We start from the raw sequence: 229,511 nt of genomic DNA, 5'->3' as shown, positions 1-229,511 counted from the left end.
CGACGATGACGACGAGCGCCCACCCCGCCCACCGCTGCAACCGGTGCCGGCGTGCGGCGATCACGATGCCGATCGCGGCCACTGTCGCTGCGAGGGCGATGAGCCCCGGCATCCCTTCCACCCATCCGATGGATGCCCCGGGCAGCCGCGCGGACAGGTCCGCCGTTCCCGCGATCCAGGCCGCCGGCAGCCACGCGATCGCCGCCAGCCCCTGCGCGAGTACCGGGAACGGCAGCGCAAGGCAGGCGAGAAGGCCGAGGACGGTCGCGGCGGGCGCGGCGGGACCCGCAAGCAGGTTCGCGAGCACGCCGACGAGGGGCACGGTCGGCTCGATCAGCACGAGCAGCGGTCCGCAGGCGAGCTGCGCCGCGAGCGGGACGGACAGGGCGAGCGCGAGCGGTGCGGGCATCCACCGCGACATCCCGTCGGCGAGCGGTCCGGCGAACAGCAGCAGCGACCCGGTCGCCACCGCAGACAGTGCGAACCCGAGGGAGGCCGCGAGCCAAGGATCGAGCACGAGCAGCACGCACACCGACGCGGACAGGATCGACATCCCTGCGCCGATCCGCCCCAGCAGGACGCCCAGCATGGCGATCGCCGCCATCACGCCCGCTCGGACGACGCTGGGTTCGGGCGAGACAAGCACGATGAATGCGACGAGCGTCGCCAGTCCCGCCGTGACGCGGATGCCGCGCCGCGCCCCGCAGAGGGCAGCGAAGCCGAATGCGATCCCGACGACGAGCGCGCAGTTCGCCCCCGAGACGGCTGTCAGATGCGACAGCGACGATGCTCTCATCTGCTGGTCGAGATCCTCGGTGACCGCGGATGTGTCGCCGACCGCGAGGCCTGGAACGAGCCCTGCACCGGGGTCGGGGAGACCGTCGACCGCCTCGACCAGACCCGTCCGCAGCGCGGCCGCGACGGCGAGCGGACCGGTCGGGGCTCGCACCAGCCGAATCGTGGACGCCTCGATCACGAGGACCTCACGATCAGCGGCATCCGCTCGAAACGCCGTTCCCGTCACCTCGACCTGAGCACCGAGGTCGAGCCCGGCCGGGCGCTCCTGGACGCGGACAAGTACGGGAGCCGAGACGGGCGTCGAGTCCGAGCCGATCGTCGCGGACCTGGTGATCGCGTCGAAGCGGAACCCGGTGGCGGACCGTTCGACCTTGCCGACGACATCGACCTCGAACGCGGCGGTGCGCCCCCCGGTGATCTGCAGACCGGCGACGGCCTCTCGGGCGGGCTGAGCGAGTGCGACGTGGGATGCCGCGCCCCCGGCGACCGCGAACGCCACCGCGATAAGCGCGACGGTCGTCGGCAGGGACGTTCGCGCGGCGATCACCAAGGCTAAAGCGGCGACAACCCAAAAGATCACGGCGAGAGCGACCGCATGCTCGGGGAAGCTGATCGCCGCCCCGGCACCCGCCCACCCCGCGAGCGCGACCGGTAGCAACCGCAGGTCGCGGCGCCGCGCGGTCCGCATCGTCATTCCGAAAGGCTCGGGCAGTCTTCATGCGTCAGGCTCCGTCTACGGTCGATCGGGGGATTACACCGATTGCCCGGCATCAGTGGAGAAAAGAACAAGCAGCCCCACTGCGCTCCACCAGCATCAGAGGTGGCATCTCCAGCCTCTTATGATTCTCGCGTCTCCTACGACGGCCGATCTTCAACGTTTGATGGCCGGGGTGCAGATGAGGTGCCCCCCCCCCGGGAGTAGCTACTAGTCACGATCACAGGTCGCACAACAGTGCCGGAGCTTCTTCTCGACCCTCGCTGTCAACGTCCCCTAGTCACGGTGGCGATCCGGCCGGTCTCCTCTCGCCGGAACATGGCCCGCCGAACAGTCGGATCCGCCTCGGGCGGCCACCATGGCCAACTGAAGTTCGGATTCGCACCGTCATGCCCCATGGTGCCGCTGACGCATCGTCGTCAGTGTCTCACTGGGGCCTTCTGAGCACCTGCGCTTGCCGAGGCAAGGCGACCAGACCGGCCGAATGACCTACGTCGATGTCCGCCGAAGAGGGGACAACAATGATGGCAATCCATCGCATAGATTCGCGTCAGGGCCGCAATGCCGCGGCCCATCGACCGGGGGAGCAACGTGTTCAAATTTCGAGACGACGGGAAGCGAAGCCAGAAAGTATCGGTCGCAGCGGCAGCTGCGGCGACCGTCTTCACCATATCCATCGCATGTCCAACGGCAGCGTACGCCGAGTCCGACCCATACACGGAGATCGCCAACGCTGTAGCTTCTTCTGCCGAACGCGAGACGATTACACGAGCGCAGCTTCACAGCGAGAACTGGATTGCATCGAATGAGGCAGTTCAAGCGATCGGAGATGAGAGTCAAGTCACGCTGCATTTCGATCAGGCAGCGCCTGTCTCGATTGGCTTGCCAACTGAAATGAGCGTGGCCGACGTAGGGATCTCGCGACAGGGCAGCATTGCGATGTCGGGCGACAGTGAATCTGCCGCGCTGTCGGTGGAGACGGTAGACGACGGCGTCCGCATCGCCACCGTGATCTACGACGCATCCCAGTCAAATCGCTTCACATATCCTCTCGAGGCCGGCACCGGCGCACGTGTAAACGCTGACGGCAGCGCGGATATCTTCAGGATGGTGGATCTCGAGGATCCGGAGTCAAACACGGAGGCGGTACTGGAGGTTTCTATTGCGCACGTCGAAGCGCCGTGGGCGAAGGACGCGAACGGCCGCAACGTCGCTACTCGCTACGTGGTGCAGTCGGGTGCACTCGTGCAGCTGGTTGATCATGAATCCGCGGGCATCGTCTACCCTGTCGTAGCGGACCCGAAGATAACGCGGCCGAACTTTTTCCAGACCCTCGTACGTTGGAACCGCGCCGAGACTAAAACGATCGCGGGTGCGGGGTGGGGCGCTACCGGCCTGACGGCCGTGTGTGCAGCCGCCGGCACCGCGGCGGGTGGGCCCATTGGAGCGGCTGCATTTGGCGCCGCCTGTCTGGCTATTGCGGGGTCGGGTGTGTACACGGCTGGCGTTGCGGACAACTCCAGCCCGAAAAGATGTCTCCAGCTGACGATCACTTTCACTGTGGTCACCTCGCCAGTACCTTGGTTCGATACATATAAAGGGGGGAACTGCAAGTGAAGAAAGATCGAAGCGTCAACCGTTTCCGTTACTTTTTCGCCGATACCTGGTGGCGCATCACCTGGTTTGTCAGTGCCGTTGTCTGGTGCGCGGCGTTAAACGCCGTTCTTATGACGACAGATGCAGACCCGACGTGGATTGGTCCTCTCTCAGTGGTCCCCCTCCTCGCATTCGCCGCTGATGTAATCCGTCGCGATCACGTCATGCGCCGGAACGAATCACTCTGAACGCGCCAGCGGGCCCCGCCAGCAAGACGCCGGTGGGGCCCGCTGGGCAGGGCGCCTCGGTTATGCGCAAACGGTAGCAACGTCAGGGGCGCCGCGCGGTCCGACCACTCACACCGTCACCAGGTCGCGGAGGGATTCGAGCATCTTCTCCCCGATCCCCGGCACCGCCATGAGGTCGTCGACGCTCGTGAACCGGCCGTTCTCCTCGCGCCAGTCGAGGATCCGCTGCGCGATCGACGGTCCGATGCGCGGCAACGTGTCGAGGGCAGCGACGTCGGCGGTGTTCAAATTCACGCGACCATCGCCTTCGGGTGCGGCGGAAGCACCGGCATCCGTCCCCTCTTCACCCTCTCCGGGGATGAGGAGCTGCTCACCGTCGCTCACCGGACGCGCAAGGTTCACGCCGTCGCGAGACGCCTTCTCAGAGAACCCCCCGGCGGCGACGACGGCGTCCACGACGCGCGCACCCTGGTCGAGGCGATACAGACCGGGCTCTCGCACCTGACCCGAGACGTGGACGTACACCGACGCCGGCGCCACCGTCTCGGAGACGACCTCGGGCACCGTCTCGACGGCTGATTCCGCGCCCGTCCGGACGATCCCGATCGCAATCGTCACGGCGGCGACGACGACCACGAGGACGACGGCGGCACCGATCCCCAGCCGACGTCGAGACGTCGGCACCGCCTGCGCACCCATGGCACGATCATTCCGGCGCCGGGCCGCCCCTCGCCGCGCGGCGAGAGGGCGGTGGACGAACCGCGGTCAGATGGCCACGGTGGAGAAGACGCTCAGGCGACGGTGAAGCTGACGACCTTCGGCGCCCGCACGACGGCGCGGGTGATCTCCTTGTCGCCGATGGCCCGACGCACCTTCTCGTCGGCGAGGGCGAGCTTCTCGAGCTCGTCGCCCGAGATCTTCGCCGGGACGGTGAGCGTGCCGCGCACCTTGCCGTTGACCTGCACGACCGCCGTCACCGACTCCTCGACGAGGAGCGTGGGGTCGGCCTGACGCCACGGCACGACGCCGACGAACGGCTTGTAGCCGAGGATCTCCCACATCTCCTCCGCGGTGTGCGGGGCGAAGAGGTCGAGGATCATCGCGACGGCCTCGGCGGCCTCGCGGACGGCGGGGTCGGCGGCGCCTGCGCCCGAGTCGATCGTCTTGCGCGTCGCGTTGACGAGCTCCATGAGACGCGCGACCACCACGTTGAACTTCGACTGCTCGACGAGCCCGACGACATCGGCCCACAGGCGGTGGGTCACGCGGCGGAGCGCGGTGTCCCCCTCGGCCCAGACGACGTCCGACGGGCTCGCGACGTCGGAGGCGACACGCAGTGCGCGCGACAGGAACTTCTGGGCACCGGTCGTCGAGACGTCCTCCCAGTTGATGTCGTCCTCGACAGGCCCGGCGAATGCGATAGCGACACGGACGGCATCCGCACCCGGGTCGTCCATGCTCGACGCGAACTCGACGAGGTTGCCCTTCGACTTCGACATCTTCGAGCCGTCGAGCAGGACCATGCCCTGGTTGATCAGGCTCGTGAACGGCTCGGTGAAGTCGACGAGGCCCATGTCGAACAGGACCTTCGTGATGAACCGGGCGTACAGCAGGTGGAGGATCGCGTGCTCGACGCCGCCGATGTACGAGTCGACCGGCGCCCACTTGGATGCCTCGGCGCTCGGGAACGGCTCCGTCGCCCCGTTTGGGGCCAGGAAGCGCAGGAAGTACCACGAGCTGTCGACGAACGTGTCCATCGTGTCAGCGTCGCGAAGCGCCGGCTCGCCGGTCTCGGGGTCGACCGTCGACATCCACTCGGTCGCGCCGCCCAGCGGCGACGTGCCCTTCGGCTTCAGGTCGAGACCCTTGGCGTCGGGGAGGATGACGGGCAGCTGCTCGTCGGGGACCGGGACGATACGGCCGTCCTCGGTGTGGATCATCGGGATCGGGGTGCCCCAGAACCGCTGACGCGAGATCAGCCAATCGCGGAGGCGGTAGGTCTTCGCGGCGCGGCCGGTTCCCGCCGAGGTGAGCTCTTCGATCGCGCGGGCGATCGCGTTGCGCTTGGACAGCCCGTTCAGCGACCCGGAGTTGATGAGGCGTCCGTCGCCCGTCAGGGCGGTGCCCGTGCGGGCGGGGTCGATCGACTCGAGGTCGTCGCCGATCGGCACACCGTCCTCGTCGACCTCGATGACCGGGATCGCGCCGGTGACCGGAGCCGTCGTGTCGACGACGACCTTCACGGGCAGGTCGAACGCGCGGGCGAAGTCGAGGTCGCGCTGGTCGTGCGCGGGGACGGCCATGACGGCACCGTGCCCGTAGTCGGCGAGGACGTAGTCCGCCGCCCAGATCGGCAGACGCTCACCGTTGATCGGGTTGATCGCGAAACGGTCGAGGAACACACCGGTCTTGGGGCGATCGGCGGTCTGGCGCTCGATCTCGCTCGTCTTCTGCACCGTGTCGAGGTAGTTCCGGAAGCGCTGCTGAACCTCGGGCGAGGCGCCGTCGACGAGCTCCGCAGCGAGGTCCGAGTCAGGCGCGACGACCATGAAGGTCGCGCCGTGGAGGGTGTCGGGACGGGTGGAGAAGACGGTGATCTTCTCGGCGCGCCCCTCGATCTCGAAGTCGATGTCGGCGCCTATGGAGCGGCCGATCCAGTTGCGCTGCATCTGCAGCACCTTGTGGGGCCAGAAGCCCTCGAGCTGGTTCAGGTCATCGAGCAGACGGTCGGCGTACTCGGTGATCTTGAAGTACCACTGCGTCAGCTTCTTCTTGACGACCTCGTACCCGCAGCGCTCGCAGTGTCCGTCGACGACCTGCTCGTTCGCGAGCACGGTCTGGTCGTTGGGGCACCAGTTGACGGCGCTCTGCTTGCGGTAAGCGAGCCCGCGCTCGAACAGGCGCTGGAACAGCCACTGGTTCCAGCGGTAGTACTCGGGGTCGCTCGTGTGGAGCACGCGGCTCCAGTCGTACGACGACCCGAACGCGCGGAAGCTGACCTTGTGCTGGTCGATGTTGTTGTAGGTCCACTCGCGCGGGTCGGACCCGGCGCCGCCCTTGATCGCGGCGTTCTCGGCGGGCAGGCCGAAGGAGTCCCAGCCGATCGGGTTCAGCACGTTGTAGCCGCGGTGACGCCAGAAGCGTGCGACGGCGTCGACGTAGGCGTAGTTCTCGGCGTGGCCCATGTGCAGGTCGCCCGAGGGGTACGGGAACATTCCGAGGACGTACTTGCGCGGACGGGTGTCTTCGTCGCCGCCGGCCTTGAACGGGTCGGACTCCGCCCACCGGGCCTGCCACTTCGCCTGGATGGCGCGGGAGTCGAAGCCGGTCTGCTCGGGAGCCGATGCGTCGGAGGAGGTGCTGGATGACACGGTGAACCAATCGTGCAAAGTCGGGAGGGCGCGCGAAAACGCCTTTTCAGCCTAGCGGACCAGGACTTTCACCATCCCGGTGGCAGTTCCGCACCCAGCGCGCGGAGGGGCGCTCGCGCCTTGATGCCGACTTCAGCGACCTCGTCCGCCGCGATCGACCCCCACGTGATCCCGCCACCGGCGCCGACATACGCGCCGCCCGGGTGGACGACGATCGAGCGGATCACCATGGCCAGATCGAGTCCGCCGTCGAAACCGATCCACCCGAAGCATCCCGCGAAGACTCCCCGGGGCGCAGACTCCACCCGGTGCAGGATCTGCATGGCCGAGAGCTTGGGGGCTCCCGTCATGCTTCCGGCGGGAAAAGCCGCATCCCGGAGGTCGCCGACCGTCGTGCCGGGACGCAGCCTCCCCGCCACCGTGCTCACGAGCTGATGCACGGCGGGGTAGGACTCGACCTCCAGCAGCCGTTCCGCCGCGACCGTCCCGGGCTCGCACACCCGCTGCAGGTCGTTGCGCATGAGGTCGACGATCATGACGTTCTCGGCCTGCTCCTTCTCACTCCCCCGCAGCTCGGCGGCGAGAGCCGCATCCTCGACGACGTCGACGGAGCGCGGTCGCGTGCCCTTGATGGGGCGCGTGCGGACGATCCCCTCCGAGACCGACAGGAACTGCTCGGGTGACGCACTGACGAGCGCCCACCCGCCGCTGCGGATGAATCCGCCGTGGTGCGCCGGTGTCGCGGCTCGCAGCCGCAGGTACGTGTCGACCGGGTCCACGGATGCCGCCGTCTCGAATCGCGTGGTGAGGCACAGCTGGTACGCACGCCCCTCCCTGATCTCTTCGCGGCACTGTTCGATGAGGGCGATGTACCCCGCAGGATCGTGCCGGGCGACGACCTCGACCACGGGCGGTTCCGCGGGGCTCGGGGCCTCTCCCGCCGCGATAGCCCGAGCGACCGACGCGGCCAGCCCGTCGAGGACGTCCTCCGCACCGAAGGCGACCATCCGCCGTGCAGCGTGATCGAACCCCAGCATCCGATCGACGCGGAGCCAGACCTCTGCGGGCCCGACGTCGTCCACGGCAGGCGCGCCGGCGCGGCGGGCCGCCGCGTCGTACCCCGACCAGCCGACCCAGCCGCCACGGAAGGGTCCCGCAGCGGCATCCGTCCCACCGGAGAGGCGGACCTCGTGAGGAGGCGACGAGGGGATGCCGGTGCCCACCCAGCTCCACCCGTCGGCGGCGTCGGGCCCGGCATCCAACCAGAAGGCGTCCCCGGCATCGCCGACGACCGTCGCGAAGGCGATCGCGGGATCGAGCCAGCCGTCGAGTGCGCGGGAGGCGAGGTCGCTGGACACCCCCTCAGGGTAGACGGCGGATAATCTGAGGTCGTGAACGAGATCCTCGACTGGCTGCTCAGTACCGTCCAGGCGGTCGACCCGGTCGTGCGCGTCATCGTCGCCGGACTCGCGATGATGCTCGAGACGAGCGTCCTCGTCGGGCTCATCGTCCCCGGCGACACGATCGTCATCGTCGCCGGCACGGCCGTCGACAACCTCGCCGAGGGCACCTGGCTCGTCCTGGCCATCCTCATCGGATCGCTCATCGGCGAGAGCATCGGATTCGCGCTCGGACGCTGGCTGGGACCGCGCATCCGGTTCTCGCGCGTCGGGAAGCTGACCGGCGAACGCAACTGGATGCGCGCGGAGCTCTATCTGCGTCGACGCGGCGGGCCCGCCATCTTCCTGTCGCGCTTCCTCCCGGTCCTCCACTCCCTCGTCCCGCTCACCGTGGGGATGAGCGGATTCGCGTACCGCAGGTTCCTCGCGTGGACCGTGCCCGCGTGCACGGTCTGGTCGGTCGCGTACGTCTCCGTCGCCGCGGCCGCCGCCGAGGGGTACCGCGAACTCTCCGACAGCCTCCACTACGCGGGCTACCTCTTCGTCGCCGTCATCGCGGCGTTCGTCCTGCTCGTCTACATCGCGAAGCGCGTCATCAGCACCCGGGAGGCACGCCACCTCGAGCTCGACGATGCGCCGGAGGCTCGGGCCGACGACGTGAAAGACTGAATCGATGTCCTCCTCCCCCCGCGACGCCAAGGTGCTCTGGCTGGCACGCCTCGAATACCGGTTCCACGCCTGGCGCGAGAAGCGCGCCCGCGCGAACGGCCGCCGGCCCACGGTCGCCGCGTTCCCCGGGTACGGCAGCACGCAGTGGGTGCGCGTCCTCGGCCGGGTGCTGATCCCCCCGAAGGCCAAGCGCCGAGAGCGGGGCGACTACGCCGGTGTGCGCGGATGGCGGAGTTTCGCCGCCGTGCCGATCGCCCACGCGCGGGTGACCGTGATGATCGACGGGGTGAGCCACGAGGTCGCCGCCGATCGCGGTGGGGTCGTCGACGCCGTGCTCCCGGCCACGCTCGCCGCGGGCTGGCAGACGATCACGATGAGCGTGGAGGATGCCGACCCGGTCGACGCCCGCGTGTTCATCGTCGGAGACGACATCCGGTTCGGGGTGATCTCGGACGTGGACGACACCGTGATGGTCACCGCCCTCCCCCGGCCCTTCGTGGCGGCGTGGAACTCCTTCGTCCTCAACGAGCACGCCCGCCAGCCGGTTCCCGGCATGGCCGTCCTGCTCGAGCGGCTCGTTCGTGAGAACCCCGGGTCGCCCATCCTGTATCTCTCGACAGGTGCGTGGAACGTCGCGCCGACCCTGGTGCGATTCCAGCGGCGGCATCTGTTCCCCCTCGGCGCGATGCTCCTGACGGACTGGGGTCCGACGCACGACCGGTGGTTTCGCAGCGGCAAGGAGCACAAGCACGAGAACCTGCGCCGCCTGGCGGATGAGTTCCCCGACATCGACTGGTTGCTCATCGGCGACGACGGTCAGCACGATGACGAGATCTACACGCAGTTCACGATCGAGCATCCCGAGCAGGTCGCCGCCGTCGCGATCCGGCGACTGACTCCCGCCGAGGCGGTCCTCGCGGGCGGTCGGACGGCCGTGGACGACCACAGCGCCGCGGGCGTGCCCTGGGTCACCGGCGACGACGGCGCGGAGCTGCTCGAGCGACTGACCGACGTCGACATCGTCCGCGATGTCCCCACCTCCTCCTAGGCTGACAGCCATGTGCGGTCGCTTCGTCGTTGCCAACGTCGCCTCGGAACTGGTCGGCGTTCTCCGCGTCGACGTCGAGAGCGACGACCTCCCCGCTCCGTCGTACAACATCGCCCCGACCTCGCGGGTGGGTATCGTCCTCGACTCGGCCAAGACCGACCCGCCCACACGGCGGCTGGAGCCGGCGCGCTGGGGCCTCGTCCCCTCGTGGGCGAAGGACGTGAAGGTCGGCGCGCGGGCGTTCAACGCGCGTTCGGAGGAGCTCGAGGACAAGCCGATGTTCCGGCAGGCCCTCATCAAGCGCCGCGCGATCGTGCCTGCCACCGGGTACTACGAGTGGCAGACGACCGACGAGGGCAAGACGCCGTACTTCATCCATCCCGCCGACGGGTCCCCGCTGCTGTTCGCGGGACTCTACGAGTGGTGGAAGGACCCGGCGAAGGCCGAGGACGACCCCACGCGCTGGGTGCTGTCCTTCACGATCATCACGCGCGACGCCGTCGCGCCGCTCGGGTCGATCCATGACCGGATGCCGTTGTTCCTCGACGCCGACTTCGCCGACGCGTGGCTCGACACCGAGGTGGACAACGTCGGCGACCTCCTCGACGCCGCCGTCGACGCAGCCCCCCAGGTCGTCGCCGGCCTCACCGACCACGTCGTCTCCAGTGCCGTCGGCAACGTCCGCAACGACTCCCCCGAACTCATCCAGCCCCTCTGACCGGCCTGCGATGCCCACCCTGACGAGCGACGTCCTCGCGCGGACCGACTGGACCGAGCGGATGCGAGCGCATGCCGAGCGGGCCGATGCGCTGACCGCCGGACGCCGTCATCGCGCGGCCGGGGGCGAGACGCACCCGGTCGACGACTTCCTCTACACGTACTACTCCTACAAGCCGGCTGTCCTGCGCCGCTGGCATCCGGGGCGTGACGTCCGGTTAGCGGATGCCGCGGACTCGCCGCACGCGGGGTGGCGCTGGTACCGCAGCGAGGCGGGCACGGTCGCGGCCGACGCCGACGCGTTCCTCACCGAGAAGGCGCCGCTGGTCCGCGCGATCCGCGGCATCCTGTCGAGCACGCTCGGACGGACCGGCTCGTACGGATGCTTCGGCCTTCACGAATGGGCCATGGTCTACCGTGACGGCGAGACGCGGCATCCCGTGCCGTTGCGACTCGGTGCCGAGGGGACGGATGCCGTCGTCGAGGCGCACGATCTGCGATGCACGCACATCGACGCGTTCCGCTTCTTCACGCCCGACGCGGCGCCACGCAATCGCTTCGCTCCCACGCGCGACACGCAGGCGCTGACGGAGCAGCCGGGGTGTCTCCACGCGGGGATGGACCTCTACAAGTGGGCGGTGAAGCTCGGCCCGCTCGTTCCCGGCGAGCTGCTCCTGGATGCGTTCGTGCTCGCCCGCGACATCCGGGAACTCGACATGCGAGCCTCGCCGTACGAACTCAGCGACTGGGGCTACTCCCCCGTGCCCATCGAGACGCCGGCGGGCAAGGCCGAGTACGTCACGGCGCAACGCGCCTTTACCGAGCGGGCGCAGCCCATCCGGAGCCTGCTGCTGCAGCTGGTTGACCCGACCGAGAACAGCTGAATCCGGTCAAGGCCCTCGACGCAACGCTCGAGGTCCGACATGCTCGAAGAGTCGAGAGGACCCCCATGAGCAACGATCCCACGCCCGACCTGGAGCGACTCGTCGGCGGAGAGCAGGACGGCCTGCCCCCTGCGCCCCACGGTGCCCCTGATCACCCTGACGACCCGTCTCCCGAGGAGCGGTTCGTCGCTCCCGACGCCGGGGATCTCGACGTCGACGCCGCCGAGGTGGACGCGGAGGCTTCCGATTCCGCCGAGTGAGCCGGGATCGAGAGCCCTTGATTCCCGCGACGTCGCTCGTCACACATTCACCACGTGGGTCTGTTTCGTCGCGGTCGTCGCCGTGTACTTGTGCGTCGTAGCGATGCAGACGGACGAGAGCGTGAAGGGTCTTCTCGTCTTCGTCGTGCTGGGCGCGGCCGCACTCTCGTTCGCGTTGGTGTGGCTCGGCGCGCCGATCGCGTGGCTCGTGGCCCGGTGGATGCGGAATGTGCGCGGCGTCGTCGCGCACGTGATGGTGTTCTGGCTGCTTGGGGCCGTGACGTCCGGGATCGTGCTGCTCCTCCTCTCCTCGGTGACCGGCGCGGCACAGGGTTCTGATCAGGCCGGCGCCGTCCTCGCTGCGGCAGCCGTGTGCGGCGTCTGCACCGCCGCCGGACGGAGCTCCGTCTTCGTATCGGAGTGGCGTCATGCGCGTCGGCGCCGTGAGCTGCAGACCTCGGCGAGCTGAGGACCACCGGTTCGCACGGAATCAGACGTCGACGAGCGCCCCGCCGTCGGCATCGACCGCGCGCGGTTCGGAGACGATGAGAGCCGCGACCACCCCGGCGAGGATGACGGCCGTCAACGCCACGGGCACCGGGACGAGCGGGTCGATGAGGACGAGGACCGCTCCCGACGGGACGATGAGGTTCACGGCACGCCCCGCGTGCGGACGGATCGCCAGCAGCCAGACGACCCCGATGAAGATCGCGATGGGCACCGTATAGGTGAAGGATGCCGCAGGCGACATCAACGCGCTGTCACCTGTCAGAACGTCGATCTCGACCTCGATGCCGGCGGAGAAGGCGCCGGCCGCCGCGAACACGAAGTAGTGGCCGTAGCCGTACAGCAATGGACTTCCCAGCCGGTCGATCGCCAGGTGGTGCGGCGGCCAGAAGTAGATCCACCACAGCGCGGCGGTCACGGCGAGGGTGAGGACGGCGATCCCGATGAGTGGAGTCAGTGACTCGGCATCCTGCACGGCGTGGATCACCGCGTTCGCGGAGGCGAGCAGACTCTCACCGAGCAGGATGAGAGTGAACAGACCGTAGCGCTCGGTGATGTGGTGCGCGTTGCGCGGTGTGGGCGCTCTGCTTTCCGCGATGACCGGAACCGCCAGCTCCGCGAGGATCAGCCCCACGATGACGAGCCGGAAGGCACCGACCGGGAGCAGCAGTGCCGCCACCCAGAGGACCTGCACCGCCGTGATCCCGACGGCGTAGGTCACCGTCGCCGCTCGCGCCGGCCCCGCTCTTCGGAAGGCACGGATCCACTGAGCGACCATGGCGAGCCGCATGACCACGTACCCCGCGGTCACGATGCGGAAGTCGCCGTCGGCGAATGCCGAATGGACTCCTGCCGCGAGCACCAGCACGCCTCCCATCTGGACGATGGTGAGGAGACGGTAGAGCCAGTCGTCCGTATCGAATGCGGTGGCGAACCAGGTGAAGTTCATCCATGCCCACCAGATGCTGAAGAACACGGCGGCATAACTCAGGACGCCATCGACGATGTGACCGCCGGTCAGAGCGTGATGCAGCTCGACCGCGGAGATGCTGACGGCGACGACGAAGACGAGATCGAAGAAGAGCTCCAGCGACGAGGCTGCCCTGGCCGGTTCGTGCGGATCCCGCGGGGTCATGGGGACGAGGCGGAGGTCGGCTCGACTCATGTCTCGCACCGCCCCACGAGGCCCCCGCCTTCGTGCCGATCCGATGTGCATGCGCCGAGCGTACGGCATCGACGCACCCGCGGGGAGAAACACAAAAACCCCGGCGAACCGGGGTATTTGGTGGACCTGAGGGGACTCGAACCCCTGACCCCCTGCATGCCATGCAGGTGCGCTACCAGCTGCGCCACAGGCCCTTGGTCGCCGCTCGCGGCAACTCATCCAGCTTACTACACGCGGAGGAGTGCTCTGAACACGCGGCGACGACGTCACTCGCTGCGCGTGGGCTCCGCGATCGTCACGGGGATGATCGGGCAGTCCTTCCACAGGCGCTCGAGGCCGTAGAACACGCGCTCCTCTTCGTGGAAGACGTGGACGACCAGGTCGCCGAAGTCGATCAGCACCCAGCGCGATTCGTCGCGTCCCTCGCGGCGCAGGCGCTTCTGGCCCGCCTCGAGCATCTTCTCCTCGACCTCGTCGGCGATGGCGGCGACGTTGCGCTCGCTGTTACCGGTGACGAGGAGGAAGGCGTCGATCAGCGGAAGCGGTCCCGACACGTCGAAGGCGACGAGATCGGTTCCCCCCTTGCTGTCGGCGGCGGCCGCGGCCACCTGGACCAGTTCGTGCGTGTGCTCTGCAGCAACCATTAAAAGACTCCGTTCACAACGGTGAAGATGAGCACCGTCGCGAGAGCCAGCCCGAGGGCACCGGCGCAGATCGCGAGGGTCATGATGAGGCGGCTTCCCTTTTCGGGAGCCGGGGGGCGGATGATCTCATCCGCACTCTTGATCGTACTGATCGCCGCCGATGCGGCGATCGGGGTCGGTGAGGATGCCGGCGGCAGTTCGCCGTCCATGAGGGCGGCGTCGGCATCCTTACCGTCGGATCCAGGGGACGTCCCCGTGGACCCGAAGCTCTCCGGCAACGCGTAACTGCCGGTGATGATCAGTTCTCCCGTGCCGAGGATCGGGACCGAGAGCGATCCGGTCTCGGGCGTCTGCGACAGGATCAGCGCGTTCGGCGCCGACGACGAGCCGCTGCCGCCGCGCGTCAGCAGGTGGTCGAACGACGGCGGAACGTCGACGGGCGCCGCACCGTCCGCGAGGAGTTGCGCGCCGAGTTCGGGAGCGACGACCCGCGCGGGCTCCGGCGCGTCGGTGGGCTCGTCGGCTTCGGCTTCCACGTCGGCGGGGGCCGCGTCGAGGGGAACTTCTGCGGAGTCGGCATTCGGCTCGACAGTGTGCTCCGGCGCGTCCGAGACGGGTTCCGCGGACTCGTCCACCGAGGTCGATCCCTCAGCGTCCTCCTGCGGCGTCTCAGCGTCCTCCTGCGGCGTCTCGGCATCGTCGGCGGAAGCATGGTCGTCATCGTGGCCCGCATCGACGGGGATCTCATCGACCGGCTCACCATCGACCGGCTCACCATCAGCCGTCTCGTGCTCGGCCGTCTCGTGCTCGGTCGCCGCGGCGTCGCCTGTCGAGACCTCGTCCGTCACGGGAGCGGACTCGACGACGTCGACCGTCCCGGTGCTCAGCTTCGCGAGATGCCGCGCCTGGCGTCGCGTCACGGGGTGGGCGTCAGGGTGGAGGTCCACGTCGTCCGCGAGAACGGCCGGAGTGCGCTCCGGGGCGACCTCGGACTCGTGCTCGACCTCGGCGAGAGCAGCCTCCACGGCAGCGGCGTCCGACGCGTCGGCATCCGCTTGCGCCTCTTCGGGCGTGATGATCGGCGTGGATGCCGTGTTGCGCAGCTCCCGCAGTTGCCGCCGTGTCAGGGGTGGGGTGCTCGGCTGGTCTGGTGTGCTCATGCCTTGCTCCGATACAGGTGATGCTTCGCAATGTATTGGACGACGCCGTCGGGCACGAGGTACCAGACGGGGTGCCCACGGCTCACGCGAGCGCGGCAGTCGGTGGACGAGATGGACAGCGCCGGGATCTCGAGGACGCTGACGTCGTCCGAGGGCAGCCCGTCGACGCTCAGCGTGTGGCCCGGACGGGAGACCGCCACGAAGTGCGCGAGGTCCCACAGTTCGTCGACGTCCCGCCAGCCGACGATCTGCGCGATCGCGTCCGCACCGGTGATGAAGAAGAGCTGCGCATCGGGCCGCTGCGCTTTGAGGTCACGCAACGTATCGATCGTGTAGGTGGCCCCGGTGCGGTCGACGTCGACGCGGCTGACGGTGAACATGGGGTTGGATGCCGTGGCGATGACGGTCATCAGATAGCGGTGCTCCGACGACGACACGCCGGACTTCTGCCAGGGCTGACCGGTCGGGACGAACACGACCTCGTCGAGGTCGAACGACTGCGCGACCTCGCTCGCCGCCACGAGGTGACCGTGGTGGATGGGGTCGAACGTGCCGCCCATCACACCGATACGCGGTGCCCGCGTGGTTGCCATGAACGCGGCCTCAGTGGTGGCCGTGGCCCGCCTGCTGCACGGGGTTCTTCGCGGCGTACGCCTCCGCCTTGTGGGCGTGACGGTTGGCCACGTTGCGGTACGACAGGCTCACGAGGCCCAGCAGCATGAACAGCGCGAAAGCCACGATGCCGTACCCGTAGGTCGTGGCCATGACGTTTCCACCGTGGTGCTCAGTCTCGGCTGCGGCGAGGACGATGGTCGTCGCGAAGTTCATTCGGGCTCCGTTCGAGGGGTCGGGTGCAGGAACAGTTTAGGCGGTCAGGACCGGATCTGCCCGGCGCCCCGCGCCAACCACTTCGTGGTCGTCAGTTCGGGCAGCCCCATGGGCCCTCGGGCGTGGAGCTTCTGGGTCGAGATCCCCACCTCGGCGCCGAAGCCGAACTCTCCCCCGTCGGTGAACCGGGTCGACGCGTTGACCATCACGACGGCGGCATCCACTTCGGCCAGGAACCGTTCGGCGACGTCGTCATCGGTCGTGATGATCGATTCGGTGTGCTGCGTCGAGTAGCGCCGGATGTGAGCCAGCGCGTCGTCGAGGTCGTCGATGACGCGGATCGAGATGTCGAGGCTCATGTGCTCGGTGGCCCAGTCCTCGTCGGTCGCGGGTACGACATCCCGACCGAAGGATGCCGCGGCGGCATCGCCGTGGACGGTCACGCCGCGCTCTTGCAGAGCGTCGATGACGGAGGGCAGCAGACGGGATGCCGCATCGCGGTGCACGAGGACGGTCTCCACCGCATTGCAGACACTCGGACGCTGCACCTTCGCGTTGACGACGATGTCGGTCGCCCAGTCCAGCGGTGCGGTCGCGTCGAGGACGATGTGCACGACGCCGGCACCGGTTTCGATGACGGGGACGGAGGACTCGGTGACGACGGTCTCGATGAGCTGCGCGCTCCCCCGCGGCACGAGGACGTCGACGAGGCCGCGCGCCCGCATGAGGGCCCGCGCACCATCGCGACCGAAGTCGTCGACGGTCTGGATCGCCTCGGGGTCGACGCCGGCGTCGGCGAGAGCGCCCCTCATCACCGAGATCAGCGCCGCATTGGTCGACTGCGCAGCACTCCCCCCTCGCAGCACCACCGCGTTCCCCGAACGGAGCGCGAGGGCGGCGATGTCGACGGTCACGTTGGGACGAGCCTCGTAGATCGACCCGATCACACCGAACGGCACGGAGACCTTCTGCAGGTGCAGCCCGTTGTCGAGGACGCGGTCGTCGAGGACGCGTCCGACGGGGTCGGGCAGCTGGGCGACGTCGCGCACCGCCGTCGCGAGGGCCGCGACCCGACTGCCGTCGAGGATGAGCCGGTCGATGAGCCCCGTCGTGAGGCCGTCAGCTCGCCCGCGCGAGACGTCGTCGGCGTTCGCTTCGACGATCTCGTCGACGTTCTCATCGATGGCCTCGGCGATCGAACGCAGGAGGGCGGTCTTGGCGGCATCCGTCAGCAGTCCCAGCGACCGCGAGGCGGTCCGCGCCGAATGCATGCGCTCCTGGGGCGTGGCAGCGGTGATCGTCATCCGCCAAGTCTAGGGCGGCGGATGCCGGGTCTCAGCGTCTCAAGCGCCGTCGACCCGCACCGGAGCGGTAGCCACGGGAGCGGCGGGCTGGGGGTTCGGTGCGAACCAGGTGCCCACCTGTTTGCCCCGCAGGGCGTCGTGCACGAGGTCGGCGCTCGTGACGAGCACCGCGATCCCGGCGGATGCTGCCAGCCGAGCGGCCGAGGCCTTCGTCGCCGCTCCGCCCGTGCCGACACTGTTCACGACGACCGACCCGAACTGATAGCCCGACAGATCGTCGCCGTACGCGACGTCGATGATCGGGGTGGCGCCCGGCTCGTCCGGCGGGCGCGTGTAGAGAGTCTCGATGTCGCTCAGGAGCACGAGGGCGTCGGCGCCGACGAGCTGAGCCACGAGGGCCGCCAATCGGTCGTTGTCGCCGAAGCGGATCTCGTGGGTCGCGACGGTGTCGTTCTCGTTGACGATCGGGAGGATGCGCAGGCCCAGGAGGCGTTCCATGGCCCGTCGGGCGTTGGAACGGTGCGTCGGGTTCTCGAGGTCCCCCGCGGTCAGGAGCACCTGCCCGGCGACGATGTCGAAGGGCCGAAGGGCCTCCTGGTAGCGGTAGATCAGGACGTTCTGCCCGACGGCGGCCGCGGCCTGCTGCGTCGCGAGGTCGCTCGGACGGGCGTCGAGCAGCAGGAACGGCATCCCGGTCGCGATCGCACCCGAGGACACCAGGACGACCTCGGTCCCGCGGGCGTGCGCCTCGGCCAGGGCATCGACGATCGGCCCGATCTTCTCCGCGTTCTCACCACTGATGGACGACGAGCCCACCTTGACCACGACGCGGCGTGCGCCCGCGAGCTCGGCACGGTCCTGCAGCGTCACGACTCGTCCTCGTCCTCCCCGCGCGTCGCAGCGATCCGCTCGGACTCGAGCTCGGCGCGCGCCTCGGCCTTGGCATCCATCCGCTCGTGATAGCGATCACGGCGCTGCGAGGTCGTGCGACGGGGGTTCAGGTCGAGTCGGGGATCCGTGCCACGCGGCGCGGTCATGAGCTCGGCTGCGGAGCCGAGCGAGGGGTGCCAGTCGAAGACGATCCCGTCGCCGGCGCCGATGACGACCGTCGACCCAGCCTGCGCACCGGCCTTGAAGAGGCCGTCCTCCACGCCGAGCTTCTCGAGGCGGTCGGCCAGGAAGCCGACGGCCTCTTCGTTCTGGAAGTCCGTCTGCTGCACCCACCGCACCGGCTTGTCGCCGAGGATGCGGTAGATGTTGCCGTAGGTGCCACCCTCGACGCGGATCTCGAAGTCCTTCTTCGTTCCCTGCGGGCGGATGACGACGCGCTCGGGAGCGGGCGCCGCGGCCAGCGCCGCACGGTGCTCCTCGACGATCTCACCGAGGGCGAACGTCAGCTGACGGAGGCCGTCGCGGCTGACCGTCGAGATGTCGAAGACACGGAATCCGCGCTGCTCGAGCTCAGGGCGAACGAGATCTGCGAGCTCCTTCGCCTCGGGCACGTCGAGCTTGTTCAGCGCGACGAGCTGCGGCCGTTCGAGCAGTGGAATCTGCCCCTCGGGAACGGGGTAGGCGGCGAGCTCGGCCAGGATCACGTCGAGGTCGCTGATCGGGTCGCGACCGGGCTCCAGCGTCGCGCAGTCGAGCACGTGGACGAGGGCCGTGCAACGCTCGACGTGGCGGAGGAACTCGAGCCCGAGGCCCTTGCCCTCGCTCGCGCCTTCGATCAGCCCGGGGACGTCGGCCACGGTGTAGCGGGCATCGCCGGCCTGGACGACACCGAGGTTCGGGTGCAGCGTCGTGAACGGGTAGTCGGCGATCTTGGGCCGCGCCGCCGAGATGGCCGCGATGAGGCTCGACTTGCCGGCCGACGGGAACCCGACCAGAGCCACGTCAGCGACGGTCTTCAGCTCGAGCTGAACGTCGCCCTCCCACCCCGGGGTACCCAGGAGTGCGAATCCGGGCGCCTTGCGCTTCGGGTTCGCGAGCGCCGCGTTGCCGAGACCACCCTGGCCGCCGGGGGCGACGACGAAGCGGATGCCGGGCGTCGCCATGTCGACGAGGACCTCACCGGTCTCGTCCTTGACGACGGTTCCGACGGGCACCTGGAGCTCGAGCGGCTCGCCCTGGGCTCCGGAGCGGTGGTCTCCCATGCCGAAGCCGCCGTTACCGGCGGAACGGTGCGGCGAGTGGTGGTACGAGAGCAGGGTGGTGACCTGGGGGTCGGACACGAGGATGATGTCGCCGCCGTGCCCGCCGTTGCCGCCGTCAGGACCGGCGAGAGGCTTGAACTTCTCGCGCTTTACGGACACGCAGCCGTTGCCGCCCTTGCCTGCGCTCAAATGCAGCGTCACGCGATCGACGAACGTCACCATGCGGTGTCTCCTGACGGGGAAGCCGACCACGGTCGGCGGGGAAAAAGAGAGGGGCGGGCCGCAGCCCGCCCCTCGTCAAGGATTGTGTGTGGTCACTCAGCGACCGGCACGATGTTGACGACCTTGCGGCCGCCCTTCGTGCCGAACTCGACCGCACCGGCGGCCAGAGCGAACAGCGTGTCGTCGCCACCGCGGCCGACATCGGCGCCGGGGTGGAAGTGGGTGCCGCGCTGACGGACGATGATCTCGCCGGCGAGGACCTTCTGACCACCGAACCGCTTCACGCCGAGGCGCTGTGCGTTGGAGTCACGACCGTTACGGGTGGAGCTTGCGCCCTTTTTGTGTGCCATCTCTCGTGTCCTCTCGGCTACTTACTTGATGCCGGTGATCTTGACGCGCGTGAGGTCCTGGCGGTGGCCCTGGCGCTTCTTGTAGCCGGTCTTGTTCTTGAACTTCTGGATGATGATCTTCGGACCACGCTCTTCGCCGACGACCTCGGCGGTGACCTTGACCTTGGCGAGCTTGTCGGCGTCGGTCGTCACGGCGTCGCCGTCGACGAACAGGACGGCGGGGAGCTCGATCTTGTCGCCGATCTTGGCCGACTGACGGTCGAGGACGACGATCGTTCCGACCTGAACCTTCTCCTGACGGCCACCGGCGCGCACAACTGCGTAAACCACTTCACACCTTGTTTCTTCTGTGGAGCGCACGGCTCCGATTGTCTGATGAGACTGGAAGTCATGGTGCGGAAGCCAGGCTCTGCATCGCAACTGCCTGCGACACGTGACGCACCAAGGGACCAGAATACCCGATCCCCGCAGTGAGGGCAAAAGCGACCCCCGGCGCGTCGCGCGCGGTCCCGCCCGGGACGCGCCCGCCTAAGATCGGCGGATGACCGTTCTCGTCGACTCCGCGATGTGGCCCGCCCACGGCAGGCTGTGGGCCCACCTGGTCTCGGACAGCGACCTGGATGAGCTGCACGCCTTCGCGGCGACCCACGGCATCCCGCCGCGTGCATTCGATCGCGACCACTACGACGTCCCGGAGGACGCGATCGCGCGCCTGGTCGCGGGCGGCGCCGAGCAGGTCGGCGCGCACGAGCTCGTGCGCCGACTGATCGCCTCGGGACTGCGCGTCACCGCCCGCCAACGTCGGGGGCGGTGACGCGCCGGATCAGTCCTCCGGAGCCGTCTGGACGGGTGTGCCCGTGAGGGCGGCCGTCGTCACACGACGGCGCGCGCGGCCCTGACCCGGAGCCTTCGGCTCGGGGAGCGCCTCGAGGACCGAGTCGAGCAGACGATCGGCATCGGTCTTCGGCGCGGCATCCGCCTTCTTGCGACGGGGACGCTTGGCGCGCTCGGGCCGCTCGGCGACCTGCTCCTCCGCAGCGGCCGCGGCCGCCTCCTCGTGAGGCTGGATGGTGGATGCCGCGATCTGCGCGAGCGCGGACTTCACACCCTCCGTGATGACGTGGGTGTGGCCGGGTGCCGCGGCGGGGGCGTTTGCGCCCTGATTCTGCGACGAACCGCTGTTCTGGCGCGGACGGCGGTTGTTCCCGTTGTTGCCACCGTTGCCGTTGCCGCGGTCGCCGCCCGAGGAACGGTGCTTGACGACGGGGTCGTGGTGGACGATGACGCCTCGACCAGCGCACACCTCGCACGCCTCGCTGAACGTCTCGAGCAGGCCGAGGCCGATCTTCTTGCGAGTCATCTGCACGAGGCCGAGCGAGGTGACCTCGGCGACCTGGTGCTTCGTCCGGTCGCGGCTCAGGCACTCGACGAGGCGGCGGAGGACGAGGTCGCGGTTGGACTCGAGCACCATGTCGATGAAGTCGACGACGATGATGCCGCCGATGTCGCGAAGGCGCAGCTGGCGGACGATCTCCTCCGCGGCCTCGAGGTTGTTCTTCGTGACCGTCTCTTCGAGGTTTCCGCCGGTGCCGACGAACTTGCCGGTGTTGACGTCGACGACCGTCATCGCCTCGGTGCGGTCGATGACGAGGGATCCACCGGAGGGCAGCCAGACCTTGCGATCCAGCGCCTTCTCGATCTGCTCGGTGACGCGGAAGACGTCGAACGGGTCCTGCTCGCCCTCGTACTTCTCGATGCGCTCGAGCAGGTCGGGAGCGACGCCCGTCAGGTACGACGTGATGGTCTCGTATGCCTCGTCGCCCTGGATGAGCATCTTGCGGAAGTCCTCGTTGAAGACATCGCGGACGATCTTGACCAGGAGGTCGGGCTCCGAGTGCAGGAGCGCCGGAGCCTGCCCGGTCTGCGCCTGCGTGCTGATGTGCTCCCACTGCGAGGTAAGCCGCTGGACGTCCCTCGTCAGCTGCTCCTCGGTCGCGCCCTCGGCGGCCGTGCGCACGATGACGCCGGACGACTCCGGGAGGACCTCCTTGAGGATCTTCTTCAGGCGAGCACGCTCGGTGTCGGGGAGCTTCCGCGAGATGCCGTTCATGGCGCCGCCGGGAACGTACACCAGGTAGCGACCCGGAAGGGAGATCTGGCTCGTCAGGCGGGCGCCCTTGTGGCCGACGGGGTCCTTCGTGACCTGCACGAGGACACGGTCGCCGGACTTGAGTGCCAGCTCGATCCGGCGGGGCTGGTTGCCGGTCTCGACGGCATCCCAGTCGACCTCACCGGAGTACAGCACGGCGTTGCGGCCGCGACCGATGTCGACGAAGGCCGCCTCCATGCTGGGGAGGACGTTCTGCACGCGACCGAGGTACACGTTGCCGATGAGCGACGCATCCTGGTTGCGGGCGACGTAGTGCTCGACGAGGACGTTGTCCTCGAGCACGCCGATCTGGATGCGACCGCCGCGCGAGCGGACGATCATGTCGCGATCGACGGACTCGCGGCGGGCGAGGAACTCGGCCTCGGTGACGACGGCGCGGCGACGACCGGCTTCGCGCCCGTCGCGACGGCGCTGCTTCTTGGCTTCGAGTCGCGTGGATCCCTTGATCCGCTGCGGCTCGGTGATGACCTCGACGGCGCGGCGGCGGGGCGCGACCGGCTCGTCGTTCTGCTCGACGGCGTTGCCACCGCGACGACGGTTGCGACGACGCGAGCTGCCGCCGGACTCGGCGGACGGCTCATCACGGTCGTCACGCCCACGGTCGTCCCGGCCGCGGTCGTCCCGGTCGCGCTCGTCGCGCGCCGCAGCCGGCAACGGCGGGACCTCGGGGGCGTAGAAGTGGAGGGCCGTCGACACGGCCGAGACGAACTGTTCGGGCAGGAGCCCGAGGCTGACCGCCGTCGGGATCGTCGGCTCGGCAGGCTGCTCCGGCTCAGCGGGCTTCTCCGGCTCGGCAGGCTTCTCCGGCTCGGTGGACCGCTCCGGCTCGGCGGGCTGCTCGGGCTCGGCGGGCTGCTCGGGCTCGGCAGGCTGCTCGGCCTCCGCGGACGGAGCGTCTTCCGTCGGCTCCTCGGGACCGGAGGACTGGACGTGCTGCTCGGGCTCGACCTGCTGCTCGAGCTGAGCTGCATCCTGATCGGACGACGCCACCTCGGCGGTCTGGTCGGCCGTGGCCGTCAGATCCCCATCGATCGCGTCGGTCGCTGTCGTGTCGTTCGTGTCATCTGCCATCTCTGGCCTACTCCCAGCCGACGGCCCCGCGTGCCGTCCGGCGAAAATCGGGCGGCGACGCTCCGGTCTCGGAGGTGCCGCGAACTCATTCGGTCTGCAGCCGATCCCCGCACACTCGGCGGGGTGATGCTGCGCGGGCGTGATCGCCCGAAGTCTTCTGGTGACATCTTGGCGGCGCGGCCGCGGGGACGTCGAGCCCCATTATCCCACTACCCGGACCCGAACCGTGACCGGAGCTCCCCGATATGCACGGCCGGCGCATCAGAAAGGTGATCAGTCCCGATGGGATAATCGCCGACATGACCACGCGGACCCGCTCTCCCCGCCCGACCGTCTTCGCACTCTGGCTGATCTTCGCCGGCGTGGTGGGGTGGATCGCGGCGTTCGCACTGACCACCGAGAAGTTCTCGCTCCTCGAGAACCCCGGCTCGTCGGCATCCTGCGACATCAGCCTTCTCGTCCAGTGCGGGAAGAACCTCGACTCGGCCCAGGGGTCCGTGTTCGGGTTCCCGAACCCGATCCTCGGGCTCACCGGGTGGGTCGCTCCGATCGTGGTGGGTGCGGCGCTGCTGGCCGGGGCGCGCTTCGCGAAGTGGTTCTGGCTGCTGTTCGGGCTCGGCGTGACCGCTGCGTTCGCGTTCGTCCTCTGGCTCATCACGCAGAGCATCTTCGTGCTCGCCACCCTCTGCCCCTGGTGCATGGTGACGTGGTCTGTGACGATCCCGACGTTCTTCGCCGTCGCCGTCCACCTGGTCCGCGAAGGGGCGATCCCGGCATCCGCCGCCGTCCGACGACGCGCGGACGCGCTCATGCCCTGGACACCGCTCATGGCCATCGTGGCGTTCGCGGTGGTGGGCGTGATCGCTCAGGTGCGACTGGACTGGATCTCCGAGTTCACCCGCTGAGACGACGACGCGCCCGCCCCGGTGATCGGGACGGGCGCGCGACGACGTGTCGTCAGTCGAACCAGATCGCGAGCTCCCGGTTCGCGGACTCGGCGCTGTCGCTGCCGTGGACGAGGTTCTGCTGAACGGCGAGGCCCCAGTCGCGTCCGAAGTCCCCGCGGATCGTGCCGGGTGCGGCCGTCGTCGGGTCGGTGGTCCCCGCGAGCGAGCGGAAACCCTCGATGACGCGGTTGCCTGCGAGGCGGATCGCCACGGACGGGCCCGACATCATGAACTCGAGGAGCGGCTCGTAGAACGGCTTGCCCTCGTGCTCGGCGTAGTGCTGCTCGAGGCGCTCGCGATCGGGGTCGACGAGGCGGATGTCGACGAGCGAGTACCCCTTCGCCTCGATGCGGGCGAGGATCGCGCCGGTCAGTCCGCGCGCGACGCCGTCGGGCTTCACGAGGACGAGTGTCTGTTCGGTGGCCATGTCAGTCTCCGTTCTTCTCCGCCTCGGCGGCGAGTGTGGCGTTGCGCTCGTCGAGCGCGCCGCCCTTGATGGTGCCATACACGTACAACGCGCCGAAAACGGCGGCCGCGATCAGGACGGCCGGCACGAGGAACGCACCCAGCGCGACGACGACCTGCAGCAGTCCGCCGGCAATGACTCCCGCGCGATACCGGGTGAACGCACTGACGACGATCATCAGGATGCCGAGGGTGACACCACCCACGATCCCCCACCACGGCTCGATCCCCTGCGGGAGCGCACGGAGCCCGTAGACCGACAGACCGGCGAGGAAGGCGACGATGGACTCGAAGCCGAGGATCACCGACAGGAGCGACTCCCGCGCGCCGCGCTGCCGGCGCGGACGGGGCGGACGCGACGACCTGCTCACGAGCGGTACCCCGACTTCCAGTCCTCCGCCTCGGCCAGGACGACCGCCTCGCCGGCGAGCACGACGCTGCCGGCGATGACCACCGCGCGGCGATCGGATTCCGCCGCCCACGCGCGTGCCGCCTCGGCCGCCTCGGCGAGGTCGCGGTGCACCGTCACGGGCGTCTCGGTCTGCTCGACGAGGTCGGCGACGGCATCCGGCTCCTCCGCCCGGTCGGACTCGGGGGCGGTCGCGAACACGTGCGCGACCGCGGGGGCGAGCGTCTGGACGATCCCGGCGACGTCCTTGTCGGCGAAGGCACCGAGCACGAGACCCCAGTCGTCGAAGTCGAACGAGTCCCCCAGGGCTGCGACCAGCGAGCGGGCACCGTGCGGGTTGTGCGCACTGTCGACGAGGACGGTGGGCGCGATGCCGACGAGCTGAAGACGTCCGGGCGAGGTCACGTTGCCGAGGCCGTCGGCGAGCACGTCGGCGGCGATGGGCTGCGACGCTCCCCCGATGAGCGACTCGACGGCCGCGATCGCCAGCGCGGCGTTGTGGCCCTGGTGCGCGCCGTACAGCGGCAGGTAGAGCTCGTCGTACGTGGCCGCGAGCCCGCGGACCGTCAGCAGCTGACCGCCGACGGCGAGCTTCTGGTCGAGCAGGCCGAACTGCTCCCCCTCGACGGCCAAGGACGCGCCCTGAGCCCGAGCCGCCGTCGTCAGCACGCTGAGCGCCGCGGTCTGCTGGGCCGCAGACACCACGGCGGCGTTCGGCTTGATGATGCCGGACTTCACGGTGGCGATCTCGCCGATCGTGTCGCCGAGCTTGTCGGCGTGGTCGATGTCAATCGGCGCGAACACCGCGACGTCGCCGTCGGCGGTGTTCGTCGAGTCCCACGCACCGCCCATGCCCACTTCGATCACCGCGACGTCGACGGGGGCGTCGGCGAACGCGACGAAGGCGAGCACGGTGAGCAGCTCGAAGAAGGTCAGCGGAGGCTCGTCCGTGCCGTCGAGCTCTTCGTCGACGAGCGCGACGATGGGCGCGATCTCGTCCCATGCGTCCGCGATCGCGGCATCGGCGATGGGCTCGCCGTCGACCATGATCCGTTCGGTGAAGCGCTGCAGGTGCGGGCTGGTGAAGAGCCCGGTCCGGAGCCCGTGGGCCCGGACGATCGACTCGGCGATGCGGCTCGTCGAGGTCTTGCCGTTCGTGCCCGTCACGTGGATGACGCGGTAGCTCCGCTGCGGGTCGCCGAGGAGTTCCAGCGCGCGACGGGTGCGCTCGACCCGGGGTTCGACCCAGCGCTCCCCCTGCCGTTCCAGGAGTGCCGCGTAGACGGCGTCCGCTCGTGTCCGGTCGCTCATGAGGTCGCTCCGATCCGGCGCACGCCGATCGTGAAGGAGCCGGCATTCGCGTAGGTGCCGGCGGGGACGGATGCCGTGTGCTCGGGGCTCGAGCGCAGGGCCTCGCCGCGGAGGGCGGTGCCGTCGGCGGCGGCGACGAGGTCGGCGACCGAGAGGGTCTCCCCCGCGACGTCGGCGACGTCGAACGCCGCCGCGACCGCCTCGGCGTCGCCGTCGTCGTCGAAGGTGAGCTGCAGCGCGATGCGGTCGCTCACCTCGAACCCGGCGGCCTTGCGGGCGTCCTGCACGGCGCGGATGACGTCGCGCGCGAGACCCTCGGCCTCGAGCTCGGGCGTCGTCGTGGTGTCGAGCAGGACGAACCCGCCTCGCGGCAAGAGCGCGATCGCGGTGCCCTCGGCGACGCCGCCCGCCTCGAGCGTGAGGTCGTACTCCCCCGGTTCGAGCGCGATGCCGTCGACGACGACCACGCCGTCCTCCTCAGTCCACAGGCCCGCCTTGGCACCCTTGATGACGTGCTGGACCTGCTTGCCGAGGCGCGGACCCGCCGCACGCGCGTTGACGGCGAGGCGCTGGCTGATGCCGTACTGCTCGGCCAGGCCGTCGGTGAGCTCGACGACCTGAACGGCCTTGACGTTGAGCTCGTCGCGCACGATGTCCTCGAACTGCGCGAGCGCGTCGGCACCGCCCACCGCGACCGTGAGGTTCGCGAGCGGCAGACGCACGCGCTTGCCCTCCTTCTTCCGCAGCGCGTTCGCGACGGACGAGACCTCGCGGACGGTGTCCATCGCTTCGCGGATGTCGGATGCCGGGGCGAACTCGTCGGCGTCCGGCCAGTCCTCGAGGTGGACGCTCCGCCCCCCGGTGAGACCCTGCCAGATGCGTTCGGAGACGAGCGGGATGAGCGGAGCCGCGACGCGGGTGAGCGTCTCGAGCACCGTGTAGAGCGTGTCGAACGCCTCCGTCGTGGTCGGTTCGGCGGCATCCACCCCCACCCAGAACCGGTCGCGCGAGCGACGGATGTACCAGTTGGTCAGCGCCTCGGCGAACTCGCGGAGCTTCGCGGCCGCCATCGTCGAGTCGAGGGCCTCGAGGTCCGCGGCGACGTCGCGGACCAGGTCGCCCGTGAGCGCCAGAATGTGGCGGTCGAGGACGTTCGTGGAGTCCGTCCGTCGCGTCGCCTCGTAGCCGGCACCGTCTTGGCCGCCGGCCGCGTTCGCGTACGTCGAGAAGAAGTACCACGCGTTCCACAGCGGCAGCAGGAACTCGCGGACGCCCGAACGGATGCCCTCCTCGGTGACGACGAGGTTGCCGCCGCGCAGGACCGACGAGCTCATGAGGAACCAGCGCATCGCGTCGGAGCCGTCGCGGTCGAAGACCTCACTGACGTCCGGGTAATTGCGCAGCGACTTCGACATCTTCTGACCGTCGCTGCCGAGCACGATGCCGTGGCAGGCGACGCCCGAGAACGCCGGGCGGTCGAAGAGCGCGCCCGACAGGACGTGCATGACGTAGAACCAGCCGCGGGTCTGCCCGATGTACTCGACGATGAAGTCGGCGGGGGCGTGCTCGTCGAACCACTCGCGGTTCTCGAACGGGTAGTGCACCTGCGCGTACGGCATCGAGCCGGAGTCGAACCACACGTCGAAGACGTCCTCGATGCGGCGCATCGTCGACTGCCCGGTCGGGTCGTCGGGGTTCGGACGGGTCAGGTCATCGATGAACGGCCGATGCAGGTCGACCTCGCCCGCCTCGTTCACGGGCAGCCGGCCGAAGTCGCGCTCGAGGTCCGCGAGCGAGCCGTAGACGTCGACGCGGGGGTACTCGGGGTCGTCGCTCTTCCACACCGGGATCGGCGAACCCCAGAACCGGTTGCGGCTGATCGACCAGTCGCGGGCGCCCTCGAGCCACTTGCCGAACTGGCCGTGCTTGACGTTCTCGGGCGCCCACGTGATCTGCTCGTTGAGCTCGACGAGGCGGTCCTTGATCGAGGTGACCCGGACGAACCAGCTCGAGACAGCCTTGTAGATGAGGGGGTTCCGGCAGCGCCAGCAGTGCGGGTACGAGTGCTCGTACGACGCCTCGCGCAGGAGCCGGCCCTCGGCCTTCAGCAGGCGGATGAGCGGACGGTTGGCGTCCATCCACAGCTCGCCGGCGACGTCGGTCACCTGCGGCAGGAAGCGTCCTCCGTCGTCGAGGCTCATGATGAGCGGGATGCCGGCGGCCCCCGTCACGCGCTGGTCGTCCTCACCGTAGGCCGGGGCCTGGTGGACGATGCCCGTGCCGTCGGTCGTGGTGACGTAGTCGTCGACGAGGATGCGCCAGGCGTGCTGGGTGCCCCAGGTCTCCTCGTCGGCGTAGTAGTCGAAGAGCCGGTCGTACGCGACGTCGGCGAGGTCCGCACCGCGGACGGTCTGGTCGACCGCCTCGCGGGCCTCGTCGGCCGAGGCGTAGCCGAGGTCCTTCGCGTAGTTCGCGAGCAGGTCGGAGGCCAGCAGGTAGCGGTGCGACTGACCCTCGAGGGAGTCCTCGTGGACGTCGGCGGCTCCGGCAGGACCGCCCGGCAGGACGACGTACTCGATGTCGGGGCCGACGGCGAGCGCGAGGTTGGTCGGGAGAGTCCACGGGGTCGTCGTCCAGGCGAGGGCGCGGACCGCCGTGAGTCCCAGAGCCTCGGCCTTGGCGCCGACGAGCGGGAAGGTCACCGTCACGGACGGGTCCTGACGCATCTTGTAGACGTCGTCGTCCATGCGCAGCTCGTGGTTCGAGAGCGGGGTCTCGTCGCGCCAGCAGTACGGCAGCACGCGGTGGCCCTCGTAGGCGAGGTCCTTGTCGTACAGCTCCTTGAAGGCCCAGAGGACGGATTCCATGTACCCGGTGTCGAGCGTCTTGTAGCCGCGCTCGAAGTCGACCCACCGCGCCTGGCGGGTGACGTAGTTCTCCCACTCCTGCGTGTACTCGAGGACGGATGAGCGCGCCTTCGCGTTGAAGGCGGCGATCCCCATCTCCTCGATCTCGCTCTTCTCGGTGATGCCGAGCTGCTTCATCGCCTCGAGTTCGGCGGGCAGCCCGTGCGTGTCCCAGCCGAAGACGCGGTCGACCTTCTTGCCTCGCATCGTCTGGAAGCGCGGGAAGAGGTCCTTCGCGTAGCCGGTGAGGAGGTGGCCGTAGTGCGGCAGGCCGTTGGCGAACGGCGGGCCGTCGTAGAACACCCACTCGTCGGCGCCGTCACGCTGCGCGATCGACGCTCGGAACGTGTCGTCCTGCTCCCAGAACGCGAGGACGTCGCGCTCGAGGTCGGGGAACCGCGGGCTCGGGACGACGGCCGCGGGGGCGTCGGCGGCGGGGCCGAAGGCGGAAGGTCGGGGGTAGGTCATGTCGCTCCTGCAGGTCTGGTCCTGCGAGGACGATCCGAGGACCGCGGTACCACCCCGCTTGGTGCGACCCGGATCCGGGTGCACCCACTCACCTGCGGCGATGACGGGCCTGCCCCGCTCGGTTCTACTGGGCGGCGGACCGCTGTTCTTCCGAGAGCTCCCCGGTGATGGCCGGATCGGTGCTGATGCAGACGATCATACCGTCGGCATAGCCTGGCGTCATGGCCCGCTCCCGCATCCGTCCCGAGCCTCCCCGCATCCCGGATCCGGATCTCCCCCGGGAGTTCTCGTCCGCGACGCTCCACCGGTCGGGCGAGACGTCCGAGGCGCGCATCGACCTCGACCCCGGGACGACGGATGCCGCGCACACCCGCATCAGCGAGAGTCTCGTGGCCGCGGCATCCGTTCAGACGCTCGATCTGACCGGAGCGATCCTCACCGACGTCGTCCTCGACGCCGTGTCGACGGCCGAGCTGATCGCCCGGGAGGGGACGTGGCGGACGGTCGTCGTCCGCGGCGGGCGGATCGGGACCCTCGACCTGTCCCGCGCGCGCTGCGACGGTCTCGTTTTGGACGGCGTGCGGATCGACTACCTGACGGCGGGCGGTGCGACGCTCCGAGACGTCGAGGTGACCGGATGCCGCATCGGCACCCTCGATCTCCCCGGCGCCCGAGTGGAGCGGATGCGGTTCGCGGAGACGTCGGTGGACGAGATGGACGTCAGGGAGTGGCAGGCGGGCGACGTCGACCTGCGCGGCGCGGACGTGCTCTCCTTCACGGACGTCCGGATGCTGCGGGGCGTCACCCTGACCGCCGATCAGGCGACCTCGCATGCGCTCGCGCTCGCGGCATCCCTCGGCATCGACGTGAGGACGGACGCGTGACCCTGCGGACGGCGCGGCTCGTCCTCCGCGACATGGGCGAGGACGACCTGCCGGCACTCCGGACGATCCTCACCGACCCGGTCGCGATGACCGCGTACGAGGGGCCTTTCGCCGAGAGCGAGTGCCGGGCGTGGCTCGAGCGCAACCTCCAGCGCTACTCGGAGGACGGGTTCGGGCTCTGGGCCGTCGAGCTCGCCGACGCCCCGGGCGAGATGATCGGGCAGTGCGGCATCACCCGGCAGCGCATCGACGACGACGAGGTCCTGGAGGTCGGGTACCTCTTCCGCCCGGCGCACTGGCAGCGGGGGTACGCGACCGAGGCCGCGGCGGCGTCCCGCGACTGGGCGTTCCGCGCGCTCGACGCCCCGGCCGTGTGGGCGAAGGTCCGCGACACGAACATCGCGTCGATGAACGTCGCCATCCGCCTCGGGATGACGGTCCGCCGCCGCTTCGTCACCCGCTACCGAGGCGTCGACATGCCGCACCTCGGATTCGCCGTGGACCGCTAGGAGGCCCAGTCCTCCGCACGGATGCCGACGGTCGCCGCCCCCTGCAGCAGGCGCGAGATCGGGCAGCGGTCGTGCGCGGCCGCGACGAGTTCGTCCGTCTCGCCGAGCGTGCGCCCCTCCGCGGAGACGAACGCCGTGACGTGGAACTCGTACCCGCCGCGCTCCGGGGAGTCGTGGAGCTCGACCTCGACGCGCACCCGCGTGCGCTGGGCGCCCTTCACGATCGCCTGCAGGGTGGCGTCGAGGCAGGTGGCCCAGGCGAGGGCGAGCAACTGCTCGGGATTGCTCCGCGACAGGTCCGCGTCGGGGCTCAGCGGGTTCGACACCGCGACCTCCAGGCCGCCCGTGACCCGGCTGACACCCGTCCCGCCGTCGTCGTTGATCGCCTCGGTCCGGTACCTGGTGCTCATGGCAGAACTATAGTTGGACGGCATCCAACAACGTCTTGAGGTCCTTTCGTGCTGTCCCCGTCCCCCGTCGAGCTCGCTCGTGCGGGCGTAGCGTACCCCGGCGGCGTGCAGGGTCTCGCCGACGTGGACCTGACCGTCGCCGAGAGCGAGATCCTCGGGATCATCGGCGAGAGCGGTGCGGGCAAGAGCACCCTCCTGAACCTCCTCACCGGCGAAGTCGCTGCCACCTCGGGCTCCGTAACAGTGCTGGGCTCCGACATCGGCCGCCTCGACCGCGCCGGTCTCCGCCGCCTGCGACGCGAGATCGGCGTCGTGTTCCAGGGGGTCCACCTGCTGTCGAACCGGACGGTCCGGCAGAACGTCGAGGTCGCCCTCTCGCTGCGACCCCGACGGGAGCGGACGGCGAGCGCCGTCGACGACGTGCTGCGCTTCGTGGGGCTTGATCACCGGGCCGATGCCTACCCCGCGCAGCTCAGCGGCGGGCAGCGCCAGCGGGTCGGCATCGCGCGGGCGCTGGTGAGCCGGCCCCGGTTGCTGCTGTGCGACGAGCCCACCTCCGCGCTCGACGCGGCGACCGCGGGCGAGGTCCTCGACCTGCTCCGCGACGCGCGGGACCGCTTCGGGACGACGATCGTCATCGTCACCCACGACCTCGACGTCGTCCGCAGCGTCTGCGATCGGGTCGCCCTGTTCGAGGACGGTCGGCTCGTCGACATCCTCGCGGTCGCGCCGTCGGCACGCGGCGAGCGCGAGACCTATCTCGATCGCGCACGGCGGGAGCTCGGCGCATGAGCGGCGTAGAGGACGTCTTCGCCTCCCTGGGAGCGTCGCTCGCCGAGCGCGGTGACGACCTCGTCGAGGCCCTCGGCGAGACCGGCTACATGCTCGGCGTCTCGCTCGCGGCCGCGGTGGTGTTCGGCCTGCCCCTCGGCGCCGCCGTCTACCTGACCCGTCCCGGCGGGATCCGCCCCCAGCGCCTCGTCTGGTCGGTCGCGAACTTCCTGATCAACGTCATCCGCTCCTTTCCGTTCCTGCTGCTCGTGGTCTTCCTCGTCCCCGTGACCCGGGCGGTCTACGGCACGACCTTCGGGACGCCCGCGGCGACGTTCTCGCTCTGCGTCGTCGCCGTGGCCGTCTACGGCCGGCTGGTGGAGCAGATCCTCCGCGAGGTGAGCCCCGGCATCCCCCGTGTCGCGCAGACCCTCGGCGCGACCGTCCCGCAGACGGTCTGGCGCTTCCTGCTGCCCGAAGCCCTGCCGGGTCTCGTCTACGCGCTGACCTCGGCGAGCATCAGTCTGCTCTCGTACTCGACGGTGCTCGGAGTCGTCGGTGGCGGCGGCATAGGCGACTTCGCGCTGCGGTACGGCTACCAGGAGTACGACAACGTGCTCATGTACTTCACGATCCTCGTCATCCTCGTCATCGTCCTCGTCATCCAGGCGGTCGGCCAGCGGATCTCGGTCCGCCTCGACCACCGCTGAGTCCGGCTCACCACCGGCATCCGTCCCACATCCCACAAGGAGCACCATGTCCCCGCGCCGCCTCACCCTCGCCGCAGCCCTCACCGCCGCCGCCGTCGCCCTCCTCGCCGGCTGCGCCTCCCCCGCCGCGCAGGGCGGCGGCGACGTTCAGACCATCCGGGTCGGCGCCGTGACCTCGCCGATGACCGACATCGTCGAAGCCGCGGCCGACGAGATCGAGGACGGCTACAAGATCCAGCTCGTCGAGGTCGCCGACTACGTCACGATCAACAAGATGCTCGCCGCGGGCGACATCGACGCGAACTTCTCGCAGCACAAGCCCTACATGGAGGAGTTCAACGCCGCCAACGGAGCGGACCTCACCGCCGTGCAGCCGATCTACAACTTCACGATCGCGTTCTACTCGAAGACCCTTGACGACATCGCCGACCTCCCCCAGGGCGCCACCGTCGCGATCCCCAACGATGCGTCCAACACGGGGCGTGCACTGAAGATGCTCGCCGACGCGAAGATCATCACGCTCGCCGAGGGCGTCGACCCCTACGCCGCGACGCTCGACGACATCGCCGAGAACCCGGAGGACCTGCAGTTCCTCGAGCTGCAGATCAACCAGCTCAACACCGCCTACGACGAGGCGGACCTCGTCTTCCAGTGGCCCTCGCACATCGCCGCGCTCGGCCTCACCCCTCAGGACGACGGCCTGCTGACCGAGCTCGACGACCGTTTCGCCCTCCAGCTGGTCGTCCCCGGTGAGAACAAGGATGCCGCGTCCACGAAGGCCCTCATCGACGCCTTCACGAGCGACCCCGTGCGCGACATCATCGACGGCAACAAGACCATCGAGACCGCGTTCTGAGCCGGCACGCACCCCGGTCCGCCGGTCGCTTCGCGAGGAGATGACGCATCCCGAGGGCTGGATCCCGGCATCCGCTCCTCGGGAACCCGCATCTCCTCGCGAAGCGTCACCGGTCTGCGAGGTGGAGCCCCTGCGCCACCGCACGAGTGAGGGTGTCCTGCACCACGTGCCAGCGGTGCACCACCTGCGCGTAGCCGACTCGGATGACGTGGTACCCGAGGAGCAGGAGCTCCGCGTCGTGCGCGTTGTCGCTGTCGCGCTGAGTTCCGACGTGTGCACCCCCGTCGATCTGCAGGATGAGGCGATCGCCGATGAGGAAGTCCACCCGATGGCCGGCTATCCACGCCTGCGGGACGATCGGCACCCGCAGCCAGGCAAGCCGCGGCGGGATGAAGGATTCGACCCGAGCCCGAATAGGGTGACGCGTCGTCAAGGATCGCTCGGGCGCGTCCGCGGAACGGCAACCGGCGTAGCGCCGGTAGCGACACGAGGCCTCGTTCGAGAGCGGATTCCCAGATCGCGAGGGCCTCTTCGAACGGCAGGCAGGCCGCGGTGAGCGCGAGCACGTTCTCTATGGGGTCGACGAGCGCGTCCGGAGCACGCGGCACGATCGGCTCAGCCCAGTGGACGACGGTACCCGGATCCTCGATCCGGACCGCGCCCGAGTGAGCGGATGCCGCCACGTGCGCCGTATCCGCGTGCAGCACCCACAACCCGAGTCGCTGCGCCTGCGTCACGCACGAGATCACGACTCCCGCGCGCGCGGCCGCTCGCAGAACCGGATCACTCGACAGCGTCGCCAGCCATCCCCTCCTCGGTCGCACGAGTTCGCCAGCACGCACCGCCGCGCTCACCGCCCGATCGCCGAAACCGAGCCGCCGTAGCTGCGCGGCTCGGACGATCCCACCGCGCTGCGCCACGGCATCCGTCACCCTCATCCCCCGAGGCTCCGCCCACGCTGCGGGCTCCGCGCAGAGCGGGGCGCAGTCTGTGCAGAGATCGCATATGCGCAACGCTAGGGAGGAGACTCCGAGCGTCGGTTCGCGAGGAGATGACGCGCCCCGAGGGCCGGATCCCGGCATCCGCTCCTCGGGAACCCGCATCTCCTCGCGACGCCGCGTCGCGCCTCGATCCCACCAGCACCCCGGCGGTAGACTGGCGCGGCACCCACACTCAGGCACGCTCACACAGTGCCGCACATATCGCTCGAGGAGCATCACCATGACGAACGCGCACATTCCCGACAAGCCCGCCCTGGAAGGCCTCGAGCAGAAGTGGGATGCCGCCTGGTCCGGCGCCGGCACGTACCTGTTCGACCGCGACGCGGCCAAGGCCAAGGGGCGCGCGGGCGTCTTCTCGATCGACACGCCTCCCCCGACGGCATCCGGATCGCTCCACATCGGTCACGTGTTCAGCTACACGCACACGGACGTCAAGGTGCGCTACGAGCGCATGCGCGGCAAAACGGTGTTCTACCCGATGGGCTGGGACGACAACGGTCTGCCGACCGAACGCCGCGTGCAGAACTACTACGGCGTGCGCTGCGACACCTCGCTGCCCTACGACCCGGACTTCACGCCACCCTTCCGCGGCGACGCGAAGAGCCTGAAGCCGGCTGACCAGGTCCCGATCAGCCGCCGCAACTTCATCGAGCTCTGCGAGGAGCTCACCCTCGAGGACGAGAAGCAGTTCGAGGACCTCTTCCGCAAGCTCGGCCTCTCGGTCGACTGGACGCAGACGTACCGGACCATCTCGGACGACACGATCCGCACGAGCCAGCTCGCGTTCCTGCGGAACCTCGACCGCGGTGAGGCGTACCAGGCCATGGCGCCCACCCTCTGGGACATCGACTTCCGCTCGGCCATCGCGCAGGCCGAGCTCGAGGACCGCGACCAGCAGGCCTCGTACCACCGGGTCGCCTTCCACAAGAGCGACGGCTCGGGCGACATCCACATCGAGACGACGCGTCCCGAGTTGCTGGCCGCCTGCGTCGCCCTCGTGGCGAACCCCGACGACGAGCGCTACCAGCCCTACTTCGGCTCGACCGTGCGCACGCCGCTGTTCGACGTCGAGGTGCCGGTCCTCCCCCACCCGCTCGCGGTGAAGGACAAGGGCACCGGCATCGCGATGATCTGCACGTTCGGCGACGTGACCGACATCATCTGGTGGCGCGAGCTCGACCTGCCGAACCGCACGATCCTCGGCTGCGACGGCCGCATCATCGAGGAGGCCCCCGACGTGCTCGTGACGGATGCCGCCAAGGCGGCATACGCGGAACTCGCCGGCAAGACGGTGTTCAGCGCCAAGAAGCGCATCGTCGAGCTGCTGCAGGAGTCCGGTGAGCTGCTCGAGGTCTCGAAGCCCTTCACCCACCCCGTGAAGTTCTACGAGAAGGGCGACCGCCCGCTCGAGATCGTCTCCACCCGCCAGTGGTACCTCCGCAACGGTGCCCGCGACGCGGAGCTCCGCGACAAGCTCATCGAGATGGGCCGCGGCATGGGCTGGCACCCGGACTTCATGCGCGTCCGTTACGAGAACTGGACGAACGGCCTCACCGGCGACTGGCTCGTCTCTCGCCAGCGCTTCTTCGGTGTGCCGATCCCGGTCTGGTACGGCCTCGACGAGAACGGCGAGCGGGACTACGACCGCGTGCTGACCCCGGATGTCTCCCGCCTCCCGGTCGACCCGACCACGGACGTGCCCGACGGCTACACCGAGGACCAGCGCGGCGCGCCCGGCGGCTTCGACGCCGAGCGCGACATCTTCGACACCTGGGCGACGTCCTCCCTCACCCCGCAGCTCGCGGGCGGGTGGGAGCGCGACCCCGAGCTCTGGGACCTCGTGGCTCCGTTCGACGTCCGCCCGCAGGGTCAGGACATCATCCGCACGTGGCTGTTCTCGACCATGGTGCGCTCGGTCCTCGAGGACGGCCGTGCGCCGTGGACGGATGCCGCCATCTCGGGCTTCATCGTCGACCCCGACCGCAAGAAGATGTCGAAGTCGAAGGGCAACGTCGTGACGCCTGCCGACATCCTCGACGCGCACGGCACCGACGCCGTCCGATACTGGGCGGCCTCGAGCCGGCTCGGCGCCGACGCGGCGTTCGACCCGCAGAACCCGACGCAGGTGAAGATCGGTCGTCGCCTGGCGATCAAGGTTCTGAACGCGGCGAAGTTCGTGCTCTCGTTCCCCGTGCCCGAGGACGCCCGCATCACGCACGCGCTCGATGCGTCGATGCTCGCGACCCTCGATCAGGTCGTCCGGGATGCCACGAAAGCGTTCGACGCGTTCGACCACGCCCGCGCCCTCGAGATCACCGAGTCGTTCTTCTGGACGTTCTGCGACGACTACCTCGAGCTCGTGAAGGAGCGCGCCTATAACCAGGCCGACTCCGGTCAGGCATCGGCCGCGCTCGCCCTCCGCATGGCGCTGTCGACGCTGCTGCGCCTGCTGGCGCCCGTCCTGTCGTTCGCCGCCGAAGAGGCGTGGTCGTGGTTCGAGGAGGGGTCCGTGCACACCGCTGAGTGGCCTGTGCCCGTGGGCATCGAGGGCGACCCTGCCGTGCTCCGCACGGTCGGCGAGGCGCTCATCTCGGTGCGCCGCGCGAAGACCGAGGCGAAAGCCTCGCAGAAGACCCCCGTCGACTCGTTGACGATCACCGGCCCGGATGCGGCCCTCGACGCGATCCGCTCCGCCGAGGGCGACCTCGCCGCCGTCGGACGCATCGCGCAGGTGTCCTACGCCGCCGGGGACACCGTGTCGGTCGGCGACATCGTCCTCACCCCGCAGGAGGCCTGACGTGCAACTCGGAACCCGGTGGACCAGCGGCGACCAGCCGCCCGCAGCCGTGCCGCAGGTCCTGCGCGAGCAGATCGCGGCGGTCGACGCATCCGTGGATCAGGATCCGCTCGGTCAGCCGCGACCGCGGTGGACCCTCACCTGGCTGGAGGGCCGCCCGGTCGCGGAACTCGACACCGGCGTAGTCGTGCGCGTGGACCGCGAGGGTGAGGTCGTCGTCGGTCATCTCGACGACGACGGCATGTCCTGAGCCCGGCTCAGCCGCGGGGGTGATGCGCCAGGTGCGCGACGACGTCGGCACGCGTGTCGTCGATGCGCTCCTCAGCCGCCGATCGAACGAGCGCCTGATCGGCGCGACGCAGCATCCGTGCGGCGACCGCCGCTTGGACCGAGGTCGTCGCCGCCCACAGCGCGGCCTCGAGCCGTGTGGGCCGGACGGTGACGTCCAGCGTGGGGATCGTGATCGTGGTCATCGTCCGTCTCCGTCCTCGGGTAGTGCGAATGCGTCCACCCGGACGGTGAACGGCACGCGGTCGGGGTCTTCCTCGTGGCCGCGCGCGGAAGCGGCGACCTCGTCGACGATCTCGGACAGTCGCCGGATCATGTCCTTCGCCTGATCGGGCGTCAGACGGATGTTGGCGGTCGAGATGATCGCCGTGCCGTCGTCTCCCTTGTCGGGATCGGCGATGCTCTCTGTCACATGCCGCATGAGCTGCTGCTGACGACGGCCGAGGAACTCGTTCATGATGAGCTGGGTCGCCGAGCGACCAGCCGGTGAGGCCATCGCCTCAGGGCTGTCGAACGACACGGACTTGTCGGACCGCTCCCACCACCGCTCCCGGGCGGATCCCCGCTCCGGGATCTCGCGGATCAGGTCCTGCTTCGCGAGGGCTCGCAGGTGGTAGCTGGTGGCGCCCGAGGACTCCCCCGTGCGCTCGGCCAGCGAACTCGCCGTCTGCGGCCCGTACTGCGACAGGATGTCGAAGAGCTGCACGCGGAGCGGATGCGCCAGAGCGCGCAACGCTCCGGCATCAAGGGTGCGGTCCGCCCGCCGCATCGGTGTCTCGCTCATGTTACAAAGATATCTTTGCAAGCGATTCTTTGCAAGCATTCCTTTGCATTCTCGATCGCGCGGGCGGCGCGCGCGGGCGACGTACGCTGGGACGATGACGGATGCCGCGACCAACCCGCTCCTCGCCCCCTCTCCCCTCCCCTTCGACCTGCCGGATTACCCGGAAATCCGCCCGGAGCACTACCTCCCGGCGTTCGAGCAGGCCTTCGCCTCGCACCGCGCCGAGATCGACGCGATCGCGACGTCCTCCGACGTGCCGACGTTCGAGAACACGCTGGTCGCGCTCGAGCGGTCCGGCGAGACCCTCGGGCGAGTCGCGCGCATCTTTTACACCGTGAGCTCCGCCCACGCGACGGCCGAGATCCAGGAGATCGACGAGCAGCTCGCCCCGCTCATGGCCGCTCACCACGACGCCGTGACGCTCGATGCGCGCCTGTACGGGCGGGTCGCCGACGTGCATGCCCGCCTCGACGATCTCGGCCTGGAGGGCGAGGACCGGTACCTCGTAGAGCGCACCTACCGCGAGATGACGGGCGCCGGCGCGGGCCTCGACGAGGCGGACAAGACGGTCCTGACGGAGCTGAACCAGCAGCTGTCCATGCTCACCACGACGTTCGAGAAGAACCTCCTCGCCGACACCAACGACCTCGCCGTGGTCTTCGACGAGGCCGCCGAGCTCGACGGACTCACCGAGGGCGAACTGTCGGCGGCGGCACGCAATGCCACCGAGCGGGGCCTCGAGGGCAAGTACGTCGTCACGCTCACCCTCTTCACGGGGCACCCGTACCTCTCGTCGCTCACCTCCCGGGCGAGCCGCGAACGCCTCATGGCGGCATCCCGATCCCGGGGGCGCCGAGGCAACGCCAACGACAACCGCGAGGTGCTCACCGAGATCGTGCGGCTGCGCTCCGAGCGTGCTCGGGTCCTCGGATACGACTCGCACGCGGCCTACGTCACCGCCGACGAGACCGCCGGCTCCCCCGAAGCGGTGCACGAGCTCCTGCGCCGACTCGCGGTCCCCGCCGCAGAGAACGCGCGCCGGGAGCAGGCAGCCCTGCAGGAGATCATCGACAGCGAAGGTGACGGGTTCCCCCTCGCCGCGCACGACTGGGCCTTTTACACGGAGCGCGTGCGAGCCGCACGGTACGACCTCGATCGGACGGCCCTGCGACCCTGGTTCGAAGCCGAACGCGTCCTCGTCGACGGCGTGTTCCGCGCTGCGACGGATCTCTACGGCATCACGTTCACCGAGCGTGCCGACCTTCCCGCGTATCACCCCGAGGCACGTGTCTTCGAGGTCCGCAACGAGGACGGCTCCCACCTCGGCCTGTACGTCCTCGATCTGTACACGCGCGATTCCAAGCGCGGCGGGGCGTGGATGAACTCGATCGTGTCGCAGTCCGCACTGCGCGGCACGGCGCCGATCGTCATCAACAATCTCAATGTGCCCCAGCCCGCTCCCGGCAGCCCCACGCTCCTGACCCTCGACGAGGTGACGACGCTGTTCCACGAGTTCGGCCATGCGCTGCACGGACTCTTCGCCACCGTCACGTATCCGCACTTCGCCGGCACCTCGGTGTTCCGCGACTTCGTGGAGTTCCCCAGCCAGGTCAACGAGATGTGGATCTTCTGGCCCGAGGTGCTCGCGTCCTACGCACGCCACGTCGACACCGACGAGCCGCTCCCCGCCGACGTCGTCCAGAAGCTCCGCGAGTCCGAGGCGTTCAATCAGGGCTTCGCGACGAGCGAGTACCTGGCCGCTTCCTGGATCGATCAGGCCTGGCACAGTCTGGATGGCGAGGACACCGCCGTCGCCATCGACGTCGACGCGTTCGAGGCCACGGCGCTGGCCGACATCGGTCTCGACAACCCTGCCGTTCCGACCCGGTACTCGTCGACCTACTTCGCGCACATCTTCTCGGGCGGCTACAGCGCGGGCTACTACTCCTACATCTGGAGCGAGGTCCTCGACGCCGACACGGTGGAGTGGTTCCGCGAGAACGGCGGCCTGACGCGCGAGAACGGCGATCGATTCCGCACCCGGCTGCTGGGCGTCGGCGGGTCGAAGGATCCGCTCGATGCCTACCGCGACTTCCGCGGACGCGATGCGCGGATCGAGCCCCTGCTCCAGCGGCGCGGTCTCACCGGCTGAGCCCGGACGAAAAGGGCGCCGCCTCCCTCAGGAGGCGGCGCCCTTTTCGATATCGGATGCCGGTGGTCAGGCGCTCTTGCGCTTCTGCCGCAGGACGAGCGTGGGCGGTGCCCCCTCTTCGACGGCCGCCCGCGTGACGATCACCTTGTCGACGTCCTCCGCCGAGGGGATCTCGAACATGATCGGACCGAGCACGTCTTCGAGGATGGCCCGGAGTCCGCGAGCGCCGGTCTTGCGCGCGACGGCGAGGTCGGCGATCGCGCGGAGCGCCTCCTCCTCGAACTCGAGCTCGACGCCGTCGAGCTCGAACATGCGCTGGTACTGCTTCACGAAGGCGTTCCTGGGTCCGGTCAGGATCTCGATGAGCGCGCTCTGGTCCAGCGGCGACACCGTCGTCACGACCGGCAGACGGCCGATGAACTCGGGGATCAGACCGAACTTGTGGAGGTCCTCGGGGAGCACGTCGCGGAAGACGTCGAGCTCCTGCTCCTTGTCCTGCAGCGGAGCGCCGAAGCCGACACCGTGCTTGCCCACACGCGAGGAGATGATGTCCTCGAGGCCTGCGAAGGCGCCGGCGACGATGAACAGGACGTTCGTCGTATCGATCTGGATGAACTCCTGATGCGGGTGCTTGCGGCCGCCCTGCGGCGGCACGGAGGCGACGGTGCCCTCAAGGATCTTCAGGAGCGCCTGCTGCACGCCCTCGCCCGACACGTCGCGGGTGATCGACGGATTCTCGGCCTTGCGGGCGATCTTGTCGACCTCATCGATGTAGATGATGCCGGTCTCAGCGCGCTTCACGTCGAAGTCAGCGGCCTGCAAGAGCTTGAGCAGGATGTTCTCGACGTCCTCGCCGACGTAGCCGGCCTCGGTGAGAGCCGTGGCATCCGCGACCGCGAAGGGGACGTTCAGACGCTTCGCGAGGGTCTGCGCGAGATACGTCTTGCCGCAACCGGTCGGACCCAGCAGCAGGATGTTGCTCTTGGCGATCTCGATCTCGTCTGCCCGCTGCTCTGCGGACTGGATCGTGCTGCGAGCGCGGACACGCTTGTAGTGGTTGTAGACGGCGACCGCGAGTGCCCGCTTGGCGGGGTCCTGCCCGACGACGTACTCCTCGAGGAAGCTGAAGATCTCGCGCGGCTTCGGGAGGTCGAAGTCCTTGACCTCGCCGTCACCGGACTCCGCCATCCGCTCTTCGATGATCTCGTTGCAGAGTTCGACGCACTCGTCGCAGATGTACACGCCGGGACCGGCGATCAGCTGCTGGACCTGCTTCTGGCTCTTGCCGCAGAAGGAACACTTGAACAGGTCGGCGCTCTCACCGATGCGTGCCATGGTGTTCCCCCTCAGGATTCAGGCCGGTGCAGTCGAGCCTAACCGCAGATCCGGACACCGGGCGGATTGCGACACGGGTGTGGACGACGATGCCCCGCCGACGGGTCGGCGGGGCATCGTCTGACAGACCTCAGGCCGTGATGGCCGCGGGCGTGCGCTTGCGGGACGTGAGCACCTGGTCGACGATCCCGTACTCCAGCGCTTCCTGCGCGGAGAGGATCTTGTCGCGATCGATGTCCTTGTTGACCTGCTCGACGGAGCGGTTCGTGTGGTGAGCCATCGTCTCTTCGAGCCAGGTCCGCATGCGGAGAATCTCCGCCGCCTGGATCTCGATGTCGGACGCCTGACCGTGACCGGACTCGCCGACGGCGGGCTGGTGCATCAGGATGCGGGCGTTCGGCAGGGCGAGCCGCTTGCCGGGCGCACCGGCCGCGAGCAGGACGGATGCCGCCGACGCCGCCTGGCCGAGGACGACCGTCGACACCTGGGGCGAGATGTACTGCATGGTGTCGTAGATCGCCGTCATCGCGGTGAACGAACCACCGGGCGAGTTGATGTACATGATGATGTCGCGGTCGGGGTCCATCGACTCGAGGACCAGCAGCTGCGCCATCACGTCGTCGGCGGATGCGTCGTCGACCTGTACGCCGAGGAAGATCACGCGGTCTTCGAACAGCTTGTTGTACGGGTCCTGGCGCTTGTAGCCGTAGGCGGTGCGCTCCTCGAACTGCGGCAGGATGTACCGGCTCGAGGGCATCATGTCGCTCTGCGCGCGACCGAAGATGGGGGTGTTCATGCGTTGTCCTCCGACGCTCAGTTCTCGGTCCCGCCGCCGCCGGTGACGTCGGCAGCGTGTTCGCGGATGTGGTCGACGAAGCCGTACTCGAGCGCTTCGTCGGCGGTGAACCAGCGGTCGCGGTCACCGTCGGCGTTGATCTGCTCGACCGACTTGCCGGTCTGGGCGGAGGTGATCTCCGCGAGACGGTTCTTCATCGACACGATGAGCTGCGCCTGCGTCTGGATGTCGCTGGACGTGCCGCCGAAGCCGCCGTGCGGCTGGTGCAGCAGGACGCGGGCGTTGGGGGTGATGTAGCGCTTGCCCTTCGTGCCGCTGGTCAGCAGGAGCTGGCCCATCGAGGCGGCCATGCCGATGCCGACGGTGACGATGTCGTTGGGCACGAACTGCATCGTGTCGTAGATCGCCATACCCGCGGTGATCGAGCCACCCGGCGAGTTGATGTAGAGGTAGATGTCCTTCTCGGAATCCTCGGCCGCGAGCAGCAGGATCTTGGCGCAGATCTCGTTCGCGTTCTCGTCGCGCACCTCGGAACCGAGCCAGATGATTCGGTCCTTCAGCAGCCGGTCGAAGACACTGGTCGCCATAAGGGGTTCAGCCATGGATGCTCTCCTGGATTCGTGTTCGTGCTTCGAATCTAGTGGCGCGTTCCGAGCGTCTCGCCCGTGTTCGCCGTGGGCATACCACCGGCGGCATCCACCGCCTCCGGCGACGTGGACGATGCCCGGAAACGACGACGGGCGGCGGGGCCCGAAGGCACCCACCGCCCGTCGATGAGGGTCACTCGCTGTCGGCGGCCTTCTTCGTGGCGCGCTTGGCGGGAGCCTTCTTCGCGGGCTCCTCGGCCGCATCCGCGTCGGCCTTCTTGGCGGCGGGCTTGCGAGCCGGCGCCTTCTTGGCGGCGGGCATCTCGTCCGCGGCGTCGTCGGCGTCGTCCGCCTTCTTCGCGGCGGGCTTCTTGGCCGGAGCCTTCTTCGCGGGGGCCTTCTTGGCGGCGGGCTTCTCGTCCGCGGCCTCGGTGGCCTCGTCTGCAGCCTCGTCGTCCTCGGCGGCGAAGCCGGTCAGGTCGACCTTCTTGCCGTTGGTGTCGACGACGGTCACCTTGCCGAGCGCGACGGCGAGGGCCTTGTTGCGGGCGACTTCACCGACCATCATCGGGATCTGGTTGCCCTCCTGCAGGGCGTTGACGAAGTCCTGCGGCGACATGCCGTACTGCGCCGACGACTGGATGAGGTACTGGGTGAGCTCCTCCTGGGAGACCTGCACCTCGTGCTTCTCAGCGATCTTGTCGAGGATCATCTGCGTGCGGAACTGCTTCTCGCTCGCTTCGGTGACCTCTGCGCGGTGGACGTCGTCCTCGAGGCGACCCTCACCCTCGAGGTGGGTGTGCACCTCGTCCTCGACGAGCTTGGCGGGAACGGGGATGTCCGCCTTCTCGATGAGGACCTCGATGAGCTTGTCGCGCGCGGCGGAGCCCTGCGTGAAGACGGCCTGCTCCGAGACGCGCTCGACGAGGCTCTCGCGGAGTTCGCCGATCGTGTCGAACTCGGAGGCGACCTGAGCGAAGTCGTCGTCGGCCTCGGGGAGCTCGCGCTCCTTGACGGCCTTGACGGACACGGCGACCTCGGCCTCTTCACCGGCGTGGTCGCCGCCGACGAGCTTCGAACGGAACGTGGTGTCCTCGCCGGCGGTGAGCGACTCGATGGCGTCGTCGATGCCCTCGAGGAGCTCGCCCGAGCCCACCTCGTAGGAGACGCCCTCGGCGCGGTCGATCTCGTTGCCCTCGATCGTGGCGACGAGGTCGAGCTCGACGAAGTCGCCGGCCTTGGCGGGACGGTCGACGGTCACGAGCGTGCCGAAGCGGCTGCGGAGCTTGTCGAGCTCGGCATCCACCGCAGCCTCATCGGTCTCGACGGCGTCGACCTCGATGGTGATGTCGTCGTAGGCGGGAAGCTCGAACTCGGGGCGGACGTCCACCTCGACCTCGACCTTGAGGTCGCCGGAGAAGTCCTTCGTGCTCGGCCACTCCACGATCTCGGCGGCGGGACGACCGACGATGCGGACGTCGTTCGCCGTCACGGCCTCGCGGTAGAAGACGTCGAGGCCTTCGCTGACCGCGTGCTCGAGGACGGCCTCGCGACCGACGCGCTGGTCGATGATCGGTGCCGGGACCTTGCCCTTGCGGAAACCGGGGATCTGCACGTCCTGCGCGATGTGCTCGTACGCGTGCGAGATGCTCGGCTTGAGCTCCTCGGGGGTGACCGTGATGTGGAGCTTCACCCGGGTGGGGCTGAGCTGCTCGACGGTGCTGGTGACCATGCCTGTCGTTCTCCTTGTCCGGCCGCGCACACGCGCGTCCGTTCGGTGATCTGGGTTCGTGGGGCCGTTGTCGGGGCGACAGGATTTGAACCTGCGGCCTCCCGCTCCCAAAGCGGGCGCTCTACCAAGCTGAGCTACGCCCCGGGCGCGCACGCTGGCGAGCGCCGAAAAACGGCCGTTGGTAAGTCTAGCCGACCATGTCCGCTACACTCGTCGAGGCGCTGTTGTCAGCGTCGACGGGGATGTAGCTCAATGGTAGAGCCTCAGTCTTCCAAACTGATTACGCGGGTTCGATTCCCGTCATCCCCTCCACACACCCTCGCCCGGCTCACACCGAGCTGTAGGCGACGATCCCCCGCCGGACGGCGTCGAGCGCCTTCCGCGCGGTCACGGCGACGTCCGCGTCCGCGACGATCGAGAGCTGGTCGAGCAGATCGATCGTCTGCTTCGTCCAGCGCACGAAGTCGCCTGCTGCGAGGTCGGCCTCGGAGAGGACCAGATCCAACGAGCCGCCGCGCGCCCACGAGTTCATGGCCTGCGCGAGGCCCGTGGCGAGCGGTTCGGTTCCCGGCAGGTGATGCTCCCGCTCGAGGTCGTCGAGGCGGCTCCAGAGCTCCTGCGTCTTCGTCAGCGCATCGCGGAAAGGACCTCGCGGCAGGCGGTACTCCCCCGCCTCATCCCGACGCGGCTCGTACACGAGGCACGACGCGAGGGCAGCCAAGCCTGCGGCATCCAGGTTCTTCCAGAGTCCGCGACGCAGCGACTCGGCGACCAGGAGGTCGCGTTCGCCGTAGATGCGTCGCATCGTGCGTCCGGCGGCGGTCAGCGCGGCCGCGTCGTCCTCGAAGGCGACGTAGTTCAGCTCGGCGAGGACATCGATGATGCGGTCGAAGATCCGCGCGACGGTGCCGGTGCGGGTCTCGATGTCGCGTCGCGTCCGGTCCGTCCGGCGCCGCAGCTTCCAGTACCGCTCCGCCCAGCGCGCGTGGTTCTCGCGGTCCGGGCAGGAATGGCAGGGATGCCGCTGCATCCGATGTCGCAGGGACTGGATCTCGTTCTGCCGCTGCTGCCGGATGCGGGCGGGCGCGGTGCGGTCGGCGCGGTTGAGCTTCTCTGCGTCGCTGAGGTCGCGACGGATGCCGGAGTACTCGGCGAAGTCGCCCCGGTCGCACGTCATGGACTTCTCGTAGCCGGCGAGGGATGCCTCGGCATCCTTCACCTGGCGGGCGAGGCCGACGACGGCGCGGTCCGCCTGGAACTGGGCGAACGAGGACTCGAGGATCTCGCGGGCACGCTCGCGACCGAACTGGTCGATCAGGTTGACGGCCATGTTGTAGGTCGGGCGGAAGCTCGAGTTCAACGGATAGGTGCGTCGAGACGCGAGAGCGGCGACGGCCTGCGGATCGAGGGACTCGGTCCACTGCACGACAGCATGGCCCTCGACGTCGATGCCGCGCCGGCCGGCACGGCCGGTCAGCTGCGTGTACTCGCCGGACGTGATGGCGACCCGCGCCTCGCCATTGAACTTCTCGAGCTTCTCGAGGACGACCGTCCGCGCCGGCATGTTGATGCCGAGCGCGAGGGTCTCGGTAGCGAAGACCACCTTGACGAGCTTGCGACGGAAGAGCTCCTCGACGACCTCCTTGAACGCCGGCAGCATGCCCGCGTGGTGCGCAGCGACGCCCCGTTCCAGGTTCTCCCGCCACTCCCAGTAGCCGAGGACGGCGAGGTCCTCGTCCTGCAGCGGACGAAGACGGTCGTCGATGATCGCCCGGATCTCATCGCGCTCGGCCGTGTCGGTCAGCCGCACTCCCGACCGCCGGACCTGCTGGACGGCGGCATCGCAGCCGACGCGACTGAAGATGAAGAAGATGGCGGGCAGGAGGTTCGACCGGCCGAGGAGCTCCACGACCTGCGGGCGGTCCATCCGCTCGATGCGCGCCGCCGTCGACGGGCGCACGGGACGCTTGCCACCGCGGTGCGGGCGTCGGCGTTCCTGGTCGCCGCGGGACCGGTACTCGATCGCCCGGCGGTTGTTCTCGTAGGTCGCGGCCTTCGGCGAACGGATGCGGGTGAGTTCCTGGTTCACCTGCGCGGTGGCCACACCGGCACGATCATCGAACAGCGGCAACAGGTCACCGCGGACCAGCACATGCTGCTCGAGCGGGACGGGACGGGTCTCGGAGACGATGACGGCGGTGTCGCCCCGCACGGTGTCGAGCCAGTCGCCGAACTCCTCCGCGTTCGAGACGGTCGCCGACAGCGAGACGAGCCGGACGGCCGGCGGCAGGTGGAGGATGACCTCCTCCCAGACCGGCCCGCGGAAGCGGTCGGCGAGATAGTGGACCTCGTCCATGACGACGTAGCGGAGGCCCCGGAGCGCAGGCGAATCCGCGTACAGCATGTTCCGGAGCACCTCGGTGGTCATGACGACGACCCGCGCGTTCCCGTTGATGTTCGTGTCGCCGGTGAGCAGACCGACCTGGTCCTCGCCGTAGACCTCCTGCAGCTCGCGGAACTTCTGATTCGACAGGGCCTTCATGGGCGTCGTGTAGAACGCCTTGTCCCCCGGCTCCCGCATCGCGAGATGGATCGCGAATTCGCCGACGATCGTCTTGCCGGCACCGGTCGGCGCCGCGACGAGGACGCTGCGACCGTCTTCGAGGGCCTGGCATCCCTCGACCTGGAACGGGTCGAGGTCGAACCGCTGCATCTCGGCGAACGACGCCGAGATCGGATGCCGACGGCCGGACTGCGCACGTGCGTATCGCGCCGCGAAGTCCGTCATGCGATCGGGCCGAGGAGTTCCGCCTCGCGCTTGCGCTTGCGGCGGTCGAACAGCATTGACAGGCCGGCCGCGGCGAAGAAGAGGACCGTGAGGATCGCGGCCAGGATGAGCATGCTGACGACGTCGGCGGAGGGGGTGGCGGCACCGGCGAACACGGTCGCGATCACGATCGCCACCCGCCAGCCCTTCATGATCTCGCGCCCCGTCATGACCCCCGCCAGGTTGAGCGCCACCAGGAACACGGGCGTCACGTAGGAGACCCCGACGACGATCAGGAGCTTGAAGACGAAGTCGTAGTAGTACTTGGCGTCGTAGAAGTTCGACGCCCCGTCGGGTGTGAAGCCCGCCATGAGTTCGACGAGGTGAGGGAGGATGAGCCACCCCGTGAACGCACCGGCGAAGAACAGCGGCACGGCCGCCGCGACGAACCCGATCGTGTAGCGGACCTCTTTACGGGTCAGACCCGGCATGAGGAACGCCCAGATCTGCCACAACCAGACCGGTGCCGAGATCAAAAGGCCGACGGCGAACGCGATCCGGACGCGAAGATCGAAGGCGGAGGTCACCGTCGCGAACATGAGGGTGACGGCGTTCTCCTGGCCGCGTTGCTCCGCCACCACGCGGATCGGCTCCGTGATCGCCCAGATGATCGCGTCGCCGAGCGCGAAGGACACGATCATCCCGACGACCAGTGCCACGGCGGCGATGATGAGCCGCTTGCGGAACTCGCGGAGATGGTCGCCGAGCGACATCCGCTTGTCCCGGAGAGGGGCGTCGTCGGTGGCGGCGGCGTCCCGGTCGGTGGTCGTCACCGCGTCAGGAGGAGGTGGGGCCCTGCGATGGGCCCTGCGCGGGCGGAGGCGTCAGGCCCGTCACCGACGTCGGAGCCTGCGGCTGCTGGTGCGCCGGCGTCTCGGCCGGACCGTCCTCTTCCTTCATCGCCTTCATCTCACCCTTGAACACGCGGGCGGACTGGCCGACGCTCTTCGCGAGGGCAGGCAGCTTCGCCGCTCCGAACAGAAGCAGGATCACCGCCAAGACGACGAGAAGGTGCCATCCTTGCAAGCCCATGAAAGCTCCTCGGGGTAGATGTGACCTCAGTCTAACCGCCCCAGGTGAACAGAGACCCTCAGGCGTACTGCGCGAGCCCGGCATCCGCCCAGGTGCGAGCAGCTTCTCGCGCATCGGGGGGCGAGACGATCTCGACATCGCCGCCGAGCCGCGCCGCCAGCCGCTTGAGGCTGCGTTCATCGCCGACGCGGAGGCTCACCGAGCGGAACTCGCCCTTGCCCCGGACCACGGCGCGCGCCGCGAACTCGCCGAGCAGAGGGACGACGTCCTTGCGGCAGCGCAGCTCGACCACCACGTCGGTCTCGCGCGGCTCGAACAGCCCCGGCAGAGGATCGGCACCGTGCGTGCTCGGGATGTCGGTGAGGACGACGTCCGACACGCGGTCGAGATGGAAGGTACGGATCGCCTGCCGCAGATGGCACCACCCCTGGAGGTACCACTGGCCATCGGCGATGTGGACTTTGACGGGGTCGACGGTGCGCGTCGTCGCGGGCGCGTCGGGAGCCCGGTAAGAGAAGGACACCGCGACGCCTCGCTGCACGGCGTCCGCCACCGTCGTCCGCACGTCGTCGACGACGGGCGTCGCGACGATCACCTCGGCGGGAGCGCTCGATGCGCCGGCGGCGAGTTTGGCGAGCAGACCCTGGACGACCCCGCTGTCGCCCACGCCCGGAAGGCTGGCGGCGAGTTGGAGACCGGCGAGCAGTGCGGCCGCTTCGCGCGCGGTCAGTCTCGGCGTCCGCTCCAGCGCGACGGCATTGGTGATCGAGATGGTGTCCTGCTCGTCGAGGAGGTCCCAGTCGATGTCGAAGAGGTCGTTCGCCATCTGCCAGAAACCGCCGTCGCCGGGGAGCCCGATGACCGTCAGCTTCTCGACCATCGACCGCATCTCATCCGCCTCGACGTCGAAGTCCCGGGCCGCGTCCGCCACAGTGACCTCGCCCTTGGAGATGAGGTACGGGACGAGCTGCAGGATGAGCGACGCCCTATCGGTCGCCACCAGCGGCTGGGCGCTCATGCCCCGACCTCGGCATGGCGATCCCGTGCGCGACGCAGCCGCGACGCGACGAGCTCGGCGAGGTACGGCGGATCGATCACACGGACCTCGGGGCCGTACGAGGCGAGCTCGTCCGCGAAGACCTGGGCGTCGACGTAGGGCACGAGGCATCCCGTCTCATCTTCGGACAGCGCACGACGATGGAGGCGGAGGAGCGCCTCGGTGCCGGGCTCGACCTGCAGCCGCGCCTGCTGGCGGGCGGCGACCGCATCCAGGCCGGCGATCGCCTTCTCGCCCGCTCCCTCTCGCAGGGACAGATCGAAGGACGCCCGCGTCACGACGACGTCCGAAGGGATGCGGGACAGGAGGAACGTGCGCTCGGCGTCCTGCAGGAGGTCGAAGCCGTACACGTGCCAGCGACCGTCGTACTCGACGAGGGCCCACGGCTGCACGCGGCGGCGGTGCGCGGCATCCGACCCGCCCTTGATGTAGTCGAACTCGACGACGCGACCCTGCTCGATCGCCCGCTGCAGCGGCGCGAAGGACGGCTCGCGCAAGCTGATGCGCGGCGCGTAGCCGATGATGGGCGCGTCGACCTCGATCCCCAGCGCCTGGATCTTCCGGAGTCCGCTGCGGGCGGATGCCGACATCGAGCTCTCGCCCCACACACCGCTCGCCAGGTTCAGGACCGCGATCTCGGCCGGGGTGAAGTCGATGTCGACGGGGAGCGAGTACTCCGAGGTGGGGACTCGGTAGCGCGCCTCACGCAGATCGTCGGGATCGGCGTAGTCGCCGATCGTCTCGATCGGCACTCCCAGGGAACGCAGACTGTCCTTGTCTCGTTCGAACATCTTCTCGAGTGCGTCTTTGGACGCCCCGGCCGCACCCTGCTCGCGATATCCGGACACGGACGAGAGGATCGTGTCCTTCGTCAGCCCCTGCTCGGTCGCGAGCAATGCGACCACGAGGTTGACGAGTCGTTCCTCGGGCGCGCTGCGGATCGCTTCGGTGGACACATCGCAATCCTAGGCGCGGGACCGGTGCTCGGCCCCGCGGGAGCTCACTGTGTCGCGGTCGGGGAATCGGTCGTCGGGTCGATCCCGAGGATGTCGATCACGTAGACGAGAGTCCCCGTCGGCGGCTCGTTCTGCGCCGACTGACCCTGGACCTTCGCCATGTCGGACGGAACGACCACGAGCACCTGCGAGCCGACCGTCTGACCCTCGATTGCCCGCGCGAAGCCCTCGGAGAACTGGTCCTTCGCGAACGTCACGGCTTCGCCGTTCTGCCACGTCGAATCGAACACCTCTCCGGTGTTCCAGGCGACGCCCGTGTACTGCAGCCGGGCGCGGGAGTCGGCGGTGATCTTCTCACCGTCGCCCTTCTTGAGGGTCTTGATGACCAGACCCTTCGGCGGCGCGGCGTCGGGGACGATGATCCCCGGCGTGCCGTCAGGCGCGAGGACCACGGTCGGCACGTTGGCACCGTCGACGTACTGCGGGACCCCGTTGGCCGCCGGGAGGAGGACGGTGTTCACGTCGATGACCAGGACGGCCGACGCGCTCTCGGACAGCCCGGCCTGCTGCACGAACGTCGGGTTGATGTCCTTCGCGGGCATCGCCGCGACGATGCGGGCACCGGGCCGCGCGCAGTCGAGCGCCTTGCCGATCGTGGGGAACGACTGCTCGAGGACGTTCAGCGCGACCAGCTTGGTCGGCGCCGACACGAGCGTCTGACCGGTCTGACCGTTCAGCACCGTGATCCCGATCTGCAGATCCTGCATCCCCGACGTGATCGGAGTGCCCTTGCCCGTGGCGAGGTCGGTGTACGCGGTCTTCGACACGTAGACCGGATCGGTCGTGGACGCCGTCGGCAAGCCTTCGGCACCCGTCACATCGACGAGATCGAGCGACGATGCGGGCGCGGTGACACGCTCGCAACCGCTGTCGGAGGGTCCGGACGGGGCGCACCCGACGAGGGCCAGGGCAGTCAGGCCGAGTACGGCCACGGCAGCGGGGATCTGACGCATTCGTTCAGTCTACGGTCTCGCCGGAGCGATCCTCGGCGGCCTGACGGGCACCGCCCGCCGCGCGCTGCGCATCGCGCACGCGCTTGCGGAGGTTCTTGTCGGTGATCTCACGATCCCCCACGGCGCCCGGCGTCCACGCCTCGACATCCTCATCCGCGTACGACGGCTTCTTGAGGGCGCGCTTGCGGACGTCGGGCGGCATCGCTCCGGGGGCGAGGCGCCGTGCCGTGAGCAGGAACCCGGTGTGAGCGACCATCCGGTGATCGGGTCGGACCGCGAGCCCCTCGACGTGCCACCCGCGCACCATCGTCTCGGTCGCCTCGGGCTCAGTGAACAATCCCGAGTGGCGGATGTACTCCGCGACGCGGCTCAGCTGCGTCGCGGTCGCGATGTAGCAGAGGACCACGCCGCCGGGCGTGAGTGCGTCGGCGACGACGTCGATGCACTCCCACGGCGCGAGCATGTCGAGGACGACGCGGTCGACGCTGCCGGGCTCGGTCACCTGTGGGAGCTGCTCGGCGAGATCGCCCACGACGACCCGCCATGACTCGGGGTAGTGGCCGAAGAAGGTCTCGACGTTCGCCTCGGCGACCTCCGAGAACTCCTCTCGCCGCTCGAACGACAGGAGCCGCCCGGACGGACCGATCGCCCGGAGGAGCCACATCGAGAGGGCGCCCGACCCGACGCCGGCCTCGACGACGGTGGCGCCCGGGAAGATGTCGGCGGAGGCGAGGATCTGCGCGGCATCCTTCGGGTACACGATGGCGGCGCCGCGGGGCATCGACATCACGAAGTCGCGCAGCAGCGGGCGGAGCGCGAGGTATTCGTGGCCCCCGCTGTTGGCGACGACAGAGCCGTCGGGCTGCCCGATGATCGCCTCGTGGCGGAGCACGCCGTGGTGGGTGTGCAGCTCGCCGCCCTCGCGGAGGGTGACGGTGTGGAGACGTCCCTTGGGCCCCGTCAGCTGCACACGGTCACCGAGGCGGAACGGGCCACTCGGCCGCAGGTCGGCGCTCATGCGCGGACCCCCTGACGCACCTGTGCGAGGAGGTCGGCGACATCCGCCACCGTTCGTCCCTCGAGGGTCGGCCACAGGACGTGGGCACCGACCTCGTCGAGCGGGACCATGTGCGGGATGCCGACGGTCGCCGTGCCCGCGGCTATCGCCGAGCGCGTTCCGGTGATCGAGTCCTCGAACGCGACGGTGTCGGCAGGGTCCACGCCGAGCGCCTCGCACGCCTGCAGGTACGGGTCCGGGTGAGGCTTGGGGCGGGCGACGTCGTCGCCGCCGATGACAACGTCGAACGCGTCGAAGTCGATGAGGTCGGTGATGACCCGCGCCATCCGGCTCATCGACATCGTGACGAGAGCGGTCGGGATGCCGGCGTCCCGCAGGTCGCGCAGCAGTTCGCGGGCGCCCGGCCGGAAGGGGACACCCTCCTCGCGGAGCTGGCGCATGACCTCCTCGGTGAGGTGGGCGACGATCTCGTCGACCTCCATGCGCACGCCGGCGCCCTGGAGGATGCGGGCCGCGTCCTCGAGCCCGAGTCCCACCATCCCCAGTCCGTCGTCATGGGTCCAGGTGCCGCCGAAGCGTTCGACGAGCGGGGTCTCGGCAGCCATCCAGTACGGCTCGGTGTCGACGAGGGTGCCGTCCATGTCCCAGAGGACCGCGGCGGGAAGGGGGGAGATCACCGGTCAATGCTACGCGAGCGCATCCGCCCGCCTCGGGGGCAGCGGCGTATCGTGGGGGTACCGACAGAGAGGACGTCCGTGCAGGGACTGGGACAGCGGGTGCTCGTGATCGCCGTCGACGGCTGGAACGACGCCGGAGAGGCGGCCACCGCTGCGGCCTCGCAGCTGCGGACCTCCGGCACGTTCGAGAAGGTGTTCGGCGTCGACCCGGAGCTGTACTTCGACTACCAGTACACGCGGCCGCAGATGCAGGTGGATGCCGACGGCGCCCGTCGCCTGGTCTGGCCCGACGCGACGCTCTGGCGTCCGGCGACACCCCGCGAGGACGGTCCCGACCTGTGGCTCCTCACCGGCACGGAGCCCGCCCGCGCGTGGCAGGCGTTCTCCGCCGAGTTCATCGACGCGGCCCTCCGAGAGGACATCACCGGCATCGTCGCCCTCGGTTCCATGATGAGCGACGTCCCCCATACCCGGCCGATCTCCGTGTTCGCCGGTTCCGAGAACGAGGAGCTCCGCTCGTCGCTCGGGCTGGAGCGATCGACCTACGAAGGCCCCGTCGGCATCCTTTCGGCTCTCGCCGCCGCCGGCGAGGCGGCCGGCATCCCGACGGCCGGGCTCTGGGCGAGCATCCCCCACTACGTCGCCGGGCACACCCCGTCCCCCAAGGCGACGCTGGCGCTCCTCGACAAACTCGAGGAGATCACGGGTGCCTCGATCACCCGCGGCGCGCTGCCCGCGGAGGCCCTCGCGTGGGAGGCGTCGGTCGATGCCGCCGCCGCGGACGACGAGGAGATGACGGAGTACATCCGCCAGCTCGAGACCGCGCGCGACGCCTGGGACTCCCCCGAGGCATCCGGCGACGCGATCGCGCAGGAATTCGAGCGCTACCTCCGCCGGCGGGGCGACGGCCCGCGCGGGCCGAAGGACGACCCGCGCCGGTGACCGGCCCCGCTCAGTAGGCCTGCAGGACGCCGAAGGCGAGCAGGATGAGCAGCACGACGCCGAGGACGACCCGGTAGAGCACGAACGGCAGGAAGCTGCCGCGCTTGAGGTAGCGCATCAGGTAGGCGATGACCACGAGGCCGACGCCGAACGAGACCACCGTCGCGATCGCGGTCTCGCCGAGGGTGAACGGCGACTGACCGGGCTCGCGGATCGCCTGCAGGAGCTCGTACAGCCCGCTGCCGAAGACGGCGGGGACGGCGAGCAGGAACGCGACCTCGGCGGCGGCGGGACGCGTGTACCCCATGGCGAGCGCGGCCGTCGTGGTGGCCCCGGAGCGCGAGACGCCGGGGACGAGGGCCAACGACTGCGCGACGCCGAGGGTGAGCCCGTGCCCGATAGTGAGGTCCTTCTCGGTGCGGACGCGCTTTCCGAGCGCGTCGGCGATGCCGAGGATGATGCCGAAGACGATGAGGACGGTCGCCACGAGCCAGAGGTTCCGGAAGGTGTCGCGGATGACGTCTTGGAACAGGAAGCCGAGCACGCCGATCGGGATCGTGCCGATGATGACGATCCATCCCATACGGGCGTCGGGATCGTTGCGCGGCACACGCCCGGTGAGCGACTTCGCCCATGCGGCGACGATCCGCACGATGCGGTTCCAGAAGTAGACCAGGACCGCGAGCTCGGTGCCGATCTGGGTGATGGCGGTGAAGGTCGCACCAGGATCCTGCGCGTTGGGGAGGAACTCCCCCACGATGCGCAGATGCGCGCTCGAGGAGATCGGGAGGAACTCTGTCAGGCCTTGGACGATACCCAGGATGATGGCGTCGAGGATCGACATGGGGGCCTTTCAGTACGTGCGGATCAGATCGGTGAGCACACGCTGCCCGAAGACGAGGGCGTCGATCGGGACGCGTTCGTCGACACCGTGGAACATCCCGGTGAAGTCGAGGTCGGCGGGCAGTCGCAGCGGCGCGAACCCGAACCCGGCGATGCCGAGCTCGGCGAGGGCCTTGTTGTCGGTCCCTCCCCCCATAAGGTACGGGATGACCGGGATTCCGGGATCATGGCGCCCCAGCGCGCCGACCATCGCGTCGACGAGGTCTCCGGCGAACGGCACCTCGAGTCCGATGTCGCGGTGGACGACCTCGATGCGGATGTCGTCGCCGACGATCCGCTGCACCTGCGCGAGGACCTCGTCCTCGTGCCCCGGCAGGGTTCGGATGTCGATCGCGGCGGTCGCGGCATCCGGGATCACATTGTGCTTGTACCCGGCGGTCAGACCGGTCGGGTTGGTGGTCGTCCGGAAGGTCGAGCGCAGGAAGGCGGATGCCGCGCCCGCCGTGTCGGCGACGGCGTCGGGGTCGTCGGCCAGGGTCCCCGAGACGTCGGCGAGCGATCCGACGAGCTGACGCGTCGTCGAGGTGAGTTCGATCGGCCACCCGGTGCGCCCGAGTGCGGCGACCGCCTCGGCGAGCCGGGTCACCGCGTTGTCGGGGTGGTGGCGACTGCCGTGCCCGGCCTGCCCCGTGGCGTGGAGCCGGATCCAGATGAGCGCCTTCTCGCCGACCTGCAGCAGGTAGGCGCGCTCGTCACCCACGGCGATCGAGTAGCCGCCGACCTCGCTGATCGCCTCGGTCGCGCCGGCGAACCATTCGGCGCGGTCGCGGACGACCAGCTGGGAGCCTTCGACGCCGCCGTTCTCCTCATCTGCGAAGAAAGCGAGGACGAGGTCCCGCTCGGGTCTCTCCCCCGCCCTGAGCAGCTCGGCGACCGAGGTGAGGATCATGGCGTCCATGTCCTTCATGTCGACGGCGCCGCGGCCCCACAGCATCCCGTCCTTCACGACACCCTCGAAGGGATCGACGCTCCAGTCGGCCGCGACGGCGGGAACGACGTCGAGGTGTCCGTGCAGGACGAGCGCATGCTTGTCGGGATCGCGTCCCGGCACCCGTGCGACGACATTCGTGCGCCGCGGGATCGGCTCGTAGTACTCGGGGACCAGCCCCAACGACTCGAGGTACGCGCCGACGTACTCGGCGGCCTCGCGCTCGCCGTTCGCGCGTCCTTCGCCGTAGTTCGTCGTGTCGAAGCGGATCAGATCGCGGGCGACGCGCGCGACCTCGGGCAGATCGTCGGGAGCGGACATGCGCCCCACGCTACCCGCGGCGCACCGCGCGACGCGTCATGCTCACCGCTCGCGGTCGTCCCAGATGAACAGCCGAGCCGCCAGGATGCCGGCGGCGAGCGTCGTCACGAGCATCAGCCCCCAGTAGAGGAACAGGAGCCCTCCGCTGGTCGTGTCACCCGCGAGGTCGGCTGCGGCGGCGCGCATGTACCAGGTGGTGGGCAGACCGTTGAGCACCCACGTCACCGGCTCGGGTATGAGGTGGGAGGGCAGAACGGACCCCGAAGCGAAGATCGCCATCACCGGCAGCACGGCGGCGAGATTGTTCACCGTCTCCGCGCGCCGCGTCCGAGACGCGAGCAGATAGGCGAGCGCGAAGAACATGGCGACGCCGAGCAGCATCGTGAACAGGAGGCGGAAGAGCTGCCAGAGCTGCGAGTATCCCAGGATCATCGAGGTCGCGTGGATCGTCACGATGACGAACAGCGCGAAGATCAGGCGCGAGGGGGTGAGGGCGGCGATGAAGGTGAACTTGCTGGCGGGCGTGGTTCCGAGGAGACGGAGGGTGCCGTTCTCGCGCATCCTCGTGAGCGGAACGGACGTTCCGATGAAGGTGATGGCCAGCAGCCCGATGCACGACAACGCAGCGAGGTTCGCCCGGAGCAGGTCGATCCACACCTCACCGTCAGTGTCCGTCACCGAGTAGGCAGTCCCGGTGCGCTCCACGGCCGCCGCCACCGCCAGCCATTGCGGGTCCGCCTCGGCGTCCAGGACGATGGCGACACCGTTGCGCGCCGCGGCGATCGTGACGTTGGCCGAGGCTTCCTCCTCTTCGGCCACCATGATGCCGGCCGACTCCAGTTCGCGGGCGATCGGAGCACTCTGCGGCACGGCGCTGTCGATCACGACCACCGGATCCGCTCGGCCGCCGACGTTGACCACGAAGTTGAGCCCGATGATCAGCAGGAAGAAGAAGAAGAAGGTGAACAGGATCGAGAACGCGCCTTTTCGGTCCCGGTAGAGGTCCTTGGCGCTCGCCGTCGCCAGCTCCACGAACGCAGAGCGCGGCTCGTATTTCGCGGTGTCAGGCATCGCCGTCGCGCCCTTCGTCGATCTCACGGGCATCCCGGACGATCGACAGGTAGAGATCTTCCAGCGTGGGACTCACGACGCGATAGGACCGGCCGCGAATCTGACGATCCCGCGTCAACAACTCCAACGCCCCATCCGGGTCGGCTGTCGCGTGGCTGACGTGGAATCCTCGAGCATCCTGGGACCACGTCACGGTGTCGGCAGGGAGCACCGATCGTGTGCGACTCAGAGCTTCCTCGCTCACGACGTCGAAGGTCAGCGTCGATCTCCCTCCGTCGATGAGTTCTGCGGGCGGCCCATCTGCCCGGATCCGTCCGGCAACGACGATGACGACTCGATCGCAGATCTGGGCGGCCTCGGCCATGTCGTGCGTGGAGAAGATGATGGTGGTGCCGTCCCGGGCGAGCGATCGGATGAGCTCCAGCAGGTGCTTCCTCGCCTCGGGATCGAGCCCGGCGGACGGCTCATCGAGGATGACGATCTCGGGAATGCCGATGATGGCGACCGCGAGCAGCAGGCGTCGCAGCTGACCGCCCGAGAGGTCGCGTGCGCGGACATCGACCTGCTCCGAGAGGCCCAGGTCGGCGATCACCTGCGCAACGTCCCGATGGGACGAGTGGAACGAGGCGTACAACCTGACCGTCTCTCGGACGGACAGGTATCCGAACACGCTGGCTGACTGCGGTTGCACCGACACGCGCCGGGTGGTCTGACGTCGCTCCCGTCGAGGATCCACGCCGAGGACGGAGACCTCCCCCGATGTCGATGCCCGCAAGCCGGCGACGGTCTCCAGCAGAGTCGACTTGCCGGCACCATTGGGCCCGAGTATGCCGACGACCGTTCCTCGAGAGATCTCGAGGTCGACGTCGTCGAGCGCCGTGCGCCGTCCGTACCGCTTCGTCAGCCGCCTCACCGACACCACCGACGCACGTTCGCGGTCGATGGTCGTGAGAGCGGGCTGGGCGGGATCGCGGTCCATGTCCACAGTCCAGGGCAAGGCGCTCGAGAACGCCTCCCCCACGGGGATGACGCCTCTCCCCCTCACAGGGGAGAGGTGCCTCGTCAGCGACACCGCACCGATCCGAAACGAGAAATGGGCCCCTTTCGGGACCCATTTCTTCCTCTGTGCGCGAGGGGGGACTTGAACCCCCACGCCCTATTCGGGCACTAGCACCTCAAGCTAGCGCGTCTACCTATTCCGCCACCCGCGCAGAGTTTTTTCCCTTTGTTTCCTCCGGGATTTCGGTTTCGCAACCGAGGATCGACAGTAGCACGTTCTCGGCGGTGCGGATAATCGGGCCGACTGTCCGGTCCGCCTACGCCGCGGACACACCGAACAGGAGACCCAGCAGGTACGTGATCGCCGCCGCACCGAAACCGATCGCCAGCTGACGCAGTCCCCGGCGAAGGGGCGGTGCACCCGAGAGCAGACCGACCGTCGCCCCGGTCAGGAGCAGCGCCAGGCCCACCAGGGCGAGTGCCAGGGTCACGGCCGCGAGGCCGGAGAGCCCGAAGATCCACGGCAGGACCGGGATGACCGCGCCCGAGGCGAAGAACGCGAAGCTGGAGGCCGCGGCCCCGAAGGCGGAGCCGACGGACTCGAGGTCGGCGGGCGGCTCGGCGGCGCGACGGTAGGGGACGGCACGGTCGCTCGCCTGTGCGGTCGCGACGACCTGTCGCGCCCGCTCCAGCGCCTCTTCCTCGTCGAGTCCCCGCGTCCGGTAGACGAGAGCGAGTTCGTTCGCGTCGAGGTCGAGATCGGGGAGGACGTGGTCGGTGTCGTTGTTCGGATGCGTCGCCTCGATGAGCTCCCGCTGCGACCGGACCGAGACGAACTCCCCCGCGGCCATCGACAGCGCGCCGGCCAGCAGACCCGCGATGCCGCTGAAGAGGACGAACTGCGGCGCGACGCCCGTCGCCCCGATGCCCATCACGAGGGCGAGGTTGGAGACGAGACCGTCATTGGCGCCGAAGACGGCGGCGCGGAACGTGCCCGACAGTCGCATGCGGCCCCGCGCGGCGAGTCCACGGACGACTTCGCCGTGGATCTTCTCATCTGCGCGCATGGCCGGGGTGGCGTGGGGGTCGTCGTCGTACGGCGAGCGGTTCTCGGCGTTCTGGGCGAGCGCCAGGACGAAGATCGACCCGAACCGGCGGGCCATCGTCGCCAGCAGTCGCGTTCGAATGGACGCCTGCGGGAGCCGCTCGGGCTCCCCGCCGAGGAGGCCCAACCAGTGGGCTTCGTGGCGCCCCTCCGCGTCGGCGAGCGCGTCGAGGATCTCGCGCTCCTCCCCCGACTTCCGAGCGGCGAGCTCGCGGTACACGCGCGCTTCGGCACGTTCGTCCGAGAGGTAGGCGGCCCACCGCCGGCGATCTCGCGGGGTGGCGTCGGGCAGGGGCGTCGCGTTCATCGTGCTCATGTCCCTTTCACGGTAGCCACGGCGAACCGCGGGAACCGCCCGAAAGCCGGAACTGCCAGCATTTCGGGGTTCCGAAGGGGTCAGGAGTGGACGCGCTTGCGCAGGACCTCGATGCGCGCCTGCAGCTGTGCGACCGTCGCGCGGGCGACCTCGGGGCCGCCGCAGATCCGTCGGAGCTCGGCGTGCACGGCGCCGTGCGGCTCGCCGCTCTGCCGGGCGTACAGCCCGACGAGGCTGTTGAGCAGCTGCCGCTGTTCGCGGAGCGTGCGGTGGAGGGCGGGGGGCAGCGTGTTCTCCGGCTCGCCGGTCGCGTCGGCCGTCGTCTTTTCCTGCGCCTCCCGCGCGTGGCGGTGACGGGTCTGCCGCGACTGCCGCTGCATCAGCAGCTCGTGCACGTGCTCGGGCTCGAGGAGCCCGGGGATCCCGAGGAACTCCTCCTCCTCCAGCGTCCCCGGCACGGCCAGCTGACCGAACTCCTTGCCGTCGTAGAGCACCCGATCGAAATGCGCCGTCGATCCGAGCGCCTGGTAGCTGCCCTCCTCGATGAGCGAGTCTGACGCCTTGTCCTCGCGCTCCGCCTCTTCGAGCAGCGAGTCCTCGAGGCCGTCGTCGTCGCTCTCCTCGCGATCGAGCGCGTGGTCGCGCTCGCGCTCCATCTCGTTCGCGAGGGCGAGCAGCTGGGGGACGTTGGGGAGGAACACGGATGCCGCTTCGCCGCGACGTCGTGCGCGGACGAAGCGCCCGATGGCCTGCGCGAAGAAGAGCGGTGTCGACGCACTCGTCGCGTAGACGCCGACTGCGAGCCGCGGCACGTCGACGCCCTCGGACACCATGCGGACCGCGACCATCCACCGCGTCGTCGACTGCCCGAAGGTCTCGATGCGCCCCGACGCGGCCTTGTCGTCCGAGAGGACGACCGTGGTCGGCTCCCCCGTGATGTCGCGGAGGATCGCGGCGTAGGCGCGCGCGGCCGTCTGATCCGTCGCGATGACCAGGCCCCCGGCATCCGGGACGTCCTGTCTCACCTCGGTGAGGCGGCGGTCGGCCGAACGCAGGACGGCCGAGATCCACTCCCCCTCGGGGTTGAGCGCCGTCCGCCACGCCTGGGAGTTGATGTCCTTCGTGTTGTCCTGGCCGAGGTGGGCTTCGTATTCGTCGCCCGCCTTCGTCCGCCACTTCATCTGCCCGGCGTAGACGTGGAAGAGCACGGGACGCACGACGCCGTCGGCCAGCGCCCGGCCGTAGCCGTAGTTGTAGTCCGTCCGCGACAGGCGGATGCCCTTGTCGTTCGGGTGGTACTCGACGAACGGGATGGGCGCGGTGTCGCTGCGGAACGGGGTCCCCGACAGCAGCAGGCGCCGCGTCGCGCGGCCGTACGCCTCGCGGAGCGCGTCGCCCCAGCTGAGCGCGTCGCCGCCGTGGTGGACCTCGTCGAGGATCACCAGGGCGCGGGAGTCGAGGACGAGTCGCTCGTGGACGGATGCCTTCACCGCGACCTGCGCGTAGGTGACGGCGACCCCGTGGTAGTGCCGCGCCGGCGAGAAGTGCTTGTTGCTGAACCGCGGGTCGAGGCGGATGGAGACACGAGCTGCGGCATCCGCCCACTGGGTCTTCAGGTGTTCGGTCGGGGCGACAACGATGATGCGGTCGATGATCCGCCGCCGCAACAGCTCGCTCGCGAGACGGAGGGCGAAGGTCGTCTTGCCGGCGCCGGGGGTCGCGGCGGCGAGGAAGTCACGCGGGCCCCCGCCGATCCCGTCGGGTCCGTCCATCTCGAAGTAACGCTCGAGGGCCTCGGCCTGCCAGGCACGGAGGTTCTGCGCCGTGCCCCACGGCGCACGCTGCGGGAAGGCGGGAGAGAGGTGCTCGGCGGCGAAACTCCCGAAGTGGGGCTCGTCCGGGGCCGCCCCCTCTTCGCTCGTCATCTCGCTCGTCACGTCGATCCACCCTAATCGCGCCCAGGGACACCGGTCGTCGATCGGGACCGGCGGCATCCGGCGGGTAGCCTCGATGCGGAGGTGCCATGCGCGAGAACGACCAGGCCCCGGATGAGAACCGGTCGCCGTACATACCGAACGCGACCGCCCACCCCTGGCGGCGCATGGTCTCGATCGGAGACTCCTTCACCGAAGGCATCGGCGATCCCTACCCGGATCGCCCCGGTGAGCACCGCGGTTGGGCCGACCGCGTCGCGGCCGTGCTGGCCTCGCAGGTCGACGATTTCGCCTACGCGAACCTCGCGATCCGCGGCAAGCTCATCCGCCAGATCGTCGACGCTCAGATCGAGCCCGCCCTCGCGCTGAAGCCCGACCTCATCACCCTCTCGGCCGGCGGCAACGACGTGATCCGTCCGCAGGGCGATCCGGATGCTGTCGCGGAGCTGTTCGAGGATGCCGTCGCCCGCCTCTCATCGCAGGGCGCGACGCTGCTGGTCTTCACCGCGATTGACACCGAGTTCACGCCGGTCTTCCGCGGCATCCGCGGTCGCGTCGCGATCTACAACGAGAACATCCGGGCGATCGCCGACCGCTACGACTGCATCGTGGCCGACCAGTGGGCGTTGAAAGAGGTGCAGGACATGCGCTTCTTCGACGACGACCGCCTGCACTACAACTCCCTCGGACATCACGAGGTCGCACGCATGGTGCTCCGCGCGCTCAACGTGCCGAACGACCTGCAGCCGATGTCGCCCGAGGCCCTGCCACCGACCACGTGGCGGGCGGCCCGCGCGAACGATCTCGTGTGGGCGCGGGCGCACTTCGTCCCGTGGGTGCTGCGACGCCTGCGCCACCAGTCGTCGGGAGACAACGTCACGGCCAAGCGCCCCGACGCGCTGCCGTTCTCGTCGACGCACTCCGGCGACTGAGTTCAGCGCAGGGCCCAGAGGGCGACCGCCGCCGCGGATGCGACGTTGAGCGAGTCGACACCGCCCGCCATCGGGATGGTGACGATCGAATCGGCCACCGCGAGCGCTGAGGCGGACAAACCCTCCCCCTCGGACCCCATGAGGATCGCAAGCTTCCCGGGCCGGGCTGCGGCGAACGCGTCGAGCGACACGGCGTCGTCGGCCAGCGCCATCGCCGCCAGGTGCACTCCCGCGGCCGCGAACAGGGACGCGGCGGCATCCCACTCGGGAAGGCGCGCCCACGGCACCTGGAAGACCGTTCCCATGCTGACCCGGACGCTGCGACGGTAGAGCGGGTCTCCGCACCGGGGCGAGACGAAGACGGCATCGGCGCCCAGCGCCGCGGCGGCTCGGAAGGCGGCCCCGACGTTGGTGTGGTCGACGATGTCCTCGAGGACGACGACCGTCCGGGAGTGCTCGAGGAGCTGCGCGGGATCGGGCTGCACCGGCCGATGCATGGCGGCGAGCGCTCCTCTGTGGACCGCGAACCCGGTCACCTGCTCCGCAACGGTGTCGGGGACGACGTAGACGGGCGCGTCACCGGCGAGAACCGCGACGTCGTCGATCCATTTCTCCTGCACGAGCACGGACCTGGGCCGATGCCCGGCACCCACCGCGCGGGAGATCACCTTCGCCGATTCGGCGATGTAGAGGCCGCCCTCGGGCTCGGCGATCCGGCGCAGCGCCGTGTCGGTGAGTCCCCGGTAGTCCGACAGACGCGGATCCGACGGATCGTCGATGCGGATCGTCGTCATGGCCCCATGCTGTCATGGGCGGGCTGTCATGGGCGGTGGTGACCTCCGCGAAACGACGACGGCGTAGGCTCGATCCCCTGAGGAGGGCCATGAGCGTGCTGGACCTGGATGCCGAGACGACGGCTGCCGTGGAACGCGCGGCCGACGCGCTCGCCGGGCACCGTGTCGCCGTTCTCACGGGCGCCGGTGTCTCGACGGATTCGGGCATCCCGGACTACCGCGGCAAGGGCGCTCCTGTCCGGACCCCCATGACTGCTCAGCAGTTCCTCGCCGACGACTCGTCGCGCCGGCGCTACTGGGTCGGCAGCCACCTCGGGTGGCGGACGTTCGCCGCCGCCGCCCCCAACGAGGGACACCGTGCTCTAGCGGCGCTCGAGCACGCCGGCATCGCGTCGGGCGTCATCACGCAGAACGTCGACGGCCTGCACGTGCGGGCCGGCAGCCGGCGGGTGGTCGAACTCCACGGCACGATGCGGCGCGTCTCGTGCCTGCACTGCGGCCAGGTCTTCGACCGCCGCGACCTGGCCGTGCGGATCGAGCGCGACAACCCCTGGATCACGGTGCCCGAGAACGTCGAGCTCGGTCCCGACGGCGACGTCCTGCCCGCTGCGAGCGACGGCTTCGTCATCCCCGACTGCTCCGTCTGCGGCGGGATGCTGAAGCCCGAGGTCGTGTTCTTCGGCGAGTACATCCCGCTCGAGAAGTTCCGCGAAGCCGAGCAGCTCGTCCGTTCGAGTACGGCGCTGCTGATCGCCGGATCCTCCCTGGTCGTGAACTCCGGCATCCGGCTCCTCGACCGCGCCCGCCGCCGGCGGCTGCCCATCGTGATCGTCAACCGCGGCGAGACGCGCGGCGACCCGCGCGCAACCGTCAAGATCGACGCCGGGACCTCCGAGGTGCTCACGGTCCTCGGGCGCGAGCTCGCCGGCCGGTGAGGCTGCCGCCTCGTCGTAGGCTCGTCCGGTGACCCTTCTCACCCTCGTGCGCCACGGCGAGACCGACTGGAACCGCGCCCGCCGGATCCAGGGGTCGACCGACATCCCCCTGAACGACACCGGCCGGGAGCAGGCCCGCGCCGCGGGGATCGCCCTCGCGGATGCACTCGACCGGTCCACACCGACCGTCATCGTCTCGAGCGACCTGTCACGGGCCAACGAGACCGCGCGCATCATCGCCGGCATCCTCGACCTGCCCGAACCGCGCACGTACCCCGCACTTCAGGAGCGTGGCTACGGGGATGCCGAGGGACTCACCGACACCGAGTTCTTCGACCGCTGGGGGCCCTGGGCGACCGCGGAGGTCCCGGGCGCCGAGCCCTGGCCGGAGGTCACGACCCGAGCACTGCGCGGGATCCAGGAAGCGGTCGCCGATGCCCGAGCGCTGGTCGCGCCCGACGAGCCGCACGTCATCGCGGTGGCCCACGGCGCGCTCATCCGCACCGTGATCTCCCACGCGACCTCGGGCGAGTACCCCGAGCCGGGCCACAAGCTCGCCAACGGATCTGCGCACACCTTTCGCGTCGAGGACGACTGGCTGTCGCTCCTGACCTCGTCAGCACTACCCGTCTGACACGTTCGCCGGGTTCAGGCGAGGCCGAGCGATCGGGCGATGAGGAGCAGCTGCACCTCGGTCGTCCCCTCCCCCACCTCCAGGATCTTCGAGTCGCGGAAGTGCCGCGCAACGGGGTACTCGTTGATGAACCCGTTGCCGCCGAAGATCTGCGTCGCGTCGCGGGCGTTGTCCATCGCCGCATCGCTCGAGGTGAGCTTCGCGATGGCCGCCTCGGTCTTGAACGGGCGCCCCGCGTCGCGCAGGCGTGCCGCGTGCAACCAGGCGAGACGGGACACGTGGACGCGCTGCTGCATGCGCGCGAGCATGAACTGGATGCTCTGGCGCGTTCCCAGCGTCTCGCCGAACACGACACGGCTCTTCGCGTAGTCGACGGCCGCCTCGAGGCATCCCTCCGCCGCCCCGGTGGCGAGTGCCGCGATCGCGATGCGGCCCTCGTCGAGGATGTGGAGGAAGTTCGCGAACCCGCGCCCGCGCTGCCCGAGGATGTTCTCCTCGGGCACCCGCGCGCCCGTGAAGACGAGCGGATGCGTGTCGCTCGCGTGCCAGCCGACCTTGTCGTATGCGGGACCGACGGTGAACCCCGGCGTGCCGTGCGGAACGATGATCGTCGAGATCTCGCGCGCCGCGGCGCCCGGCTCGCTCGTCACGGCGGTGACCGTCACGAAGCGGGTGATGGGGGTGCCCGAGTTGGTGATGAACTGCTTCGCGCCGTCGATCACCCAGTCGGCGCCGTCGAGGCGCGCCGTCGTGCGGGTGGCCCCGGCATCCGATCCCGCCTCCGGCTCGGTCAGCCCGAAGCCGGCGAGCGCGCGCCCGGCCAGCAGGTCGGGCAGGTACTCCTCGCGCTGCGCGTCGGTCCCGAAGCGGAAGATCGGCATGGCGCCGAGACTCACCCCCGCCTCGAGCGTGATCGCGATCGACTGGTCCACGCGGGCGAGCGCCTCGATCGCGAGCCCCAAGGTGACGTAGTCACCGCCCTGGCCGCCGACCTCGTCGGGGAACGGCAACCCGAACAGTCCCATGTCGCCCATCTGCGCGATGACGTCCATCGGCAGCGTCTTGGTGCGGTCGGCCTCGTACGAGACCGGCGCGACCACCTCGTCGGCGAACGAGCGGACGAGCCCGGCCAGCTCGACCTGCTCCTCCGTGAGGTCGTATCCCGTCATCGGCAGACTCATGCGAACACCATCGCCCTTCCCGGCTCACGCAACACGTCGGCCACGTCGGTGAGGAACCGGGCCGCTTCGGCCCCGTCCACCAGCCGGTGGTCGAACGACAGACTCAGTGTCATGACGTCGCGCAGGGCGACGCCTCCCTCGTACTCCCACGGACGGCGCTGCACGGCGCCGAGGCCGAGGATGCCGGCCTCCCCCGGGACGAGGATGGGTGTCCCGGCATCGACGCCGAACACCCCGTAGTTCGTGATCGAGAAGGTCCCGCCCGACAGATCGGCGGGCGTCGCCTTGCCCGCCCGCGCCGTGTCGGCGAGGGTGCGGATCGACTGGGCGAGGTCGACGAGCGACAGCGCACCGGCATCCTTCACCGACGGAACGACGAGCCCGCGGTCGGTCGCTGCGGCGATGCCGAGGTTCACCCGCCCGTATCGGACGATCTCGCCGGCCGCCTCGTCCCAGGTCGCGTTGAGCTCGGGGGTCCGGCGGAGGGCGAGGCACACGGCCTTCGCGGCGACCGCCATGATCCCGATGCGGGCGTCGGCGTAGCGCCGGTCGGCGCGCAGTCCCGCCACGAAGGCGACGGATGCCGTCACGTCGACCGTCAGGAACGTCGCCGCGTGCGGGGCCGTGAACGCGGAGCGCACCATCGCGTCGGCGGTGTGCTTGCGGACGCCGCGGATCGGGATCCGCTCATCCACGGGCGAGGTCGCCATCGGCGCGACAGGGGCGGCGGATGCCGGGGCCACCGCCGCAGACTCCGCGGGATTCCGTGCCGCATAGGACTCCACGTCCTCGCGCGTGATGATGCCGTCGACTCCCTGCGCCGCCACGAGATCGAGATCGACCCCGAGGTCGCGGGCGAGTTTGCGCACCGGCGGGGTGGACCGGGGACGCTCGCGCGGCTCGCGCTCGGCAGGGGCGGTCTCGATCGCGTCGTGCGGGGCCGCTTCGCGGACGGCCAGGTCGACGACCTCTCCGCCTGCCCCTGCCCGCGCACGCCGCTGCGGGCGCGCGTCGCTACGCGGCGCGGCCCCGTAGCCGACGAGGTTCGGCTCGCGCTTCGGCTCAGGTGCATCGACTGCCCCGGCGATGTCGAACGCGATCAGCACCTCGCCGACCGGGACGACATCCCCCTCGGCGTGGTGGATGGCGAAGACCGTGCCGGCGAACGGCGACGGCAACTCGACGACCGCCTTGGCGGTCTCGACCTCGGCGATCGTCTGATTGAGAGCGACCTCGTCGCCGGGGGCGACGTGCCACTGCACGATCTCTGCTTCGCGCAGTCCCTCGCCGAGGTCGGGAAGACGGAACTCGGTGATCACGCGGTCACCTCCGGAACGCCCGAGGGGCGGCCCAGCACCCGGTCGACGGCATCCAGGATGCGGTCGAGGTCGGGCAGGTGATGCTGCTCGAGCTTCGCCGGCGGATAGGGGATGTCGTGGCCCGTCACCCGCAGCGGCGGCGCTTCGAGGTAGTGGAAGCACTTCTCGGTGATGCTCGCGATCACCTCCGCGCCGACGCCCGCCTCACGGGCCGCCTCGTGCGTGACCACGACCCGCCCGGTCCGCCGGACGGATGCCGCGACCGTGCCGTAGTCCACGGGCGACAGCGACCGGAGGTCGATGACCTCGAGGGAGATCCCCTCGTCCTCGGCGGCGAGCGCGGCATCCAGCGCCGTCGTCACCTGGGCGCCGTAGGTCACGACGGTGACGTCCGTGCCTTCGCGGACCACCCGCGCGAGGCCCATCGGGGCGGCGTCGGCGATGTCGGCGTCGAGGTCGACCTCGCCCTTGGCGTGGTACAGCCGCTTCGGTTCGAAGAAGACGACGGGGTCGTCGCTCGCGATCGCCTGACGGAGCATCGTGTACGCGTCCTGCGGGTTCGACACCGCGACGACACGGAGGCCGGCCGTGTGCACGAAGTACGCCTCGGGCGACTCGGAGTGGTGCTCGGCCGCGCCGACCCCGCCCGCCCACGGGATGCGGATCGTGATCGGCATCTTCACGCGGCCCTGCGTCCGGTAGTGGAGCTTCGCGACCTGACTGACGATCTGGTCGAAAGCGGGGTAGACGAAGCCATCGAACTGGATCTCCACGATCGGGCGGAACCCCCGGAACGCGAGCCCCACGGCGGTCCCGACGATCCCCGACTCGGCGAGCGGGGTGTCGACGACCCGGCGCGGACCGAATTCGGACTGCAGACCGTCCGTTATGCGGAACACACCACCGAGGCGGCCGATGTCCTCCCCCATGACGAGGGTCTTGTCGTCCTCGGCGAGCGCACGGCGCATGGCGGCGGTGAGGGCCTTGCCCATCGTCATCTCGGTCATCGTGCGCCTCCGCCCGAGAAGCCGTCGAGGTACACGGCGAAGCGGGCGCGCTGCTCGTCGAGCCCGCTGTGCGGTTCGGCGTACACCTGGTCGAACACCCGCAGGGGCTCGGGAGCCCCGGCACCCACGACGGCGCTGCGCATCGCCGCGGTGAAACGGTCGGCATCCGCGGTCAACGTCTGGGCGAAGGCGTCGTCGAACGCACCGAGCGAACGCAGGTACGACTCGACGCGGGCCAGCGGATCGCGGGCCTTCCAGTGCGCTACCTCGTCGGCGTCGCGGTAGCGGGTCGGATCGTCCGAGGTCGTGTGGGGGCCGACGCGGTAGGTGACGGCCTCGAGGTAGGCGGGACCGCGGCCGCTGCGGGCGTGGTCGGCGGCCCAGCGCATCGCGGCGATGCAGGCGAGGACGTCGTTGCCGTCGACACGCAGGCTCGGGATGCCGAAGCCCGGCGCGCGGTGGGAGATCGGCGTCCGCGACTGCAACTGCACGGGCTCGGAGATCGCCCACTGGTTGTTGGAGCAGACGAAGACGACGGGGACGCCGTACGAGGCCGCGAAGATCATCGCCTCGTTGACATCGCCCTGACTCGTCGCCCCGTCCCCGAAGTAGGCCACCGCGACCTGGTCGCCGCCGTCGCGCTGGATGCCCATGGCGTAGCCGACGGCGTGCAGGCTCTGCGCCCCGATGATGATCTGCGGGTTCGCGACGTGCACGTCGAACGGGTTCCAGCTCGCGTGCTGCGCACCGTGCCAGACCATCACGAAGTCCTTCGGCTGCACGCCGCGGACGACCTCGATGCCGATCTCGCGGTAGCTCGGGAAGAGGAAGTCGTCGTCGTGGCACGCCCACGCGGTACCGACCTGGACGGCCTCCTGACCCTGCGCCGGCGCCCACAGGCCCAGATGCCCTTGCCTCTGAAGGGCGACGCCCTCGGCGTCGAGCCGGCGTGAGAGGAACATGTCGCGGTACACCTGGCGGAGCATGGGGGCATCGACGTCGGCGGCCCACGGGTCCAGCCGCTCGTCGCGCACGCGGCACCCCTCGTGGTCGAGCAGGCGGGCCACATCCTCGGTATCGCTCGCCAGTGCGGCGGCGGGGGTCAGAGTGTCGGTCATCATCGTCCCTCTCTGATCGCGGACGCGCGTCTTGTGGACGGGCGACCGGCGCAGAACACCGGCTTCGTCGCCGGATGATGCGACACTAAGCCGACATCGCACCTCGCTCAAGCATCGAGCGGAACATTGAGCAGGATGCGTAAGCAGCCAACGTGGCCCCTGCTATGGTGTGGCACTATGAGCGCCCTCGACCACGTGGATCTCGAGCTGTTGAACGCCCTCGCCGAAGATCACCGGGCCACTGTGGTCGCGCTCGCGGAGCGCTTGGGGCTCTCGCGGAACACCGTTCAGGCGCGCATGGCGAAGCTCGAACGCTCCGGTGTCTTCCTCTCCTACGAACGGGCCATGTCCCCCGCCGCGCTCGGATACGCGATCGACGCGATCCTTCACGTGCAGGTGCGTCAGGCGGATCTGCCGCGCATCACGGCGGAGTTGCAGGAGATTCCCGAGGTCGTGCAGTGCCACGGCATGAGCGGACCGGTCGACCTCCTGGTCCGCGTCGCAGCGCGTGACACGCAGCACCTCTTCGACATCGACGCTCGCATCCTCGCGATCGACGGCGTCGAACGCACCGAGACGTCGCTCGCGATGGGCGAGGTCATCGGATACCGGGTGCGACCTCTCCTGGCAGCGGCTCGGCGGGGGAACTGACATCCGCGGGCGCGCGCTCCTCGAGGCGGACGAGGATCACGCCCGCGAGGATGAGCGCACCGCCCGCGAACTGCACGCCTGCCGGCGCCTCCCCCAGCAGCAGCCATGCGAAGCTCAGCGCGAACAGCACTTCCGAGAGCCCGACGAACGACGCCAACCGCGACCCGATACGGGGAACGGCCATGATGCCGAGCGCGTACCCGGTCGCGGTGCACAGTCCCACGAGCACGAGCGGGACGAGCGGCGAGACGGTCGCCCCCAGCACGTCCACGGCAGCGGCCGACGCCGAGAGGGGCAGGATGCCGACGGCCGCGAGCAGCAGGATCGTCACCGTGCCGATGAGCAGCCCGCCCGCGGCGAGCGACAGCGGCGGCAGATCGTCGCCGGTCCGCTCGCTCATCACGAAGTAGACGCAGGCGCACACCGCTGCGAGGAGCGCGAACACGGTGCCCAGCAGGTCGAAACGCGCGCCGGCGATGTCCACCACGAGGACGAGGCCGGTCATCGCGACGACGGAACCCACGATCACGACGCGCGAGGGAGCACGGCGGGTCCGCGCCCACACGAAGAGGACGAGCATGACGGGCGCGAGGTACTGGATCAGCAGGGCGATGCCCACCGGCATCCGCTGCAGGGCGGAGAAGTAGAAGATCTGGCAGCCGACCACGGGGATCAGCCCGAAGGCGACGAGCGAGAGCCAGTGCACGCGGAGGAAGTCGCGCCGTCGGACGAGCGTCCGGATGAGCCCGGGCGAGAGCACGAGGCCGGCCACCCCCATCCGGATGGCGAGCACGGCCGCGAGCGACCACCCGCCCTCGAGCAGCGGCTTGGCGATGGGACCGCTGACCGAGAACGTCAGCGCGCTGACGACGGCCAGGACCAGCCCGCTCGGCGGCACCGTGCCGCGCGCCGGAAGCGCGGAAGGCCGGACGGACATCGTGCGAGTCATCTGCTGTCCTCAGGGGCGAGATCGATTCGTCATGACCTAAGTGTCATTACACTGGTGACACTAGCGATGGCACGCGTCAGGAGTCAACACCATGTTCATCCATGACACGGAAAATGCGTTGCGCGCGGCGACCGCGCTCGTGAACTCCCTCCCCGAGATCGACGGCGAGGGGGTGGACAGACTCGCGAACCTCGACGACATGACCGAGTTCCTGCAGGAGTATCCGTACACGGGAGCGATCCGCCGCGACGATGTCGAGCTGGACCAACTCCGCTCCGCTCGGTCGCAACTGCGTCAGCTCTGGACCGGCGACCGCGTCGCCGCGGTGCCGATCGTCAATGCCATGCTCCGTGACGGCCGGGCGCTCCCCCAGCTCGTCATCCACGACGGCTACGACTGGCACATCCACGCCACCGACGACGCCGCACCGCTCGCCACCCGCATCACCGTCGAGGTGGCCATGGCCTTCGTCGACGTCATCCGTTCCGACGAGTTCGACCGCGTGCGCGTCTGCTCAGCTGACGACTGCGAGGCCGTCTACATCGATTACTCGAAGAACGGCTCGAAGCGCTACTGCGACACCGGCAACTGCGGCAACCGCATGAACGTCAACGCGTACCGTCGGCGTAAGGCCGAAGAAAGCGCGTGATGGCGGATGCCGCAGCCCGCGGCGTCTCGTAGTGGATCAGGTGCCCCACCTGGGGGATGACGACGAGGTCGGCATCCCGGAACATCTGCTGCAGCTCGAACTGGGCCGACAGCGGCGTGATGTCGTCGTTCTCGGCCGCGATGAGGAGCGTCGGGACGTCGATGCGCCCGGCGGCTTCGCGCACGTCGTGCGACACCGAGGTGACGAACGCCTCGTGCAGGGTGTCGCGGTCGGCGAACCGCGAGAAGTAGGTGTCGTGCTGGTCGTGGATGAAGGCGCGGAGGCCACGGTCCCGCGTCTTGGCCATCGCGACGCTCGTCACCCGCACGATGACACGGTTGCGCAGCAGCGCGTCGCCGAGCGGCCGGGGCAGCCGCGCGCCGGCCCAGTAGTAGAAGATCGCGAGGCGCGTGAGGATGCCGCGGGGCCCCTCGAGCGCGGGCGCCCCGATGGGGTTCACGAGGATCAGTCGCGGCGTCGCGAGCCCGCGTGCAACGGCCGCCGACGAGACGATCGAGCCGAAGGAGTGCCCGAGGACGACCGCCCCGGGTGCGACCTCGTCGGCGAAGGCGGTCAGCCACGACGCGTAGGCGTCGAGATCATGCCGGCCCGCGAACGCCGGGGTCTCACCGAAGCCGGGGAGGTCCGGCGAGATCACGCGGATGCCGTCGAGCTGCGCCACGATCGGTTCGAGACCGTGGTGGTCGCCGCGGAAGCCGTGGACCGCGAGGATCGTGGTCTCGGCATCCGCCGGTCCGTAGACCCAGTACGCCGTCGGAGTACCCGCGACGGTCACCTCGTGTCGCTCGACGGGGACGGCCGCGAGGCGCTCGGCGTACGGATTCACGGCAGTCACCCGTTGAGTCTACGAGGGGGCGATCCGCCTCCTGCCCGGCGGCGCGTCGTCCGACCCGATGTCCGCGGTCGACCGTAGCGTCGGAGCATGGGCGCTTGGCACGAACTTCCGCTGTGGGATGACGACACGTGGGACGAGGCCGCTCCTGCTGAGGTCGCCTCCGCGATCGCCCGCCCCGAGCCCGCCACGGTCGAGTCCGTCGTGGTCGCCGAGGTCCCCACCGAATCCGTCTCGCCGGGTCCGTGTGCGGGCCCGCTGGGCGTCTTCGACCTCGAGACGACCGGTATCGACGTCCGCTCCGACCGGATCGTCAGCGCCCACGTCGGCGTGCTCGACGCTTCCGGCGCCGTGATCGACGCGCGCACCTGGCTCGCAGACCCCGGGGTCGAGATCCCCGCAGGGGCGACGGCGGTCCACGGCATCACGACCGAGCGGGCCCGCACCGAGGGCCGCCCTGCCGCGGAGGTCGTCGCCGAGGTGACCGCCACGCTGCGCGACCTGTTCGCCGCCGGCATCCCGGTCGTCGCCTACAACGCGCCCTTCGACTTCTCGCTGCTCAAATACGAGGGCATCCGTCACGGTGTCGCGCCGATCGAGTCACCGTCGCCGGTCATCGACCCGCTCGTCGTCGACAAGACCTACGACCGGTACCGCCGCGGCAAGCGCACGCTCGAGGTCGTCGCCGCGCACTACTTCGTCGCCCTCGAAGGGGCGCACGACGCCGCGGCCGATGCGATCGCCGCGGGCCGCGTCGCGCAGGCGATCGCCGCGCGCTTCGACCTCGATGTCTCGGCTCACGACCTCCACACGCAGCAGGTGGCCTGGGCGCGTGCGCAGGCCGAGAGCCTCACCGAGTACTTCGTCCGCATCGGCCGACTCGACGCCGACGTGGACGGCAGCTGGCCGATCCGCTGACCGGGCCGCATCCGGAAACGACGAAGGCCCCGCCGGAGCGGGGCCTTCGAGGACGGCTGCTTACTTGCTGCCGAAGTTCTTGAAGCGCTGGTTGAACTTCTCGACGCGACCGGCCGAGTCCATGATGCGCTGCTTGCCCGTGTAGAACGGGTGCGAAGCGGACGAGATCTCGACGTCGATGACCGGGTAGGTCTCGCCGTCCAGCTCGATCGTCTTGTCGCTCGAGACCGTCGAACGGGTCAGGAAGGTCTCGCCGGAGCCGAGGTCGCGGAAAACGACGGCGCGGTACTCGGGGTGGATGTCAGTCTTCATTGGGTTCCTCACGAAGTGCCCTGGATTTTGCCAGGAGCGGGTGAAAGTCTGCAGCGCGAACGCGCCAACGCAAGATTCTATCAGGATGCCGCGCGCGCGGCGAACCGGCCGTCCTCCGACGTCAGCGTGATCGGCATCCCGAAGGTCGCCGTCAGGTTCTCCGCCGTCAGGGTCTCCGCGATCGGTCCCTGGGCGACCGCGGCGCCGTCGCGCAGCAGGAGGACGTGCGTGAAGCCGACGGGGATCTCCTCGACGTGGTGCGTGACCATGATCATCGCGGGCGTCGACTCCTCCTTCGCATACCCGCTCAGCAGGCTCAGGAGCTCTTCGCGGGCGCCGAGGTCGAGGCTCGCTGTGGGCTCGTCGAGCAGGAGGAGCTCTGGGTCGGTCATGACGGCGCGCGCGATCTGGACGCGCTTCTGCTCCCCGTCCGAGAGGGTGCCGAAGGTGCGGTCGGCCAGGTCGGCGAGACCCCACTCCCCGAGGACCCGTCGCGCACGACGCTCGTCGATCGCCTCGTAGTCCTCGCGCCAGCGTCCGACCACGGCGTAGGCAGCGGTCAGGACGACGTCGAGGACCGTCTCGTCCTGCGGCACCCGCTTGGCCATGGCCGACGAGGCGAACCCGATCCGGGGGCGGAGGTCGAACACGTCAGTGCGCCCGAGGACCTCGTCGAGGACGGTGACCGTGCCCGAACTCGGGTGGGCGAGGGTCGCGGCGAGCTGGAGCACCGTGGTCTTGCCGGCACCGTTGGGGCCGAGGACGACCCACCGCTGATCCGCGTCGACGGTCCAGTCGATCCCGTCGACGATGTTGCGGGCATTGCGGCGGACGACGACGTCGGCGAGTTCGAGCACCTGAGGCATGCTCCCAGCCTATCGACCGGCTGAGCCCCGGCCGGTCGTGGCGACCTCTCGGTACAGTTCCGCCGTGGCATCCGCGATCGCTTCCCAGCTGAAGTCGGATGCCGCCCGCTCGCGACCGGCCCGGCCGTAGGCGCGGGCCTTCTCGGGGTCGGACACGACCTCGGTCAGCGTCGCGGCCAGGTCGGCGACGAAACGATCGGGATCGACCGGTGTTCCCGTGCCGTCCTCGACCTGGTCGATCGGGACGAGGCGCCCCGTGACGCCGTCGATGACGACCTCCGGGATGCCGCCGGTCGCCGTCCCGACGACTGCGGCGCCGCACGCCATCGCCTCAAGGTTGACGATGCCGAGGGGCTCGTAGATCGACGGGCAGACGAACGTGGTGGCCGAGGTCAGAATGGCGCAGAGATCCGGCCGCGGCAGGAACTCCTCGATCCACACGACACCGTCGCGCGTCTCCTGGAGCTTCCGGACCAGACCCTGGACCTCCGCCATGATCTCCGGGGTGTCGGGAGCGCCGGCGCAGAGGACGAGCTGCACCTCGGGCGGCAGGAGCTCCGCCGCCCGCAGGAAGTACGGCAGGCCCTTCTGACGTGTGATGCGGCCGACGAAGACGACCGACGGCCGCGACGGGTCGATATCCCAGCGCGACAGGAGCTCCGGATCCTCGCGGGGCTGCCAGGCCTCGACGTCGATCCCGTTGTAGATGACCCGCACCTTGGCCGGGTCGAGGGCGGGGTAGCTCCGCAGGATGTCGCGCCGCATCCCGTCGCTCACGGCGACCACGGCGGCGGCGTTCTCGTAGGCGGTGCGCTCCACGAAGCTCGAGACGGCGTACCCGCCGCCGAGCTGCTCGGCCTTCCACGGACGCAGGGGCTCGAGCGAGTGGGCGGTGACGATGTGAGGGATACCGTGCAGCTTCGAGGCCAGGAATCCGGCGAAGTTGGCGTACCAGGTGTGACTGTGCACGACGTCGGCGCCGGCGACGTCGCCGACGATCTCGAGATCGGTGCCGAGCGTCTGCACCGCGGCGTTGGCCTCGATGAGTCCCTCGGGGACCGCGTACGAGGTGGTGTCCGGCTCGTCGCGCGGAGCGCCGAACGCGCGGACCTGAACCTCCATACGCGATCGCAGCGCCGAGACGAGTTCGGTGACGTGGACCCCCGCACCGCCGTAGATCTCCGGCGGGTACTCCTTCGTGACGATGTCGACGCGCATGGACCGAACTCTAGGCCACGCGGAACACGCGCCAAAGTCCTCGCTTGCCCGTTGCAAATCGCCTTAGTGTGAGCACATGCCAGCATCACCCAAGGTCCTCGGTATCGTCCTCGCCGGTGGCGAGGGCAAGCGCCTCATGCCGCTCACCCAGGATCGCGCGAAACCCGCCGTCCCCTTCGGCGGGCAGTACCGTCTCATCGACTTCGCGATCTCCAACCTCATCAACTCGGAGCTCCGTCAGATCGTCGTCCTGACGCAGTACAAGTCGCACAGCCTCGACCGCCACGTCTCGCAGACGTGGCGCATGTCGGCGCTGCTGGGGTCGTATGTCACGTCCGTGCCCGCACAACAGCGTTTGGGGAAGCGGTGGTTCTCCGGCTCCGCCGACGCCATCCTGCAGTCGCTGAACCTCATCCACGACGAGAAGCCCGACATCGTCGCGGTCATCGGCGCCGACCACGTCTACCGCATGGACTTCCAGCAGATGATCGACGCGCACATCGCGTCGGGAGCCCGCGCTTCGGTCGCCGGCATCCGCCAGCCGATCGGCCTCGCGAACCAGTTCGGCGTCATCGACGTCGATCCCGCAGACGGCATCACGATCCGAGACTTCCTCGAGAAGCCCCAGAATCCCGCGGGCCTCCCCGACAACCCGGGCGAGGTGCTCGCGTCGATGGGCAACTACATCTTCGACACCGACGCCCTCATCGAGGCCGTCGAAGCGGACGGCGAACTGCCCACGTCCAACCACGACATGGGCGGCGACATCATCCCCTACTTCGTCTCGCGCGGCGAGGCGGCGGTCTACGACTTCAAGCGCAACGACGTGCCGGGGTCCACCGACCGCGACCGCGACTACTGGCGCGACGTGGGCACGATCGATTCCTTCTTCGACGCGCACATGGATCTGATCTCCGCGCTGCCGATCTTCAACCTCTACAACATGGATTGGCCCATCCGCTCGCAGTCGGTCAACTCCCCGCCCGCGAAGTTCGTCCGCGACGGGGTGGGCCGCATCGGGAACGCGATCGACTCGATCGTGTCGCTCGGATGCGTCCTGTCGGGAACACACCTCGAGCGGAGCGTCCTCGGTCCCTGGACCCTGTCGGGCGGCGGATCGACCATCACCGACTCGGTCCTCTTCGACCACGTGAGTGTCGGCGCCGGCGCCCGCGTGCACCGCGCGATCCTCGACAAGAACGTCGTCCTCGAGCCGGGTGCGACGGTGGGCGTGGACCGGGAGCTCGACCTCTCCCGCGGGTTCACCGTCACCGACAGCGGACTCACCGTCGTCGGCAAGAACATCCGCATCCCGTCCTGACGGACGTCGCGACGGCGTCGGAGCCGATAGCGTGGTCGGGTGCCTGACGCCCGGTTCCTCGTCGTGTTCGACGCCGACTCCACGATCATCCGCAACGAGGTCATCGAGCTCATCGCCGATGAAGCCGGCCGCGGCGCCGAGGTCGCCGCGGCGACCGAAGCGGCGATGCGGGGCGAGGTCGACTTCGCGACGAGCCTGCGCTCGCGCGTGGGCGAACTCGCGGGCGTCCCGATCGCGTCGTTCGAGCGAGTGCTCTCCCGTATCGAGCCCACCCCGGGCGTCCGCGAGCTGATCGCGGCGATCCATGAGCGCGGCGGCGTCGCCGCGGTCGTCTCGGGCGGTTTCCACGAGATCCTCGACACGGTCGCTCCTGACCTCGGTGTCGACGTGTGGCGGGCGAACCGCCTCGCGGTGGGCGACGGCATCCTCACCGGCTCCGTCGACGGCGACATCGTCGACGCCGCGGCGAAGGCCTCGGCGCTGCGCGAATGGGCGGACGCCTACGGTGTGCACCCGTCCGCGACGATCGCGGTGGGTGACGGGGCGAACGACCTCATGATGATGGATGCCGCCGGCCTCGGCATCGCCTTCAACGCGAAACCCGCCGTACGCCTGCGCGCCGACCTCGTCGCCGGGCGGGTCGATCTGGCGGAACTCATCCCCCTGCTCCCCTGACCCCGTGCGGGATGTCGGGGGCGCGGCTTACCCTGCCGACATGGACATCATCCTGATCCCCGGCCTCTGGCTGACAGCCTCCTCCTGGGACGACGTCGTCCCCGCCCTCCGCGACGCGGGGCACACGCCGCATCCGCTGACCCTCCCGGGCGTGGGCGCCCCCGAGTCCGACATCGGCCTCGCCGACTGGGTCGACGCGGTCGTCGCCGAGGTCGACAGCATCGACGGACCCTTGGTCCTCGTGGGCCACAGCGGAGGCGGCAACGTCGCATGGGCCGCCGCCGAGCAGCGCGCCGACCGCATCCGGCGGGTCGTCCTGGTCGACACGACGCCTCCCCCACCCGGAGCCGAGATCTCGGAGTTCCCCGTCGTGGACGGGGTGATCCCCTTTCCGGGGTGGGACTTCTTCGACGCCGAGGACACCGCGGACCTCGACGAGCAGACACGCGCCCGCACGGCGCCGATGGCGGCATCCGTCCCCCGACGCGTGCCGACCGACCCCGTCGTGATGGAGGGCACCGAGCGTCACCGCGTGCCGGTGACGATGCTCATGGGATCCATGGACGATGAGACGTTCCGTCGGGTCGTCACGGCGTGGGGCGATTTCGCCGCGGAGTTCGCCGCGATCGAGGACGCCGAGATCGTCCGGCTCGGCACCGGACACTGGCCGCAGTTCTCGGCGCCGGCCGAACTGTCGCGGCGGATCGTCGACGCGGTGCGCTGACGCGGGTCAGTGCCCCATGCCGAGACCACCGTCGACGGGGATGACGGCGCCGGAGATGTACGCCGCGTCGTCCGACGCCAGCCACACGACGGCCGCAGCGACCTCGTCGGCGGCACCGAATCGGCCCGCCGGGATGCTCTTCTTGTAGTCGGCCTGCGTCTCGTCGGGGAGCGCCGCCGTCATGTCCGTCTCGATGAACCCGGGGGCGACGACGTTCGCGGTGATGCCCCGCGAACCCAGCTCGCGGGTGAGCGAACGGGCGAAGCCGACGAGGGCGCTCTTCGAAGACGAGTAGTTGATCTGCCCGGCGGAGCCGTAGAGGCCGACGACCGAGGAGATGAGAATGACGCGACCCCACTTGGCCCGCAGCATGCCCTTCGCGGCACGCTTGACGACGCGGAAGGCGCCGCCCAGGTTGGTCGAGACGACCGAGTCGAAGTCGTCCTCGGTCATGCGGAGCAGCAGGGTGTCCTTCGTGATGCCGGCATTCGCGACGACCACCTCGACGGGCCCCAGCTTCTGCTCGACCTCGGTGTAGGCGGCATCCAGCGAGGCGGCGTCGGTGACGTCCGCACGGACCGTCAGTGTGCCTTCGGGCCCCTCTCCGGAGCGCGCGGTGACCGCGACGGCGAACCCCTCCGCGACGAACCGCTCGGCGATCGCGCGGCCGATGCCGCGGTTGCCTCCAGTGACCAGGACGACGCGCTCGCGGGTCATGCTTCTCCTTGCTCCAGACCGGGTGAACCGCACCAGCCTAGCGGCGCGGCCGAGCGGTAGGCTGGGGGCAACTCGCCTGAAGGAGACGGCCGTGACCGACGCCACGAACACCTCGCCGCAGCACCCGGACGTGCCGCCGACCCCGCCCGCACCGGACGCCTCCTTGCCCGCGGCGCCGCCGTACGCACCGCCCGCATATCCGCAGGCGTCCCCCTACGGCCACCCGCAGCCCACGGCCGCCCCGGCCTACGGTCAGCCGCAGTACCAGGGTCAGCAGTACCAGGGACAGCCTTATGGCCAGCCCGCGTACGGGCAGCCGGGTTACGGCTACGCGGTCGCGCCGGCCCGTCCGACGAACGTGCTGGCGATCATCTCGCTCGTGGCATCGATCGTCGGCCTGACGATCATCCCGTTCCTCGCCTCGATCCCCGGCATCATCACCGGCCACATGGCACTCAAGCAGCTCAAGACGTCCGGTGAGAACGGGCGCGGCATGGCGCTGTGGGGCACCATCCTGGGCTGGATCGGCGCCGGCTTCTGGCTGCTGCTGCTCGTGATCTGGCTGGTCGTCGTGATCGGGCTCGCTGCGACGGCATCCAGCGTCGGCCAGTATTCCTGAGGAGCCCTCCCACGTCCCGCCGCACCAAGCACGACCACACGCCCTCTGCGACATCGCTCGCCACGGCGCCCGAGGTCGATGCCCGCTCCCGCACCCGTCGCTACGTCATCATGATGACGGTCCGCGTGGCGTGCTTCATCCTGATGGTCACCGTCACGCCCTACGGCTGGCAGACCTGGATCTTCGCCGTCGGCGCCGCTGTCCTTCCGTACCTGGCTGTCGTCGTGGCGAACGTCGGGACGGGCGAGGAGGTCATCGTCGCCGAACGCCCCGCTCGCGAGATCGAAGCGACGCCCACCCGGCCCGCTCCCCCGGAAGAACCGACGGACGGCGTGATCCGCATCCAGGAGAGCCCGCCTCGGGAGGACCGATGACGTCCGCGCAGTGCTCGCGCGCGGGATGCCGGGCGGATGCCGAGTGGCAGGTCATCTGGCGCAATCCCCGCATCCACTCCCCTGATCGCCGCAAGATCTGGGTCGCCTGTCCCGACCACGTGGAGTTCCTGCGCGACTACCTCGCGTCACGGAACTTCCCCGTCGAAGTGGCCTCGCTGACCCCCTCCCCGACGTCGTGAACCGCGAGACCGCGCTCCGCTGGAGCGGATACCTGGCGATGGCGATCGTGTTCGCCGTCGCCTGCGCGTTCCTGTCCAACTGGCAGTTCTCCCGGAACGCCGAGCGCGACGCAGAACTCAGGCTCGTGGCGCAGAACTATTCGCGCGAACCGGTCCCCGTCGGAGAACTGATCCCTGACGGGAGTTCGCTCGCCCCGGACGACGAGTGGCGACCCGTCGAGATGACCGGCCAATACCTCACCGATCAGACCCTCCTCGCCCGCAACCGCCCGCACGGCGGGACGAGCGCCTTCGAGGTCCTGGTGCCGTTCCGCACCGATTCGGGACGCGTCGTCGTGGTCGACCGCGGCTGGGTGCCGCCCGGCGACGACCAGCCTGAGCCCGACAGCATCCCGGCGCCGCCGACGGGTGAGGTGACGGTCGTCGGCCGCCTGCAACCGGGCGAACGTCCCGCTCGCGAGGGACGTTCCGCTCCCGAGGGACAAGTCCCCACGATCGATCTGCAGCTGATCGGAACCGAGACCGGACAGTCCTCCGCCCTCCTCGACTCGGCCTACGTGCTCATGACGACCGAGTCGCCCGCCCCCGCGGACCGCCCGAACCCGCTCGAGGACCCGTCGGCCGATCCGGGACCGTACCTGTCCTATGCGATCCAGTGGATCCTGTTCGCCGTGATGGGATTCGCCTTCATCGGGTACATCATCCGCACCGAGATCCGTCACCGACGCGAGGACGAGGAGGCCGGACCGGATGCCCCGCCGCGCCGACCGACACAGCGACGTCGCGACCGCGACATGGAAGCCGAGGACGAACTCCTCGACGCCCGCTGACCCGCGTCGGGCCCGTCGGTAGGCGTCAGGCCAGGGTGATGAGGTCGATGTAGTCGCGGCCCCAGATGTCCTCGACCCCGTCGGGCAAGATGAGCACGCGCTCGGGGTTCAGCGCCTCGACGGCGCCCTCGTCGTGCGAGACGAGCACGACCGCACCCTCGTAGTGCGCGAGCGCCCCGAGGATCTCCTCACGGGATGCCGGATCGAGGTTGTTCGTGGGCTCGTCGAGCAGCAGCATGTTGGCCGACGAGACGACGAGCGTCGCCAGCGACAGTCGCGTCTTCTCGCCGCCGGAGAGGACGCCCGCGGGCTTGAGGACGTCGTCGCCGGTGAACAGGAACGATCCGAGTACCTTGCGAGCCTCGGTCGCGGTGATGTCCGGCGCGGCCGACATCATGTTCTCGAGGACCGACCGCCCGACGTCGAGGTTCTCGTGCTCCTGCGCGTAGTACCCGATCTTCAGGCCGTGGCCGGGTTCGATGATGCCGGTGTCCGCCTTGTCGACGCCCGCGAGGATTCTCAGGAGGGTCGTCTTGCCGGCACCGTTCAGCCCCAGCACGACGACGCGGGACCCGCGGTCGATCGCGAGGTCGACCCCGGCGAAGATCTCCAGCGAGCCGTACGACTTCGACAGATTCTTGGCCATGAGCGGCGTCTTGCCGCACGGTGCGGGCTTGGGGAACCGCAGCTTGGCGACGCGGTCGTCCTGACGGACGTCGTCGAGGCCGGCCAGGAGCTTCTCGGCGCGGGCGACCATCTGGTGGGCGGCCGCGGCCTTGCTCGCCTTGGCGCCGAACCGGGCGGCCTGCTGCTGGAGAGCAGTGGCCTTCTTCTCGGCGTTGGCGCGCTCTTTGCGACGCCGTTCCTCATCAGCGGCGCGCTGACGGAGGTAGTTCTTCCAGTTCATGTTGTAGACGTCGATGACCTGGCGCATCGCGTCGAGGTAGAACACGCGGTTGACCGTCTCGCCCACGAGTTCGATGTCGTGGCTGATCACGATCAGCCCGCCCTTGTACCCCTTGAGGAACTCGCGGAGCCACACGACACTGTCGGCATCGAGGTGGTTCGTCGGCTCGTCGAGGATCATCGTCTGCGCGTCGGAGAACAGGATGCGGGCGAGTTCGATGCGGCGCCGCTGACCGCCGGACAGCGTCTTGAGGGGCTGGTCGAGGATGCGGTCCGGGAGCGAGAGGTTGTGCGCGATCGACGCCGCCTCGGCCTCCGCCGCGTATCCGCCGAGGGCTTCGAACCGCTCGGTGAGCGAACCGTACTTCCGCATGGCGCGGTCGGCGACAGCGGCATCCGTCGACGCCATGCCTTCGGCGGCCTCGCGCATACCGATCACGAGGGAACCCAGCCCTCGGGCGTCGAGGATGCGGGTGCGGGCGAGCATCTCGGGGTCCCCGGTGCGCGGATCCTGCGGCAGGTAGCCGAGTTCACCGGTGCGGTCCACTCTGCCGTCGGCCGGCATGAGGTCACCCGCGAGCACCTTGGTCAGCGTCGTCTTCCCTGCACCGTTGCGACCGACGAGACCGATCTTGTCGCCGGGCGACACGCGGAACGACACGTCCGACATGAGCGTGCGTGCACCGACGCGGATCTCGAGATCGTGCACGGCGAGCACAGCGGACATCCGTTCTTCGGGGGAAAGCGGCCGAGTGGCCAAACCCCCAGTATACGACCGCCACCCTCCCCCGACGCTCGTCCTCTCGGGACTCCGTTCCTATGGCGCAGCTATGAACTCCCCGCGATGTGCCCGGTCCGTGACGGGTTGGGCGGACGTCGGAACCAGACTGGGCGGGTAAGGAGCTCCATGAACGTTCTGCTGGACGTCGACATCACCGACGGTCCCGTCGTGGTCCTCGTCTACCTCCTGGCGGCTGCCTCCTTCGTCACGTTGGTGGCACGAAGGCCCTCGGCCCGCTGGCGGCGGCGGCCCTGGCTCGCGACGGCAGCCATCTCGGCGCTCCTCGGCGGGATGATCGGGTGGGGTCTCACGTGGCTGCTGTCCGATCGCCTCGATCTCTTCGACGCAGACCTGACGCCGGTCGTCCGCGGGTGGGTCATCGCGTGCTCCGGCGCCCTCGGCGTCGCCCTCGCATCGCTCTGGCGCCCGACCTGGCCGCGGGCGATCTCGAGCGCCGCCGCCGCGGCTCTGTTCGTGGGGACGGCCGCGATGGGTGTGAACATCGACTTCGGCCAGTATCCGACGATCGGCAGCTCCCTCGGTATCACCTCGATCGACGAGGGGTTGCCTCCCCTGGCCACCGCCGGCGAGGACGCACCGTCGATCGCGTCCTGGCAGGAGCCGGAAGGGATGCCGGAGCGCGGCCGGCTCGCCTCCGTCGAGATCCCCGCCACGGTGTCCGGGTTCGTCGCCCGCCCGGCGGTGGTCTACCTGCCCCCCGCGGCACTGGTGCGGCATCCCCCGCGCCTGCCTGTCCTCATCGTGATGTCGGGTCAGCCCGGCTCCCCCTCCGACCCTCTCCTCACCGATCACCTCCGCGACCATCTCGATGCCTATGCGGCTGCCCATCGCGGGCTGGCGCCGATCGTCGTGTCGCCGGACCAGCTCGGCTCGCCGGGCACCAATCCCCTGTGCATCGACTCGACGCGCGCCGGCAACTCGGCGACCTATCTGACGGTGGACGTGCCCCGCTGGATCCGCGCGCACCTGCCGGTCACGCTCGCCGCCGGCTCGTGGGGCGTGGGCGGTCTCTCGCAGGGCGGGACGTGCGCGAGCCAGCTCGGCGCGGAGCACCCCGAGCTCTTCGACGCGATCCTCGACGCCTCCGGCCAGCTGCATCCGTCCCTCGGACCCGACGAGAAGACCATCGCGGAGGGCTTCGGCGGAGACGCCGGCGCGTTCGCGGCCGCCGCCCCATCGGCCATCATGGCTGCGCACGCTCCCTACGCCGACACGATCGCCGTCTTCGGCGTCGGCGCACGGGACACCCGCTTCCGCCCGGGTATCCGAACCCTGGTCTCGGACGCGCGAGCGGCGAGCATGGAGACCCACTTCATCGAGGTGCCGGACACGGCGCACGACTCCCATGCCTGGAGCGCGATCCTCTCGCGCGGTCTGGTCCTGATCGCCGACCACTGGGGATTCGATCACCAGGGACTCGACCGATGACGGCGGCGGAGCCCGCGGCATCCGCGTTCACCGACCGGTGCCGCACCGCGGGTCGCAGCGCAGCACGCCTGGCCCGATCCGTCCCCGTCACCTGGGCGATCGCCGCGGTCGTCACCCTCGCCAGCGTCTACCGCTTCACACGGCCGGCCGGCGACTTCCGCCGCACGCTCGATGCGATCGCGTCGACCGGGTTCGACACCGTCCTGCTCAACCACGACTGGCTCTCGGTGTTCACCGCCGTCTTCTTCGTCCCGAAGCCCGGCGGCCTGTTCCTCACCCTTCTCGCGGTGATCGTCGGGATCGGGTGGAGCGAACGCCGGATGGGGCATGTCCGCACCCTCGCGGTGTTCGCCGCGGTCACGGTGCTCGGGATAGCCCTTGGCCTGTCCGCGCAGGCGCTCGGGCTCGCATCCAACCTGTACGGCGCGCAGGCGACCCGCGGGCATCACGTGTTCGACCCGACGATCGCGGTGGCCGGCACCATGATGGCGGCGAGCGCCTTCGCCCGTCCTCTCCTGCGCCGACGGGTGCGGATCATCGGGTTCGCCGTCCTGTCGGTGCTGGTCCTGTACGCGGGCGCGCCGGCCGACCAGTACCGGCTGGGCGCTGGCGTCGCCGGCGTCCTCGCCGGTCTCCTGCTGACTCACCGTCGCCCCGAGATCAAACGGCCTCGCGCGACCCGCCGCGAGGCGCGCACGCTCCTCTCGGCGGTCGTCGCCGTGACGGCGCTCGGTCCGCTGGTATCGATCCTCGCGCCGCACAGCATCGGCGTCCTGAACCCGCTGGGCTCGCTGTTCCGCGACCCGCTCCGCGATCCCACGTTCGTGGCGGCGCGCTGCGAGACGGGCGATGTCACCCGTCAGTGCCTGGATGCCGTCGCGCTGACCCGCCTGGACGGACCGGGTGCTGTGCTCGTCACCCTGCTTCCGTTGGTCGCCCTACTGCTCGCCGCGCGCGGCATCCATCGCGGCCGCCGCGTCGGGCTCTACCTCGCGATCGGCCTCAACATCCTGATGGCCGTCATCGCGGCGGTCTACTACGGATTCCTCCCTCTCGTCGCGACCGGCCAGTACACACGGTTCCAGTCGACGGCCGCCGAGCAGTTCGGCGCCTTCGATCTGGTCGCCACCCTGGTTCCGGCGGGCATCGCGATCATGCTGATGGTCGCTCGGCCGCTCTTCCCCACGAGGGACGCCGGACGCGTGGCCGTGAAGTTCGTCGGGCTGGCATTGCTCGCGTTCGTCGGAACCGCTACCGCCTACCTCGTCGTCGCGTGGATCGTCCGCGATCAGTTCTCCCCGACTGCGTCGGTGAGCGCCCTCATCCTCGATCTTCCGGAGCACTTCATCCCGGTCGGTTTCCTGGCCTTCGAGCCGGTGGACATGATCGCGACCGGTCCTGTGGCGATCGCCGCGTCGCAGTGGGTCGGTCCGCTCTTCTGGATCGTCCTCATCGTCATCGCGCACCGCGGGATGCAGAGCGGGTCCCCGCTCGACACGGCTCGAGGTCCTGCTCTCGCCCGCATCTCGACGCTGCTGCGAGCGGGGTCGCCGAGCACACTGTCGTGGATGACGACGTGGGAGGGGAACGAGTACTGGTTCGCACCCGGCGGCGGCGCAGTCGCGTACCGCGTGATCAACGACGTGGCCATCACCACCGGCGACCCGATCGCTCCGACGGGCGAGGGCGCCGCCGTCGCGGAAGCCTTCGCACGGCACTGCGCCCACCACGGGTGGACGGTCGCCTTCTATTCGGTCACGGACGAGCTCCGCGCAGGGCTGAGCGAGCGGGGGTACAACTCGATCGCCGTCGCGGAGGAGACGGTCATCCATCCCGCGGGCTGGTCGTTGCAGGGCGGAAAGATGAAGGACATCCGTACCGCCATCAATCGTGCGGAGAAAGAGGGACTGTCTGCGTCGTGGGTGCGCTTCGGCGATCTGGCACCGCGCCAGGCCGCGCAGGTCCGGGATATCTCAGAGATGTGGGTCGCTGAACGGGACCTCCCCGAGATGGGGTTCACGCTCGGCGGCATCGACGAACTGCTGGACGACGCCGTCATGCTCATGGTCGCCGTCGACGCTGAGGGACGCGTCCACGCCGTGACGAGCTGGCTGCCCAGCTTCAGCGACGGGCGGGTGCGCGGGTGGACGCTCGATTTCATGCGCCGGGCACCGGACAGCATGAACGGCGTCATGGAGTTCCTCATCGCGCGGACGATCCTCCGGGCCGGCGACGACGGACTCGACTTCGTCAGCCTGTCGGGAGCTCCCCTCGCGGTGGATGTGGATCCGGACGGCCAGTCGGCCTCCTTGCGCGCCATCCTGGCGGTTCTCAGCCGATCGCTGGAACCTGTCTACGGTTTCCGATCGCTCCTCCGGTTCAAGACGAAGTTCCGGCCGGAGTTCCGCCGACTGCACCTGGTGTACGCGGACTCGCTCGCACTTCCCGCCATCGGACTGGCACTGGCCCGCGCGTACCTGCCCACCCTCACGGCCCGGCAAGCGGTGCGAGCGTTCGGTCGGCGGACGACGCCGAGAGTCGCCTCTGACAGGTGACCTCTGGTTTCCGGAGCCGTCCGGCTCGGGGTAAGGTTAGGCGACCCTAATCATTCCCCTCAGGAGACCTCCGTGCCTCGCATCCGCACTGCCCTCGCCCTCGCCGCAGCATCCGTCCTCGTTCTGACCGGGTGCGCGACCAACGCCGCGCCGGCCGCGGGTGGTGGCTCATCGTCTGCAGCTGCCGGCGACGCATTCCCCGTCACCATCGAGAACGCGTTCGGTAAGACCACCATCGCGAAGAAGCCCGAGCGCGTCGCCACGGTGGCGTGGGGCAACCAGGAAGCAGCCCTCGCCCTGGGCGTCGTTCCGGTGGGAATGCCCAAGGTGACGTGGGGCGATGACGACGGCGACGGTGTCCTGCCCTGGGTGGAGGACAAGCTCACGGAGCTCGGTGCCAAGACGCCCACGCTGTTCGACGAGGCGCAGGGCATCGACTTCGAAGGAGTCGCCGACTCCCGACCCGATGTCATCCTCGCCGCGTACTCGGGGCTGACCCAGGCGGACTACGACAAGCTCAGCAAGATCGCGCCCGTCGTCGCCTACCCGGAGGTCGCGTGGGGCACCACGTGGCAGGACATGACGATCACCAACGGCACCGCGCTGGGGCTGAAGACGCAGGCGGAAGACCTCGTGTCGACGCTGACGAAGACCCTCGACGACGAGGTGGCGAAGTACCCGGAGATCGCCGGCAAGAAGGCGATGTTCAGCTCTTTCGACCCGAGCAACCTCAGCCAGATCGGCTTCTACACGCTCGAAGACCCCCGCGCGAAGTTCCTGAAGGATCTCGGCACCGTGCCCCCGAAGACCGTCGAGGAGCAGTCGAAGACCTCGAAGGAGTTCTGGATCGTCAACAGCACGGAGGACATCGAGCGGTTCAGTGACCTGCAGGTGCTCGTGACGTACGGGGACGACTCGACGCTGGCCGCCATGCAGGCGGACCCGCTGCTGTCCCGCATCCCCGCCGTGAAGAACGGGGCCGTCGTCGTCCTGCCGTCGGTGAACGACCCGCTCGCGGCAGCAGCCAACCCGACCCCGCTCTCGATCACCGACCCCCACACCGCGGACTTCGTCAAGATGCTCGGTGAGGCGGCGAAGAAGGCTTCCTGAGCCCTTCCGATCCATCGACGTGTCCACTACTCTCGCTCCCGCCGCCACCGCGGTCCCGTCCCTGCGACGGCGACCGCGGCGTCGGCGTGTGATCTGGCTGGTCGCACTCATCGCCTTCGTGGCTGTGGCTGCAGTCCTGTCCGTGACGCTGGGGGCGAGATCCGTGGAAATCAACGACATCTGGGCAGGGTTGTCCGGGAACGTCGACACGGCATCCGCCGCCGCCGTCGCGAAGCGCGTGCCGCGGACGATCCTCGCCCTGCTCATCGGGGCGGCGCTCGCCGTGGCAGGGACCGTCATGCAGGGTGTGACGCGAAACCCCCTCGCGGACCCGCAGATCCTCGGGATCAACGGCGGCGCCTCTCTCGCCGTCGTCGTCGGGCTCGCCTTCTTCGGGATCACGGATGCCTTCGGTTACATCTGGCTCGCCATGCTCGGCGCTGCCGTCGCCGCCGTGTTCGTCTACACGGTGGGTTCGCTCGGCCGGGGCGGCGCCAGCCCGCTGAAACTCGCGCTGGCGGGCGCCGCGACCGCGGTCGCCTTCACCTCGCTGATCAGCGCGATCCTGCTCCCCCGCATCGACGTCATGAGCGTCTTCCGTTTCTGGCAGATCGGCGGAGTCGGCGGAGCATCCCCCGACAAGATCCTCCTCGTCCTCCCGTTCCTCATCGTCGGCGCAGCGATCTGCTTCGCTTCCGCCGGCGGCCTCAACTCCCTGGCACTCGGCGACGACCTCGCCGCGGGCCTCGGCGAGCGGGTGCAGACGGCGCGGCTCCTGGCCGCGCTCGGAGCCGTCATCCTCTGCGGAGCGGCGACCGCCGTCGCCGGCCCCATCGGGTTCGTCGGCCTCATCGTCCCGCACGTCTGCCGGCTTCTCGTCGGCCCCGATCACCGGTGGCTCCTGCCTATCTCGGCGCTCGTCGGTGGCGGCCTCCTCACCGTCGCGGACGTCGTCGGTCGTGTGATCGCCCCGCCGCAGGAAGTCGAGGTCGGTGTGGTCACCGCGCTCATCGGCGCCCCGTTCTTCATCGCCATCGTGCGTCGACAGAAGATGCGTGCACTGTGACCGCGGCATCCGTTCAGCAGTCGACGCTCGACCTCGTCTCGCGAGGTCGAGCACGCAGAGCGCGTCGACGTGTGCTCGTCACGAGCATTCTCGTGATCGCCGTCGCGGCCACCTACCTCGTTTCGCTGATGGTGGGTCAGAGCTTCTACTCCCCCGCCGAGGTCTGGGGCGTCATCACCGGGCAGCTCGTTCCCGGCGCCTCGTTCACGGTCGGCGAGCTCCGACTCCCCCGTTCGACGGTCGGCCTGCTCGCGGGAGCCTGCTTCGGCATCGGCGGCGCGGTGTTCCAGACCATGCTCCGCAACCCGCTCGCCAGCCCCGACATCATCGGAATCAACGCGGGGGCCAGCGCCGCGGCCGTCGTCGGAATCGTGTTCCTCTCGCTCGACCAGACCCCGGTCGCGATCCTCGCCACGGTGGGTGCTCTGGTCACCGCCCTGTCCATCTACCTCCTGGCGTTCAAGGACGGCGGGGCGGGCGCGAGGTTCATCCTCATCGGGATCGGCGTCGCCGCGATCTTCAACAGCGTCGTGGCGTACGTCCTGTCGCGGGCCGCGGAGTGGGACCTCCAGGCCGCGATGCGCTGGATCACGGGCAACCTCAACGGCGCATCCTGGAACGAGGCCGTCCCTCTCGCCGTCGCCGTGGTGATCGGAGTCCCCGTCATCCTCTGGCTGTCGCGCGACCTCGAGCTGATGCGACTCGGCGACGACACCGCCGCAGCGCTCGGAGTCCCCGTCGAGCGTCGGCGCGTCATGCTCATCATCGCCGCCGTGACCCTGCTGGCGTTCGCGACCGCGGCCGCAGGACCCATCTCGTTCGTCGCCTTCCTGGCGGGCCCCATCGCGGCACGGATGCTGGGACCGGTCGGATCCCCCGTCCTCGTCGCTGGCTTGTTCGGCGCTCTCCTGGTGCTCGTCGCGGACTTCGTCGGACAGTATCTCCTCGGTCTCCGACTGCCCGTCGGCGTGGTCACCGGCGTGCTCGGCGCGCCGTACCTCATCTTCCTTCTCATCCGCAGCAGCCGCTCGGGAGGCACCCTATGACCGCCCACCGCACCCTCACCGCGGAGGGGATCTCGCTCGCCTACGGTGACCGGACGATCGTCGACACGCTGGATCTCACCGTTTCCGCAGGCAAAGTCACAGCGATCGTCGGTGCGAACGCCTGCGGCAAGTCGACACTGCTCAAGGCGATGGCGCGCCTCCTCCCCCCCAGAGCAGGTCAGGTCCTCCTCGACGGCAAGGACATCCACCGGATGCCGACCAAGCAGGTCGCCCGCGATCTCGGATTGCTGCCGCAGTCGCCGATCGCTCCCGAGGGGATCGCCGTCTCCGACCTCGTCAGTCGCGGACGTACTCCCCACCACGGGCCGCTCGCGCGCTGGACGCCGGCGGACGACAAGGCCGTGGCAGAAGCCCTCGAAGCGACCGACATCGTCGCGATCGCGGACCGTCCCGTCGATGAGCTCTCCGGCGGCCAGCGCCAGCGCGTCTGGATCGCGATGGCCCTCGCCCAGCAGACGGATGTCCTCCTGCTCGACGAGCCGACGACGTTCCTCGACGTGAGCCACCAGATCGATGTGCTCGACCTGCTGACCGACCTCAACCGGTCGCGCGGAACCACCATCGTCATGGTGCTCCACGATCTCAACCTGGCCGCACGCTACGCCGACCACCTGGTCGCGATGTCCGCCGGACGGATCTATGCTTCCGGCGCTCCTGAGCAGGTCCTGACTGCGGAGACGGTCTACGAGGTCTTCGGTCTCGACAGCCGCGTCATCCCCGACCCGCTCACCGGTCGACCGCTGGTTCTCCCCATCGGTCGACACCACGTCCCCGCGCGCCTCGACGGCGCCGTCAGCTGATACCCGGAGTGACCGATGTCCCTCAACACCATGGCCTTCTTCCGTGCACCGGTGGCGTCCGTCGCAGACGTGACCCCCAGTTTCCGCCGCTTCACCTTCAAGGACACCGCGCTCTCCGCCTACGGCGACCCGGGGTTCGACCAGCGGGTGAAGATCCTCTTCCCCACTCCGACCGCGCCGATCGACTCGATGCCCACCGGTGAGGACTGGTACGACCGGTGGCGCGCACTGCCCGACGACGCCCGTCCCGTGATGCGGACGTACACGACTCGCGCCGTGCGGAACGAGGCCAACGAGGTCGACATCGACATGGTGGCGCACAACGTCATGGGCCCTGCTTCGGCGTGGATCGCCGAGGCGAAGGCAGGCGACGAGGTGCTGATCCTCGCGCCGACGACCTCCCACACGGGCGTCAATTACGGCATCGACTTCGTCCCGCCCGCCAAGACGGAGAACATCCTCCTCGCGGGAGACGAGACCGCGGCGCCCGCGATCGCCCGCATTCTGGAGCAGCTCCCCGCCGACGCTCGCGGCGTCGTCGTCCTCGAGGTGCCGCATGCCGATGACATCGCGTATCTGCCCGCTCATCCGGGATTCGAGCTCATCACCGCGGCCCGGGCGGGCGAGGACCACCGACACGATCACCTCATCGCCGCCGTCAGCGAGGTCGCCCACCGTCTCGCACCCCGCGGTATCGGTGCGGAGGTCGAGGAGATCGACGTCGATCACGACATCCTGTGGGAGGTCCCTCGCACGGCGAAGGGTGGAGCCGCCCTGAAGAGCGCGCCGCTGTACGCGTGGCTGGCCGGCGAAGCCTCCGCCATCAAGGCACTGCGTCGCCACCTGGTGAGCGAGGTCGGCATCGACCGCCGCGCCGTCGCCTTCATGGGCTACTGGCGACTCGGACGGTCGGAGAACTGAAGAAGCGGTGCGACACAGTCGCACCGCTTCTTCCATCGGCCGGGTGGCCGCCGTCTTCAGGTCAGATCGAGAATCCGAGCGCGCGCATCATGTCGCGTCCGTCATCGGTGATCTTCTCCGGTCCCCACGGCGGCATCCAGACCCAGTTGATACGGAATCGGTCCACGACGCCGTCGAGTGCCTGGCCGGTCTGTTCCTCGAGGACGTCCGTCAGGGGGCAGCCGGCCGACGTCAGGGTCATGTGGATGACGAGTGCGTCGTTCTCGTCGTCCCATCCCAGGTCGTAGATCAAGCCGAGGTCGACGATGTTGACCCCCAACTCGGGGTCCATGACGTCCTTGAGCGCCTCGGTGACCTCGTCGTACTTCTCGGGTGCGAGCGTCTCGGTCATGCGACGATCCTAGGCCTGCTCGCCGCCGACCGGGGCGAGGAAACGGTCGTAACCCTCGTCCTCCAGCCGCGCTGCGAGCTCCGGGCCGCCTTCCTCAGCGACGCGACCGTTCACGAGGACGTGGACGAAGTCGGGCTGGATGTAGCGGAGGATGCGGGTGTAGTGGGTGATGAGCAGGACGCCCATGTCGCTCTCCTCCTTGGCGCGGTTGACGCCCTCGGAGACGATCTTGAGCGCGTCGACGTCGAGGCCGGAGTCCGTCTCGTCGAGGATGGCGAGCTTGGGCTTCAGGAGCTCGAGCTGCAGGATCTCGTGGCGCTTCTTCTCGCCGCCGGAGAAGCCCTCATTGACGTTGCGGGCAGCGAACTTCGGGTCCATGCGCAGGTTCTGCATGGCGCCCTTCACGTTCTTCGTCCACGAGCGGATCGACGGCGCTTCGCCGTCGATGGCGGTCTTGGCGGTACGCAGGAAGTTCGTGACCGTCACGCCGGGGATCTCGACCGGGTACTGCATCGCCAGGAAGAGACCGGCGCGCGCACGCTCGTCGACCGACATCGCGAGGACGTCCTCGCCGTCGAGGGTGATGGTGCCACCCGTGACGGTGTACTTGGGGTGGCCGGCGATCGTGTACGCGAGCGTCGACTTGCCGGAGCCATTCGGGCCCATGATGGCGTGGGTCTCGCCCGTGCGGACGGTGAGGGTGACGCCGTTGAGGATCGGGGTCTCGCCGGCTTCCGTCTCGACGGTCACATGGAGGTCGCGGATCTCGAGGACAGACATGTCAGCTTCTTTCTTCAGTTCACGGCTTTGGTCACGGCGGGATCGATGAGGATGTCGTCCCCGTCGATCGTGACCACGTAGACGGGCACCGGCTCGTAGGCCGGGAGATTCAGGGGGCGGCCGGTGCGGAGCGAGAACGCGGACCCGTGCGCCCAGCATTCGAGCGTTTCGCCCTCGACGAAGCCGTCCGCCAGCGAGATGTCACCGTGCGTGCAGGTGTCGCCGATCGCGTGGACCTCGCCCTGACCGTCGAGCACCACGGAGATGGCGACACCGCCGACCTCGACGCGCACGGCGGTGTCCTGCTCGAGCTCGCTCAGCTGGAGCACCTTCTCGGCGGTCATCGCGTGACCTCCCCGACGAGCTCCGCCTCGATGGCGGCGATGAACTCGTCCTCGAGGGACGGGATGCCGATCTTCTGGACGATCTCGGCGAGGAAGCCGAGGACGACCAGACGTCGTGCCTGCTCCTCGTCGATCCCGCGGGCCTGCAGGTAGAAGAGTTGCTCGTCGTCGAACCGGCCCGTCGCGCTCGCGTGCCCGGCACCGACGATGTCGCCGGTCTCGATCTCGAGGTTCGGGATGGAGTCTGCGCGAGCTCCGTCGGTGAGGACGAGGTTACGGTTCGCTTCGTAGGAGTCGGTACCGACGGCATCCGGTCCGATGAGGACGTCGCCGATCCAGACGGTCCGCGCCGAGGCACCCTGCAGCGCACTCTTGTACAGGACGTCGCCGTTCGTGTGGTCGCCCTTGTGGTGGAGATAGACCTGGCTCTCGAGATGCTGCCCCGCGTCGGCGAACGAGAGGCCGTACAGGCGTCCCTGCGCGCCGGAACCGGCGAGCTCGACCGACGGGTTCACGCGCACGAGGCCGCCGCCGAGGCTGACGACGATGTGGGTGAGGGTCGCATCGCGGTCCACGCGGGCCTGGTGCGCGGCGAGGTGCACGGCGTCGTCGTCCCATCGCTGGACCGACACGACCGTGAGGGCGGCGCCGTCACGGACGATGATCTCGACGTTCTGCGCCTGAGCGGCGGTTCCCTCGTGGCGCAGCACGACGGTACCGCGCGAATTCACCTGCGCCTCGATGACGACGTGCGCATGAGCGACGCCCCCGCGACCGGTGAGGGTCACGACGACGGGCTCGTCGATCTCGGTGTTCGCGGGGATCCGGATGAGCGGCGCCTCGGGCTCCTGAGCCCAGGCGATCGCGCTGACGACATCCTCGGGGCGGAAGACCTCGCCACGGGGCGCCTCGTCCTTCTGCAGACGGCGGTGCTCGACGGCATCCGGTCCGGTCACCTCGACGCCGATGACGTCGTGCGGAGCGGGCTCGTCGGCCAGCAGCGCGGCGACGCGGTCGAGCGGCGTGTGCTTCCAGTTGACCTCGCGGCCGGTCGGCGCGCCGAAGTCGGCCGGGTCGAACGACCACGGACGCTCCGAGCGGGTCTGCACGGGAACGTTCCGGTCGGTCACTTTCGCCGCAGGGTCGATGTGGCCCTTCGCATCGGATGCGGGGGCCTGAGTCGCTGTCGTCATCAGCCGACGGATCCTTCCATGCCCATCTCGATGAGCTTGTTCAACTCGAGGGCGTACTCCATGGGCAGTTCGCGGGCGATCGGCTCGATGAAGCCGCGCACGATCATCGCCATCGCCTCGTCCTCGGGCATGCCGCGGCTCATGAGGTAGAACAGCTGCTCCTCGCTGACCTTCGAGACGGTCGCCTCGTGGCCGAGCTGGACGTCGTCGACGCGGATGTCGATCGCCGGGTACGTGTCGGAGCGCGAGATCGTGTCGACCAGCAGCGCGTCGCAGCGGACCGTGTTGGCCGAGTGGTGCGCGTTGGCGTCCACCCGCACCTCACCGCGGTAGCCGGCGCGGCCGCCGCCGCGCGCGATCGACTTCGAGACGATCGACGACTGGGTGTACGGCGCCATGTGGATCATCTTCGCGCCGGCGTCCTGGTGCTGGCCGGGACCGGCGAAAGCGACGGACAGGGTCTCGCCCTTGGCGTGCTCGCCCATCAGGTAGATCGACGGGTACTTCATCGTCACCTTGGAGCCGATGTTGCCGTCGACCCATTCCATGGTCGCGCCCTCATGGGCGACGGCGCGCTTGGTGACGAGGTTGTAGACGTTGTTCGACCAGTTCTGGATCGTCGTGTACCGAACGCGGGCGTTCTTCTTCACGATGATCTCGACGACGGCCGAGTGCAGCGAGTCGCTCTTGTAGATGGGAGCGGTGCAACCCTCGATGTAGTGGACGTAGCTGTCCTCGTCGGCGATGATCAGCGTCCGCTCGAACTGGCCCATGTTCTCGGTGTTGATGCGGAAGTAGGCCTGGAGCGGGATCTCGACGTGCACGCCCTTGGGGACGTAGACGAACGAGCCACCCGACCACACAGCGGTGTTCAGCGCGGCGAACTTGTTGTCGCCCGCGGGGATGACCGTGCCGAAGTACTCCTCGAAGAACTCGGGGTGCTCGCGCAGTGCCGTGTCGGTGTCCATGAAGATGACACCCTGCTGCTCCAGGTCCTCGCGGATCTGGTGGTAGACGACCTCGGACTCGTACTGAGCGGCGACGCCGGCGACGAGGCGCTGACGCTCCGCCTCGGGGATGCCGAGCTTCTCGTACGTGTTGCGGATCTCCTCGGGGAGGTCCTCCCACGTCTGCGCCTGCTTCTCGGTCGAGCGCACGAAGTACTTGATGTTGTCGAAGTCGATGCCCGAGAGGTCGGCGCCCCACGTCGGCATCGGCTTGCGACCGAAGAGCTGGTACCCCTTGAGGCGGGTCTTCAGCATCCATTCGGGTTCGCTCTTGAGGGAGGAGATCCCGCGGACCACATCCTCGTTGATACCTCGCTGGGCGATGGCACCGGCGGCATCCGCGTCGTGCCAGCCGAACTCGTACACCCCCAGGCCTTCGAGTTCGGGACGGTCGATGAGCACATCCGACATGAATTTCCTCCTCACGGGCGGCAACGGTGTCATCCGTTCCGGCATTCCCTCCCGTGAGAGGAGTGCACGAGGGGGATGCCGCTGCTGGCCGCTCTGACGACGCGATACCGCGCCTAGAATCGTTGTGCGGGCTGCGATGGGGATCGCGCTCGCCGACTGCTTCATTCTACAGGCACGGCCGTCCCCCGCGGCGTGCCGGCCCTCGCCCGGAGGCGACCCCATGCTCATCACCGCGTCGACACCGACCGCCCCGCCCGTCACGCGGATGCCGCGTCTGCTGCCCCTCGTGGCCTGGCTCTCGTTCATCGCCGAGACGCTCATCATCGGCACCGGCGGCGCCGTCCGGCTCACCGGCTCCGGCCTCGGCTGCCCTACGTGGCCCACCTGCACGCCGGAATCGCTCGTGGCGACTCCCGAGATGGGCATCCACGGCGTCATCGAGTTCGGCAACCGGACGCTGACGGGGCTCGTCGGCATCCTCGCGCTGATCGTCGTCATCCTCGTGTGGCGGATGCGGCGTGCCCGCCGCGACCTGTTCGTCATGGCGCTCATCGTCCTCGGCGGCGTCGTCGCGCAGGCCATCGTCGGCGGCATCACGGTCCTGACGGGCCTGAACCCGTTCATCGTCGGCTTCCACTACGTCGTGTCGCTGGTCCTCGTCTGCGTCTGCGCCGCATTCCTCGTGCGCATGAAGGAGCCGGCCGCCCCCCGCCTCCGCGTGGTACCGACGTGGTACGCCGGGCTCGCGCACGCCACGACCGCCGTCCTCGCGGTGACGATCGCTTTCGGAGTCCTCACCACCGGCGCCGGCCCCCACTCGGGCGACGCGGCGGCCGGCCGGAACGGCTTCAACGCCGAGATCCTCGAGCACGTCCACGCCTGGCCGGGATACACGCTTCTCGCTCTGACGCTCGTGCTGGTCGGCGTCGCCTGGGCGAAGCGCCTGCGGCCCCGCACGTGGATCTCCGTCCTCCTGCTCGCCGAAGCGGTCCAGATCGCGGTGGGTCTCTACCAGGCGCGCAACGGTCTCCCCGAGATCGCGGTCGGCGTCCACATGGTGCTCGCTGCACTGACGGCGGCCACCATGACCGTGGTCATCCTGCGCCTCAAGGCGCCCGTACCGGCCGAAGACGTCGCCACCTCTCACTGAAAGTTCATAGGTTCCGCATCACCTCCCGCAGGGTCCATCGACCACAGTGGCCCGGGCCGTTCGAATCCGGACGGCTTCGACCCGGAGGAGATTCGATGAACACCCGCCCCCGCCTGACCCGCAGCATCCCGTTCTGGCTGCTCGTGGCAGGCTCCCTCGCATCCAGCGCCGCCGGCGCCGTCGTCCTGATAGACAAGCTCGGGACGATGGAGACCGCGCTGACCGCCGGTACCGCGACCGGCGTGGAGGTCTATGTCGGGCAGATCTGGGCTGTCCTGGGCGCGATCCTGATCGGCGTCGGCGCGATCGGCCTCCTGTTGGCCTTCACGCTGGGCGCCCTGCGCGCCTTCGCCGTCACCCCTCAGGCGCAGACTGCACCCGAGGCGGACGACGCCATCGAGCCCGTCGACCAGCCGGAAGACCACGACACGACCGAGCCCGTCCTCGACGGCGCGGCACGCTGACCGAGTGATCGGCCCGCTGCGGTCAGAACGGCAGCAGCGGGTCGATCGCGATGGCGACGAACAGCAGCGTCAAGTACGTGATGGAGGCGTGGAACACGCGCATCGGCTGGATCTTGTCGCCGCGCACAGCACGTGCGTACAGGACGTGGGACTCGTAGATGAACCAGCCGCCGAACACGAGCGCGGACACGGTGTAGACGATGCCCATGCCGGCGACCGGGATCAGCAGGAGTGAACTCGCGATGGTCGCCCACGCGTAGAGGATGACCTGCAGGCCGACCTGTGCACCGTCGCGGGTCGCGCCGAGCATCGGCACGTCGACCTCCGCGTAGTCGCCCTTGTACTTCATGGACAGCGGCCAGTAGTGCGGCGGCGTCCAGAGGAACACGAGCAGGAACAGGATGAAGGGCGTCCACGTGAGAGAACCCGTGACGGCCGACCACCCGATGATGACCGGGAAGCACCCGGCGATCCCGCCCCACACGATGTTCTGCTCGGTGCGGCGCTTGAGAAGGATCGTGTAGATCACGACGTAGAAGAAGATGGCTGCGGCGCTGAGGGCTGCGGCGACCCAGTTCGTGAACACCCAGAGCCACACCGTGGACACGATGGCGAGCGTCCACGAGAAGACGAGCGCGCCGCGGGGTGAGACCTCACCCGTGACGAGCGGTCGGTTCTCGGTGCGCTTCATGTGCGCATCGATGTCGCGATCGAGGTACATGTTGAAGGATGCCGCCGAGCCCGCGCTCATGGCGCCGCCCAGAACCGTCGCGAGGATCAGCCACAGATCAGGGAGACCGTTCGCGGCCAGGAACATGACCGGGATCGTCGTGACGAGCAGCAGTTCGAGAACCCGCGGCTTCGTCAGCTGAACGTACGCGCGGAGGGTTCGGCCGAACGACTGTCGAGCGGGCGCGGATACGCGCGCGCCGGTGTCCGTGAGTGCCATCGCCCCTGCCGTGTAGATCGTCCCCCGAGTCTACGGCATCCTCCGCGGGCGGTACTTCTCGACCGGATCGGACGCTTCGCTGACAGCGCACGTCACAGAGCGCCGCCCCGGCCTCGGCGGGTGCCCCGGGTCGATATGCTGAAAATCCCGACGCGGGACGTCCCTCTTCTTTCATGATCAGCAGTCGTCCGCGCCGACTCACCGACGAAAGGCTTCCAGGTGTCAGAGCTGGTTTGGGACGAGATCGATCGACGCGCGGTGGACACCGCGCGGGTGCTGGCGGCGGATGCCGTCGAGAAGGTCGGCAACGGCCACCCGGGGACCGCGATGAGCCTCGCGCCCGCGGCGTACCTGCTCTACCAGCGCGTGCTGCGCCACGATCCCGCCGACACCCACTGGCTCGGTCGCGACAGGTTCATCCTGTCCGCCGGTCACTCGTCGCTGACGCAGTACGTGCAGCTCTACCTGGGCGGCTTCGGTCTCGAGCTCGATGACCTGAAGGCGCTCCGCACCTGGGGCTCGCTGACCCCCGGCCACCCCGAGTACGGCCACACGAAGGGTGTGGAGATCACGACGGGTCCGCTCGGCCAGGGGCTAGCCTCGGCCGTCGGCTTCGCCTACGCCGCACGATACGAGCGCGGTCTCTTCGACCCCGAGGCCGAAGCCGGCACCTCGCCGTTCGACCACCACATCTTCGTCATCGCCGGTGACGGCGACCTCCAGGAGGGTGTCACCTCCGAGGCCGGTTCGCTCGCGGGCCACCAGCAGCTCGGCAACCTGATCGCGATCTACGACTCGAACCAGATCTCGATCGAGGACGACACCAACGTCGCCTTCACCGAGGACGTGCAGGCCCGGTACGAGGCCTACGGCTGGCAGGTGCAGACGGTCGACTGGAAGAAGACCGGCGAGTACGTCGAGGATGTCGCTGCCCTCCACGCCGCGATCGAGGCCGCCAAGGCCGAGACGTCCAAGCCCTCCCTCATCGTCCTCAAGACGATCATCGGCTGGCCCTCGCCCGGCAAGCAGAACTCGGGCAAGATCCACGGTTCCGCCCTCGGCGCCGACGAACTCGCTGCCACGAAGAAGGTCCTCGGCTTCGACCCCGAAGCGAACTTCGCCGTCGCGGACGAGGTCCTCACCCACACCCGTTCGCTCGCCCAGCGCGCAGCGGCCGACCGCGCCGCCTGGCAGGAGTCCTTCGACGCCTGGGCCGCCGCGAACCCCGAGCGGAAGACGCTGCTCGACCGCCTCGAGGCGGCAGCCCTTCCCGACGGAATCGCCGACGCCCTCCCCTCCTTCGAGGCCGGCAAGGACGTCTCGACCCGTGCCGCCTCGGGCGTCGTGCTCAACGCCCTCGCCGCCGAGCTCCCCGAGCTCTGGGGCGGTTCGGCCGACCTCGCCGAGTCGAACCTGACGACGATCAAGGACGCGAAGAGCTTCATCCCGGCCGAGTGGTCCACGCACGAGTGGTCGGGCGACCCCTATGGACGCGTGCTGCACTTCGGCATCCGCGAACACGCCATGGGCGCGATCATCAACGGCATCAAGCTGCACGGTCCGACCCGTCCGTTCGGCGGGACGTTCCTGATCTTCAGCGACTACATGCGCCCGGCGGTGCGACTGGCCGCCCTCATGAACATCCCCTCGGTGTTCGTGTGGACCCACGACTCCGTCGCCCTCGGCGAGGACGGCCCGACGCACCAGCCGATCGAACAGCTCGCGACGCTGCGGCTCATCCCGAACTTCACGGTCGTCCGTCCCGCGGATGCGAACGAGACGGCCGCGGCCTGGCTCGAGATCCTGCGCCGCCAGGACGGCCCGACGGGTATCGCTCTCACCCGCCAGAACATCGCCGTGTTCCCGCGCGGAGAGAACGGCTACGCCACGACGGATGGTGTCGCTAAGGGTGCGTACACGCTCCTCGACGCTCCCGAGGGAGAGCCCGACGTGATCCTCATCGCCACCGGCTCTGAGGTCCAGCTGGCTGTGGCGGCACGCGAGACGCTCGCCGCCGAGGGCATCGGCGCACGCGTCGTGTCCGCACCCAGTCTCGAATGGTTCGCCGAACAGGATGCGGATTACCGCGAGTCGGTCCTGCCCGCCGCGGTCAAGGCGCGCGTCTCGGTCGAGGCGGGAGCCACGGGCCTGTGGCGCGCGGTCGTCGGTGACAGCGGACGCACCGTCGGCATCGACCACTTCGGCGCCTCCGCCGATTACAAGACCCTGTTCGAGAAGTTCGGCGTCACCGCCGATGCGGTCGTCGAAGCGGCCCGCGCAACCGTCAAGGAGAACGCATGAGCACCCCCACCGAGGACCTGTCCGCCGCCGGCGTCAGCATCTGGCTCGACGACCTCTCGCGATCGCGGATCGACACCGGCAACCTCGCCCAGCTGATCGAGACGCGCGATGTCGTCGGCGTCACCACCAACCCGTCGATCTTCCAGGCCGCCATCGGCAACAAGGACGACGACTCGTACGACGCTCCGCTGCAGGCTCTTGCGGCCCAGGGCGCGGATGTCGACACGGCGATCTTCGAGATCACGACCACCGACGTGCGTGACGCGGCCGACATCTTCCGTCCCGTGTTCGACCGCACGGACGGCGTCGACGGACGCGTGTCGATCGAGGTCTCCCCCGACCTCGCACACGACACCGACGCGACCGTCGCCCAGGCGAAGGAACTGTGGGCGAAGGTCGACCGCCCGAACACGCTGATCAAGATCCCCGCGACCCTCGCGGGCCTTCCGGCCATCAGCGCCGTCCTCGCCGAAGGCATCTCGGTGAACGTGACCCTCATCTTCAGCCTCGAGCGCTACGCGGCGGTCATCGACGCGTACCTCGAGGGTGTGCGCCGGGCGAAGGAGAACGGTCACGACATCGCGACGATCCACTCGGTTGCCTCGTTCTTCGTTTCGCGCGTGGACACCGAGGTCGACAAGCGCCTCGAGGCGATCGACACGGGCGAAGCCGCAGCGCTGAAGGGCAAGGCGGGCGTCGCCAACGCGCGCCTGGCGTACGAGCTGTTCGAGAAGCGATTCGCTCAGTCGGATGCCGCCGAGCTGATCGCCGCGGGCGCGACGGTGCAGCGTCCCCTCTGGGCCTCGACCGGCGTCAAGGACCCTGCCCTTCCCGACACCCTCTACGTGACCGAGCTCGTCGCGCCGGGCACCGTGAACACGATGCCCGAGAAGACGCTCGAGGCCACGTTCGACCACGCGAAGGTCACTGGGGACACCGTCACCGGCGCCTACGAGGACGCTCACCGCGTCTTCGACCAGCTGGCGGAGGCCGGGGTCGACCTCGTCGACGTCACCCAGGTGCTCGAGGATGAGGGCGTCGAGAAGTTCATCGTCTCGTGGCACGATCTGCAGGGCACGGTGCGCCAGGCCCTCGACGGCGCGAACTGACCAATGGCTGCTGAGATCTCGCGGGGGATCAACCCCCTCCGCGATCCCGACGATCGTCGCCTCAACCGCATCGCGGGGCCGAGCGCGCTCGTGATCTTCGGCGTGACGGGCGATCTGTCGCGCAAGAAGCTCATGCCTGCCGTGTACGACCTCGCCAACCGCGGACTTCTGCCCCCCGGGTTCGCCCTCGTCGGGTTCGCGCGTCGCGACTGGGAGGACCAGGACTTCGCGAAGGTCGTGTACGAGGCCGTGCGACAGCATGCCCGCACCCCCTTCCGTGAGGAGACCTGGAACCAGCTCCTCCAGGGGATCCGTTTCGTCCAGGGCGAGTTCGACGACCCGGCATCCTTTGCTCGTCTCCGCGAGACGGTCGAGAAGCTCGACACCGAGCGCGGCACCATGGGCAATCACGCCTACTACCTGTCGATCCCGCCCAAGGACTTCCCGGTCGTGGCACGGCAGCTGCGCGACTCCGGACTGGTCGATGAGTCCGCCGGCGGAGACACCTGGCGCCGCGTCGTGATCGAGAAGCCGTTCGGCAGCGACCTGCAGACGGCCCGCGAGCTGAACGAGGCTCTCGAAGTCGCCTTCCCCGCCGACGCGATCTTCCGCATCGACCACTACCTCGGCAAGGAGACTGTCCAGAACATCCTGGCGCTCCGGTTCGCCAACGAGCTGTACGAGCCGCTGTGGAACGCGAACTACGTCGACCACGTCCAGATCACCATGGCCGAGGACATCGGCGTGGGAGGCCGTGCCGGGTACTACGACGGCATCGGCGCGGCGCGCGACGTCATCCAGAACCACCTCCTCCAGCTCCTCGCCCTCACCGCGATGGAGGAGCCCATCTCCCTCGACGCGGAGCACCTGCGCGCCGAGAAGGAGAAGGTCCTCGCAGCGGTCACGCTGCCCGAGGACCTCGCGACCGCCACCGCGCGAGGTCAGTACGCCGGCGGATGGCAGGGCGGTGAGCACGTCACCGGGTTCCTCGACGAGGACGGCATGGATCCGCAGTCGAAGACGGAGACGTACGCCGCCATCAAGCTCGAGATCGCGACGCGCCGGTGGAACGGGGTCCCCTTCTACCTGCGCACCGGCAAGCGTCTCGGACGCCGCGTCACGGAGATCGCCGTCGTGTTCAAGCACACGCCCCCGCTTCTATTCCTGCGCTCGCAGGCACTGCAGCTCGGCCAGAACGCGCTCGTCATCCGCATCCAGCCCGACGAGGGCGTGACGCTCCGCTTCGGGTCGAAGGTCCCCGGCGCCGGCAACGAGGTGCGCGACGTGACGATGGACTTCGGTTACGGCCACGCGTTCACCGAGTCGAGCCCCGAGGCCTACGAACGACTCATCCTCGACGTCCTCCTGGGCGATCCTCCCCTGTTCCCCCGGCACGAAGAGGTGGAGCTCTCGTGGCGCATCCTGGACCCGGTCGAACGCTTCTGGGCCGAGCAGGACGAGCCGCTCGAGCAGTACTCCCCCGGTTCCTGGGGTCCCCCGTCCGCCGATGAACTCTTGGCCCGTGACGGCCGCGTCTGGAGGCGTCCATGATCGTCGATCTGCCCGACACCACGGTGTCCACGATCGCGAAGAAGCTCGTCAGCGTCCGCGAAGAGGGCGGCGCCGTCGCCCTCGGACGCGTCCTGACCCTCGTGATCGTCTCGACCGGAGGGTTCGACGAGGAAGCCATCGACGCCGCCAACGCGGCATCGCGTGAGCACCCGATGCGCGTCATCGTCCTCGTCGTCGAGCCGGACGCTCCGACCGGCCTCGACGCGCAGATCCGCGTCGGCGGCGACGCCGGTGCGAGCGAGGTCGTCGTCCTCCGGGCACGCGGCGAGGCCGCCGACAACCAGGAGAGCCTCGTCAACGGCCTCCTCCTCCCCGACGCGCCGGTCGTGGCCTGGTGGCCCGATGACCCGCCCACCGACCCGGCTCAGTCGCCGATCGGCCACATGGCTCAGCGACGCATCACGGATGCCTCGACCGAGCCGTTCGCACCGGACCGTCTCGCGCAGCTCGGCTCCGCGTACGCCCCCGGCGACACGGATCTCGCGTGGACCCGCCTGACGCACTGGCGGGAACAGCTCGCCGCTGTCCTGGACCAGCCGCCGTTCGAGCAGGTCTCCGCTGTCACGGTCGTGGGCGCGGGGAGTTCGCCGTCCACGGGGCTCCTCGCCGCATGGCTGCGCCTCAAGCTGGACGTCGCCGTCGAGTGGCACTACACCGACGAGGAGGAGTGGACGCACGGCATCCGATCGGTCACGCTCTCCCGCGAGTCGGGCGACATCGTCCTGGAGCGCACCAGCGCGACGGATGCGACGCTCACCCAGCCCGGTCAGCCCACGCACGACATCGTCCTGCCGCGCCGGTCGCTGCGGGAGTGCCTCGCGGAGGAGCTGCGCCGCCTCGATCCCGACCTCTTGTATGGTCGAGTCATCACCGAAGGGTGGGAGCTCCTCGACCCTCCCACGAGGTAGGAGTCGCATGTCGGAGTTCCGCGCGGAGAAGCGCGTCGTCGTCAGTCCGGATGCCCGGACCCTGGCCGAAGGTGTCGCGAAGCGCTTCTTCCAACGGATCTCGTCGCGCGCAAGCGAGGGGAAGACCACGCACGTCCTGCTGACCGGCGGCACGGCGGGTACGTCAGTCCTCCAGGCAGCCGGCGAAAGCTCAGCCCGTCACGATGTGGACTGGTCGAAGGTTCACTTCTGGTGGGGTGACGAGCGCTTCGTCGCGGCCGACGATCCTGCCCGCAACGAGGTGGCGGCCCGTCTCGCGTTCCTGTCGCAGATCGACGTCCCCGAGCAGAACATCCACCCGATCTCGTCAGCGGGCGCGGGTCGGAGCCATGACGAGGCCGCGACCGATTACGCTGCCGAGCTCGCGGAGTACGGTGCGGCCGGGCAGGCTTGGCCCCGATTCACCATCGCCTTCCTGGGTGTGGGACCGGACGGGCACATCGCCTCGCTGTTTCCGGACCGGAGCGAGATCGGCGACACCGACCACTCGGTCCTCGCCGTGCGGGACTCCCCCGTGCCACCGTCCGACCGGATCACCCTGACGCGACCGGTCATCAACTCGTCCCGACGGGTGTGGCTCGTCCTGCCCGGTACGGACAAGGCATCGGCGCTGGGGCTGGCCCTCGCCGGCGCGAGCTACCACTCGGTCCCCGCGGCCGGCGCGAAGGGGCGGAAGCAGACCGTGTTCTTCGTGGATGAGGCTGCCGCGAAGAACGTCCCGGAGGAACTGATAGACCCCGAGTTCTGAACGAACCCGGGGTCTGTCGTGGTGCGTCGAGCGCCGCTCAGTCCTGACCGCGCCGCTCGCGCAGCTGCTGCAGAGCGTCGCCGAGGATCGACTCCGCTTCTTCGTCGGAGCGCCGCTCCTTCACGTACGCGAGGTGCGTCTTGTACGGCTCGGTCTTGGCCAGCGCCGGCGGATTGGCCTTGTCGCGACCTGCCGGAAGACCGGAGTGCGGCGAGTCGATCGTCTCGGGGATCTCGTCCTCGGCGATGCCGGCTGCGAAATAGCGCACCGTCTCGTTTCCGAGGGCATCCCAGTACGAGACCGCCACACGGTCGGCGTGGTGACCGTGGTCCTGCTCCCCCATCGGGCCCGCACCCACGCGGGTGCCCCGAATCGCGTTCCCCCCGGTCGCCATCAGATGCTCTGGAACTTCGTGATCAGGCCGAGGGCCACGATCGAGACGAACCACACGAGCGCCAGGACGACCGTGAAGCGGTTGAGGTTGCGCTCAGCGAGGCCCGAAGAGCCCATCGCCGAGCTCATACCGCCGCCGAACATGTCGGAGAGGCCGCCGCCGCGGCCCTTGTGCAGAAGGATCAGGAGCGTGAGCAGGAGGCTGGTGAGTCCCAGCAGCACCTGCAGCACAAGCTGGAGGATGTCCACAGTCGTTGAAAGCCTTTCGGGTCGCCGAATAACTCGGCGTTCGCACGAGTATACCGGCTGAGCGGTGCGACGCCGTGAGACGCCGCACCGCTCGAGGTCATACGCCGACGTGCTTCTGGTATCGGATGATCGCGGCGAACTCGTCCGCCAGCAGGCTCGCACCGCCGACGAGGGCTCCATCGACGTCGGGCTCGCGCATGAAGCTGGCGATGTTGCCCGACTTGACCGATCCGCCGTAGAGGATGCGGGTGCGCTCGGCTGCGGCATCCCCCAGGGAATCCGCGACCACCGATCGCAGCGCCGCGCAGACTTCCTGAGCCTGCTCGGGCGATGCGACCTGACCGGTGCCGATCGCCCAGACGGGCTCGTACGCCACGACGATGTCCGCGTCCGACGCGACACCCTCGAGGGCGGCGCGCAGCTGCGCGACGGATACGGCCGTGGGGCCGGACTCCTCGCGCTGCTCGAGCGTCTCACCGACGCAGATCACGGGCACGAGACCGTGCCGGAGCGCGGCCTGCACCTTTCCGGCGACGATCTCGTCGGACTCCGCGTGGTACTCGCGACGCTCCGAGTGACCGATGATCACGTAGTGCACGTCGAGCTTCTTCAGGAACGCGCCCGAGACCTCGCCCGTGTACGCCCCGGAGTCCTTCGCCGACACGTCCTGCGCGCCGAGGGCGAACGGGATCTTGTCGGCGTCCATGAGCGTCTGCACGGTGCGAATGTCGGTGAACGGCGGGAAGACCGCCACCTCGACCGAGTCGGTCTCGTGCGCCGCATCCTTCAGCGTCCAATGCAGCTTCTGGACGAACGCGACCGCCTGCAGGTGGTCGAGGTTCATCTTCCAGTTGCCGGCGATGAGCGGCTTACGGGTCACGCTTCCCATCCGAGGATCTCCAATCCGGGCAGCTTCTTACCCTCGAGGAACTCGAGGCTGGCTCCACCACCGGTGGAGATGTGGCCGAAATCGTCGTCGGCGAAGCCGAGCTGCCGGACGGCAGCGGCCGAATCGCCGCCGCCGACGACCGACAGACCGTCGACCTCGGTGAGCGCCTGTGCGACCGTCTTCGTCCCGGCGGCGAAGGCCTCCATCTCGAACACGCCCATCGGGCCGTTCCAGAAGACCGTCTTCGCGCCGCGGATCGCCTCGGCGAACTGCTCCGCCGTCTTCGGGCCGATGTCCAGTCCCATGCCGTCGGCACCGAAGTCGGTGTCCTCGAGGGCGTCGGCGGATGCCACGACGTGGTCCGCGTCCGCCGCGAAGCCCGACGCCATCACGGCGTCGACCGGCAGGATCAGCTCGACGCCGCGCTCGCGCGCCGTCTCCATGTAGCCGCGGACGGTGTCGAGCTGGTCGACCTCGAGGAGGCTCTTGCCGACCTTGTGGCCCTGGGCCGCGAGGAAGGTGAAGAGCATGCCGCCGCCGACGAGGATCTTGTCCACGCGCGGCAGGAGGTGCTCGATGACGCCGAGCTTGTCGCTGACCTTGGAACCGCCCAGAACGACCGCGTAGGGACGCTCAGGGCGTTCGGTGAGGCGGTCGAGGACGTCGACCTCCTTCTCGATCAGAAGGCCGGCAGCGGACGGCAGGAGCTCGGCGAGGTCATAGACCGACGCCTGCTTGCGGTGCACGACACCGAACCCGTCCGAGACGAGCGCGTCGCCGTGGGCGGCGAGCTGCTCGGCGAAGGCGCGGCGGGCCGAGTCATCCTTAGCCGTCTCCCCCGCGTTGAAGCGGAGGTTCTCGAGGACGGCGACCTGACCGTCCGCGAGGGCGGCGACGACGTCACGAGCCGAGTCGCCGACGGTGTCGGTCGCGAACGCGACCTCCTGGCCGAGCAGCTCGGACAGACGCGACGCGACCGGAGCGAGGCTGTACTTCGCGTCCGGTGCGCCGTCGGGGCGGCCGAGGTGGGAGACCGCGATGACGCGCGCCCCCTGCTCGACCAACGCGCGGAGCGTGGGGATGGCCGCACGCACGCGGCCATCGTCCGTGATGACGCCGTCCTTCAGGGGGACGTTGAAGTCGACACGGACGATGACGCGCTTGCCTGCGAGCGAACCCAGCGAATCGAGGGTGCGCAGAGCCATCGTCAGAGCTTGCTGGCGACGAGCTCGGTGAGGTCGACGAGGCGGTTCGAGTAGCCCCACTCGTTGTCGTACCAGGACGAGATCTTGACCAGGTTGCCCGACACGTTGGTCTGGCCGGCGTCGAACACCGACGAGTGCGGGTCGAGCTGGATGTCGCTGGAGACGATCGCGTCGGTGTTGTACTTCATGTATCCGACGAGGTCGCCCTCGGCAGCGGCCTTCTCGAACGCGGCGTTGATGACCTCGGCGGTCAGGCCCTCGGTCGGGGTGACGACCGTGAGGTCGACGATCGAGCCGGTGGGCACGGGCACGCGGTACGACGAGCCGCTGAGCTTGCCGTTCAGCTCGGGCAGGACCAGGCCGATGGCCTTCGCGGCACCGGTCGCGGCGGGGACGATGTTGATCGCCGCGGCGCGGGCGCGGTGCAGGTCGCCGTGGGGGCCGTCCTGGAGGTTCTGGTCGGCGGTGTAGGCGTGGGCCGTCATCATGAAGCCGCGCTCGATGCCGAAGTTGTCGTTGAAGACCTTGGCGATGGGCGCGAGGCAGTTCGTGGTGCAGGACGCGTTCGAGATGACGTGCATCGTCTCGGAGTCGTACGTGCCGTCGTTGACGCCCATGACGAACGTGCCGTCGACGTCGGTGCCGGGAGCCGAGATGATGACCTTCTTGGCGCCGCCGGCGATGTGCTTCTTGGCGTCTGCGGCCTTGGTGAAACGACCGGTCGACTCGATGACGATGTCGACGCCCAGGTCGCCCCAGGGGAGGTTGGCGGGGTCGCGCTCTTCGAAGACCTTGATGGTCTTGCCGTTGACCGTGATCGAGTCCTCGGTGTACGAGACCTCGGCGTCGAGGCGACCGCCGACGGAGTCGTACTTGAGGAGGTGAGCGAGGCTCTTGTTGTCGGTGAGGTCGTTCACCGCCACGATCTCCAGGTCAGCTCCCTGCGCGAGCGCCGCGCGAAGGAAGTTGCGTCCGATACGGCCGAAGCCGTTGATGCCGATCTTGACAGACACGTTGTCTCCCGTTTTTCTTCGCGCACGCCCCATGAACGGGGTCGACCCGCGATGTGCTGGAAATGAGAGAGGATGCCGGGGCTCAGCCCCCGTTGCCGGGAGGAGCCCGGCATCCTCACCTGTGAACGACCCTACTACTAGAGCAGGCCCGCCGTCTTCTCACGCGCGGCGTCGAGACGCTGTGCGACGTTCTGCCAGTTCGCGATGTTCCACGCCGCCTTGACGTAGTCCGCCTTGACGTTGAGGTAGTCGAGGTAGAAGGCGTGCTCCCACATGTCGAGCTGGAAGATCGGGAGGGTGCCCTGCGCCGTGTTCGACTGCTGGTCGAAGAGCTGCTGGATGATGAGCTGCTCACCGATCGGATCCCAGCTGAGCACGGCCCAGCCCGATCCCTGGATGCCGGTGGCTGCCGCCGTGAAGTGCGCCTGGAACTTGTCGAAACCGCCGAAGAACTCGTCGATCGCCGAACGGAGCTCGCCCTCGGGCTCGCCGCCGCCACCCTGCGACGCAGGAGCGAGGTTGGTCCAGAAGATCGAGTGGTTGACGTGTCCGCCGAGGTTGAACGCGAGGTCCTTCTCGAGCTTGTTGACGTTCGCGAGGTTGCCGGTCTCGCGCGCCTCGGCGAGCTGTTCGAGGGCGGTGTTCGCGCCCGTCACGTAGGCCTGGTGGTGCTTCGAGTGGTGAAGCTCCATGATCTTGCCACTGATGCTCGGCTCGAGAGCGGAGTAGTCGTACGGGAGCTCAGGCAGGGTGTACTTCGCCATGTCCTCTTCCTTCTGTCGGTGCTGCGCACACGGCGCAGCCGGTCGGATTCATCCTATTGAGGGCCAACCCACCGGGCACCCGGTTGCTTCCCGGGAAGAGGGGATGTATCCCGTCAGTCTTCGAGGCCGGCAGGAACGGCGGACTCGGTGTCCGGGATGCCATCCTGCGCGGCCTTCTTGTCGGCCATGGCGAGGAGGCGCCGGATGCGGCCCGCCACGGCATCCTTCGTCATCGGCGGATCGGCGTGGTGGCCGAGCTCGTCGAGACTCGCGTCCCGATGGGCGAGGCGCAGATCTCCGGCCTGCTTCAGGTGGTCCGGCACGGTGTCGCCGAGGATCTCGAGCGCGCGCTCGACGCGGGCGCAGGCGGCGACGGCTGCCTGCGCGGAGCGACGAAGGTTCGCGTCGTCGAAGTTGACGAGGCGGTTCACGCCGGCACGCACCTCCCTGCGCTGGCGCATCTCCTCCCACGCGGCGGCGGTCTTCTGCGCGCCCATCATGAGCAGGGTGGCGCGGATGGCCTCGCCGTCGCGGACGACGACACGGGGCACGCCGCGCACTTCCCGGGCCTTCGCGGCGATCCCGAGGCGGTGAGCGGCGCCCACGAGCGCCATGGCGGCCTCCCCCGAAGGGCAGGCGACTTCGAGGGCGGCGGAGCGCCCCGGATCCGAGAGGCTGCCCGCGGCGAGGAACGCCCCGCGCCACACGGCGGCCAGGTCGGGACGGGCGCCGGTGGTGAGCTTGTTGGGGAGACCGCGGACCGGGCGTCGTCGGTTGTCGAGCAGTCCGGTCTGCCGGGCGAGGGTCTCGCCGCCCTCGATGACGCGGACGGCGACGAGGTTGGCGGAGCGCCCACCCGACGACTGCACGTGGGCGAGTTCAGGGCGGACGCCGTAGATCTCGACGAGGTCGCGGGCGACCCGGCGGGCGAGCACGTCCGTCTCGACCTCGGCCTCGACGGCGACGCGGCCGGCGATCGAGTGGAGGCCGCCGGAGAAGCGCAGGATCGTGGTGAGTTCTGCGACGCGTGCGGTGGGCCGCGGGTCTCGCACCGAGGTGAGTTCCGTCTTCACGTCAGCAGTCAGCGGCACGGGGATCCTTCGGTGGGGGCGATCGGGGACAAAGGATCAGCTTACTCGCGCACTGCTCACTCGCGACCCAGGTCACGGTGCGTGACCCTCACCGCGACACCCTGCTCCACGGCCAATCGTTCGGCGAGCTCGATCGACGTGACGACCGAGCGGTGCTTGCCTCCGGTGCATCCGATGGCGATGACGGAGTGGCGCTTGTTCTCCCGCTGATAGCCCTGCAGGACCGGGTGGAGGGCGGCGGCATAGGCGTCGATGAACTCTCTCGCACCGTCCTGGCCGAGGACGAAGTCCCGCACGTCCTCGTCCTCCCCCGTCAGGGCCCGCAGCGATGGCTCCCAGTACGGGTTGGGCAGGAAGCGCATGTCCGCCACGAGGTCGACGTCGGGCGGGAGCCCGTACTTGAAGCCGAAGCTCATGACCGTGACCGTGTGACGGGCATCCCCGTCGGCACTGAAGAGATCGACGATCCGATTCGCCAGCTGGTGGATGTTCAGCCCGCTCGTGTCGACGATGACATCCGCCGCTTCGCGGATGGCGGCGACGCGTTCGCGCTCCCGCCGGATGCCGTCGAGGATCGTCCCCTCGCCCTGGAGCGGGTGCGGCCGTCGCACCGCCTCGAACCGGCGGACGAGGACGTCGTCGGAGGCATCCAGGAACAGAACGCGCAGCTGGCGTCCGTCGCGGAGCGATCGGGTCACCGACGGCAGCTCGCCGAACAGCTGGCGACCGCGAACGTCCACGACCGCTGCGACCTTGGGCAGGGCATCCGCCGCGAGAGCGGTGAGATCGAGCAGGTGGGACAGCATCTGCGGCGGGAGGTTGTCCACGACGTACCAGTCGAGGTCCTCGAGGGCGTTCGCCGCTGTGGTGCGTCCTGCCCCGGACATGCCGGTGACGATCAGGACCTCGCCCGCCGTCTGGCCGTTCATGCCCGTCCCGCCTTCCACGCGTGTGATCCCAGCCTAACCACCGGATCCGGCAGTGACCGACCCAACCGCCAGATGCGAGTGGATGCTGGAGGCCAGACGCGGACCGATACCGGGAAGCTCCTGGATCTCCTCCGGGGTCGCTTGCTTCAACTTGCTGACCGATCCGAAGTGCCGGAGCAGCGCCTTGATGCGCGCCTCCCCGAGGCCCGGGACCTCGGCCAGGACCGTGGTGATGTCGCGTCCGCGCTTCTTGCGCTGATGCGTGATCGCGAAGCGGTGAGCCTCGTCGCGCAGGCGTTGCAGCAGGTACAGGGCCTCGGAGGACCGCGGGAGGATGACCGGGAAGTCGTCGTCCGGCAACCAGACCTCCTCGAGGCGCTTCGCGATCCCGCAGAGCGCGATCTCTTCGTGACCTGCGTCGCGCAGGGCCCGAGCGGCGGCCGCCACCTGCGGCTGGCCGCCGTCGACGAGGAGCAGCTGAGGACGGTAGGCGAAGCGGGGCCGCTTGCGCGTGGTGTCCACCTCACCGTCAGCCATCGGATCGATAGCCTCCTGCTCCGCCTCATCGCGGTCGATGTGGGCCAGACGCCGCATGAGCACCTGGTACATCGAGTCGGTGTCGTCGGTGGTCTCGCTGACCGAGAAGGAACGGTACTGATCCTTGCGGGGCAGGCCGTCCTCGAACACCACCATCGAGGCGACCACACCCGTCCCCCCGAGGTGCGAGACGTCGAAGCACTCGATCCGCAGCGGCGCCTCGGACATCCCCAGCGCCTCCTGCAGATCGGTGAGCGCCTTGGTGCGGGACGTGTAATCGCTCGTCCTGCGGGTCTTGTGGAGCATGAGCGCCTGCTGCGCGTTGAGGGTCGCCGTGCGCATGAGGTCCGCCTTCTGACCGCGCTGCGCGATCTGGACGGCGACCTTCTTGCCGCGCCGGGACTGCAGCCACTCCTCGAGCTCCGCGGTGTCGTCGGGCAGAGTCGGGACGAGCACCTGACGCGGAATGTCCTCGGCCCCGGCGGCTCCGTACGCGCGCTGGAGGATCTGGTCGACCAGCTCCGGGCCGGAGATGTCGAGCTCCTTGTCGATCGTCGTCGCGCGCACGCCGCGCACCCGCCCGCCGCGGACGATGAAGTGCTGCACCGCCGCGGACAGCTCGTCCTCGGCGACACCGAAGAGATCGGCATCCGTGTCCTCGCTGAGGACGAGCGCGCTGCGGTTCAGGACGGCGTCGAGGGCCTGCAGCTTGTCGCGGTAGGAGGCCGCGGTCTCGTAGTCCATCGCGGCCGCCGCTTCGCGCATACGCGCTTCCATCCGCTTCGTGTAGCGCTTGTCGCTGCCCGACATGAAGGCGATGAAGTCGTCGACGATCGCGCGATGCTCCTCGATGGTGACCTTCATCGAGCACGGGCCGCCGCATCGGCCGATCTGGCCGGGGAAGCACGGCCGCCCCGTCGCCATCGCCTTCTTGTACGACGAGTCACTGCACGTGCGGATCGGGAACACCTTGATCAGCTGATCGATCGTGTCGTGGACCGCCCACACCTTGGGGTACGGGCCGAAGTACTTCGCACCACGGATGCGGCGGTTCCGTGTCACGATCACCCGCGGCGCCTCGTCGCCGAGAGTCACCGCCATGTACGGGTAGGACTTGTCGTCCTTGTACCGGACGTTGAACGGCGGCGAGTACTCCTGGATCCACGTGTACTCGAGTTGCAGCGAATCGATGTCGGTCGCCACGACCGTCCACTCGACCTTCGCGGCCGTCGTGACCATGCGCCGCGTGCGCTCGTGCAGCGTGTGCAGCGGGGCGAAGTAGTTCGACAGCCGCGCCCGCAGGTTCTTCGCCTTGCCGACGTACAGGATCCGGCCATCCGCGTCGAGGAACCGATAGACGCCGGGGTCGGTGGGGATCTCCCCCGGCTTCGGCTTGTACGGCAGGACGGACGCCACCTCAGCCCGCCTTGCGCGCGGGCGCCACGTCCAAGAGCTCGGCGAGGAACTGACCCGTGTGGCTCTCGGGAACCGCCGCGACCTGCTCCGGCGTGCCGGTCGCGACGATCGTACCGCCGCCGGACCCGCCCTCGGGGCCGAGGTCGATGACCCAGTCCGACGACTTGATGACGTCGAGGTTGTGCTCGATGACGAGGACCGAGTTGCCCTTGTCGACGAGGCTGTTCAGGACCTCGAGCAGGCGCTGGACGTCCTCGAAGTGGAGACCCGTGGTCGGCTCGTCGAGCACGTAGATCGTCCTGCCGTTCGACCGACGCTGGAGTTCGGTGGCGAGCTTGACACGCTGAGCCTCGCCGCCCGAGAGCGTCGTCGCGGACTGCCCGAGCCGGACGTAGCCCAGGCCGACGTCGACGAGCGTCTTGAGGTACCGGTGGATCGCCTGGATCGGTTCGAAGAACTCGGCCGCCTCGGAGATCGGCATGTTGAGGACCTCGGCGATGTTCTTGCCCTTGTAGTGGACCGTCAGGGTGTCGCGGTTGTAGCGCTGGCCGTGGCACACCTCGCAGTCGACGTAGACGTCGGGCAGGAAGTTCATCTCGATCTTGATCGTGCCGTCGCCCGAGCACGCCTCGCAGCGTCCACCCTTGACGTTGAAGCTGAAGCGCCCGGGCTGGTAGCCGCGCGTCTTCGCCTCGGTCGTCTCGGCGAACAGCGACCTGATCCGGTCGAAGACGCCGGTGTACGTGGCCGGGTTCGAGCGGGGCGTCCGTCCGATGGGTGCCTGATCGACGTGGACGACCTTGTCGAGGTGCTCGAGGCCGGTCACGCGGGTGTGCTTGCCGGCGACGCGACGTGCCCCGTTGAGCTTGGTCGCGAGGACTTCGTAGAGGATGCCGTTCACGAGAGACGACTTGCCCGACCCGCTCACCCCCGTCACGGCGGTCAGGACGCCCAGCGGGAAGTCCACCGTGACGTTCTGGAGGTTGTTCGCGCGCGCACCGACGACACGCAGCTGCCGGCCCTTGTCGATCTTCCGACGCTTCTTCGGCATGGCGATCGCACGGCGTCCGCTGAGGTAGGCGCCCGTGATCGATTCCTCGTCGGTCAGGAGCTGGTCGACGGGACCGGAGTGGACCACGTTGCCGCCTTCGACACCCGCGCGCGGGCCGATGTCGACGATCCAGTCGGCCGCGTGGATGGTCTCTTCGTCGTGCTCGACGACGACGAGCGTGTTCCCAAGACTCTTGAGTCGCACGAGCGTCTCGATGAGTCGACGGTTGTCGCGCTGGTGGAGCCCGATCGAGGGCTCGTCGAGGACGTAGAGCACCCCCGTCAGGCCGGAGCCGATCTGCGTCGCCAGACGGATGCGCTGCGCCTCGCCACCCGAGAGCGAACCGGCGGCGCGACTGAGGCTCAGGTAGTTCAGTCCCACCTGGATGAGGAAGTCGAGACGGGCGCGGATCTCGCGGAGCACCGCGGCCGCAATCGTCGCCTCGCGATCGGTGAGGGCCATGTCGGCGAAGAATGCCTGCGCCTCGCCGAGGCTCAGCCGCGAGGCATCCGCGATCGAGTGCCCGTGGACGAGGACCGAGAGGACCTCGGGCTTGAGACGGTCGCCGTTGCAGACGGGGCACGGCACTTCGCGCAGGAACTCGGACCACCGCTGTCGCTGCGTGTCGGTCTCGGCCTGAGTGAACTGACGCTCGATGTAGGGGATCACTCCCTCGAACCCGGACGCGTACCGCATCTCACGTCCGTAGCGGTTCTTCCACTTGACCGTGACCTTGTAGTTCTCGCCCGAGAGGACCGCGTCCTGGATGTCGGCGGGCAGGTCCTTCCACGGGGTGTCGAGGGAGAAGCCGAGGTCGTCGGCGAGCCCGACGAGCAGACGCTCGTAGTACTGGAACAGGCCCTTGCCCTGCGTCGTCCACGGGACGATGACTCCCTCGGCGATGGAGAGCTCCTCGTCGCCGAGGAGCAGCTCGGTGTCGACGGACATACGCGTGCCCAGCCCGGAGCACGCCGGGCAGGCGCCGAACGGCGCGTTGAACGAGAACGTGCGCGGCTCGATCTCGGTGAGCTGGAGCGGGTGGCCGTTCGGACAGGCCAGCTTCTCGCTGTAGCTCTGCCAGGCGTCGTCACCCTCTTCGTCGACGAAGTTGACCTGCAGGATGCCGCCGGCCAGGCCGAGCGCCGTCTCCACCGAGTCGGTGACACGGGTCAGGATGTCGGGGCTCGCCACGAGGCGGTCGACGACGACTGCGATGTCGTGCTTGTAGCTCTTCTTCAGCGTCGGGGGCTCGGCCAGCTGCACGGCCTCGCCGTCGACGATCGCGCGGGCGTAGCCCTTCGCCGACAGCTCCTTGAAGAGGTCGACGAATTCGCCCTTCTTCTGCGAGACGACGGGAGCGACGATCTGATACCTCGTCCGCTCGGGCAGCTCCATGAGCTGATCGGCGATCTGCTGGACCGTCTGGCGCTGGATGCGCTCACCGCACTCGGGGCAGTGGGGCACGCCGACCCGCGCCCACAGCAGTCGCATGTAGTCGTTGATCTCGGTGATCGTGCCCACCGTCGACCGAGGGTTCCGGTTGGTCGACTTCTGGTCGATCGAGACGGCAGGGCTGAGTCCTTCGATGAAGTCGACGTCCGGACGGTCCACCTGACCCAGGAACTGCCGCGCGTAGGAGCTGAGCGACTCGATGTACCGGCGCTGACCCTCGGCGAAGATGGTGTCGAAGGCGAGGCTCGACTTGCCCGACCCGGACAGGCCGGTGAACACGACGAGCGAGTCGCGCGGGATCTCGAGGTCGACGTTCTTCAGATTGTGGACGCGAGCGCCGCGGACACTGAGTTTGGAGGCGTGGGGAACGGGGACGATGGGCACCGGTCAATCCTAGGTTGGGCCACCGACACGGGCTCCGGTCTTCGCTCCGGGCGATCAGTCCGCTACCGTCGCCCGCCCTCCGGCGAAGGGCTGCAGGCCGTCACGGAGACGCGCCACGTCGCCGATGCCGAGCCCGACCCGCTCCATGATCTGTCGGGGCACGTCGAGGGCGCGTTCGCGCAACGCACGTCCGTCCTCGGTCAGCTCGATGTCGAGGACGCGCTCATCGCTCGTGCGGCGACGACGGGCGACACGCCCCTGCGATTCGAGGCGCTTGATCGTCGGGGAGAGACTCGCCGGCTCGACGGCGAGGGTCGAGGCCAACTCCCCCAGCGACTGGGGCGCCTTCTCCCACAGTGCGAGCATCACGAGGTACTGCGGATGGGTGAGGCCGAGCGGTTCGAGAACCGGCCGGTAGATCGACACGACGTTCCGCGCCGCCGTCACGATCGCGAAGCAGAGCTGGCTCTCCAGCTTCAGCACGTCTTCGTCCATCATGGTCCTCACTCCCCTAATAGTTAGTACACTAATCATTATGAACGAGGAACGGGAATCACGGCCGCCGCTGCGTCAGCGGATTCGGGCCGCCGGCGGGTTCTACTCGTGGTGGAACAGCCGCCTCATCCGTTACGCCGGTCCCGCGTCGGTGGGTCCGTACGAGAGCGAGCCGGAGCCGGTCCGCACGGAGCGCGCCTGCCCCCTGTGCGGGCAGCCGATGTCGCAGCACACGTTCGACCGCTCCGGCGAGCGCCCCCTCATGCACTGCCCCTGATCGGCGATGGAGCGGGCCGGTCAGGCGTGACCGGCCCGCTCCATCGCCCGCAGCTCCTTCTTGAGGTCTTGGACCTCGTCGCGAAGCCGGCCGGCGAGTTCGAACTTGAGCTCGTCCGCCGCCGCGAGCATCTGGCGGGTGAGGTCCTCGATGGTCGCCTCGAGCTGGTTCGCCCCCTCGGCGGCGATGCCTTCGCGCCGCAGCTGCGGGGTCGGACTCTTGCCCTTGCCCGACTTCGTCTTGCTCTTGCCGCGGCTGTCCATCATGTCGCGCGTGTCACTCGCCTCTCGCGCGAGGGCGTCGGTGATGTCGGCGATCTTCTTGCGCAGCGGCTGCGGATCGATGCCGTGCTCGAGGTTGTAGGCGATCTGCTTCTCGCGGCGTCGTTCCGTCTCATCGATGGCCGCGGCCATCGAATCGGTGATCCTGTCGGCGTACATGTGCACTTCACCCGACACGTTTCGCGCGGCGCGACCAATCGTCTGGATGAGGGAGGTGCCGGATCGTAGGAAGCCCTCCTTGTCGGCATCCAGGATCGCCACGAGGGACACCTCCGGAAGGTCGAGACCTTCACGCAGGAGGTTGATGCCGACGAGCACGTCGTAGACGCCCTGGCGGAGCTCGGTCAACAGCTCGACGCGACGGAGCGTGTCGACGTCGGAGTGGAGATAGCGCACGCGCACCCCGTGCTCGCCGAGGAAGTCGGTGAGCTCCTCGGCCATCTTCTTCGTGAGCGTCGTCACGAGGATGCGCTCGTCCTTTCCGACGCGGATGCGGATCTCCTCGAGCAGGTCGTCGATCTGTCCCTTCGACGGCTTGACGATGATCTCCGGGTCGATGAGACCCGTCGGCCGGATGATCTGCTCGACGACGCCGTCGGCGATCCCCATCTCGTACTTCCCCGGAGTCGCGGAGAGGTAGACCGTCTGCCCGATGCGCTGTTTGAACTCGTCGAAGCGCAACGGACGGTTGTCCATCGCGCTCGGCAGCCGGAAGCCGTGGTCGACGAGGGTGCGCTTGCGGGAGGCATCCCCCTCGTACATGGCGCCGATCTGCGGCACGGTGACGTGGGACTCGTCGATCACCAGCAAGAAGTCGTCGGGGAAGAAGTCGAGGAGCGTGTGCGGAGCCTCCCCCGGCATCCGGCCGTCGATGTGCCGCGAGTAGTTCTCGATGCCGGAGCAGAAGCCGAGCTGCTGCAGCATCTCGAGGTCGAACGTCGTGCGCATGCGCAGACGCTGCGCCTCGAGGAGCTTGCCCTGCGATTCGAACTCCTTGAGACGCTCCTCGAGTTCGTGCTCGATCGTCCCGATCGCGCGCTGCACGGTGTCGGTACCCGCAACGTAGTGGGATGCGGGGAAGATCGGCACGCTGTCGAGCTTCTGCACGACGTCGCCGGTGAGCGGATGCAGCATGTACAGGGCTTCGATCTCGTCGCCGAACAGCTCGATCCGCACCGCGAACTCCTCGTACACGGGGATGATCTCGATGGTGTCGCCGCGCACGCGGAAGTTGCCTCGCGAGAAGTCGACGTCGTTGCGGTTGTACTGCATCGCGATGAACTTGCGGATGAGGGCGTCGCGGTCGTACCGCTCCCCCACCTGCAGCGCCACCATCGCGCGGAGGTACTCCTCCGGCGCGCCGAGGCCGTAGATGCACGAGACGGTCGACACCACGACCACGTCGCGACGACTCAGCAGCGAGTTCGTCGTCGAGTGGCGCAGGCGCTCGACCTCGGCGTTGATCGAGGAGTCCTTCTCGATGAATGTGTCCGTCTGCGGGACGTAGGCCTCGGGCTGGTAGTAGTCGTAGTAGCTGACGAAGTACTCGACGGCGTTGTTCGGCAGGAGGTCGCGGAACTCGTTCGCGAGCTGCGCCGCCAGCGTCTTGTTGTGCGCCATCACGAGGGTCGGCCGCTGCACCTGCTCGATGAGCCACGCTGTCGTGGCGGACTTTCCGGTACCGGTGGCTCCGAGCAGGACGACGTCGGTCTCGCCCGCGTTGATGCGCGCGGCGAGGTCGGCGATCGCCTGCGGCTGGTCGCCGCTCGGGACGTACTCGCTGATGACCTCGAACGGCCGGACGGATCGCGTGGTCTGCATGGATCCAGCGTAGGCCGGGGTCCCGACACCGGCTCCGGCGTTCGCCGTCGGCGTGGGCGGGTCAGGCCGTGAGGCGAGCCCAGAGGTCATCGGTCTGCGCGAGCGTCTCGTCGATCGAGCCCGCCGTGTCGATGACGACGTCCGCGATCGCCAGACGCCGCGCGTCGTCGACTTGCGCCGCCAGCCTCGCGTCCGCCTCCGCCTCTGTCATCCCACGAAGGGAGATCAGCCGTTCCCGGCGGAGCGCGACGGGTGCGTGGGCGACGACGATCAGCTCCCAGGGGTCCTCCGCGCGAGCCTCGAGCAGGAGCGGCACGTCGTAGACCACGACGGCTCGCGGGTCGGCGTCGACCGCAGCGCGGAAGCGCCGTGCCGACTCCTCGCGCACGGCGGGGTGCACGATCGCGTTGAGTCGAGCCACGGCATCCGGATCACCGAAGACCCGAGAGGCGAGGCCTGCACGGTCGAGCTCGCCCGCCGCTGTCAGCACGTCCGGCCCGAACTCCGCCGCGATCGCGTCAAGGACCGGAGAGCCGGGCTGTTGAACGTCCCGGACGATCGCATCCGCGTCGACGACTACCGCCCCGCGCTCGGCCAGCCGGCGAGCGATGGTGGACTTCCCCGATGCGATTCCGCCGGTCAACGCGATGAGTGGCACCCCTCGAGGATGCCACGGACCGCCTACGTCAGGTGAGAACGCGCCTCATCCAGTCCGCCGAAGAGGACGGATGCCTCGAGGCTCCGCGACGCGCGCACCGCGGCGCCGCGCGCCGACTCCATCAGCACGTCCGTGTCGTAGCCGACGGTCTCGGTCAGTCCGATGCCGACACCGACGACGGGCAGGAGTCCGGTCGGGTTGCCGGCGAGGTCGTCGATGCAGCCGCGGTAGATCACCGCGCCCTGACGACGCGCATCGGCCGCGGTGCTGGCGACACCGCAGACCGCGAGTGTGGAATCGCCGTCCTCGCCCACGAACGCCGAGGCCGGCGCGTGTCGACGCACGGACCGGCGCCATTGGGCGGCGAGCTCGTCGGCGGCATCCGACCCGAAGGCGGCCGCCATTTCATCGAGTCCGTCGACGTGGACGACGATCACGCTGACGAGCTCCTGACGCCACCCGGCGCGCTCCGCCATGTCGCGAAGCGCGTCGCGGTAGGTCCGCCCGAGCAGGATGCCGTCGGAGGCCACGCCGTTCTCACTGAGCCATTCGTAACGCTGCGTCGCGCTCTTGGTCGCGCGCAGGATCGAGGTGACGACGACCGCGACCATGGTCAGGACGACCGTCGCGATGTTCGCCGAGATGGAACCGAACCAGGTCTGGAAGAACGCGCCCTCCGGCCCGTCGATGACGAAGCAGAGGAGCCGGGCGGCGTAGTACGCGGCTGCGGCGAAGAGGACACCTGTGAGCAGCTTCGCATTGCCGATGCGTCCCATGGGCCTCCGCAGCGCCTCCCAGCCACCCGCGAGGAAGAACAGCACGATGTGGGCGGCCATGACGGTCCACCCGCCCCATGCTCCATCGACCGGAACGCGGATGACGGCCGCCAGGAACGTCGTCACCGCGAGGACGCCGACGACCACCGACGGCCAGGTGATTGGGCGGTCGTTGAAACGTCGATTGCCGAGCCACATGAACGCCGGAGTGAGGACGAATGCGGAGTTCCCGATCGCGATGGCGATCTCGCCCCCGATGCCGGCGGCCCAGGAGATGTACGCGAAGGCGGTCGCCGTGCCGCACAGGTACGCGACCGCCCACAGTCGGCCCGCGCCAGCGTCGCGCCGCCGCAGGGTCTCGATGACGAAGATGCCCGTCGCCACGAACGCGACCAGGGCCGTCATGACGGTCACCGAGAAGAGGTCGAGCTTCATGCGGCCCCCTCCTGAGCGGCAACGGGCGTACTGGTCGCATGCGCGGGGAGCCTGACCATGAAGGTCGTCCCGACTCCCTTCGTCGAGGTGACGGTGATGTCGCCGCCGTGCGCGCGCGCGATCTCGCGGCTGATCGCGAGCCCCAGACCCGTCCCGGCGACCCCGGATTCGGCTCGGAAGAACCGCTCGAACAGCCTGTCCTGATCCTCCGGCGAGAGCCCGATCCCCGTGTCGCGCACGAGGAACCAGGAGACATCGCCGTCCGTCGCACTGTTCAGCGTGATCGAGCCGCCGTCACGGTTGAACTTGATCGCGTTGCTGATGAGGTTGTCGACGACCTGACGCACGCGCGCGGGGTCGATGAACGCCGGGGTGTCGCCGACCTCGTCCACATCGATGCGGATGGCTCGCTCGCGGGCGATCGGGGCGAGGTCGGATGCCGCCGCCCGCACGACCGCGCCGAGGTCGTGGAGGACGGGGGATATCGTCACCTCGGCCGACATCCTCGAGGCGGTCGACGCGGCGAGGATCCCCGACACGATGCCGAGAAGCCTCTCGCTGTTGCGATAGGCGACATCGACCTGCCGGTGCACGTTCTCGGGCAGGTCCTCGGTGTCGAGCACCAGTTCGAGGTAGCCGATGATCGAGGTCAGCGGTGTGCGCAGCTCGTGCGACACCGACGCGACGAGACTGTCGCGCGCCTTCAGAGCAGTCCGCTCGTCGGTCACGTCGCGCGCGACGAGGACGACGCCCGCAGGGTTGCCGTCGGCATCCCGCATCCGTCGCGCGGTGAGACTGAGGGCCGCGCGACGCGAGTCGGACACGGAATACCAGACGACGACGTCATCGAACGTCTCGCCCCGGACGATGCGGGCCAGTGGCCGATCCTCGGAGGACAGCGGCGTCTCGCCGTCTGCGGCGAAAATCGTCTCGCTGCCATCGGTTCTGCCGAACCCCGGGATGCGTCGCTGGAACCGTCCGAGGGCATCGTTGACGAAGGTGATCTCGCCGTCCGCGCCGATTCGGAGCACGCCGAAGTCGACGGTGTCGAGCACCTCGGTCAGCAGTTGCTCCTGGCGGCTGGCATGCCGGAGGGCGGCCACCAGGCGCTCAGCTTGCCGGTCGAGCAGCGCGCGCTGAGCAAGGAAGCGTCGAGTGGCGTTGTACGTCGACGCGCCGATCGCGATGACGACGGCCGGGAGGACGATGACGGCCCAGGTGAGCTGGAAGTCCGGAACGAACAGGAGTGCGGCCCAATACGACCCGATGGATCCGACGCATGCGACGACGAACCACAACCGCCCCATCGACGACAGCCACATCGTGGGAAAGGCCCACAGGAGACCGATACCCGGGACATCCGAGGTCCGCATGAGCCCGATCGCGACGATGTCGCACAGTGGGATGACCGCGACCCACGAAGGGTGCAATCGCGACCAGGGGACGGCGAGACTGGCGATGGCCGCGACGATGACGAGCACCGCACCGGGAGCGAACTGGGGCGCGTCGGGCAGCCATCCGGCGGGGATGCCGGAGAGGAAGATCACTGCGACGATCGCCGTGAGGAGCAACTGGTTGTTCGCCGCGACTCGATCGCGGAGCTCGGTCAGCGGGAGCTGACGGGACGGCGCATCGAAGAGTCGGCGCATTCGCGTGCCCGTCCTGTCGGACGACGATCGATCTGCGGTCGATCCCTCGTTCTCCTGCGCCACACCTGCACGTTACCGGGCTACCGGCGGCGCGGCATCCGCCCGGGAACGACCGAGGGGCCGGAGCACATGGCTCCGACCCCTCGATTCAGTGGGTGTCGATCAGCGACCGGACAGCTTCTCGCGGAGAGCAGCCAGCGCCTCGTCGTCGGCGAGGGTGCCTGCACCGTTCGAGACCTCGGACGAGAAGGACGACGAACCCGAGTCGGCGGGAGCAGCGGCCTCGGCCTCGAGGGCCTTGGCGACGGCAGCCTTGTGGGCTTCCCAGCGACCCTGAGCAGCGGCGTACTCGGCCTCCCAGGCGAGGCGGGCCTCGTCGAAGCCTTCCTTCCACTGGTTGGTCTCGGGGTCGAAGCCCTCGGGGTACTTGTACTCGCCGTTCTCGTCGTACTCGGTGACCATGCCGTACAGCGCCGGGTCGAACTCGGTGCCGTTGGGGTCGACCGATTCGTTCGCCTGCTTGAGCGAAAGCGAGATGCGGCGACGCTCGAGGTCGATGTCGATGATCTTGACGAAGACCTCTTCACCGACGGAGACGACCTGCTCGGCGAGCTCGACGTGCTTGCCCGAGAGCTCGGAGATGTGCACGAGGCCCTCGATGCCGTCGGCGACGCGGACGAACGCACCGAACGGGACGAGCTTGGTGACCTTGCCCGGAGCGACCTGACCGATCGCGTGGGTACGGGCGAAGACCTGCCACGGGTCCTCCTGCGTCGCCTTCAGCGACAGCGAGACGCGCTCGCGGTCCAGGTCGACCTCGAGGATCTCGACGGTGACTTCCTGACCGACCTCGACGACCTCGGATGCGTGCTCGATGTGCTTCCACGAGAGCTCCGAGACGTGGACGAGACCGTCGACGCCACCGAGGTCGACGAACGCGCCGAAGTTGACGATCGACGAGACGGTGCCCTTGCGGACCTGACCCTTGTGGAGGTTGTTGAGGAAGTTCGAGCGCGACTCGGACTGCGTCTGCTCGAGCAGGGCGCGGCGCGACAGGACGACGTTGTTGCGGTTCTTGTCGAGCTCGAGGATCTTGGCCTCGATCTCCTGGCCGAGGTACGGCGTGAGGTCGCGGACACGGCGGAGCTCGATGAGCGAGGCGGGGAGGAAGCCGCGGAGGCCGATGTCGACGATGAGACCACCCTTGACGACCTCGATGACCGAACCGGTGACGACGCCGTCGTTCTCCTTGATCTTCTCGACGTCTCCCCAGGCACGCTCGTACTGTGCGCGCTTCTTGGAGAGGATCAGGCGGCCTTCCTTGTCCTCCTTCTGGAGGACGAGGGCCTCGACCTGGTCGCCGACGTTGACGACCTCGTTGGGGTCGACGTCGTGCTTGATCGACAGCTCGCGCGAGGGGATGACGCCCTCGGTCTTGTAGCCGACGTCGAGGAGGACCTCGTCGCGGTCGATCTTGACGACGGTGCCTTCGATGAGGTCTCCGTCGTTGAAGAACTTCAGGGTCTTCTCGACCGCGGCCAGGAAGTCCTCAGCAGATCCGATGTCGTTGATGGCGACCTGCTTGGTGGCCGGGGCGGTCGTTGCGTTAGTCATGTAGGGGGTTGTCCTTGGATGGTGTTGTATTCGGGCCCAGGAGCTCATCCGCACGAGGACGCGCGGAAGCCGATCGGGGCAAGGTGGTTGGTGTTGCGATGCTGCGCGGGCGCGGCACAGGTGCCACGCGTGCGACGCTCCAGGGTATCAGACAGCGCTGACGTAATACCAGACGCCCGAGCGCCGCACGAAGCGGCTGTCCTCCTCCATGACGTGGGGATCGCCTGCGTCACCGTCGACCCAGTGGGCGCGGAAGCGCACCCTGCCGGAGCGACCGTCCTCCGACGTGTTCGCGCTGAGGATGTCGAGCCGCGTCCAGGTGACCGCGTCATCGAGCGAGAGGTCGTCGGGCCTGGTCCCAGGGAACCACGTGTCAAGCAGGTGGCGCGCATCGCCGAGCGCGAAGGCGGTGTACCTCGAACGCATCAGGTCTTCGGGCGTCACGGCGGCATGACCGTCGAGAACGGGTCCGCAGCACGACCCGAACGGGCGCCGACCGCAAGGACATGGTGCGTCGAGCGCGACCCGACGTCGCCGACGAGCGGATGCCGCAGCCCCGAACGACATGGTCCCTCCCCATATCCGCGAATGACGTCAGCGAGCCTACGCGCTGTGGAGAATCGCTCGCCCGGCGGCCCGCTTTCATTACCGTGGACCGCATGATCGCTCGACGTTCCGCAGTGCTGCTCGCCACGGTCGCGCTCGTCACCGCCCTCGCGGCCTGCGCACCGGCTGCCGCCCCGAAACCCTCCCCCACGCCGACAGGGTTCGCATCGAAGGAGGAGGCGTTCGCCGCCGCCGAGAAAACGTACCGGGAGTATGTAGATGCACTCAACGAGGTAGATCTGTCGGACCCGGCAACGTTCGAGCCGGTGTTCTCGGTGATGGCCGGCAGTGCCGTTGAGAACGAGCGGAAAACACTGAGCGAGTACCACGCCGAGAAAATGACAGTGGAGGGTCAGGCGCGCATCACCAAGCTTGAACCGCTCGAGTGGATGCCAGAGGATGGGCGGGCGAAGTTGGGCGGCTGCCTCGATGTTTCCGAAATCGATGTAGTGAACCCGTCAGGAAAGTCCATCGTCAGCGACAGCCGTCCCGATGTTCAGAGTGTCTTGATCACACTCGAGTCGGACATTCGGACTAGAGCTTTCAAGATCGTCTCGCTCGACGGACGCGACGGGGAACCCTCGTGCTAGCTAGTGCCATCGCAATCACATTATTTCTGAGCCCCGTCGCGCAGGCGTCACCCGGCTCGTCGAGTGACTGCAGTGCCGGAGGATGGGTGACGACCTGTGACCCTTCGAACAACGGCTCCTCCGTCTCGATCGGCGCGACGCGCGAATCCGCTTCAGCACCCGCCGTCCCAGATCGCGGCTCGAACCGCGGCGGAGGCGGAGGCGGCGGCGGCTCGGTGAACGTCCCTCCCCCGCCCCCGGACCCCGACGCCTACTACCCCGGCGCACGAACCCGCGACGAGTGGCTCGCGCAGTGCGCATTCGACCAGGCGTGCGCGGACGCGGTCGTGGCCCCGGGCGGAGCACCGCTCCTGGGAACCGAACAGGCCGACCAGCAGCCCGCCGACCCGGCTCCCGCGCCGGCGGCGCCCGACCCGACCACCGCGACGATCGAGGACGTCGCGCAGTTCGCGCCCCAGCCGCCGCGGGTCATCGGCGAACCGGACGGTGTGGGGGTGGTCGGGATGCCCACGAACTTCGTCGTCGACGCCGCCGAGCACACCGTCACCGGCCGGATCTTCGACGTCCCCGTGACCGTCCGCTTCACGCCCGTCTCGTACGCCTTCGACTACGGCGACGGGAGCACGCGCGAGACGACCTCACCGGGAACGTCGTGGGACGATCTCGACGTCCCACAGTTCACCGCGACGGACACCAGCCACAGCTACGGCGCAGCCGGGGAGTACGAGGCGAGCGTGACGATCCGCTACGCGGCGGAAGCGGATGCCGGCGGCGGCTGGTTCCCGATCGCCGGACTCCTGGAGCTCAACACGCCGACCACCGTCATCCGCGTCGTCGAGGTGGACACGGCACTCGTGGAACGCACCTGCGACGAGGACCCGAGCGGTCCCGGCTGCTGAGTGCGAGGATGAGCGCGTGACCGACCGCCTCATGCTGCTCGACTCCGCCAGCCTCTACTTCCGCGCGTTCTACGGCGTGCCCGACACGGTGAAGGCGGCAGACGGTCGTCCTGTGAACGCCGTCCGCGGCTTCCTCGACATGATCGCGAAGCTCGTCGACACGTATGAGCCGACACACCTCGTCGCCTGCTGGGACGACGATTGGCGGCCGCAGTGGCGCGTCGATCTCATCCCGTCCTACAAGACGCACCGCGTCGCCGAGGCGGTGGCGTCGGCCCCCGACGTCGAGGATATCCCCGACCCTCTCGAGAGCCAGGTCCCGGTGATCCGTGAAGCGCTCGGCACACTCGGCATCCCGATCATCGGCGCTCCGGACCACGAGGCCGATGACGTCATCGGGACGCTCGCGTCGACGAACACCATCCCCGTCGACGTGGTGACCGGCGACCGCGACCTGTTCCAGCTCGTCGACGACGACCGTGGCGTCCGCGTCATCTACACGGGCCGCGGGATGAGCAAGCTCGAAGTACTCACCGACGCCGTCGTCGTCACGAAATACGGCGTCCTCCCATCGCAGTACGCCGACTTCGCCGCGATGCGAGGCGACGCGTCCGACGGACTCCCGGGTGTCGCCGGCATCGGCGAGAAGACTGCGGCGACGCTGCTGGCCGCGCACGGCGATCTCACCGGCATCCGGAGCGCTGCCGAGGCCGGCGAAGGGATGAGCGCGGGCGTCAGGGCGAAGATCCTCGCTGCCTCCGACTACCTCGACGTCGCGCCGCGCGTGGTCGAGGTCGTGCGGACGCTCGATCTACCGCCCGTGGATGCCCGCATCACCGCGCCGGACGAGGAGGCGGTGGCGCAGTTGGCGGGCACCTGGTCACTCGGATCCTCGGCGACCCGCGCACGGGCAGCGCTCACCGCCCGGGCCTGACCTCTCAGCTCGTCGACGCCCATTCACGGAGTCGCTCGAGCGGCCACGTGGTGATGACGCGGTCAGCGGGCACACCGGCGCGCTCCGCGCGCGCCGCGCCATGGTCCAGCAACGACAGCTGCCCCGGGGCGTGCGCGTCCGAGTCGATCGAGAAGAGGCATCCGATCTCGATCGCGAGGGCGAGCAGATCGTCCGGCGGATCCTCCCGATCCGGGCGGGAGTTGATCTCGAGCGCGGTGCCGTGTTCGGCGCACGCTTCGAAGACGGCTCTCGCATCGAACACCGACGGCGGACGGGTCCCCCGCGCCCCCGACACGAGGCGGCCGGTGACATGGCCCAGCACGTCGACGCGGGGATCGGATGCCGCAGCCACCAGGCGGCGCGTCATCGGCGCCTGCTCCATCCGCAGGGCGGAATGCGCGGACGCGACGACGATGTCGAGGGATTCGAGGAGATCGTCCTCCTGGTCGAGGGAGCCGTCGTCGAGGATGTCGACCTCGATCCCGCTCAGCAGGGTGAACGTCTCGTCGCAGAAATCAGGGATGAGTGCGAGCTGCTCGCGGAGCCGCTCCGCAGACAGTCCGCGCGCCACCCTGAGCCTCGGCGAATGGTCGGTCAGAGCGAGGTAGTCATGGCCGAGCGAACGCGCGGCGTCGACCATCGATTCGATCGATGTCAACCCGTCGGACCACTCCGAGTGGGCGTGCAGATCGCCCCGCAGGAGCGGACGCAATGCCGACACCTCGGTGGGCGCGACTCGTTCCCGCAGGTCCGCAAGGTAGGTCGGCACGCGCCCGGAAAGCGCCTCCGAGATCACGGCGAAGGTGGAGGCGCCGATGCCTTTCCGGGCGCGCAGGCGGGAGACGTCCGCCCACTCAGCAGGGCTCAGACGCGCGAGGGAGTCTGCGGCTGCTCGGAAGGCCTTCGACTTGTACCGGGACGCGCGATCGCGCTCGAGGAGCTCCGCGATCTCCGTGAGGGCTTCGATCGGGTCCACGGTGCGCGCTCAGCGTCCGGACGCGGCGACCCACGCATCGAGCTTGGCCCGCGCGGCGCCCGCGTCGACGGCGGCTGCCGCTTCGGCATAGGCGTTCGCGAGTCGCTCGACGAACGGACGCTGGAGCTCGGCGGCATCCTGGAACAGCCGATACGACACGATGCCGGCGGCGGCATTCAACAGGACGATGTCGCGGACCGGACCGGATTCACCGTCGAGCACGCGACGCACGATCGCCGCGTTGTGCTCGGCGTCGCCGCCGAGCAGGTCAGCGATCTCGGACCGGGGAATGCCGAGGTCCCGAGGATCGAGGTCGTGCTCTCGCACGTCTCCCCGGCTGACCTCCCAGACGCGGCTGTGGCCTGTCGTGGTGAGTTCGTCCATCCCGTCGTCGCCACGGAACACGAGCGCCGTCGCACCGCGCGTCTGGAACACACCGGTGATGAGCGGCACCCGGTCAAGGTGAGCGACCCCGACGGCGTTGGCTTCGGCGCGCGCCGGATTGCACAGCGGCCCGAGGAAGTTGAAGACGGTCGGGATGCCGAGTTCCGCCCGCGTCGGTCCGGCGTGCCGGAAGCCAGGGTGGAAGGCGGAGGCGAAAGCGAAGGTGATCCCGACCTCGTCGAGGACCTCCGCGACACGCGCCGGAGTCTGCGTCAGATCGACACCGAGCGCGGCGAGCACGTCCGATGACCCTGACTTCGAACTCGACGCGCGGTTGCCGTGCTTCACGACCGGGATGCCGGTGGCCGCCACGACGACCGAGGCGGTCGTCGAGACGTTCACGGTCCCGTAACGATCGCCTCCCGTGCCGACGATGTCGAGCACGTCTGCCGGCACGGGGAGCGGCACCGCAGCCTCGAGGATGGCGTCGCGGAATCCCACGATCTCGTCGACGGTCTCGCCCTTGGCCCGCAGCGCGACGAGGAACCCGGCGAGCTGCGCAGAGGTCGCGTCACCGTTCATCACCTGGCGCATCGCCCAGGTCGATTCGGACACGCTGAGGTTCTTGCCGTCCAGCACCGTGGAGAGAATCTCGGGCCAGGAGTACATGTCCGCCATGACCCCCGATCCTACTCAGCACTCTGGCAGGCGACTCCCGGCGGGCCCATCGACGGCGCCGACCCGGCGGAAAGACACAAGTACCTTCAGGAATGCGAAACCCTCCCCCAACATCGGCCATAATGGGGAGCGTGACGACCACTCCCGCGACATACAACCAGGCACTGCGTTCGGTGAAACGACCGGACCCCGTGGCTGTCGGCACGATCGTGTGGCTGGGCAGCGAGGTCATGTTCTTCGCCGGCCTCTTCGCCATCTACTTCACGATCCGCAACACCTCGCCGGAGCTGTGGGCAAGTCGCACCGAGCTGCTGAACGTGCCGTTCGCCGCGGTGAACACGCTCATCCTTGTGCTGTCGTCGTTCACCGCTCAGGCCGGTGTGTTCGCCGCCGAGCGCTTCCAGCCCTACCGTCGCGGATCCTTCTGGAACTTCCGCCAGTGGGGAATGGTCGAGTGGTTCTACCTGACGTTCATCATGGGCGCCGTCTTCGTCTCGGGCCAGGTGTGGGAGTACGCCACCCTGGTCGCCGAGGGCCTGCCGATCAGCGAGGATTCCTACGCGTCGGCCTTCTACATCACGACCGGTTTCCACGCTCTTCACGTGACGGGTGGCCTCATCGCCTTCCTGCTCATCATCGGGCGCGCATTCGCGGTCAAGAACTTCGGTCGAAAGGAGATGACCTCCGCGATCGTCGTGTCCTACTACTGGCACTTCGTCGACGTCGTGTGGATCATCCTGTTCGCCGTCATCTACTTCATCCGGTAATACAGAGCGGAGCTGAGTTCCTCAATGGCATCCAAGACCCCGCGTCGGCACACGGGCCGTCGCAGCAAGTGGGCGGCAGCCGCTCTCATCGGCGTCGGCCTGCTGCTCACGGGTGGCATCTACGCCGGCGCATCCGCTGCCATGGCGTCGACCACGTCCACCGACACGGCATCCGCGCTCACCGTCGAAGACGGCAAGAAGCTGTTCCAGGCGAACTGCGCGACGTGCCACGGTCTCGACCTCGAGGGCACCGCTGACGGCCCCTCCCTGTACGGAGTCGGCGAGCTGTCGGTCGAGTTCCAGGTCTCGACGGGCCGCATGCCGCTCCAGGCTCAGGGACCGCAGGCTCCCCAGAAGGCGCCGCAGTTCACCGAGGACCAGATCAAGGCGATGGCGGCCTGGGTGCAGTCCGTCGCCCCCGGACCGACCTACCCCGACGAGAAGATCCTCGACGGCGGTGGCAACCTGACGGAGGGCGCCGAGCTCTTCCGCATCAACTGCGCGATGTGCCACAACGTCGCCGCGGCTGGTGGCGCGCTGACCGAGGGCAAGTACGCCCCCGCGCTTACCAAGACCAGCCCACTGCACATCTACGCCGCGATGGTGACCGGGCCGCAGAACATGCCGGTCTTCAACAACATGACCATCACGCCGGACGAGAAGCGCGACATCATCTCGTCCCTCATGTACCTGCAGAAGAGCGAGCCCGTAGGCGGGTTCACGCTCGGGTCGCTGGGTCCCGTGTCCGAGGGTCTCTTCATCTGGATCTTCGGCATCGGCACTCTCATCGGCATCTCGGTGTGGATCACCGCGAAGTCCAACTGACCCACCACTGACGTAAAGAATTTCAAGGCGAGGAGCACAATGTCACACGAGGAAGAGCCGCAGGCGCTCGAGAAGGCTCCTCAGCCTTCGTCGGGGCTCGTCGTCGCGGTCGCCGACCCCGTGCAGAACCCCGGTCTGCCGCCCCACCGTGAGCGGATGACCGATAAGGACCCGGCGGCGATGAACCGTGCGGTCCGTACCGTCTACACGCTGTTCTACATCTCTCTCGCCGCCAGCCTGTGGGCCGTGGCCGCGTACATGCTGTTCCCGATCGAGAGCGGCGACTTCGGTGACATCCGGAGCAACAACCTCTTCATCGGTCTCGGCATCGGGTTCGCTCTGTTGACCATCGGCATCGCTGCGATCCACTGGTCGAAGGCGATCATGCCCGACAAGGAGCACATCGAGGCTCGTCACTCGACCCGCGGCAAGGAGTCGACCCGCGAAGCAGCGGTCGACGTCTTCCGCGAGGCGAACGAGGAGTCCGGGTTCGGACGCCGAACCGCGATCCGCGGCGGACTCATCGCCGCTGTCGTCGCGTCCATCGTCCCCGGCGTGACGCTCTTCCGTGGGCTTGCTCCGCACTCCTCCGAAGAGAAGCCGCTCGCCGGCGACCCGGTCGCGCTTCTTAAGCACACCATGTGGAAGGAGGGTGAGCGCCTCGCACACGACCCCTCCGGCCTCCCCATCCGCGCTGCGGACATCGCCCTCGGCTCCGCCGTCCACGTGATGCCCGAATCGCTCAAGGATGTCGACCACCTCGACGGCTACCTCGAAGAGAAGGCCAAGGCGATCGTCCTGCTCATGCGGCTGCTCCCCGAGCAGCTGCCCGCCGAGTACAACCGCCTCGACTGGTCCTACGACGGGATCGTGGCGTACTCGAAGGTCTGCACCCACGTCGGATGCCCCGTGGCACTCTACGAGCAGCAGACCCACCACCTTCTCTGCCCGTGCCACCAGTCGCAGTTCGACGTGTCCCGCGGCGCCGAGGTCATCTTCGGCCCGGCCGCCCGACCGCTCCCCCAGCTGCCCATCACGGTGGACGCAGACGGTTACCTGATCGCTAAGAGCGACTTCGAAGAGCCCGTCGGGCCAAGCTTCTGGGAGCGTCATTGAGCACCGCGACTGAATCCGCACCGGCCACCACGGTGGCCCGACCGGCTGACAAGCCCCTCGGCGGCCGCTTCATCGGCGCCACCGCGAACTACCTCGACGAGCGAACGAGCATCTCGGGCCTCGTCAAGGAGATCGGGCGCAAGATCTTCCCCGACCACTGGTCGTTCATGCTCGGCGAGATCGCGCTGTGGAGCTTCGTCGTCGTCTTCCTGTCGGGGTCGTTCCTGACGTTCTTCTTCGAAGCGTCGATGGCTCCCACGCACTACAACGGCGCGTACGCACCCTTGCGCGGCATCGAGATGTCGGCGGCCCTCGAGTCCACGCTGAACATCTCGTTCGACCTCCGCGGCGGCCTGCTCGTCCGTCAGCTGCACCACTGGGCAGCCCTGCTGTTCATCGCCGCCATCGGCGTGCACATGCTGCGTGTCTTCTTCACGGGTGCGTTCCGCAAGCCGCGCGAGCTGAACTGGGTGATCGGCTTCGTGCTGTTCATCCTGGCGATGGCGCTCGGATTCACCGGGTACTCGCTCCCCGACGACCTGCTCTCGGGCAACGGTCTCCGCATCATCGACGGAATGATCAAGGGCCTCCCCCTGATCGGCACGTGGACCTCGTATCTCCTCTTCGGAGGCGAGTTCCCGGGTACGGCGATCGTGAACCGTCTGTACACGCTGCACATCCTGTTGCTTCCGCTCATCCTCATCGCGCTCATCGCGGCGCACCTGATGCTGATGATCATCAACAAGCACACGCAGTTCGCCGGCCCCGGCCGCACGAACGACAACGTCGTGGGCTACCCGATGGTGCCGATCTACATGTCGAAGATGGGCGGCTTCCTGTTCATCACGTTCGGTGTGCTCGTGCTGATCGCCTCGATGTTCACCATCAACCCGATCTGGAACTACGGTCCTTACGACCCGTCGCCCGTGTCTGCGGGAACCCAGCCGGACTGGTACATCGGGTTCGCCGATGGTGCGCTCCGCCTGGCCCCGTCCAACCTGGACGTCGTCCTGTTCGACCGCACCTGGTCCTTCGGCATCCTGCTGCCGGTCGCCGTCCTCGGCCTGTTCATCGTCCTCGTCGCGATCTACCCGTTCATCGAGGCGTGGGTCACCGGCGACAAGCGCGAGCACCACATCGCCCAGCGTCCCCGTCACGCACCGACGCGCACCGCGATCGGTGTGGCCGGCGTGATCTTCTACGCCGTGCTCTGGGCCGCCGCTTCCTCGGACATCATCGCGACGCACTTCCATCTCACGATGGAGGGAGTGATCCACTCGCTCCAGGCGCTCCTGTTCATCGGGCCGATCGTCGGGTACTTCGTGACGAAGCGCATCGCGATCGCTCTACAGAAGAAGGACCGCGAGATCGCGTTGCACGGCTACGAATCCGGTCGCATCGTGCGCCTCCCCGGTGGCGAGTACATCGAGGTCCACCAGCCTGTCGACGCTTACGAGCGCGTCAAGCTCATCGACTTCGAGATCCACGAGCCCCTCGTGGTCCGGCCCAACGACAACGGTCGCATCGCGTGGCACCAGAACGTCCGCGCATCGCTGTCGCGGTGGTTCTTCGAGGATCGCCTCTCCCCCGTCACGCAGGCTGAGGTGGATGCCGCGATCGCCCACCAGCACCACGCGCTCGAGCACATCGAGCACGAGGAGCAGGAGGAGATCCGTGGCGCCCACGAGCGCGCCGGAGCTCCGGACGCACCCCTGCGCCCGATCGACGACGGCCACAACCCTGAGACGGCCAACCGCCCGTCGAACATCATCGTGGTTGACGATGCACCCGCCAAGAAGGACGACCGCTCGAACGATTGAGCTCGTCTGGCAGAAAAGCGGCGGGGTCTGACCGAATGGTCGGACCCCGCCGCTTTCGTGTGCCCGTAGCGTCGATCACATGATCCCCTCCCCCGCATCCGTCCTCTCCTACTTCGAGACGAGACTCCACGTCGAGACCGATCCGAGCGACGTCTATGCTTCGCAGCGCGCGGGCGATGCTTTCGTGCTCGTCGATGTGCGCGACACCGATGCCTGGGATCAGGGTCACGCCTCGGGAGCGATCCACATCCCCCACGGTCAGATCGCGTCGCGCGCCGCAAGCGAGATCGCGCAGCACATCCCGGTGGTCGTCTACTGCTGGAGCCCGGGATGCAACGGCGGAGCCCGCGGTGCTGTCGAGTTCGCACGACTCGGCTACGCGGTGCGGGAGATGATCGGCGGGTTCGAGTACTGGGCGCGAGAGGGGCTGCCCGTCGAGGGCCTCGAAGGGCCGCTCCCCCGACGTTTCGACCCCCTGGTGATGCCCGTACGCCCGCCGCGGTGACACCCGCCTGAGACCGGCGCGTGGGCCCGCGTCCGAAAGCTATGGCGATCAGTGCCCACGGTGGCCTCGCCCGGGGCGCCAGGGTGTGCGCGTCGGCGTCATGTGCCCCACCTGAGCCTGGCCCTGGTTCGGATGAGGATAGGCACGTGGGGATGCAGGGGGAGCCGTGTCCGCGGCCCCGGAGCGCAGCGGGGCATCCTGCTCGCGGTCACCCGCTGCATCTTCCGAAGCGGTGGGATCCAAGAGCATCATCGATGACCGACACGCGACCAGCATAGCGGGGGGGATCTGCGTTGCTGGCCTCTCGAGCTCGTCGCTATGGGTGTGCGACTCGGCTGCCGGCGCGCCCAGTCGGGGCCCTCAGATGCCAAGAACAACGCCGTCCGCCACGGTGGTGGCGGACGGCGTTGTGTATGCGCGGCTCAGCGGGCGAAGTAGCCCCGGTAGTACTCGTAGACCCAGCCGACGATGGCGACGACGAAGATGCCGACACCGATCGGGATCATGAACTCGCCGACGGCAAGGCCGATGAAGGCGATCGCCGCGGAGCCGGCGAGCACCAGCGGCCACCACGACCAGGGCGAGAACTCGCCCATCTCGGGGTCGCCGTCATCGATGTCGGCCGTCAGGGAGTCCTCGGGGAGGGTTCCGCCCTGGGCCTTCTCGACGCGGCTGGAGTAGAAGGCGATCATGGCGGCCATCATCGTCACGAAGACGAGGCCGACAGAACCGACCCATTCGATCCGGTTGAAAACCGGCAGCTGCGGGTGGGCAAGAATGTTCCAGCCCACGTAGACCACAGCGACGAGCGCGAAGAAGGCGGAGAGCACCCACCACAGGTTGACGTTGGTCTTCACTTACTTGACCTCACCATTCGTCAGATCGACCACGGGCGCGTCGGGTGCATCCTTCGCAGGACCGACACCCACCGGGATCCCGGCCTCGGGGTGGTTCAGGTCGAAGGCGGGCCGCTCGCTGCGGATGCGCGGGATCGACGTGAAGTTGTGGCGCGGCGGCGGGCAGCTGGTCGCCCACTCGAGCGACCCGCCGTAGCCCCACGGGTCGTTGACGGTCACACGCGGCGCCTTGCGGGCCGTGATCCAGACGTTGAGCAGGAACGGAACCATCGATGCCGCGAGGATCATCGAGCCGACGGTCGACACCTGGTTCTGCCACGTCCAGCCGTCCTGGCTCGCGTAGTCCGCATACCGGCGGGGCATGCCGTCCGCACCCAGCCAGTGCTGGATGAGGAACGTCATGTGGAAGCCGATGAACAGCAGCCAGAAGTGCACGAGGCCGAGGCGCTCGTTCAGCATCTTTCCGGTCCACTTGGGCCACCAGAAGTAGAAGCCGGCGAACATCGCGAAGACGACGGTGCCGAAGACGACGTAGTGGAAGTGGGCCACGACGAAGTACGAGTCGGAGACGTGGAAGTCGAGCGGCGGCGACGACAGGATGATGCCCGTCAGACCACCGAACACGAACGACACGAGGAATCCGAGCGCGAAGACCATCGGCGTCTCGAAGGTGATCGACCCTCGCCACATCGTGCCGATCCAGTTGAAGATCTTCACACCCGTTGGAACGGCGATGAGCATCGTCATGAGAGCGAAGAACGGCAGCAGCACCGCGCCGGTCACGTACATGTGGTGCGCCCACACGGAGACGGACAGAGCCGCGATGGCGATCGTGGCGTAGACCAGCGTCTTGTATCCGAAGATCGGCTTGCGGCTGAACACCGGGAAGATCTCGGACACGATGCCGAAGAACGGCAGCGCGATGATGTACACCTCGGGGTGACCGAAGAACCAGAAGAGGTGCTGCCAGAGCAGGACGCCACCGTTGGCCGGGTCGTAGATGTGGGCACCGAGGATGCGGTCGGCCGCAGCGGCGAAGATCGCCGCTGCGAGGACCGGGAAGGCCATCAGGATCAGGATGCTGGTGACCAGGGTGTTCCAGCTGAAGATCGGCATGCGCCACATCGTCATACCCGGAGCGCGCATGGTCATGATCGTCGTGATGAAGTTCACACCACCGAGGATCGTGCCGAAACCACTCATGCCGAGACCCAGCATCCAGAGGTCGCCACCGGCGCCGGGACTGAAGCTCTCACTCGCCAAGGGCTGGTAGGCGAACCATCCGAACGCGGCCGCACCCTGAGGGGTGAGGAAGCCTGCGACGGCGATAGTGGAACCGAAGGTGAACAGCCAGAACGCGAAGGCGTTCAGACGCGGGAACGCGACGTCCGGAGCACCGATCTGCAGCGGGAGGAGTGCGTTGGCGAAGCCCGCGAACAGCGGCGTCGCGAACATCAGCAGCATGATCGTGCCGTGCATCGTGAACAGCTGGTTGTACTGCTCCTTGGTCGGCACGACCTGCATGCCGGGCTCGAAAAGCTCGGCACGGATGATCAGGGCCATGACGCCACCGAGCATGAAGAACAGCACGGAGGCGATCAGGTACATGTACCCGATGGTCTTGTGATCCGTGGACGTGATCCACTTCACGACGATGTTGCCCTTGTGTTCGACGCGCGAGCTGGTGAGCAGCGCGGCCTGGCGAGGGGGAAGCGTGGGTGCGGGGGGTGCGATGGTGGCCATCAGTTGTTGTGCTCTCCCTCAGCGGCGGGCGCGCCGGTGCCGGGCGCGTTCTGTTGCCGATCCAGTGCGTCGTCGATGTCGCCGGTCTGCCCCTTGGCCTTGAGCGACGCGATGTAGCTCTGGTACTCCGAATCCGAGACGACCTTCACGTTGAAGAGCATCATCGAGTGGTACTGGCCGCAGAGCTCGGCGCACTTGCCGACGAACGTGCCTTCCTTGGTGGGCGTGAAGGACCAGTAGTTCTCACGACCGGGATACATGTCCTTCTTGTAAAGGAAGTCCACGATCCAGAACGAGTGGATGACGTCGCGCGACTCGAGCTGCAGCGTCACTTCCTTGTTGACGGGCAGGACGAGCTCGGGGACCTCGTTGGTGATGTTGCCCTGTGCGTCGGTCTGCGCCTGCACACCGATGGTCCACACCGGGTCCTGGGGGTCGTCGCAGTTGTCGCCGTTGTACTGGAAGTCCCACGCCCACTGCTTGCCGATGGCCGTGATGCAGACATCCGGCTTCTCGTACTGGGTCTCGAGGATCGCCTGGTCGCGCGCCGTGAAGGCGAAGAAGCCGAGCACGAGGATGACGGGGGCGATCGTGAAGAACATCTCGATCGGCATGTTGTAGCGGAGCTGGACCGGCAGGCCCGACTGCCCCTTGCGACGCCGGTACGCGATCGCAGCCCAGCCCATGAGGGCCCAGGTGATCACACCGACGGCGAGGACGACGATCCACGACGTGGTCCAGAGGCCGGCGATCATCGACGTGTGGTTCGTCGCCTGCCCGCCCCCCTCATCGAAGCCGGGGAGGAAGCCGTTCGCTGTCGTGGGGCTGCATCCCGCAAGCGCGACCGCGGAGGCGATCGTGAGCGGGAGGGCTACCCAACGGAGTCGGCGGTTGACGCGCACGGTGCACCTTTCGGGGACATGAAGGTCAGACTCATGCCAGTCTAGGGCAACCTCTTACGGGATTCCGGCCATCCGCTCAGGATGCCGGAACCGGTTGAGGTGCCCGGGGATGGATCAGTGGAAGCTGTCGCCGCAGGCGCAGCTGCCCGCAGCATTCGGGTTGTCGATCGTGAAGCCCTGCTCCGAGATCGTGTCCTTGAAATCGATCTTCGCGCCGTCGAGGTAGGGCACCGACATGTCGTCGACGATCACCTCGACACCGTCGAAGTCGACGGTCTTGTCTCCGTCGAGGTAACGCTCGTCGAAGTAGAGCTGGTAGATCAGACCCGAGCATCCGCCGGGCTGAACGGCGACGCGGAGCCGGAGGTCATCACGGTTCTCCTGCGACAGAAGGCTCTTCACCTTGTCGGCCGCAGCCTCGGTGAGGGCGACGCCGTGGGCGGGAACGGTCTCGGTGGACTGCGTGGCGATGTCGGTCATGACTCTCCCCATGGTCGGGCCGCCAGTGCTCTTGAGGAACGGGGGCGGCGTGCTGACACGATTCTACGTCGCCTCTCGGGCTCTGGCCCGGCGGCGCGAGTATCGGCAGGCGGGTTCACTCGGATGCGTCGAGGGACTCGAGCAGGAGCGCCTCGGACACCAGCGCGTGTCGGAACGTGTCCACGTGCAGGGATTCGTTCGGGCTGTGAGCCCGCGCATGAGGATCCTCCACCCCGGTCACGAGGATCTCCGCGCCCGGGAACTCGCGTACGAGGTCGGCGATGAAGGGAATCGATCCGCCCACGCCGATGTCGACGGGCGTGCGTCCGTAGCCGCTCTCGAGGGCGGAACGCGCCTTCTCGACGGCAGGGCCGGACGTGTCGACGAGGAACGGGTTGCCGAAGTCGACGTCGCGGAACGTGAGGCGTGCACCGAACGGCGCGTGGGCGTGCAGGTGCGCCTCGACGGCGGCGAAGGCCTCGGCGGCGGGCTGGCCGGGCGCGACGCGCGTGCTGATGACGACCGTCACCTTCGGCGACAGCGTGTTCGACGCGTTGCGGACACTCGGAGCGTCGATGCCGGTGATCGTGATCGAGGGCTTGTTCCAGATGCGGCTCAGGATCGCGTCGCGTCCGATCGGCGACACACCGTCGGGAAGCCCCGCCTCGCTGCGGAGGGTCTCCTCGGTGTAGGGCGGGGTCGCGGCATCCCGGATCGCGAGACCGTCGACGGCCACTGCGCCGTCCTCATCCCACAGCGTGGCCAGCAGCGTGACGGCTGCCATCATGGCGTCGGGCACCGCTCCGCCGAACATCCCGGAGTGGGATGCGTGATCGAGCGTCTCGATGTCGAGGGTGAACCGTGCGTTGCCGCGGAGCGAGACCGTCAGAGCGGGGGTCTCGGAGTCCCAGTTCCCCGAGTCTGCGACGACGATGACATCAGCGCGAAGGGCGTCGGCGTTGTCGCTCAGGAACGGCGCGAACGATGCGGAGCCCGCCTCCTCCTCGCCCTCGAAGAAGAGGTTCACGCCGAGGTCGAAGTCGTCGCCGAGCGCCTCCTTCATCGCCCGGAGAGCGCCGATGTGGGCCATGATGCCCGCTTTGTCATCGGCTGCGCCACGCCCGTAGATCCGGCCGTCGCGGAGCGTCGGCTCGAAGGGCGGGGACTCCCACAGGGACTCGTCGCCGACGGGCTGAACGTCGTGGTGCGCGTACAGCAGGATCGTCGGCCGGCCGTTGCGGGGTGCACGGGTGGCGAGGACGGCGGGCATCCCCTCCTCCCCCGTTTCGGGGATGACGGCCGTCTTGACCTCGACGCGTTCGAAGATGCCGAGGTCGTCGACGAGGGCCTTCACCGCGTCGGCGCTTCGCTGCACCTCGGCGCGGTCGAACCCCGGGAAGGCGACGGACGGGATGCGGACGAGGGAGCCGAGATCGGCGAGGGCGGCGGGGACCTGGGTGAGGGCCGCCTCCCGCACCGCGGCGGACCGAGAGGTGTCGGAAGTCATGCGGGTAATCTTATGTGGCACGCCTTTTCCGCCGATTCCGAGGAAGCGCCCCGTGGCACAGACACCTCCCCCTGCCGACACCGCCCCCGACGCCCCCACGGGCGCGGGGAAGAACCGCCCGACGCCGACGCGCGCCGAGCAGGAAGCGGCGCGGAAGCGGCCCCTCGTCGCCAACACCAAGGAGGCCCGCGCCCGCGCGAAGGCTGAGCTCGCTGCCCAGCGCGAGAAGGCCCGCGTCGGCATGGCCAACGGCGACGAGCGATACCTGACGCCCCGCGACCGCGGTCCCCAGCGCCGGTTCGCCCGCGATTACACGGACGCCGGCTGGCACTTCGGCGAGCTCATCATGCCGCTCCTGGTGATCGTGATCCTCTTCGCGCTCGTTCCGAACACCGCGATCGTGTTCTACGCGTACGTGGGGCTCTGGGCTTATCTGCTTTTCGTGGTCGCGGACATGGCCATCCTCTCCCGCAAGGTGAAGAAGCTCGCCGCCGCGAAATGGGGTGACCGCCGCGAGAAGGGTCTCGGCTGGTACGCCGCGATGCGCTCCGTCCAGATGCGCTTCATGCGCCTCCCCAAGCCGCAGGTCAAGCGCGGCGAATACCCGCACTGATCTCCGACGACGAAGGGCCCGCACACGATCGTGCGGGCCCTTCGTCCTTCAGATGGGATGCCGCCTGTCAGCGCGCGAGGCCCCGGTTCAGCTGCCTTGCCCACAGGGGTCCGCGGTATACGAACGCGCTGTAGCCCTGAACGAGGTCGGCACCGGCTGCGAGACGCTCGCGGACGTCGTCGGCCGACTCCACTCCCCCGGCGGCGATGACGCAGAACTCGGCCGGGACCGCGGCTCGGACGCGACGGAGAACCTCGAGCGAACGCTCGCGCAACGGTGCGCCGGAGAGGCCGCCCGCCCCCATCGCGTCGACGCGGGCAGCATCCGTCGTCAGCCCGGAACGAGCGATCGTCGTGTTGGTCGCGACGATCCCGGCGAGGCCGGCGTCCACCGCCATCCTCGAGATCCCGTCGATCTCGTCGTCGGAGAGGTCGGGAGCGATCTTGACGAGCAGGGGCGTGTCTCCTGCGGCATCCTTCACCGCCGTCAGCAATGGCCGCAGCGTCTCGACCGCCTGCAGGCCGCGGAGCCCGGGCGTGTTCGGCGACGACACGTTGACGACGAGGTAGTCCGCGACCGGGGCGACCAGGCGGGTGCTGGCGACGTAGTCCGCTGTCGCGTCCGCGACGTCGACGACGCGGGACTTGCCGATGTTGGCACCCAGGACCGGTCGCCGTCGGCGACGGCGCATACGAGCGAGCCGCTGCGCGACGACGGCGGCGCCCTCGTTGTTGAACCCCATCCGGTTGATGAGGGCGCGGTCCGCCGGCAGGCGGAACAGGCGCGGGCGGGGATTGCCATCCTGCGGGATCGCCGTCACGGTACCGACCTCGATGTGACCGAACCCGAGGGCATGCAAGCCGAGGGCGCCGATGGCGTTCTTGTCGAAGCCGGCGGCGATCCCGAACGGCGAGTCGAAGACGAGACCGAGCGCCTCGGTCCGAAGCTCCGGGGCCGGACGGGTCAGCGCCCGGGCCACAGCCGAGAAGGGCGGCACGGCGGCGACGCGGATGACAACCATCCCGAGATGGTGGGCGGTCTCGGGATCGAGGCGACGGAGGACGAGGTCGAAGAGGAGTCGGTACATCGGCTCCCAGCCTAGAGGTGAGCGCTCAGGCGTCCTGTCGCGGAACGCGCTGTGCCTGGTCCGCGCGCAGCAGAGCGATCGCGGCGTCGAAGTCATCGAGCGTCTCGAACGCCTGGTACACACTCGCGAACCGGAGGTACGCGATCTCGTCGAGTTCGCGCAGGGGGCCGAGGATCGCGAGCCCGATCTCGTTCGTGTCGATCTGCGAGACGCCCGTCTGACGCACCGCCTCCTCGACGGCCTGAGCGAGCATGGCGAGATCCGCTTCGGTGACCGGGCGACCCTGGCACGCCTTGCGGACGCCGGACATGACCTTCTCGCGGCTGAACGACTCGATCACGCCGGAGCGCTTGATCACGTTCAGGCTCGCGGTCTCGATCGTCGAGAACCGGCCCCCGCACTCGGGGCACTGGCGACGACGACGGATGCTGAGTCCGTCGTCGCTCGTGCGGGAGTCGATGACGCGGGAGTCGGAGTGACGACAGAACGGGCAGTGCATGGCGGCATCCAGCCTACGCGTCGAAGCGCGCCGTGACGGCCTCGCCGTGGGCGGGGAGCACCTCGGCCGTCGCGAGGGTCACGATGTCGTCGTGGACGGCCCGCAATGCGTCGCGGTCGTACGTGATGACCTGCTGAGGACGCAGGAAGGTGGATGCCGACAGCCCGGACGCGTACCTGGCCTGACCGCCCGTGGGGAGCACGTGATTGCTGCCCGCGAGGTAGTCCCCGAGGCTCACGGGGGTCCACGAGCCGACGAAGACGGCACCCGCGTTGACGAAGTCCTCCGGACGAGGATCGCGCAGGTGCAGCTCGAGGTGCTCGGGCGCGTACGCGTTGCTGAAGGCGGTCGCCGTCGCGAGGTCGTCGACGAGGACCACGGCGGACTGCACGCCGGCGAGGGCTTGGGCGACCCGCTCGGCGTGGTGAGTCGCCGCTGCGCGGCGCTCGACCTCTTCGACGACGGCTTCGGCGAGGCCGGCCGCATCCGTGACGAGGACCGCTGCGGCCTGCTCGTCGTGCTCGGCCTGGCTGACGAGGTCGGCGGCGACGAGACGCGCGTCGGCGGAGTCGTCGGCGACGATGAGGATCTCGGTGGCGCCTGCCTCGGAGTCCGTGCCGACCATGCCCGCGACGACCCGCTTGGCGAGCGCGACGAAGTTGTTGCCGGGACCCGAGATGACATCGACGGGTGCGAGGTCCAGCTCGGCCACTCCGTGCGCGTACGCCGCGACGGCGCCCGCGCCGCCCATGGCATAGACCTCGGTGATGCCGAGGAGCTTGGCCGCAGCCAGGATGACGGGGTGCACCCGTCCGCCGTGGTCGCGCTGCGGGGGCGAGGCCAGCGCCACCTCGGCGACGCCCGCCACCTGCGCCGGGACGACGTTCATGACGACGCTCGACGGGTACACCGCCTTGCCACCGGGGACATAGACACCCGCACGGCGCACGGGACGCCAGTACTGCTCCACCCGCGCGCCCGGACCGATATCGGTCACCACCGGCGAGGGCACCTGAGCGGCCGACGCGAGGCGGACCCGTGAGATCGCGTTCTCGAGCGCGCCCCGGATGGATGGATCGAGGGAGGCGAGCGCCTCGTCGAGGTGCGCGGCGGGAACGCGGATGGCGTGATCGCTGACGCCGTCGAACCGTGCCGCCTGCTCGCGGAGCGAGACCTCGCCCCTCTCCGCCACATCTGCGACGACGGCGGCAGCCGTGGCCAATGCCTCATCCCGCGCTGCGGTGGCTCGGGGAACGGCGGCGAGCAGGTCGGCCGGTGTGACGGCGCGACCCCGGAGGTCGATCGTGCGGAGCATCCCTCCAGGGTAACGGCGGGTCAGCCCCGGGTGACGCCGGAGACGTCCATGAGGTAACCGATGCGGCCGTCCTCGTGGCGGACCACGAAGGAATCGCCACGGTCCTCGATCACGAGCGCCCAGGCCGTCGGGCCGATGCGGAAGACCGGCGCGCCGCTCTCGTCGACGACGTCGCGCTCGACAGGAGCCAACGCCCAGAACGCCTGCTGGGCGGAAGCCGCAGCCGGAGCCGGCTCGTCGTCGTCGATGGGGTCTCCGTACGGGGCCGGGTCGGGATCGACCGACGGCGCCGCCATCGTGTACCGCGCGTCCGAGATCGGCCGCGCCACGACCGGGCGCGCGCGACGGGCGACGCGGTGCGACAAGGTCTCGGCACGGTGCAGGAAGTCCTCGTGGAACGGCGGGATGAACGGAGCGAGGACGGTCAGCACGACGCCCGCAGCCATCAGAAGCACCTCGACCCAGACGACCCAGCTGCTGAGCCACACGCCGACCGCGACGCCGCGCGCGATGTTCGTCCACAACCAGCTCAACCACACGACCGCCGAAACGGCGAAGGCGACGGAGGCGAACTGGTCGATCCCCAGGGATCCGACCCGACGGATGCCGTCGGGCGAGAACCGGCGGAGCGTGATCAGGAACACCGCGACCGTGGGCGCGCCGATGGCGAGGACCCAGTCGATTCCCGAGGTCCAGACGCTCGTTCCGCCGAGGAGGCTCGTGTACTGGTTGTCGGCATAGAGGGGGAAGAACGAGAACAGGAAGGCGAGCACCCACACACCGAGCAACGAGATCTCGCGGAGCGAGAACGGGCCGATGCCGTACTGCGGCGGGATGTGGCCTTCCGAGGCTTCGACCGTCGCCGGCTCGTCCGGAGACGGCTGCGGCTCGACGGGCGCGACCTGCGGCTCGACGTCAGCGGCCGTATCGGCGGCGTCGTGATCGACCGATGCGGGCACGGCCTCCGCGGGGGAACCGGGGGCATCCGCGGCATCCGTGGAGAAGTCGTAGGCCTGGGTCTCCATGTCGAGAGTGGACGTCTCGTGCGGCGCGGCCTCGGGCGCGCGGACCACCGTGACGTCGAGGTCTTCGACGGGGCTCCCGGCGTCGTCCGGCGATTCGGGGTTCGTCTTCTGGTCGGTCACGATGCTCCTTCCGAACAGCGCTGATCAGCGCCGCCTGCGATCCTACCCGCGTCGTCTCAGCGAATCAGCCGAGGCACTGCGGCCCGAGCAAGCCCTTCAACTCGCCGTACAGGTCGACCGTCACCCCGACCTGGGCCGGGACCTCGAACACCTTCGCGACACCGCCGCGGTGCAACTTGAGGGTCACCTCGGTGTCGCCGGGATGGCGGTCGAGGACGGCGGCGAGCTGTCCGATCGTCGTCTCGGTCGCGCGGTGTTCGGGCAGCAGCAGGACGAGCGGGCCCGCGGCATCCACCGATCCGAGATCGGGGACGAACGCCGATTGACCGTGGAGGTTGCGGCCGTCGTCGCGCTGCGAGACGCGACCTCGGACGACGAGGATCGAGTCCGCCACGAGCATCGACTGGAACTCCGTGTACGTCTTGCCCATGAACATGACGGTCACCTCACCGTCGAAATCCTCGACGGTGATCATGCCGTACGGGTTGCCGCTCTGCTTGGCGACGCGGTGCTGGACGCTCGTGACGAGCCCGGCGATGGTCACCGTGTCGCCGTCGGAGATGTCCTCCGACACCAGCAGGTCGTGGATCGAGGTCGACGCGTGCTTGGCGAGCGGGATCTCGAGACCCGCGAGCGGGTGATCCGAGACGTAGAGACCGAGCATCTCGCGCTCGAAGGCGAGCTTGTCCTTCTTCGTCCATTCGGGCCGCTCCGGCACGCGCGCGACCTGCTGCGGCTCGTCGTCGCCCCACAGGCTGTCGAAGTCGAAGCCGACCTCGCCGTTCGCTTCGCGGCGCTTGTCGAGGACGGCCTGTTCGACCGCATCCTCGTGGATCTCCATGAGGGCACGCCGGGTCGATCCGAGCGAGTCGAAGGCGCCGGCCTTGATGAGCGATTCGACGGTGCGCTTGTTGGCGACGTGGACCGGGACCTTGCCGAGGAAGTCGTGGAAGCTCGCGTACGGACCGTCCGAGCGGGCCGACACGATCCCGTCGACGACGTTCGTGCCGACGTTGCGGACGGCGCCGAGGCCGAAACGGATGTCCTCGCCGACGGCGGCGAAGAACCGGATGGACTCCCCCACGTCGGGCGGCAGCACCCGGATGCCCATGCGGCGGCACTCGTTGAGGTAGACCGCCATCTTGTCCTTCGAGTCGCCGACGCTCGTGAGGAGGGCGGCCATGTACTCGGCGGGATAGTGCGCCTTCAGGTAGGCCGTCCAGTAGGAGACGAGGCCGTACGCGGCGGAGTGGGCTTTGTTGAACGCGTAGTCCGAGAACGGCAGGAGGATGTCCCACAGGGACTTGATCGCCGCTTCGCCGAAGCCGCGCTCCTTCATACCGCCCGAGAAGCCCTCGTACTGCTTGTCGAGCTCGGACTTCTTCTTCTTGCCCATCGCCCGGCGGAGGATGTCGGCCTGACCGAGGGAGAACCCGGCCACCTTCTGCGCGATGGCCATGACCTGCTCCTGATAGATGATCAGGCCGTAGGTCGTGTCGAGGATGTCCCGCAGCGGTTCTTCGAGCTCGGGGTGGATCGGGGTGATCGGCTGGACGCCGTTCTTGCGGAGCGCGTAGTTGGTGTGCGAGTTCGCACCCATGGGCCCGGGTCGGTACAGCGCGATGACGGCCGAGATGTCCTCGAAGTTGTCGGGCTTCATGAGGCGCAGGAGCGACCGCATCGGCCCGCCGTCGAGCTGGAACACGCCCAGCGTGTCACCACGGCTCAGGAGGTCGTACGCGGCACGGTCCTCGAGTTCGAGGTGTTCGAGGTCGAGCTCCTCGCCTCGGTTCGTCCGGATGTTGTCGAGCGCGTCCGAGATGATCGTGAGGTTTCGCAGCCCCAGGAAGTCCATCTTGATGAGCCCGAGCGTCTCGCACGACGGGTAGTCGAACTGCGTGACGATCTGGCCGTCCTGCTCGCGGCGCATGATAGGGATGATGTCGATCAGCGGTTCGCTCGACATGATGACGCCGGCCGCGTGCACGCCCCACTGACGCTTCAGGCCCTCGAGTCCGAGCGCGCGGTCGAAGACCGTCTTGGCGTCGGGGTCAGTGTCGACGAGGGAGCGGAACTCGCTGGCTTCCTTGTAGCGCGGGTGCTTGGCGTCGAACATGCCGCCGAGCTCCATGTCCTTGCCCATGACGGGCGGCGGCATGGCCTTCGTGAGGCGCTCGCCCATCGAGAACGGGAAGCCGAGGACACGACCGGCATCCTTCAACGCCTGCTTCGATTTGATCGTGCCGTAGGTGACGATCTGCGCGACGCGCTCGGACCCGTACTTCTCGGTCACGTAGTCGATGACCTCGCCGCGGCGCCGGTCGTCGAAGTCGACGTCGAAGTCGGGCATCGAGACGCGGTCGGGGTTCAGGAAGCGCTCGAAGATGAGGCCGTGCTCGAGCGGGTCGAGGTCGGTGATGCGCATCGCGTACGCGACCATCGAACCTGCGCCGGAACCGCGGCCGGGACCGACCCGGATGCCGTTGTCCTTGGCCCAGTTGATGAAGTCGGCGACGACGAGGAAGTACCCCGGGAACCCCATCTGGAGGATGATCCCGGTCTCGTACTCGGCCTGCTTGCGGACGCGATCGGGGATGCCGCCCGGGTAGCGGTAGTGCAGGCCCGCTTCGACCTCCTTGATGAGCCAGCTGTCCTCGGTCTCCCCCTCGGGCACGGGGAAGCGCGGCATGTAGTTGGCGGAGGTGTTGAACTCCACCTCGCACCGCTCGGCGATCAGCAGGGTGTTGTCGCACGCCTCGGGGTGGTCACGGAAGAGCTGACGCATCTCCTGCGCCGTCTTGATGTAGTAGCCGTCGCCGTCGAATTTGAAGCGGTTCGGGTCGTCGAGGGTCGAGCCGGACTGGACGCACAGCAGCGCCTCGTGCGCGTCGGCCTCGTGCTGGTGCGTGTAGTGCGAGTCGTTCGTCGCGACGAGCGGGATGTCGAGATCCTTCGACAGTCGGATGAGGTCGGTCATCACCCGGCGCTCGATCGAGAGGCCGTGGTCCATGATCTCGGCGAAGTAGTTCTCCTTGCCGAAGATGTCCTGGAACTCGGCCGCGGCCGCGCGGGCGGCCTCGTACTGGCCGAGCCGCAGGCGGGTCTGCACCTCGCCGGAGGGGCACCCGGTCGTCGCGATGAGGCCCTTGCCGTAGGTCTGTAGGAGCTCGCGGTCCATGCGGGGCTTGAAGTAGTAGCCCTCGATGCTCGACAACGAGCTGAGTCGGAAGAGGTTGTGCATGCCCTCCGTGCTCTGGCTCCACATCGTCATGTGGGTGTAGGCGCCCGAACCGGAGACGTCGTCGCTCTTCTGGTCGGGCGATCCCCACGCCACGCGCGACTTGTCGCTGCGGTGCGTGCCGGGGGTGACGTAGGCCTCGAGGCCGACGATCGGCTTGACACCGGCGGCCTGGGCGGCTCGGTAGAACTCGAAGGCCGCGAACGTGTTGCCGTGGTCGGTGACGGCGATGGCCGGCATCCCGTAATCGGCTGCCGCCTGCGTCATCGCGCCGATCTTCGCGGCCCCGTCGAGCATCGAGTATTCGCTGTGGACGTGCAGGTGAACGAAGGAGTCGGATGCCACCCATCGAGTCTACGTTCCGGTTCTGACACGGCGCCTAGGCTGGTCCACATGACCACCCCCGAGTTCGTCCTCGCGCTGCGCGAGAAGATCGGCACCGCTCCGCTCCCCCTCGTCGGGGTGACAGCGATCGTCTTCCGCGACGAGAAGGTCCTGCTCGGCAAACGCGCCGACAACGGCGAATGGCAGGCTGTCTCGGGGATCGTCGAACCCGGCGAGGAGCCCGCCGACACCGCCGTCCGCGAATGCCTCGAAGAGGCGGGAGTGGTCGTCCGGGCGACGCGGCTGGCGGCTGTGCAACAGATCCCCCGCATCGTCTACGCGAACGGCGACGAGGTCGACTACCTCGATCTCGTCTTCCGGTGCGACTGGGTCTCGGGCGATCCGCATCCCGCCGACGGCGAGCTGACCGAGGTCGGCTGGTACGGGCTCGGTGAACTCGTCGAGGTCGATCAGACCCACGTGCGCAAGATCGCGCTCGCGATCGCCGAGGACGACCCTGCGTCGTTCACCGGCGGCCGCTGAGCCCTCATCACTCGCGGGGCGTTCACTCGCAGGCCCTCACTGGTCGCGGAGGATCTCCAGCGCCCCGGCCAGGTCGGCCGGGTAGTCCGAGCGGAAGGTCGCCCAGTCTCCCGTCGCCGGGTGGGCGAACGCGAGCTCGCGGGCGTGGAGCCACTGACGGGTGAGCCCCAGACGCTGGGCCAGAGTCGGGTCGCCGCCATAGAGCGGATCGCCGACGCAGGGATGCCGGTGCGCGGCCATGTGCACGCGGATCTGGTGCGTGCGGCCGGTCTCGAGATGCACCTCGAGCAGCGAGGCCCGCGGGAACGCCTCGAGCGTCTCGTAGTGGGTCACCGAGTCCTTGCCGTCGGGGACGACCGCGAACTTCCACGAGTGGTTCGGATGCCGGCCGATCGGAGCGTCGATCGTGCCGACGAGGGGGTCGGGATGCCCCTGCACCACCGTGTGGTAGATCTTGTCGACCTCCCGCTCTTTGAAGGCGCGCTTGAGCGCCGTGTAGGCGCGCTCGGTCTTCGCCACCACCATCAAGCCGCTCGTCCCCACGTCCAGCCGATGGACCACGCCCTGGCGCTCGGAAGCCCCGGAGGTGGCGATGCGGAAACCGGATGCGGCGAGGGCGCCGACGACCGTCGGACCCTCCCAGCCAAGCGACGGGTGGGCAGCGACACCGGCGGGCTTGTCGACGACGACGATCTCGTCGTCGTCGTGGACGATGCCGAGGTCGGGGACCGCGATCGGGACGATCTCGGGTCCGCGCTTGTCCTCCCAGTCGACCTGCAGCCAGGCGCCGGCGACGAGCTTGTCGGACTTGCCGACGGGACGCATGTCCTGCTGGACACCGCCACCCTCGGCGACCTCGGCCGCGAAGGTCCGCGAGAATCCGAGGAGCTTGGCGAGGGCGGCATCCACCCGCGTGCCGTCGAGCCCGTCGGGGACGGGGAGACTACGGCTGGGCATGAGGGTCCGCGCGTGCCGGGACGTCCGCGTCGGCGGCGTCCGCGGTCGCGGCATCCTTCTCACGGGTGCCGTCGAACCGACGGCCGAGCAGCACCAGGACGGCGACAGCGATCATCATCGTGACGATGAACATGTCGGCGATGTTGTAGATGGCCGACGGGAACCACAGCCACAGCCAGGGGGTGTGGATGAAGTCCACGACGTGCCCGACGAGGAAACCCGGCGCACGCAGCAGCCGATCGGTGAGGTTCCCGAGGATGCCGCCGAGGAGAAGGCCGAGCACGATGGCCCAGGCGCGGGAGCGCACACGGGTCGCCGCGAGAGCGACGATCGTCAGGGCCGCGGCGGCGAGGACGAGGGTGAACACCCAGGTCACGCCCTCCCCCAGGGAGAACGCCGCACCGGGGTTGAACGTCAGATAGAGCTGGAGGAAGTCCCCGAGGACCGGCACGGCCTGCCGCTCGGGCAGGTTCTGGAGGGCGAGGTACTTGGTGAACTGATCAGCGGCCAGCACCAGCACCGCGAGGATCGCGATGGTGGTGCCGGCCGCTGCGGCGCGCAGTGTCGTCCGCTTCGCGGACGTTCGGCTCGACAACGTGCGAGTGGTCAGGACGCGGAGATGGGCGTCGAACCCGAGGTGCCGGCGACGTCGAGGTCGCGCAGCTTCTCTTCGATGAACCCGCGCAGCTGAACGCGGTAGTCGCGCTCGAACTGACGAAGCTCGCTGATACGGCTCTCGAGGGTGCCGCGCTCGCTCTCGAGGCGGGTGATCTCGTCGCGCGCCTTCGAGCGTGCGTCGTTGAGGATGGCGTCGGCTTCGGCCTGCGCCTCGGAGATGAGCTTCTCCTTCTGCGCCTTGCCCTCGGCGACGTGCTCGTCGTGCAGGCGCTGGGCCAGCTCGATGATGCCGGCCGACGCGGCGACGGGAGCGGAGCCGGACGAGGCGGGAGCCTCCGCGGCGGGCTCGGCAGCGGGAACCTCTTCGAGGAGTTCGGTCTGCGGTGCGGCCTCGGCCTGCGGTGCGGACTCGGTCTGCGGGGCGGACGTCTCACCGGACTCGAACGCGGCGAGCTTCGCCTTCAGTTCTTCGTTCTCAGCGATCGTCTTGCGCCACTCGACGACGATCTCGTCGAGGAAGTCGTCGACCTCATCGGGGTCGAAACCCTCTTTGAAGCGAACATGCTGGAACTGCTTGGTGACGACGTCTTCGGGAGTCAAAGGCATGTGTCTTTCCTCTTTCGGGGCTCAGGAAGCGGGCCGGTCAACGAAGACCCGCGAGGCGCGAGCCGTACCCCGACAGCATAGTCCGCGGCTGTCACGGGTGCGACGACAGGTCGGTCAGACGCGGCTCAGGACCTGCGTGATGGACAGCAGCACGAAGCAGCAGAGCATCGTGAGGGGGAACGCGAGATCCAGTGCGATCGGACCGATGCGCAGTGGGGGGATGAAGCGGCGGAAGAACTTGATGGGCGGGTCCGTCACAGTGAACACGACTTCCGCAACGACGAGCCAGCCGCCGCGCGGACGCCACTCCCGATTGAACATCGGGATGTACTCCAGAACCAGACGTGCCAGGAGGAACAGCACGTAGATGAGCAGGAGCGCGTTGAGGATCCCGGCGATGAGGCCGATGACCGACACGGCGTCAGTGCGTGAAGGGGGCGGAGTCCGCGTCGCCCTGAGCGATCGCGCCTTCGCCGGACACTGCGACGTTCTCGGGCGACAGCAGGAAGACCTTGCTCGTCACGCGCTCGATACGTCCGTACAGACCCAGCGAAAGACCGCTCGCGAAGTCGATCAGGCGTCGCGCGTCGGCGTCGCTCATCTGCGAGAGGTTGATGATGATCGGGATGCCGTCGCGGAAGTTCTCGGCGATCGCCTGCGCGTCGCGGTACTGCTTGGGGTGGACCGTGACGATCTCGCTCACCGTCGCCGGAGCGGGCTGACGGACGACCGCGGGGCGGTGGATGGGCGTCACCGGCGCCGTCTTGTTCTCGACCTGCTTCTCCCGACTCTCGCGGCGGGGAGCCGGCTCCTCGTAGACCTCTTCCTCGTCGGCGAGGCCCAGGTACACCATGGTCTTCTTGAGCGGGTTCGACATCGCATCCTCCGTATTGCTCGTCTGTGACGAGGCTATCCGTGCACGGGCCTCGGGCCCGTGATTGCCGAACCGATCCGCAGGTGTGTCGCACCCGCTGCGATCGCCTCGGCGAAATCGCCGGTCATGCCGGCGGAAATCCAGTCGGCATCCGGCACCACGGTGCGGATGCGGTCGGCATAGGTGGCCAGCCGCGAGAAGGCCGGAGCCGGCTCTTCGTCCAGCGGCGCGACGGCCATGATGCCGCGGAGGCGCAGCGACGGACACGTCGCGGCGATGTGCTCGGCGAGTTCCGTGACGCCCGAGGGCGCGACTCCCCCTCGTCCGGGATCCTCGGTCAGATTGACCTGGATGAGCACGTCGAGCCTGTCGCCGTCGTCGTCGGGGCGTGCCGCGTGCAGCGCGTCGGCGAGGCGGGCCCGATCGAGCGAGTGCACGGCGTCGGCATCCCTCCGGACGGCCTTCGCCTTGTTGGTCTGCGCCTGCCCGATGAAGTGCCAGCGGAGCGGCACACCGTCGTAGGTCTCGCGCTTCGCGCTGAGCTCCTGCTGGCGGTTCTCCCCGACGTCGGTCACGCCGAGCCCGGCGAGCTCTTGGACGAGCTCGACGGGGTGGAACTTCGTGACGACGATCCGGGTGATCCCCGATGGATCGCGGCCCGCCGACCGAGCGGCATCCGAGATGCGCGCGTCGATGTCGGCGAGCCGCGAACGCAGATCCACGATCCGGTTACTTCAGGAAGTCGGGGATGTCGAGGTCGTCGTCGCCGAACGCCGAGTCGTAGTCACTCGACGAGGACGGCGCGGACACGGACACCGACTCACGCGAACCGGCCTTCTCGGCGGCTGCGAGGTCGCGAGCCACCGTGTCCGCCGGCAGCGGCGGCAGGACCGGGGCGGATGCCGGGCGGCTGGCCGTGATCGGCTCGACCTTCACCTGGGGCTCGCCACCGTCGAAGCCGGCGGCGATGACGGTCACCCGCACCTCGTCGCCGAGGGTGTCGTCGATGACCGTACCGAAGATGATGTTGGCCTCGGGGTGCGCGGCCTCCTTCACCAACTGGGCTGCGTCGTTGATCTCGAAGATGCCGAGGTTCGAGCCGCCCTGGATCGAGAGGAGAACACCGTGGGCGCCCTCGATCGACGCCTCGAGGAGAGGGGATTCGACCGCGAGCTCGGCGGCCTTGATCGCACGGTCGGCGCCGCGCGCCGAGCCGATGCCCATGAGCGCGGAGCCCGCGCCCTGCATGACCGACTTGACGTCGGCGAAGTCGAGGTTGATGAGACCCGGGGTGGTGATCAGGTCGGTGATGCCCTGCACACCGGCGAGGAGCACCTGGTCGGCCGTGGCGAACGCCTCGATCATCGAGATGCCGCGGTCGCTGATCTCGAGGAGGCGGTCGTTCGGGACGACGATGAGGGTGTCGACCTCTTCCTTCAGCTTCGAGACGCCGGACTCGGCCTGGGTCTGACGGCGACGACCCTCGAAAGAGAAGGGCTTCGTGACGACACCGATCGTGAGGGCGCCGATCGACTTCGCGATCCGTGCGACGACGGGTGCGCCACCGGTACCGGTGCCACCACCCTCGCCCGCGGTCACGAAGACCATGTCGGCACCGGCGAGGGCCTCTTCGATCTCCTCGGCGTGATCCTCGGCGGCGCGACGGCCCACCTCGGGGTCGGCGCCGGCGCCGAGACCGCGAGTGAGCTCACGTCCCACGTCGAGCTTGATGTCGGCGTCGCTCATGAGCAGCGCCTGTGCGTCCGTGTTGACGGCGATGAACTCGACGCCGCGAAGGCCGAGCTCGATCATGCGGTTGACGGCGTTGACACCGCCACCACCCACGCCAACGACCTTGATCACAGCAAGGTAGTTCTGGTTCTGGCTCACGCCGGCCTCCGTATCGTCCTGAACCTCGAGTGCAAACCTTCAACCTCAACCAGAGGTTTAAAGAATTGCCGAGTATGCAATTCCTGATTCCGAAGGTATGCGGCGACGGGGCGGCCGCCCGCACCGTGGCGGCGTGTCGTCGGATCGGATTCTCGAGTCAGCGGATGACGACCGCATCGGGCGAGGAGATGTCGTACTCCTCGACCTTCGACGGCGGCCGAGCCGCCATCGCCGCCTTCAGCACGCGCGCCTTCTCGACGGCATCCTCGACGCTCCCCCAGACGACGTCCGCGCCGTCGATCGTGAGTGTGACGTCATCCGGAGTGGTCGCCGACATCGCCGTGACCGCGGCCTTCAGATCCACCGGCAGGGACCGGTAGACGGCTCCGACGGCACGGAAGGTGCGCGACCCGGCGCCGCCCGCGGCATCGATGACGGGATACCCCTCGGGTGCGTCCTTCGTGGTGCCCAGCACGACTCCGGCCGCGTCGACGAGAGAGGCACCCGCTTTCGTCTTCACGACACCGACAGGCGTCCGCTCGACGATGCGGACGACGAGTTCCTGGGGCGGCCTCGCCTCGATGGAGTAACTCTCCACGAGAGGGAACGCGACGAGCGCCGCCTTGACGGCGCTCGAGTCGACGAGGGCGAGCGGAGTCCCCATCTCCCCCGAGAGCGCCTGTTCGACGGCGGCGGGGGCCAGGCGATCCGTGCCCAGCACCGTGATCTTCGACACCGCGAAAAGCGGACTGTAGGCCGTCGCGACAGCGCCGAGCCCGACCAGGACGACGGCAGCGAGGGCTCCGAGCCAGGCGTACCGTCGGCGGCGCTGGCGCACCGTGAAGCGCCGGACCTCGCGGCGCAACGCGCGGCGACGAGCCCGAGCCGCAGCCCAGACATCGCGGACGCCGAGCGGACGCTCCGTCTCGGCATCCGCTTCTGCCTGCGCGTCGTCGGCGGGGGTCGGGGAGGCGTCGAACGGGACGACGGGAGCCAGACGCCCCGTCGCGACGGGCGGTTCGGCGACAGCGGGCTCGGATGGCGTCGGCTCGGCGGCGGGAGCCTCGACCGCGGGCGGCTCAGGGATGGCCTCACGCCGCCGCGGCCGCTCCGGGAGCGCCTCGCGTCGCTGACCTGCCGGCGGCGTCGACGGGAGCGGGGACGGCCGCCGCATCGTCAGTCCTGCCCTTGCCCGAGGGCGTCGAGCACCTGCGGGATGATGCGGTACACGTCGCCGCATCCGAGGGTGATGACGTAATCCCCCGGCTGGGCGACGGATGCGGTGTACTCGGCCGCCTGCTGCCAGTCGGTGACGAAGTGCACCCGATCCTGATCGGCGAACGCGCCGCTCACCAGTTCGCCGGTGACGCCCGGCACGGGGTCCTCGCGCGCGCCGTAGACGTCGAGGACGACCGTGTGGTCGGCGCGGGATTCGAGCACCTCGGCGAACTCGCGGTACATCGCCTGCGTGCGGGAGTAGGTGTGGGGCTGGTGGAGCGCGATGATGCGCCCCTCGCCGACGACCGTGCGAGCCGCGGACAATGCGGCGTCGACCTCGGTCGGGTGGTGCGCGTAATCGTCGTAGACCGACACGCCCGCGCGGATGCCGTGGAGCTCGAACCGCCGGACCGTGCCGCCGAACTCCTCGACCGCACGGAGCGCTGGTTCGAGGTCGTACCCCAGCGTGAGCAGGACGGCGACGGCGCCGGCGGCGTTGATGGCGTTGTGCGCACCGGGAACAGCGAGGGCACCGGATGCCGCCTGTCCCCCGTGATGGACGGTGAAGGACACCGGTCCCTCGGTGACGATGTCGGTCACGCGGACGTCGGCGTCGGCGGACGTTCCGAACGACACGACGTTCGGGTGCGAGAGCGAGGCCGCGACCTCGCGGGCACCGGGGTCGTCGGAGGAGATGACGACGGCCTGGGAGGCGGCATCCGCGAACCGGATGAAACCCTCGTAGAACGCCTCGCGCGACCCCCAGTGGTCGAGGTGGTCGGGGTCGACGTTCGTGATGAGCGCGACGGCCGTGTCGTAGAGCAGGAAGGATCCGTCGGATTCATCCGCCTCGATGACGAAGAGGTCGTCGGACCCGGTGCCGCTCGAGACGCCGATCGAAGAGATGACGCCGCCGTTCACGAAGGTCGGATCGGCTCCGATCGCCCGGAGCGCCGTCACGATCATGCCCGTCGACGTCGTCTTGCCGTGCGCCCCGGCGACGCTCACCAGCCGGCGGCCGCCGACGAGCCAGTGGAGCGCCTGCGAACGGTGGATGACGGCGACGCCGCGCTCCTTGGCCCGGAGGTACTCGGGGTTCTCGGGCCAGATCGCGCCCGTGAAGACCACCGCGTCGACGTCGTCGGGCAGGTTCGCCGCGTCGTGACCGACGTGGACGACGGCGCCGCGGGACGCGAGAGCGCGCATCGCGTCGCTGTCGGAACGGTCGGACCCCGACACGCGGATGCCGCGGTCGAGGAACATCCCGGCGAGTCCCGACATCCCGGAACCGCCGATCCCGATGAAGTGCGCGGCGGTGATGTCCGTGGGGATGGGGAGCGAGAGATCGGGGCGAATCATGGCCCGTCAAGTCTAGGTCGGGCCCGCCGGGAGGATGCTGCGGCGCGCTGGAGCCGGCGCCGCGTCAGCGGGCCAGGGCGCGATCGATGAGCGCGACGACGTTCTCGCTGCCGGTGCGCGTTCCGACCGCGGTCGCGGCCGCGCGCATCCGGTCGAGCGCTGCGGCATCCGTGAGGAGCGGCACCACCGACGAACGGATGCGATCCCCGCTCAGCTCCGCGTCGGGGACGAGGACGGCCGCCCCGGCCGCGACGGCGGACGCGGCGTTGAGGGCCTGTTCGCCGTTACCGACCGCGTACGGGACGTAGACGGCCGGGATGCCGAGGGCGCTGATCTCGCTCACGGTCGCCGCTCCGGATCGCGACACGATCGCATCTGCCAGGGCGAAGGCGAGGTCCATCCGGTCGATGTACGGGACGACGCGGTAGGCCGGATCGCCCGGGTCGGCGATGTCGTTGCGCTCCCCCGCCGCGTGGAGGATCTGCCATCCCGCGGCGACGACGTCCTGCCAGGAATCGGCGAGGGCACGGTTGATGCGGACGGCGCCCAGCGACCCGCCGAAGACGAGGAGGACCGGCCGGTCCGCGTCGAGTCCGAAGGCGGTTGCCGCCTCATCCCGCAGGGCGGCTCGGTCGAGATGCACGATTTCGGGCCGCAGCGGCATCCCGACGACTTCCGCTCCCCGCAGGGGCGTCCCCTCGAAGGCGACCCCGGATGCCGCGGCTCGCCGCGCGCCCAGCACGTTGGCGAGCCCCGGCTTGGCGTTGGCCTCGTGCACGACGACGGGAACGCCGGCGCGCCCCGCGGCGATGTAGGCGGGGGCCGAGGCGTACCCGCCGAAGCCGACGACCACGTCCACCCCGCGCTCGCGGATGTGCGATCGGACCTGGCGCACCGCGCGCGCGAAACGCGCCGGGAAGCGGAGGGCCGCGGCATCCGGTCGACGCGGGAACGGCACCTTGTCGACGAAGAGCAGCTCGTAACCGCGCTGCGGCACCAGCCGCGCCTCGAGTCCCTCGCGCGTCCCGAGGACGAGGACGGTCGCGCCGGGCTCGCGCGCGGTCAGAGCGTCGGCGACGGCGAGCAGCGGATTGACGTGGCCCGCGGTCCCGCCGCCGGCCAGAAGGTACGTGGTCACCGGATCGAGCCTACCGGCGGGGTGCCGGCGCCACCGGCGGGGCCGCCGGCAGCGTGCGCGCGAACGCCAGCAGTGCGCCGCAGGCCATGAGCACGGACACGAGCGACGTGCCGCCCTGCGACATGAACGGCAGCGGGACGCCGAGCACCGGGAACACCCGGAGCACGACGCCGATGTTGATGAGGGCCTGTCCGACGACCCATACGGTGATCCCGCCCGCGGCGATGCGGATGAACGGGTCGTTCGTCTTGCGGATGACGTGGAACGCGCCGACGGCGAACAGGGTGAACAGGGCGAGCACGACTATGCAGCCGATGAGACCGAGTTCCTCACCGACGATCGCGAAGATGTAGTCGTGGGATGCGGCGGGCAACCACGCGTACTTCTCACGCGAGTTCCCGAGGCCGAGGCCGAAGACGCCGCCGCTGGCGAGCCCCCAGATGCCGTGGAGCGGTTGATAGCAGCCGTTGTAATAGTCGTCGAGGCAGTTCGGGTTGAGGAAGCTCGTGATGCGCGCCATGCGGTTGGCGCTCGTCAGCGCCAGGAATCCGACGATCACGACGGCGGCGACCACGGGGATGACGAACACCCGGAGCTTGACGCCCGAGAAGAAGAGCGCGCCGAGCAGGATCAGCACGAGGATCATGGCCGTACCGAGGTCCTTGCCGGCCAGGACCGAGCCGATCACCATGATCGAGACCGGAACGACCGGGATGAAGACGTGGCGCCAGAGGCCGAGAAGCGTGTGCTTCCGGTAGAGGACGTAGCCGAGCCAGAGGGCGAAGGCGAGCTTCAGGAACTCGGACGGCTGCGCCTGGACCCCGGCGATCGAGATCCAGTTGCGGTTGCCGTCGAAGTCGTAGCCGAGGCCCGTGAACACCAGCAGCTGGAAAGCCTGCGCGACGCCCAGGGCGATCCAGGAGATCCGCTTCCAGAACAGGACCGGCAGCCGGCTGAACACGAACATGAGCGGGACGCCGAGGACCGCGAACATCGCCTGTCGGAGCACCGTCTGGAACGGCCCTCCCTCGGCCCCTGTCGCCATGGTCGCCGACAGCACCATCACGAGTCCGAAGATCGTCAGGATCAGCGCCGTCGAGGCGATGAGCAGGAACTCGCTCGGGACCGGTGCGAAGACCTTGCCGAGGGCGACGCGCGCCGTGAAGGCGGACGAGCCGCGGTCAGCCGGATCCGACGGGGCCGGACGGTCGGTCGTGGTTGTCACCGGCGTCCTTTCCGATCCGTGCGTTCACCGCGGCGGCGAAGCGCCGGCCGCGATCCGAGTACGAGGCGAACTGGTCGAAGGATGCCGCTGCCGGAGCGAGGAGGACCACGTCTCCGTCGTGCGCGACGTCCGCCGCACGGGCGACGACCTCGGTCATGACGTCCTCAGTCTGAGCGTGGTCGACCTCGAACAGCGGCACCGTCGGGGCGTGTCGCCCGAAAGCCGCGACGATCTCGGACCGTTCGACTCCGATGACGATCGCGGCTTTCACCGAGGGGCCGCGAGAGGCGACCAGTTCGTCGATGTCGACGCCCTTCAGCAGACCGCCGATGATCCAGACGGCACCGGGGTACGCCTGGAGCGAGGATGCCGCGGCGTGCGGGTTCGTGGCCTTCGAGTCGTCGATCCACGTGACACCGCCCGCGACCGCGACGACCTCGATCCGGTGCGGGTCGAGGCGGAAGCCGCGGAGCGCGTCGCGGATGGCGGCCGGCGGTACGTCGAACGAGCGGGCGATCGCTGCGGCGGCCAGGATGTTCGCGACGACGTGCGGTGCGGCGAGCCCCGCCTCCGCCAGCTCGTCGACCGTCGTGAGCTCCAGGGCGTTCGTGCGACGCTCCTCGAGGAACGCCCGGTCGACGAGGATGCCGTCGACGACACCGAGGTCGCTCGGCCCCGGGACGCCGAGATCGAAGCCGATGGCGCGGCATCCCTCGACGACCTCCGCATCCTCGACCATCTCGCGCGTCGCGACGTCGCTCTTGTTGTAGACGCAGGCCACGCGGGTGCGCTGGTAGACGACGGCCTTCGCATCCCGATAGGCGTCGAAGGAGCCGTGCCACTCGAGGTGGTCGGCTGCCAGGTTCAGACAGACGCTCGCGTGCGGGGACACCCGACCGTCGCCGTCCTGCAGACCGAGGTACCAGAGCTGATGGCTCGACACCTCGACCACGAGGACGTCGAACCCGGCCGGGTCACGCACCGCGTCGAGGACGGGGACCCCGATGTTGCCGCAGGGCGCAGCGCGGAGGCCGCCGGCCACGAGCATCGTGGCGGTGAGCTGGGTGGTCGTGGTCTTGCCGTTCGTGCCCGTGATGAGCACCCAGTCTGCGGGGGTTCCGTCGGGCCGCAGGACCTTGTCGCGGACGCGCCAGGCGAGCTCGATGTCGCCCCAGACGGCGACGCCCGCGTTCTGCGCCCACGCCACCACAGGGTGGTGCGGCGGGAATCCCGGCGAGGCGATGACGACATCGGGACGGTGAGCGACGAGTTCGTCGGGGACGGAGTCGAGGGGACCCTCCCACAGCCGTGCGCCGATCACCGGGAGGAGACGGGAGTACTCCTCGCCGGCGTCCTCCGTGACCACGAGGACGTCCGATCCCAGCTCCGCCAGGGTGTCGGCGACCGAGAAGCCCGTCATCGACAGGCCGAGGACGGCGACGCGCAGGCCCGACCAGTCGGCGTGCCAACTGGTGAGGCGGGCGAGATCCGCGGTCACAGTGCAGCCAGCCAGCCCGCGTAGAACAGGGCGACGCCGAAGATCGCCAGGATGCCGGCGATGACCCACATCCGTACGACGATCGTGATCTCGGGCCAGCCACGCATCTCGAGATGGTGGTGGAACGGGCTCATGAGGAAGAGACGCTTGCCGCCGGTCGCCTTGAAGTAGTACCGCTGCAGGATGACCGACGCGGGGGCGATGATGAAGACGCCGGCGAGGATGATGGAGAGGATCTCGGTGCGGCTGAGGACGGCCATCGCGACGATGACGCCGCCGATCGCCATCGACCCGACATCACCCATGAACATCTTCGCCTTCGGAGCGTTCCACCAGAGGAAGCCGACGAGGGCGCCGACGAACGAGGCGGCGACGATCGTGAGCCCCATGGGATCGCGCGTGTCGTAACAGGCTGCGGTGTATTCCGTCACGAGGGCGGCCGAATGGCAGCGCTGCTGCAGCTGCCAGAACGTCACGAGGCTGTAGGCGGACACCGTGAAGATGCCGGCACCCGTCGCCAGGCCGTCGAGCCCGTCCGTGAGGTTCGTCGCATTCGACCAGGCGACCGACATGAACGAGATCCACAGGAGGTAGAGGATCCAGCCCGCCACCGCGCCGAGAGCCATGAACGAGAGCGTCGGGATGTCGCGGAAGAACGAGATGTACGCGGATCCGGGCGTCTCGCCGTACTGGTTCTTGAAGTTGAGCGCCATGATGGCGAACGGCACGGCGACGGCGATCTGACCGACGATCTTCCGCCACCCCGACAGACCGAGGCTCCGCTGCGAACGGACCTTCATGTAGTCGTCGATGAAGCCGATGATGCCGAGGCCGACCATCATCCAGAGGACGAGCAGGCCCGAGATCGTGGGCTCGGTGCCGCCGGTGTAGCTGCCGACGAAGAAACCGACGATCGTGCCCAGGATGAAGACGATGCCGCCCATCGTCGGCGTCCCGCGCTTCGTGTGGTGGCTCGGGTTGTGGGCGTCCTCGGGGGTGCGGATGACCTGCCCCCAGCCGATCTTCCGGAAGAGCCGGATGAACAGCGGGGTCAGGAACAGGGTGAAGGCCAACGAGATCGTCGCGGCGGCCAGCAGGGATCTCACGAGAAGAATTCTCCCAGACGGTCGCCGAGGAACCTGAGCCCGGCGGAGTTGGAAGACTTCACCAGCACGCGATCACCGTCGCGCAGCTCGGCCGTCAGGTAGTCGTAGGCGTCGTCGGCGGTCTCGAAGAAGACGGCTTCGCCGTCCCACGAGCCTTCGCTGATCGCTGCCAGGAAGAGGCGTCGCGCGGCGGTGCCGATCACGACGATGCGCTCGTAGCGCAGGCGCACGGCCTGGAGCCCGATGCGATCGTGCTCCTCGCCCGCCTGCTCGCCGAGCTCGGACATGGCCCCCAGCACCGCGACCTTCCGCTGGCCGGGCGCGGTGATCTGTGCGACCGTCCGCAGCGCCGCGGCCATCGAGTCGGGGCTCGCGTTGTAGGCGTCGTTGATGATGCGGACGCTGTCCGTGCCGAGCGGCTGCATCCGCCAACGCTCCGCGATCTCGACCGTCCCGATGCGGGCGATCGCGTCGGCGGGGTCGACTCCGAGCAGCTGGGCGACCGTGATGGCGGCCAGCGCGTTCATCACGTGGTGCTCGCCGAGGACGCGCAGGTGGAGCGGGATGCTGCGGCCGTCGACGTGGACGGTGGCAGTGGTCCCGGATGCCGTGACCTCGACGTCCTCGGCGCGGACGTCGGCGGCGGGCCCGCGGCCGAACCAGCGAACCGCGGCGCCGCGCTCGTCGGCCGCCGTCGCCATCGCGGCGACGCGGGCGTCATCGGCGTTGAGGACGGCGGTGCCGCCGGGTCGCAAGGCCTGGACCAGTTCGGTCTTCGCCTTCTGCGTGGCTTCGACACCGCCGAACCCGCCTGCGTGCGCGAGGCCCACCATCAGGACGGCGCCGATGTCGGGGGTGATGAGTCCGGCGAGCTCGGCGATGCGACCCGGACGGGAGGCGCCCAGCTCGCTCACGAGGAAGCGGGTGTCGTCGGTGACGCGGAGCATCGTGACGGGGGCGCCCACCTCGTTGTTGAACGACGCGCGGGGCGCGACGGTGGGACCTTCGTCCTCGAGGATGCGGGCGAGGAGGTTCTTCGTCGTCGTCTTGCCGTTGGAGCCTGTGATGCCCACGACGCGCAGGTCTCCCCCGGCGCGCACGCGCGCCACCACCTCGCGCGCCAAGGAGCCGAGGGCGGCCACGGCGTCGCCGACGACGATCTGCGAGACGGCGGCCGTCACGGGACGTTCGACGATGGCGAGGGTCGCACCGGAGGCGACGGCTGCGTCGACGAACAGGTGGCCGTCAGTGACGTCACCCGGCTTGGCGACGAAGACGGAGCCCGGCCCCATCTCGCGCGAGTCGGTGTCGACGTTGCCTGAGACGACCGTCTCGGGAGTGTCGGTGCCGTGGACGTGCAGTGTGCCGCCGACGGCGTGCGTCACCTCGGCGAGCGTCATGCGGATCATGCTGGGGTGTTCTCCTCGTGCGCTCGGGCTCAGCCTGTGACGGGCAGGAGGGGGGTCTCCGAGCCCGACGGCATGACGCGGTAGTGCGTGAGCACCTGCGCCATCGCCTTCTTGAACACCGAGCGGTTGGCCGACGACATGCGCTGCTTCTTGGGCTCGTCGAAGACCGTCAGGACAACATACTTCGGATCCTCCGCCGGAGCGAAGCCGACGAGAGACGTGAAGTAGAGGTTCTTCTTGTAGCCGCCGTGGCCGTCGGAGATCTGGGCGGTGCCGGTCTTGCCGCCCATCCGGTAGCCGGGGAGGGCGACGTCGTCGGCCAGCGTTCCCTGCGCGAACACGTTCTCGAGCATGAGAGACACCTCCTTCGCCGTCTCCTCCTTGATGACCCGTTCGGGCTTCGCCAGCTTCGGCGTCACGACGTGGCCGTCCGGCTTCGTGCACGACTCGACGAGGGATGCCGGCATCCGGACACCGCCGTTGGCGAAGGTCTGGTAGGCGTTGGCGACCTGGACGGCCGTGACGGTGAACGCCTGGCCGAAGGTGGTCGCGTACTTCGTCTGGTTGTCCCACGTGTCGGCGGGGTTGAGGATGCGTTCGGGTTCACCGGACCAGCCCAGACCGTCCTGCTGACCGGCACCGAACTTCTTCAGGTAGTCGTACCGGGTCTGCGGGTCGACCATCGCGCCGAACTGCGACATGGCGACGTTGGACGAGGTGACCAGGCCACCGTTGAGGGTGAGGTTCTGGGTGGCGTGGTTCTCGGAGTCGTTGACGACGGCGCCGTTGTCGAAGACCATCCGGTCGGGGACGGTGACCGTCGTCTCCGGGGTCACGCCGGCCTGTTCGATCGCGGTCGCCGCGGTCACGGGCTTGAAGGTCGAGCCCGGCTCGAACGAGAACCGGAGGAGGCGCGAACCGCGGTCGGCGGAGTCGCTGGCACCGGGATCGTTGGGGTCCACGGTGTCGGTCTCGGCCAGCGCACGGATCTTGCCCGTGGCGACCTCCATCACGAGGATGCCGCCCCAGTTGGCCTGGTACCGCTGGGTCTCCTCGGCGATGAGCTGCTGCATGTACCACTGCAGATCGGAGTCGATCGTCAGCTTCAGGGTGCCGCCGTCGACCGCGGGCTTCTCGACCGCTGTGCCGGGGATGGTGACCCCGTTGGCGCCCAGCTGGTACTTGATGCTGCCGCTCGTGGGTTCGAGGCACGAGTCCTGGAGCTTCTCCACGCCCTCGAGGGGCTGTCCGTCCGAGCCGACGAAGCCGATGATGTTCCCGCCGACCGCCCCGTCCGGGTAGGACCGGGAGGCGACGGGCTCGAAGGAGAGGAAGGGGATCTGCAGATCTGCGAGCTTGCGGAACTCCGCCGTCGAGACGAGCCGCTTGACCACCTGATACCGGTTCTTGGGGTGTTTCGCGTAGGCGTCGTCGACGATCGCCCGCACGTCGTCGACGTCCTGACCCGTGACGTCGGCGATCCGGGCCGCGATCTCGGGCCAGGTGACGGTCTCGGCTTCGCCGGCATCGTTCTTGACGACGGCACCGTTCTCGTCGCGGAGCGACATGCCCTTGGCTGCGAGCATCGGGTCGATCGCCACGTTGTAACGCAGCATGCTCGTCGCGAGCGGCTTACCGTTCGTGTCGACGATCGAGCCGCGCGCACCTTCCAGCTCGGAGGTCTTCTGCATCCCCTTGCTGAACGCGTCCGCAACGTGCTGGCTGGCGTTGACGATCTGGATGTCCACCAGGCGGACGACGAACGCGACGAGGACGACGAGGACGACGGCGAGGGCGACGACGGTGCGACGGCGCGGGCTTCGGGTTGCTCGGGTCGTCATGTTCTCAGTGTGTGTCGGGGGTCGGCAGTCCGTCGGTGATCGACGGGGGTGTCGGCGTATTGGCCAGCAACTCCTTGTCGAGGGATGCGCCGGAGTCGAGGCTCGCCTCCGGATCGGTGACGAGCGGGACCCCCGCGACGAGGGCGTTCGAGACGGCGGCGCGGGACAGCGCCTGGACCGACGAGGTGTCCGAGGCACCCTTCGTCGGGCCGAGGGTCTTGCCGTCGCTCAGGCGGATGTAGCTCGGCTCGCCGCCGGCGACGAGGCCGAGCGCGGACGCATTGGCGGCGAGGTACTGCGGCGAGCTGAGTCCGGCGACCTCGTCCTCGAGGATCTGCTTCTGGTAGTTGGCGTCGCGCTGCTGCGAGGTGAGGTCCTTCACCTCGAACGCGCCCTGGGTCGTCACGATCGAGAGCCCCATCTGCACGCCGGCGATCGCGAGAGCACCGACGACGGCGATCACGCCGAACGCCCGACGGGGACGACGGCGAGGCTGGGGAGCGATGCCGACGCCCGACCGACCGACCGGTCGGAGGGACGGCGCCGCCGACCCGAGGAGGACCTCGTCGGGTGCGGTCTCGATGGCGGTGGTGGCCAGGGCAGAAGCGCTCATGACGCCTCCCTCACTCTCTCGGCCGCACGCAGCCGCACCGGGGTGGCACGCGGGTTGCGGATCTTCTCTTCGTCGGACGCCAGCTCTGCACCCTTGGTGAGGAGCCGGAAACGGGGGGCATGCTCGGGGGGTTCGATCGGCAGCCCGGCAGGAGCGGTGGAGCGGGTCGACTCGGCGAACACGCGCTTGACGAGTCGGTCTTCGAGGGACTGGTACGACATGACGACGATCCGACCTGAGACGGGCAGGATGCCGAGGGCCGCCGGCAGGGCGCGCTCGAGCACCGCCAGCTCGCCGTTGACCTCGATGCGCAGCGCCTGGAAGACGCGCTTGGCGGGGTGACCGCTGCGCTCGCGCTGGACGGCCATCGGGGTGGCTGCGATGAGGATGTCGACGAGGTGCGCGGAGCGCTCGATCGGAGCCTCCTGCCGAGCGGCGATGATCGCCCTGGCGTAGCGACCGGCGAGCTTCTCGTCGCCGTAGCGTTCGAAGATCCGTCGCAGGTCGCCCTCGCCGTAGGTCGCGACGATGTCCGCCGCCGTCGTGCCGGCAGTCTGATCCATCCGCATGTCGAGCGGTGCGTCCTTCGAGTACGCGAATCCGCGGTCCGCCTCGTCCAGCTGCAGTGAGGAGACGCCGAGGTCGAAGAGGATCCCGTCCGCGTGCGAGAAACCGGCACCGCGAACAGCGTCGGCGATGCCGTCGTAGACGGTGTGCACGAGGGTGATGCGGTCGCCGAAGCGGGCGAGCCTCTCCCCCGCGATGCGGAGAGCGTCCGTGTCGCGGTCCAGACCGATGAGGTGAACGGCGGGGAAGCGCTCGAGGAGCGCCTCGGAGTGTCCGCCCATGCCGAGGGTCGCGTCGACGACGACGGCGCCGTCGCGCTGGAGGGCGGGAGCGAGCAGCTCGACGCAGCGGTTGAGCAGGACGGGGGTGTGGATGTCGTCGTGTGCCATGGTGCTTTCGGTTTCCGAGAGGTCCTCGACCCCGATCCCCATCCGCTCCGACCTGGCGCCGGGGAAGTGCGTCAGGGCGTGCGGCTGGGAGTCGCAGTCGAGGATCAGAAGAGTCCCGGGATCACCTCCTGCTCCATGTCCGAGTACGTGTCTTCGTTGCTGTCGGCGTAGGCGTTCCACGCGTCCGAGTTCCAGATCTCGGCGTGCGCGCCGACACCCGTCACGATCAGTTCCCGCTCGAGCCCCGCGTAGGTGCGGAGGTGGGGCGGGATGGTGATGCGGTTCTGCGAGTCGGGCTTCTCGGCGCTCGCGCCCGAGAGGAACATGCGCTGGAAGTCGCGCGCCTGCTTGTTCGTCAGCGGAGCTTCGCGGATGCGCTCGTAGACGCGCTCGAACTCGACCGAGCTGAACACGTAGAGGCACCGCTCCTGGCCACGGGTGATCACGACGCCGGGGCCGAGGTCGTCGCGGAACTTCGCCGGAAGGATGACCCGACCTTTGTCGTCCAGCTTGGGGGTGTGGGTGCCCAACAACATCGCTCGGTCACCCCCTTCGTCCGGCCCGCTCCAGGATGACACCACTTTACTCCACTTCCCTCCACTCTGCGACTGCTTTCCGCCGCAACGCCAGGAAATCCGCCACGGCGGGGCCGAGTGGCTCCCCGGCATCCGTCACGCGAACACAAAAAAAGCACCGACCCGGAGGTCGGTGCTTCTGAAGTGGAGGGAGGTGGAGTGCCTCAGCTCATCGGTGGCTGATGCTCATCGGTCGTCGTTCCGGCGATCCCATCGATCGTTCATCCGATCCATGAACGACGCGGAAGCGGGGGCGCGCGCGGCACGCGGCTTCCGCGTCCCCGTGGCGGCGCGCGACGCCGCGGCGCCCTTCGCGGGGGTGAAGGCCAGGACCACGCCGACGACCATGACGACGAAAGCCAGGACGCCGATCACGATGAGCGAGGTGGCGACTCCGACGACCAGACCGGCGATGCCGAGGAGCACGAGAACGGAGCCGTAGACGATGTTCCGGTAGCTGAGGGGACCCGTACCCCGGTCCGCGCTGACTACGTCGGCATCGTTGCGCATGAGATGGCGTTCCATCTCGTCCAGCAGACGCTGCTCCTGCTCTGACAGTGGCATGCATCCCCCTCGGGTCGGTCAGTCAAGTGTACGCGTGCGCGCGATCACTAGGCTAGGCCCGTGCCACACTTCCCCGACCCGATCGTCGTCGTTTCCCAGCGAGTCGAGAGGTTCCTGCAGGCACAGCGCGACGCCGCCGCCGACTTCGGCGCAGAGGCCAGCGCCTTCGTGGAGTCCGGCGCGTCCGCCGCCACCGGCGGCAAAGGGTTCCGCGCCAAGTTCTGCCTCGCCGGCTGGCGGGCCGTCGCGACGGCCGGGACGAGCGGCACGCCCGACATCCCCGAGGTCGTGACCGCGGCATCCGCTGCCCTCGAGATCTTCCACGCGGCCGCCCTCGTCCACGACGACGTCATCGACCGCTCCGACACCCGCCGCGGGCGACCCGCGTCGCACCGCGCGTGGGAGGCGGCGCACCGATCGGAGGCGTGGGCCGGCGACGGCGAGGAGTTCGGGCGGTCGGCCGCGATCCTCCTGGGCGATCTGCTCGTGGCGTGGAGCGACGACCTGCTCGAGGAGGGTCTGGTCGAAGCCGATCCCGACCGGGCCCACCGCGCCCGCGGCGAGTTCGCCCGCATGCGCCGCGAAGTGACGATCGGACAGTTCCTCGACGTCGCCGAGGAATCGGCGTACGTCACCGCCCCCGTCGAGACCCACGCCGATCGCGCGCTCCGGGTCGCCTCGTTGAAGTCGGCGCGGTACAGCGTCCAGCATCCGCTGCAGCTCGGCGCCACGCTCGCTGGAGCGGATGCCGAGCAGTACCGCGCGCTCGGCGACTTCGGGCATCCCATCGGGCTCGCCTTCCAACTGCGCGACGACGTCCTCGGCGTGTTCGGGGACAGCGCGGTGACGGGCAAGCCGGTCGGCGACGACCTCCGCGAGGGGAAGCGGACGCTCCTCATCGCGTACGCGCGGGCCTCGCTCGCGCCGGGCGCTCTCCGGGTGTTCGACGAGCTCATCGGCGATCGCGAGCTGTCACCCGAACAAGTCGGCCATCTGCAGCAGACCATCATCGACACCGGAGCGCTCGCCCTCGTCGAGGAACGGATTTCCGCGTGGGCGGCAGAGGCCGATCGCGCCCTCCGCGGCGCACGCCTCGGCAACGGCGCGGTCAGCGAACTGCGCGACCTCGCACGGGCGGCGACGGTGCGCGCGGCCTGAGCCGCGGCATCCGCTCGTCAGGCCAGCGACTGCGCGACGCGCCGGACCTCGCTCTTACGGCCCTGACGGAGTGCCTCGATCGGCGGGAAGCCGATGGACTCCTCGGGGGCGAGCAGCCAGTCGATCGCCTCGTCGTCCGAGAAACCGGCGTCGTGCAGCACGATGATCGTGCCGCGGAGCGACGAGAGGGGCGCGCCGTCGACGAGGAAGACGGACGGGACGCGCGGCGCCCCGAAGCGGCGGGACGCGACGAGCTGGTGCTCGTCGAGCATGCGACGGACGCGCCCGAGCGGCTCTCCCGTCAGCTCGACCAATTCGGGAAGGCTCAGCCAGTCAGTGGACACGGGCGACTCAGAACTCACCCCTCCACTATCGCATTCCCACCCCGCACTCGCTCATAACACCAGTCACATCCGTCTCATGGATTGACACCAGTCACATCGGCGTGTCACGGTTTCAGCGGGGGGATCCACCGATCTGGGACCGAACGAAGGAATGTCTGTGCGCCGGAACGACGTACTTCCCGCTGCTCTGATTCAGAGAAGCGCCCCGGCGGTGATCGGGTCCATCGCCCTCTCACTGTCTCTCCTCCCCCTCGATGCTGCGTCTGCCGACGAGCGGCGGGTCTCCGCTCCGGAACCGCTGACGGCTCGGGCCTACGCCGGCCCGACCTCCGCGACCGCGAAGGTCGACGTCGTCGGGACCGCGGCAGCTGCGCGATCCGTCAAGACGCACGTCGTCGCGCGAGGCGACACCGTCAGCGCCATCGCCGCAGCGCACGGAGTCCGGACCGCCGACGTGCTCACGTGGAACGGGCTCAGCTGGCGTTCGGTGATCCATCCCGGCGACGTGCTGCGGCTCGGCCCCAAGGCCGCCCGGACGGATGCCGCGCCCCGAGCGAAGGCTCCTGCCGCGGCATCCACCTACACCGTGCGTCGCGGCGACACGCTCTGGTCCATCGCGGCTCGTCACGACGTCAGTGTGTCGACGCTGTCCCGCGCGAACGGTCTGGGGGGCTCGACGACCATCCACCCCGGGCAGAAGCTGATCGTCCGCGCCCTCGCCGCGCCGCGCGTCGCTGTGGTCGCCGCGCCGGCCGCCGGACCCGTGCACGAGGTGTCCGCCGGGGAGACGATGTGGGCGATCGCGACGCGAAGCGGCGTCAGTCTCGCGCGGCTCCTCGCGGCCAACGGCCTGGACGAGGGGTCCATCATCTACCCGGGGCAGAAGCTCCGCATCCCGACCGCGAAGCCGGCACCCGCGGCCGCCGGGAAGGCACGCGCCGCCCTCGACGGCGAGCAGATCGCGAACATCAAGACGATCATCTCCGTCGGGCGGGAACGCGGCGTCTCCCGGGACGGCATCGCGATCGCCCTCGCCACCGCGATGGTCGAGTCGTGGATCCGCAACCTCGACGGCGGAGACCGGGACTCGCTGGGACTGTTCCAGCAGCGTCCGAGCGCCGGCTGGGGAACGCAGACGCAGATCCGCGACCCCCGCCGATCCGCCGCCGCGTTCTTCGGCGGTCCGTCTGACCCGAACGGCGACCGCACGCGCGGCCTGCTGGACATCGACGGCTGGGAGGACATGGCGTTCGGGGACGCCGCGCAGGCGGTGCAGATCTCGGCCTACCCCGAGCGGTACGGTCCGTGGAAGGCCGAGGCGTACCGCTGGCTCGAACTGTATGGGTGAGTCCGGACCGGCACCCGAGCGAGGGTGCGCCGTTACCCGGGCTCGCAGGGTCGGCTCCGTAGACTTCTGACGTGAACGCCAACCCGCAGACCGACCCGCTGATCGGCCGCCTGGTCGACGGCCGGTACCGGGTCCGCGGGCGCATCGCGCGCGGCGGGATGGCGACGGTCTACGTCGCCACCGACCTGCGCCTCGAGCGGCGGGTCGCGCTCAAGGTCATGCACGGCCACCTGTCGGACGACACCGTCTTCCAGAACAGGTTCATCCAAGAGGCCCGATCGGCCGCACGACTCGCCGACCCGCACGTCGTCAACGTCTTCGACCAGGGCCAGGACGGCGAGATGGCCTATCTCGTCATGGAGTACCTGCCCGGGATCACTCTGCGAGAACTGCTGCGCGAGCAGAAGCGGCTGACGCTCCCCCAGACGATCACCATCATGGATGCGATCCTCTCGGGGCTCTCGGCCGCACACCGCGCGGGCATCGTCCACCGCGATGTGAAGCCCGAGAACGTCCTGCTGGCCGAGGACGGTCGCATCAAGATCGGCGACTTCGGCCTGGCGCGCGCGACGAGCGCGAACACCGCGACCGGCCAGATGCTCCTCGGCACGATCGCCTACCTCGCGCCCGAGCTCGTCACGCGGGGGACGGCCGACGCCCGAAGCGACATCTACGCCCTCGGGATCATGCTCTACGAGATGCTCTCCGGCGAACAGCCCTACAAGGGCGAGCAGCCGATGCAGATCGCCTACCAGCACGCGACGCATTCGGTGCCACGCCCGAGCGTGAAGAACGCCGGCGTGCCGGAGCAGCTCGACGAACTCGTCCTCTGGGCGACCGAGCGCTCGCCGGAGGATCGCCCCACGGACGCGCGGGAGATGCTCGAGCGTCTCCGTGAGATCGAGAAGGACCTCGGCGTGTTCCCGCAGGTCGTCCGCTCGACGCCCGCGGGCGCCACCGTCGTCGTCGACGATTCGCTCGACTCGGACGAGGTCACCCGTGTCATGCCGGGCACCTTCACGGCCCCCAGCGTCACCACCGAGATCGACAACGCGACCCGGCTCCGCCGTCGATCGCACCGCAACTCCGTCAAGGGGGGCTGGATCCTCGCCGTGGTGCTGGTGCTCGCCGCCGCCGCAGGGGGACTGGGCTGGTGGTTCGGGTCGGGTCCGGGCTCGCTCGTGGCGGTCCCGGCCGTCGAGGGCATGAGCTTCGACAGCGCGCAGAGCCTGCTCGCCGACAGCGCCCTCGTCGCGCGTCGGAGCGACGTGCACAGCCTGGAGGTTCCCGCGGGCGAGGCGATCGGAACGAAGCCCGGCACCGGGACCTTCCTCGACCGCGACACCACGGTCACGGTGGAGATCTCCGCCGGGCCGGCGACGGCTGATCTCCCGAAGCTCCAGGATCGGACGAGCGCCGAGGTCGAGACGCTGCTGAAGGACAACAGCATCCAGGTCTCGACCACCAAGAAGTACTTCACGAGCTTCGCGGCCGACCGGATCGTGCGCGTGTACGTGACCCAAGCCGGATCGGCCGAGCCGGTGGAGTGCACCGACGGCTGCTCGGTTCTGCAGGGCTCGACCGCGGAGCTGCGCGTGTCGCTCGGCCCCCTCCCCGACGTCACCGGCAAGACCGGCGACGAGGCCACGGACATCCTCGAGAAGGCCGGCATGAAGGTCGAGGAGGACCGGGAGTACAGCAGCAGCGTCGCCGACGGCCTCGTCATCCGGGTCGAGGACCGTCCCGGCGGGGGCTCGTGGCAGCAGGGCGAGACCCTGACCATCGTCGTCTCAGACGGTCCGCAGCCGGTCGAGGTGCCCAATGTGGTCGGCGAGACGGTGCGGACCGCCGTCGACCGCCTGCAGGCAGCCGGGTTCAAGGTCAACCCGAACATCGAGGATGCCGAGATCCCGCTGGGCGGTCGATACTGGGACGTCTACCGCGTGAGGTCCATGACGCCCGACGGCGGAAGCCTGCAGCGTCCGGGCACGACGATCAGTCTGACGCCGCAGTTCCAGCCGTTCGGCTGACGCCGGACCGTCGGCATCCGGAGACGACGAAGGCCCGACGGTGAGAACCGTCGGGCCTTCGTCGTGGATCAGCGGTTGCCGAGCTCCTCGGCGACGAGGAACGCCAGCTCGAGAGACTGCATGTGGTTCAGACGCGGGTCGCAGAGCGACTCGTACCGCGTCGCCAACGTCGCCTCGTCGATCATCTCCGAGCCACCCAGGCACTCCGTCACGTCGTCACCCGTGAGCTCGACGTGGATGCCGCCCGGGAAGGTGCCGACGGACCGGTGCGCCTCGAAGAAACCGCGCACCTCGTCGACGACGTCGTCGAAGCGACGCGTCTTGTAGCCGGTCGGCGTCGTGATCCCGTTGCCGTGCATCGGGTCGGTGACCCAGAGCGGGGTGGCACCGGAATCCTTGACGGCCTGCAGGAGCGGGGGCAGGGCGTCGCGGATCTTGCCCGCTCCCATGCGCGTGATGAACGTGAGACGGCCGGGCTCGCGCTCAGGGTCCAGCTTGTCGATGAGCGCGAGCGCCGTCTCGGGCGTCGTCGTCGGACCCAGCTTGACCCCGATGGGGTTGCGGATCTTCGAGAAGTAGTCGACGTGCGCGCCGTCGAGCTCGCGCGTGCGCTCCCCCACCCAGAGGAAGTGGGCGGACGTGTTGTACGGCGTGCCCGTCCGCGAGTCGATGCGGGTCATCGGGTGCTCGTAGTCCATGAGCAGGCCCTCGTGGCCCGTGTAGAACTCGACGCCGCGCAGCTCATCGAAGTTCGCTCCTGCGGCCTCCATGAACTTGATGGCGCGGTCGATCTCACCCGCGAGGCGCTCGTAGCGCTGATTGGCCGGGTTCTTCGCGAAGCCCTGGTTCCAACTGTGCACCTCGCGAAGGTCGGCGAAGCCGCCCTGCGTGAAGGCCCGGATGAGGTTCAGGGTGGATGCCGCTGTGTGGTACCCCTTCAGCAGTCGCTGGGGGTCCGCCGTCCGCGACGCCTCGGTGAAGTCGTAGCCGTTGACGATGTCGCCGCGGTAGGCCGGGAGCGTGACGTCGCCGCGGGTCTCGGTGTCGCTCGACCGAGGCTTGGCGAACTGGCCGGCCATGCGACCCATCTTCACGACGGGCATCGATGCGCCATAGGTCAGCACGACCGCCATCTGCAGGACCGTCTTGATGCGGTCGCGGATCTGCTGAGCCGTCGCACCGGCGAACGTCTCGGCGCAGTCGCCGCCCTGAAGCAGGAACGCCTGACCGGATGCCGCCTTGGCCAGACGCGCGCGGAGGTTGTCGACCTCACCGGCGAAGACGAGCGGCGGGAGGGTCGCGATCTCGGCGGAGACGGCAGCGACCGCATCCGCGTCGGGCCACAGCGGCTGCTGCTTGATCGGGAGCGAGCGCCAGTGGTCGAGAGGAGTGGGCATCCGCACATTCTACCGACGAGGGAGGGGGCCGTCGGTCGTGTGACGCCGGCTCGATCGGCGCCTCAGGCTGCGGCGGGGCGGCGGTCCTTGACCGTGGACGCGTAGACGTCCTCGTACTCCTGCTCCCCCATCCGCTGGAGCGCGACCATGATCTCGTCGGTCACCGATCGCAGCACGAAGCGGTCGGACTCCATGCCGTAGAACCGGCTGAAGTCGAGCGGTTCGCCGATCACCATGCCGACGCGCCCGACACGCGGGATGGAACGTCCGATCGGCATGACGTCGTCGGTGCCGATCATGACCACGGGGATGACGGGGACGCGCGCCGTGAGCGCCATGCGCGCCAGACCGGTCCGGCCCCGGTACAGCTTGCCGTCGGGGCTCCGGGTCCCCTCGGGATAGATCCCCAGGATGTCGCCTCGTCCGAGCACCTGGAGTCCGGTGTTGAGGGATGCCTCCGAGGCCTTGCCGCCGGTGCGGTCGATCGGGATCTGGCCCGTCCCCTGCATGAAGACGCGGGTCGCCCACCCTTTGAGGCCCTTGCCCGTGAAGTAGTCGCTCTTGGCGAGGAAGGACATGGGCCGGTCGATCATCAGCGGCAGGAAGATCGAGTCGCTGACGGACAGGTGGTTGCTGGCGATGATCGCCGCGCCGGATGCCGGGATGTTGCTGCGTCCCACGATCCACGGACGGAAGATCGCCTTCACGATCGGCCCGATGATCAGGTATTTCAGGACCCAGTAGATCATGTCAGACCCGGCCGCCCGCGAGGTCGGCGACACCGATGAGACCGGCGTCGTTGCCCAGGGTGGCGATCGAGAACGAGGCGATGGGCCGCTCGCCGTAGCCGGGAAGCGCCGTCGCATACGCTTCGCGCACGGGATGCAGGAGACGTTCGCCGAGGTCGGCGACGCCGCCGCCGATGACGAAGAGCGCGGGGTCCAGAACCGCCTGGAACCCACCGCACGCCTCACCCAGTGCGGTCGCGACCCGGTGGACCGCCTCGAGCGCGCCCTCGTCACCCGCGGCGATGAGGGCCTCCATCGCCGCGGCGGGGACGATACCCTCGGCCGTCCGGGCGGCGGCGAGACCGGCTCCGAGTGCGCCGGATGCCGCGATGTCCGCGGCCTCCCGCTGCAGCGCCCGTCCCGAGGCGTACTGCTCGAGGCATCCGTTCTGACCGCATCCGCACGCGCGCCCGCCCCGTTCGAAGCGGATGTGGCCGAGCTCGGCCCCGATGCCGTTGCCGCCGACCAGGAGTTCGCCGTCGATGATCGCGGCTCCGCCGACACCCGTGCCGAGGGTGATCATCACCATGTCGCTGACGTCTCGCCCCGCACCGAAGCGGAACTCGCCCCACCCCGCGGCGTTCGCGTCGTTCTCGAGTGTGACGGGGCGGCCGATGCGCCGCTCGAGCTCGTCGCGGAGCGGTTCGTCCGCCCAATCGATGTTGGGAGCGTGCAGGATGACCGAGCGGCTGGCATCGATGAAGCCCGCGGCCGCCACACCGACGGCGTGGACGACGCGATCGGCGACCAGCTCGTCGACCATGGCCGCGACCGCGTCCGCAAGGGCATCGGGGTCCGTCGGCGTGGGCACGCGGCGCCGATCGACGATCGTCCCGTCCGGATCGACGACGCCGCCGGCGATCTTGGTCCCACCGATGTCGATGCCGACGTTGAGCACGCCACTCCCCTCCGCGCGTGCGCGGTCGCACGGCATCCGTGAGTCTAATGGGGCGGGCGAATCCGGACAGTCGCCACGGGACCGAGGATCACCATGCCCTAGACTCGGTCGCACCTGACGCCACCCGGTACCAAAGGAGTTGCCGCCCATGAGCGCCGTACAATTCGACGTCCCCGCCGTCGTCGCCGCGGATCCGACCGCGAACACCTCGGACATCCTCGTCGAGCGGGTGAAGGCGACTCCGTCGCTCGCCCTGTTCGCCGTCCCCGACGGAGGCGGCTGGCGCGACATCACCGCGGCGGAGTTCCACCGCGAAGTCCTGGCGCTGGCCAAGGGCCTCGCGGCCAGCGGCATCCAGCCCGGCGACAAGGTCGCCTTCCTGGCGCGAACGACCTACGACTGGACCCTCGTCGACTTCGCGCTCTTCTTCACCGGCGCCGTCATGGTGCCCGTGTACGAGACCAGCTCGCCGTCGCAGATCGAGTGGATCCTCAGCGACTCAGGCGCCGTCGCCATGATCGTCGAGAGCACCGTGCATGCGGAGCGCGTCGCCGAGATCCGTTCGGACGTCCCGCTCCTGCGGGAGGTGTGGACGATGCAGGCGGGTGACCTCGACGTGCTGCGCTCGCGCGGCACCGACGTCACCGACGACGAGATCGAACGCCGTCGCTCGCTCGCAGATGCGGACGACATCGCCACGCTCATCTACACGTCCGGCTCGACGGGCCGCCCCAAGGGGTGCGTCCTCACCCACAAGAACTTCGTCGAGCTGTCGCGGAACTCCGCCGTCGCGCTCAGCGAGGTCGTGCAGCAGCCGGGCGCCGCGACCCTCCTCTTCCTCCCCCTCGCGCACGTCTTCGCGCGTTTCATCTCGATCCTCAACATCCACGGCGGCGTGAAGACGGGGCACGAGCCCGACACGACGAAGCTCCTCGCGGGTCTGGGGTCGTTCAAGCCGACCTACCTGCTCGCCGTGCCGCGGGTGTTCGAGAAGGTCTACAACTCGGCCGAGCAGAAGGCGGAGGCAGGCGGGAAGGGCAAGATCTTCCGAGCGGCGGCCGCCGTCGCCGTCGAGCACTCGCGTCGACTGCAGGACGGGGAGAAGATCCCGCTCGCGATGAAGGTGAAATTCGCCCTCTTCGACCGTCTAGTGTACAGCAAGCTGCGCACCGCGATGGGGGGCCGGGTCGCCCACGCCGTCTCGGGGTCCGCCCCGCTCGGCTCGCGCCTCGGGCACTTCTTCCACAGCCTCGGCGTGCAGATCCTCGAGGGGTACGGCCTGACCGAGACCACGGCGCCCGCGACCGTGAACCTCGCGACGAAGTCCAAGATCGGCACGGTCGGACCCGCCCTCCCGGGCGTCGGCGTCCGCCTCGCCGACGACGGCGAGATTGAGGTGCGCGGCGTCAACGTCTTCAAGGAGTACTGGCGGAACCCCGAGGCCACCGCGGCCGCATTCGACGACGGGTGGTTCCGCACCGGCGACATCGGGTCCTTCGACTCGGAAGGCTATCTGACGATCACCGGTCGCAAGAAGGAGATCATCGTTACCGCCGGCGGCAAGAACGTCGCCCCCGCCGTCCTGGAAGACCCGATCCGCGCCAACCCGATCGTCGGTCAGGTCGTCGTCGTCGGCGACCAGAAGCCGTTCATCGGCGCCCTGGTCACCCTGGACCGCGAGATGCTTCCGACGTGGATGGGCAACAACGGGCTGGCGGCCGACATGCCGATGTCGCAGGTGATCACGCACCCGAAGGTCCTCGCCGAGGTCCAGACCGCCGTCGACCGCGCCAACTCGTCGGTTTCCCGAGCGGAGTCGATCCGCAAGTTCGTGATCCTCGACACCGAGTGGACCGAGGCATCCGGCCACCTCACGCCGAAGATGAGCATCAAGCGCAACGTCATCCTCTCGGACTTCGCCGCCGACATCGACGAGCTCTATCAGGCCAACGTGTCGACGACGAACATCTCGCTCGGCAACTGAGCACCACGACGAAAGGCCCCGGAGATCCGGGGCCTTTCGTCATCGGCGGGTCAGAACCAGTCCGACTCCCGCACCTCGCGCATCGCCTGCCGGCGGACATCCTTCGGCAGACGATCCAAGTAGAGGATGCCGTCGAGGTGATCGCATTCATGCTGCAGCGCCTGAGCGAGCAGGCCCTCGCCCTCGATGACGATCTCTGCGCCGTCGAGGCCGAGCCCCGTCACACGCGCCCACGGGTGCCGGAGGGCGTCGTGCCAGAGGCCCGGAACGGAGAGGCATCCCTCCCCCGTCGGCTCCGGATCACCGGACACCTCGAGCACGGGGTTGAGGACGTACCCGATCACTCCGTCGACGTTGTAGCTGAAGGCCCGGAGCGCGACTCCGATCTGCGGCGCCGCCACGCCGGCGCGGCCCGGCTCGGCGACCGAATCGACGAGATCGGTGACCAGACTCCGGACACCGTCGTCGATGTCGTCGATCGGTGCACATGTTCCTCGGAGCACGGGGTCGCCGAAGATGCGGATGGGACGGACGGCCATCAGCGGACCGTCCCCGCCGCACGGAGCCCTTCGACGACGACCGCAGCAAGCTCCCGCGCAGCGAGTCGCGTGGCGGGGTCGAGGTCGCGGAAGGTGATCGGTCCCCCCGTGGCGATGTGCGAGTCGTACGGGATCGTCACGACCGCGCGCACCCGCGACCGGAAGTGGGCTTCCAGCTCGCTGGGTCGGATGAGGCTCGCGCCGGGACGCGAGGTGTTCAGCACGACGACGGCATCGCGGGCGAGGTCGGCGTAGCCGTTGGACTCGAGCCACGACAGCGTCTCGGAGGCGAGCTTCGCCTCGTCGACGCTCCGCCCCGCGACGATGAGAAGCTGGTCCGCCAACTCGAGCGTGGCATCCATCACGGAGTGAACGATGCCGGTCCCGCTGTCGGTCAGGACGATGGAGTAGTAGTGAGCCGCGATGGCCGCCACATCGTGATAGTCCCGATCGCTGAACGCTTCGGAGAGGTGCGGGTCGGCGTCGGACGCGAGGATGTCGAGGCGGGTCTCGTCGCGGGCCACGAGGGCGGACAGGTCGTTGAAGCCGTGCACCTCGGCACGCGAGCGCACCAGGTCGCGCACCGTCTTGCCGCTGGAACGCTCGATCCGTTCGGCGAGCGTGCCGCGATCAGGGTTGGCGTCGATCGCGATCACCCGGTCCTCGCGGGCGTCTGCGAGGGCCATGCCGAGGAGGGTGGTGACGCTGGTCTTGCCCACACCGCCCTTCCGGGACAGGACGGGCACGAACTTCGCACCGCCGACGAGGGGAGCCGCGATACGACGGCCGAGTTCCTTCCGCGCGCGGACGCGAGGATTGTCCGCCAGGACGACCCGGCGGCCCGTGGCGGTGTAGACCAATCGCTGCCACAGGCCCTCGGGCTCGGACGGAGCGACGCGCGCGCGGTCGATGAGCCGGTCGGCGGTGAGGAGGTCCGGACTCTCGCGATCGGCACCGAGCTGGTCGAGGCGGCGCGACTGCAGCGGCTCCTCGTCGATGCGGGCACCGCGCACGCGTTCGAGGGCGTGCTTGTCCGTCGCGACTGCGTGGTGAGCCGCGCGGCGGGTGGTGCCCGTCTGCGTCGACACGGCGGTCGTCGTGGGGGGCACCACCTCGGCGTCGACCACGTCTTCGGTCACCTCGGCGGGCGATCCGTCGGCGGCGGGTTCTTCGACCGGGGCCGGCTCCTCGGGTGTCGTCTCCTGAGCCGTGAGGTCGCCCTGATCGGTGGACATCGTCGTGGTCGCGACATCCTCGTCGTCGACGTAGTCGTCGTCATCGTCGGAGAGCGGCGGCAGCGCGAGATCGATCTGCGCCGTCGCCCCCTCGACGATGCCGATGCCGGTGGTCTCGAGGTTGTCGGTGCGCTCGAGCACACCGTTGTCGACGTCGTCCGACGTTTCGTTGTCGTGCTCGCGCATCACGGGGGTCACTCCTGGTGGTTCTCGGGGCTCGAAAAGCCCGACGCACCAGGTTAGTCCGCGGGACGGACCACGAGCAAAAGGTCGCCGGCCTCGACCTGCGCCGTCGTCGCGATGACGATCCGCTCCACGACGCCGTCGACGGGGGCGGCGATCGCCGCCTCCATCTTCATGGCCTCGATGGATGCCACGGGCTCACCCGCCCGGACCTTCGTCCCCTCCTCGGCCTTGACGGTGACGACGCCCGAGAAGGGTGCTGCCACCTGGCCGGGCTTCGACGTGTCGGCCTTCTCGGCCTGCCGGGCCTCGACCGAGACGGCGCGATCGCGCACGGTGACCGGACGGAGCTGACCATTGAGGGTCGCCATCACCGTCCGCATCCCCTTGTCGTCGACCTCGCCGATCGCCTCGAGCCCCACGTAGAGCTGAACGCCGCGCTCGATCTCGACGACGTGCTCCTGGCCGGGCCGCATGCCGTAGAGGTAGTCGATCGTGTCGAGGACGCTGAGGTCGCCGAAGGTCTCCCGCACCTCGTGGTAGGCCTTCGTCGGCGCAGGGAACAACAGCCGGTTGAGCGTCTGACGTCGGGTCGCCGAGTCGGCGTTCAACGCCGCCGCGTTCTCTGCCGAGATCTCCGTCACGCCGACCCTCCTCGATCGACCGGCGAGAACCTTCGAACGGAACGGCTCCGGCCACCCGCCCGGCAGGTCACCGAGTTCGCCCGCCATGAACGCGACCACCGAATCGGGGACGTCGTATTTCTCGGGGTTCGCCTCGAAGTCCGCGGGGTCGGCCTTCACCGCCGTCAGGTGCAGCGCGAGGTCGCCCACGACCTTCGACGACGGCGTCACCTTGGGGATGCGGCCGAGCATGCGATCCGCCGCGGCGTACATGTCCTCGATCAGCTCGAAGTCCTCCGCCAGCCCCAGCGCGATGGCCTGCTGACGAAGGTTCGACAGCTGCCCGCCGGGGATCTCGTGGTGGTAGACGCGTCCGGTGGGGCCGGGCAGCCCGGACTCGAACGGTGCGTACAGATTGCGCACCGCCTCCCAGTACGGCTCCAGGTCCGCGACCGCCTGCAGGTCGAGGCCCGTGTCGCGCTCGGTGTCGGCCATCGCGGCGACGAGCGCCGAGAGGGAGGGCTGACTCGTCGTGCCCGACATCGGCGCGGCGGCGGCGTCGACGGCATCCGCCCCCGCCGCGCTGGCGGCCAGGAGCGTCGCCAGCTGTCCGCCGGCGGTGTCGTGCGTGTGGACATGGACCGGGAGGTCGAAGCGTTCGCGGAGCGCCGTCACGAGCTTCGTCGCGGCAGCGGGACGGAGGAGCCCCGCCATGTCCTTGATCGCGAGGATGTGGGCCCCGGCCTCGACCATCTGCTCGGCGAGACGGAGGTAGTAGTCGAGCGTGTAGAGGTCCTCCGCCGGGTCGAGCAGGTTTCCCGTGTAGCAGACGGCCGTCTCCGCGACCGCCGTCCCCGTCGCCAGCACGGCCTCGATCGCGGGGCGCATCTGACTGACGTCGTTCAGCGCGTCGAAGATGCGGAAGATGTCGACCCCGGATGCGGCGGCTTCGGCCACGAACGCGTCGGTCACGCTCGTCGGGTACGGCGTGTACCCCACCGTGTTGCGACCGCGTAGGAGCATCTGGATCGCGACGTTCGGGAGCGCGGTACGCAACGCGTCGAGCCGCTCCCACGGGTCCTCGCCGAGGAAGCGGAGTGCCACGTCGTACGTCGCGCCGCCCCATGCCTCCACCGACAGCAGTTGCGGCGTCAGCCGGGCGACGTGCGGCGCCACGCGGACGAGGTCCTTCGTCCGCACCCGGGTCGCCAGGAGCGACTGGTGTGCGTCGCGGAACGTCGTCTCGGTGACGGCGAGGCCGGGCTGCGCGCGGAGCGCCTCGGCGAACCGCTTCGGCCCCAGCTCGAGCAGACGCTGACGCGATCCCGGCGCCGGTTCCGCGTTCAGATCGACCGCGGGGAGCTTCGCGGCGGGATCGGTGTGGACCGGGCTGTCGCCGTTCGGCCGGTTCACCGTGACATCGGCCAGCCACGAGACGATCTTGGATCCCCGGTCCTTCGACTCGCGGCCGAGGACGAGCTCAGGACGCTCGTCGATGAAGGCCGTGCTGAGGTCGCCCGCGACGAAGGCGGGGTCGTCGAGGACACGCTGCAGGAAGGGGATGTTGGTCGAGACGCCGCGGATGCGGAACTCCGCCAGGGCGCGCCGGGACCGGATGACGGCCGCCTCGAAGTCGCGACCACGGCAGGTCAGCTTCGAGAGCATCGAATCGAAGTGCGGGCTGATCTGCGACCCGGCCGCGGTCGTACCTCCGTCGAGACGGATGCCGGCACCCCCCGGCGAGCGATAGGTCGTGATCTTGCCGGTGTCGGGGCGGAAGCCGTGCGCGGGATCCTCGGTCGTGATGCGGCACTGCAGCGCGGCTCCGCGCAGCTGGATCTGCTCCTGACGGAGACCCAGGTCGGCCAGCGTCTCCCCCGATGCGATGCGCATCTGAGATTGAACCAGATCGACATCCGTGACCTCCTCGGTCACGGTGTGCTCCACCTGGATGCGAGGGTTCATCTCGATGAAGACGACCTCGCCGGTGCGCGGGCCCGCCGTCTCGAGGAGGAACTCGACGGTGCCGGCGTTCTCATATGCGATCGATTCGGCGAAAGCGACGGCGTACGCGTGCAGGCTCCGGCGGATCTCGTCGTCGAGGTTGGGCGCCGGCGCGATCTCGACCACCTTCTGGTGGCGACGCTGCACCGAGCAGTCGCGCTCGAAGAGGTGGACGGTGGTGCCGGCCTTGTCGGCGAGGATCTGCACCTCGACGTGACGGGGTCGCTGGACGGCCTGCTCGAGGAAGACGCGGGCGTCGCCGAACGCGCTGCCCGCCTCACGCATCGCCTCGGACAGGGCGGGCGGGAGCGCATCCGGGTGCTCGACGCGACGCATCCCTCGCCCGCCGCCGCCGGCGACGGCCTTCACGAAGATGGGGAAGCCGATGTCGCCCGCCTGCGCGACCAGGTGATCGATGTCGTCGGATGCCTCGGTCGAGCGGAGGACGGGCACACCTGCCGCGATGGCGTGCTGCTTCGCCGTGACCTTGTTTCCGGCCATCTCGAGAACGGTCGAGGACGGGCCGATGAACGCGATGCCGTTGGCCGCGGCCTTCGCGGACAGCTCGGGATTCTCCGACAGGAACCCGTAACCGGGGTAGATCGCGTCCGCGCCGCTCTCGAGGGCGACGCGGATGATCTCGTCGACGTCGAGGTACGCGCGGACCGGATGCCCCACCTCGCCGATCTGGTAGGCCTCATCCGCTTTCAGCCGATGAAGCGAGTACCGATCCTCGTACGGGAAGACCGCCACCGTGCGGGCCCCCAGCTCATACGCCGCGCGGAATGCGCGGATCGCGATCTCTCCGCGGTTTGCGACCAGAATCTTCCGAAACATGCTCTTCCCCTCTACAGGGTGCGGGGCCGCTGCGTCGGGGCCGCCGAGGTACGGGCTGAGTACCCTCACAGCCTAGGGGACGGTAACGTGGTCGCTTGTGCACGTACTCTCCGTCAGCTCCCTCAAAGGTGGCGTCGGCAAGACGACCGTGACCCTGGGCCTCGCCTCCGCGGCGTTCGCGCGCGGGGTGCGGACCCTTGTCGTCGACCTGGACCCGCAGTCCGACGTGTCGACGGGGATGGACATCCAGGTGGCGGGGCGTCTCAACGTCGCCGACGTCCTCGCGAATCCCAAGGAGAAGGTCGTCCGACAGGCGATCACCTCGAGCGGCTGGGCGAAGGTCCACCCCGGGACGATCGACGTCATGATCGGCAGCCCCTCCGCCATCAACTTCGACGGACCGCACCCGAGCGTCCGCGACGTCTGGAAGCTCGAAGAAGCGCTCGCGACCATCGAGGCGGACTACGACCTGGTCCTCATCGACTGCGCGCCGTCGCTGAACGCCCTCACCCGCACGGCGTGGGCGGCATCCGATCGCGTCGTCGTCGTGACCGAACCGGGTCTCTTCTCGGTCGCCGCCGCCGACCGCGCGCTCCGCGCCATCGAGGAGATCCGTCGCGGCCTCTCGCCGCGCCTGCAGCCCCTCGGGATCGTCGTCAACCGTGTGCGCCCGCAGTCGATCGAGCACCAGTTCCGCATCAAGGAACTCCGCGACATGTTCGGTCCGCTCGTCCTCACCCCTCAGCTGCCCGAGCGCACCTCGCTGCAGCAGGCTCAGGGCGCGGCGAAGCCCCTGCACATCTGGCCGGGCGACTCCGCACAGGAGCTCGCCGCGGACTTCGACTCGCTGCTCGACCGGATCGTCCGCACCGGCAGGATCCCCGTCTCCGGAGCCGTCTCCCCCGCCTGACCTCCGGGCGCACGACAACGGGCGACGCGCGTCGTGCGCCAGCGTCGCCGAAGTGTCAGGCCGAGCGGGCTGAGCGACGAGCCGCGAGCTCGTCCATCTGCTCGGGCTGCTGAGCGTCGAAGTCGACCAGCGTGGTCTCGACCTCGCGGAGCACCTTTCCGACGGCGATGCCGAAGACGCCCTGGCCCCGACTGACCAGATCGATGACCTCGTCGTTCGAGGTGCACAGATACACAGAGGCTCCATCGCTCATGAGCGTGGTCCCGGCGAGGTCGCGGATGCCGGCAGCGCGCAGCTGGTCGACGGCGATGCGGATCTGCTGCAGCGAGATACCGGTGTCGAGAAGACGCTTCACGAGCTTCAGGACGAGGATGTCGCGGAAGCCGTACAGTCGCTGCGATCCCGACCCGCTCGCCCCACGGACCGTGGGCTCCACCAGTTCGGTGCGCGCCCAGTAGTCCAGCTGGCGGTAGGTGATACCGGCTGCGCGAGCCGCTTGGGCACCGCGGTAACCGACTTCGTCGTCCATCTCGGGGAGGCCGTCGGTGAACAGGAGCTCTGTCGAGAACTTCTGCTCGCCCAGCGCGTCGTGCGCAGTCATCGAGGCCTCCTGCAGGTGATCGGTTCTTCAACGCTAGAGGAGGGAGGGGCCTCGGGCAATGACATCCGACTCCCGGGCCTCGGCGTGTCGCGGAAGGGACTCACGGCGTCAAGCGCTCGAGCGCGGCGCTGACGAACACCTGCCGGATCTCTTCGAGACGCCGTGCCAGCTCGGGCGCCACCTCACTGGCCTGCGCGCGGGAACCGGCATCCGTCCGGCGCAGCAGCGGGGCGATGGCGCTCTCGATCAACGAGACCTCGCGCTCGGCGCTCTGACGGATGGTGCGGATGTGGCGAGGCTGGATGCCGTGAGCGTTCAGCGCGACAAGCGACCGCAGGACTCCCAGTGCCCGCTCGTCGAAGGTGTCGGCTGGAGCGATGATCCCCGCGGAGACTGCTTCGTTGAGCAGTGTCGTGGAGGCGCCGGCCGTGCTCAGGAGCTCGTCGCGTCGGTAGCGTCGCGACGTCTGCACGATCGAGGCGGGAGGAGCGGGAGCGACGTCGTCGCCGTGTTCTTCGAGGTACTCGCGGATGCGGGCGAGCGGGAGGCCGAAATCACGCTGCATCGTGAGAGCCGTCCGCAGCCGCTCGACGTCAGCCGGGGAGAACTTCCGGTACCCCGAGTCGGTGCGCACGGGCGTGACGATGCCCTGGACTTCGAGGAAGCGGAGCTTGCTGGCCGTGATCGCGGGGAATTCGGGACTCAACCGGGCGAGGACCTGACCGATGCTCAAGGAGCCCGAGGACGCTGCTCGTCCCCGGGTCGCGGCGGCCGGGCTCACGCGCTGATCGCCCGCTCGGCAGGAGCCACGAAGAAGTTGAGACGGAACTTGCCCACGCGGACCTCCGCGCCGTCCGTCAGGGTCGCGCGATCGACGCGCTCACCGTTGACGTAGGTGCCGTTCAGCGACCGCTGGTCGATCAGCTCGAACGTTGCACCCGTGCGGGTGATCTCGGCGTGACGACGCGACACGGTCACGTCGTCGAAGAAGATGTCGGCCTCCGGGTGACGACCCACGGTCGTGACGTCGGTGTCGAGCAGGTAGCGGGCACCCGCAGTCGGGCCCGAACGCACGATCAGGAGCGCGGCACGCGCCGGAAGGGCGTTGATCGCCTCGACCTCCGCCGCCGTCAACTCCGCGCCGAAGGGCACGAAGGAAAGGTCCGAGTCGTGCCCGAACGTCTGCGTCGAGTCCACGAGACGCGGGTGCGCCGAGGTCTCGGCACCACGATGGATGTCGCCGCCCGGTCGCTGATTGTCGTCCACGATGTCCTCCTTCTTCCACAGTAACCGATCGGTCACGCTCCCGGTTGCCGGGCACCCCGGATCGGGGCGCGCGGAGGGGCGTTGTCCTGGATGTCGTCGGGCACGACGAGCCGCTCCCCGCCTGGGTAGCCTGACGCACATCGTCCCCTTCTCACAAGGAGCAGATGGCACCGGCCGGCCTCTCCGTGGTCGGCTGTCGCATGGTAGCGACGGGACGCGCGCGAGAACAGGGTCGTGGGCACCCCTCCCTCTTCCACTATCGTCGCGCGCATGTCCACGATCACGACAGCTTCCGCTCGACGCCCGGTCACCGCGATGGCCGGCGCGACGATCGCCGCACTCCTCTTGTTCGCCCCGGCCGCCTCCGCCGCCGCCCACGACGAACTGCTCTCCTCCGATCCCGCACCCGACACGGTGCTCGGGACGACTCCCGCCGCGATCACGCTGACGCTCAGCGACGCGCCGTCGACCGAAACGGGCTCGACGGAGTTCGCCGTCTACGACGAGGAGTGCGACTCGATCGGCGAGGGCGACCCCGTCGTAGACGGCAACACCGTCTCGCAAGCGATCCGCGGACCGGTCGAGGGCGCTGTCCTCGTGCAGTGGCGGGTGGTCTCGAGCGACGGTCACCCCATCTCCGACGAGTACACCTTCTCGGTCGGAGAGGACGGGAAGGTGGCTGCCGCCGAGGAATGCGGCGAGTCGGTCGGCGAGCAGACCGAAGGGTCGTCGGAAGGCTTCAACGCCGTGCCCTACGCCGTCGGCGGAGCCATCATCTTCGCGGCTGTGGGCGTGGTCCTCGCCGTCGCGATCGTGCGTGGACGGCGGGGCGCCACGAAGGAGTGACGGCACCCGCAGCGGGCTAGGCTGGACGTATGCCTCACTACGACGTCGTCATCCTCGGTGCCGGCCCCGGCGGCTATGTCGCGGCCGTCCGCTCAGCACAGCTCGGACTGTCCACCGCCATCATCGAAGAGAAGTACTGGGGCGGTGTCTGCCTCAACGTGGGCTGCATCCCTTCGAAGGCTCTTCTGAAGAACGCCGACCTCGCGCACACCTTCACCCACAAGGCCGACCTGTTCGGCATCAGCGGTGACGTGAGCTTCGACTTCGGCGTCGCGTGGGACCGCAGCCGCAAGGTCGCCGACACCCACGTCAAGGGCATCCACTTCCTCATGAAGAAGAACAAGGTGACCGAGTACGACGGTCGCGGCACGTTCCTCGACGCGAAGACCATCGAGGTCGCGAAGTCCGACGGCTCCACCGAGACCGTCACCGCCGACAACGTCATCATCTCGACCGGGTCGACCGTGCGCCTCCTGCCCGGCGTCACCCTGAGTGAGAACGTCGTCACCTATGAGGAGCAGATCCTCACCCGTGAACTGCCGAACTCGATCGTCATCGTGGGCGCCGGTGCCATCGGCATGGAGTTCGCATTCTTCATGAGCAACTACGGCGTGAAGGTGACGATCATCGAGTTCCTCGATCGCGCGCTGCCCAATGAAGACGTCGAGATCTCGAAGGAGATCCAGCGCCAGTACAAGAAGTACGGCATCGACATCCTCACCTCGACCAAGGTCGAGTCCGTCGTCGACTCCGGCGACAAGGTCACCGTGTCGTACTCGGCGAACGCCGACGGCGCGAAGGGTCAGATCGAAGCCGACAAGGTGCTCATGTCCATCGGCTTCGCTCCGCGTGTCGAGGGCTTCGGTCTCGACAAGACCGGCGTGAAGCTCACCGAGCGCGGTGCGATCGAGATCGACGAATACATGCGCACGAACGTCGACGGCGTCTACGCCATCGGCGACGTCACCGCCAAGCTGCAGCTCGCGCACGTGGCCGAGGCGCAGGGCGTCGTCGCCGCCGAGACGATCGGCAAGGCCGAGACCCAGACGCTGGGCGACTACCGCAACATGCCCCGCGCCACCTTCTGCTCGCCGCAGGTCGCCTCGTTCGGGCTCACCGAGCAGCAGGCCCGCGACGCCGGCTACGACATCAAGGTCGCGAAGTTCCCCTTCTCAGCCAACGGCAAGGCCAACGGCCTGGGAGAGCCGGTCGGCTTCGTGAAGCTGATCGCGGATGCCGAGCACCTCGAGCTGCTCGGCGGCCACCTCATCGGTCCGGACGTGTCCGAGCTCCTCCCCGAGCTCACGCTCGCCCAGAAGTGGGACCTCACCGCCCTCGAGGCCGCGCGCAACGTGCACACGCACCCGACCCTCTCGGAGGGCCTGCAGGAGGCGTTCCACGGCCTCGCGGGCCACATGATCAACCTCTGATCGCAGCGGGAAGACCTATCGGATCGATGGGGTCTTCAGTAACCTGACGATCACGACTGACGCCGCCCCGAACGAAGCCGGGGGCGGCGTCAGTGCGTTAACGGGTGCGGCGGCTCAGAGACCGAGTGCGCGTTCGAGCTTGGAGCCCGACGCCGACACGTCTCCGCCGGCGGCACGGACCAGCTCGTCGGCCGCATCGAAGAGCGCGTCGCGGGCGGCGGCATCCGCGGGCGCCGCAGGCCCGAGCTCGAGTTCCCACTCGCGCCAGGCCGTCTCGACGCCCCGGCGGACATCTGTCGCGGTGACGCGGTCGTCGACGAATTCGGCGAGGAGGCCTCCCCCGGCGTCGAGGAGGGCGTAAGCGGTGCGCGAGTTCCGGATGCGAGCGAGGGGCGCGAACGGGGGCGCTGCGATCTCGGCGAGGACGCTCTCGATCTCTGCCGGGACGACGATGTGCTCCGGGTCGCCGTCGTCGAGCGGCCAGCGCGACTCGGCCTTACCCTCGGGGGTCACGCGCTTGATGTGCCACCCCTCGTCGGGGCCGCCGCTCCGGCGACGCAGGGCGACGCGCGCGCGGCCGAGCGCTCCGTCCACCGTGTCGAGATAGTGCGCGTCGAGTTCGCGGGGCTCGGGCGCGCCGACGACGGCGACGCCGGGAAGCCGTGCCCAATCGGGCAGCGGCGTCCCGGCGTCGACGTCGTAGGTCCGCTCGATCTCGAGCGAGTGCTCCGGCTCAGTCGTCAAGGGTCGAACGGTCGTCGCGCTCGTCCGCGGACGGGTCGATGTCGTCTTGAGCGGCGATGAAATGGAAGTCGGCGGACGTGGGTCCGTCGTCTTCTCCCGTGTTCTCGTCGGCGCCCGAGCGCTCGTACGTGATCTGCGTCTCGCTGTAGGGCAGGATCAGCCGATCCGTGTCCTCTTCGAGCGGGATGACCTGTCCGTCGAGCGGACCGCCGTGAAGTCGTGCAATAGCCATGATGAACCTCCGCTACCGACTCTAATCGGGCGGATGCAGCTCGACCCGATGCCTTGTCAGCGGGCCGAGGCGGTGATATCCCGGCGACTCAGAGGATCGGCGGGGTGTGCCAGATGCGGTCGATGTAATCGCGCATCGACCGATCCGACGAGAAGAAGCCGCACCGTGCGACGTTGAGGATCGCGGCGCGGGTCCACGCATCCTGGTCGGCGTACAGGGCGTCGACGCGCTTCTGCGCGGCGATGTAGTCGGTGTAGTCCGCGAGCGCCATGAAGGGATCGTGGTGCGTCAGGTTAGACACGACCGGCTCGAACACCGAGGCGTCCCCGCCGGAGAACGCACCGGAGGAGATCAGCTCGAGAGCGCGCGACAGGTTCTCGTCGGCGCGGACGAAGTCGATGGGGTGGTAGCCCCGCGCCTGCAGGTCGGCGACCTCGGGCTCGGCCATGCCGAAGAGGAAGAAGTTGTCGTCGCCGACGAGCTCGCGGATCTCGACGTTCGCGCCGTCGTCCGTGCCGATCGTGAGGGCACCGTTGAGGGCGAACTTCATGTTGCCGGTGCCGGAGGCCTCTTTGCCTGCGAGCGAGATCTGCTCGGACAGGTCGGCGGCCGGGACGATGCGCTCCGCGAGGGTCACGTTGTAGTTCGGCGGGAACAGCACCTTCAGTCGACCATCGACGCGCGGGTCGTCGTTGACGACGGATCCCACAGCGTTGATGAGGTGGATGATGCGCTTGGCCATCGCGTAGCCGGGCGCCGCCTTCGCGCCGAACACGAAGGTCCGCGGAGTCACCTGGTCGGGCGTCACGCGGCCCGAGACGATGGCGTCGTACTCCGTGATGATGTGGAGGAGCTTGAGCGTCTGACGCTTGTACTCGTGGAGCCTCTTCACCATCACGTCGAGCAGGTGGTCGTCGGCGACCGTGAGCCCGTCGCGCTCGGCGAGCGTGCGGGCGAGCACTCGCTTGTTCGCCGCCTTGACCGCACGGAAGGCGGAGCGGAACTCGGCATCGTCGGCGTACTCCTCGAGCTCGCGCAACCGATCCAGGTCGGTGAGCCACCCCGCGCCGATCGTGTCGGTGATCAGACGCGACAATCCCGGGTTGGCGAGCTTGACGAACCGACGCGGCGTCACCCCGTTCGTGACGTTCGTGAACTTGTCGGGGTAGAACTCGTCGAAGTCCGGCAGGACCTTCTCGCGGAGCAGCTGGGAGTGCAGCTCCGCGACGCCGTTGACCTTCGACCCGGCGACGGTGGCGAGGTAGGCCATCCGGATCGCCCCGTCGGGCGAGACGATCGACATGCGGCGGATCCGCTCCGAATCGTCGCCGAACCGCTCGCGGACCGCCTCGAGGAACTCGTCGTTGATCCGGTAGATGATCTCCAGATGCCGCGGAAGCAGGCGACCAAGCAGGTCAGCCGGCCACACCTCGAGCGCCTCGGGCAGCAGGGTGTGGCACGTGTAGGCGAAGCACTGCTGGGTGATCTGCCACGCGGCATCCCACTCGAGCCCCTTCTCGTCGACGAGCACGCGCATGAGCTCGGGGACACCGATGACGGGATGCGTGTCGTTGAGCTGGAAGATGACCCGGTCGGGAAGATTCGCGAGGTCGAAATCCGTCGGCAGGATGAGATTGACGAAGTCGCTGATGGATGCCGCGACGAAGAAGTACTGCTGCTGCAGACGCAGTTCCTTGCCCTGCGGCGTGGAGTCCTCGGGGTAGAGCACCTTGGAGATGTTCTCGGCGTAGGTCTGCGCCCGCACCGCCTCCTGGTAGTCGCCGGCGTTGAAGACGCGGAGGTCGAAGCCCTGCGTCGCCTGCGCACTCCAGAGCCGGAGCGTGTTGACGCGGCCGTTGTGGTAGCCGGGGACCATGTAGTTGTAAGGCACGGCGAGGACGTTCCACGCGGGGACCCAGCGCGTCCGCGTCACTCCCCCGTCGTCGTAGGTCTCGGTGTGGCCGCCGAAGGAGACGGTCCGCGCCGCCTCGGGGTGCGGGAACTCCCAGGGCGAGCCGAGCGCGAGCCAGGAGTCGGCCTGCTCGACCTGCTGCCCGTCGACGAAGGTCTGCCGGAAGATGCCGTACTCGTATCGGATGCCGTACCCGACGCTCGGGACACCGAGGGTCGCCAGAGAGTCGATGAAGCACGCCGCGAGCCGTCCCAGTCCGCCGTTGCCGAGACCCGGCTCGACCTCCATCGCGCGGACGTCGTCGAGGTCGAGGCCGCACGCCACGAGCGCCTCGTCGGCGATGTCGGTGAGGCCCGTGGCGAGCAGGTTGTTGTCGAGCTGCCGACCGAGCAGGTACTCGGCCGAGAGGTACGCGACACCCTTCGACTGGATCGTGCGCTGACGCCGGACATCCTCGAGCCACCGTGCCATGAGGTAGTCGCGCACCGTCGCGGCGAGCGCGAAGTACCGATCGTTGGCCGTCGACGTCGACAGCGCGACGCCGCGCCCGTTGTTGAGGTTCCGGAGGAACTGGGTCACGAAGCCGTCGACGGTGGGCTCGGGTGCCTGCACGGGCGCAAGGGCGATCGGGTGAGTCGGTTGAAGGCGCGGGTTCTTCACGGTTCGACGGTACACACCCTCGCCCGGCAGCGCCGAGCGGATGCGTCAGAGTTCACACGGCGGTGATCAGGATGTGACGGATGCCGCTCAGTCGGCGCGTTCCTCGGCGAGCGCCGCGCGAGCGGCGTGGAGTTCGTCGGCCGCCGCCTTCACCTGGTCTTCCGCGGTCTGCACCCGTCGCTCGATCAGGGTCCTCGCGCCGTGGACGCGGCGGACGCGATCCTCGCTCTCGAGCGTGGCCGCCACGATGTAGGACGAGGCGATGAGGATCACCTGGCACGAGAGGTTGATCCACAGGAGCAGGGCGATCAGCGACGCGAACGATGCGAGCAGCGGGTTGGACCCGGCACCGCCGACGAAGAGGCTCGACAGCTGCTGCAGCACGGTGAGTCCGACGCCGCCGATGAGCGCCCCGGTCCACAGTGCCCGTGCCGGAGCGCGGACACCCGAGAGGGTGCGGAACAGCAGGGCGACGACGGCGGTGTCGAGGAGGAACGTGACGAGGATGCCGACCGTGGCGCTCACGCCGACCGTGAGCGGGTTCTCGGGCGAGACGCCGACGAAGCCGGCCACGAGGCCGACTCCCGCCGTGCCGAGCACCGTCGCCACCGCCGCGGCCGCCAGTCCGACGCCGATGACGATGGCGAGGAGCAGGTTCCGCGCGAGGACGATGATGAAGAGCGTGTCGTCGTGCACCTTGTCCGCGACGATCCGCAGGGCCGTGCGGAGCGATCCGATGGCCCCGATCGCGGCCATGATCAGACCGATGAGGGACAGCACGCCAGCGAGAGAGAAGGCGACCGGCTGGCTAAGGTTCTCGGTATCGATGAGGCCGCCCTCGCCGACGAGTCCCGGGATCACGCGGTCGACCGCGTCGAGGAGTCCCTGCCACGCCTGCGGGTTGCCCGACAGCCAGAGCGCGGCGACCGAGAACCCCAGGAGGACTCCCGCGAACACGCTGAAGAGGGTGCGGTAGGTCACGCTGTCGGCGAGCATCGGCCCCCGCCGCTCGCTGTACCGCAGGTAGGCACGGACGATCCGCAGGGACAGTGCCCGCGCGATGAGGCGCGGGATCAGCGGGGTCTTCGTACTATCGGCCATCCCCTCACGCTACCGAGGCACCCGCGCTGGCCGACCTCCCCTTGCGTACGGGGCAAGGATCTGCCAGCGGCGACGCGTCACAGACCGAGGCGGTCGACGAGCGACGCGCCCCACACGATGCCCGCCCACGCGCCCAGCAGCATCCACGGGCCGAAGGCGACGGCGGTGCGTCGGCCGGCGCGGCGCGTCGCGAGCAGGAGCATGCCGTAGAGCCCGCCGAAGACGAAGCCCGCGACGGCGCCGACGGCGAGCGCGGACCAGCCCACCCATCCCAGCGCGATGCCGAGCACCCCGGCGAGCTTGACGTCCCCACCGCCCATGCCGCCGCCGGCCGCGCGCAGGAGGAGGTAGAACACGAACAGTGCCGCGCCGCCGATCGCCGCGCGCAGGAGTGACGCCCACGGCGCTCCGGCGAGGCACGCGAGGAGCATCAGGCCGCCGACGATGGGATAACCCGGGACAACCCACGCATTGGGGAGCCGGTGCGTCCTGACGTCGATGACGGTGAGTGCGACGGATGCCACGGCCACCCAGAGGTACGCGAGGGTGATCAGGGTGACAGCGAGTGGATCCGTGGTGCCTGCGAACACGGCGGACGCGCTCTCAGCCGTCGAGAACGTCGAGCCGGACGCGGACGGTGTCGCCGTCGGAGATCCCCTCGCGCTCACGCACCGACCGCTTGAGCGGAAGGACGTAGACCCCGCGGCCGGCGTCCGGGAAGATCGACGTCCGCCAGCTCGTCGCGCCGACCGTGGCCCTCACCGGCACGGAACCGAAACCGCGCCCGGGACGCGGGACCTCGCGGATGTCGGCGCTCACCTCTTCGGGCAACGGCACGAAGTACCAGTCGTCCCTCCGCGATTCCCAGCGGAACAGGACCCCAGCGACATCGACGATCATGCGCTCACGGTAGCGAGTGCAGCGGGGCGGCGGCGGGCGGCATCCCCACCCCCGGTGTCACCACTGCGGGTGGATGTCCGCCCGGAGACGGCGGTCGTAGACGTCGACGACCGCCGCGGCGAAGGTGTCGAGGACTGCGGGGTCGATGAGTCCCGCCGCGGCGTTGGATGTCGCCTGAGCGGTCGTCCGTGCTCCGGGGATCACGGAGGTGACACCGGTCTGCGATGAGATCCAGGCGAGGGATGCCGCGGGCAGCGAGACACCGTCGGGCAGGGCCGCGCCGAGTTCTTCGGCCGCGACGAGACCGGTCTCGTAATCGACCCCCGAGAACGTCTCGCCCCGGTCGAACGCCTCGCCGTTGCGGTTGTACGACCGGTGGTCGTCGCCGGCGAAGGACGTGGACGTCGTGTACCGGCCGCTGAGGAGACCGGACGCGAGAGGGACCCGAGCGAACACGGCGACGCCCGCGGCGGCGGCGGCGGGCAGGACCTCGTCGAGCGGCTTGAGGCGGAACGGGTTGAAGATGATCTGCACGTTTGTCACGCCGGGTCGCGAGATGGCCGAGAGCGCCTGCGCGCAGGTCTCCACCGAGACGCCGTAGGCGGCGATCGCCCCGTCGGCGACGAGCGCATCGAGGGCGTCGTACGTCTCATCGGCGTCGATGACCGCAGACGGCGGACAGTGCAGCTGAACGAGATCGAGGGTGTCGACGCGGAGGTTCCGGCGCGACCGATCGGTCCAGGCGCGGAAGTTCTCGGCCGTGTAGTTGCCGGGCTCCTGCGGCAGTCGGCGCCCCATCTTGGTCGCGACCGTCACGCCGTGGCCGGGATGCTCCGCCAGGAAGCGCCCGATCATCGTCTCACTCCGCCCGTCGCCGTAGACGTCTGCGGTATCGAAGAGGGTGACCCCGGCCTCGACGGACGTCGCGAGCACGCCGAGGGCGTCGGCCTCGGACACATCGCCCCAGTCCGCCCCCAATTGCCAGGTACCGAGGCCGATGGCGGAGACGGAACGACCGGTGGCGGCGAGGGGACGCTGATGCATGGGGCTCACCCTACTTCGCCCGCGAGGCGGCGCGGGGAGCCGATGTCATCTCGGCGACAGCGGCTTCGAGGTGGCCGAGCACCGTGGCGACCGCGGGGACCCGTGCGGCGCCGCGCGCCGACACCGCGTGGAGCTCCCGCCGGTCGCCCGAGGCGAGAGGGCGCGTGCGGACGCCGGCCACGAGCGGGAAGGAGGCCACCGCCAACCGCGGAAGGGTCGCGACGCCGACCTGCTGCGCGACGAGCTGCTCGACGGCCGCGACGTTGTCCGTCTCGAACCGGATGCGGGGAAGGAACCCCGCCCGCGCGCACGAGTCGAGCAGATGGCTGCGGCAGCGCGGACAGCCGGCGATCCAGTCGTCGCCCGCGAGCGCTTCGAGCTCGACGACGTCGTCGGAGGCCTGCCGATGCCCTTCGGGGAGGATCAGCAGCAGGTCCTCTGCGCCGATGCGACGAGCGTCGAGCCCGCGGATGCTGTCGCCGTGGGCATCCGTACCGTCGCCGGGGTGGCTGAAGGTGAGGGCGATGTCCGCACGATCGGCGCGGACGGCGGCGACCGCTTCGGGGGGCTCGGCCTCGACGTAGGTCAGGGAGACACCGGGATCGGTCTCGGCGAGGCGCCGCATGAGGCGGGGAAGGACGGTCGGGGATGCGGAGGGGAAGCCGACCAGGCGCACCGTCCCGCTCCGTCCACCGCTGAGGTCGGCGAGCTCCCCCGCCACCGCGCCCAGGGCGGTGGTGATCGAGGCGGCGTGCCGGGCGAGGATGCGCCCGGCCTCGGTCAACCGCATCCGTCTGCCGACCCGCTCCACCACGGGCATGCCGAGGCGGGATTCGAGGCGGCGGATCTGCTGGCTGACGGCGGGTTGGCTGTAGCCGAGAGCGACGGCGGCCGCGGTCACCGACCCTGCGTCTCCGATGGCTTTCACGATCCGGAGTTCGGCGACGGAGAGGTCGGGAAGAGAGGTGGGCACGAAGACATATAACGCGACGTCATGTCCACGATGCAATACCTGCCGTGGTGCAATCCTCCGGTGGCCGGGACCATGGATGCATGGCCCTCTCCCCCGCTGCCGTCCGGGCGTCCTTCCCCGACGCCCGCGGCTACGTTGCGGCGTGCACCTCCGGCATCCCCTCCCTCGCGACGCGGGACGCCGTCCGCGCCGACCTCGACGTCCTGCCCGACCCGATCCGCTACGCCGCGGTCGCCGAACGGTGCCGTGCCGCCTTCGCTCGTCTGGTGGGCGTCGATCCCGGGGCCGTCGCACTCGGCGCGCAGACCTCGGCGATGGTCAGCCTCATCGCGGCAGCCCTGCCCGACGGAGCGGTCGTCGTCTGCCCCGACGGCGAGTTCTCCTCGCTCGTCCTGCCCTTCGTCCACGCCGGTCGCGGCATCACCGTGCGCACCGTCCCTCTGACGGCGCTCGCCGAGTCGCTCCGGGACGGCGACGCGCTGGTCGCTTTCTCGATCGTCCAGTCCGCGACGGGAGCCGTGGCCGACGCCGACGCCATCGTCGCAGCGGCTCGGGACCACGGTATCCGGACGCTCTGCGACGCGACGCAGGCCGTCGGATGGATGCCGGTGGCCGCCGCTTCGTTCGATGCTCTCGTCTGCCACGCCTACAAGTGGTTGTGCGCCCCTCGCGGCGTGGCCTTCCTCACCCTCGACGAGGACTTCGCCGCCTCGATCGCACCCCGCCAGGCGGGCTGGTACGCCGGATCGGACCCGTGGGCCTCGTGCTACGGCCCGGATGCGGCACTGGCGGCATCCGCTCGACGGTTCGACGTGTCGCCGGCGTGGCAGGCGTTCGTCGGCGCGGAGCCCGCGCTGGCCCTGTTCGCCGACGCCGACGCCGACGCATTGCGCGATGAGGTGACGGGGCTGGCGGCCGCGCTCCGGGAGCGTCTCGACCTGCCGACCCCCGAGCGCGCGACGCCCATCGTCACCTGGCCGGATGTGGACGGGGACGACGTCGACCGCCTGCGAGCGGCGGGGATCGTGGCATCCCGCCGCGCCGGCAACGCCCGGGTCGCCCTGCACATCTTCAACGACCTGCGGGATGTCGACGACATCGCCCGCGCGCTCGGCCGCTGACCCGGGTCACCCCCGATCGGAGCGGAGCTCGATCGCGATCTGCGACGCGTCGATGACGGCGAGCTCGTGCGCGAGGACGTCGGCGTCGAAGGTCCCGCTGTCGCGCGCATCGAGGAGCACCCGCCGTTGCACCGCCAGCACCTCGAGTCGTCGGGCGCTCTCGATCTCGAAGATCCGGGAGCGGTCCGCGTCCGCCGGGCGCTCGGCGGCCGGAACGGTCGCTGCGCTGTCGCGGAGGAGGTCGAGGATGTGCCGGCGCTCCTCCCGTTCGCGCTGACGGGTCTCCTCCTCGGAATCTGCGGCGGTCAGGGCGGTGACCATGGGGGCGACGGTGGAGCCCTGCCCGACGAGGGAGAGGACGGCCACCCCGAAGGCCACGAGGATGAGGACCGAGCGCTGCGGTGTGTCCGCGGGCAGCGTCTGCGCGGCAGCGAGCGTGATCGCGCCCCGCATGCCCGCCCACACCACGAGCGCGCCCTCCCGCCATCCGAGGGGAGCCTCTTGGAAGTAGCGGATGTCCGCGAGCCCACGGGTCACGCGCGGGCCGAAGCGGCGGACCGTGTCACGCGAGACCGTTCTGCCCCGGCGCGCGAAGGCGTCGACGAGCTTCTTCTCGCCTTCTTCGCTCTCGAGCCGCTGGGCGATGGTCTCGAGTCGTGGCTGCAGCCGGCGCACGCGGCGCGCGCTCGCGGACAGGAGCGCCAGGAGCGGTGCGACGTACGCGGCGCGGACGACGACGGTGAGCAGCCACGCCCCCGCCGCGATGAGGAGAGCGGGCGCCACGCCGGCGTGCACGGCTTGCACGTCCGAGATGATCGTCGTGAGCTGCAGTCCCATGAACAGGAACACGAGACCTTCGAGGACGAGCTCGATCGTGCGCCAGTTCTGCGCGTCCGAGAGCCGATTGCGCGCCGAGAACACGCGGGGGCCCCCGACACCCGTGATGATGCCCGCGACGACGGCGGCGACGAGCCCCGAGGCCCCGAGGAGCTCGGCGGGGATGGCGGCGAGGAACGGGACGGTGAAGGACAGGACGGTGTTGACGGTCGGATCCGTCGCGCGGCGACGGACGGTCAGGTTCAGCCAGCCGACGAACGCGCCGATGAGTACGGCGACGACGACGGCGTAGGCGAACGTTCCCACCGCCCCCCAGAACGAGAAGGATGCCGCGGCCGCCGCGATCGCCGTCCGCAGCAGCACGAGCGCCGTGGCGTCGTTGAGCAGGCTCTCGCCCTCGAGGATCGCGACGACGCGTTTGGAAACCGGGGTGCGTTTGATGATCGACGTCGCGACCGCGTCGGTCGGGCTGACGATCGCGCCGAGCGCGACGCCCCACGCGAAACCGAGGTCGGGGAGCACGATCATGAAGAACAGTCCGAGGGCGAGCGCGGTCCCGATGACGAGGAAGACCGACAGCCCGGCGATCGCGCCGAACTCGCGGCGGAAGTGCATGGCCGGCATCGACACCGCCGCCGAGTAGAGCAAGGGCGGCAGGATGCCGAGGAGGATCCACTCCGGGTCGAGGACGAAGTCGTCGAACACCGGCAGGAAGCTCCCCCCGACCCCGACGGCCACCATGAGGATCGGCGCCGCGATCCCCGCCCACCGGCCGACGACCGTGGTGAGGGCGACGACGAGGAGCGCGACCACGAGGCCCAGGAGTGTCTCGATCACACCGAAAGCCTGTCAGAGCATCCCCGTCGATGCGGCCGATTTCGGGCAGTTCGTCACCTGCCGATAGGCTCCCGGATCGTGCTTCGCCTGATCTTCTCCGCAGCTGTGGGCGCTCTCGTCGGCGGTGCCGTCGCCGCGGTGGTCGGTCCTCCCGGAGCCGGCATCTGGGTCCTCGCGGTCGCGCTGCCCATCGGCATCCTCAGCGTCGTCTTCCTCCGGCTGGGTGCGTCGGGACTCGCCTCGACATCGGTCTCTCAGGAGGATCTGACCCGCGCGCGGGCCGAGGATCGCCTGGGCGTGGCACGCATCGACGCCGTCCGTCAGACGGGAACGCAGATCAACGACCAGCCCGTGTGCGAGATCGACGTAACGGTGCAGCCGCGCCGGGGCGCCGCGTACGCCACCACCCTCCGCAGTGTCGTCCCGCTGATCGAGCTCGGAGCCCTCAGGCCCGACGCGACCCGGCCGGTCGCGATCCTGATCGAGGGCGGCCCCGAGTTCGGCTTCGTCGACGGCCAGGTCTCGCCGCAGGAGATCGACGGGCTCGTCGTCCCACCGCCGGGGTCGGTCCCGATGATCTCCTGGCCGAAGGCGCAGCGCGTGGTGAACGGCGCGCGGCGCGGCCCGCTCCTCGGCATCGGTCCGCGCGGGAGGGTGCTCCGCGGCATCCTCTTCGTCGTCATCGCGCTCGCCGTGGCGGCCGCCGTCGTCGCTCCATACGGCCGCGCCGTCGTGATGACCGCGCAGGCGGCGCAGGAGGGGCGCATCGGCGTGGACCTGCGGCGGCCCGACGAACTGGCCGTCGCGGTGCGGGCCCTCGAGGACGAGATCGGGCACGACCGGGTCAGCACCGTCCTCATCACGTCTGATTTCATCCGGGTCGAGGCACCCCTCACCCCGGGCAGGACCGAGACCGATGTGTGGATGTACCGGGGCGGTGTCGTCGATCACGAGGGCCCGGCGCCGTCACAGCCCGACCTCGCGGCCGAGCAGTTCTCCTGGAAGGACATCGCCCTCTCGACCGTGTGGGCGCTGATGGAGAAGGCGTCGGCGGAGTCGGGCATCCCCGTCGGCGACGCGAGCGCCGTCGTCTCGCGGGGCACCGACAGCGACATCGACAGCGAGACCTTCGGAGCGTCCGTCGAGAACCCCGAGATGTTCATCTCGCTCCGGACCGAATACAAGAGCGTCTCGTTCCGGGTGAACGCCGACGGATCGGGCGACGTCGTCGCCCAGTGACGCGCGTCAGGCCGCGGCGAGCTCCGTCGTCGCGCGGAGCGACCGCATCGCGTCCGCGCTGGGGAGATCGACGCGCAGACGGGTGGTCCCGGGACGGGGACCGGCCCCGTTGACGATCGCCGCGCCGCCCAGACCCGCCAAGGGGGCGGCGAGCGCGGCCGAGGCTGCCGCCGGCAGGTAGCCGACGACGCGTCCGTTCGAGTGGACGGAGATGTCCGCAGCGCGACGGGTGCGCCCGCGCCCCATCCGCAGCACGTACAGCCGATCGTCCCGGGTGCGGCGTTCGGGGTCGTCGACGAGGTAGTAGGTCCGTTCGACGTCCACACGCGACGTCGGGAGGTCACGTAGGTCCGGGAGATCGTCGTGCGATCGCGTCCGGCCGATGAGAGCGTGACAGATATGTTCGAGCCAGGTGGGCACGAGGCCCCCTTCCTGCACGCGGCATGAAACTCATGCCGCTGCGCCGAGCCTCTCACAGCGCGCCTGGCAATCCCCCGGTCTCGGAATGCCCGCGCGCTACGGTCGGTTCATGCTCCACATGAAGGCCATCGTCTACCGCACCCCAGGCGCCTCCGACGTCCTCTCTCTCGTCGACCGCGAGATCGCGGATCCCGGACCCGGTGAGGTGCGCGTGCGCATCGCCGTCTCGGGCGTCAACCCGACCGACTGGAAGTCCCGCGCCGGCGGCACGGCGCGGGCGACGTTCGCCGAGACCGTCCCGAACCAGGACGGCAGCGGAATCGTCGACGCGCTCGGCGACGATGTGGAGGGACTCGCCGTCGGCGACCGCGTGTGGGTGCACCTCGCGCAGCACCAGCGCCCCACGGGCACCGCGCAGGAGTACACGGTGGTGCCGGCATCCCGCGCCATCCGACTCCCCGAGGGCATCGACTTCGCGACCGCTGCGAGCCTCGGCGTTCCCGCCGTGACGGCGCACCGCGCCCTCACGGTCCACGAGGACGGGCCGGCTCGCCTGGCCCCCGGAGCGCTCACCGGACGCACCGTGCTCGTCGCGGGAGGCGCCGGCGCCGTCGGTCACGCCGCGATCCAGCTGGCCCGCTGGGCGGGCGCGACGGTCATCACCACCGTGAGCTCCGACGCGAAGGCGGCACTCGCGCGGGCGGCCGGCGCGCACCACATCATCGACTACACGCAGGGTGACCTCGTCGATAACATCCGCAAGGTCGCGCCCGACGGCGTCGATCAGATCGTCGAGGTGTCGCTCGCCACGAACGCGGCGGTCGACGCGGAGGTCGCCGCCGGGCACGCGGTCGTCGCCTTCTACGCGGACGACAACGGCGACACCTTCAGCATGCCGATCCGTCCGACCTTCGCGAAGAACATCCGGGTGCAGGGCGTCCTGCTCTACACCGTCGGAGAACCTGCCCTCGATGCCGCCGTCGCCGACATCACGCGCGCACTCGAAGACGGAGCGCTGCCGGTGGGCGAAGACGCCGGGCTCCCGCTGACATGGTTCCCGCTCGAGCAGACCGCCGCCGCTCACGACGCGGTCGAAGCCGCAACGGTCGGCAAGGTGCTCATCCGCGTCGCGGAGCTCTGAGTCCCCACAGACGCGATCGCCCGACAGTGACGAAGGGATGCCGCAGGTCGCACCCCGTGTGAGGGCGACCCGCGGCATCCGTCTCAGCGGACGACGACCGTCAGCGGAGTCGAGCGGGTCGCTCCCACCTCGTTGCGGTACTCCACGACGTACTCGTACGTGCCCGGGCCACGGCCCGTCACCGCCGTCCGGGTGCGCTGCGCGTTCGGCGACGCCGCGTCGAGGCTCTGCTCGTCGATGACCTTGCCGTTCTCGTACAGCGCGTACGAGGTCGCGTTGGTCCCCCACCAGAGGTTCGAGGCGACCGTGTAGGTGCCGTCTCGATCGTGGTTGTCGTGCGAGAGCACAGGCGTACCGGGAGCGGCATCCGTCACCATGACGGTGATCGACGTCGTCTCGCTGATTCCCGCCGCGTTGACCAGCTCGCCCGTGTACACGTACGTGCCGTTCGAGCGACCCGCGATCGGAACCGCGACCTGCTGCGCCCGCGGTGACTGCGGCGTCAGCAGACGGGTGTCGAGGAGCTCGCCGTTCTCGTACAGCCGGAACACGGAGCCGTTGACGCCCCACCACAGGTTCATGGTGACCGTGAACGATCCGTCGCGGAGGCCCGTGCCCCAGCCGCTGTCGCTGCTGAGAGCCCCCCGACCGGGCGCCGCCGTCGCGCCCTCGTCGGCGAAGACCGTGAACCGGGACTCCGCCGTCGCTATGAGACCGTCGTGGTTGGCGGCCCGCACGGTCAGCAGGTGCTCGCCCGCCTTGCCGGTGAGGTCGATGACGGCGTCGGCCGCGACCGGGTCCCCGTCCAGGGCGACGTCGAGGTTCCGCACGCCGGACTCGGGGTCCGCCGCCGTCACCGCGAGCGCGAGCTCGCCGCTGTCGGCCAGGAGCGCACCGTCCTTCGGGAGACCCGAGATCACCGGAGCGGACTCGTCGTCGCCGCCCGAGGGACCACCCGTCACCGCGATGCGCGGCATCGGAGCCGGCTCCATCCCGTCGCCGATGAAGAAGCTCGGGTGCGGCGGCTGGTTGTAGCCGGTGTTCTGCCAGGCGACCGCGACCCGGTACTGCATGTCGTGCATGAGCGTCGGGATGCGGATGTCGGTCTCGTCATCGGTCGAGTAGATGCGCAGCTCGGACGAATCCGCCGAGCGCCACACGATCTCCTCGCGCCAGTCGCCGAAAAGATCCGCCTGGAGGTTGGGCGTTCCCTTCGTGCCGTTGTTCGACCGGGCCCCGGCATCCGACAGGATCGTCTTCTGCTCGCCGGCCTCCCCGTCCCACTTGGCGACGACCGGCGTACCCTGCGAGGTCGCGGCATCCCACTCGTGGTCGACGATCTCGCGCAGCGGATCGCCGTCGAACCAGGCGAGGAAGTTCGCGGCCGGGATCGTGTCGCCGATGACCTCACCGTCCGCGGCGACGAGCGTTCCGGTCCGAGAGTTCCAGGCGGCGTCACCGCCGATAGCCCAGCCCTCGGCTCCGGGATGCCGCGGGTCGATGTCTCCGATAGCCGCACGTCCCGTGTCGACGGTGGCGGGAATGCTCCAGAGCACCTCGCCGGTCTTCGCGTCGCGGAACGTCGCCCCGCGGTTGCCGGACGCCGCCATGTTCTCGTGAGCCGCGAAGGCTTCGAGTCCGGGTCGCGACGGGTCGAAGTCACCGACGTGAAGGGCGTCGCCGTGGCCGAGCCCGGTCGAGTACAGCAGCTCGCCGTCGTCGTCGATCGCGGCCGAGCCGAAGATGATCTCGTCCTTCGCGTCACCGTCCACATCGGCGACCGACATGGAGTGGTTGCCCTGCCCGTAGAGGGCCTCCGCACCGTCCTCGTTCGAATCGGCGACCCAGCGCGTCGTCAGCTCCTCGCCGTCGAAGTCGACGGCCGCGACGACGGCACGCGTGTAGTACCCGCGGCTGAAGATCGCGCTCGGGTGCTCACCGTCGAGGTAGGCGACGGATGCGAGGAACCGGTCGACCCGGTTGCCGTACGTGTCGCCCCACGATCCGACGTCGCCGCGCTGGGGGATGTAGTCGATCGTGTCGACCGCCGCGCCCGTCAGCCCGTCGAAGACCGTCAGGAACTCCGGGCCCTGCAGGACGTACCCCGAGCTGTTGCGGTGGTCTGCGCTCGCGTCGCCGATCACCCGTCCGGCCCCGTCTACCGTGCCGTCCGCGGTCCGTGTGATCAGCTCGGCACGGCCGTTGCCGTCGAAGTCGTAGACCATGACGTCGGTGTAGTGGGCGCCCGCTCGGACGTTCACGCCCAGGTCGATGCGCCAGAGACGTTCGCCGTCCAGCCGGTAGGCGTCGACGTAGACGTTGCCGGTGTACCCGCCCTGCGAGTTGTCCTTCGCATTGGACGGGTACCACTTCACGATGAGCTCGTACCGTCCGTCCCCGTCGACGTCGCCGACGGTGGTGTCGTTGGCCGAGTACGAGTAAGGCTGGCCGTCCTTCGTGTACGCGTCCGCCGGCTTCTGCAGCGGAAGCGCGCGGTATGCGGCGGTCTGCACTCCTACCGGCTCGGACTCGGTCGTCTCGACGGTCTCGTCGCCCGAGCCGCTCAACCGGGTGACGAAGTACTCCGAGGCATCCGTCCCGTCGGTGTCGAGCAGGTTGGTCGAGGCGGTGATCGGCGTCGTCGTGATGCGCCGGCCGTCACGGTAGACGTGGAAACCCGCGTCGGCAGGGTCTGTGCCCAGCAGTCGCCACGACACGAGCACGCCGCCATCGGTGCGGACAGCGGCGACGCCACGGTCCAGGTACTCCGCCTGACGCTGCAGCACCGTCGGCGCCGCCGTCTCGTACGGGTCGGATGCCGCACCGGCACCGCCCACACCGACCGGAACGACCGTGTAGAAGTACGGCACGGTGGTCAGCACGTCGTCGTCGACGAAACGCGGGACGTCGCTGGTTCCCACGAGGGCGCCGCGCTCCCCCTCGACCTCCGAGCGGAAGACGAGGAAGAAGACGCTGTCCTCCGCCGCGGTCCAGGCGAGCTCCACCTCGCGCGGGTCGACGCGGACGGCGTCGAGATCCGTCGGCGAGCCGGGGGCAGCGACGTCCGGGTCGGTCAGACTCGTCTCGACCTTCGCCGACGGCACGGACTCGAGGCCCGTCCGGTCCACGGCGGTCACGTGATAGCTGTAGTCGAGGCCCACGCGCGCCGTGCGGTCGGTGTACGCCGGCTCGGTGCTGCTTCCCACGAGTGTCGGGGCGGTGTCGAAGGCGGACGAGCGGTACACGTTCCAGGTGAGGCCGGATTCGGCATCCCACGCCAGGTCGATCTCGGGATCGGCCGGATCGGCTTCGACGCCCGTCACCGTCAGCCCTGTGGGGCCGAGGAGGATCGGCGTGATCTCGAGTCCGTTCAGACGCGTCCCGGCTGCGGCTCCGTAGGCCTCGATGTTCAGCTGGCCGTCGGTCACGAGGAAGGGCCCGCGGAGGACCGCCGCGACCGAGCCGCGGCCGGCGTTGCCCGTGCCCGCTTCCTTCCCTTCGATGCGGAAGCTCGTGCGGGTCGATCCGATCCAGTCGCCCGAGAACGTCTTGACCGAGTAGGTGCCGTTCGGCACGTCGAGGGCGAAGGTCGAGCTGTCGCCCGGGAGGACGAAGTCGCGGAGCAGGTCGTTCGATCCCTCGGCGACTCCACGGTCTCGGCCCGCGTTGGCGGGGAGGGCGTTCGTGAAGCCGTGACCGCGGTCCTTCGTGTACGCGAGGTTCGGCGTGACCTCGGTGTACCCGGCGGCGAGGGGGTTGCCGGCGAGCTGGAAGTCGAACCGGTACGCGGCCTGCTTGGTGGTGAACTCCACCGGTGTCGACGGCTCGGATTCGCCGCGACCGTTGACCGCGACGACGCGGTAGCGGACCGTCGCACCCTCGCTCAGACCCTGCACGATCGTCGTCGGCTGGGTCACGGTTCCGACCAGGGTCCAGGTGTCCTCACCGGCCGCCTGACGGAACACCTTGTAGATGTCCGCGGTGGGCACGGCGTCCCACTTCAGGGTGGCGCCGGCGTTGCTGACGCCCCCGGCCACGAGCTTCTGGGGGGCTGCGGGGACCTCGGCCGGGGGCTCCGTGTCGGTGACCTCGTCGGCGAGCGGGATGTCGAGGGTGCTGACGCCTTGCGCGACCAGACGTGCCATCTGGATGGCGCCGTACTCCTGGAAGTGCGTGTCGTCGACCGTCCCGGCGGGCCGGTTGGGGAACACACCCGGGTCGACGTGCAGGAACACGGCCTTCGCCGCTTCGGGACCGATCTCGTCGAGGTAGGCGCGGCTGGATGCCGAGAGGTCGACCAGCGGCACGTCCTCCTCGTCGGCGAGCTCGGTCATCTTCTCGACGTACTCGGGGAAGCTGACGCGGAAGAGCCCCGTCTCGGGGTCGAAGTTCCGGCGGGAGACGGGCGTCACGAGCACCGGCGTCGCGCCGCGCTGGCGCGCACCCTCGACGTACGTGCGGAGGTACTCCTTGTAGTCGGCGGGCGAGGCGTACCGGTCGTCCACTCCCTGCGTCGCATCGTTGTGACCGAACTGCGCGAACAGGTAGTCGCCGGGACGGATCGCGCGCAGCACCTCGTCGAGGCGGCCCTGTGTGAGGAAGTTCTTGGACGAGCGCCCGCCGATCGCGTGGTTCTTGACCGCGACGTCGTCCGTGAGGAAGCGGTCGAGCATCTGGCCCCACCCCGCCTGCGGCGCGTACGCGGTCGCGTCGTAGGTCTGGACGGTCGAGTCGCCCGTCAGGTACGTCGTGGGGACGGCACCCGCGGTGCGCTCGGGCAGCCGCGTGATGGTGAGTGCGTTGAGGGATGCCGCGCCGCCCGCGATCTGCAGCGTCAGGCGCCCGTCGACGAGAGCGATGGGGAACGCCATCTCGAGGTACTCGCCCGTCGCCTTCGCCGTGGGCTGCACCTTGGACATCGACTCGGCTGTGATCGCGATGTCGGTCGCGCCCTCCGCGTCGCCGGCGACGAGCGAGACCGAGTAATCACCCGGCGCGAGATCGACCTCGAAAGTACCGCCCTGCGCGGCGACGAAGTCGGACCGCACGGCGTCGTCGCCCCCGCGGTCGACATCCGGGGCCGCCGAGGTTGGCGGCGTGGAGAAGCCGTATCCCCACTCGGCATCGAATGCCGTCGCTGACGTCACGGCGAGCGAGCCGGATGCGACCGCGCCGGGCCCGAAGTCGAACGCGATGACGTCGCCGTCGGGAAGCGGTGCGGGGGCGTCGCCAGCGACGGCAGGTGCCGCAGCGATGAGCGATGCAGTGAGCGCGGCCGCGGACGCGATGGCGAGCGCGGAGCGGGGACGGCGGATGGGCATGGGTCCTCCTGGACGGCGTCGACGAGAAGGCGCGCCGGATGACCCGCACCGGAGGGGCGCTGGACGATCCGACAACCTCGAGACATGGGGGCTTACGTCATGTCGTGAGCCCACGCACCACCATCATTGGAAAGCGCATTCCGGCTCAATGCGACCGATCCTGGCACGGCTGACAGAGCTTGCGCAAGGCATCCATCCGAAAGAATGAATCGTGTCAATCGGCTGGAGCGAGGGCATTCCGTTTTCGGTCCGAGCGCCTGCATCATCGTCCCGCCACGCCCGCGTCGGAGATCGGAGGGTCGGACGCCCCTGCACGGGCACAGATTCGGGCCCGCACACCCGAAGGTGCGCGAGCCCGAATTCATGCTGACGGATGCCGCCGGATCAGCGGCGTGCGGCGCGGCGTCTCGCTGCGAGGACGATGGCCAACGCGCCACCGGCGAGCAGGACACCGGAAGCCGGAAGAAGCAGCCAGGGATAGCCGGTCGCCCCGGTCTCGGCCAGGCTTCCCGACCCTCGGTTCGCGGACTCGTCGACCGCAGAGCGATCACCCGTCGTTCCGGATCCGGTGCCGTCGCCGGGCGTCCCGGGTCCTTGCGGAGTTCCCGGCGTTCCCGGTGTTCCGGGCTGGGTCGGCGATCCAGGGGTGCCGGGCTGCGACGGGGTTCCCGGACTTCCGGGCGTTCCGGGCTGGGTCGGGGTCGGCCCAGCGGTCGGGGTCGGGGTCAGGGTCGGGGTCGGGGTGGGGCTCGGAGATGCTGACGGTGACGGTGACGGTGACGGAGCCGGTGTCGGAGTCGGAGTCGGTGTCGGAGTCGGGGTGGCCGTCGGAGTCGGAGTCGGGGTGGGGGTGACCGGCCCGTCGGTGTCGCAGCCCGGTGCGGTGAAGACGTTGTTGTTCAGCGTGACCGCGCCCGTGCGAGCCAGCGCGCGCCCTTCCACCGTCGTCCCGAAATCGACGGTGATGGAGGTGAGGGCCATGACGGTGCCGACGAAGTCGGTGCCCGTGCCGAGGGTCGCGGAGCTGCCGACCTGCCAGAAGACGTTGCACGCCTGCGCACCACCGGTCAAGGCGACTCTCGCGCCCGAGCCCGTGATCAGGGTTTCGGGGACTTGGAAGATCCAGACGGCGTCAGGACCGCCTCGGAGGGTGACCGTGCCGGTCAGGCCTGCAGTCGAGGAGAAGCTGTACACGCCCTCGGTCAGCTCGCGACCTCCGAGTTCGGTCGGCAGAGTCGCATCGGATGCTTGCCCTGCGGCGTTGTTATACGCCGTCTTGAGGTCGATCTTCGCCTGCCGTGCTTGTGCGTCGGCCGCGTGGGTCTCGCCTCCGATGACAAGGCCCGGGGGGAAGCCCGTGATGGCTGAACCCGGGGCGACACCGAGGTCGCCGTTGACGACGGTGGGGGTCGCGGTGTTGGTCACGGTCGACCCACCCAGGACGAGGTACGAGTCGGCGGTGCCGAGTCCGATGGATGTCGCGGCGTACGCGCGAGGAACGCCGGCAGCGAAAGACAGGCCGGCTACCGCGACGACGGCCGCGGCCGAGAGTGCGATCACCCGATTCCGCGTGCGGCGCGAGGGGTGAGGATGACGAGAGGTCTGGGTTCCCATGGGAACCGCCATTTCTTCCCCGCAGATGGAGGGGAGCACGGCCCGAAATGGGCCAATGCCAACCTACGCCGCCTTCCTCGAAACGGCTATTGATCTGGGGATATTTGCCCTGTGAAGGGTACGAGACTGGGAATGTGTCTCGCGTCAGCCTCGTATCCGTCTGGCACTCTCACGCCGACACCGTCGGTGGGCTAGCCTTCATCGCCCGTGACGCGACTCGCGGTGAGAACCTGGGGCGATCAGGCGACGGCAGGGCCGGCAGCAGGCAACGAGAATGTGAAGGTCGCGCCCTCACCCTTCCGCCCATCCGCGTAGATGCCGCCGCCGTGGAGTTCGACGATGCGGGCGACGGACGCGAGCCCGAGACCCGTGCCCGGGAACTCCTCCGCGGAGTGCAGTCGCGTGAGCGGTTCGAAGATCCGGGACGCGTCGGACGGGTCGAAACCGTCGCCGTCGTCCGTCAGCTCCAACACGACCCGTTCGGGACCGGCGTCGACCTGTCGCAAGACGATGTGCGCCGACGCCTTCTTGCCGGTGTATTTGACCGCATTGCCGAGGAGGTTCTCCAGCGCGAGGTGCGCGAGCGCGGGATCCGCACTCACGACGTTGGCCTCCTCGACCCGGATGTCGAGGTCGCGACCGCGGTTCTGCGCGAGGAGCTCGTCCGCGATCCCCCGCGCTATCTCGCTGAGGTCGAGTCGTTCAGGCGCGGGCGGCGCCGCGGTGATGCGGTAGATCGACAGCATCCGTTCGATCTGCGCCGACATCCGCTCGCCCGCTCGCACCACCGCGTGCGCATAAGTGGCGCTGGTCTGATCGGTCGCATCGTCTGCGATGAGTTCGGCGAAGCCCATCATCGCCCCCAGGGGGCCGCGCAGGTCGTGCACGAGCGAGTGCATGGTCGCGTCGAGTTCATCCGCCCGTGCGGCCATCTGATCGCGCTCCGCACTGCGCCGGCTGATCGCCCCGCGGAGCTCGAGGTTCTCCAGGGTGACCGCCGCGGTGTTGGCGAGCACCTCGAGCTGCCGCACGTGCTCGGGGTCGGGCACGTGCCGCTCCGCCCAGTACGCCCCGATCGCGCCGATCGGATCGGACGAGCGCACCGGTGCCATGCACATGCTCGCCACGAACGTCGGCCGGTAGGCGTCGATCGGCACGCGCTCGTCGTCGTAGATGTCGGGGATGATGACCGTTTCGCGGTGCAGCATCGACCACCCGCTCACGCAGGCGGTCAACGGGAAGCGACTACCCTTCCACAGGCGTCCGATGGCATCCTCGTCGACGTAGAAGCACTGGTCGTCCTCACGGAGGACGAAGGTCGCGCCGTCGGCACCCGTCAGTTCACGCACGGCATGAGCGACGACCGACGTCACCTCCAACAAGCCGGTCGCCGTCGAGAGCGCATCCACCGTGCGCGCGAGGACGTCGGGGGCAGCGACGTGATCAGCTGGCTTCCCGCCCATGTCGACCTCAATGCAACTCGAAGAAGCGGATGTCTGGGGTTCCCGACGTGGGACCTCCCCCAGGGTACTGCGTTCCGACGGGCAGCGGCGAGAAAGCAGAAGGCCGGAATCCTCATGGATTCCGGCCCTTCCCGAACCGTCGGGATGACAGGATTTGAACCTGCGACCCCTTGACCCCCAGTCAAGTGCGCTACCAAGCTGCGCCACATCCCGGTCCGTTGCCCTCGCGGACAACTCCACTATCCTAACCGGTCCGGAGGCCGCCCGCGAACCGCCACGGGGTTCCGCGTGTCCGATGCCGCCACTAACCTGCCCGCATGAGCCAGATCTCGATCGAACCGGCCCGTGCCGATCGCTTCACCGACGCGGAACGCGCGCTGACCGGTGGTGGCGACGGCGCCGACTGCTGGTGCCAGTGGTGGATGCTCGCGCCGAAGGACTTCGAGGCGACCAGCGTCGACGAACGGCGTGAGCGACTGCGTCAGGACCTCTCGGCTCCGGTCCCGTCAGCGCTGATCGCTTACGTCGACGGCAACGCCGCCGGCTGGGTCAAGGTCTCCCCCCGCCCCGATCAACCCCGCCTCGCGCGTACCCGCAACATCCAGACGTCACCGGAGCCGATGGACGACCCGACAGTCTGGGCGATCACCTGCTTCGTCGTCCGTAAAGAGCACCGATCCCAGGGCATCGCGAGCCGCCTCTTGGATGCCGCCGTCGACCACGCGCGCGCGAACGGCGCTCGCATCGTCGAGGGGTACCCGCTCGACACCGACGTGAAGCGGTTCTCGACGAACGACCTCTACCACGGCACCCTCTCGAGCTTCCTCGCCGCCGGCTTCACCGAGACCGCGCGCCCCGGCGCGGCCCGCCCGATCGTCGCGAAGGATGTGTCATGAGCCGCGTCACCGTCGTCCACGGCGACATCACCCGTCAGAAGGTCGACGCGGTCGTCAACGCCGCCAACCGCGCCATGCGCGGCGGCGGGGGCGTCGACGGGGCAATCCACCGCGCCGGCGGACCCGAGATCCTCGCCGACTGCATCGCCCGATTCCCGCACGGCCTCGCGACCGGGGATGCCGGGTGGACGACCGCGGGGAACCTCGCCGCGCGCTGGGTCATCCACGTCGTCGGACCGAACCACACGGCGGGCGAACGCGACCGCAGCCTTCTCACCTCGTGCTACCGACGCGCGCTCGAGGTCGCCGACGAGCTCGGCGCCACGACCGTCGCGTTCCCCCTGATCAGTGCCGGCATCTACGGCTGGCCGCTCGACGACGCGGTAGACGCCGCCGTCACGACGCTCGCCGAGACCCCCTCGACCGTGACCGAGGCGCGCATCGTCGCTTTCGACGACGCCATGTTCACCCGCGTCGAACGGCGACTCGCGGCATCCTGACCCGTCCTACGATGGACCCACCGGACGGGAGGAGGATCACATGGCGGATGCCGTGCGTGTCGACTCCTGGCTGTGGGCCGTCCGCGTCTACAAGACCCGATCGGCTGCGACCACCGCATGCCGCGCGGGGCACGTCCGGGTCAACGGCGACAAGGCGAAAGCCGCCCAGCAGGTCAAGCCGGGAGACGAGCTGCGGGTGCGGATCGCCGGATTCGACCGCATCCTCGTCGTGCGCCAGACGCTCACCAAGCGTGTCGGCGCTCCGCTGGCCGCCGTCGCCGCCGAGGATCGCACGCCCGAGCGCGAACCGGTCGCCCTGGTCGCCGTCCGCGACCGCGGCGCCGGGCGGCCCACCAAGCGCGAACGCCGCGACATCGAACGGCTACGCGGCCGCTGACACCGCCGCACGGCGACGCCCGACCGCGATGCGGACCGCGGCATCCGTCACGGCGAGCACCAGACCCGTCACCGCATAGACCAGCAGGTCGCGGGCGTCGAAGACGGTCCCGAACACGAGGACGATGGGCGGCCACTCCCCCGCCCACGCGACCGGCAGCCCCGTGAGCTGGAACAGTTCGACGCCGACCGACCAGGCGACCACGATCGCGCCGATCAGCCACGACGACGCCCGAGGGAACAGCGCCACGAGCCCGCCCCACACCGCGACGACGTAGAGCGCATCACCGGCGATGTCGGATGCCGCAGTGTCCGCCGCTCCGAGATGCACGGCGAGTCCGCAGATCACCGCCGCCAGAGCGACGGCGATGCCGAGAAGTCGTCGCTTCACACCCGGTCACGCAGCCACGACGCCCCACGGACCTCCGCGCCCACCGCGACCGCCCGCTCGCCGAGCGCGCGGTCGCTGGTCACGAGCAGGACCCGCTCTCCGTCGCCGACGCGCCGACGCGCCTCGGCGACGAGCGTGTCGTCACCCGCGGCATCCGCTCGCACCACCTCGACGGCGTCCGCCGGGTCCGCGGCGGCGCGCGCCTCGCCCTCGAGTACAGCGACGACGTGGGGGTACCACGTGTCGCCGGGGAGCGACAGCTCGGAAGCAACCACGCCCAGGCGCGACAGACCCTGAAGCCGCTCGAGCAGCCTCGATGCGGCACCGGTGCGGTCGCGCCACCACCCGTCGGGAACCGAGCCGACGACGTTCGCGGCATCGACGAGCACGGTGGGGCGGACGGTGAGCAGCGCGCGCAACGGCTCCCAGGAGTCCGCGAAGCCGGGGTGCAGAGGCAGCGCATCGACCTCATCGAGCGGTACCCACTCGAGGGCGTAGCTCTCGGGGTCGGCGATCACCGGCTCGAACGGGTCGACGACATCGGCGACGAGGGTCGTATACGTCCAGACGTCGAGATCGAGCACGCTCGTGAACCGCGATCGGAGAGCTGCGGCGGGAACGCCCGCTTCCTCTCGCGATTCGCGGATCGCGGCATCCGTCGCGCTCTCGCCTTCGTGGCGCGCACCTCCTGGGATCCCCCACGTGCCGCCGTGGTGACTCCACGACACGCGGTGCTGCAGCAGGACGCCGCGCGCGGGGTCGTGCGCCAGCAAGCCTGCGGCACCGAACCGGCCCCAGTACCGGTCGCCGGCGTCCGTCACCACCCACGCGTCGCCCGGATCGCGAGGACCGGAGGGGCGCGGCGGCCCGCTCGACGGTTCCTCGATCCTCATGCGATCAGCCTCTCACGCGCTCGGCGGCGAGGCGCGGCATCCGTCATGTCCCGGAACAGATCCCCAGCGTGCAGCAGACAACCCAGCGCGCCCGCAGACAACGAAGGAGATGACGGTTCGCGAGGACCGGATGACCCGGATGCCTCCTCGCGAACCGTCATCTCCTCTCGAAGCGACGGCGAACGGGCGTCAGCGCTGGCGACGCTCGCGCACGCGCATGTTCGTGACGATCGGCGTGCCCTCGAAGCCGAAGATCTCGCGCAGGCGCCGCTGGATGAACCGGCGGTAGCCCGGGTCGAGGAACCCGGTCGTGAACAGCACGAATGTCGGCGGACGCGTCGACGCCTGCGTGCCGAACAGGATGCGGGGCTGCTTGCCGCCGCGGAGCGGGTGCGGGTGCTCGGCGATGAGTTCGGCGAGGAACGCGTTGAACTTGCCGGTCGGGATGCGCTGGTCCCACGACTCGAGCGCCGTCTCGAGAGCCGGGACGAGCTTGTCGAGGTGACGGCCGGTGCGTGCCGACAGGTTCACGCGCGGCGCCCACGTGACGTGCGCGAGGTCCTGCTCGATCTCGCGCTCGAGGTAGCGGCGGCGATCGGCGTTGTCCATGTCCTCGTCGTTCAGGCGATCCCACTTGTTGAAGGCGAGGACGAGCGCTCGACCGGACTCCAGGACCAGATCGATGATGTTCAGGTCCTGCACGCTGATCGACTCGGTCACATCGAGGACGACGACGGCGACCTCGGCCTTCTCGAGGGCCGCGCTGGTGCGCAGCGACGCGTAGAAGTCGGCGCCCTGCTGCAGGTGCACGCGACGACGGATGCCGGCGGTGTCGACCAGACGCCAGAGCTTGCCGCCGAGCTCGACGACCTCGTCCACGGGGTCGCGGGTCGTGCCGGCGAGGTCGTTGACGACGACGCGCTCCTCGCCCGCGGCCTTGTTCAACAGCGACGACTTGCCGACGTTCGGGCGACCGAGGATCGCCACGCGGCGGGGGCCGCCGAGCTCGTTCTTGGCGACGGCCGAGACCTCGGGAAGCACCTTCATGATCTCGTCGAGCAGGTCGGCGACGCCGCGGCCGTGGATGGCCGAGACGGGGTGCGGCTCGCCGAGACCCAGGTTCCAGAGCGCTGCGGCTTCGGGCTCCTGACGGGCGTCGTCGATCTTGTTGGCGACGAGGAAGACCGGCTTATCGGTTTTGCGGAGCATGCGGACGACCTGCTCGTCGGTCGCCGTCGCGCCGACCATCGCGTCGACGACGAACATGACGACGTCGCACAGCTCGATCGCGATCTCGGCCTGGGCGGCGACGGAGCGGTCGATGCCCTTGGCGTCGTGCTCCCAGCCGCCGGTGTCGACGAGCGTGAAGCGGCGGTCCATCCACTCGGCCTTGTAGCTCACGCGGTCGCGTGTGACACCGGGGGTGTCCTCGACGACGGCCTCGCGGCGGCCGAGGATACGGTTGACGAGGGCCGACTTGCCGACGTTCGGCCGTCCGACGATCGCCACGACCGGCAGCGCCGGGAGCATCTCGACGACCTCGCCACCCGCGGTGAAGCCGGCGAGCAGGTCGTCGTCCTCCTCGTCGAGCTCGTAGTCGGCGAGCGAGGCGCGCAGGGCGGCGGCGCGCTGCTCGGCGAGATCCTCGTCGAGGTTGGCGAGCTTCTCTTCGAGCTGGTCGGGCCCGCCGTCGTATTCGTAGTCGTCTTCGGCGCTCATCGTGAGCCTTCCGTTCCCGACCGCACGACGTCCAGGACGGCGTCGACGGTCTGTGCGAAGTCCAGGTCGGTCGAGTCGACGACCGTCACGCCGGGGGCGGCGGTGAGGAAGTCGACGACCTGGGAGTCGGATGCGTCACGCTTGTGCAGCGCGGCGGCCACAGCCGCGGCATCCTCTGTGGTCAATTCGGCGCTGCGCCGCGCGGCGCGCACCTCGGGGGCGGCGGTCAGCAGGATCCGCACGGGGGCGTCGGGGGCGACGACGGTCGTGATGTCGCGCCCCTCGACGATGACGCCGGGGCGACCGGAGTCGGCCACGAGGCGACGGAACAGCACGTTCACCTGCTCGCGGATCACCGGCACGCGGGCCACGCCGCTCACGGCGGAGCTGACCCGGGGCTCGCGGATCGCTTCGGTGACCGAGGTGTCCCCGACCCGCACCCAGTACTCGTCGGGGTCGAGCGAGATGGCGTAGTCGAAGTCGCCGGCGGCGTCGACGACCGCAGCCGCGTCGGACGTGTCCGCGCCGTGCTGGAGCACGTGCCAGGCCAACGCCCGGTAGGCGGCACCGGTATCGAGGTAGCCGAAGCCGAGCCGTCGGGCGGCCTCCTTCGACACGCTCGACTTGCCGCTGCCCGCGGGGCCGTCGATGGCGATGGTGATGGGGTCAGTCATTGAGGCTCGCAATCTTCCACCCGCGTGCCGCGAGACCGTCGGTGGCGACGGAGACGGCGGACGGGACAACACTGATCTCGCCGAGACCGAATTGGGCTCCCGGCGAGTGCTCGAGACGAAAATCCTCGACGTTGACGCCGAGGTCGCCGAGGTCGCCGAACAGCCGGCCCAGTTGACCGGGGGTGTCGTCGACCATGACGACCACCGTCTCGAATCGGCGGTTCTGACCGTGCTTGCCGGGCAGGCGTTCGACGCCCTCGTTGCCGCGGCGGATCGTGTCGGCCACGGCGCGACGCGAACCGGGAGCGTCGGGGTCGCGGAGCGCGCCGGCGACGGCGGTCAGATCGGCGGCGAGGGCGTCGAGGACGTCGACAACCGGCTGCGCGTTGGCACCGAGGATCTGCACCCACAGTTCGGGGGCGGATGCCGCGATGCGGGTCGTGTCGCGGACGCCCTGGCCCGCGAGACGCAGCGACGCGTCCTCCGCCCCGACGAAGCGTCCGGCGAGGAGGGATGCCACGAGCTGCGGCACGTGCGAGACGAGAGCCACGGAGCGGTCGTGCGCCTCGGGGGTCATCTCGACGAGGCTGGCGCCGAGGTCGAGGGCGAGCCCTTCCACGACGGCGAGGTCGCGCGCCGAGGTCTCCTCGTCGCGGCAGATGACCCACGGGCGGCCGAAGAAGATGTCGGCGCGCGCCGAGATGGCTCCGCCGCGTTCGCGACCGGCCATCGGGTGGGACCCGATGTAGCGGGAGAGATCGACGCCGCGCTCGCGCAGCGCGAGCAGCGGTTCGAGCTTGACGCTCGCGACGTCCGTGACGACGGCGTCGGGGTGGGCGCCGAGTTCGCGCTCGATGACGTCGGCCGTGACGTCCGGCGGAACGGCGACGACGACGAGGTCCGGGCGGTCGTCGTCACGGGCAGCGCGGCCCGCCCCGTAGTCGACGGCGAGTCGGAGCTGAGCAGGTGACGCGTCCGCGAGGACGACGTCGACGCCGAGCGCGCGGAGCGCATGACCGATGCTCGAACCGAGCAGGCCCGCGCCGACGATGCGGACGAGCCCGCTCGTGCGGACGGCGCGGGCGCGCGCGTCGATGGCGTCGGTCACAACTGCTCCTGAGTGGGATCCCCGGGCGGGGTCTCCGCCTGGCGCGCGAGAGTCAACAGCGCACCACGCTCCACTGTAGTCAACTCGCGTGCCCGACCCGCTGGGAGCGTGCCCAGGTGCAGGGGACCGAACTGGCGGCGGACCAGCTCCTCGACGGGGTGCCCGACGGCCGCCATCATGCGGCGGACGATGCGGTTGCGCCCCGAGTGCAGCGTCAGCTCGACGAGGCTCGTGTCACCGCTCGCGTCGAGCAGCCGGGCCTTGTCGGCGGCGATCGGGCCGTCCTCGAGCTCGACGCCCCGGGTGAGCTGCGCGATGGTCTGCGGCAGCACACGGCCCGACACCTTCGCGATGTAGACCTTCGTGACGCCGAACGACGGGTGCGCGAGGACGTGGGCGAGCTCGCCGTCGTTGGTGAGGACGAGGAGGCCACTCGTCTCGGCATCCAGTCGGCCGACGTTGTAGAGACGCTCGGGCCAGTCCTTCGTGAAGCGCCGCAGGTCGGGGCGCCCCTGGTCGTCCTTCATCGACGACACGACGCCGGTGGGCTTGTTGAGGATGACGTACCGCTTGCTCGTGTCGAGCTGAATCGCGGTGCCGTCGACGTCGACCTGGTCGGTCTCCGGATTGATGCGCGACCCGAGTTCGGTGACGACGACGCCGTTGACCCGCACGCGACCCTCGACGATGTACTGCTCGCAGACGCGGCGCGAGGCGACGCCCGCATTCGCGAGGATCTTCTGCAGGCGGACCCGGTTCTCGTCGGACTGCTCGTTCATCGGATGGTCTCTCCTTCGAATCCCGCGGAGCCGTCGTCCAGCAGCGGGGAGATGGGGGGCAGCTCGTCGAGGGAGTTGATCCCCAGGTGGCCGAGCAGCGCGTCGGTGGTGCGGTAGTTGATGGCCCCGGTCTCGGGGTCGGTGAAGGCCTCGGTGATGAGGCCGCGGGCGAGGAGCGTCCGGACGACGGAGTCGACGTTGACGGCGCGGATCGAGGCGACCTGACTGCGCGACACCGGCTGCTTGTAGGCGATGACGGCCAGCGTCTCGAGCGCGGCCTGCGACAGTCGCGACGGCGCCTGGCCGTTCACGAATTCGGCCACCAGATCGTCGTGCTCGTCGCGGACGTAGAACCGCCACCCGCCGCCGACCTCGCGCAGTTCGAACCCGCGCCGCGGCCCGGAACGCTCCCCGTCGTAGTCGGCGACGAGCTCGTCGACCGCGCGGCGGACGGCGGCGACGGGCGCGCCGACGGCGGCGGCGAGCGAGACGAGGCTCTGCGGCTCGTCGATGATCATGAGGATCGCCTCGAGGCGGCGTGCGATGTCCCCGGCGTCCTGCGAACGCGGTGGCGCCTCGATCTCGGTGGCGTCATCGGTCATAGTCGGCTCCCAGTGTGGCGAGGTTCTCTTCGGACCACCGGTCGGCGGTCCAGCGCAGCGTCAATTCGCCGAGCGGCTCGAGCTGCTCGAACGACAGCGCAGCATGACGGTAGAGCTCGAGGACGGCGATGAATCGGGCCACGACGACACCGGTCTGTGTGACTCCGGCGACGAGCTCGCGGAAGTTGAGCTGACCGGCATCCCGCAGCAGCGTCACGACGATCGCGGCCTGCTCCCGGATCGAGACGAGCGGCGCGTGCAGGTGGTCCAGCCCGACGTGCGGGATCTCCTTCGGCGCGAACGCGAGCATGGCGATCGCCGCGAAGTCGTCGGGCGACAGCGTCCAGACGAGCTCGGGTACGGCCCGGCGGTGCTTCTCGTCGAGCCGGACGGCGCGCGTGTGGCGTTTGCCCTCCCGCTCCAGGCACCGCGCGAACCACGCGGACACCTCTTTGAAGGCGCGGTACTGCAGCAGACGGGCGAACAGCAGGTCGCGGGCTTCGAGCAGGGCGACGGATTCGGCATCCACCAACTCGCCCTGCGGCAGCAGCCCCGCGACCTTCATGTCGAGCAGCGTCGCCGCGACCACCAGGAACTCGGATGCCTGGTCGAGATCGGCGTCGTCGTCGAGCCCCTTCAGGTACGAGATGAACTCGTCGGTGACCTTGCTGAGCGAGACCTCGGTGATGTCGAGCTCGTGCTTGGAGATGAGGGTCAGGAGCAGGTCGAACGGTCCGTCGAAGTTCCCGAGCGACACGCGGAAGCGATCGCCGGATGCCGTCTCGGCCTCTGGGGTGTCCGCCCGCGGCGGCGCAGCGTCGGCGTCGGCGACGTCCTCAGGCGACGGCGCCACGGGAGACCAGCTCCCGCGCGAGGCGCAGGTACGCCTGGGCGGCGGAGTGCTCGGGAGCGAACTTGGTGATCGGCACGCCCGCGACCGAGGCGTCGGGGAACTTCACCGTGCGGCCGATGACCGTCTCGAGCACGTCATCACCGAAGGCGTCCACGACGCGCTCGAGGACCTCGCGCGAGTGCAGCGTGCGCGGGTCGTACATCGTCGCGAGCACGCCGTCGAGCTCGATCGCCGGGTTCAGGCGGTCGCGGACCTTGTCGATCGTCTCGATGAGCAGCGCCACACCGCGCAGCGCGAAGAACTCGCACTCGAGCGGGATCAGCACACCGTGACTCGCCGTCAGCGCGTTGACGGTGAGCAGGCCGAGCGAGGGCTGGCAGTCGATGAGGATGACGTCGTAGTCGCCGGCCACCTTGCGGAGCACCCGGGCCAGGATCGTCTCGCGGGCCACCTCGTTGACGAGGTGGACCTCTGCTGCCGACAGGTCGATGTTCGCGGGCAGGATGTCGAGGCCCTCGACCGACGTCGACACGATGACCTCGTGGGGGTCGCGCTTCGGGTCGAGGAGGAGGTCGTAGATCGTCGCCGTCTCGTGCGTCTGCACGCCGAGACCGGCGGACAGGGCGCCCTGCGGGTCGAAGTCGACCGCGAGCACGCGGCGGCCGTACGAGGCCAGGCCTGCGGCCAGGTTGATGGTGGTCGTCGTCTTGCCGACGCCGCCCTTCTGATTGCACAGCGAGATGATACGCGCGGGACCGTGGCCGTCGAGCTTCGGCGGGGTCGGGAAGCCGTGGTAGGGGCGACCCGTCGGCCCCATCGGGGTGTCGGTCGCCACCGTCGAATCGACGTCCGCCGTACTCCGCTTGCTCGCCACTGATCTCCCGCCTTCGCCGTGCTCACCCGAGTCTAGTCATCCCGTCGCGGCGCGCCGTGGAGCGACTCCCCGCAGGGTGGGGAGCCGGAGCTCATCTCGCGCGCGGGTGCGAGGTGAGGTAGACGTCGCGGAGCGCGTCCACGGTGACGTGCGTGTAGATCTGGGTCGTGGCGACCGAGGCGTGGCCGAGGAGCTCCTGCACGACGCGGACGTCGGCGCCGCCCTGCAACAGGTGCGTCGCGAACGAGTGCCGGAGCGTGTGCGGAGAGACGTGCGCGGTGATCCCCGCCCGCTCCGCGGCCTGCTGGATCACGAGCCATGCGCTCTGGCGCGACAGCGGAGCTCCCCGCGCGCCCAGGAACGCACGCGGCGTCGCGCGTCCGCGGCGCGACAGCTCCGGCCTCACGCGCGTGAGGTAGGCGTCGACCGAGACCCGGGCGTACGAGCCGACCGGGACGATCCGCTCCTTCGAGCCCTTGCCCCGCACGCGCAGGACCTCCCCGTGCATGAGGTCGTCGACATCCAGATCGATGATCTCCGAGACACGGGCCCCGGTCGCGTAGAGGAGCTCCAGCAGCGCGCGATCGCGCAAGCCCACCAGCTCGCCCGGCGCGGCGTCCTCGGGCGCGGGACCGGCCGCATCCAACAGCCGGAGCACGTCCTCGACGGGCAGCGCCTTCGGCAGACGCATCGGCGCCTTGGGAGGCCGGAGCTTCGTGGTCGGATCCTCCGTCACGATTCCCTCCCGCGCGAGGAAGCGGTGGAAGCTGCGGATGGCCGACTGCAGCCGGGCCAGCGACGTCGAGGCGGGTGGTGGATCGGATGCCGCGCGCTCCGCGGCGAACCTCGTCACGAGCTCCCCCGTCACGGCGTCGGTGTCGTCGACTCCGTGCTCGTCGAGCCAGTCGAGGTAGCCGGAGAGGTCGCGACGGTACGCCGCGACGGTGTGCGCCGAGAGTCCGCGCTCGATGGTGATGTGCCGGAGGAACGCGTCGACGGCGCGAGCGAGCCTCACGGCGCCTCAGCCCTGCGGTCGGTCCGCGCCCACGGGACGCGAGCGTCCGGGCCACGGCGCGTCGGCGGCGCCGAGCGTCGTCCACTCACGGGAGCGGCCGGCAGCGGCGGCCAGGGCCGCGATCACGAGAGACGGATTCTGGAGCTTCCGCGCCAGAACGGCGTCCACGACGTCGTCGAGCGCGACCCAGCGCACCTCGATGTCGGCTTCCTCGTCGGTGCGGGCGAACGCTTCAGGCGTCGCCGCGAGCCCGCGTGCCAGGTAGATGCGGATGGCCTCGTCGCTGCCGCCGGGGCTCGTGAAGAAGTCCGACAGCACGTCCCACCGTTCTGCGGTCAGGTCGGCCTCCTCGGCGAGCTCGCGCTTCGCCGCCTCGAGGGGGTCCTCCCCCGGCACGTCCAGCAGGCCGGCAGGGATCTCCCATTCGCGGAACCCCACCGGGTGACGGTACTGCCGGATGAGGAGCACGCGTCCCTCCTCGTCGAGCGCCAGGACGGCGACGGCGCCGGAGTGGTCGACGTACTCCCGCACGATCGAGCCCTCGCCGTAGGTGAACGCGTCGCGGCGCAGGTTCCAGACCCGCCCCTCGAAGACCGTCTGGGTCTCGGTCACCTCGACGGTGACGGCGTCGTCCTGCAGCGGCGCGGCATCCGTCACGGCTCAGTCCTCGTTCTCGACGTCGAACAGCTCGCTCGAGCGGTGCCGCTCGAGCGCCGCGGCGATGAGACCGCGGAAGAGCGGGTTCGCCTCGGTGGGGCGCGAGCGCAGCTCGGGGTGCGCCTGCGTCGCGATGTAGTACGGGTGCACGTCGCGGGGCAGCTCGACGTACTCGACGAGATCGAGGTCGGGGTTCAGCCCCGAGAACCAGAGGCCCGCATCGGCGATCTGCTGACGGTACGTGTTGTTGACCTCGTAGCGGTGCCGGTGACGCTCGGTGGCGCGGTCCGAGCCGTACAGCTCCGCGGCGAGGGACCCCTCGGCCAGCGCAGCCTCGTACAGGCCCAGGCGCATCGTGCCGCCCATGTCGCCGCGGTCAAGGATGTCGACCTGCTCCGCCATGGTCGCGATGACCGGGTGCGGCGTCTCGGGGTCGAACTCGCTCGAGGACGCGTCCTCGATGCCCGCGACGTGGCGGGCGTACTCGATGACCATGCACTGCAGACCGAGGCAGATGCCGAGGGTGGGCAGTCCCTGCTCGCGGGCGAACTTCAGCGCGCCCAGCTTGCCCTCGATGCCCCGGATGCCGAAGCCACCCGGGATGACGATGCCGTCGACCGCCGACAGGGCCTTCGCCGCACCCTCGGGCGTCTCGCACAGGTCGGAGGGGATCCACACGATCTGGACCTTCGTCTCCTGCGCGAATCCGCCCGCCTTCAGGGCCTCGGTGACCGAGAGGTACGCGTCGGGCAGGTCGATGTACTTGCCGACGAGGCCGACCGTGACCTCGTGCTTGGGGTTGTGGACGGCGTTGAGGACCTTGTTCCAGCGGGTCCAGTCGATGTCGCCCGCCTTGGCGTCCAGGCCCAGGCGGCGCACGATGTACGCGTCGAGACCCTGGTCGCTGAGCGTCGAGGGGATGTCGTAGATGCTCGGCAGGTCGACGGTGTTGATGACCGCGTCCTCGTCGACGTCGCACATGAGCGCGATCTTGCGCTTGTTGGACTCGGTGACGGGGCGGTCGCTCCGCAGGACGAGGGCGTCGGGCTGGATGCCGATGGAGCGGAGCATCGCGACGGAGTGCTGCGTGGGCTTGGTCTTCTGCTCGCCCGAGGCGCCCATGAACGGGACCAGCGAGACGTGCACGAAGAAGACGTTGTCGCGGCCGAGCTCATGGCGGATCTGGCGCGCCGACTCGATGAACGGCTGCGACTCGATGTCGCCGACCGTGCCGCCGACCTCGGTGATGATCACGTCGGGGCGGGGCTCTTCGCTCGCCTGCAGGCGCATGCGCCGCTTGATCTCATCGGAGATGTGCGGGATCACCTGGACCGTGTCGCCCAGGTACTCGCCGCGGCGCTCCTTGGCGATGACCTCGGAGTAGATCTGACCCGTCGTGACGTTCGCCGCCTGGCTCAGCTCGATGTCGAGGAAGCGCTCGTAGTGGCCGATGTCGAGGTCGGTCTCGGCGCCGTCGTCGGTGACGAAGACCTCGCCGTGCTGGAACGGGTTCATCGTGCCCGGGTCGACGTTCAGGTACGGGTCGAGCTTCTGCATCACGACACGCAGGCCGCGCGCGGTGAGGAGGTTACCTAGGCTGGCGGCGGTCAGACCCTTGCCGAGAGACGAAACGACACCACCCGTCACGAAGATGTGCTTGGTGATGTCGTTGTTTTTGCGTCCCGCGCCCGAAGAGTCCGTCACGGGCTTTCACTCTATCAGCCCTCTCGGGTGCCCGGTCTCAGCGCGCCCGTCCGAGGGCCAGCAGCTCGCGCGCGTGGTCCAGCGCGGCATCCGAGTCAGCCATGCCCGACAGCAGGCGCGCCATCTCGGCGGCGCGTTCATCGCCTTCCAGTCGGCGCACGCTGGAGGCGGTGACCGACCCGTCGTTGGACTTCACGACCGACAGGTGATTGCCGGCGAACGCCGCCACCTGTGCGAGATGCGTGACCGCGATCACCTGACTCGTCTCGGCGAGCTTGGCGAGTCGCCGGCCGACCTCGATCGCGGCGGCGCCGCCGATACCGGCATCCACTTCGTCGAAGACGAACGTCGGAACAGGGTCGGTCGCCGCGATCACCACTTCGATCGCGAGCATGACGCGACTGAGCTCACCGCCGGACGCTCCGCGGGCGACCGGTCGAGGCGAGGCGCCCGGGTGCGGCGCGAGTTGGATCGTCACGACGTCGCGGCCGTGCGCCGCCTCGGCCCCCGGGTCGACGGCGACCGTCAGCCGCGCGTCCGGCAGCGCCAGATGATGGAGTTCCTCGGTGACGGCGTCGCCGAGTCGGGATGCCGCCGCCCGCCGCGCGTCCGTGAGCTCAGCGGCGCGCGAGTCGAGGTCGTCTCGGAGGCGATCGCGTTCCAGAGTGAGTCGCTCGATGCGGTCGCCGTCGTCATCGAGCTCGGCGAGACGTGCGGACCCGGTCGCGAGGAGCGCGATCGCCTCGTCGAGCGATCCATGCGCGCGGATGAGTGCGCCCAGGGCCGCGCGACGCTCCTCGACGGCGGCGAGTTCATGGGGGCCGCCCTCGTCGAGGTCGGCGAGGTATCCGCTCAGCTCGCCGGCGATGTCGGCCACCCGGTACCCGAGTTCCTCGATCGCCGCGGCGTGGCCGCGCAGCGCCTCGTCCGAACCGGCGGCGCGTTCGAGAGCGCGGCGCGCCTCGGCGAGGAGGGTCTGCACGTCGGGCAGGTCGTCCTCGTTCGAGAGTGCCGTGTGCGCCGTCGCCGCCGCCATCCGCAGTTCCTCGGCGTTCGCCAGGCGATCTGCGCGCTGCGAGAGCTCGAGGTCCTCCCCCGGCTGCGGGTCGACCGCCTCGATGTCCGCGATCGCGGCCCGGAGCTCCGCTGCCTCACGGGCGCGGGACGTCTGCTCGGTCGTCAGGGTCTCGAGTTCCGCGGCCGCGGTGCGCCAGGCATCCCACACCCGGCGGTACCGGTCGAGCGCGTCGGCGACCGTCGCGCCGCCGAAGCGATCGAGCGCCTCGCGCTGGGCCGCGGCCGACGTGAGCCGCAGCTGATCGGACTGCCCGTGGACGACGACCAACTGGTCGGCGAGGTCGGCGAGCACTCCGGCGGGAGCCGTCCTGCCGCCCACCGTGGCGCGGCTGCGTCCCTCGCTCGACAGTGTCCGCCCCAGGTAGAGTTCCGCGCGTCCGTCTCCGATGGGTTCGACGTCGCCACCGGCATCCCGCACGCGCTCGACCACCGGGCCGTCCTCGGGGACGATCCACACTCCGTCGACCGCGGCCTGATCCGCACCGGCCCGCACCGCGCCCGAGTCGGCACGCTGGCCGAGAAGGAGCCCGAGCCCCGTCACGACCATCGTCTTGCCGGCACCGGTCTCACCCGTCACCGCGGTGAACCCCGGCCCGATCGGCAAGGTCGCCGCCGCGATCACGCCGAGATCCCTAAGCCGGATCTGCTCGATCACAGCGAGGCCTCCGCACCGCCGCGCCAGCCCGCGATGGGGAGCTGGAACTTGCGCACCAGTCGGTCGGTGAAGGCCGAGCGGTGCAGTCGTGCGAGGCGGACCGGGCGTCCCGATCGCCGCACGACCACGCGGGCACCGGGCGGAAGGTCGTGCGAACGGCGTCCGTCGCACCAGAGCACCCCCCTGCCCTGATTCCGCTGGAGGACGTCGATCGACACGGAGGTCTCGGGACCGAGGACGACCGGTCGGGCGAACAGCGCGTGCGCCGACAGCGGGACGAGGCAGAGCGCCTGCACGGAGGGCCACACGACGGGGCCGCCGGCCGAGAAGTTGTACGCCGTCGAGCCCGTGGGAGTGGCGACCACGACGCCGTCGCACCCGAAGGCCGACAAGGGGCGATCGTCGATCTCGATCATGACCTCGAGCATCCGCTCCCGCGACGCCTTCTCGACCGTTGCTTCGTTCAGGGCCCAGGTCGAGTAGACGACGTCGCCGTCGGCGTCTCGGACCTCGACCGACAGCGTCATCCGCTCGTGGATCTCGTAGTCCCGCGCGAGCGCCCGGCGGATCGCTTCGTCGACGCCGTCCGCCTCGAGTTCGGCGAGGAAGCCCACGTGTCCCATGTTGACGCCGAGAAGGGGGACGGATGCCGCCCGCACCAGCTCGGCGGCGCGCAGGATCGTGCCGTCGCCACCGAGGACGATCGCGACCTCGATGTCGGTGACGTCGATGCCGCCCTCGCCGAGGACCACGGTGTCGAGATCCCCGAGGGCCGCGGCGAGCTCGGGGTCGTCGCCCGGCACGACGGGCTGGAGGCCGGCCGCGTGCACCGCTTCGACGACGCGACGGGCTCCTGCGACCGTGTTCTCGCGGAGCGCGTGCGCCACCACGAGGATGTTGCGCGTCGCGTCGGTCATGCGGCTCCCGCCAGTCGGTTCACGGTGTCCAACCATTGTGTCGGATTCGCGTCGTCGCTCGTCCCGGGTCGGAGATGGATGAGGAATTCGCGGTTGCCGTGCGTTCCCGCGATCGGCGAGGCGATGACGCCGTGGGTGCCGAGCCCGGCATCCCACGCCGACCACAGGACGGTGGCGACGGCGTCGGCTCGACGCCCGGCATCCGTCACCAGTCCTTCACGGACCCCGGTGCGGCCCACTTCGAACTGCGGTTTCACGAGCAGGACGAGATCGGATGCCGGGGCGCAGACCGACGCCGACGCGGGGAGGACGTGCGTGAGCGAGATGAACGAGAGATCGCCCGTCACGAGCGTCGGCACGTCGGCGACGCCGCTCGCCTCGGCAAGGGAGGCGCGCGTCATGTGCCGCACGTTGAACCCTTCGACGACGGCTACTTCCGGGAGGGCCGCGATCTCCGCCGCCAGCTGCCCGTGCCCCACGTCGACGGCGAGCACCCGTGCGGCGCCGCGTTCGACGAGCACCTGCGTGAACCCCCCGGTCGACGCGCCCATGTCGAGCGCGACGCGCCCGCGTGGGTCGACCCCGAACGCGTCGAGGGCGGCGAGGAGCTTGTGTGCGGCACGGCTGACGTAGTGGTCGGATGCCGCGACCTCGATGCGCTGCTCGTCGCCGACCTTGACCGAGGCCTTCACAACGGGCTCGCCGTCGACGGTCACCAGTCCCGCATCGATGAGCTGCGCGGCGTGGGTGCGGCTGCGCGCCAGGCCTCGAGCGGCGACGGCCGCGTCGAGCCGGCTGGTCATGCGTTCGGGTCGCGGGGACCCGATTCGAGACGCTTCGCGAGCTCGTCGTGCAGGAGTGCGTACGCAGCCGCCCGTTCGCCCAACGGCTGGTCCTCGATCACATCGAGCGTCGAGAGCAGGTCCTCGCGGCGCGCGTCGCCGTCAGCAGCATCCATCGACATGTCACCCACCCTACGCGGCGCGGACGACGGCGGACGTGAACGCGGCGGAGCGGTTGTCAGCGTCGGTGGAACGGGTCCGCGTAGAGCCGCTCCGGCACCCGGAAGCCGTAGATCGCGCGTCCGGTGCCCCAGATCGCCGCGGCACCTGCGCGCACGAGATCGATCGGACGATCGCCCTCGGTGACGATGTGCACGTCGGGCCCGTCGATCCGAACCGAGGCGGAGCCGACGGTCGTCACGTCACCCTTCACGATCGTCTCGGGGTACGGCTCGTGGAGCTCCCGCAGGTCGCCGACAATGTAAGTCGGCCTCGAGGAGTTCGGAGCGGCGAGGACGTGCTTGGGCCGGTCGATGCCGGTGAGCACCAGCACCGACTCGATCCCCGCAGCCTGCGCGCCGGCGATGTCGGTGTCGAGTCGATCGCCGATGAAGAGCGGATGCCGCGCCCCGAAGCGTGCGACCGCTTCGTCGAAGATCGGTCGCTCCGGCTTGCCGGCCACGGTGGCGAGTCGACCGACCGCGGTGTGCACGGCGGAGACCAGGGTGCCGTTGCCGGGCGCGATGCCACGAGACTGCGGGATCGTCCAGTCGGTGTTGGTGGCGATCCAAGGGATGCCGCCCTCATCTTCGGGCTGGGCCAGGGCATAGGCCGCTTCAGCGAGCTGCGCCCAGCCGACGTCGGGAGAGAAACCCTGCAGCACGGCTGCGGGACGGTCGTCGGCGCTGCGTGTGACGGTGTAGCCCGCCTTCTCCAGTTCGAAGACCAGTCCGTCTCCACCCACGACGAGGATCGTCGATCCGGTGGGAACCCTGTCCCGCAACAGCCGCACGGCGGCCTGCGGGCTGGTGACCACCTCGTGAGGCTGGGTCTCGAGCCCGAGCTCGGTGAGATGGGAGGCCACAACGCTGTCACGTCGCGACGCGTTGTTCGTGATGTACGCGAGCGGACGTTCGCGCCGCGCTGCATTCAGGCTCTCGACGGCATGAGGAATGCCACCGTCACCCGCGTAGACGACGCCGTCGAGGTCGGCGAGCACCAGGTCGACGCCGTCGAGCGGTGTCGATCGGGAACGCGAGAAGAGACCCATCAGGCGCGGTCCTCCTCGTCCTCCTCCTGAACGGATGCCGGGTCTCCCCCGGCGTCGCCGTCCTCGGTGTCGTCGACCTCTTCCCCGGGTTCGTCCTCGGATTCGTCCTCGAGTTCGATTTCATCGATCTCGTCGACCTCTATGGTCTCGGAGTCCGCGTCGATCTCGCCGAGCGCCGCAGCGGCGATGTCTGCACGACGCTGCCACTGCGCGGCCTCGTCGTCCTGACCGAGTTCTTCGAGGACGGCAGCTCGCGCAGCGAACAGCCCGGGGCTCCACGGGAAGGCGGTGTCGGGATCGAGTTCGGGGATGTCGAGCTCCTGCAGGGCACGGTCGGGCTGGCCCAGGTCGAGCCGTGCACCGGACATCGCGATTGCGAGCTCGACGCGGACGTCGGTCGGGAGCGACGCACGGTCGACGGCGCGTCCGACCTCGAGCGCACGGTCGGGTCGACCGACGCCACGCTCGCTGTCGACCATGAGGGCGATCTGGTCGTCACGACCGGAGATCCGGCGGAACGTCCGGAGTTCGCGCAGGGCCAGTGCGAAGTCGCCGACGGCGTAGGCCGTGATCGCGACGGTCTCGCGGACCACAGCGATCCGACCAGCGCTACGGGATGCCGCCAGTGCGTGCTCGTGCGCGAGAGCGGGGTCTTCGTCGATGAGACGGGCAGCCATGGCCAGGTGCCGTGCGACCTGCTCGGCGTTGTCCTTACTGAGAGTCTTTAGCTCGTTCCGGGCCGCACCGTTCAGGTCGCGAGCCGTGACCTCATCGGGAACGACCGGACCCGCCGGCACGTTCCGACGGTCCGAATCCTGCGGCGGCCGCGAAGACCGACGGTCCCCGTCGCGCTGCGGGTACGACGGACGGTCGCCGTCGCGACGCGGGTACGACGGGCGGTCGCCATCGCGCTTCTCGTACGGACGACGCTCCCCGTCACGCTTCGAGTAGTTGGGCCGGTCACCCTCGCGGCGCGGGTAGGAAGGACGATCTCCGTCGCGGCGCGGGTACGCCGGACGGTCGCCATCGCGCTTCTCGTACGGACGACGCTCTCCGTCACGCTTCGGGTAGGAAGGACGATCTCCCTCTCGACGCGGGTAGGTGGGGCGGTCGCCATCGCGCTTCTCGTACGGTCGACGCTCTCCGTCGCGCTTCGGGTAGGAAGGACGGTCGCCGTCACGACGCGGGTACGAGGGACGGTCACCGTCGCGCTTCTCGTACGGACGACGCTCGCCGTCACGCTTCGGGTACGACG

General features: G+C 69.2%; 217 protein-coding genes, 5 tRNA genes and 1 pseudogene (1 of these 223 cut by a window edge). 70 read left to right on the top strand and 153 right to left on the bottom strand.

The annotated features are described in order from the left end of the window. Window positions 1-1,492 carry the 5' portion of a ComEC/Rec2 family competence protein gene (locus tag BLR68_RS11930; RefSeq protein ID WP_018186612.1) on the bottom strand. Its footprint begins 812 nt before the window's first position, so only the first 1,492 of its 2,304 coding nucleotides appear in the window; its start codon is at window positions 1,490-1,492; the stop codon falls past the left edge of the window. Between the two features lie 612 nt (window positions 1,493-2,104). Here BLR68_RS11930 and BLR68_RS11925 point away from each other — a divergent pair. Beyond that, entirely contained in the window at window positions 2,105-3,130 is a 1,026-nt protein-coding gene (locus BLR68_RS11925) for a hypothetical protein (protein ID WP_143015758.1), read from the top strand. Window positions 3,131-3,465: 335 nt separating this feature from the next. Here the strand turns inward: BLR68_RS11925 and BLR68_RS11920 are convergent, their stop codons facing one another. From BLR68_RS11920 to BLR68_RS11910, 3 genes are all read right to left on the bottom strand, one after another. Then, entirely contained in the window at window positions 3,466-4,056 is a 591-nt protein-coding gene (locus BLR68_RS11920; RefSeq protein ID WP_018186610.1) for a ComEA family DNA-binding protein, read from the bottom strand. Between the two features lie 92 nt (window positions 4,057-4,148). Then, on the bottom strand, window positions 4,149-6,728 hold the full coding sequence (leuS, locus tag BLR68_RS11915) for a leucine--tRNA ligase (RefSeq protein WP_018186609.1): 2,580 nt from the start codon (window positions 6,726-6,728) through the stop codon (window positions 4,149-4,151). 68 nt (window positions 6,729-6,796) lie between these two features. Further along, window positions 6,797-8,086 carry an anthranilate synthase component I family protein gene (locus BLR68_RS11910; RefSeq protein ID WP_018186608.1) on the bottom strand — a complete coding sequence of 430 codons (1,290 nt, stop codon included), beginning with the start codon at window positions 8,084-8,086 and terminating at the stop codon, window positions 6,797-6,799. Window positions 8,087-8,119: 33 nt separating this feature from the next. Here BLR68_RS11910 and BLR68_RS11905 point away from each other — a divergent pair, with 33 nt between their 5' ends. The 6 genes from BLR68_RS11905 to BLR68_RS11880 all read left to right on the top strand — a co-directional run bounded on the left by BLR68_RS11905 (window position 8,120) and on the right by BLR68_RS11880 (window position 12,175). Continuing rightward, window positions 8,120-8,797, top strand: a complete 678-nt coding sequence (locus BLR68_RS11905) for a DedA family protein (RefSeq protein WP_018186607.1) — start codon at window positions 8,120-8,122, stop codon at window positions 8,795-8,797. A gap of 4 nt (window positions 8,798-8,801) precedes the next feature. Further along, complete coding sequence (locus BLR68_RS11900) at window positions 8,802-9,845, top strand: App1 family protein (protein ID WP_018186606.1); 1,044 nt, start codon at window positions 8,802-8,804, stop codon at window positions 9,843-9,845. Window positions 9,846-9,855: 10 nt separating this feature from the next. Beyond that, window positions 9,856-10,563, top strand: coding sequence for an SOS response-associated peptidase (locus tag BLR68_RS11895; protein ID WP_018186605.1), 708 nt, complete (start codon window positions 9,856-9,858; stop codon window positions 10,561-10,563). A gap of 10 nt (window positions 10,564-10,573) precedes the next feature. Beyond that, window positions 10,574-11,446, top strand: coding sequence for a hypothetical protein (locus BLR68_RS11890; RefSeq protein WP_018186604.1), 873 nt, complete (start codon window positions 10,574-10,576; stop codon window positions 11,444-11,446). 65 nt (window positions 11,447-11,511) lie between these two features. Continuing rightward, a complete protein-coding gene (locus BLR68_RS11885) occupies window positions 11,512-11,706 on the top strand; it encodes a hypothetical protein (protein WP_018186603.1) in 195 nt (64 codons plus the stop codon). A 121-nt stretch (window positions 11,707-11,827) separates the two neighbouring features. After that, window positions 11,828-12,175: a hypothetical protein gene (locus BLR68_RS11880; RefSeq protein ID WP_256335385.1), complete on the top strand. Its 348-nt coding sequence runs from the start codon at window positions 11,828-11,830 to the stop codon at window positions 12,173-12,175. Window positions 12,176-12,196: 21 nt separating this feature from the next. On the opposite strand, the gene BLR68_RS11875 is transcribed toward BLR68_RS11880, so the two are convergent. From BLR68_RS11875 to rplU, 11 genes are all read right to left on the bottom strand, one after another. Next, complete coding sequence (locus tag BLR68_RS11875) at window positions 12,197-13,378, bottom strand: low temperature requirement protein A (protein ID WP_018186601.1); 1,182 nt, start codon at window positions 13,376-13,378, stop codon at window positions 12,197-12,199. A gap of 118 nt (window positions 13,379-13,496) precedes the next feature. Then, window positions 13,497-13,572: transfer RNA gene (locus tag BLR68_RS11870), tRNA-Ala, on the bottom strand. Between the two features lie 72 nt (window positions 13,573-13,644). After that, window positions 13,645-14,022, bottom strand: coding sequence for a ribosome silencing factor (gene rsfS / locus BLR68_RS11865; RefSeq protein ID WP_018186600.1), 378 nt, complete (start codon window positions 14,020-14,022; stop codon window positions 13,645-13,647). Continuing rightward, window positions 14,022-15,182 (bottom strand): hypothetical protein, encoded by a 1,161-nt coding sequence (locus tag BLR68_RS11860; protein WP_018186599.1) that lies wholly within the window; start codon window positions 15,180-15,182, stop codon window positions 14,022-14,024. Before BLR68_RS11860 ends, rsfS begins: the two co-directional genes overlap by 1 nt. Continuing rightward, window positions 15,179-15,775, bottom strand: a complete 597-nt coding sequence (nadD, locus tag BLR68_RS11855) for a nicotinate-nucleotide adenylyltransferase (protein WP_026302841.1) — start codon at window positions 15,773-15,775, stop codon at window positions 15,179-15,181. The genes BLR68_RS11860 and nadD overlap by 4 nt, the downstream gene beginning before the upstream one ends. Window positions 15,776-15,785: 10 nt before the next feature. Continuing rightward, window positions 15,786-16,010, bottom strand: a complete 225-nt coding sequence (locus BLR68_RS11850) for a hypothetical protein (protein WP_018186597.1) — start codon at window positions 16,008-16,010, stop codon at window positions 15,786-15,788. A 44-nt stretch (window positions 16,011-16,054) separates the two neighbouring features. After that, on the bottom strand, window positions 16,055-17,314 hold the full coding sequence (locus BLR68_RS11845; RefSeq protein ID WP_018186596.1) for a glutamate-5-semialdehyde dehydrogenase: 1,260 nt from the start codon (window positions 17,312-17,314) through the stop codon (window positions 16,055-16,057). 39 nt (window positions 17,315-17,353) lie between these two features. After that, entirely contained in the window at window positions 17,354-18,184 is an 831-nt protein-coding gene (gene proB / locus BLR68_RS11840) for a glutamate 5-kinase (RefSeq protein WP_018186595.1), read from the bottom strand. Continuing rightward, complete coding sequence (gene obgE, locus BLR68_RS11835) at window positions 18,181-19,689, bottom strand: GTPase ObgE (RefSeq protein ID WP_018186594.1); 1,509 nt, start codon at window positions 19,687-19,689, stop codon at window positions 18,181-18,183. The genes proB and obgE overlap by 4 nt, the downstream gene beginning before the upstream one ends. A gap of 92 nt (window positions 19,690-19,781) precedes the next feature. Continuing rightward, a complete protein-coding gene (rpmA, locus tag BLR68_RS11830) occupies window positions 19,782-20,039 on the bottom strand; it encodes a 50S ribosomal protein L27 (RefSeq protein ID WP_018186593.1) in 258 nt (85 codons plus the stop codon). A 21-nt stretch (window positions 20,040-20,060) separates the two neighbouring features. Continuing rightward, window positions 20,061-20,369, bottom strand: a complete 309-nt coding sequence (gene rplU, locus BLR68_RS11825) for a 50S ribosomal protein L21 (RefSeq protein ID WP_026302840.1) — start codon at window positions 20,367-20,369, stop codon at window positions 20,061-20,063. A 211-nt stretch (window positions 20,370-20,580) separates the two neighbouring features. On the opposite strand from rplU, the gene BLR68_RS11820 reads away from it, so the two are divergent. Continuing rightward, a complete protein-coding gene (locus BLR68_RS11820; protein WP_018186591.1) occupies window positions 20,581-20,853 on the top strand; it encodes a DUF4031 domain-containing protein in 273 nt (90 codons plus the stop codon). 9 nt (window positions 20,854-20,862) lie between these two features. Here BLR68_RS11820 and BLR68_RS11815 read toward each other — a convergent pair whose 3' ends face one another. Beyond that, window positions 20,863-23,280, bottom strand: a complete 2,418-nt coding sequence (locus BLR68_RS11815) for an Rne/Rng family ribonuclease (protein ID WP_018186590.1) — start codon at window positions 23,278-23,280, stop codon at window positions 20,863-20,865. Window positions 23,281-23,579: 299 nt separating this feature from the next. Here BLR68_RS11815 and BLR68_RS11810 point away from each other — a divergent pair, with 299 nt between their 5' ends. Then, a complete protein-coding gene (locus tag BLR68_RS11810) occupies window positions 23,580-24,185 on the top strand; it encodes a vitamin K epoxide reductase family protein (RefSeq protein WP_018186589.1) in 606 nt (201 codons plus the stop codon). 52 nt (window positions 24,186-24,237) lie between these two features. On the opposite strand, the gene ndk is transcribed toward BLR68_RS11810, so the two are convergent. The 4 genes from ndk to ileS are packed head-to-tail and all read right to left on the bottom strand — an operon-like array spanning window position 24,238 to window position 29,786. Next, entirely contained in the window at window positions 24,238-24,654 is a 417-nt protein-coding gene (gene ndk / locus BLR68_RS11805) for a nucleoside-diphosphate kinase (RefSeq protein WP_018186588.1), read from the bottom strand. Between the two features lies 1 nt (window position 24,655). Next, window positions 24,656-25,063, bottom strand: a complete 408-nt coding sequence (locus tag BLR68_RS11800; protein WP_018186587.1) for a DUF4233 domain-containing protein — start codon at window positions 25,061-25,063, stop codon at window positions 24,656-24,658. Then, entirely contained in the window at window positions 25,060-26,412 is a 1,353-nt protein-coding gene (locus tag BLR68_RS11795) for a bifunctional folylpolyglutamate synthase/dihydrofolate synthase (protein ID WP_018186586.1), read from the bottom strand. The genes BLR68_RS11800 and BLR68_RS11795 overlap by 4 nt, the downstream gene beginning before the upstream one ends. Further along, window positions 26,409-29,786 carry an isoleucine--tRNA ligase gene (gene ileS, locus BLR68_RS11790; protein WP_018186585.1) on the bottom strand — a complete coding sequence of 1,126 codons (3,378 nt, stop codon included), beginning with the start codon at window positions 29,784-29,786 and terminating at the stop codon, window positions 26,409-26,411. Before ileS ends, BLR68_RS11795 begins: the two co-directional genes overlap by 4 nt. Before the next feature lie 221 nt (window positions 29,787-30,007). Here ileS and BLR68_RS11785 point away from each other — a divergent pair, with 221 nt between their 5' ends. Further along, window positions 30,008-30,670, top strand: a complete 663-nt coding sequence (locus BLR68_RS11785) for a hypothetical protein (protein WP_018186583.1) — start codon at window positions 30,008-30,010, stop codon at window positions 30,668-30,670. Beyond that, a complete protein-coding gene (locus tag BLR68_RS11780) occupies window positions 30,667-31,179 on the top strand; it encodes a GNAT family N-acetyltransferase (RefSeq protein WP_018186582.1) in 513 nt (170 codons plus the stop codon). Before BLR68_RS11785 ends, BLR68_RS11780 begins: the two co-directional genes overlap by 4 nt. On the opposite strand, the gene BLR68_RS11775 is transcribed toward BLR68_RS11780, so the two are convergent. Beyond that, window positions 31,176-31,589, bottom strand: a complete 414-nt coding sequence (locus BLR68_RS11775; protein WP_018186581.1) for an OsmC family protein — start codon at window positions 31,587-31,589, stop codon at window positions 31,176-31,178. The two genes, BLR68_RS11780 and BLR68_RS11775, sit on opposite strands and share 4 nt — an antisense overlap. 48 nt (window positions 31,590-31,637) lie before the next feature. On the opposite strand from BLR68_RS11775, the gene BLR68_RS11770 reads away from it, so the two are divergent. The 3 genes from BLR68_RS11770 to BLR68_RS11760 are packed head-to-tail and all read left to right on the top strand — an operon-like array spanning window position 31,638 to window position 33,926. Further along, window positions 31,638-32,381: a methionine ABC transporter ATP-binding protein gene (locus BLR68_RS11770; RefSeq protein WP_018186580.1), complete on the top strand. Its 744-nt coding sequence runs from the start codon at window positions 31,638-31,640 to the stop codon at window positions 32,379-32,381. Beyond that, window positions 32,378-33,070 carry a methionine ABC transporter permease gene (locus BLR68_RS11765; RefSeq protein WP_018186579.1) on the top strand — a complete coding sequence of 231 codons (693 nt, stop codon included), beginning with the start codon at window positions 32,378-32,380 and terminating at the stop codon, window positions 33,068-33,070. The genes BLR68_RS11770 and BLR68_RS11765 overlap by 4 nt, the downstream gene beginning before the upstream one ends. A 46-nt stretch (window positions 33,071-33,116) precedes the next feature. Continuing rightward, window positions 33,117-33,926 carry a MetQ/NlpA family ABC transporter substrate-binding protein gene (locus BLR68_RS11760; protein WP_018186578.1) on the top strand — a complete coding sequence of 270 codons (810 nt, stop codon included), beginning with the start codon at window positions 33,117-33,119 and terminating at the stop codon, window positions 33,924-33,926. A 106-nt stretch (window positions 33,927-34,032) separates the two neighbouring features. Here the strand turns inward: BLR68_RS11760 and BLR68_RS18220 are convergent, their stop codons facing one another. Continuing rightward, window positions 34,033-34,290, bottom strand: coding sequence for an endonuclease domain-containing protein (locus tag BLR68_RS18220; protein ID WP_256335384.1), 258 nt, complete (start codon window positions 34,288-34,290; stop codon window positions 34,033-34,035). A gap of 502 nt (window positions 34,291-34,792) precedes the next feature. Continuing rightward, window positions 34,793-34,864 (bottom strand): annotated as a pseudogene (locus BLR68_RS18215) (hypothetical protein); the annotation flags it as partial. Between the two features lie 283 nt (window positions 34,865-35,147). Here BLR68_RS18215 and valS point away from each other — a divergent pair. Beyond that, window positions 35,148-37,724, top strand: a complete 2,577-nt coding sequence (gene valS, locus BLR68_RS11750; RefSeq protein WP_018186576.1) for a valine--tRNA ligase — start codon at window positions 35,148-35,150, stop codon at window positions 37,722-37,724. Between the two features lies 1 nt (window position 37,725). Then, a complete protein-coding gene (locus tag BLR68_RS11745) occupies window positions 37,726-37,974 on the top strand; it encodes a hypothetical protein (protein WP_018186575.1) in 249 nt (82 codons plus the stop codon). Window positions 37,975-37,981: 7 nt separating this feature from the next. Here the strand turns inward: BLR68_RS11745 and BLR68_RS11740 are convergent, their stop codons facing one another. Further along, window positions 37,982-38,197, bottom strand: coding sequence for a hypothetical protein (locus BLR68_RS11740; protein WP_018186574.1), 216 nt, complete (start codon window positions 38,195-38,197; stop codon window positions 37,982-37,984). Further along, on the bottom strand, window positions 38,194-38,796 hold the full coding sequence (locus BLR68_RS11735) for a winged helix-turn-helix domain-containing protein (protein ID WP_026302839.1): 603 nt from the start codon (window positions 38,794-38,796) through the stop codon (window positions 38,194-38,196). The genes BLR68_RS11740 and BLR68_RS11735 overlap by 4 nt, the downstream gene beginning before the upstream one ends. A 94-nt stretch (window positions 38,797-38,890) precedes the next feature. Between BLR68_RS11735 and BLR68_RS11730 the strand changes: the two genes are divergently transcribed. Further along, window positions 38,891-40,948 (top strand): M3 family metallopeptidase, encoded by a 2,058-nt coding sequence (locus BLR68_RS11730; protein WP_018186572.1) that lies wholly within the window; start codon window positions 38,891-38,893, stop codon window positions 40,946-40,948. Window positions 40,949-41,014: 66 nt separating this feature from the next. On the opposite strand, the gene clpX is transcribed toward BLR68_RS11730, so the two are convergent. From clpX to BLR68_RS11705, 5 genes are all read right to left on the bottom strand, one after another. Beyond that, window positions 41,015-42,283 (bottom strand): ATP-dependent Clp protease ATP-binding subunit ClpX, encoded by a 1,269-nt coding sequence (gene clpX, locus BLR68_RS11725; protein WP_018186571.1) that lies wholly within the window; start codon window positions 42,281-42,283, stop codon window positions 41,015-41,017. A gap of 130 nt (window positions 42,284-42,413) precedes the next feature. Continuing rightward, window positions 42,414-43,079 (bottom strand): ATP-dependent Clp protease proteolytic subunit, encoded by a 666-nt coding sequence (locus BLR68_RS11720; protein ID WP_018186570.1) that lies wholly within the window; start codon window positions 43,077-43,079, stop codon window positions 42,414-42,416. Between the two features lie 17 nt (window positions 43,080-43,096). Further along, window positions 43,097-43,930 (bottom strand): ATP-dependent Clp protease proteolytic subunit, encoded by an 834-nt coding sequence (locus tag BLR68_RS11715; protein ID WP_256335383.1) that lies wholly within the window; start codon window positions 43,928-43,930, stop codon window positions 43,097-43,099. After that, on the bottom strand, window positions 43,860-45,398 hold the full coding sequence (gene tig / locus BLR68_RS11710) for a trigger factor (protein ID WP_018186568.1): 1,539 nt from the start codon (window positions 45,396-45,398) through the stop codon (window positions 43,860-43,862). The genes BLR68_RS11715 and tig overlap by 71 nt, the downstream gene beginning before the upstream one ends. Window positions 45,399-45,468: 70 nt before the next feature. Further along, window positions 45,469-45,542 (bottom strand) — tRNA-Pro (locus BLR68_RS11705). Between the two features lie 94 nt (window positions 45,543-45,636). Here BLR68_RS11705 and BLR68_RS11700 point away from each other — a divergent pair. Further along, window positions 45,637-45,710 (top strand) — tRNA-Gly (locus BLR68_RS11700). A 16-nt stretch (window positions 45,711-45,726) separates the two neighbouring features. Here BLR68_RS11700 and BLR68_RS11695 read toward each other — a convergent pair. The 8 genes from BLR68_RS11695 to BLR68_RS11660 all read right to left on the bottom strand — a co-directional run bounded on the left by BLR68_RS11695 (window position 45,727) and on the right by BLR68_RS11660 (window position 53,978). Further along, window positions 45,727-48,186: a DEAD/DEAH box helicase gene (locus BLR68_RS11695; RefSeq protein ID WP_018186567.1), complete on the bottom strand. Its 2,460-nt coding sequence runs from the start codon at window positions 48,184-48,186 to the stop codon at window positions 45,727-45,729. Further along, complete coding sequence (tatC, locus tag BLR68_RS11690; protein ID WP_026302837.1) at window positions 48,183-48,938, bottom strand: twin-arginine translocase subunit TatC; 756 nt, start codon at window positions 48,936-48,938, stop codon at window positions 48,183-48,185. Before tatC ends, BLR68_RS11695 begins: the two co-directional genes overlap by 4 nt. Window positions 48,939-49,002: 64 nt before the next feature. Further along, window positions 49,003-49,257, bottom strand: a complete 255-nt coding sequence (gene tatA, locus BLR68_RS11685; RefSeq protein WP_018186565.1) for a twin-arginine translocase TatA/TatE family subunit — start codon at window positions 49,255-49,257, stop codon at window positions 49,003-49,005. A gap of 58 nt (window positions 49,258-49,315) precedes the next feature. Beyond that, on the bottom strand, window positions 49,316-50,275 hold the full coding sequence (locus tag BLR68_RS11680) for a helix-turn-helix transcriptional regulator (protein WP_018186564.1): 960 nt from the start codon (window positions 50,273-50,275) through the stop codon (window positions 49,316-49,318). After that, window positions 50,272-51,270 carry a helix-turn-helix transcriptional regulator gene (locus BLR68_RS11675; protein WP_018186563.1) on the bottom strand — a complete coding sequence of 333 codons (999 nt, stop codon included), beginning with the start codon at window positions 51,268-51,270 and terminating at the stop codon, window positions 50,272-50,274. Before BLR68_RS11675 ends, BLR68_RS11680 begins: the two co-directional genes overlap by 4 nt. Before the next feature lie 44 nt (window positions 51,271-51,314). Continuing rightward, on the bottom strand, window positions 51,315-52,283 hold the full coding sequence (locus BLR68_RS11670; protein WP_018186562.1) for an FKBP-type peptidyl-prolyl cis-trans isomerase: 969 nt from the start codon (window positions 52,281-52,283) through the stop codon (window positions 51,315-51,317). A gap of 4 nt (window positions 52,284-52,287) precedes the next feature. Continuing rightward, entirely contained in the window at window positions 52,288-53,301 is a 1,014-nt protein-coding gene (locus BLR68_RS11665; protein WP_018186561.1) for a tRNA (adenine-N1)-methyltransferase, read from the bottom strand. Continuing rightward, entirely contained in the window at window positions 53,298-53,978 is a 681-nt protein-coding gene (locus BLR68_RS11660) for an HAD family hydrolase (protein ID WP_018186560.1), read from the bottom strand. Before BLR68_RS11660 ends, BLR68_RS11665 begins: the two co-directional genes overlap by 4 nt. A gap of 78 nt (window positions 53,979-54,056) precedes the next feature. On the opposite strand from BLR68_RS11660, the gene BLR68_RS11655 reads away from it, so the two are divergent. Further along, a complete protein-coding gene (locus tag BLR68_RS11655) occupies window positions 54,057-54,920 on the top strand; it encodes a PAC2 family protein (RefSeq protein WP_018186559.1) in 864 nt (287 codons plus the stop codon). A gap of 10 nt (window positions 54,921-54,930) precedes the next feature. Here the strand turns inward: BLR68_RS11655 and BLR68_RS11650 are convergent, their stop codons facing one another. The 7 genes from BLR68_RS11650 to BLR68_RS11620 form a co-directional block, all read right to left on the bottom strand. Continuing rightward, window positions 54,931-55,764, bottom strand: coding sequence for an undecaprenyl-diphosphate phosphatase (locus BLR68_RS11650; protein ID WP_018186558.1), 834 nt, complete (start codon window positions 55,762-55,764; stop codon window positions 54,931-54,933). 9 nt (window positions 55,765-55,773) lie between these two features. Next, window positions 55,774-57,072 carry a M20/M25/M40 family metallo-hydrolase gene (locus BLR68_RS11645; RefSeq protein ID WP_018186557.1) on the bottom strand — a complete coding sequence of 433 codons (1,299 nt, stop codon included), beginning with the start codon at window positions 57,070-57,072 and terminating at the stop codon, window positions 55,774-55,776. A gap of 42 nt (window positions 57,073-57,114) precedes the next feature. Next, window positions 57,115-58,143: an ABC transporter permease gene (locus BLR68_RS11640; RefSeq protein WP_256335382.1), complete on the bottom strand. Its 1,029-nt coding sequence runs from the start codon at window positions 58,141-58,143 to the stop codon at window positions 57,115-57,117. Further along, window positions 58,136-59,122 (bottom strand): ABC transporter ATP-binding protein, encoded by a 987-nt coding sequence (locus tag BLR68_RS11635; RefSeq protein WP_018186555.1) that lies wholly within the window; start codon window positions 59,120-59,122, stop codon window positions 58,136-58,138. Before BLR68_RS11635 ends, BLR68_RS11640 begins: the two co-directional genes overlap by 8 nt. A 147-nt stretch (window positions 59,123-59,269) precedes the next feature. Then, window positions 59,270-59,354, bottom strand: a tRNA-Leu gene (locus BLR68_RS11630). A gap of 105 nt (window positions 59,355-59,459) precedes the next feature. After that, window positions 59,460-60,563 (bottom strand): VIT1/CCC1 transporter family protein, encoded by a 1,104-nt coding sequence (locus BLR68_RS11625; RefSeq protein WP_018186554.1) that lies wholly within the window; start codon window positions 60,561-60,563, stop codon window positions 59,460-59,462. Between the two features lie 80 nt (window positions 60,564-60,643). After that, on the bottom strand, window positions 60,644-62,488 hold the full coding sequence (locus BLR68_RS11620; protein ID WP_026302836.1) for a DEAD/DEAH box helicase: 1,845 nt from the start codon (window positions 62,486-62,488) through the stop codon (window positions 60,644-60,646). 98 nt (window positions 62,489-62,586) lie between these two features. Between BLR68_RS11620 and BLR68_RS11615 the strand changes: the two genes are divergently transcribed. Next, window positions 62,587-63,429, top strand: a complete 843-nt coding sequence (locus BLR68_RS11615) for an SGNH/GDSL hydrolase family protein (RefSeq protein WP_018186552.1) — start codon at window positions 62,587-62,589, stop codon at window positions 63,427-63,429. Between the two features lie 2 nt (window positions 63,430-63,431). On the opposite strand, the gene BLR68_RS11610 is transcribed toward BLR68_RS11615, so the two are convergent. Next, the gene (locus tag BLR68_RS11610; RefSeq protein ID WP_018186551.1) at window positions 63,432-64,223 is read right to left on the bottom strand and encodes a TrmH family RNA methyltransferase; all 792 of its coding nucleotides are present in this window, start codon (window positions 64,221-64,223) and stop codon (window positions 63,432-63,434) included. Window positions 64,224-64,312: 89 nt separating this feature from the next. On the opposite strand from BLR68_RS11610, the gene BLR68_RS11605 reads away from it, so the two are divergent. Together BLR68_RS11605 and BLR68_RS11600 are read left to right on the top strand one after the other, a co-directional pair. Further along, on the top strand, window positions 64,313-65,158 hold the full coding sequence (locus BLR68_RS11605; protein ID WP_018186550.1) for a Sir2 family NAD-dependent protein deacetylase: 846 nt from the start codon (window positions 64,313-64,315) through the stop codon (window positions 65,156-65,158). Window positions 65,159-65,186: 28 nt separating this feature from the next. Then, window positions 65,187-65,792 carry a histidine phosphatase family protein gene (locus tag BLR68_RS11600; RefSeq protein WP_018186549.1) on the top strand — a complete coding sequence of 202 codons (606 nt, stop codon included), beginning with the start codon at window positions 65,187-65,189 and terminating at the stop codon, window positions 65,790-65,792. A gap of 14 nt (window positions 65,793-65,806) precedes the next feature. Here the strand turns inward: BLR68_RS11600 and BLR68_RS11595 are convergent, their stop codons facing one another. Genes BLR68_RS11595 through pdhA form a run of 4 tightly spaced genes read right to left on the bottom strand, consistent with a single transcriptional unit; the run spans window position 65,807 to window position 70,417 of the window. Then, the gene (locus BLR68_RS11595) at window positions 65,807-66,961 is read right to left on the bottom strand and encodes an acyl-CoA dehydrogenase family protein (protein WP_018186548.1); all 1,155 of its coding nucleotides are present in this window, start codon (window positions 66,959-66,961) and stop codon (window positions 65,807-65,809) included. Window positions 66,962-66,969: 8 nt separating this feature from the next. Next, window positions 66,970-68,292, bottom strand: a complete 1,323-nt coding sequence (locus BLR68_RS11590) for a dihydrolipoamide acetyltransferase family protein (protein WP_018186547.1) — start codon at window positions 68,290-68,292, stop codon at window positions 66,970-66,972. After that, window positions 68,289-69,299, bottom strand: coding sequence for an alpha-ketoacid dehydrogenase subunit beta (locus BLR68_RS11585; RefSeq protein ID WP_018186546.1), 1,011 nt, complete (start codon window positions 69,297-69,299; stop codon window positions 68,289-68,291). The genes BLR68_RS11590 and BLR68_RS11585 overlap by 4 nt, the downstream gene beginning before the upstream one ends. Beyond that, complete coding sequence (gene pdhA, locus BLR68_RS11580) at window positions 69,296-70,417, bottom strand: pyruvate dehydrogenase (acetyl-transferring) E1 component subunit alpha (RefSeq protein ID WP_018186545.1); 1,122 nt, start codon at window positions 70,415-70,417, stop codon at window positions 69,296-69,298. The genes BLR68_RS11585 and pdhA overlap by 4 nt, the downstream gene beginning before the upstream one ends. A gap of 177 nt (window positions 70,418-70,594) precedes the next feature. Here pdhA and BLR68_RS11575 point away from each other — a divergent pair, with 177 nt between their 5' ends. After that, on the top strand, window positions 70,595-71,068 hold the full coding sequence (locus BLR68_RS11575; protein WP_018186544.1) for an Lrp/AsnC family transcriptional regulator: 474 nt from the start codon (window positions 70,595-70,597) through the stop codon (window positions 71,066-71,068). Here BLR68_RS11575 and BLR68_RS11570 read toward each other — a convergent pair. After that, window positions 71,016-72,017: an EamA family transporter gene (locus tag BLR68_RS11570; protein WP_018186543.1), complete on the bottom strand. Its 1,002-nt coding sequence runs from the start codon at window positions 72,015-72,017 to the stop codon at window positions 71,016-71,018. The genes BLR68_RS11575 and BLR68_RS11570 overlap by 53 nt on opposite strands. Before the next feature lie 91 nt (window positions 72,018-72,108). Between BLR68_RS11570 and BLR68_RS11565 the strand changes: the two genes are divergently transcribed. Then, a complete protein-coding gene (locus BLR68_RS11565) occupies window positions 72,109-72,666 on the top strand; it encodes a CGNR zinc finger domain-containing protein (RefSeq protein ID WP_018186542.1) in 558 nt (185 codons plus the stop codon). Here the strand turns inward: BLR68_RS11565 and BLR68_RS11560 are convergent. Beyond that, window positions 72,626-73,522: an alpha/beta fold hydrolase gene (locus BLR68_RS11560; RefSeq protein ID WP_018186541.1), complete on the bottom strand. Its 897-nt coding sequence runs from the start codon at window positions 73,520-73,522 to the stop codon at window positions 72,626-72,628. The genes BLR68_RS11565 and BLR68_RS11560 overlap by 41 nt on opposite strands. A gap of 87 nt (window positions 73,523-73,609) precedes the next feature. On the opposite strand from BLR68_RS11560, the gene BLR68_RS11555 reads away from it, so the two are divergent. After that, window positions 73,610-74,437, top strand: coding sequence for an exonuclease domain-containing protein (locus BLR68_RS11555; protein WP_018186540.1), 828 nt, complete (start codon window positions 73,610-73,612; stop codon window positions 74,435-74,437). Between the two features lie 60 nt (window positions 74,438-74,497). Here the strand turns inward: BLR68_RS11555 and BLR68_RS11550 are convergent, their stop codons facing one another. From BLR68_RS11550 to glgA, 3 genes are all read right to left on the bottom strand, one after another. After that, window positions 74,498-74,749, bottom strand: a complete 252-nt coding sequence (locus BLR68_RS11550) for a type B 50S ribosomal protein L31 (protein WP_018186539.1) — start codon at window positions 74,747-74,749, stop codon at window positions 74,498-74,500. Window positions 74,750-74,829: 80 nt separating this feature from the next. Continuing rightward, window positions 74,830-75,615, bottom strand: coding sequence for an ABC transporter ATP-binding protein (locus BLR68_RS11545; RefSeq protein ID WP_018186538.1), 786 nt, complete (start codon window positions 75,613-75,615; stop codon window positions 74,830-74,832). A gap of 9 nt (window positions 75,616-75,624) precedes the next feature. Beyond that, window positions 75,625-76,833 carry a glycogen synthase gene (gene glgA / locus BLR68_RS11540; protein ID WP_018186537.1) on the bottom strand — a complete coding sequence of 403 codons (1,209 nt, stop codon included), beginning with the start codon at window positions 76,831-76,833 and terminating at the stop codon, window positions 75,625-75,627. A 76-nt stretch (window positions 76,834-76,909) separates the two neighbouring features. Here glgA and glgC point away from each other — a divergent pair, with 76 nt between their 5' ends. From glgC to BLR68_RS11525, 3 genes are read left to right on the top strand one after another with little or no spacing between them, the layout of a single operon-like run. Then, on the top strand, window positions 76,910-78,154 hold the full coding sequence (glgC, locus tag BLR68_RS11535) for a glucose-1-phosphate adenylyltransferase (RefSeq protein ID WP_018186536.1): 1,245 nt from the start codon (window positions 76,910-76,912) through the stop codon (window positions 78,152-78,154). Window positions 78,155-78,193: 39 nt separating this feature from the next. After that, window positions 78,194-78,829: a phosphoserine phosphatase SerB gene (gene serB / locus BLR68_RS11530; protein ID WP_018186535.1), complete on the top strand. Its 636-nt coding sequence runs from the start codon at window positions 78,194-78,196 to the stop codon at window positions 78,827-78,829. 40 nt (window positions 78,830-78,869) lie between these two features. After that, window positions 78,870-79,553, top strand: coding sequence for an alpha/beta fold hydrolase (locus BLR68_RS11525; RefSeq protein ID WP_018186534.1), 684 nt, complete (start codon window positions 78,870-78,872; stop codon window positions 79,551-79,553). Window positions 79,554-79,559: 6 nt separating this feature from the next. Here BLR68_RS11525 and fabG read toward each other — a convergent pair whose 3' ends face one another. Continuing rightward, entirely contained in the window at window positions 79,560-80,270 is a 711-nt protein-coding gene (gene fabG / locus BLR68_RS11520; RefSeq protein WP_018186533.1) for a 3-oxoacyl-ACP reductase FabG, read from the bottom strand. Between the two features lie 91 nt (window positions 80,271-80,361). Here fabG and BLR68_RS11515 point away from each other — a divergent pair, with 91 nt between their 5' ends. Genes BLR68_RS11515 through BLR68_RS11500 form a run of 4 tightly spaced genes read left to right on the top strand, consistent with a single transcriptional unit; the run spans window position 80,362 to window position 82,293 of the window. After that, window positions 80,362-80,889 carry a DUF4190 domain-containing protein gene (locus BLR68_RS11515; protein WP_018186532.1) on the top strand — a complete coding sequence of 176 codons (528 nt, stop codon included), beginning with the start codon at window positions 80,362-80,364 and terminating at the stop codon, window positions 80,887-80,889. Further along, window positions 80,772-81,263: a DUF3099 domain-containing protein gene (locus BLR68_RS11510; RefSeq protein WP_256335381.1), complete on the top strand. Its 492-nt coding sequence runs from the start codon at window positions 80,772-80,774 to the stop codon at window positions 81,261-81,263. The genes BLR68_RS11515 and BLR68_RS11510 overlap by 118 nt, the downstream gene beginning before the upstream one ends. Further along, window positions 81,260-81,463, top strand: coding sequence for a hypothetical protein (locus BLR68_RS11505; protein ID WP_018186530.1), 204 nt, complete (start codon window positions 81,260-81,262; stop codon window positions 81,461-81,463). The genes BLR68_RS11510 and BLR68_RS11505 overlap by 4 nt, the downstream gene beginning before the upstream one ends. After that, entirely contained in the window at window positions 81,460-82,293 is an 834-nt protein-coding gene (locus BLR68_RS11500) for an SURF1 family cytochrome oxidase biogenesis protein (protein ID WP_018186529.1), read from the top strand. The genes BLR68_RS11505 and BLR68_RS11500 overlap by 4 nt, the downstream gene beginning before the upstream one ends. A gap of 25 nt (window positions 82,294-82,318) precedes the next feature. On the opposite strand, the gene BLR68_RS11495 is transcribed toward BLR68_RS11500, so the two are convergent. Then, window positions 82,319-83,917, bottom strand: coding sequence for an ABC-F family ATP-binding cassette domain-containing protein (locus BLR68_RS11495; RefSeq protein ID WP_026302832.1), 1,599 nt, complete (start codon window positions 83,915-83,917; stop codon window positions 82,319-82,321). Window positions 83,918-84,106: 189 nt separating this feature from the next. Between BLR68_RS11495 and BLR68_RS11490 the strand changes: the two genes are divergently transcribed. The 7 genes from BLR68_RS11490 to BLR68_RS11460 all read left to right on the top strand — a co-directional run bounded on the left by BLR68_RS11490 (window position 84,107) and on the right by BLR68_RS11460 (window position 92,948). Continuing rightward, on the top strand, window positions 84,107-85,429 hold the full coding sequence (locus BLR68_RS11490; protein ID WP_018186527.1) for an alpha/beta hydrolase: 1,323 nt from the start codon (window positions 84,107-84,109) through the stop codon (window positions 85,427-85,429). After that, window positions 85,426-87,984, top strand: coding sequence for a bifunctional lysylphosphatidylglycerol flippase/synthetase MprF (locus BLR68_RS11485; RefSeq protein ID WP_018186526.1), 2,559 nt, complete (start codon window positions 85,426-85,428; stop codon window positions 87,982-87,984). The genes BLR68_RS11490 and BLR68_RS11485 overlap by 4 nt, the downstream gene beginning before the upstream one ends. A gap of 72 nt (window positions 87,985-88,056) precedes the next feature. After that, entirely contained in the window at window positions 88,057-89,094 is a 1,038-nt protein-coding gene (locus tag BLR68_RS11480; RefSeq protein WP_018186525.1) for an iron-siderophore ABC transporter substrate-binding protein, read from the top strand. A 19-nt stretch (window positions 89,095-89,113) separates the two neighbouring features. Next, the gene (locus tag BLR68_RS11475; protein WP_026302831.1) at window positions 89,114-90,160 is read left to right on the top strand and encodes a FecCD family ABC transporter permease; all 1,047 of its coding nucleotides are present in this window, start codon (window positions 89,114-89,116) and stop codon (window positions 90,158-90,160) included. Further along, the gene (locus BLR68_RS11470; RefSeq protein ID WP_018186523.1) at window positions 90,157-91,206 is read left to right on the top strand and encodes a FecCD family ABC transporter permease; all 1,050 of its coding nucleotides are present in this window, start codon (window positions 90,157-90,159) and stop codon (window positions 91,204-91,206) included. The genes BLR68_RS11475 and BLR68_RS11470 overlap by 4 nt, the downstream gene beginning before the upstream one ends. Continuing rightward, entirely contained in the window at window positions 91,203-92,027 is an 825-nt protein-coding gene (locus BLR68_RS11465) for an ABC transporter ATP-binding protein (RefSeq protein WP_018186522.1), read from the top strand. Before BLR68_RS11470 ends, BLR68_RS11465 begins: the two co-directional genes overlap by 4 nt. 15 nt (window positions 92,028-92,042) lie before the next feature. After that, window positions 92,043-92,948 (top strand): siderophore-interacting protein, encoded by a 906-nt coding sequence (locus BLR68_RS11460; RefSeq protein WP_018186521.1) that lies wholly within the window; start codon window positions 92,043-92,045, stop codon window positions 92,946-92,948. Between the two features lie 61 nt (window positions 92,949-93,009). Here the strand turns inward: BLR68_RS11460 and BLR68_RS11455 are convergent, their stop codons facing one another. From BLR68_RS11455 to sufB, 5 genes are read right to left on the bottom strand one after another with little or no spacing between them, the layout of a single operon-like run. After that, a complete protein-coding gene (locus tag BLR68_RS11455; protein WP_018186520.1) occupies window positions 93,010-93,339 on the bottom strand; it encodes a metal-sulfur cluster assembly factor in 330 nt (109 codons plus the stop codon). Between the two features lie 9 nt (window positions 93,340-93,348). Then, on the bottom strand, window positions 93,349-94,119 hold the full coding sequence (gene sufC / locus BLR68_RS11450) for a Fe-S cluster assembly ATPase SufC (RefSeq protein WP_018186519.1): 771 nt from the start codon (window positions 94,117-94,119) through the stop codon (window positions 93,349-93,351). 14 nt (window positions 94,120-94,133) lie between these two features. Continuing rightward, window positions 94,134-94,463: a non-heme iron oxygenase ferredoxin subunit gene (locus BLR68_RS11445; RefSeq protein ID WP_018186518.1), complete on the bottom strand. Its 330-nt coding sequence runs from the start codon at window positions 94,461-94,463 to the stop codon at window positions 94,134-94,136. Next, complete coding sequence (gene sufD, locus BLR68_RS11440; protein WP_018186517.1) at window positions 94,460-95,656, bottom strand: Fe-S cluster assembly protein SufD; 1,197 nt, start codon at window positions 95,654-95,656, stop codon at window positions 94,460-94,462. Before sufD ends, BLR68_RS11445 begins: the two co-directional genes overlap by 4 nt. Beyond that, window positions 95,656-97,074 carry a Fe-S cluster assembly protein SufB gene (sufB, locus tag BLR68_RS11435; protein ID WP_018186516.1) on the bottom strand — a complete coding sequence of 473 codons (1,419 nt, stop codon included), beginning with the start codon at window positions 97,072-97,074 and terminating at the stop codon, window positions 95,656-95,658. The genes sufD and sufB overlap by 1 nt, the downstream gene beginning before the upstream one ends. 220 nt (window positions 97,075-97,294) lie before the next feature. Between sufB and BLR68_RS11430 the strand changes: the two genes are divergently transcribed. Next, the gene (locus BLR68_RS11430; RefSeq protein WP_018186515.1) at window positions 97,295-98,224 is read left to right on the top strand and encodes a COX15/CtaA family protein; all 930 of its coding nucleotides are present in this window, start codon (window positions 97,295-97,297) and stop codon (window positions 98,222-98,224) included. Window positions 98,225-98,319: 95 nt separating this feature from the next. Beyond that, complete coding sequence (locus tag BLR68_RS11425) at window positions 98,320-98,688, top strand: hypothetical protein (RefSeq protein ID WP_018186514.1); 369 nt, start codon at window positions 98,320-98,322, stop codon at window positions 98,686-98,688. A gap of 22 nt (window positions 98,689-98,710) precedes the next feature. Here the strand turns inward: BLR68_RS11425 and BLR68_RS11420 are convergent, their stop codons facing one another. Then, window positions 98,711-99,637, bottom strand: a complete 927-nt coding sequence (locus BLR68_RS11420; protein WP_018186513.1) for a heme o synthase — start codon at window positions 99,635-99,637, stop codon at window positions 98,711-98,713. A 219-nt stretch (window positions 99,638-99,856) separates the two neighbouring features. Here BLR68_RS11420 and tkt point away from each other — a divergent pair, with 219 nt between their 5' ends. The 5 genes from tkt to pgl are packed head-to-tail and all read left to right on the top strand — an operon-like array spanning window position 99,857 to window position 106,314. Beyond that, the gene (tkt, locus tag BLR68_RS11415; protein WP_018186512.1) at window positions 99,857-101,938 is read left to right on the top strand and encodes a transketolase; all 2,082 of its coding nucleotides are present in this window, start codon (window positions 99,857-99,859) and stop codon (window positions 101,936-101,938) included. Then, window positions 101,935-103,047 carry a transaldolase gene (gene tal / locus BLR68_RS11410; protein WP_018186511.1) on the top strand — a complete coding sequence of 371 codons (1,113 nt, stop codon included), beginning with the start codon at window positions 101,935-101,937 and terminating at the stop codon, window positions 103,045-103,047. Before tkt ends, tal begins: the two co-directional genes overlap by 4 nt. Window positions 103,048-103,050: 3 nt before the next feature. Next, complete coding sequence (gene zwf / locus BLR68_RS11405) at window positions 103,051-104,598, top strand: glucose-6-phosphate dehydrogenase (protein ID WP_018186510.1); 1,548 nt, start codon at window positions 103,051-103,053, stop codon at window positions 104,596-104,598. Further along, window positions 104,595-105,527, top strand: coding sequence for a glucose-6-phosphate dehydrogenase assembly protein OpcA (locus tag BLR68_RS11400; RefSeq protein WP_018186509.1), 933 nt, complete (start codon window positions 104,595-104,597; stop codon window positions 105,525-105,527). The genes zwf and BLR68_RS11400 overlap by 4 nt, the downstream gene beginning before the upstream one ends. A 7-nt stretch (window positions 105,528-105,534) precedes the next feature. Further along, a complete protein-coding gene (pgl, locus tag BLR68_RS11395; protein ID WP_018186508.1) occupies window positions 105,535-106,314 on the top strand; it encodes a 6-phosphogluconolactonase in 780 nt (259 codons plus the stop codon). A gap of 37 nt (window positions 106,315-106,351) precedes the next feature. Here pgl and BLR68_RS11390 read toward each other — a convergent pair whose 3' ends face one another. From BLR68_RS11390 to BLR68_RS11340, 11 genes are all read right to left on the bottom strand, one after another. Further along, window positions 106,352-106,708 carry an RNA polymerase-binding protein RbpA gene (locus BLR68_RS11390; protein WP_018186507.1) on the bottom strand — a complete coding sequence of 119 codons (357 nt, stop codon included), beginning with the start codon at window positions 106,706-106,708 and terminating at the stop codon, window positions 106,352-106,354. Further along, entirely contained in the window at window positions 106,708-106,956 is a 249-nt protein-coding gene (secG, locus tag BLR68_RS11385; RefSeq protein WP_018186506.1) for a preprotein translocase subunit SecG, read from the bottom strand. Before secG ends, BLR68_RS11390 begins: the two co-directional genes overlap by 1 nt. A 97-nt stretch (window positions 106,957-107,053) precedes the next feature. After that, entirely contained in the window at window positions 107,054-107,845 is a 792-nt protein-coding gene (gene tpiA / locus BLR68_RS11380) for a triose-phosphate isomerase (protein ID WP_018186505.1), read from the bottom strand. After that, window positions 107,833-109,050, bottom strand: a complete 1,218-nt coding sequence (pgk, locus tag BLR68_RS11375; protein WP_018186504.1) for a phosphoglycerate kinase — start codon at window positions 109,048-109,050, stop codon at window positions 107,833-107,835. The genes tpiA and pgk overlap by 13 nt, the downstream gene beginning before the upstream one ends. Window positions 109,051-109,052: 2 nt before the next feature. Then, window positions 109,053-110,063 (bottom strand): type I glyceraldehyde-3-phosphate dehydrogenase, encoded by a 1,011-nt coding sequence (gene gap / locus BLR68_RS11370; protein WP_018186503.1) that lies wholly within the window; start codon window positions 110,061-110,063, stop codon window positions 109,053-109,055. Window positions 110,064-110,200: 137 nt separating this feature from the next. Then, complete coding sequence (locus BLR68_RS11365) at window positions 110,201-110,827, bottom strand: superoxide dismutase (protein ID WP_018186502.1); 627 nt, start codon at window positions 110,825-110,827, stop codon at window positions 110,201-110,203. Between the two features lie 113 nt (window positions 110,828-110,940). Then, the gene (gene whiA, locus BLR68_RS11360) at window positions 110,941-111,918 is read right to left on the bottom strand and encodes a DNA-binding protein WhiA (RefSeq protein WP_018186501.1); all 978 of its coding nucleotides are present in this window, start codon (window positions 111,916-111,918) and stop codon (window positions 110,941-110,943) included. Between the two features lie 56 nt (window positions 111,919-111,974). Continuing rightward, on the bottom strand, window positions 111,975-112,847 hold the full coding sequence (gene rapZ / locus BLR68_RS11355; protein ID WP_018186500.1) for an RNase adapter RapZ: 873 nt from the start codon (window positions 112,845-112,847) through the stop codon (window positions 111,975-111,977). 33 nt (window positions 112,848-112,880) lie between these two features. Continuing rightward, the gene (uvrC, locus tag BLR68_RS11350) at window positions 112,881-114,800 is read right to left on the bottom strand and encodes an excinuclease ABC subunit UvrC (protein ID WP_018186499.1); all 1,920 of its coding nucleotides are present in this window, start codon (window positions 114,798-114,800) and stop codon (window positions 112,881-112,883) included. A 1-nt stretch (window position 114,801) separates the two neighbouring features. Next, entirely contained in the window at window positions 114,802-117,687 is a 2,886-nt protein-coding gene (uvrA, locus tag BLR68_RS11345; RefSeq protein WP_018186498.1) for an excinuclease ABC subunit UvrA, read from the bottom strand. A gap of 54 nt (window positions 117,688-117,741) precedes the next feature. After that, complete coding sequence (locus tag BLR68_RS11340) at window positions 117,742-118,182, bottom strand: MarR family winged helix-turn-helix transcriptional regulator (protein ID WP_018186497.1); 441 nt, start codon at window positions 118,180-118,182, stop codon at window positions 117,742-117,744. A 40-nt stretch (window positions 118,183-118,222) separates the two neighbouring features. On the opposite strand from BLR68_RS11340, the gene BLR68_RS11335 reads away from it, so the two are divergent. Then, the gene (locus BLR68_RS11335) at window positions 118,223-118,459 is read left to right on the top strand and encodes a hypothetical protein (protein WP_018186496.1); all 237 of its coding nucleotides are present in this window, start codon (window positions 118,223-118,225) and stop codon (window positions 118,457-118,459) included. 20 nt (window positions 118,460-118,479) lie between these two features. Here BLR68_RS11335 and uvrB read toward each other — a convergent pair whose 3' ends face one another. From uvrB to BLR68_RS11305, 6 genes are all read right to left on the bottom strand, one after another. After that, window positions 118,480-120,561 carry an excinuclease ABC subunit UvrB gene (gene uvrB, locus BLR68_RS11330; protein ID WP_018186495.1) on the bottom strand — a complete coding sequence of 694 codons (2,082 nt, stop codon included), beginning with the start codon at window positions 120,559-120,561 and terminating at the stop codon, window positions 118,480-118,482. Between the two features lie 61 nt (window positions 120,562-120,622). Further along, on the bottom strand, window positions 120,623-121,219 hold the full coding sequence (gene coaE / locus BLR68_RS11325) for a dephospho-CoA kinase (RefSeq protein WP_018186494.1): 597 nt from the start codon (window positions 121,217-121,219) through the stop codon (window positions 120,623-120,625). 23 nt (window positions 121,220-121,242) lie between these two features. After that, window positions 121,243-122,430 carry a hypothetical protein gene (locus tag BLR68_RS11320; RefSeq protein ID WP_018186493.1) on the bottom strand — a complete coding sequence of 396 codons (1,188 nt, stop codon included), beginning with the start codon at window positions 122,428-122,430 and terminating at the stop codon, window positions 121,243-121,245. Then, a complete protein-coding gene (locus tag BLR68_RS11315; protein ID WP_143015756.1) occupies window positions 122,427-124,079 on the bottom strand; it encodes a sensor histidine kinase in 1,653 nt (550 codons plus the stop codon). The genes BLR68_RS11320 and BLR68_RS11315 overlap by 4 nt, the downstream gene beginning before the upstream one ends. A gap of 162 nt (window positions 124,080-124,241) precedes the next feature. Continuing rightward, window positions 124,242-125,693 (bottom strand): 30S ribosomal protein S1, encoded by a 1,452-nt coding sequence (gene rpsA / locus BLR68_RS11310; RefSeq protein ID WP_018186491.1) that lies wholly within the window; start codon window positions 125,691-125,693, stop codon window positions 124,242-124,244. 147 nt (window positions 125,694-125,840) lie between these two features. Next, window positions 125,841-126,137: a YchJ family protein gene (locus BLR68_RS11305; RefSeq protein ID WP_018186490.1), complete on the bottom strand. Its 297-nt coding sequence runs from the start codon at window positions 126,135-126,137 to the stop codon at window positions 125,841-125,843. A 215-nt stretch (window positions 126,138-126,352) separates the two neighbouring features. On the opposite strand from BLR68_RS11305, the gene BLR68_RS11300 reads away from it, so the two are divergent. The 3 genes from BLR68_RS11300 (at window position 126,353) to BLR68_RS11290 (ending at window position 128,722) form a co-directional block, all read left to right on the top strand. Beyond that, on the top strand, window positions 126,353-126,889 hold the full coding sequence (locus tag BLR68_RS11300) for a hypothetical protein (protein ID WP_176770686.1): 537 nt from the start codon (window positions 126,353-126,355) through the stop codon (window positions 126,887-126,889). An 86-nt stretch (window positions 126,890-126,975) separates the two neighbouring features. Beyond that, the gene (locus BLR68_RS11295; protein ID WP_018186488.1) at window positions 126,976-127,788 is read left to right on the top strand and encodes a hypothetical protein; all 813 of its coding nucleotides are present in this window, start codon (window positions 126,976-126,978) and stop codon (window positions 127,786-127,788) included. Window positions 127,789-127,804: 16 nt separating this feature from the next. Further along, window positions 127,805-128,722 (top strand): 5'-3' exonuclease, encoded by a 918-nt coding sequence (locus BLR68_RS11290; protein ID WP_018186487.1) that lies wholly within the window; start codon window positions 127,805-127,807, stop codon window positions 128,720-128,722. Between the two features lie 4 nt (window positions 128,723-128,726). Here the strand turns inward: BLR68_RS11290 and BLR68_RS11285 are convergent, their stop codons facing one another. Both BLR68_RS11285 and trpD read right to left on the bottom strand, forming a co-directional pair. Continuing rightward, window positions 128,727-129,719 (bottom strand): PHP domain-containing protein, encoded by a 993-nt coding sequence (locus BLR68_RS11285; RefSeq protein ID WP_018186486.1) that lies wholly within the window; start codon window positions 129,717-129,719, stop codon window positions 128,727-128,729. Between the two features lie 9 nt (window positions 129,720-129,728). Beyond that, window positions 129,729-130,781 carry an anthranilate phosphoribosyltransferase gene (gene trpD / locus BLR68_RS11280; RefSeq protein WP_018186485.1) on the bottom strand — a complete coding sequence of 351 codons (1,053 nt, stop codon included), beginning with the start codon at window positions 130,779-130,781 and terminating at the stop codon, window positions 129,729-129,731. 122 nt (window positions 130,782-130,903) lie between these two features. Between trpD and BLR68_RS11275 the strand changes: the two genes are divergently transcribed. From BLR68_RS11275 to BLR68_RS11255, 5 genes are all read left to right on the top strand, one after another. Beyond that, window positions 130,904-131,548 (top strand): aa3-type cytochrome oxidase subunit III, encoded by a 645-nt coding sequence (locus BLR68_RS11275; RefSeq protein ID WP_018186484.1) that lies wholly within the window; start codon window positions 130,904-130,906, stop codon window positions 131,546-131,548. Window positions 131,549-131,572: 24 nt separating this feature from the next. Continuing rightward, on the top strand, window positions 131,573-132,373 hold the full coding sequence (locus BLR68_RS11270; RefSeq protein WP_018186483.1) for a cytochrome bc1 complex diheme cytochrome c subunit: 801 nt from the start codon (window positions 131,573-131,575) through the stop codon (window positions 132,371-132,373). 39 nt (window positions 132,374-132,412) lie between these two features. Next, window positions 132,413-133,489 carry a cytochrome bc1 complex Rieske iron-sulfur subunit gene (locus BLR68_RS11265; RefSeq protein WP_018186482.1) on the top strand — a complete coding sequence of 359 codons (1,077 nt, stop codon included), beginning with the start codon at window positions 132,413-132,415 and terminating at the stop codon, window positions 133,487-133,489. Continuing rightward, window positions 133,486-135,309 (top strand): cytochrome bc1 complex cytochrome b subunit, encoded by a 1,824-nt coding sequence (locus BLR68_RS11260; protein ID WP_040570549.1) that lies wholly within the window; start codon window positions 133,486-133,488, stop codon window positions 135,307-135,309. The genes BLR68_RS11265 and BLR68_RS11260 overlap by 4 nt, the downstream gene beginning before the upstream one ends. A 79-nt stretch (window positions 135,310-135,388) precedes the next feature. Next, a complete protein-coding gene (locus tag BLR68_RS11255; protein WP_018186480.1) occupies window positions 135,389-135,814 on the top strand; it encodes a rhodanese-like domain-containing protein in 426 nt (141 codons plus the stop codon). Between the two features lie 422 nt (window positions 135,815-136,236). On the opposite strand, the gene BLR68_RS11250 is transcribed toward BLR68_RS11255, so the two are convergent. The 5 genes from BLR68_RS11250 to BLR68_RS11230 all read right to left on the bottom strand — a co-directional run bounded on the left by BLR68_RS11250 (window position 136,237) and on the right by BLR68_RS11230 (window position 141,303). Then, window positions 136,237-136,671 (bottom strand): cytochrome c oxidase subunit 4, encoded by a 435-nt coding sequence (locus BLR68_RS11250; protein ID WP_018186479.1) that lies wholly within the window; start codon window positions 136,669-136,671, stop codon window positions 136,237-136,239. After that, window positions 136,672-138,414 carry an aa3-type cytochrome oxidase subunit I gene (ctaD, locus tag BLR68_RS11245; RefSeq protein WP_018186478.1) on the bottom strand — a complete coding sequence of 581 codons (1,743 nt, stop codon included), beginning with the start codon at window positions 138,412-138,414 and terminating at the stop codon, window positions 136,672-136,674. Further along, a complete protein-coding gene (gene coxB, locus BLR68_RS11240) occupies window positions 138,414-139,316 on the bottom strand; it encodes an aa3-type cytochrome oxidase subunit II (protein ID WP_018186477.1) in 903 nt (300 codons plus the stop codon). The genes ctaD and coxB overlap by 1 nt, the downstream gene beginning before the upstream one ends. Before the next feature lie 114 nt (window positions 139,317-139,430). Next, the gene (erpA, locus tag BLR68_RS11235; protein ID WP_018186476.1) at window positions 139,431-139,796 is read right to left on the bottom strand and encodes an iron-sulfur cluster insertion protein ErpA; all 366 of its coding nucleotides are present in this window, start codon (window positions 139,794-139,796) and stop codon (window positions 139,431-139,433) included. A 115-nt stretch (window positions 139,797-139,911) separates the two neighbouring features. Next, window positions 139,912-141,303, bottom strand: coding sequence for a dipeptidase (locus tag BLR68_RS11230; RefSeq protein ID WP_018186475.1), 1,392 nt, complete (start codon window positions 141,301-141,303; stop codon window positions 139,912-139,914). A gap of 52 nt (window positions 141,304-141,355) precedes the next feature. On the opposite strand from BLR68_RS11230, the gene BLR68_RS11225 reads away from it, so the two are divergent. Next, a complete protein-coding gene (locus BLR68_RS11225) occupies window positions 141,356-141,916 on the top strand; it encodes a DUF3043 domain-containing protein (RefSeq protein ID WP_018186474.1) in 561 nt (186 codons plus the stop codon). 67 nt (window positions 141,917-141,983) lie between these two features. Here the strand turns inward: BLR68_RS11225 and BLR68_RS11220 are convergent, their stop codons facing one another. From BLR68_RS11220 to dnaE, 5 genes are all read right to left on the bottom strand, one after another. Further along, window positions 141,984-143,003: a quinone-dependent dihydroorotate dehydrogenase gene (locus BLR68_RS11220; RefSeq protein ID WP_018186473.1), complete on the bottom strand. Its 1,020-nt coding sequence runs from the start codon at window positions 143,001-143,003 to the stop codon at window positions 141,984-141,986. Window positions 143,004-143,028: 25 nt separating this feature from the next. Beyond that, complete coding sequence (nrdR, locus tag BLR68_RS11215) at window positions 143,029-143,502, bottom strand: transcriptional regulator NrdR (protein WP_018186472.1); 474 nt, start codon at window positions 143,500-143,502, stop codon at window positions 143,029-143,031. 13 nt (window positions 143,503-143,515) lie between these two features. Next, window positions 143,516-144,817, bottom strand: coding sequence for a histidinol dehydrogenase (hisD, locus tag BLR68_RS11210; RefSeq protein WP_018186471.1), 1,302 nt, complete (start codon window positions 144,815-144,817; stop codon window positions 143,516-143,518). Between the two features lie 20 nt (window positions 144,818-144,837). Next, window positions 144,838-145,962, bottom strand: coding sequence for a hypothetical protein (locus tag BLR68_RS11205; RefSeq protein WP_018186470.1), 1,125 nt, complete (start codon window positions 145,960-145,962; stop codon window positions 144,838-144,840). A 64-nt stretch (window positions 145,963-146,026) separates the two neighbouring features. Further along, window positions 146,027-149,545 (bottom strand): DNA polymerase III subunit alpha, encoded by a 3,519-nt coding sequence (gene dnaE, locus BLR68_RS11200; RefSeq protein WP_018186469.1) that lies wholly within the window; start codon window positions 149,543-149,545, stop codon window positions 146,027-146,029. A 48-nt stretch (window positions 149,546-149,593) separates the two neighbouring features. On the opposite strand from dnaE, the gene BLR68_RS11195 reads away from it, so the two are divergent. Continuing rightward, the gene (locus BLR68_RS11195) at window positions 149,594-150,067 is read left to right on the top strand and encodes an NUDIX hydrolase (protein WP_018186468.1); all 474 of its coding nucleotides are present in this window, start codon (window positions 149,594-149,596) and stop codon (window positions 150,065-150,067) included. Window positions 150,068-150,103: 36 nt separating this feature from the next. Here the strand turns inward: BLR68_RS11195 and BLR68_RS11190 are convergent, their stop codons facing one another. From BLR68_RS11190 to BLR68_RS11100, 19 genes are all read right to left on the bottom strand, one after another. After that, window positions 150,104-151,024 (bottom strand): RluA family pseudouridine synthase, encoded by a 921-nt coding sequence (locus BLR68_RS11190; protein WP_026302829.1) that lies wholly within the window; start codon window positions 151,022-151,024, stop codon window positions 150,104-150,106. Continuing rightward, the gene (gene lspA / locus BLR68_RS11185; protein WP_018186466.1) at window positions 151,011-151,619 is read right to left on the bottom strand and encodes a signal peptidase II; all 609 of its coding nucleotides are present in this window, start codon (window positions 151,617-151,619) and stop codon (window positions 151,011-151,013) included. Before lspA ends, BLR68_RS11190 begins: the two co-directional genes overlap by 14 nt. A gap of 11 nt (window positions 151,620-151,630) precedes the next feature. Continuing rightward, window positions 151,631-152,248 (bottom strand): DivIVA domain-containing protein, encoded by a 618-nt coding sequence (locus BLR68_RS11180; RefSeq protein WP_018186465.1) that lies wholly within the window; start codon window positions 152,246-152,248, stop codon window positions 151,631-151,633. 114 nt (window positions 152,249-152,362) lie between these two features. Then, complete coding sequence (locus tag BLR68_RS11175) at window positions 152,363-152,665, bottom strand: YggT family protein (RefSeq protein WP_018186464.1); 303 nt, start codon at window positions 152,663-152,665, stop codon at window positions 152,363-152,365. Between the two features lie 4 nt (window positions 152,666-152,669). Beyond that, a complete protein-coding gene (locus BLR68_RS11170; protein WP_018186463.1) occupies window positions 152,670-153,125 on the bottom strand; it encodes a cell division protein SepF in 456 nt (151 codons plus the stop codon). Between the two features lie 32 nt (window positions 153,126-153,157). After that, entirely contained in the window at window positions 153,158-153,844 is a 687-nt protein-coding gene (locus BLR68_RS11165; RefSeq protein ID WP_018186462.1) for a YggS family pyridoxal phosphate-dependent enzyme, read from the bottom strand. Between the two features lie 7 nt (window positions 153,845-153,851). Then, entirely contained in the window at window positions 153,852-155,012 is a 1,161-nt protein-coding gene (ftsZ, locus tag BLR68_RS11160) for a cell division protein FtsZ (RefSeq protein ID WP_018186461.1), read from the bottom strand. A 157-nt stretch (window positions 155,013-155,169) separates the two neighbouring features. Continuing rightward, the gene (locus tag BLR68_RS11155; protein ID WP_018186460.1) at window positions 155,170-156,186 is read right to left on the bottom strand and encodes a cell division protein FtsQ/DivIB; all 1,017 of its coding nucleotides are present in this window, start codon (window positions 156,184-156,186) and stop codon (window positions 155,170-155,172) included. 2 nt (window positions 156,187-156,188) lie between these two features. After that, window positions 156,189-157,589: a UDP-N-acetylmuramate--L-alanine ligase gene (gene murC, locus BLR68_RS11150; RefSeq protein ID WP_018186459.1), complete on the bottom strand. Its 1,401-nt coding sequence runs from the start codon at window positions 157,587-157,589 to the stop codon at window positions 156,189-156,191. Window positions 157,590-157,653: 64 nt separating this feature from the next. After that, window positions 157,654-158,727 carry a UDP-N-acetylglucosamine--N-acetylmuramyl-(pentapeptide) pyrophosphoryl-undecaprenol N-acetylglucosamine transferase gene (locus tag BLR68_RS11145; protein WP_018186458.1) on the bottom strand — a complete coding sequence of 358 codons (1,074 nt, stop codon included), beginning with the start codon at window positions 158,725-158,727 and terminating at the stop codon, window positions 157,654-157,656. A 10-nt stretch (window positions 158,728-158,737) separates the two neighbouring features. After that, complete coding sequence (gene ftsW, locus BLR68_RS11140; protein WP_018186457.1) at window positions 158,738-159,952, bottom strand: putative lipid II flippase FtsW; 1,215 nt, start codon at window positions 159,950-159,952, stop codon at window positions 158,738-158,740. Further along, window positions 159,909-161,450 carry a UDP-N-acetylmuramoyl-L-alanine--D-glutamate ligase gene (gene murD, locus BLR68_RS11135; RefSeq protein ID WP_018186456.1) on the bottom strand — a complete coding sequence of 514 codons (1,542 nt, stop codon included), beginning with the start codon at window positions 161,448-161,450 and terminating at the stop codon, window positions 159,909-159,911. Before murD ends, ftsW begins: the two co-directional genes overlap by 44 nt. Then, window positions 161,447-162,556: a phospho-N-acetylmuramoyl-pentapeptide-transferase gene (gene mraY, locus BLR68_RS11130; RefSeq protein ID WP_018186455.1), complete on the bottom strand. Its 1,110-nt coding sequence runs from the start codon at window positions 162,554-162,556 to the stop codon at window positions 161,447-161,449. The genes murD and mraY overlap by 4 nt, the downstream gene beginning before the upstream one ends. Beyond that, on the bottom strand, window positions 162,553-163,965 hold the full coding sequence (gene murF, locus BLR68_RS11125; protein WP_018186454.1) for a UDP-N-acetylmuramoyl-tripeptide--D-alanyl-D-alanine ligase: 1,413 nt from the start codon (window positions 163,963-163,965) through the stop codon (window positions 162,553-162,555). Before murF ends, mraY begins: the two co-directional genes overlap by 4 nt. 29 nt (window positions 163,966-163,994) lie before the next feature. Next, complete coding sequence (locus BLR68_RS11120) at window positions 163,995-165,806, bottom strand: peptidoglycan D,D-transpeptidase FtsI family protein (RefSeq protein WP_018186453.1); 1,812 nt, start codon at window positions 165,804-165,806, stop codon at window positions 163,995-163,997. A 4-nt stretch (window positions 165,807-165,810) separates the two neighbouring features. Beyond that, window positions 165,811-166,419: a cell division protein FtsL gene (locus BLR68_RS11115; RefSeq protein WP_018186452.1), complete on the bottom strand. Its 609-nt coding sequence runs from the start codon at window positions 166,417-166,419 to the stop codon at window positions 165,811-165,813. Beyond that, a complete protein-coding gene (gene rsmH / locus BLR68_RS11110) occupies window positions 166,416-167,417 on the bottom strand; it encodes a 16S rRNA (cytosine(1402)-N(4))-methyltransferase RsmH (RefSeq protein WP_018186451.1) in 1,002 nt (333 codons plus the stop codon). Before rsmH ends, BLR68_RS11115 begins: the two co-directional genes overlap by 4 nt. A gap of 62 nt (window positions 167,418-167,479) precedes the next feature. Further along, entirely contained in the window at window positions 167,480-167,911 is a 432-nt protein-coding gene (mraZ, locus tag BLR68_RS11105; RefSeq protein ID WP_018186450.1) for a division/cell wall cluster transcriptional repressor MraZ, read from the bottom strand. A 225-nt stretch (window positions 167,912-168,136) separates the two neighbouring features. Then, window positions 168,137-168,514, bottom strand: coding sequence for a DUF3040 domain-containing protein (locus BLR68_RS11100; RefSeq protein ID WP_018186449.1), 378 nt, complete (start codon window positions 168,512-168,514; stop codon window positions 168,137-168,139). 60 nt (window positions 168,515-168,574) lie between these two features. Between BLR68_RS11100 and BLR68_RS11095 the strand changes: the two genes are divergently transcribed. Next, window positions 168,575-169,672: a polyprenyl synthetase family protein gene (locus BLR68_RS11095; protein WP_018186448.1), complete on the top strand. Its 1,098-nt coding sequence runs from the start codon at window positions 168,575-168,577 to the stop codon at window positions 169,670-169,672. Window positions 169,673-169,689: 17 nt separating this feature from the next. Here BLR68_RS11095 and BLR68_RS11090 read toward each other — a convergent pair whose 3' ends face one another. Continuing rightward, window positions 169,690-170,016, bottom strand: a complete 327-nt coding sequence (locus tag BLR68_RS11090) for an Rv2175c family DNA-binding protein (RefSeq protein WP_018186447.1) — start codon at window positions 170,014-170,016, stop codon at window positions 169,690-169,692. Window positions 170,017-170,227: 211 nt separating this feature from the next. On the opposite strand from BLR68_RS11090, the gene BLR68_RS11085 reads away from it, so the two are divergent. Both BLR68_RS11085 and pknB read left to right on the top strand, forming a co-directional pair. Then, window positions 170,228-171,364: a LysM peptidoglycan-binding domain-containing protein gene (locus BLR68_RS11085; RefSeq protein WP_018186446.1), complete on the top strand. Its 1,137-nt coding sequence runs from the start codon at window positions 170,228-170,230 to the stop codon at window positions 171,362-171,364. A gap of 71 nt (window positions 171,365-171,435) precedes the next feature. Continuing rightward, on the top strand, window positions 171,436-173,394 hold the full coding sequence (gene pknB / locus BLR68_RS11080; RefSeq protein WP_018186445.1) for a Stk1 family PASTA domain-containing Ser/Thr kinase: 1,959 nt from the start codon (window positions 171,436-171,438) through the stop codon (window positions 173,392-173,394). Window positions 173,395-173,462: 68 nt separating this feature from the next. On the opposite strand, the gene BLR68_RS11075 is transcribed toward pknB, so the two are convergent. The 3 genes from BLR68_RS11075 to BLR68_RS11065 all read right to left on the bottom strand — a co-directional run bounded on the left by BLR68_RS11075 (window position 173,463) and on the right by BLR68_RS11065 (window position 176,477). After that, a complete protein-coding gene (locus BLR68_RS11075; protein ID WP_018186444.1) occupies window positions 173,463-174,791 on the bottom strand; it encodes a class II 3-deoxy-7-phosphoheptulonate synthase in 1,329 nt (442 codons plus the stop codon). A gap of 62 nt (window positions 174,792-174,853) precedes the next feature. Then, window positions 174,854-175,540, bottom strand: coding sequence for a lysophospholipid acyltransferase family protein (locus tag BLR68_RS11070; protein WP_036324138.1), 687 nt, complete (start codon window positions 175,538-175,540; stop codon window positions 174,854-174,856). Window position 175,541: 1 nt separating this feature from the next. Then, a complete protein-coding gene (locus tag BLR68_RS11065) occupies window positions 175,542-176,477 on the bottom strand; it encodes an ROK family glucokinase (RefSeq protein ID WP_018186442.1) in 936 nt (311 codons plus the stop codon). A gap of 148 nt (window positions 176,478-176,625) precedes the next feature. Here BLR68_RS11065 and BLR68_RS11060 point away from each other — a divergent pair, with 148 nt between their 5' ends. Then, complete coding sequence (locus BLR68_RS11060) at window positions 176,626-178,461, top strand: AMP-dependent synthetase/ligase (RefSeq protein WP_018186441.1); 1,836 nt, start codon at window positions 176,626-176,628, stop codon at window positions 178,459-178,461. Between the two features lie 50 nt (window positions 178,462-178,511). On the opposite strand, the gene BLR68_RS11055 is transcribed toward BLR68_RS11060, so the two are convergent. From BLR68_RS11055 to BLR68_RS11045, 3 genes are read right to left on the bottom strand one after another with little or no spacing between them, the layout of a single operon-like run. Next, window positions 178,512-179,000 (bottom strand): peptide deformylase, encoded by a 489-nt coding sequence (locus tag BLR68_RS11055; RefSeq protein ID WP_018186440.1) that lies wholly within the window; start codon window positions 178,998-179,000, stop codon window positions 178,512-178,514. Next, complete coding sequence (locus BLR68_RS11050; RefSeq protein ID WP_371130030.1) at window positions 179,000-180,433, bottom strand: MinD/ParA family ATP-binding protein; 1,434 nt, start codon at window positions 180,431-180,433, stop codon at window positions 179,000-179,002. The genes BLR68_RS11055 and BLR68_RS11050 overlap by 1 nt, the downstream gene beginning before the upstream one ends. A gap of 41 nt (window positions 180,434-180,474) precedes the next feature. Then, entirely contained in the window at window positions 180,475-183,882 is a 3,408-nt protein-coding gene (locus tag BLR68_RS11045; RefSeq protein ID WP_018186438.1) for a pyruvate carboxylase, read from the bottom strand. A gap of 97 nt (window positions 183,883-183,979) precedes the next feature. Between BLR68_RS11045 and BLR68_RS11040 the strand changes: the two genes are divergently transcribed. Beyond that, window positions 183,980-184,792, top strand: coding sequence for a ParA family protein (locus tag BLR68_RS11040; RefSeq protein WP_018186437.1), 813 nt, complete (start codon window positions 183,980-183,982; stop codon window positions 184,790-184,792). 55 nt (window positions 184,793-184,847) lie between these two features. Here BLR68_RS11040 and BLR68_RS11035 read toward each other — a convergent pair whose 3' ends face one another. The 3 genes from BLR68_RS11035 to BLR68_RS11025 form a co-directional block, all read right to left on the bottom strand. After that, on the bottom strand, window positions 184,848-185,393 hold the full coding sequence (locus tag BLR68_RS11035; protein ID WP_018186436.1) for a MerR family transcriptional regulator: 546 nt from the start codon (window positions 185,391-185,393) through the stop codon (window positions 184,848-184,850). A 100-nt stretch (window positions 185,394-185,493) separates the two neighbouring features. Beyond that, window positions 185,494-186,126: a transcriptional regulator FtsR gene (locus BLR68_RS11030; RefSeq protein ID WP_018186435.1), complete on the bottom strand. Its 633-nt coding sequence runs from the start codon at window positions 186,124-186,126 to the stop codon at window positions 185,494-185,496. 44 nt (window positions 186,127-186,170) lie between these two features. Further along, the gene (locus BLR68_RS11025) at window positions 186,171-186,659 is read right to left on the bottom strand and encodes an FHA domain-containing protein (RefSeq protein WP_018186434.1); all 489 of its coding nucleotides are present in this window, start codon (window positions 186,657-186,659) and stop codon (window positions 186,171-186,173) included. A 270-nt stretch (window positions 186,660-186,929) separates the two neighbouring features. On the opposite strand from BLR68_RS11025, the gene BLR68_RS11020 reads away from it, so the two are divergent. Next, window positions 186,930-187,505 (top strand): copper resistance CopC family protein, encoded by a 576-nt coding sequence (locus tag BLR68_RS11020; RefSeq protein ID WP_081626441.1) that lies wholly within the window; start codon window positions 186,930-186,932, stop codon window positions 187,503-187,505. A 29-nt stretch (window positions 187,506-187,534) separates the two neighbouring features. Further along, window positions 187,535-188,935 (top strand): dihydrolipoyl dehydrogenase, encoded by a 1,401-nt coding sequence (gene lpdA, locus BLR68_RS11015; RefSeq protein WP_018186432.1) that lies wholly within the window; start codon window positions 187,535-187,537, stop codon window positions 188,933-188,935. A 114-nt stretch (window positions 188,936-189,049) separates the two neighbouring features. Here the strand turns inward: lpdA and BLR68_RS11010 are convergent, their stop codons facing one another. The 8 genes from BLR68_RS11010 to BLR68_RS10975 form a co-directional block, all read right to left on the bottom strand. Then, window positions 189,050-189,679: a CYTH domain-containing protein gene (locus tag BLR68_RS11010; RefSeq protein WP_018186431.1), complete on the bottom strand. Its 630-nt coding sequence runs from the start codon at window positions 189,677-189,679 to the stop codon at window positions 189,050-189,052. Next, the gene (locus BLR68_RS11005) at window positions 189,669-189,911 is read right to left on the bottom strand and encodes a hypothetical protein (protein WP_018186430.1); all 243 of its coding nucleotides are present in this window, start codon (window positions 189,909-189,911) and stop codon (window positions 189,669-189,671) included. Before BLR68_RS11005 ends, BLR68_RS11010 begins: the two co-directional genes overlap by 11 nt. Before the next feature lie 88 nt (window positions 189,912-189,999). Further along, on the bottom strand, window positions 190,000-192,483 hold the full coding sequence (locus BLR68_RS11000) for a glycogen/starch/alpha-glucan phosphorylase (RefSeq protein ID WP_091362305.1): 2,484 nt from the start codon (window positions 192,481-192,483) through the stop codon (window positions 190,000-190,002). Window positions 192,484-192,570: 87 nt separating this feature from the next. Continuing rightward, window positions 192,571-193,584 carry a YihY/virulence factor BrkB family protein gene (locus tag BLR68_RS10995; RefSeq protein WP_018186428.1) on the bottom strand — a complete coding sequence of 338 codons (1,014 nt, stop codon included), beginning with the start codon at window positions 193,582-193,584 and terminating at the stop codon, window positions 192,571-192,573. A gap of 77 nt (window positions 193,585-193,661) precedes the next feature. Next, complete coding sequence (locus BLR68_RS10990) at window positions 193,662-194,174, bottom strand: prepilin peptidase (protein ID WP_018186427.1); 513 nt, start codon at window positions 194,172-194,174, stop codon at window positions 193,662-193,664. A 13-nt stretch (window positions 194,175-194,187) separates the two neighbouring features. Continuing rightward, window positions 194,188-194,484, bottom strand: coding sequence for a DUF1905 domain-containing protein (locus BLR68_RS10985; protein WP_018186426.1), 297 nt, complete (start codon window positions 194,482-194,484; stop codon window positions 194,188-194,190). Between the two features lie 57 nt (window positions 194,485-194,541). Then, window positions 194,542-195,528 carry an aldo/keto reductase gene (locus BLR68_RS10980; RefSeq protein ID WP_018186425.1) on the bottom strand — a complete coding sequence of 329 codons (987 nt, stop codon included), beginning with the start codon at window positions 195,526-195,528 and terminating at the stop codon, window positions 194,542-194,544. 10 nt (window positions 195,529-195,538) lie between these two features. Further along, complete coding sequence (locus tag BLR68_RS10975) at window positions 195,539-196,501, bottom strand: LysR family transcriptional regulator (RefSeq protein WP_018186424.1); 963 nt, start codon at window positions 196,499-196,501, stop codon at window positions 195,539-195,541. An 80-nt stretch (window positions 196,502-196,581) separates the two neighbouring features. Here BLR68_RS10975 and BLR68_RS10970 point away from each other — a divergent pair, with 80 nt between their 5' ends. Then, the gene (locus tag BLR68_RS10970; RefSeq protein WP_018186423.1) at window positions 196,582-197,622 is read left to right on the top strand and encodes an aminotransferase class V-fold PLP-dependent enzyme; all 1,041 of its coding nucleotides are present in this window, start codon (window positions 196,582-196,584) and stop codon (window positions 197,620-197,622) included. 6 nt (window positions 197,623-197,628) lie between these two features. Here BLR68_RS10970 and BLR68_RS10965 read toward each other — a convergent pair whose 3' ends face one another. Beyond that, on the bottom strand, window positions 197,629-199,296 hold the full coding sequence (locus tag BLR68_RS10965; RefSeq protein WP_018186422.1) for a cation:proton antiporter: 1,668 nt from the start codon (window positions 199,294-199,296) through the stop codon (window positions 197,629-197,631). Window positions 199,297-199,374: 78 nt separating this feature from the next. Here BLR68_RS10965 and BLR68_RS10960 point away from each other — a divergent pair, with 78 nt between their 5' ends. After that, on the top strand, window positions 199,375-200,535 hold the full coding sequence (locus BLR68_RS10960) for a hypothetical protein (protein ID WP_018186421.1): 1,161 nt from the start codon (window positions 199,375-199,377) through the stop codon (window positions 200,533-200,535). A 6-nt stretch (window positions 200,536-200,541) separates the two neighbouring features. Here BLR68_RS10960 and BLR68_RS10955 read toward each other — a convergent pair whose 3' ends face one another. Further along, window positions 200,542-200,955: a hypothetical protein gene (locus BLR68_RS10955; protein WP_018186420.1), complete on the bottom strand. Its 414-nt coding sequence runs from the start codon at window positions 200,953-200,955 to the stop codon at window positions 200,542-200,544. 118 nt (window positions 200,956-201,073) lie between these two features. Here BLR68_RS10955 and BLR68_RS10950 point away from each other — a divergent pair, with 118 nt between their 5' ends. Beyond that, on the top strand, window positions 201,074-202,096 hold the full coding sequence (locus tag BLR68_RS10950) for an NADPH:quinone reductase (RefSeq protein ID WP_026302826.1): 1,023 nt from the start codon (window positions 201,074-201,076) through the stop codon (window positions 202,094-202,096). Between the two features lie 83 nt (window positions 202,097-202,179). On the opposite strand, the gene BLR68_RS18290 is transcribed toward BLR68_RS10950, so the two are convergent. The 4 genes from BLR68_RS18290 to BLR68_RS10930 form a co-directional block, all read right to left on the bottom strand. Continuing rightward, window positions 202,180-207,417: a rhamnogalacturonan lyase family protein gene (locus tag BLR68_RS18290; RefSeq protein ID WP_018186418.1), complete on the bottom strand. Its 5,238-nt coding sequence runs from the start codon at window positions 207,415-207,417 to the stop codon at window positions 202,180-202,182. A gap of 384 nt (window positions 207,418-207,801) precedes the next feature. Continuing rightward, window positions 207,802-208,977 (bottom strand): ice-binding family protein, encoded by a 1,176-nt coding sequence (locus BLR68_RS10940; protein WP_018186417.1) that lies wholly within the window; start codon window positions 208,975-208,977, stop codon window positions 207,802-207,804. A 293-nt stretch (window positions 208,978-209,270) separates the two neighbouring features. After that, window positions 209,271-210,494, bottom strand: coding sequence for a sensor histidine kinase (locus BLR68_RS10935; RefSeq protein ID WP_018186416.1), 1,224 nt, complete (start codon window positions 210,492-210,494; stop codon window positions 209,271-209,273). Window positions 210,495-210,633: 139 nt separating this feature from the next. Next, window positions 210,634-210,707: transfer RNA gene (locus BLR68_RS10930), tRNA-Pro, on the bottom strand. 104 nt (window positions 210,708-210,811) lie between these two features. Between BLR68_RS10930 and BLR68_RS10925 the strand changes: the two genes are divergently transcribed. From BLR68_RS10925 to BLR68_RS10915, 3 genes are read left to right on the top strand one after another with little or no spacing between them, the layout of a single operon-like run. Further along, window positions 210,812-211,390, top strand: coding sequence for a GNAT family N-acetyltransferase (locus tag BLR68_RS10925; protein WP_018186415.1), 579 nt, complete (start codon window positions 210,812-210,814; stop codon window positions 211,388-211,390). Continuing rightward, window positions 211,387-211,890: an O-acetyl-ADP-ribose deacetylase gene (locus tag BLR68_RS10920; protein ID WP_018186414.1), complete on the top strand. Its 504-nt coding sequence runs from the start codon at window positions 211,387-211,389 to the stop codon at window positions 211,888-211,890. The genes BLR68_RS10925 and BLR68_RS10920 overlap by 4 nt, the downstream gene beginning before the upstream one ends. 40 nt (window positions 211,891-211,930) lie before the next feature. After that, window positions 211,931-212,287, top strand: a complete 357-nt coding sequence (locus tag BLR68_RS10915; protein WP_018186413.1) for an RNA-binding S4 domain-containing protein — start codon at window positions 211,931-211,933, stop codon at window positions 212,285-212,287. Here BLR68_RS10915 and BLR68_RS10910 read toward each other — a convergent pair. From BLR68_RS10910 to BLR68_RS18200, 18 genes are all read right to left on the bottom strand, one after another. Further along, window positions 212,273-212,677, bottom strand: a complete 405-nt coding sequence (locus BLR68_RS10910) for a ribosomal maturation YjgA family protein (RefSeq protein ID WP_018186412.1) — start codon at window positions 212,675-212,677, stop codon at window positions 212,273-212,275. The two genes, BLR68_RS10915 and BLR68_RS10910, sit on opposite strands and share 15 nt — an antisense overlap. Beyond that, on the bottom strand, window positions 212,674-213,570 hold the full coding sequence (locus BLR68_RS10905; protein WP_018186411.1) for an NUDIX domain-containing protein: 897 nt from the start codon (window positions 213,568-213,570) through the stop codon (window positions 212,674-212,676). Before BLR68_RS10905 ends, BLR68_RS10910 begins: the two co-directional genes overlap by 4 nt. Window positions 213,571-213,759: 189 nt before the next feature. Continuing rightward, complete coding sequence (der, locus tag BLR68_RS10900) at window positions 213,760-215,289, bottom strand: ribosome biogenesis GTPase Der (RefSeq protein ID WP_018186410.1); 1,530 nt, start codon at window positions 215,287-215,289, stop codon at window positions 213,760-213,762. Then, a complete protein-coding gene (gene cmk, locus BLR68_RS10895) occupies window positions 215,286-215,963 on the bottom strand; it encodes a (d)CMP kinase (RefSeq protein WP_018186409.1) in 678 nt (225 codons plus the stop codon). Before cmk ends, der begins: the two co-directional genes overlap by 4 nt. Next, the gene (locus tag BLR68_RS10890; RefSeq protein ID WP_018186408.1) at window positions 215,956-217,071 is read right to left on the bottom strand and encodes a prephenate dehydrogenase; all 1,116 of its coding nucleotides are present in this window, start codon (window positions 217,069-217,071) and stop codon (window positions 215,956-215,958) included. Before BLR68_RS10890 ends, cmk begins: the two co-directional genes overlap by 8 nt. Further along, window positions 217,068-217,850, bottom strand: a complete 783-nt coding sequence (locus BLR68_RS10885; protein ID WP_018186407.1) for a pseudouridine synthase — start codon at window positions 217,848-217,850, stop codon at window positions 217,068-217,070. Before BLR68_RS10885 ends, BLR68_RS10890 begins: the two co-directional genes overlap by 4 nt. Beyond that, window positions 217,847-218,452, bottom strand: coding sequence for an SMC-Scp complex subunit ScpB (scpB, locus tag BLR68_RS10880; RefSeq protein ID WP_018186406.1), 606 nt, complete (start codon window positions 218,450-218,452; stop codon window positions 217,847-217,849). Before scpB ends, BLR68_RS10885 begins: the two co-directional genes overlap by 4 nt. Further along, on the bottom strand, window positions 218,442-219,305 hold the full coding sequence (locus BLR68_RS10875) for a segregation and condensation protein A (RefSeq protein WP_018186405.1): 864 nt from the start codon (window positions 219,303-219,305) through the stop codon (window positions 218,442-218,444). The genes scpB and BLR68_RS10875 overlap by 11 nt, the downstream gene beginning before the upstream one ends. Then, window positions 219,289-220,122, bottom strand: a complete 834-nt coding sequence (locus BLR68_RS10870; protein WP_091362304.1) for a ParA family protein — start codon at window positions 220,120-220,122, stop codon at window positions 219,289-219,291. Before BLR68_RS10870 ends, BLR68_RS10875 begins: the two co-directional genes overlap by 17 nt. Before the next feature lie 148 nt (window positions 220,123-220,270). Further along, window positions 220,271-221,194, bottom strand: coding sequence for a site-specific tyrosine recombinase XerD (gene xerD, locus BLR68_RS10865; protein ID WP_018186403.1), 924 nt, complete (start codon window positions 221,192-221,194; stop codon window positions 220,271-220,273). A gap of 6 nt (window positions 221,195-221,200) precedes the next feature. Then, on the bottom strand, window positions 221,201-221,851 hold the full coding sequence (locus BLR68_RS10860) for an NUDIX domain-containing protein (protein WP_018186402.1): 651 nt from the start codon (window positions 221,849-221,851) through the stop codon (window positions 221,201-221,203). A gap of 3 nt (window positions 221,852-221,854) precedes the next feature. Beyond that, window positions 221,855-223,555, bottom strand: a complete 1,701-nt coding sequence (locus BLR68_RS10855; protein WP_018186401.1) for a CTP synthase — start codon at window positions 223,553-223,555, stop codon at window positions 221,855-221,857. A gap of 37 nt (window positions 223,556-223,592) precedes the next feature. Then, on the bottom strand, window positions 223,593-225,287 hold the full coding sequence (gene recN / locus BLR68_RS10850) for a DNA repair protein RecN (RefSeq protein WP_018186400.1): 1,695 nt from the start codon (window positions 225,285-225,287) through the stop codon (window positions 223,593-223,595). Beyond that, entirely contained in the window at window positions 225,284-226,204 is a 921-nt protein-coding gene (locus tag BLR68_RS10845) for an NAD kinase (RefSeq protein ID WP_018186399.1), read from the bottom strand. The genes recN and BLR68_RS10845 overlap by 4 nt, the downstream gene beginning before the upstream one ends. Further along, a complete protein-coding gene (locus BLR68_RS10840) occupies window positions 226,201-227,007 on the bottom strand; it encodes a TlyA family RNA methyltransferase (protein WP_018186398.1) in 807 nt (268 codons plus the stop codon). Before BLR68_RS10840 ends, BLR68_RS10845 begins: the two co-directional genes overlap by 4 nt. Further along, on the bottom strand, window positions 227,004-227,168 hold the full coding sequence (locus tag BLR68_RS17995; RefSeq protein WP_018186397.1) for a hypothetical protein: 165 nt from the start codon (window positions 227,166-227,168) through the stop codon (window positions 227,004-227,006). The genes BLR68_RS10840 and BLR68_RS17995 overlap by 4 nt, the downstream gene beginning before the upstream one ends. A gap of 56 nt (window positions 227,169-227,224) precedes the next feature. After that, on the bottom strand, window positions 227,225-228,256 hold the full coding sequence (locus BLR68_RS10835) for an HAD-IIA family hydrolase (protein WP_018186396.1): 1,032 nt from the start codon (window positions 228,254-228,256) through the stop codon (window positions 227,225-227,227). Further along, window positions 228,256-229,511 (bottom strand): primosomal protein (locus BLR68_RS18200; RefSeq protein WP_256335378.1); only part of this gene is annotated, 1,256 nt, incomplete at its 5' end. The genes BLR68_RS10835 and BLR68_RS18200, both read right to left, overlap by 1 nt.

This window comes from Microbacterium sp. 77mftsu3.1 (assembly GCF_900100525.1).
GTDB lineage: Bacteria > Actinomycetota > Actinomycetes > Actinomycetales > Microbacteriaceae > Microbacterium > Microbacterium aquilitoris.
The sequence above is the reverse complement of the archived record's forward strand: the minus strand, read 5'-3'. Positions and strand labels throughout refer to the sequence as shown.

Coding starts and splice junctions, on each gene's coding strand:
- ndk (WP_018186588.1), bottom strand. CDS start 24,654: ATGGCCACCGAACAGACACTCGTCCTCGTGAAGCCCGACGGCGTCGCG.
- BLR68_RS11420 (WP_018186513.1), bottom strand. CDS start 99,637: ATGGCACTCACGGACACCGGCGCGCGCGTATCCGCGCCCGCTCGACAG.
- BLR68_RS11885 (WP_018186603.1), top strand. CDS start 11,512: ATGAGCAACGATCCCACGCCCGACCTGGAGCGACTCGTCGGCGGAGAG.
- BLR68_RS11810 (WP_018186589.1), top strand. CDS start 23,580: ATGACCACGCGGACCCGCTCTCCCCGCCCGACCGTCTTCGCACTCTGG.
- BLR68_RS11920 (WP_018186610.1), bottom strand. CDS start 4,056: ATGGGTGCGCAGGCGGTGCCGACGTCTCGACGTCGGCTGGGGATCGGT.
- BLR68_RS11575 (WP_018186544.1), top strand. CDS start 70,595: ATGAGCGCCCTCGACCACGTGGATCTCGAGCTGTTGAACGCCCTCGCC.
- mraZ (WP_018186450.1), bottom strand. CDS start 167,911: ATGTTGTTGGGCACCCACACCCCCAAGCTGGACGACAAAGGTCGGGTC.
- BLR68_RS11275 (WP_018186484.1), top strand. CDS start 130,904: ATGGGGAGCGTGACGACCACTCCCGCGACATACAACCAGGCACTGCGT.
- BLR68_RS11720 (WP_018186570.1), bottom strand. CDS start 43,079: ATGAACACCCCCATCTTCGGTCGCGCGCAGAGCGACATGATGCCCTCG.
- BLR68_RS11695 (WP_018186567.1), bottom strand. CDS start 48,186: ATGACGGACTTCGCGGCGCGATACGCACGTGCGCAGTCCGGCCGTCGG.
- BLR68_RS11365 (WP_018186502.1), bottom strand. CDS start 110,827: ATGGCGAAGTACACCCTGCCTGAGCTCCCGTACGACTACTCCGCTCTC.
- BLR68_RS10985 (WP_018186426.1), bottom strand. CDS start 194,484: ATGATCGTCGATGTCGCTGGGGTCCTGTTCCGCTGGGAATCGCGGAGG.
- BLR68_RS11715 (WP_256335383.1), bottom strand. CDS start 43,930: ATGCGGCCGAGGAGCCCGCGAAGAAGGCTCCCGCCAAGCGCGCCACGA.
- BLR68_RS11060 (WP_018186441.1), top strand. CDS start 176,626: ATGAGCGCCGTACAATTCGACGTCCCCGCCGTCGTCGCCGCGGATCCG.
- BLR68_RS18290 (WP_018186418.1), bottom strand. CDS start 207,417: ATGCCCATCCGCCGTCCCCGCTCCGCGCTCGCCATCGCGTCCGCGGCC.
- BLR68_RS10835 (WP_018186396.1), bottom strand. CDS start 228,256: ATGGGTCTCTTCTCGCGTTCCCGATCGACACCGCTCGACGGCGTCGAC.
- BLR68_RS10845 (WP_018186399.1), bottom strand. CDS start 226,204: ATGACCGACGCGACGCGCAACATCCTCGTGGTGGCGCACGCGCTCCGC.
- BLR68_RS11895 (WP_018186605.1), top strand. CDS start 9,856: ATGTGCGGTCGCTTCGTCGTTGCCAACGTCGCCTCGGAACTGGTCGGC.
- BLR68_RS11430 (WP_018186515.1), top strand. CDS start 97,295: ATGCTCATCACCGCGTCGACACCGACCGCCCCGCCCGTCACGCGGATG.
- BLR68_RS11220 (WP_018186473.1), bottom strand. CDS start 143,003: ATGTACCGACTCCTCTTCGACCTCGTCCTCCGTCGCCTCGATCCCGAG.
- BLR68_RS11595 (WP_018186548.1), bottom strand. CDS start 66,961: ATGACGGGATACGACCTCACGGAGGAGCAGGTCGAGCTGGCCGGGCTC.
- ctaD (WP_018186478.1), bottom strand. CDS start 138,414: ATGGCCACCATCGCACCCCCCGCACCCACGCTTCCCCCTCGCCAGGCC.
- BLR68_RS11605 (WP_018186550.1), top strand. CDS start 64,313: ATGAGCGTGCTGGACCTGGATGCCGAGACGACGGCTGCCGTGGAACGC.
- sufC (WP_018186519.1), bottom strand. CDS start 94,119: ATGTCTGTCCTCGAGATCCGCGACCTCCATGTGACCGTCGAGACGGAA.
- BLR68_RS10915 (WP_018186413.1), top strand. CDS start 211,931: ATGGCGGATGCCGTGCGTGTCGACTCCTGGCTGTGGGCCGTCCGCGTC.
- BLR68_RS11400 (WP_018186509.1), top strand. CDS start 104,595: ATGATCGTCGATCTGCCCGACACCACGGTGTCCACGATCGCGAAGAAG.
- BLR68_RS11795 (WP_018186586.1), bottom strand. CDS start 26,412: ATGAGCGACCGGACACGAGCGGACGCCGTCTACGCGGCACTCCTGGAA.
- BLR68_RS10905 (WP_018186411.1), bottom strand. CDS start 213,570: ATGAGGATCGAGGAACCGTCGAGCGGGCCGCCGCGCCCCTCCGGTCCT.
- murF (WP_018186454.1), bottom strand. CDS start 163,965: ATGATCCGCATGACGCTCGCCGAGGTGACGCACGCCGTCGGCGGCACA.
- hisD (WP_018186471.1), bottom strand. CDS start 144,817: ATGCTCCGCACGATCGACCTCCGGGGTCGCGCCGTCACACCGGCCGAC.
- BLR68_RS11785 (WP_018186583.1), top strand. CDS start 30,008: ATGGCCCGCTCCCGCATCCGTCCCGAGCCTCCCCGCATCCCGGATCCG.
- BLR68_RS11555 (WP_018186540.1), top strand. CDS start 73,610: ATGGGCGCTTGGCACGAACTTCCGCTGTGGGATGACGACACGTGGGAC.
- clpX (WP_018186571.1), bottom strand. CDS start 42,283: ATGGCACGCATCGGTGAGAGCGCCGACCTGTTCAAGTGTTCCTTCTGC.
- BLR68_RS11735 (WP_026302839.1), bottom strand. CDS start 38,796: ATGAGCGAGACACCGATGCGGCGGGCGGACCGCACCCTTGATGCCGGA.
- valS (WP_018186576.1), top strand. CDS start 35,148: ATGACGAACGCGCACATTCCCGACAAGCCCGCCCTGGAAGGCCTCGAG.
- BLR68_RS11320 (WP_018186493.1), bottom strand. CDS start 122,430: ATGAAGCTCGACCTCTTCTCGGTGACCGTCATGACGGCCCTGGTCGCG.
- BLR68_RS11860 (WP_018186599.1), bottom strand. CDS start 15,182: ATGAGCACACCAGACCAGCCGAGCACCCCACCCCTGACACGGCGGCAA.
- BLR68_RS11120 (WP_018186453.1), bottom strand. CDS start 165,806: ATGACGACCCGAGCAACCCGAAGCCCGCGCCGTCGCACCGTCGTCGCC.
- BLR68_RS11255 (WP_018186480.1), top strand. CDS start 135,389: ATGATCCCCTCCCCCGCATCCGTCCTCTCCTACTTCGAGACGAGACTC.
- BLR68_RS11055 (WP_018186440.1), bottom strand. CDS start 179,000: ATGGCCGTCCGTCCCATCCGCATCTTCGGCGACCCCGTGCTCCGAGGA.
- BLR68_RS11265 (WP_018186482.1), top strand. CDS start 132,413: ATGTCACACGAGGAAGAGCCGCAGGCGCTCGAGAAGGCTCCTCAGCCT.
- BLR68_RS11640 (WP_256335382.1), bottom strand. CDS start 58,143: ATGCCTGACACCGCGAAATACGAGCCGCGCTCTGCGTTCGTGGAGCTG.
- BLR68_RS11315 (WP_143015756.1), bottom strand. CDS start 124,079: ATGCGCCGACTCTTCGATGCGCCGTCCCGTCAGCTCCCGCTGACCGAG.
- BLR68_RS11650 (WP_018186558.1), bottom strand. CDS start 55,764: ATGTCGATCCTCGACGCCATCATCCTGGGTATCGTCCAAGGCCTGACA.
- BLR68_RS11730 (WP_018186572.1), top strand. CDS start 38,891: ATGACGGATGCCGCGACCAACCCGCTCCTCGCCCCCTCTCCCCTCCCC.
- BLR68_RS11890 (WP_018186604.1), top strand. CDS start 10,574: ATGCCCACCCTGACGAGCGACGTCCTCGCGCGGACCGACTGGACCGAG.
- rpmA (WP_018186593.1), bottom strand. CDS start 20,039: ATGGCACACAAAAAGGGCGCAAGCTCCACCCGTAACGGTCGTGACTCC.
- BLR68_RS10970 (WP_018186423.1), top strand. CDS start 196,582: ATGGCCCTCTCCCCCGCTGCCGTCCGGGCGTCCTTCCCCGACGCCCGC.
- rpsA (WP_018186491.1), bottom strand. CDS start 125,693: ATGACTAACGCAACGACCGCCCCGGCCACCAAGCAGGTCGCCATCAAC.
- erpA (WP_018186476.1), bottom strand. CDS start 139,796: ATGACCGACATCGCCACGCAGTCCACCGAGACCGTTCCCGCCCACGGC.
- obgE (WP_018186594.1), bottom strand. CDS start 19,689: ATGGTGACGTTCGTCGATCGCGTGACGCTGCATTTGAGCGCAGGCAAG.
- BLR68_RS11570 (WP_018186543.1), bottom strand. CDS start 72,017: ATGACTCGCACGATGTCCGTCCGGCCTTCCGCGCTTCCGGCGCGCGGC.
- BLR68_RS11045 (WP_018186438.1), bottom strand. CDS start 183,882: ATGTTTCGGAAGATTCTGGTCGCAAACCGCGGAGAGATCGCGATCCGC.
- nadD (WP_026302841.1), bottom strand. CDS start 15,775: ATGGCAACCACGCGGGCACCGCGTATCGGTGTGATGGGCGGCACGTTC.
- BLR68_RS11565 (WP_018186542.1), top strand. CDS start 72,109: ATGTTCATCCATGACACGGAAAATGCGTTGCGCGCGGCGACCGCGCTC.
- BLR68_RS11340 (WP_018186497.1), bottom strand. CDS start 118,182: ATGGACGAAGACGTGCTGAAGCTGGAGAGCCAGCTCTGCTTCGCGATC.
- BLR68_RS11760 (WP_018186578.1), top strand. CDS start 33,117: ATGTCCCCGCGCCGCCTCACCCTCGCCGCAGCCCTCACCGCCGCCGCC.
- rapZ (WP_018186500.1), bottom strand. CDS start 112,847: ATGAACGGCCAGACGGCGGGCGAGGTCCTGATCGTCACCGGCATGTCC.
- BLR68_RS11645 (WP_018186557.1), bottom strand. CDS start 57,072: ATGTCCGCTCCCGACGATCTGCCCGAGGTCGCGCGCGTCGCCCGCGAT.
- BLR68_RS11585 (WP_018186546.1), bottom strand. CDS start 69,299: ATGACCGAGATGACGATGGGCAAGGCCCTCACCGCCGCCATGCGCCGT.
- BLR68_RS11665 (WP_018186561.1), bottom strand. CDS start 53,301: ATGAGCGCCGACCTGCGGCCGAGTGGCCCGTTCCGCCTCGGTGACCGT.
- BLR68_RS11505 (WP_018186530.1), top strand. CDS start 81,260: ATGACGTCCGCGCAGTGCTCGCGCGCGGGATGCCGGGCGGATGCCGAG.
- pgk (WP_018186504.1), bottom strand. CDS start 109,050: ATGGCTCTGCGCACCCTCGATTCGCTGGGTTCGCTCGCAGGCAAGCGC.
- cmk (WP_018186409.1), bottom strand. CDS start 215,963: ATGACTGACCCCATCACCATCGCCATCGACGGCCCCGCGGGCAGCGGC.
- BLR68_RS11740 (WP_018186574.1), bottom strand. CDS start 38,197: ATGACCACGATCACGATCCCCACGCTGGACGTCACCGTCCGGCCCACA.
- BLR68_RS11270 (WP_018186483.1), top strand. CDS start 131,573: ATGGCATCCAAGACCCCGCGTCGGCACACGGGCCGTCGCAGCAAGTGG.
- BLR68_RS11525 (WP_018186534.1), top strand. CDS start 78,870: ATGGACATCATCCTGATCCCCGGCCTCTGGCTGACAGCCTCCTCCTGG.
- BLR68_RS11195 (WP_018186468.1), top strand. CDS start 149,594: ATGACCACCCCCGAGTTCGTCCTCGCGCTGCGCGAGAAGATCGGCACC.
- BLR68_RS11390 (WP_018186507.1), bottom strand. CDS start 106,708: ATGGCGACCGGGGGGAACGCGATTCGGGGCACCCGCGTGGGTGCGGGC.
- BLR68_RS11490 (WP_018186527.1), top strand. CDS start 84,107: ATGAACGTTCTGCTGGACGTCGACATCACCGACGGTCCCGTCGTGGTC.
- BLR68_RS11465 (WP_018186522.1), top strand. CDS start 91,203: ATGACCGCCCACCGCACCCTCACCGCGGAGGGGATCTCGCTCGCCTAC.
- BLR68_RS11425 (WP_018186514.1), top strand. CDS start 98,320: ATGAACACCCGCCCCCGCCTGACCCGCAGCATCCCGTTCTGGCTGCTC.
- BLR68_RS11100 (WP_018186449.1), bottom strand. CDS start 168,514: ATGCCACTGTCAGAGCAGGAGCAGCGTCTGCTGGACGAGATGGAACGC.
- BLR68_RS11875 (WP_018186601.1), bottom strand. CDS start 13,378: ATGAGTCGAGCCGACCTCCGCCTCGTCCCCATGACCCCGCGGGATCCG.
- pdhA (WP_018186545.1), bottom strand. CDS start 70,417: ATGACCGACACTCTGACCCCCGCCGCCGCACTGGCGAGCGATACCGAG.
- sufD (WP_018186517.1), bottom strand. CDS start 95,656: ATGACGACAGCGACTCAGGCCCCCGCATCCGATGCGAAGGGCCACATC.
- tatA (WP_018186565.1), bottom strand. CDS start 49,257: ATGGGCTTGCAAGGATGGCACCTTCTCGTCGTCTTGGCGGTGATCCTG.
- BLR68_RS11620 (WP_026302836.1), bottom strand. CDS start 62,488: ATGACGAGCGAAGAGGGGGCGGCCCCGGACGAGCCCCACTTCGGGAGT.
- BLR68_RS11035 (WP_018186436.1), bottom strand. CDS start 185,393: ATGACTGCGCACGACGCGCTGGGCGAGCAGAAGTTCTCGACAGAGCTC.
- nrdR (WP_018186472.1), bottom strand. CDS start 143,502: ATGCACTGCCCGTTCTGTCGTCACTCCGACTCCCGCGTCATCGACTCC.
- rsmH (WP_018186451.1), bottom strand. CDS start 167,417: ATGGGGATCGGGGTCGAGGACCTCTCGGAAACCGAAAGCACCATGGCA.
- BLR68_RS11545 (WP_018186538.1), bottom strand. CDS start 75,615: ATGCCTCAGGTGCTCGAACTCGCCGACGTCGTCGTCCGCCGCAATGCC.
- BLR68_RS11020 (WP_081626441.1), top strand. CDS start 186,930: ATGTCCACGATCACGACAGCTTCCGCTCGACGCCCGGTCACCGCGATG.
- BLR68_RS11615 (WP_018186552.1), top strand. CDS start 62,587: ATGCGCGAGAACGACCAGGCCCCGGATGAGAACCGGTCGCCGTACATA.
- BLR68_RS11335 (WP_018186496.1), top strand. CDS start 118,223: ATGAACGAGGAACGGGAATCACGGCCGCCGCTGCGTCAGCGGATTCGG.
- tig (WP_018186568.1), bottom strand. CDS start 45,398: ATGGTCACCAGCACCGTCGAGCAGCTCAGCCCCACCCGGGTGAAGCTC.
- tatC (WP_026302837.1), bottom strand. CDS start 48,938: ATGTCGCTCGGCGACCATCTCCGCGAGTTCCGCAAGCGGCTCATCATC.
- BLR68_RS11075 (WP_018186444.1), bottom strand. CDS start 174,791: ATGCCCACTCCTCTCGACCACTGGCGCTCGCTCCCGATCAAGCAGCAG.
- BLR68_RS11850 (WP_018186597.1), bottom strand. CDS start 16,010: ATGAACTTCGCGACGACCATCGTCCTCGCCGCAGCCGAGACTGAGCAC.
- trpD (WP_018186485.1), bottom strand. CDS start 130,781: ATGGCGGACATGTACTCCTGGCCCGAGATTCTCTCCACGGTGCTGGAC.
- pgl (WP_018186508.1), top strand. CDS start 105,535: ATGTCGGAGTTCCGCGCGGAGAAGCGCGTCGTCGTCAGTCCGGATGCC.
- BLR68_RS10925 (WP_018186415.1), top strand. CDS start 210,812: ATGAGCCAGATCTCGATCGAACCGGCCCGTGCCGATCGCTTCACCGAC.
- glgC (WP_018186536.1), top strand. CDS start 76,910: ATGCCAGCATCACCCAAGGTCCTCGGTATCGTCCTCGCCGGTGGCGAG.
- tpiA (WP_018186505.1), bottom strand. CDS start 107,845: ATGGGAAGCGTGACCCGTAAGCCGCTCATCGCCGGCAACTGGAAGATG.
- BLR68_RS11230 (WP_018186475.1), bottom strand. CDS start 141,303: ATGACTTCCGACACCTCTCGGTCCGCCGCGGTGCGGGAGGCGGCCCTC.
- tal (WP_018186511.1), top strand. CDS start 101,935: ATGAGCACCCCCACCGAGGACCTGTCCGCCGCCGGCGTCAGCATCTGG.
- BLR68_RS10935 (WP_018186416.1), bottom strand. CDS start 210,494: ATGGGCGGGAAGCCAGCTGATCACGTCGCTGCCCCCGACGTCCTCGCG.
- BLR68_RS11155 (WP_018186460.1), bottom strand. CDS start 156,186: ATGCGGCGGCCGTCCCCGCTCCCGTCGACGCCGCCGGCAGGTCAGCGA.
- BLR68_RS11820 (WP_018186591.1), top strand. CDS start 20,581: ATGACCGTTCTCGTCGACTCCGCGATGTGGCCCGCCCACGGCAGGCTG.
- sufB (WP_018186516.1), bottom strand. CDS start 97,074: ATGTCGGATGTGCTCATCGACCGTCCCGAACTCGAAGGCCTGGGGGTG.
- BLR68_RS11455 (WP_018186520.1), bottom strand. CDS start 93,339: ATGACCGAGACGCTCGCACCCGAGAAGTACGACGAGGTCACCGAGGCG.
- BLR68_RS10840 (WP_018186398.1), bottom strand. CDS start 227,007: ATGACCAGCCGGCTCGACGCGGCCGTCGCCGCTCGAGGCCTGGCGCGC.
- BLR68_RS11775 (WP_018186581.1), bottom strand. CDS start 31,589: ATGAGCACCAGGTACCGGACCGAGGCGATCAACGACGACGGCGGGACG.
- BLR68_RS11170 (WP_018186463.1), bottom strand. CDS start 153,125: ATGTCGAACCCGCTCAAGAAGACCATGGTGTACCTGGGCCTCGCCGAC.
- zwf (WP_018186510.1), top strand. CDS start 103,051: ATGGCTGCTGAGATCTCGCGGGGGATCAACCCCCTCCGCGATCCCGAC.
- scpB (WP_018186406.1), bottom strand. CDS start 218,452: ATGACCGATGACGCCACCGAGATCGAGGCGCCACCGCGTTCGCAGGAC.
- BLR68_RS10995 (WP_018186428.1), bottom strand. CDS start 193,584: ATGGCCGATAGTACGAAGACCCCGCTGATCCCGCGCCTCATCGCGCGG.
- BLR68_RS11680 (WP_018186564.1), bottom strand. CDS start 50,275: ATGAGCGCCCAGCCGCTGGTGGCGACCGATAGGGCGTCGCTCATCCTG.
- fabG (WP_018186533.1), bottom strand. CDS start 80,270: ATGACCCGCGAGCGCGTCGTCCTGGTCACTGGAGGCAACCGCGGCATC.
- BLR68_RS11765 (WP_018186579.1), top strand. CDS start 32,378: ATGAGCGGCGTAGAGGACGTCTTCGCCTCCCTGGGAGCGTCGCTCGCC.
- BLR68_RS11550 (WP_018186539.1), bottom strand. CDS start 74,749: ATGAAGACTGACATCCACCCCGAGTACCGCGCCGTCGTTTTCCGCGAC.
- BLR68_RS11460 (WP_018186521.1), top strand. CDS start 92,043: ATGTCCCTCAACACCATGGCCTTCTTCCGTGCACCGGTGGCGTCCGTC.
- BLR68_RS11900 (WP_018186606.1), top strand. CDS start 8,802: ATGTCCTCCTCCCCCCGCGACGCCAAGGTGCTCTGGCTGGCACGCCTC.
- BLR68_RS11815 (WP_018186590.1), bottom strand. CDS start 23,280: ATGGCAGATGACACGAACGACACGACAGCGACCGACGCGATCGATGGG.
- rsfS (WP_018186600.1), bottom strand. CDS start 14,022: ATGGTTGCTGCAGAGCACACGCACGAACTGGTCCAGGTGGCCGCGGCC.
- BLR68_RS10980 (WP_018186425.1), bottom strand. CDS start 195,528: ATGCATCAGCGTCCCCTCGCCGCCACCGGTCGTTCCGTCTCCGCCATC.
- glgA (WP_018186537.1), bottom strand. CDS start 76,833: ATGCGCGTCGACATCGTCACGAAGGAGTACCCGCCGGAGATCTACGGC.
- uvrB (WP_018186495.1), bottom strand. CDS start 120,561: ATGCAGACCACGCGATCCGTCCGGCCGTTCGAGGTCATCAGCGAGTAC.
- BLR68_RS11670 (WP_018186562.1), bottom strand. CDS start 52,283: ATGCGTCAGATCCCCGCTGCCGTGGCCGTACTCGGCCTGACTGCCCTG.
- lpdA (WP_018186432.1), top strand. CDS start 187,535: ATGCCTCACTACGACGTCGTCATCCTCGGTGCCGGCCCCGGCGGCTAT.
- BLR68_RS11115 (WP_018186452.1), bottom strand. CDS start 166,419: ATGAGCGCTTCTGCCCTGGCCACCACCGCCATCGAGACCGCACCCGAC.
- der (WP_018186410.1), bottom strand. CDS start 215,289: ATGAGCGCCGAAGACGACTACGAATACGACGGCGGGCCCGACCAGCTC.
- BLR68_RS11180 (WP_018186465.1), bottom strand. CDS start 152,248: ATGCCTTTGACTCCCGAAGACGTCGTCACCAAGCAGTTCCAGCATGTT.
- BLR68_RS11485 (WP_018186526.1), top strand. CDS start 85,426: ATGACGGCGGCGGAGCCCGCGGCATCCGCGTTCACCGACCGGTGCCGC.
- BLR68_RS11635 (WP_018186555.1), bottom strand. CDS start 59,122: ATGGACCGCGATCCCGCCCAGCCCGCTCTCACGACCATCGACCGCGAA.
- BLR68_RS11190 (WP_026302829.1), bottom strand. CDS start 151,024: ATGCCCAGCCGTAGTCTCCCCGTCCCCGACGGGCTCGACGGCACGCGG.
- BLR68_RS11625 (WP_018186554.1), bottom strand. CDS start 60,563: ATGAGCACGATGAACGCGACGCCCCTGCCCGACGCCACCCCGCGAGAT.
- BLR68_RS10870 (WP_091362304.1), bottom strand. CDS start 220,122: ATGGGGCCGACGGGTCGCCCCTACCACGGCTTCCCGACCCCGCCGAAG.
- BLR68_RS11610 (WP_018186551.1), bottom strand. CDS start 64,223: ATGACGACGATCCGCATCGACGATCCGTCGGATCCGCGTCTGTCGGAC.
- BLR68_RS11845 (WP_018186596.1), bottom strand. CDS start 17,314: ATGACGATCACCGCTGCCACGCCCCAGGAGCGCATGCATTCGGCGCGG.
- BLR68_RS10885 (WP_018186407.1), bottom strand. CDS start 217,850: ATGAACGAGCAGTCCGACGAGAACCGGGTCCGCCTGCAGAAGATCCTC.
- BLR68_RS11300 (WP_176770686.1), top strand. CDS start 126,353: ATGATCGCTCGACGTTCCGCAGTGCTGCTCGCCACGGTCGCGCTCGTC.
- BLR68_RS10920 (WP_018186414.1), top strand. CDS start 211,387: ATGAGCCGCGTCACCGTCGTCCACGGCGACATCACCCGTCAGAAGGTC.
- BLR68_RS11005 (WP_018186430.1), bottom strand. CDS start 189,911: ATGGCTATTGCACGACTTCACGGCGGTCCGCTCGACGGACAGGTCATC.
- ileS (WP_018186585.1), bottom strand. CDS start 29,786: ATGACCTACCCCCGACCTTCCGCCTTCGGCCCCGCCGCCGACGCCCCC.
- BLR68_RS17995 (WP_018186397.1), bottom strand. CDS start 227,168: ATGTCGATGGATGCTGCTGACGGCGACGCGCGCCGCGAGGACCTGCTC.
- BLR68_RS11070 (WP_036324138.1), bottom strand. CDS start 175,540: ATGATCTACTGGGTCCTGAAATACCTGATCATCGGGCCGATCGTGAAG.
- murC (WP_018186459.1), bottom strand. CDS start 157,589: ATGATTCGCCCCGATCTCTCGCTCCCCATCCCCACGGACATCACCGCC.
- BLR68_RS10950 (WP_026302826.1), top strand. CDS start 201,074: ATGAAGGCCATCGTCTACCGCACCCCAGGCGCCTCCGACGTCCTCTCT.
- BLR68_RS11445 (WP_018186518.1), bottom strand. CDS start 94,463: ATGACCGCCGAGAAGGTGCTCCAGCTGAGCGAGCTCGAGCAGGACACC.